The 227352-nt window shown below is 71.4% G+C and carries 201 protein-coding genes, 2 tRNA genes and 9 pseudogenes (1 of these 212 running past the window's edge); 95 read left to right on the plus strand and 117 right to left on the minus strand.

Going from position 1 to position 227352, the window contains the following annotated elements:
- The 5 genes from leuS to OHB04_RS28090 form a co-directional block, all read left to right on the plus strand.
- Positions 1-229: the 3' end of a leucine--tRNA ligase gene (gene leuS / locus OHB04_RS28070; RefSeq protein ID WP_326808558.1), read on the plus strand. It extends 2645 nt beyond the left edge of the window; 229 of the gene's 2874 nt are visible here — the last part of the coding sequence; the start codon falls outside the window, past its left edge; it ends in the stop codon at positions 227-229.
- Between the two features lie 266 nt (positions 230-495).
- Positions 496-1314, plus strand: a complete 819-nt coding sequence (locus tag OHB04_RS28075; protein ID WP_326808559.1) for a hypothetical protein — start codon at positions 496-498, stop codon at positions 1312-1314.
- 35 nt (positions 1315-1349) lie between these two features.
- Positions 1350-2195, plus strand: a complete 846-nt coding sequence (locus tag OHB04_RS28080) for a DegV family protein (RefSeq protein WP_326808560.1) — start codon at positions 1350-1352, stop codon at positions 2193-2195.
- A gap of 1393 nt (positions 2196-3588) precedes the next feature.
- Positions 3589-4398, plus strand: coding sequence for a helix-hairpin-helix domain-containing protein (locus OHB04_RS28085; protein ID WP_442814967.1), 810 nt, complete (start codon positions 3589-3591; stop codon positions 4396-4398).
- The gene (locus OHB04_RS28090) at positions 4395-7253 is read left to right on the plus strand and encodes a ComEC/Rec2 family competence protein (RefSeq protein WP_326808562.1); all 2859 of its coding nucleotides are present in this window, start codon (positions 4395-4397) and stop codon (positions 7251-7253) included. Before OHB04_RS28085 ends, OHB04_RS28090 begins: the two co-directional genes overlap by 4 nt.
- Before the next feature lie 79 nt (positions 7254-7332).
- On the opposite strand, the gene OHB04_RS28095 is transcribed toward OHB04_RS28090, so the two are convergent.
- Positions 7333-8421, minus strand: coding sequence for an IS110 family transposase (locus tag OHB04_RS28095; protein WP_326808563.1), 1089 nt, complete (start codon positions 8419-8421; stop codon positions 7333-7335).
- Between the two features lie 225 nt (positions 8422-8646).
- On the minus strand, positions 8647-8892 hold the full coding sequence (locus OHB04_RS28100; RefSeq protein ID WP_326690428.1) for a hypothetical protein: 246 nt from the start codon (positions 8890-8892) through the stop codon (positions 8647-8649).
- 132 nt (positions 8893-9024) lie between these two features.
- Here OHB04_RS28100 and holA point away from each other — a divergent pair, with 132 nt between their 5' ends.
- The gene (gene holA, locus OHB04_RS28105) at positions 9025-10014 is read left to right on the plus strand and encodes a DNA polymerase III subunit delta (RefSeq protein WP_326690429.1); all 990 of its coding nucleotides are present in this window, start codon (positions 9025-9027) and stop codon (positions 10012-10014) included.
- A 717-nt stretch (positions 10015-10731) separates the two neighbouring features.
- Here holA and rpsT read toward each other — a convergent pair.
- Entirely contained in the window at positions 10732-10998 is a 267-nt protein-coding gene (gene rpsT / locus OHB04_RS28110) for a 30S ribosomal protein S20 (protein WP_326690430.1), read from the minus strand.
- Between the two features lie 195 nt (positions 10999-11193).
- Between rpsT and lepA the strand changes: the two genes are divergently transcribed.
- Positions 11194-13062: a translation elongation factor 4 gene (lepA, locus tag OHB04_RS28115; RefSeq protein WP_326690431.1), complete on the plus strand. Its 1869-nt coding sequence runs from the start codon at positions 11194-11196 to the stop codon at positions 13060-13062.
- A 251-nt stretch (positions 13063-13313) separates the two neighbouring features.
- Positions 13314-15200, plus strand: a complete 1887-nt coding sequence (locus OHB04_RS28120) for an AMP-dependent synthetase/ligase (protein ID WP_326690432.1) — start codon at positions 13314-13316, stop codon at positions 15198-15200.
- A gap of 70 nt (positions 15201-15270) precedes the next feature.
- Here the strand turns inward: OHB04_RS28120 and OHB04_RS28125 are convergent, their stop codons facing one another.
- Entirely contained in the window at positions 15271-15867 is a 597-nt protein-coding gene (locus OHB04_RS28125; RefSeq protein ID WP_326690433.1) for a response regulator, read from the minus strand.
- Positions 15864-18323 carry an ATP-binding protein gene (locus OHB04_RS28130; protein WP_326808564.1) on the minus strand — a complete coding sequence of 820 codons (2460 nt, stop codon included), beginning with the start codon at positions 18321-18323 and terminating at the stop codon, positions 15864-15866. The genes OHB04_RS28125 and OHB04_RS28130 overlap by 4 nt, the downstream gene beginning before the upstream one ends.
- 171 nt (positions 18324-18494) lie before the next feature.
- On the opposite strand from OHB04_RS28130, the gene OHB04_RS28135 reads away from it, so the two are divergent.
- Positions 18495-20468 carry a SpoIIE family protein phosphatase gene (locus OHB04_RS28135; RefSeq protein WP_326690435.1) on the plus strand — a complete coding sequence of 658 codons (1974 nt, stop codon included), beginning with the start codon at positions 18495-18497 and terminating at the stop codon, positions 20466-20468.
- A gap of 34 nt (positions 20469-20502) precedes the next feature.
- On the opposite strand, the gene hemW is transcribed toward OHB04_RS28135, so the two are convergent.
- From hemW to OHB04_RS28150, 3 genes are all read right to left on the minus strand, one after another.
- A complete protein-coding gene (gene hemW, locus OHB04_RS28140; protein WP_326690436.1) occupies positions 20503-21744 on the minus strand; it encodes a radical SAM family heme chaperone HemW in 1242 nt (413 codons plus the stop codon).
- 72 nt (positions 21745-21816) lie between these two features.
- On the minus strand, positions 21817-22665 hold the full coding sequence (locus OHB04_RS28145; RefSeq protein ID WP_326690437.1) for a DUF3097 domain-containing protein: 849 nt from the start codon (positions 22663-22665) through the stop codon (positions 21817-21819).
- 46 nt (positions 22666-22711) lie between these two features.
- On the minus strand, positions 22712-23464 hold the full coding sequence (locus tag OHB04_RS28150) for an MBL fold metallo-hydrolase (RefSeq protein WP_326690438.1): 753 nt from the start codon (positions 23462-23464) through the stop codon (positions 22712-22714).
- Between the two features lie 195 nt (positions 23465-23659).
- Between OHB04_RS28150 and hrcA the strand changes: the two genes are divergently transcribed.
- The 7 genes from hrcA to OHB04_RS28185 all read left to right on the plus strand — a co-directional run bounded on the left by hrcA (position 23660) and on the right by OHB04_RS28185 (position 29948).
- Entirely contained in the window at positions 23660-24676 is a 1017-nt protein-coding gene (hrcA, locus tag OHB04_RS28155) for a heat-inducible transcriptional repressor HrcA (protein ID WP_326690439.1), read from the plus strand.
- Positions 24677-25807 carry a molecular chaperone DnaJ gene (gene dnaJ / locus OHB04_RS28160; RefSeq protein WP_326690440.1) on the plus strand — a complete coding sequence of 377 codons (1131 nt, stop codon included), beginning with the start codon at positions 24677-24679 and terminating at the stop codon, positions 25805-25807.
- 212 nt (positions 25808-26019) lie between these two features.
- Positions 26020-27123, plus strand: coding sequence for a nitronate monooxygenase (locus OHB04_RS28165; protein WP_326808565.1), 1104 nt, complete (start codon positions 26020-26022; stop codon positions 27121-27123).
- A complete protein-coding gene (locus OHB04_RS28170; protein WP_326808566.1) occupies positions 27120-27869 on the plus strand; it encodes a 16S rRNA (uracil(1498)-N(3))-methyltransferase in 750 nt (249 codons plus the stop codon). Before OHB04_RS28165 ends, OHB04_RS28170 begins: the two co-directional genes overlap by 4 nt.
- 140 nt (positions 27870-28009) lie before the next feature.
- Positions 28010-28624 (plus strand): hypothetical protein, encoded by a 615-nt coding sequence (locus tag OHB04_RS28175; protein ID WP_326808567.1) that lies wholly within the window; start codon positions 28010-28012, stop codon positions 28622-28624.
- Positions 28625-28634: 10 nt separating this feature from the next.
- Positions 28635-29012 carry a histidine triad nucleotide-binding protein gene (locus tag OHB04_RS28180; RefSeq protein ID WP_326808568.1) on the plus strand — a complete coding sequence of 126 codons (378 nt, stop codon included), beginning with the start codon at positions 28635-28637 and terminating at the stop codon, positions 29010-29012.
- Between the two features lie 6 nt (positions 29013-29018).
- A complete protein-coding gene (locus OHB04_RS28185; protein WP_326690445.1) occupies positions 29019-29948 on the plus strand; it encodes a ribonuclease Z in 930 nt (309 codons plus the stop codon).
- 61 nt (positions 29949-30009) lie between these two features.
- Here OHB04_RS28185 and OHB04_RS28190 read toward each other — a convergent pair whose 3' ends face one another.
- The 4 genes from OHB04_RS28190 to OHB04_RS28205 all read right to left on the minus strand — a co-directional run bounded on the left by OHB04_RS28190 (position 30010) and on the right by OHB04_RS28205 (position 33559).
- The gene (locus tag OHB04_RS28190) at positions 30010-31014 is read right to left on the minus strand and encodes a pyridoxal-phosphate dependent enzyme (protein ID WP_326808569.1); all 1005 of its coding nucleotides are present in this window, start codon (positions 31012-31014) and stop codon (positions 30010-30012) included.
- 150 nt (positions 31015-31164) lie between these two features.
- Positions 31165-32136 (minus strand): GTPase Era, encoded by a 972-nt coding sequence (era, locus tag OHB04_RS28195; RefSeq protein WP_326808570.1) that lies wholly within the window; start codon positions 32134-32136, stop codon positions 31165-31167.
- Positions 32137-32230: 94 nt separating this feature from the next.
- Positions 32231-32608 carry a cytidine deaminase gene (locus OHB04_RS28200; protein ID WP_405803563.1) on the minus strand — a complete coding sequence of 126 codons (378 nt, stop codon included), beginning with the start codon at positions 32606-32608 and terminating at the stop codon, positions 32231-32233.
- Between the two features lie 69 nt (positions 32609-32677).
- A complete protein-coding gene (locus tag OHB04_RS28205) occupies positions 32678-33559 on the minus strand; it encodes a helix-turn-helix transcriptional regulator (protein ID WP_326808571.1) in 882 nt (293 codons plus the stop codon).
- Positions 33560-33666: 107 nt separating this feature from the next.
- Here OHB04_RS28205 and OHB04_RS28210 point away from each other — a divergent pair, with 107 nt between their 5' ends.
- Positions 33667-35190 (plus strand): MFS transporter, encoded by a 1524-nt coding sequence (locus tag OHB04_RS28210; protein ID WP_326808572.1) that lies wholly within the window; start codon positions 33667-33669, stop codon positions 35188-35190.
- A gap of 85 nt (positions 35191-35275) precedes the next feature.
- Here OHB04_RS28210 and OHB04_RS28215 read toward each other — a convergent pair whose 3' ends face one another.
- Positions 35276-36100: a hypothetical protein gene (locus tag OHB04_RS28215; RefSeq protein WP_326808573.1), complete on the minus strand. Its 825-nt coding sequence runs from the start codon at positions 36098-36100 to the stop codon at positions 35276-35278.
- A gap of 119 nt (positions 36101-36219) precedes the next feature.
- Positions 36220-36582 carry an MmcQ/YjbR family DNA-binding protein gene (locus OHB04_RS28220; RefSeq protein ID WP_326690452.1) on the minus strand — a complete coding sequence of 121 codons (363 nt, stop codon included), beginning with the start codon at positions 36580-36582 and terminating at the stop codon, positions 36220-36222.
- A 194-nt stretch (positions 36583-36776) separates the two neighbouring features.
- On the opposite strand from OHB04_RS28220, the pseudogene OHB04_RS28225 reads away from it, so the two are divergent.
- Positions 36777-37537: pseudogene (locus tag OHB04_RS28225) on the plus strand (SDR family NAD(P)-dependent oxidoreductase).
- A 187-nt stretch (positions 37538-37724) separates the two neighbouring features.
- Here the strand turns inward: OHB04_RS28225 and OHB04_RS28230 are convergent.
- The 4 genes from OHB04_RS28230 to OHB04_RS28245 all read right to left on the minus strand — a co-directional run bounded on the left by OHB04_RS28230 (position 37725) and on the right by OHB04_RS28245 (position 41990).
- A complete protein-coding gene (locus OHB04_RS28230) occupies positions 37725-39059 on the minus strand; it encodes a hemolysin family protein (RefSeq protein ID WP_326808574.1) in 1335 nt (444 codons plus the stop codon).
- Positions 39056-39556: an rRNA maturation RNase YbeY gene (gene ybeY / locus OHB04_RS28235; RefSeq protein ID WP_326808575.1), complete on the minus strand. Its 501-nt coding sequence runs from the start codon at positions 39554-39556 to the stop codon at positions 39056-39058. The genes OHB04_RS28230 and ybeY overlap by 4 nt, the downstream gene beginning before the upstream one ends.
- 12 nt (positions 39557-39568) lie before the next feature.
- The gene (locus tag OHB04_RS28240) at positions 39569-40657 is read right to left on the minus strand and encodes a PhoH family protein (protein ID WP_326690456.1); all 1089 of its coding nucleotides are present in this window, start codon (positions 40655-40657) and stop codon (positions 39569-39571) included.
- 202 nt (positions 40658-40859) lie between these two features.
- On the minus strand, positions 40860-41990 hold the full coding sequence (locus OHB04_RS28245; protein WP_405807344.1) for a carbohydrate kinase family protein: 1131 nt from the start codon (positions 41988-41990) through the stop codon (positions 40860-40862).
- 267 nt (positions 41991-42257) lie between these two features.
- Here OHB04_RS28245 and OHB04_RS28250 point away from each other — a divergent pair, with 267 nt between their 5' ends.
- Together OHB04_RS28250 and OHB04_RS28255 are read left to right on the plus strand one after the other, a co-directional pair.
- Entirely contained in the window at positions 42258-43592 is a 1335-nt protein-coding gene (locus tag OHB04_RS28250) for a family 4 glycosyl hydrolase (RefSeq protein WP_326690457.1), read from the plus strand.
- 181 nt (positions 43593-43773) lie between these two features.
- On the plus strand, positions 43774-44571 hold the full coding sequence (locus OHB04_RS28255; protein ID WP_326808576.1) for an HAD family acid phosphatase: 798 nt from the start codon (positions 43774-43776) through the stop codon (positions 44569-44571).
- Between the two features lie 90 nt (positions 44572-44661).
- On the opposite strand, the gene OHB04_RS28260 is transcribed toward OHB04_RS28255, so the two are convergent.
- The gene (locus OHB04_RS28260; protein ID WP_326808577.1) at positions 44662-44937 is read right to left on the minus strand and encodes a protealysin inhibitor emfourin; all 276 of its coding nucleotides are present in this window, start codon (positions 44935-44937) and stop codon (positions 44662-44664) included.
- A gap of 54 nt (positions 44938-44991) precedes the next feature.
- Positions 44992-46110, minus strand: a complete 1119-nt coding sequence (locus OHB04_RS28265; RefSeq protein ID WP_326808578.1) for a M4 family metallopeptidase — start codon at positions 46108-46110, stop codon at positions 44992-44994.
- A gap of 374 nt (positions 46111-46484) precedes the next feature.
- Here OHB04_RS28265 and leuA point away from each other — a divergent pair, with 374 nt between their 5' ends.
- From leuA to OHB04_RS28300, 7 genes and pseudogenes are all read left to right on the plus strand, one after another.
- Complete coding sequence (gene leuA, locus OHB04_RS28270; RefSeq protein ID WP_326808579.1) at positions 46485-48248, plus strand: 2-isopropylmalate synthase; 1764 nt, start codon at positions 46485-46487, stop codon at positions 48246-48248.
- Between the two features lie 389 nt (positions 48249-48637).
- On the plus strand, positions 48638-49309 hold the full coding sequence (locus OHB04_RS28275; protein ID WP_326690462.1) for a TerB family tellurite resistance protein: 672 nt from the start codon (positions 48638-48640) through the stop codon (positions 49307-49309).
- Positions 49310-49397: 88 nt separating this feature from the next.
- Entirely contained in the window at positions 49398-50822 is a 1425-nt protein-coding gene (locus OHB04_RS28280; RefSeq protein ID WP_326808580.1) for a GH1 family beta-glucosidase, read from the plus strand.
- A gap of 134 nt (positions 50823-50956) precedes the next feature.
- A pseudogene (locus OHB04_RS28285) lies at positions 50957-51655 on the plus strand (serine/threonine-protein kinase); the annotation flags it as partial.
- 94 nt (positions 51656-51749) lie between these two features.
- A pseudogene (locus tag OHB04_RS28290) lies at positions 51750-51860 on the plus strand (DNA-binding response regulator); the annotation flags it as partial.
- Between the two features lie 158 nt (positions 51861-52018).
- Positions 52019-52777, plus strand: coding sequence for a DNA repair protein RecO (gene recO / locus OHB04_RS28295; protein ID WP_326690464.1), 759 nt, complete (start codon positions 52019-52021; stop codon positions 52775-52777).
- A 51-nt stretch (positions 52778-52828) separates the two neighbouring features.
- Positions 52829-53683 (plus strand): isoprenyl transferase, encoded by an 855-nt coding sequence (locus tag OHB04_RS28300; protein ID WP_326808581.1) that lies wholly within the window; start codon positions 52829-52831, stop codon positions 53681-53683.
- Positions 53684-53862: 179 nt separating this feature from the next.
- Here the strand turns inward: OHB04_RS28300 and OHB04_RS28305 are convergent, their stop codons facing one another.
- Both OHB04_RS28305 and OHB04_RS28310 read right to left on the minus strand, forming a co-directional pair.
- Positions 53863-54156: a DUF4190 domain-containing protein gene (locus tag OHB04_RS28305; protein ID WP_326808582.1), complete on the minus strand. Its 294-nt coding sequence runs from the start codon at positions 54154-54156 to the stop codon at positions 53863-53865.
- 2 nt (positions 54157-54158) lie between these two features.
- Positions 54159-54320, minus strand: a complete 162-nt coding sequence (locus OHB04_RS28310; protein ID WP_326808583.1) for a hypothetical protein — start codon at positions 54318-54320, stop codon at positions 54159-54161.
- A 129-nt stretch (positions 54321-54449) separates the two neighbouring features.
- Between OHB04_RS28310 and OHB04_RS28315 the strand changes: the two genes are divergently transcribed.
- A complete protein-coding gene (locus OHB04_RS28315; protein WP_326690468.1) occupies positions 54450-55094 on the plus strand; it encodes a TetR family transcriptional regulator in 645 nt (214 codons plus the stop codon).
- A 42-nt stretch (positions 55095-55136) separates the two neighbouring features.
- Here OHB04_RS28315 and OHB04_RS28320 read toward each other — a convergent pair whose 3' ends face one another.
- A complete protein-coding gene (locus OHB04_RS28320) occupies positions 55137-55883 on the minus strand; it encodes an ABC transporter permease (RefSeq protein WP_326808584.1) in 747 nt (248 codons plus the stop codon).
- Positions 55876-56817: an ATP-binding cassette domain-containing protein gene (locus OHB04_RS28325; protein ID WP_326690470.1), complete on the minus strand. Its 942-nt coding sequence runs from the start codon at positions 56815-56817 to the stop codon at positions 55876-55878. The genes OHB04_RS28320 and OHB04_RS28325 overlap by 8 nt, the downstream gene beginning before the upstream one ends.
- Before the next feature lie 125 nt (positions 56818-56942).
- Between OHB04_RS28325 and OHB04_RS28330 the strand changes: the two genes are divergently transcribed.
- On the plus strand, positions 56943-57716 hold the full coding sequence (locus OHB04_RS28330; RefSeq protein WP_326690471.1) for a TetR/AcrR family transcriptional regulator: 774 nt from the start codon (positions 56943-56945) through the stop codon (positions 57714-57716).
- A 199-nt stretch (positions 57717-57915) separates the two neighbouring features.
- On the opposite strand, the gene OHB04_RS28335 is transcribed toward OHB04_RS28330, so the two are convergent.
- From OHB04_RS28335 to OHB04_RS28350, 4 genes are all read right to left on the minus strand, one after another.
- Positions 57916-58320 carry a Fur family transcriptional regulator gene (locus OHB04_RS28335; protein WP_326690472.1) on the minus strand — a complete coding sequence of 135 codons (405 nt, stop codon included), beginning with the start codon at positions 58318-58320 and terminating at the stop codon, positions 57916-57918.
- A gap of 84 nt (positions 58321-58404) precedes the next feature.
- On the minus strand, positions 58405-59304 hold the full coding sequence (locus OHB04_RS28340; RefSeq protein ID WP_326690473.1) for a metal ABC transporter permease: 900 nt from the start codon (positions 59302-59304) through the stop codon (positions 58405-58407).
- Positions 59301-60125, minus strand: coding sequence for a metal ABC transporter ATP-binding protein (locus OHB04_RS28345; protein ID WP_405807342.1), 825 nt, complete (start codon positions 60123-60125; stop codon positions 59301-59303). The genes OHB04_RS28340 and OHB04_RS28345 overlap by 4 nt, the downstream gene beginning before the upstream one ends.
- Before the next feature lie 68 nt (positions 60126-60193).
- Positions 60194-61168: a metal ABC transporter substrate-binding protein gene (locus tag OHB04_RS28350; protein ID WP_326690474.1), complete on the minus strand. Its 975-nt coding sequence runs from the start codon at positions 61166-61168 to the stop codon at positions 60194-60196.
- A gap of 341 nt (positions 61169-61509) precedes the next feature.
- Between OHB04_RS28350 and OHB04_RS28355 the strand changes: the two genes are divergently transcribed.
- Positions 61510-62892 (plus strand): glycine--tRNA ligase, encoded by a 1383-nt coding sequence (locus tag OHB04_RS28355; protein WP_326690475.1) that lies wholly within the window; start codon positions 61510-61512, stop codon positions 62890-62892.
- 110 nt (positions 62893-63002) lie between these two features.
- Here the strand turns inward: OHB04_RS28355 and OHB04_RS28360 are convergent, their stop codons facing one another.
- The gene (locus OHB04_RS28360) at positions 63003-63740 is read right to left on the minus strand and encodes an SAM-dependent methyltransferase (protein ID WP_326808585.1); all 738 of its coding nucleotides are present in this window, start codon (positions 63738-63740) and stop codon (positions 63003-63005) included.
- Between the two features lie 38 nt (positions 63741-63778).
- Positions 63779-65074 carry an RNA-guided endonuclease InsQ/TnpB family protein gene (locus tag OHB04_RS28365; RefSeq protein ID WP_326692949.1) on the minus strand — a complete coding sequence of 432 codons (1296 nt, stop codon included), beginning with the start codon at positions 65072-65074 and terminating at the stop codon, positions 63779-63781.
- Between the two features lie 73 nt (positions 65075-65147).
- On the opposite strand from OHB04_RS28365, the gene tnpA reads away from it, so the two are divergent.
- Entirely contained in the window at positions 65148-65330 is a 183-nt protein-coding gene (gene tnpA, locus OHB04_RS28370) for an IS200/IS605 family transposase (RefSeq protein ID WP_442815113.1), read from the plus strand.
- A 191-nt stretch (positions 65331-65521) separates the two neighbouring features.
- Here the strand turns inward: tnpA and OHB04_RS41945 are convergent.
- Positions 65522-66505 (minus strand): annotated as a pseudogene (locus OHB04_RS41945) (histidine kinase dimerization/phosphoacceptor domain-containing protein); the annotation flags it as partial.
- Complete coding sequence (locus OHB04_RS28380; protein WP_326690477.1) at positions 66391-66741, minus strand: ArsR/SmtB family transcription factor; 351 nt, start codon at positions 66739-66741, stop codon at positions 66391-66393. The gene OHB04_RS28380 and the pseudogene OHB04_RS41945, both read right to left, overlap by 115 nt.
- A 103-nt stretch (positions 66742-66844) precedes the next feature.
- On the opposite strand from OHB04_RS28380, the gene OHB04_RS28385 reads away from it, so the two are divergent.
- Entirely contained in the window at positions 66845-67948 is a 1104-nt protein-coding gene (locus OHB04_RS28385; protein WP_326690478.1) for an NADH:flavin oxidoreductase/NADH oxidase, read from the plus strand.
- 234 nt (positions 67949-68182) lie between these two features.
- Complete coding sequence (locus tag OHB04_RS28390; protein WP_326690479.1) at positions 68183-68353, plus strand: hypothetical protein; 171 nt, start codon at positions 68183-68185, stop codon at positions 68351-68353.
- 27 nt (positions 68354-68380) lie between these two features.
- On the opposite strand, the gene OHB04_RS28395 is transcribed toward OHB04_RS28390, so the two are convergent.
- The 5 genes from OHB04_RS28395 to OHB04_RS28415 all read right to left on the minus strand — a co-directional run bounded on the left by OHB04_RS28395 (position 68381) and on the right by OHB04_RS28415 (position 71849).
- Entirely contained in the window at positions 68381-69238 is an 858-nt protein-coding gene (locus OHB04_RS28395; RefSeq protein WP_326692950.1) for a class I SAM-dependent methyltransferase, read from the minus strand.
- 38 nt (positions 69239-69276) lie between these two features.
- Positions 69277-69624: a VOC family protein gene (locus tag OHB04_RS28400; protein WP_326690480.1), complete on the minus strand. Its 348-nt coding sequence runs from the start codon at positions 69622-69624 to the stop codon at positions 69277-69279.
- A gap of 1 nt (position 69625) precedes the next feature.
- Positions 69626-69826 carry a CopG family transcriptional regulator gene (locus OHB04_RS28405; protein WP_326690481.1) on the minus strand — a complete coding sequence of 67 codons (201 nt, stop codon included), beginning with the start codon at positions 69824-69826 and terminating at the stop codon, positions 69626-69628.
- A 95-nt stretch (positions 69827-69921) separates the two neighbouring features.
- On the minus strand, positions 69922-70425 hold the full coding sequence (locus OHB04_RS28410; protein WP_326690482.1) for a GNAT family N-acetyltransferase: 504 nt from the start codon (positions 70423-70425) through the stop codon (positions 69922-69924).
- 41 nt (positions 70426-70466) lie between these two features.
- Entirely contained in the window at positions 70467-71849 is a 1383-nt protein-coding gene (locus OHB04_RS28415) for a pyridoxal phosphate-dependent decarboxylase family protein (protein ID WP_326808586.1), read from the minus strand.
- Positions 71850-71934: 85 nt separating this feature from the next.
- On the opposite strand from OHB04_RS28415, the gene yczR reads away from it, so the two are divergent.
- Positions 71935-73293, plus strand: coding sequence for an aminotransferase-like domain-containing protein (yczR, locus tag OHB04_RS28420; RefSeq protein ID WP_326690484.1), 1359 nt, complete (start codon positions 71935-71937; stop codon positions 73291-73293).
- 122 nt (positions 73294-73415) lie between these two features.
- Here yczR and OHB04_RS28425 read toward each other — a convergent pair whose 3' ends face one another.
- Positions 73416-74618 carry an epoxide hydrolase family protein gene (locus OHB04_RS28425; RefSeq protein ID WP_326690485.1) on the minus strand — a complete coding sequence of 401 codons (1203 nt, stop codon included), beginning with the start codon at positions 74616-74618 and terminating at the stop codon, positions 73416-73418.
- A 326-nt stretch (positions 74619-74944) separates the two neighbouring features.
- Between OHB04_RS28425 and OHB04_RS28430 the strand changes: the two genes are divergently transcribed.
- Positions 74945-75640, plus strand: a complete 696-nt coding sequence (locus tag OHB04_RS28430; RefSeq protein WP_326808587.1) for a S1 family peptidase — start codon at positions 74945-74947, stop codon at positions 75638-75640.
- A gap of 62 nt (positions 75641-75702) precedes the next feature.
- On the opposite strand, the gene OHB04_RS28435 is transcribed toward OHB04_RS28430, so the two are convergent.
- Positions 75703-76398 (minus strand): DUF4232 domain-containing protein, encoded by a 696-nt coding sequence (locus OHB04_RS28435; protein WP_326808588.1) that lies wholly within the window; start codon positions 76396-76398, stop codon positions 75703-75705.
- A gap of 299 nt (positions 76399-76697) precedes the next feature.
- Here OHB04_RS28435 and OHB04_RS28440 point away from each other — a divergent pair, with 299 nt between their 5' ends.
- On the plus strand, positions 76698-78167 hold the full coding sequence (locus tag OHB04_RS28440; RefSeq protein WP_326690488.1) for a hypothetical protein: 1470 nt from the start codon (positions 76698-76700) through the stop codon (positions 78165-78167).
- Here the strand turns inward: OHB04_RS28440 and OHB04_RS28445 are convergent.
- The 3 genes from OHB04_RS28445 to OHB04_RS28455 all read right to left on the minus strand — a co-directional run bounded on the left by OHB04_RS28445 (position 78083) and on the right by OHB04_RS28455 (position 81361).
- Complete coding sequence (locus tag OHB04_RS28445; RefSeq protein ID WP_326690489.1) at positions 78083-78670, minus strand: TetR/AcrR family transcriptional regulator; 588 nt, start codon at positions 78668-78670, stop codon at positions 78083-78085. The genes OHB04_RS28440 and OHB04_RS28445 overlap by 85 nt on opposite strands.
- 7 nt (positions 78671-78677) lie before the next feature.
- Positions 78678-79688 (minus strand): aldo/keto reductase, encoded by a 1011-nt coding sequence (locus OHB04_RS28450; protein ID WP_326690490.1) that lies wholly within the window; start codon positions 79686-79688, stop codon positions 78678-78680.
- 206 nt (positions 79689-79894) lie between these two features.
- Entirely contained in the window at positions 79895-81361 is a 1467-nt protein-coding gene (locus OHB04_RS28455; RefSeq protein WP_326808589.1) for an MFS transporter, read from the minus strand.
- A gap of 100 nt (positions 81362-81461) precedes the next feature.
- On the opposite strand from OHB04_RS28455, the gene OHB04_RS28460 reads away from it, so the two are divergent.
- The gene (locus OHB04_RS28460; RefSeq protein WP_326690492.1) at positions 81462-82412 is read left to right on the plus strand and encodes a helix-turn-helix transcriptional regulator; all 951 of its coding nucleotides are present in this window, start codon (positions 81462-81464) and stop codon (positions 82410-82412) included.
- A gap of 174 nt (positions 82413-82586) precedes the next feature.
- Complete coding sequence (gene dusB / locus OHB04_RS28465; protein WP_326690493.1) at positions 82587-83735, plus strand: tRNA dihydrouridine synthase DusB; 1149 nt, start codon at positions 82587-82589, stop codon at positions 83733-83735.
- A gap of 148 nt (positions 83736-83883) precedes the next feature.
- On the opposite strand, the gene OHB04_RS28470 is transcribed toward dusB, so the two are convergent.
- The 3 genes from OHB04_RS28470 to OHB04_RS28480 all read right to left on the minus strand — a co-directional run bounded on the left by OHB04_RS28470 (position 83884) and on the right by OHB04_RS28480 (position 86329).
- Complete coding sequence (locus OHB04_RS28470) at positions 83884-84558, minus strand: hypothetical protein (protein WP_326690494.1); 675 nt, start codon at positions 84556-84558, stop codon at positions 83884-83886.
- A gap of 160 nt (positions 84559-84718) precedes the next feature.
- On the minus strand, positions 84719-85735 hold the full coding sequence (locus OHB04_RS28475; RefSeq protein ID WP_326808590.1) for an NAD-dependent epimerase/dehydratase family protein: 1017 nt from the start codon (positions 85733-85735) through the stop codon (positions 84719-84721).
- A 33-nt stretch (positions 85736-85768) separates the two neighbouring features.
- A complete protein-coding gene (locus OHB04_RS28480; protein WP_326690496.1) occupies positions 85769-86329 on the minus strand; it encodes a gamma-glutamylcyclotransferase family protein in 561 nt (186 codons plus the stop codon).
- Between the two features lie 510 nt (positions 86330-86839).
- Between OHB04_RS28480 and ppdK the strand changes: the two genes are divergently transcribed.
- On the plus strand, positions 86840-89551 hold the full coding sequence (ppdK, locus tag OHB04_RS28485; protein WP_326690497.1) for a pyruvate, phosphate dikinase: 2712 nt from the start codon (positions 86840-86842) through the stop codon (positions 89549-89551).
- 184 nt (positions 89552-89735) lie between these two features.
- On the opposite strand, the gene trxA is transcribed toward ppdK, so the two are convergent.
- From trxA to OHB04_RS28505, 4 genes are all read right to left on the minus strand, one after another.
- Complete coding sequence (gene trxA / locus OHB04_RS28490) at positions 89736-90074, minus strand: thioredoxin (RefSeq protein WP_326690498.1); 339 nt, start codon at positions 90072-90074, stop codon at positions 89736-89738.
- Positions 90071-90511: a MerR family transcriptional regulator gene (locus OHB04_RS28495; RefSeq protein WP_326808591.1), complete on the minus strand. Its 441-nt coding sequence runs from the start codon at positions 90509-90511 to the stop codon at positions 90071-90073. Before OHB04_RS28495 ends, trxA begins: the two co-directional genes overlap by 4 nt.
- Positions 90512-90617: 106 nt before the next feature.
- A complete protein-coding gene (locus OHB04_RS28500; protein WP_326690500.1) occupies positions 90618-91370 on the minus strand; it encodes a response regulator in 753 nt (250 codons plus the stop codon).
- Complete coding sequence (locus OHB04_RS28505) at positions 91367-92287, minus strand: oxidoreductase (protein ID WP_326690501.1); 921 nt, start codon at positions 92285-92287, stop codon at positions 91367-91369. The genes OHB04_RS28500 and OHB04_RS28505 overlap by 4 nt, the downstream gene beginning before the upstream one ends.
- 166 nt (positions 92288-92453) lie before the next feature.
- Here OHB04_RS28505 and aroQ point away from each other — a divergent pair, with 166 nt between their 5' ends.
- Positions 92454-92936 carry a type II 3-dehydroquinate dehydratase gene (gene aroQ / locus OHB04_RS28510; RefSeq protein ID WP_326690502.1) on the plus strand — a complete coding sequence of 161 codons (483 nt, stop codon included), beginning with the start codon at positions 92454-92456 and terminating at the stop codon, positions 92934-92936.
- Positions 92937-93032: 96 nt separating this feature from the next.
- Here the strand turns inward: aroQ and OHB04_RS28515 are convergent, their stop codons facing one another.
- Positions 93033-93362, minus strand: a complete 330-nt coding sequence (locus OHB04_RS28515) for a cupin (protein ID WP_326808592.1) — start codon at positions 93360-93362, stop codon at positions 93033-93035.
- Positions 93363-93433: 71 nt separating this feature from the next.
- Positions 93434-94303, minus strand: coding sequence for an NAD(P)H-binding protein (locus tag OHB04_RS28520; RefSeq protein ID WP_326808593.1), 870 nt, complete (start codon positions 94301-94303; stop codon positions 93434-93436).
- A gap of 81 nt (positions 94304-94384) precedes the next feature.
- Between OHB04_RS28520 and OHB04_RS28525 the strand changes: the two genes are divergently transcribed.
- From OHB04_RS28525 to OHB04_RS28540, 4 genes are all read left to right on the plus strand, one after another.
- Positions 94385-95446: an AraC family transcriptional regulator gene (locus OHB04_RS28525; RefSeq protein WP_442814970.1), complete on the plus strand. Its 1062-nt coding sequence runs from the start codon at positions 94385-94387 to the stop codon at positions 95444-95446.
- Positions 95447-95503: 57 nt separating this feature from the next.
- On the plus strand, positions 95504-96256 hold the full coding sequence (locus tag OHB04_RS28530; RefSeq protein ID WP_326808595.1) for a helix-turn-helix domain-containing protein: 753 nt from the start codon (positions 95504-95506) through the stop codon (positions 96254-96256).
- A gap of 229 nt (positions 96257-96485) precedes the next feature.
- Positions 96486-97157, plus strand: a complete 672-nt coding sequence (locus OHB04_RS28535; RefSeq protein WP_326808596.1) for a TetR/AcrR family transcriptional regulator — start codon at positions 96486-96488, stop codon at positions 97155-97157.
- A gap of 211 nt (positions 97158-97368) precedes the next feature.
- On the plus strand, positions 97369-98532 hold the full coding sequence (locus tag OHB04_RS28540; RefSeq protein ID WP_326808597.1) for an IS701 family transposase: 1164 nt from the start codon (positions 97369-97371) through the stop codon (positions 98530-98532).
- Here the strand turns inward: OHB04_RS28540 and OHB04_RS28545 are convergent.
- From OHB04_RS28545 to OHB04_RS28565, 5 genes are all read right to left on the minus strand, one after another.
- On the minus strand, positions 98499-99173 hold the full coding sequence (locus OHB04_RS28545; protein ID WP_326808598.1) for a methylated-DNA--[protein]-cysteine S-methyltransferase: 675 nt from the start codon (positions 99171-99173) through the stop codon (positions 98499-98501). The genes OHB04_RS28540 and OHB04_RS28545 overlap by 34 nt on opposite strands.
- A gap of 28 nt (positions 99174-99201) precedes the next feature.
- Entirely contained in the window at positions 99202-100023 is an 822-nt protein-coding gene (locus OHB04_RS28550) for an Ada metal-binding domain-containing protein (RefSeq protein ID WP_326690510.1), read from the minus strand.
- Entirely contained in the window at positions 100020-100610 is a 591-nt protein-coding gene (locus OHB04_RS28555; protein ID WP_326690511.1) for an RNA polymerase sigma factor, read from the minus strand. The genes OHB04_RS28550 and OHB04_RS28555 overlap by 4 nt, the downstream gene beginning before the upstream one ends.
- 566 nt (positions 100611-101176) lie before the next feature.
- The gene (locus OHB04_RS28560) at positions 101177-101983 is read right to left on the minus strand and encodes an SDR family NAD(P)-dependent oxidoreductase (RefSeq protein WP_326690512.1); all 807 of its coding nucleotides are present in this window, start codon (positions 101981-101983) and stop codon (positions 101177-101179) included.
- Between the two features lie 146 nt (positions 101984-102129).
- Positions 102130-103035 (minus strand): LysR substrate-binding domain-containing protein, encoded by a 906-nt coding sequence (locus OHB04_RS28565; protein ID WP_326690513.1) that lies wholly within the window; start codon positions 103033-103035, stop codon positions 102130-102132.
- Between the two features lie 244 nt (positions 103036-103279).
- On the opposite strand from OHB04_RS28565, the gene OHB04_RS28570 reads away from it, so the two are divergent.
- The 4 genes from OHB04_RS28570 to OHB04_RS28585 all read left to right on the plus strand — a co-directional run bounded on the left by OHB04_RS28570 (position 103280) and on the right by OHB04_RS28585 (position 108266).
- Positions 103280-103924 carry a ScbR family autoregulator-binding transcription factor gene (locus OHB04_RS28570; protein WP_326692951.1) on the plus strand — a complete coding sequence of 215 codons (645 nt, stop codon included), beginning with the start codon at positions 103280-103282 and terminating at the stop codon, positions 103922-103924.
- A 478-nt stretch (positions 103925-104402) separates the two neighbouring features.
- Positions 104403-105632 (plus strand): IS701 family transposase, encoded by a 1230-nt coding sequence (locus tag OHB04_RS28575; RefSeq protein WP_326808599.1) that lies wholly within the window; start codon positions 104403-104405, stop codon positions 105630-105632.
- Between the two features lie 243 nt (positions 105633-105875).
- Positions 105876-107318 (plus strand): MFS transporter, encoded by a 1443-nt coding sequence (locus tag OHB04_RS28580; protein ID WP_326692952.1) that lies wholly within the window; start codon positions 105876-105878, stop codon positions 107316-107318.
- Positions 107319-107483: 165 nt separating this feature from the next.
- Positions 107484-108266, plus strand: a complete 783-nt coding sequence (locus OHB04_RS28585; RefSeq protein ID WP_326690515.1) for an SDR family NAD(P)-dependent oxidoreductase — start codon at positions 107484-107486, stop codon at positions 108264-108266.
- An 84-nt stretch (positions 108267-108350) separates the two neighbouring features.
- On the opposite strand, the gene rarD is transcribed toward OHB04_RS28585, so the two are convergent.
- Together rarD and OHB04_RS28595 are read right to left on the minus strand one after the other, a co-directional pair.
- The gene (gene rarD / locus OHB04_RS28590; protein ID WP_326808600.1) at positions 108351-109364 is read right to left on the minus strand and encodes an EamA family transporter RarD; all 1014 of its coding nucleotides are present in this window, start codon (positions 109362-109364) and stop codon (positions 108351-108353) included.
- A gap of 234 nt (positions 109365-109598) precedes the next feature.
- Positions 109599-109994, minus strand: a complete 396-nt coding sequence (locus tag OHB04_RS28595) for a VOC family protein (protein WP_326690517.1) — start codon at positions 109992-109994, stop codon at positions 109599-109601.
- 86 nt (positions 109995-110080) lie between these two features.
- Here OHB04_RS28595 and cutA point away from each other — a divergent pair, with 86 nt between their 5' ends.
- From cutA to OHB04_RS28635, 8 genes are all read left to right on the plus strand, one after another.
- Positions 110081-110446 carry a divalent-cation tolerance protein CutA gene (cutA, locus tag OHB04_RS28600; protein WP_326690518.1) on the plus strand — a complete coding sequence of 122 codons (366 nt, stop codon included), beginning with the start codon at positions 110081-110083 and terminating at the stop codon, positions 110444-110446.
- 101 nt (positions 110447-110547) lie between these two features.
- Positions 110548-110778 (plus strand): hypothetical protein, encoded by a 231-nt coding sequence (locus OHB04_RS28605; RefSeq protein WP_326808601.1) that lies wholly within the window; start codon positions 110548-110550, stop codon positions 110776-110778.
- A 126-nt stretch (positions 110779-110904) separates the two neighbouring features.
- Positions 110905-112242, plus strand: coding sequence for a deoxyguanosinetriphosphate triphosphohydrolase (locus OHB04_RS28610; RefSeq protein WP_326690520.1), 1338 nt, complete (start codon positions 110905-110907; stop codon positions 112240-112242).
- A 243-nt stretch (positions 112243-112485) separates the two neighbouring features.
- The gene (locus OHB04_RS28615; protein ID WP_326808602.1) at positions 112486-113793 is read left to right on the plus strand and encodes an NAD(P)/FAD-dependent oxidoreductase; all 1308 of its coding nucleotides are present in this window, start codon (positions 112486-112488) and stop codon (positions 113791-113793) included.
- A 136-nt stretch (positions 113794-113929) separates the two neighbouring features.
- Complete coding sequence (locus tag OHB04_RS28620; protein ID WP_326690522.1) at positions 113930-115672, plus strand: pyruvate dehydrogenase; 1743 nt, start codon at positions 113930-113932, stop codon at positions 115670-115672.
- A gap of 211 nt (positions 115673-115883) precedes the next feature.
- Positions 115884-118736 carry a DNA primase gene (gene dnaG, locus OHB04_RS28625; protein WP_326808603.1) on the plus strand — a complete coding sequence of 951 codons (2853 nt, stop codon included), beginning with the start codon at positions 115884-115886 and terminating at the stop codon, positions 118734-118736.
- A 198-nt stretch (positions 118737-118934) separates the two neighbouring features.
- Positions 118935-120257: an RNA polymerase sigma factor gene (locus OHB04_RS28630; RefSeq protein WP_326690524.1), complete on the plus strand. Its 1323-nt coding sequence runs from the start codon at positions 118935-118937 to the stop codon at positions 120255-120257.
- Between the two features lie 249 nt (positions 120258-120506).
- Positions 120507-121313: a S1 family peptidase gene (locus OHB04_RS28635; protein ID WP_326690525.1), complete on the plus strand. Its 807-nt coding sequence runs from the start codon at positions 120507-120509 to the stop codon at positions 121311-121313.
- Positions 121314-121507: 194 nt separating this feature from the next.
- Here the strand turns inward: OHB04_RS28635 and OHB04_RS28640 are convergent, their stop codons facing one another.
- From OHB04_RS28640 to OHB04_RS28650, 3 genes are all read right to left on the minus strand, one after another.
- Positions 121508-123430 (minus strand): ABC transporter ATP-binding protein, encoded by a 1923-nt coding sequence (locus OHB04_RS28640; RefSeq protein WP_326690526.1) that lies wholly within the window; start codon positions 123428-123430, stop codon positions 121508-121510.
- Positions 123427-125160 carry an ABC transporter ATP-binding protein gene (locus OHB04_RS28645; protein ID WP_326690527.1) on the minus strand — a complete coding sequence of 578 codons (1734 nt, stop codon included), beginning with the start codon at positions 125158-125160 and terminating at the stop codon, positions 123427-123429. Before OHB04_RS28645 ends, OHB04_RS28640 begins: the two co-directional genes overlap by 4 nt.
- A 186-nt stretch (positions 125161-125346) precedes the next feature.
- Positions 125347-126756: an FGGY family carbohydrate kinase gene (locus OHB04_RS28650; RefSeq protein WP_326690528.1), complete on the minus strand. Its 1410-nt coding sequence runs from the start codon at positions 126754-126756 to the stop codon at positions 125347-125349.
- A 195-nt stretch (positions 126757-126951) separates the two neighbouring features.
- Here OHB04_RS28650 and OHB04_RS28655 point away from each other — a divergent pair, with 195 nt between their 5' ends.
- Positions 126952-128136 (plus strand): MalY/PatB family protein, encoded by a 1185-nt coding sequence (locus tag OHB04_RS28655; protein WP_326692953.1) that lies wholly within the window; start codon positions 126952-126954, stop codon positions 128134-128136.
- Positions 128137-128226: 90 nt separating this feature from the next.
- Here the strand turns inward: OHB04_RS28655 and OHB04_RS28660 are convergent, their stop codons facing one another.
- The 6 genes and pseudogenes from OHB04_RS28660 to OHB04_RS41950 form a co-directional block, all read right to left on the minus strand.
- On the minus strand, positions 128227-128754 hold the full coding sequence (locus tag OHB04_RS28660; RefSeq protein WP_326690529.1) for a hypothetical protein: 528 nt from the start codon (positions 128752-128754) through the stop codon (positions 128227-128229).
- A gap of 227 nt (positions 128755-128981) precedes the next feature.
- Entirely contained in the window at positions 128982-129515 is a 534-nt protein-coding gene (locus OHB04_RS28665) for a hypothetical protein (protein WP_326690530.1), read from the minus strand.
- Positions 129516-129656: 141 nt separating this feature from the next.
- Positions 129657-130301: a Clp protease N-terminal domain-containing protein gene (locus OHB04_RS28670; protein WP_326808604.1), complete on the minus strand. Its 645-nt coding sequence runs from the start codon at positions 130299-130301 to the stop codon at positions 129657-129659.
- A gap of 6 nt (positions 130302-130307) precedes the next feature.
- Positions 130308-130541: a hypothetical protein gene (locus OHB04_RS28675; protein WP_326690532.1), complete on the minus strand. Its 234-nt coding sequence runs from the start codon at positions 130539-130541 to the stop codon at positions 130308-130310.
- Between the two features lie 32 nt (positions 130542-130573).
- Positions 130574-130879: a hypothetical protein gene (locus OHB04_RS28680; protein WP_326690533.1), complete on the minus strand. Its 306-nt coding sequence runs from the start codon at positions 130877-130879 to the stop codon at positions 130574-130576.
- Positions 130880-130899: 20 nt separating this feature from the next.
- A pseudogene (locus tag OHB04_RS41950) lies at positions 130900-131556 on the minus strand (LLM class flavin-dependent oxidoreductase); the annotation flags it as partial.
- Positions 131557-131637: 81 nt separating this feature from the next.
- Between OHB04_RS41950 and OHB04_RS41955 the strand changes: the two are divergent.
- From OHB04_RS41955 to OHB04_RS28700, 3 genes are all read left to right on the plus strand, one after another.
- Complete coding sequence (locus OHB04_RS41955) at positions 131638-132042, plus strand: LysR family transcriptional regulator (protein ID WP_405803509.1); 405 nt, start codon at positions 131638-131640, stop codon at positions 132040-132042.
- A 68-nt stretch (positions 132043-132110) separates the two neighbouring features.
- Positions 132111-132542, plus strand: coding sequence for a phosphatase domain-containing protein (locus OHB04_RS28695; protein ID WP_326690534.1), 432 nt, complete (start codon positions 132111-132113; stop codon positions 132540-132542).
- Positions 132543-132755: 213 nt separating this feature from the next.
- Positions 132756-135392, plus strand: a complete 2637-nt coding sequence (locus OHB04_RS28700; RefSeq protein ID WP_326690535.1) for a SpoIIE family protein phosphatase — start codon at positions 132756-132758, stop codon at positions 135390-135392.
- Here the strand turns inward: OHB04_RS28700 and OHB04_RS28705 are convergent.
- A complete protein-coding gene (locus OHB04_RS28705; RefSeq protein ID WP_326808605.1) occupies positions 135364-136269 on the minus strand; it encodes a helix-turn-helix transcriptional regulator in 906 nt (301 codons plus the stop codon). The two genes, OHB04_RS28700 and OHB04_RS28705, sit on opposite strands and share 29 nt — an antisense overlap.
- A 193-nt stretch (positions 136270-136462) precedes the next feature.
- On the opposite strand from OHB04_RS28705, the gene OHB04_RS28710 reads away from it, so the two are divergent.
- The 3 genes from OHB04_RS28710 to OHB04_RS28720 all read left to right on the plus strand — a co-directional run bounded on the left by OHB04_RS28710 (position 136463) and on the right by OHB04_RS28720 (position 138903).
- Positions 136463-137062: a non-oxidative hydroxyarylic acid decarboxylases subunit B gene (locus OHB04_RS28710; RefSeq protein WP_326690537.1), complete on the plus strand. Its 600-nt coding sequence runs from the start codon at positions 136463-136465 to the stop codon at positions 137060-137062.
- Positions 137063-137160: 98 nt separating this feature from the next.
- The gene (locus tag OHB04_RS28715; protein WP_326690538.1) at positions 137161-138585 is read left to right on the plus strand and encodes a non-oxidative hydroxyarylic acid decarboxylases subunit C; all 1425 of its coding nucleotides are present in this window, start codon (positions 137161-137163) and stop codon (positions 138583-138585) included.
- 81 nt (positions 138586-138666) lie between these two features.
- Positions 138667-138903: a non-oxidative hydroxyarylic acid decarboxylases subunit D gene (locus OHB04_RS28720; protein ID WP_326690539.1), complete on the plus strand. Its 237-nt coding sequence runs from the start codon at positions 138667-138669 to the stop codon at positions 138901-138903.
- Positions 138904-139100: 197 nt separating this feature from the next.
- On the opposite strand, the gene OHB04_RS28725 is transcribed toward OHB04_RS28720, so the two are convergent.
- Positions 139101-139427, minus strand: coding sequence for a putative quinol monooxygenase (locus OHB04_RS28725; RefSeq protein WP_326808606.1), 327 nt, complete (start codon positions 139425-139427; stop codon positions 139101-139103).
- A 359-nt stretch (positions 139428-139786) separates the two neighbouring features.
- Between OHB04_RS28725 and OHB04_RS28730 the strand changes: the two genes are divergently transcribed.
- The 5 genes from OHB04_RS28730 (at position 139787) to OHB04_RS28750 (ending at position 145673) form a co-directional block, all read left to right on the plus strand.
- Positions 139787-140332: a nucleotide-binding domain containing protein gene (locus OHB04_RS28730; protein WP_326808607.1), complete on the plus strand. Its 546-nt coding sequence runs from the start codon at positions 139787-139789 to the stop codon at positions 140330-140332.
- A 170-nt stretch (positions 140333-140502) separates the two neighbouring features.
- Positions 140503-141777: a glycoside hydrolase family 18 protein gene (locus tag OHB04_RS28735; RefSeq protein WP_326690542.1), complete on the plus strand. Its 1275-nt coding sequence runs from the start codon at positions 140503-140505 to the stop codon at positions 141775-141777.
- Positions 141778-142119: 342 nt separating this feature from the next.
- On the plus strand, positions 142120-142770 hold the full coding sequence (locus OHB04_RS28740) for a hypothetical protein (protein ID WP_326808608.1): 651 nt from the start codon (positions 142120-142122) through the stop codon (positions 142768-142770).
- Entirely contained in the window at positions 142763-143737 is a 975-nt protein-coding gene (locus OHB04_RS28745) for an SRPBCC family protein (protein WP_326690544.1), read from the plus strand. Before OHB04_RS28740 ends, OHB04_RS28745 begins: the two co-directional genes overlap by 8 nt.
- Positions 143738-144188: 451 nt before the next feature.
- Positions 144189-145673, plus strand: coding sequence for a class I adenylate-forming enzyme family protein (locus OHB04_RS28750; protein ID WP_326808609.1), 1485 nt, complete (start codon positions 144189-144191; stop codon positions 145671-145673).
- A 131-nt stretch (positions 145674-145804) separates the two neighbouring features.
- Here OHB04_RS28750 and OHB04_RS28755 read toward each other — a convergent pair whose 3' ends face one another.
- The gene (locus OHB04_RS28755; protein ID WP_326690546.1) at positions 145805-147127 is read right to left on the minus strand and encodes an aspartate aminotransferase family protein; all 1323 of its coding nucleotides are present in this window, start codon (positions 147125-147127) and stop codon (positions 145805-145807) included.
- 83 nt (positions 147128-147210) lie between these two features.
- On the opposite strand from OHB04_RS28755, the gene OHB04_RS28760 reads away from it, so the two are divergent.
- Positions 147211-148146 carry a LysR substrate-binding domain-containing protein gene (locus OHB04_RS28760; RefSeq protein ID WP_326690547.1) on the plus strand — a complete coding sequence of 312 codons (936 nt, stop codon included), beginning with the start codon at positions 147211-147213 and terminating at the stop codon, positions 148144-148146.
- On the opposite strand, the gene OHB04_RS28765 is transcribed toward OHB04_RS28760, so the two are convergent.
- Positions 148143-149078: an AraC family transcriptional regulator gene (locus OHB04_RS28765; protein ID WP_326690548.1), complete on the minus strand. Its 936-nt coding sequence runs from the start codon at positions 149076-149078 to the stop codon at positions 148143-148145. The genes OHB04_RS28760 and OHB04_RS28765 overlap by 4 nt on opposite strands.
- A gap of 82 nt (positions 149079-149160) precedes the next feature.
- Between OHB04_RS28765 and OHB04_RS28770 the strand changes: the two genes are divergently transcribed.
- Complete coding sequence (locus OHB04_RS28770) at positions 149161-149997, plus strand: NAD(P)H-binding protein (protein WP_326808610.1); 837 nt, start codon at positions 149161-149163, stop codon at positions 149995-149997.
- 41 nt (positions 149998-150038) lie between these two features.
- Positions 150039-150467 carry a pyridoxamine 5'-phosphate oxidase family protein gene (locus tag OHB04_RS28775; protein ID WP_326690550.1) on the plus strand — a complete coding sequence of 143 codons (429 nt, stop codon included), beginning with the start codon at positions 150039-150041 and terminating at the stop codon, positions 150465-150467.
- Between the two features lie 157 nt (positions 150468-150624).
- Here the strand turns inward: OHB04_RS28775 and OHB04_RS28780 are convergent, their stop codons facing one another.
- Positions 150625-151311, minus strand: a complete 687-nt coding sequence (locus OHB04_RS28780) for a DUF3159 domain-containing protein (protein WP_326692954.1) — start codon at positions 151309-151311, stop codon at positions 150625-150627.
- A gap of 485 nt (positions 151312-151796) precedes the next feature.
- On the opposite strand from OHB04_RS28780, the gene OHB04_RS28785 reads away from it, so the two are divergent.
- A complete protein-coding gene (locus tag OHB04_RS28785; RefSeq protein WP_326808611.1) occupies positions 151797-152720 on the plus strand; it encodes an alpha/beta fold hydrolase in 924 nt (307 codons plus the stop codon).
- 86 nt (positions 152721-152806) lie between these two features.
- On the opposite strand, the gene OHB04_RS28790 is transcribed toward OHB04_RS28785, so the two are convergent.
- The 6 genes from OHB04_RS28790 to OHB04_RS28815 form a co-directional block, all read right to left on the minus strand.
- Positions 152807-153466, minus strand: a complete 660-nt coding sequence (locus tag OHB04_RS28790; RefSeq protein WP_326690552.1) for a response regulator transcription factor — start codon at positions 153464-153466, stop codon at positions 152807-152809.
- Positions 153463-154668 carry a sensor histidine kinase gene (locus OHB04_RS28795; protein ID WP_326808612.1) on the minus strand — a complete coding sequence of 402 codons (1206 nt, stop codon included), beginning with the start codon at positions 154666-154668 and terminating at the stop codon, positions 153463-153465. Before OHB04_RS28795 ends, OHB04_RS28790 begins: the two co-directional genes overlap by 4 nt.
- Positions 154665-155498, minus strand: a complete 834-nt coding sequence (locus OHB04_RS28800) for a CPBP family intramembrane glutamic endopeptidase (protein ID WP_326690554.1) — start codon at positions 155496-155498, stop codon at positions 154665-154667. The genes OHB04_RS28795 and OHB04_RS28800 overlap by 4 nt, the downstream gene beginning before the upstream one ends.
- 199 nt (positions 155499-155697) lie before the next feature.
- Positions 155698-156321 (minus strand): TetR/AcrR family transcriptional regulator, encoded by a 624-nt coding sequence (locus OHB04_RS28805; RefSeq protein WP_326690555.1) that lies wholly within the window; start codon positions 156319-156321, stop codon positions 155698-155700.
- Positions 156322-156639: 318 nt separating this feature from the next.
- A complete protein-coding gene (locus tag OHB04_RS28810; protein ID WP_405803487.1) occupies positions 156640-158328 on the minus strand; it encodes an MDR family MFS transporter in 1689 nt (562 codons plus the stop codon).
- Between the two features lie 202 nt (positions 158329-158530).
- Positions 158531-160420 carry a S9 family peptidase gene (locus tag OHB04_RS28815; RefSeq protein ID WP_326690556.1) on the minus strand — a complete coding sequence of 630 codons (1890 nt, stop codon included), beginning with the start codon at positions 160418-160420 and terminating at the stop codon, positions 158531-158533.
- Between the two features lie 423 nt (positions 160421-160843).
- On the opposite strand from OHB04_RS28815, the gene OHB04_RS28820 reads away from it, so the two are divergent.
- Positions 160844-161314, plus strand: coding sequence for a TIGR02611 family protein (locus tag OHB04_RS28820; protein ID WP_326690557.1), 471 nt, complete (start codon positions 160844-160846; stop codon positions 161312-161314).
- Between the two features lie 532 nt (positions 161315-161846).
- Positions 161847-162488, plus strand: a complete 642-nt coding sequence (locus OHB04_RS28825) for a TetR/AcrR family transcriptional regulator (protein WP_326690558.1) — start codon at positions 161847-161849, stop codon at positions 162486-162488.
- A 98-nt stretch (positions 162489-162586) separates the two neighbouring features.
- Here the strand turns inward: OHB04_RS28825 and OHB04_RS28830 are convergent, their stop codons facing one another.
- Both OHB04_RS28830 and OHB04_RS28835 read right to left on the minus strand, forming a co-directional pair.
- Positions 162587-164776 (minus strand): glycoside hydrolase family 6 protein, encoded by a 2190-nt coding sequence (locus OHB04_RS28830; RefSeq protein WP_405803482.1) that lies wholly within the window; start codon positions 164774-164776, stop codon positions 162587-162589.
- 421 nt (positions 164777-165197) lie between these two features.
- Positions 165198-165593, minus strand: coding sequence for a RidA family protein (locus tag OHB04_RS28835; RefSeq protein ID WP_326809541.1), 396 nt, complete (start codon positions 165591-165593; stop codon positions 165198-165200).
- A gap of 144 nt (positions 165594-165737) precedes the next feature.
- On the opposite strand from OHB04_RS28835, the gene OHB04_RS28840 reads away from it, so the two are divergent.
- Positions 165738-166712, plus strand: a complete 975-nt coding sequence (locus OHB04_RS28840; RefSeq protein ID WP_326808614.1) for a helix-turn-helix transcriptional regulator — start codon at positions 165738-165740, stop codon at positions 166710-166712.
- A gap of 441 nt (positions 166713-167153) precedes the next feature.
- On the opposite strand, the gene OHB04_RS28845 is transcribed toward OHB04_RS28840, so the two are convergent.
- Both OHB04_RS28845 and OHB04_RS28850 read right to left on the minus strand, forming a co-directional pair.
- Positions 167154-168674, minus strand: coding sequence for a serine/threonine-protein kinase (locus OHB04_RS28845; RefSeq protein ID WP_326808615.1), 1521 nt, complete (start codon positions 168672-168674; stop codon positions 167154-167156).
- A gap of 139 nt (positions 168675-168813) precedes the next feature.
- Entirely contained in the window at positions 168814-169245 is a 432-nt protein-coding gene (locus OHB04_RS28850) for a GNAT family N-acetyltransferase (RefSeq protein ID WP_326808616.1), read from the minus strand.
- A gap of 101 nt (positions 169246-169346) precedes the next feature.
- Here OHB04_RS28850 and OHB04_RS28855 point away from each other — a divergent pair.
- A pseudogene (locus tag OHB04_RS28855) lies at positions 169347-169516 on the plus strand (alcohol dehydrogenase catalytic domain-containing protein); the annotation flags it as partial.
- Between the two features lie 49 nt (positions 169517-169565).
- Here the strand turns inward: OHB04_RS28855 and OHB04_RS28860 are convergent.
- Together OHB04_RS28860 and OHB04_RS28865 are read right to left on the minus strand one after the other, a co-directional pair.
- On the minus strand, positions 169566-169988 hold the full coding sequence (locus OHB04_RS28860; protein WP_326690563.1) for an SgcJ/EcaC family oxidoreductase: 423 nt from the start codon (positions 169986-169988) through the stop codon (positions 169566-169568).
- A gap of 196 nt (positions 169989-170184) precedes the next feature.
- Complete coding sequence (locus OHB04_RS28865; protein WP_326809542.1) at positions 170185-171456, minus strand: MFS transporter; 1272 nt, start codon at positions 171454-171456, stop codon at positions 170185-170187.
- A 109-nt stretch (positions 171457-171565) separates the two neighbouring features.
- On the opposite strand from OHB04_RS28865, the gene OHB04_RS28870 reads away from it, so the two are divergent.
- Positions 171566-172018 (plus strand): winged helix-turn-helix transcriptional regulator, encoded by a 453-nt coding sequence (locus tag OHB04_RS28870; protein WP_326690564.1) that lies wholly within the window; start codon positions 171566-171568, stop codon positions 172016-172018.
- A 384-nt stretch (positions 172019-172402) separates the two neighbouring features.
- Positions 172403-173116 carry an AAA family ATPase gene (locus tag OHB04_RS28875; RefSeq protein WP_326690565.1) on the plus strand — a complete coding sequence of 238 codons (714 nt, stop codon included), beginning with the start codon at positions 172403-172405 and terminating at the stop codon, positions 173114-173116.
- A 226-nt stretch (positions 173117-173342) separates the two neighbouring features.
- Here OHB04_RS28875 and OHB04_RS28880 read toward each other — a convergent pair whose 3' ends face one another.
- Positions 173343-174176, minus strand: coding sequence for a PIG-L family deacetylase (locus OHB04_RS28880; RefSeq protein ID WP_326690566.1), 834 nt, complete (start codon positions 174174-174176; stop codon positions 173343-173345).
- 692 nt (positions 174177-174868) lie between these two features.
- Positions 174869-176356: an MFS transporter gene (locus tag OHB04_RS28885; protein ID WP_326808617.1), complete on the minus strand. Its 1488-nt coding sequence runs from the start codon at positions 176354-176356 to the stop codon at positions 174869-174871.
- 228 nt (positions 176357-176584) lie between these two features.
- On the opposite strand from OHB04_RS28885, the gene OHB04_RS28890 reads away from it, so the two are divergent.
- Both OHB04_RS28890 and OHB04_RS28895 read left to right on the plus strand, forming a co-directional pair.
- Positions 176585-176956: a YciI family protein gene (locus tag OHB04_RS28890; protein WP_326690568.1), complete on the plus strand. Its 372-nt coding sequence runs from the start codon at positions 176585-176587 to the stop codon at positions 176954-176956.
- Entirely contained in the window at positions 176953-178167 is a 1215-nt protein-coding gene (locus tag OHB04_RS28895; protein ID WP_326690569.1) for an RNA polymerase sigma factor, read from the plus strand. The genes OHB04_RS28890 and OHB04_RS28895 overlap by 4 nt, the downstream gene beginning before the upstream one ends.
- A 306-nt stretch (positions 178168-178473) precedes the next feature.
- Here the strand turns inward: OHB04_RS28895 and OHB04_RS28900 are convergent.
- Together OHB04_RS28900 and OHB04_RS28905 are read right to left on the minus strand one after the other, a co-directional pair.
- Positions 178474-178680: pseudogene (locus OHB04_RS28900) on the minus strand (helix-turn-helix domain-containing protein); the annotation flags it as partial.
- Positions 178677-179387, minus strand: a complete 711-nt coding sequence (locus OHB04_RS28905; RefSeq protein WP_326809543.1) for a tyrosine-type recombinase/integrase — start codon at positions 179385-179387, stop codon at positions 178677-178679. The gene OHB04_RS28905 and the pseudogene OHB04_RS28900, both read right to left, overlap by 4 nt.
- A 115-nt stretch (positions 179388-179502) precedes the next feature.
- Between OHB04_RS28905 and OHB04_RS28910 the strand changes: the two genes are divergently transcribed.
- A complete protein-coding gene (locus OHB04_RS28910) occupies positions 179503-179919 on the plus strand; it encodes a nuclear transport factor 2 family protein (protein WP_326690570.1) in 417 nt (138 codons plus the stop codon).
- Between the two features lie 403 nt (positions 179920-180322).
- Positions 180323-180421, plus strand: a pseudogene (locus tag OHB04_RS28915) (IS5/IS1182 family transposase); the annotation flags it as partial.
- A gap of 655 nt (positions 180422-181076) precedes the next feature.
- On the opposite strand, the gene OHB04_RS28920 reads toward OHB04_RS28915, so the two are convergent.
- Positions 181077-181153 (minus strand) — tRNA-Ile (locus OHB04_RS28920).
- Between the two features lie 221 nt (positions 181154-181374).
- A tRNA-Asn gene (locus tag OHB04_RS28925) sits at positions 181375-181447 on the minus strand.
- 182 nt (positions 181448-181629) lie between these two features.
- Here OHB04_RS28925 and OHB04_RS28930 point away from each other — a divergent pair.
- Entirely contained in the window at positions 181630-181941 is a 312-nt protein-coding gene (locus tag OHB04_RS28930) for a YtxH domain-containing protein (RefSeq protein WP_326690571.1), read from the plus strand.
- A gap of 199 nt (positions 181942-182140) precedes the next feature.
- Here the strand turns inward: OHB04_RS28930 and ligD are convergent, their stop codons facing one another.
- Positions 182141-183040 (minus strand): non-homologous end-joining DNA ligase, encoded by a 900-nt coding sequence (gene ligD, locus OHB04_RS28935; RefSeq protein WP_326808618.1) that lies wholly within the window; start codon positions 183038-183040, stop codon positions 182141-182143.
- 30 nt (positions 183041-183070) lie between these two features.
- On the opposite strand from ligD, the gene ku reads away from it, so the two are divergent.
- Entirely contained in the window at positions 183071-184162 is a 1092-nt protein-coding gene (gene ku / locus OHB04_RS28940; protein WP_326690573.1) for a non-homologous end joining protein Ku, read from the plus strand.
- Between the two features lie 111 nt (positions 184163-184273).
- Here ku and OHB04_RS28945 read toward each other — a convergent pair whose 3' ends face one another.
- The 9 genes from OHB04_RS28945 to OHB04_RS28985 form a co-directional block, all read right to left on the minus strand.
- Positions 184274-185065, minus strand: coding sequence for an FkbM family methyltransferase (locus OHB04_RS28945; protein ID WP_326690574.1), 792 nt, complete (start codon positions 185063-185065; stop codon positions 184274-184276).
- Positions 185062-185316: a Trm112 family protein gene (locus OHB04_RS28950; protein ID WP_326690575.1), complete on the minus strand. Its 255-nt coding sequence runs from the start codon at positions 185314-185316 to the stop codon at positions 185062-185064. Before OHB04_RS28950 ends, OHB04_RS28945 begins: the two co-directional genes overlap by 4 nt.
- A 2-nt stretch (positions 185317-185318) precedes the next feature.
- On the minus strand, positions 185319-186449 hold the full coding sequence (locus tag OHB04_RS28955) for a DMT family transporter (protein WP_326808619.1): 1131 nt from the start codon (positions 186447-186449) through the stop codon (positions 185319-185321).
- Positions 186449-187198: a class I SAM-dependent methyltransferase gene (locus OHB04_RS28960; protein ID WP_326690578.1), complete on the minus strand. Its 750-nt coding sequence runs from the start codon at positions 187196-187198 to the stop codon at positions 186449-186451. Before OHB04_RS28960 ends, OHB04_RS28955 begins: the two co-directional genes overlap by 1 nt.
- Positions 187195-188637: a condensation protein gene (locus OHB04_RS28965; protein WP_326809544.1), complete on the minus strand. Its 1443-nt coding sequence runs from the start codon at positions 188635-188637 to the stop codon at positions 187195-187197. Before OHB04_RS28965 ends, OHB04_RS28960 begins: the two co-directional genes overlap by 4 nt.
- A gap of 140 nt (positions 188638-188777) precedes the next feature.
- A complete protein-coding gene (locus OHB04_RS28970) occupies positions 188778-193310 on the minus strand; it encodes an alpha-(1->3)-arabinofuranosyltransferase domain-containing protein (protein WP_326808620.1) in 4533 nt (1510 codons plus the stop codon).
- Complete coding sequence (locus tag OHB04_RS28975; protein WP_326690580.1) at positions 193307-194035, minus strand: class I SAM-dependent methyltransferase; 729 nt, start codon at positions 194033-194035, stop codon at positions 193307-193309. The genes OHB04_RS28970 and OHB04_RS28975 overlap by 4 nt, the downstream gene beginning before the upstream one ends.
- A 4-nt stretch (positions 194036-194039) precedes the next feature.
- A complete protein-coding gene (locus OHB04_RS28980) occupies positions 194040-195299 on the minus strand; it encodes a glycosyltransferase family 4 protein (protein WP_326690581.1) in 1260 nt (419 codons plus the stop codon).
- Positions 195300-195628: 329 nt separating this feature from the next.
- Positions 195629-196612 (minus strand): DUF3068 domain-containing protein, encoded by a 984-nt coding sequence (locus OHB04_RS28985; RefSeq protein ID WP_326690582.1) that lies wholly within the window; start codon positions 196610-196612, stop codon positions 195629-195631.
- Positions 196613-196922: 310 nt separating this feature from the next.
- Here OHB04_RS28985 and OHB04_RS28990 point away from each other — a divergent pair, with 310 nt between their 5' ends.
- A complete protein-coding gene (locus OHB04_RS28990) occupies positions 196923-197222 on the plus strand; it encodes a hypothetical protein (RefSeq protein ID WP_326809617.1) in 300 nt (99 codons plus the stop codon).
- A 12-nt stretch (positions 197223-197234) separates the two neighbouring features.
- On the plus strand, positions 197235-198455 hold the full coding sequence (locus OHB04_RS28995) for a helix-turn-helix domain-containing protein (protein ID WP_326692960.1): 1221 nt from the start codon (positions 197235-197237) through the stop codon (positions 198453-198455).
- A 112-nt stretch (positions 198456-198567) separates the two neighbouring features.
- On the opposite strand, the gene OHB04_RS29000 is transcribed toward OHB04_RS28995, so the two are convergent.
- Entirely contained in the window at positions 198568-199008 is a 441-nt protein-coding gene (locus OHB04_RS29000; RefSeq protein WP_326690583.1) for a MarR family winged helix-turn-helix transcriptional regulator, read from the minus strand.
- Between the two features lie 86 nt (positions 199009-199094).
- On the opposite strand from OHB04_RS29000, the gene OHB04_RS29005 reads away from it, so the two are divergent.
- The gene (locus tag OHB04_RS29005) at positions 199095-200114 is read left to right on the plus strand and encodes an NADP-dependent oxidoreductase (protein WP_326690584.1); all 1020 of its coding nucleotides are present in this window, start codon (positions 199095-199097) and stop codon (positions 200112-200114) included.
- Positions 200115-200291: 177 nt separating this feature from the next.
- The gene (locus OHB04_RS29010) at positions 200292-200720 is read left to right on the plus strand and encodes an organic hydroperoxide resistance protein (protein ID WP_326690585.1); all 429 of its coding nucleotides are present in this window, start codon (positions 200292-200294) and stop codon (positions 200718-200720) included.
- 464 nt (positions 200721-201184) lie between these two features.
- On the opposite strand, the gene OHB04_RS29015 is transcribed toward OHB04_RS29010, so the two are convergent.
- Both OHB04_RS29015 and OHB04_RS29020 read right to left on the minus strand, forming a co-directional pair.
- Positions 201185-202237 carry a zinc-dependent alcohol dehydrogenase gene (locus tag OHB04_RS29015; RefSeq protein ID WP_326690586.1) on the minus strand — a complete coding sequence of 351 codons (1053 nt, stop codon included), beginning with the start codon at positions 202235-202237 and terminating at the stop codon, positions 201185-201187.
- A gap of 83 nt (positions 202238-202320) precedes the next feature.
- Positions 202321-203283, minus strand: coding sequence for an SGNH/GDSL hydrolase family protein (locus OHB04_RS29020; RefSeq protein ID WP_326808621.1), 963 nt, complete (start codon positions 203281-203283; stop codon positions 202321-202323).
- A 297-nt stretch (positions 203284-203580) separates the two neighbouring features.
- On the opposite strand from OHB04_RS29020, the gene OHB04_RS29025 reads away from it, so the two are divergent.
- Together OHB04_RS29025 and OHB04_RS29030 are read left to right on the plus strand one after the other, a co-directional pair.
- The gene (locus OHB04_RS29025) at positions 203581-204075 is read left to right on the plus strand and encodes a DUF3145 domain-containing protein (RefSeq protein WP_326808622.1); all 495 of its coding nucleotides are present in this window, start codon (positions 203581-203583) and stop codon (positions 204073-204075) included.
- Positions 204076-204123: 48 nt separating this feature from the next.
- Positions 204124-205032, plus strand: a pseudogene (locus OHB04_RS29030) (NAD(P)-dependent oxidoreductase); the annotation flags it as partial.
- Between the two features lie 158 nt (positions 205033-205190).
- On the opposite strand, the gene OHB04_RS29035 reads toward OHB04_RS29030, so the two are convergent.
- The 5 genes from OHB04_RS29035 to OHB04_RS29055 form a co-directional block, all read right to left on the minus strand.
- Entirely contained in the window at positions 205191-206456 is a 1266-nt protein-coding gene (locus OHB04_RS29035) for a beta-ketoacyl-[acyl-carrier-protein] synthase family protein (RefSeq protein WP_326690589.1), read from the minus strand.
- An 82-nt stretch (positions 206457-206538) separates the two neighbouring features.
- Positions 206539-206787: an acyl carrier protein gene (locus OHB04_RS29040; RefSeq protein ID WP_326690590.1), complete on the minus strand. Its 249-nt coding sequence runs from the start codon at positions 206785-206787 to the stop codon at positions 206539-206541.
- Positions 206788-206859: 72 nt separating this feature from the next.
- Positions 206860-207894, minus strand: a complete 1035-nt coding sequence (locus OHB04_RS29045; RefSeq protein WP_326690591.1) for a ketoacyl-ACP synthase III — start codon at positions 207892-207894, stop codon at positions 206860-206862.
- A gap of 20 nt (positions 207895-207914) precedes the next feature.
- The gene (locus OHB04_RS29050; protein WP_326808623.1) at positions 207915-208862 is read right to left on the minus strand and encodes an ACP S-malonyltransferase; all 948 of its coding nucleotides are present in this window, start codon (positions 208860-208862) and stop codon (positions 207915-207917) included.
- A 100-nt stretch (positions 208863-208962) separates the two neighbouring features.
- Positions 208963-210147, minus strand: a complete 1185-nt coding sequence (locus tag OHB04_RS29055; RefSeq protein WP_326690593.1) for a PucR family transcriptional regulator — start codon at positions 210145-210147, stop codon at positions 208963-208965.
- A 172-nt stretch (positions 210148-210319) separates the two neighbouring features.
- Between OHB04_RS29055 and OHB04_RS29060 the strand changes: the two genes are divergently transcribed.
- Positions 210320-210991, plus strand: a complete 672-nt coding sequence (locus OHB04_RS29060) for a pirin family protein (protein ID WP_326690594.1) — start codon at positions 210320-210322, stop codon at positions 210989-210991.
- Between the two features lie 103 nt (positions 210992-211094).
- Here the strand turns inward: OHB04_RS29060 and OHB04_RS29065 are convergent, their stop codons facing one another.
- Positions 211095-211910, minus strand: a complete 816-nt coding sequence (locus tag OHB04_RS29065; RefSeq protein ID WP_326808624.1) for a serine hydrolase domain-containing protein — start codon at positions 211908-211910, stop codon at positions 211095-211097.
- A gap of 79 nt (positions 211911-211989) precedes the next feature.
- Here OHB04_RS29065 and OHB04_RS29070 point away from each other — a divergent pair, with 79 nt between their 5' ends.
- Positions 211990-212460, plus strand: a complete 471-nt coding sequence (locus OHB04_RS29070; protein WP_405803348.1) for a MerR family transcriptional regulator — start codon at positions 211990-211992, stop codon at positions 212458-212460.
- 107 nt (positions 212461-212567) lie between these two features.
- Here OHB04_RS29070 and OHB04_RS29075 read toward each other — a convergent pair whose 3' ends face one another.
- The 7 genes from OHB04_RS29075 to OHB04_RS29105 all read right to left on the minus strand — a co-directional run bounded on the left by OHB04_RS29075 (position 212568) and on the right by OHB04_RS29105 (position 220899).
- On the minus strand, positions 212568-213758 hold the full coding sequence (locus OHB04_RS29075) for an acyltransferase family protein (protein ID WP_442814972.1): 1191 nt from the start codon (positions 213756-213758) through the stop codon (positions 212568-212570).
- A 163-nt stretch (positions 213759-213921) separates the two neighbouring features.
- Entirely contained in the window at positions 213922-215121 is a 1200-nt protein-coding gene (locus OHB04_RS29080) for an alpha/beta hydrolase (RefSeq protein ID WP_326690597.1), read from the minus strand.
- A gap of 285 nt (positions 215122-215406) precedes the next feature.
- The gene (locus OHB04_RS29085) at positions 215407-216132 is read right to left on the minus strand and encodes a response regulator transcription factor (RefSeq protein ID WP_326690598.1); all 726 of its coding nucleotides are present in this window, start codon (positions 216130-216132) and stop codon (positions 215407-215409) included.
- Positions 216129-217745 carry a sensor histidine kinase gene (locus tag OHB04_RS29090; RefSeq protein ID WP_405803347.1) on the minus strand — a complete coding sequence of 539 codons (1617 nt, stop codon included), beginning with the start codon at positions 217743-217745 and terminating at the stop codon, positions 216129-216131. The genes OHB04_RS29085 and OHB04_RS29090 overlap by 4 nt, the downstream gene beginning before the upstream one ends.
- Positions 217746-217902: 157 nt before the next feature.
- A complete protein-coding gene (locus OHB04_RS29095) occupies positions 217903-218781 on the minus strand; it encodes a DUF4429 domain-containing protein (RefSeq protein WP_326690599.1) in 879 nt (292 codons plus the stop codon).
- A gap of 77 nt (positions 218782-218858) precedes the next feature.
- A complete protein-coding gene (locus OHB04_RS29100) occupies positions 218859-220136 on the minus strand; it encodes an alpha/beta hydrolase (protein WP_405803346.1) in 1278 nt (425 codons plus the stop codon).
- Between the two features lie 118 nt (positions 220137-220254).
- Positions 220255-220899, minus strand: a complete 645-nt coding sequence (locus OHB04_RS29105) for a TetR/AcrR family transcriptional regulator (protein ID WP_326690600.1) — start codon at positions 220897-220899, stop codon at positions 220255-220257.
- Between the two features lie 156 nt (positions 220900-221055).
- Between OHB04_RS29105 and OHB04_RS29110 the strand changes: the two genes are divergently transcribed.
- Both OHB04_RS29110 and OHB04_RS29115 read left to right on the plus strand, forming a co-directional pair.
- Positions 221056-222672: an MFS transporter gene (locus tag OHB04_RS29110; RefSeq protein ID WP_326690601.1), complete on the plus strand. Its 1617-nt coding sequence runs from the start codon at positions 221056-221058 to the stop codon at positions 222670-222672.
- A gap of 238 nt (positions 222673-222910) precedes the next feature.
- On the plus strand, positions 222911-223384 hold the full coding sequence (locus OHB04_RS29115; protein ID WP_326808626.1) for a peptidase inhibitor family I36 protein: 474 nt from the start codon (positions 222911-222913) through the stop codon (positions 223382-223384).
- A gap of 115 nt (positions 223385-223499) precedes the next feature.
- Here OHB04_RS29115 and aceE read toward each other — a convergent pair whose 3' ends face one another.
- Positions 223500-226247: a pyruvate dehydrogenase (acetyl-transferring), homodimeric type gene (aceE, locus tag OHB04_RS29120; protein WP_326690603.1), complete on the minus strand. Its 2748-nt coding sequence runs from the start codon at positions 226245-226247 to the stop codon at positions 223500-223502.
- A gap of 499 nt (positions 226248-226746) precedes the next feature.
- Here aceE and OHB04_RS29125 point away from each other — a divergent pair, with 499 nt between their 5' ends.
- The gene (locus tag OHB04_RS29125) at positions 226747-227184 is read left to right on the plus strand and encodes a DUF3052 domain-containing protein (protein ID WP_326690604.1); all 438 of its coding nucleotides are present in this window, start codon (positions 226747-226749) and stop codon (positions 227182-227184) included.
- Positions 227185-227352: the final 168 nt, after the last annotated feature.

The raw sequence follows: 227352 nt of genomic DNA on the forward strand, positions 1-227352 counted from the left end.
GGACTTCCCGGTCGCCGACCCCGCGTACCTGGTGGACGAGACCGTGACCTGCGTCGTCCAGATCAAGGGCAAGGTCAAGGCCCGGCTGGAGGTCTCGCCGTCCGCCTCGGAGGCCGAGCTGGAGGCCATGGCGCTGGCGGAGCCCGTCATCGTGGCGGCGCTGGGCGGGGCCGGTATCCGCAAGGTGATCGTCCGGGCGCCGAAGCTGGTCAATATCGTTCCTGAGTGAGCGACGCTGCCCGGATACGACCAGTACCGCACGGGGGTGATCGAATCTCCGTTCATCCGGTGGGGCGTCCGGGGCGGTTCTCTTGGGGCACGTGACCGCATGGGGCTGTGGCCCCGTGCGGTCACGCGGCCGTTGTGGGCTCCGTCGTGGAGCTCCCCCTACGGGAATTTTGCGGGGACGCTCCGGGTCCCGGCGGAACCTGCCGTCCTCCTCGCCCGTTTACGCTGAACTGGAGACGGTGCGGCGATCGGACGGAGGAGCGACCCGTGGACGTGGGACTGGTCATCGGCCTGGTGCTCTTCCTGGTCTTCTTGACATTCGGAGTGATCGTCACGGTGCGCGCCACGCGAGCCGTGAAGCGCGGTGTCGAGCGGACGGGCGCCCAGGTCAGGCGCACGGTCGAGGAGACGACTCTCAAAGCGCGCGGAATGCAGCCCGGACCCGTCGGTGAAGTCGCGCGCGTCCGCATGGAGTTGCGCTCCTCCATCGACAGCACGCGCAGGGCCCTGGAGGCGGGTGCCCAGGACGATCCGGCGCTGAAGGAAGCCGTCACCTTGCTGGACCAGCTCCATGAGCACGCCAGACAGCTCGACGGAGAGCTGCGCCTGCTGATGGAGGGCGAGCCGGACCGCGCGCGCATCGCGGCCAGGCTGCCCGACGCGCGCGACCGGATGAAGCACATCAAGGAGTCCGCCGACTCCTTGCGCTTCGCCGCCCAGGACCGGGCACGTCAGTTCGACGCCGAAGGGCTGGACGACCTGCGCGGCAGGATCGACATCGAGACGGGAGCCCTGCGCCACTGGGATCCCACCCCCGGCCGGAAGCCGCGCGACCCCCTGGCGGACCCTGCCCTGGCTCCCGATCCGCCGTCGGACGCTACCCGAAAGCCGGACCAGCACGGCCGGCACTCCACGGCGGCCGGTGAGCACCGGTCCGACTCCCAGGAAGACCGCCGCTCCCAGGCCGGCCAGGCAGCGCTGGGGCCCGCGGGCCAGGGGCTGGACCCGTCCCTCACCGACCCGACGGCCGAGCGGAAGCACGCGGAGCCCGGCTTCGAGAAGCGTCGGCCGCGGAGCGCCTCCTGAACGGTTCCGTCCCCGCGCCCGATAACCTCCGTTCCATGCACGGCCCCGTCGCGATCCTCACCGATTCCACGGCCTACCTGCCTCCGGCCGCCCTGCGGCGGCACGGGATCGAGGCCGTTCCGCTGACCGTCGTACTCGGCGACCAGGCACTGGAGGAGGGCACGGAGATCTCCGCCCGCTCCCTGGAGGCCGCGCTGCGCGAGCGGCGCCCCGTCACCACCTCGCGACCCAGCCCCGAGATGTTCGCGCGGGCCTACCGGGCCGCCTCCGAGGCGGGGGCGGCCGGAATCGTGTCCCTGCATCTGTCGGCGGAGTTCTCCGGTACGTACGACGCCGCGCTGTTGGCCGCCAGGGAGGCGCCGGTGCCGGTGCGGGTGGTCGACACGGGGGTCGTCGCCATGGCCCTGGGCTTCTGCGCCCTGGCTGCGGCGGAGTGCGCCGGGGCGGGAGGAAGCCTGGACGAGGCCGTGGCCGCCGCTGAGAAGCGCGCGGAGCGCACCTCGGCGCTCTTCTACGTGGACACGCTGGACTATCTGCGCCGGGGCGGCAGGATCGGCGCGGCCCAGGCCCTGTTGGGATCGGCGCTCGCCTTCAAGCCCCTGCTCGAACTGGCGGACGGCCGCATCGGCATGCTGGAGAAGGTACGGACGGCGTCCAAAGCCATCGCCCGGCTCGAGGAGATCGTGGTCGAGCGGGCCGGTGACGCGCCCGTGGACATCGCCGTACACCACCTCGCCAGCCCCGAACGGGCCGAGCAGCTCGCCGACCGCCTTCGCGAGCGGGTGCCTGGCCTGCGAGAACTCCATGTGAGCGAGGTCGGGGCCGTGATCGGCGCCCACACCGGCCCCGGGCTGCTGGGAGTCGTGCTCTCACTCAGATGAGTGAGCGAGTTATCCACAACTCGCGGGTTTTCCACGGGAATTGAGCAAGATCACTGCGGTGGGCCATGGGTGCCTACCGTCGGTGGGCATGAGCGCACGAGCAGGAGCGAAGACAGGTACGGACCCGGACGCGAGCGGGGAGATGAGGCTGCCCGCCCTGGGCATGCCCGGGGGCCGGGATCCCGAGCGGGAACGGGATCGGCGCGGGGCTGAGGACCGGAGTCGAGCCGGCGCAGGGACCGGGGCACGGGCAGGAGCCGGTGAGCATAGGGGCGAGGCGGGGGCATGGGGCGGGGACGAAGAGGCCGTCGGCCCGGGGCGTGAAGGAGCCGCGGAGCGGGAGCAGGCGGATGCCGCCGGGTGGGGGCGTGCGGGCTCTGCCGGGTGGGAGGGGGAGGATCACGCAGCGCGGGGGCGCGTAGGGGGCGCCACGCGGGGGCGGGGGAACTATGCCGGGTGGCAGCCGGCGGGGGCGTTCGGGGCGGCTGAGGGAGCTGTCGGGGGAGCCTCGGGGTCGCTTACGGGATCACTCGGGGAGGGAGACGGCCGGCGAAGCTCGGTGGACGCGGACGGGGCGTGGGGGCCGGCCGCATCCGCGGGGGAGCCGGAGCTCACGCGATCCGGCCCCTCCGGTGACCCGGACGCCAGGACGGTGACGCGGCGCCCAGCCCGGCGCCGCCCGCCCAGGGGCCCGCGTGGGAATCCTGGGACGGGCCCGGGGAGGCCCGGCGGGTCCAGGCTGCGGCGCACCCGGAAGACCCCGGGCTCCCGCGTGGCGGCGACCCGCGCGGAAGCCCTCCTCGCGGAGCCGGAAGCCCCGGGCCCGCCCTCCTCTTCCACCTCCTTCGGTGTCGAGCCCAACGCTCCCGTGCGCGATGAGCCCCTCCCTGTCATGCCACATGACGAGGCCGTCGCGGCGGCTCGCGAGGCCGTGCTCCTCGGCAAGGAGCGCAGGCGCCGCCAACGGGCCACGCGCGCGGGCGTGGAGCCGGGACCGGTTCCGTCCGTGAGCGCGCCGGAGGAAGACCACCTGCCGGATCCCGGTGCCCCTGGCGGCGGCTCCCGGCGCGCCGTGGGGGAGTGGCCGGAGGGCACGGAGCGCTCGCGACCCCCGGGGCACGCGGAGACCGGACGTGGGGAGCCGTGGGCAGGAGATAGGACCGGCACCGGCACTGGGGCCGGGCGTGGCAGGCGCTGGCATGGCGGCCAGAGCGCGAGCTCGGCCGACGGGGCGCGACCGCGGCGGGGAGACAGCGGAGGCGTGTCGGCGACCGAGGACTCAGGGCTCGAGCACGGGGTCCGGGCTGGGCGTGTGGAGGCGTGGCGGGAGGGCGAGGGCGGTGCCGCTCGCCGTGGGGAGCCGTGGCAGGGGGAGGGGGGAGACGCTGGGCGCGTGGGGGACGGCTTCTTCGCGGAGCAGCGGTCCGAGGAGCGGCTCTCGCTCCGGGAGCGGGCCGGGCTCGCCCTGGGGGAGCGGCTGCCGGTGTGGCTGCGCTCGCGATGCGGGGTCGAGCCGAAGACGCTGGTGGCGCTGTCGCTGGTGCTGCTGGTCGCCGTCGGGTTCGCGGTCCACCACTTCTGGACGGGGCGGCCCCAGCCCGTGGCCGCTCCGGCCGAGCAGCGGCCCCGGGGCGCCGGCGGCCCGTCCCCCGGCTTCCCCTCCTCGGCCACGTCGCCCGTGGCGGGGGCCCCGCCCGGAGCGGGTGGGGCGGCATCCTCCGGCAAGCGGCTGGTGGTCGACGTCTCGGGGAAGGTCCGAAAGCCCGGGGTGCGCCGGCTGCCCTCCGGATCGCGGGTCGCTGACGCGCTGGAGGCGGCGGGAGGGCTGCGTCCCGGCGCTGACACGAGCGGTCTCAACCGCGCCCGGCTGCTCGTCGACGGCGAGCAGATCGTGGTGGGGACACCCGGCAAAGGGAAGGGAGGACCACAGCCAGGAGCACCGGGGCCGGGGCCGGGCTCGGGATCGACCGCCGCGGCTGCCTCCGGGGGCTCGGCGGCAGGACCGAGCGGCGCCCCGATCAGCCTCAGCTCGGCGACCCCTGAGCAACTGGAGACTCTGCCGGGCGTGGGCCCGGTGCTGGCGCAGCACATCGTGGATTACCGCACGGAGCACGGCGGGTTCAGCTCCATCGACCAGTTGCAGCAGGTCAACGGGATCGGGGACAAGCGGTTCGCGGACATCAAGCCGCAGGTGACCCCATGAGTCCTGTGGCGGGGGAGGCCGCGCGGACGAGGCCTGCTCCTCCTTCGGCCTCCCCGGGTGCCCGGCCCGCGCTGGGGGACGCCCAGCCCCGGCAGGAGGCGCCGCCGGACCTGCGGCTGATTCCGCCCGCCTTGGCGGCATGGGCAGCGGCGGCGGTCGCGCTGAGGGTCTCCGGTCCGGTGGCGGCCATCGGTATCGCCGTGTGCGGCCTCGCCGGGCTCGCCCTGTTCGCCGCGGGCATCGGAGGCAGACACAGGCGCCGGTCCCGCCCGGCTGCGGGGGAGAGCAGGGCTCCTCGGGCCCCGACGGGAGCCGGGGTGCACCGGGCCGGGCTGATCGGTGTCGCGGTCGCCTTGCTGTGCGCTGCGGCGGCGGGTACGAGCGCCGCTTTGCACGCGGCGGATGTGCGCCGGGGCCCGTTGCCGGACCTCGCGAAGAGCTACGCACACACGCAGGCCGAGATCACCGTCACCGGGGACCCGCGGGCGACGCGTTCGCAGGTGCGGGGAGCGCGGGCCTCGGCGGGGGTGATCGTGATCCCAGCGGAGGTGGTGCGGCTTCCCGCCCCCGGTGGCGGAAGCGCCAGAGGTGCCGACGGCGCCGAGGAGGGCACCTGGGCCCGGCTGCGGACGCCGGTGCTGCTCATGGTCGTCCTGGACAACGGCGAATCCGGGACCGGCGATGAGAGCCGGGCTGCCGTACGGAAGCGGGCGGAGTGGCTACGGCTGTTGCCCTCCACCGGGCTGCGGGTGAACGCGCGCCTGGCGCCTCCGGCGGACGACCGGCCTGGCGGCAGGGGCATCGCGGCCGTGCTGCGGGTCAGTGCCCGAGCACCGCACGTGGTGCGGGGGCCGACGACGACGCAGCGCGTGGCGGGCGAGCTGCGTGCGGGCCTGCGGGCCGCCTGCGAAGGGCTGGGCGCGGATGCCAGGGGTCTGTTGCCGGGGCTGGTGGTCGGGGACACCTCGCGGCTGCGGCCGGAGCTGGAAGACGCCTTCCGGGCGACGGACATGACCCACCTGACAGCTGTCAGCGGGGCAAACCTTTCCATTCTCCTGGTGCTGCTCATCGGTCCGCCCGGGCTGGCGCACAGGGCGGAGCGCGGAGGACTGGCGCCGAGGCTGGGACTGTCACTGCGCGGCACGGCCGTGGTGGGGGCGCTGTTGACGCTGGCCTTCGTGGTGGTGTGCCGTCCGGAGCCGAGTGTGCTGCGGGCCGCCGCGTGCGGGCTGATCACCATCGCGGCGATCGGCACGGGACGGCGCCGGTCGCTGCTGCCCGCGCTGGCGGCGGCTGTGCTGCTGCTCGTGTTCTACGACCCGTGGCTGGCGCGGGATTTCGGGTTCCTCCTCTCCGTGCTTGCGACGGCTTCGCTGCTGCTGGTGGCTCCGCGCTGGTGCGAGGCGCTGCGGCGGCGGGGCTGGCCGCCGCGTATCGCGGAGGCCCTGGCGGCAGCGGCGGCGGCCCAGGCGGCGTGTGCTCCGGTGGTCGCGGTGCTGGCGGCGCATGTGAGCCTGGTGGCGGTGCCGTGCAATCTGCTGGCGGAGTTCGCGGTAGCGCCCGCAACGGTGCTGGGGTTCACCGCGCTGGCGGGGGCGCCCCTGGCGATGCCGGCGGCGAAGGGGCTGGCCTGGCTGGCGAGTTGGCCGGTGGAGGCGATCGCGGGCATCGCGCGCACCGGTGCGGAGCTGCCGGGGGCAGAGATCGGCTGGCCCGGATCGTGGGCCGGAGCGCTGGGGCTGGCGGCTGTGCTGGGCGGACTGCTGATGGTGGCGGCGCGGCTTCGGCTGCCGCACCGGCCGTGGCTGTGTGCCGGGTGCGCGCTGGTGTTGCTGGTGGCGGTGACCCGGCCCGCGCCGCTGGTGCGGCCGTTCACGGGCTGGCCGCCGACGGGCTGGCGGATGGTGGCCTGCGATGTGGGGCAGGGCGACGCGCTGGCGTTGGCGGTGGACGGGGAGCGTGGCGGCTCGGGCGGGGCCGTGGTCGTGGACGCGGGGCCCGATCCGGAAGCCGTGGACCGGTGCCTGCGGGATCTGGGGGTGACCAGCGTCCCCTTGGTGGTGCTGACACATTTCCACGCCGACCATGTGGCCGGGCTTCCGGGGCTGTTGCGGGGCCGGAGTGTCGGGGCGATCCAGACGACGGGTCGGGCCGAGCCCGCCGGGCAGGCCGGGTTCGTGCGCAGGGCGGCGCGGCAGGCGGGGGTGCCGGTGGTGCCGTCGGCCGTGGGAGAGCGGCGGCGGGCGGGCGACCTGTCGTGGGAGGTGCTGTGGCCCCCGGCGGACGCGGGGACGGGGGCGGACACCGGCGGCCCTCCCGGTGGCGGAACCGGTGGGGAGGGGGAAGGGGCCAACGACGCCAGTGTCACGCTGCTCGTGCGCACCCGTGGTCTCACGCTCTTTCTGCCCGGAGACCTCGAACCGGCGGCACAGCAGGGACTGTTGGCGCTTCATCCCGACCTGCCGCGGGCCGACGTGCTCAAGGTCGCCCACCACGGCTCGCGGTTCCAGGACCCCGCGCTGCTCGGGCGGCTGCGGCCACGCGTGGCCCTCGTGTCCGCGGGACGCGACAACCCGTACGGCCATCCGGCTCCCGAGACGCTGCGGAGCCTCTCCGAGGCGGGCGCGCTCGTGGCGCGTACCGACCAGCACGGGGCGCTGGCGCTGACGAGGCGCCCGGACGGGACGCCGGCTGTGGCAGCCCAGCGGGGCACCCTCGGGAGGACGGCGAGCGTGGAGAGCGAGCCGCGCGCACGGCCGCCACCGCACGGGGCACCGTCGCCCGTCGCCCGTCGCCCGTCGCCCGTCGCCCGTCGCCCGTCGCCCGTCGCCCGTCGCCGGGTGACCGGTGACTAGTGACCGGGCGCTGGTGACCGGTGAAGAGCAAGGGCCCGTGAGAAGTGTGGCGGGGGCGGGGTGGATGCTCTTATGGATGTCAAGCGGCTGTGGTGAGGTCGCTGGGGTCGGTGAGGTGTGGGTGGCTTGTGGTGATCACGCGGTAGATTTCCCGGGCTACGTACCGCTTGAGACAGCGGATGATCTTTTTCTTCGACAGGCCCTCGGCGGTGCGGCGTTCCCTGTAGCTGCGTGTGCGGGCGTCCCAGCGCAGGCGGCACAGGACGATGCGGTAGAGCGCGGAGTTGGCGGCCCGGTCACCGCCCCGGTTGAGTCGGTGGCGGTGGGTGCGCCCGGAGGAGGCGGGGATCGGGGTGGCGCCGCAGAGCATCGCAAGGGCCGCCTCGGACCGCAGCCGGTCAGGGTTCTCGCCCGCGCTGATCAGGAGCTGACCGGCCGCCTCGGGGCCGACGCCGTGGAGTGCGAGCAGTGCGGGTGCGACCTCGGCGACGAGGGGCCCGATGAGGGCGTCAAGGTCGGCGATCTCCTCGGCCAGCCGCTGGTGGCGGCGGGCAAGGGTGCGCAGCGCGAGCCGGACGGCCATCGCCGGATCCCCGGCGCGGGTGGTATCCGGCCGCCCGGCCGCGCAGGTGGCGACGAGCTGCTTGTCGCTCAGGTCCCGCAGGACGGCGCGCAGCTCCTCCGGAGCGGTGATGATCAGTGTCTTCGTCTGCCGCTGCACGTCAGCGCGCTGGTTGACCGCGCTGCGGCGGGCGACACGCAGCGAGCGCAGTGCCTCGACCCGGCCGTCACGCTGTTTCGGGGTGCTGGTGCGGCGTTGGGCCAGGGCCGCGCGGGCGGCAGCCTCGGCATCGACGGGGTCGGACTTTCCCTGCCATCGGCGGGTCTTGCGGTCCGGGCGGTCGATCTCGACCACCGGCACGTCCTGCTCGCGCAGATGGACGGCGAGTCCGGCGCCGTATGCGCCGGTCCCCTCCACCCCGACCAGCGCCACGGTGCCGAAGGAAAGCAGCCAGGCCAGCAGGCGGCGGTAGCCGGCCCTGCTCGCTTCGAACTGCTCCGTTCCCAGCAGCCGGCCGGCGGAGTCGACCACCGCGGCGGTGTGGGTGTCCTTGTGCGTGTCGACGCCTCCGGTGACCTCGCGCGTCGGCTGTGCGATGGTGGTCATCGCCGTCCTCTCACTTCGACCTGTCAGGGCGGCAGCCACCGGCCGGACGGGCGGACAAGACAGTGATGGGGCCTCTGGCCAGGCTCTTATGAAGTCACGCAAGCCCAGTCCGGTGGGTGCACACGAGCGTCTCCCGGCCGGGAGCGACAGATCCAGTTGAGGACCCAAGGTCAGTCAGTCGCTGGGTCAACTCCCGGCGGGAGACGCTCATGAACATCCTCACTGTCAGTCGCGCTCCAGCCAGCCTTCATGGGCGGAGGCGAGGGAGTCGAGCAGGGCGCGGTCGTAGGCGGCGTGCGGGTCTTCGAGGACCACCAGCCACTGGGCGTCCTCGGCGTCGTCCTCGCCCGCGAGGGCGTCGCGGACGAGCTGGGGCTCTTCTGCCAGGCCGAGCCGGAGCTCCAGCTCCTCGGCGACCTCCTCGGCCGCATCCCTGTCGGGCAGCACCAGCACGTGTCGTACGTCGCTCACCACGGCATTCTCTCAGCCGGGTGAGCCGGACCGAGCCCTGGCCCGAGCCGGGTGGGGAGGCCGGGCCAGGGGCTCGGGAGGGAGCGGTTCTCGGGCCGGGGGTGTCAGTGGGACGTGGGATGCTGGGAGGCGATGGCTGGGACGCGTAAGAAGACCACGGACGATCCGCTCACCCCTTTGACCCTGGCGGTGGGGCAGGAGGAGCTGCTCATCGAGCGCGCCGTGCGGGCCGTGATCGACGCGGCGCGCGCGGCCGACGCCGACACGGACGTCAGGGACCTGGCGTCGGGCGACCTTCAGCCGGGCACCCTCGCGGAGTTGACGAGTCCCTCGCTCTTCGCCGAGCGGAAGGTCGTCGTCGTCCGCGCGGCGCAGGACCTTGGTGCCGACACGGTCAAGGACGTCAAGGCGTATCTGACCGCACCGGCCGAGGAGATCACCCTCGTGCTGGTGCACGCGGGCGGAGCCAAGGGCAAGGCCCTGCTGGACGCGGCCCGTAAGGCGGGCGCGCGCGAGGTGGAGTGCCCGAAGATGACGAAGCCGGCCGACCGGCTGGCGTTCGTGCGGGGAGAGTTCCGGGGGCTCGGCCGTTCCGCGACTGCCGAGGCGTGCCAGGCGCTCGTGGACGCCATCGGCAGCGACCTGCGCGAGCTGGCGTCGGCGTGCAGACAGCTCACCGCCGATGTCGAGGGCACGATCGACGAGGCCGTGGTCGGGCGCTATTACACGGGCCGGGCGGAGGCGTCGAGCTTCACCGTCGCCGACCGGGCGGTCGAGGGAAGGGCGGCGGAGGCGCTGGAGACGCTGCGCTGGGCGGTCGCGACGGGGGTGGCCCCTGTGCTGATCACCAGCGCGCTGGCCCAGGGCGTCCGTGCCATCGGCAAGCTCGCCGGTGCCCCCCGTGGGGCGCGTCCCGGGGATCTGGCCCGGGAGCTGGGGATGCCGCCGTGGAAGATCGACCGCGTGCGTCAGCAGATGCGGGGCTGGACGCCCGACGGGGTCTCGGCCGCGCTGCGCGCGGTCGCCGAGGCCGATGCGGCGGTGAAGGGCGGCGGCAGCGATCCCGAGTACGCGCTGGAGAAGGCGGTCGTCACCATCGCCGGTGCCGCCCGCTCCCGCTGATCGCCGGTCCCTTCGGCCCGCCGCTGCACGGCGCCCTGGCGCCGACGGGGCGCCCCTCCGAGACCGGACCCCAGCCCCCTTCGAGACCAGCTCCCGGAGACCGGACCCCAGCCCCCTTCGAGTCCGGGCCTCCCGAGACCGGACCAACCTCAGCCCTCCCGTCCCCTCCCGTCCACTCCCGTCCCCTCCCGTCCCCTCCCTCTCCCGTCCGCCTCCCGTCCCCCTCCTCCGAGCCCAGCCCCCCAGACCAGGCTCCCGAGGCAGGCCACACCCCACACTCCGCCCCGCGCCCCGCCACCCAGCCACATCCCACCCAGCCACATCCCACCCAGCCACATCCCACCCAGCCACATCCCACCCAGCCACATCCCACCCAGCCACATCCCACCCAGCCACATCCCACCCAGCCACATCCCACCCAGCCACATCCCACCCAGCCACATCCCACCCAGCCACACCCCACCCAGCCACACCCCACCCAGCCCACCAGCGGCCCCACATGAGGCAGGGGGTCGGCCCGGCGTATGGCGGAGGGCGCATGACGAAGGCCCCGTCTCCGCCCTGGGGAAGGGGGGAGACGGGGCCTCGTGTGGTGCTCGTGCGCCGCACCCGCGTGGCGAACGCAGGCCGCGTGCGGCGCGCTGTCTCAAGCGGTGGCTCTGGCGAGGGCGGAAGAGAGAGGGCCCGCCGGATACGCCGGAGCCGGAAGGGGTGAGGTCAGCCCTTGAGGGTGGCCACGTGCTTGGCCAGCGCCGCCTTCTTGTTGGCGGCGTTGTTCTTGTGCAGAACGCCCTTGCTGGTGGCCTTGTCGAGCTTCTTGCCGGCGACCCGCTGCGCCTCGGCGGCCTTGACGGCGTCGCCGGCGGCCACGGCCTCGCGGGTGCGACGGATCGCGGTCTTCAGCTCGGACTTGACGGCCTTGTTGCGCTGCCGTGCCTTCTCGTTGGTCTTGATCCGCTTGATCTGGGACTTGATGTTCGCCACGAATGAGCCTTTGCGGTTCGGATGTACTTCGGAGTTCCGTCTCAGTGCCAGAAGGCACAGTCGCCCAGGCTACCAGCCGGGCTTCGGCCCCTCCCAATCCGGTCGCACCCCGCGCGCATGGGACCATGGGGGCGAACGGAACGACCCGAAGCCCTCGCCGCCAGACCCGACAGGCCAAACCCGACAGGACACTGCGTGCCCGCGACCCCAACGAACGCGCCGGAGCCGAGCCGTACCGACCCGGCGTTGATCCGTAACTTCTGCATCATCGCGCACATCGACCATGGAAAGTCCACGCTGGCCGACCGGATGCTCCAGCTCACCGGCGTCGTGGACAAGCGGCAGATGCGCGCGCAGTACCTCGACCGCATGGACATCGAGCGCGAGCGGGGCATCACGATCAAGTCCCAGGCCGTCCGGATGCCCTGGGCGCCCAGCGAGGACGCGGGCAGCCCGTACATCCTCAACATGATCGACACCCCTGGGCACGTCGACTTCACCTACGAGGTCTCCCGCTCGCTGGCGGCCTGCGAGGGCTGCGTCCTGCTGGTCGACGCCGCGCAGGGCATCGAGGCCCAGACGCTCGCCAACCTGTACCTGGCGATGGAGCACGACCTCACGATCATTCCCGTGCTCAACAAGATCGACCTGCCGGCCGCCCAGCCCGAGAAGTTCGCCGCCGAGCTGGCGCACCTCATCGGCTGCGAGCCCGAGGACGTGCTGAAGGTCTCCGCGAAGACCGGCGAGGGTGTCGAGGAGCTGCTGGACGAGGTCGTACGCCAGGTCACACCGCCGGTCGGCGACGCGGCGGCGCCGGCGCGTGCGATGATCTTCGACTCGGTCTACGACGCCTACCGCGGCGTGGTCACCTACGTGAAGGTCGTCGACGGGCAGCTCAGCAGGCGCGAGCGCATCCGCATGATGTCGACGGGCGCGACGCACGAGCTGCTGGAGATCGGCACCAACTCCCCCGAGATGACGCCCGCCGACGGGCTCGGCGTCGGGGAGGTCGGCTATCTGATCACCGGTGTGAAGGACGTGCGCCAGTCCAAGGTGGGTGACACCGTCACCCTGCTGGCCAAGGGCGCGGAGAAGGCGCTTCCCGGGTACAAGGACCCGAAGCCGATGGTCTTCTCCGGGCTGTATCCGCTGGATGGCTCGGACTATCCGGAGCTGCGGGACGCGCTGGACAAGCTGCTGCTCAACGATGCCGCGCTGACGTACGAGCCGGAGACCTCGGCGGCGCTCGGCTTCGGCTTCCGCGTGGGCTTCCTCGGTCTGCTGCACCTGGAGGTGATCAGGGAGCGGCTGGAGCGCGAGTTCGGCCTCGACCTGATCGCCACCGCGCCCAACGTGGTCTACCGCGTGGTCATGGAGGACGGCACCGAGCATGTGGTGACCAACCCCAGCGAGTTCCCCACGGGGAAGCTCGACACCGTGCACGAGCCGGTCGTGCGCGCGACGCTGATCGCGCCCAGCGAGTTCATCGGCGCGATCATGGAGCTGTGCCAGTCGCGGCGCGGCAACCTCCAGGGCATGGATTACCTGTCCGAGGACCGGGTCGAGCTGCGCTACACGCTCCCGCTCGCGGAGATCGTCTTCGACTTCTTCGACGCGCTGAAGTCCAAGACCCGGGGCTACGCCTCGCTGGACTACGAGCCGACCGGCGAGCAGAGCGCCGATCTGGTCAAGGTCGACATCCTGCTCCAGGGCGACAAGGTGGACGCGTTCTCCGCGATCGTGCACAAGGAGAAGGCGTACGCCTACGGCACGCGCATGGCCAACAAGCTGCGGGAGCTGATCCCCAGACAGCAGTACGAGGTGCCCATCCAGGCCGCCATCGGCGCCCGGGTCATCGCCCGCGAGACGATCCGCGCGATCCGCAAGGACGTCCTCGCCAAGTGCTACGGCGGCGACATCTCGCGTAAGCGCAAGCTGCTGGAGAAGCAGAAGGAAGGCAAGAAGCGGATGAAGGTCGTGGGGCGCGTGGAGGTGCCGCAGGAGGCCTTCATCGCCGCGCTGTCCTCCGACGACAGCGGCGGCGAGGCCAAGGCCAAGAAGTAGCTCCTCCCGCGCGCCTCGGCCCCCGGCGCGCCGGGCCCCGCCGTCCCGCCCGGCGCCCCTCGGCGTACCCGAGGGCAGTCCTCCGCAGCAGCCCCCTTACGTAAGGGGGCTGCTGCCTTTACTCTGATCACTGCTCAGTAGTTACTCGTGAGTCAAATAAGCGCGAGCGAGTCACGCGGCGCGACGAGCCAAGGCGAGTCAGCACGCACGAGCCGAGCCGACACAGCAGGACGCGGGCCCCGGAGGATGTCGTGAGCGACACACAGTCCCTGATCGAGAACCGGCCGCCTTCCGTGGCGACGCTCTTCCTGGAGCGCGTGGAGGCCACGCCCGACGCGGAGGCGTACCGCTATCCGGTGATCCGCGCCTCCGGTGAGGGACCCGATGAGTGGCGCTCGTACAGCTGGGGCGAGGCGGCCGAGCGGGTGTTCGCCCTCGCCGCCGGGCTGATGGAGCTGGGCGTCGGCCCCGAGGAGCGGGTCGCCATCGCGTCCGGCACCCGGATCGAGTGGATCCTCGCCGACCTGGGCATCCTGTGCGCCGGGGCGGCCACCACGACCGTCTACCCCAGCACCAACGCCGAGGAGACGGCCTTCATCCTCGCCGACTCCGAGAGCACCGTCCTGGTCGCCGAGGACGCCTCCCAGCTCGCGAAGGTACGGGAGCACCGCGCCGAGCTGCCCAAGCTGGCGCACGTGGTGCTCATCGACGGCGAACCGGCGCCCGAGGAGGCCGAGGAGGGCTGGGTGCTCTCCTTCGCCGAGCTGGAGCGGCGTGGCACCGCCTACCGCGAGAAGCACCCGGACGCGGTCACGGACGTGGTGCGCGGGCTGCGCTCCGACCAACTGGCCACGCTCATCTACACCTCCGGTACGACCGGCCGGCCCAAGGGCGTCCGGCTGGCACAGGACGCCTGGTCGTACATGGCCAAGGCCATCCCGCAGACGGGGCTGCTGACCCCGGACGATGTGCAGTATCTGTGGCTGCCGCTTGCGCATGTGTTCGGCAAGATGCTGATCTCCGCGCAGATCGACGCCGGACACGTCATCGCCGTCGACGGCCGCGTTGACAAGATCATCGAGAATCTGCCGGTCGTCCAGCCGACGAAGATGTGCGCCGTGCCGCGGATCTTCGAGAAGGTCTACAACGGCGTCGCGCAGAAGGCGCGGGCCGGCGGCAGCGCCAAGTACAAGATCTTCCAGTGGGCCGCCGAGGTCGCGCGCGAGTACGCGCGGACCACCCAGGACAACCAGCGCCGCACCGGCACCCCCTCGGCCCCCGCCGGGCTGAAGGTCAAGCACGCCATCGCCGACCGCCTGGTCTACAGCAAGCTGCGGGAGGCGTTCGGCGGCCGGATGGTCGGCTGCGTCTCCGGCTCCGCGGCGCTCGCCCCCGACCTGGGCTACTTCTTCGCGGGCGCCGGCATCCCGGTGCTGGAGGGCTATGGCCTCACCGAGTCGTCCGCCGCCAGCTTCTGCAACCGCACGGACAACTACCGCACCGGCACCGTCGGCAAGCCGATGCCCGGCACCGAGGTGCGCATCGCCGACGACGGGGAGGTCCTGCTGCGCGGACCCGGCATCATGCAGGGCTATCACGGGCTGCCGGACAAGACCGCCGAAGTCCTGGAGGAGGACGGCTGGTTCCACACCGGCGACATCGGTGAGCAGTCCGACGACGGCTATCTGAAGATCACCGACCGCAAGAAGGACCTGATCAAGACCTCGGGCGGGAAGTACATCTCGCCGGCCGAGGCGGAGGGCCAGTTCAAGGCGGTCTGCCCGTACGTCTCCAACATCCTGGTGCACGGCGCCGGACGGAACTTCTGCACCGCGCTCATCGCGCTGGACGAGCCGTCGATCATGGCCTGGGCCGCGGACCAGGAGGCGCTCAAGGGCAAACCGTACGAGACCGTCGTCGTCTCCGAGGAGGTGCGCACCCTCATCGACGGCTACGTCGAGGAGCTGAACAGCGGCCTCCAGCGCTGGCAGACCATCAAGAAGTTCCGGGTGCTGCCGCGCGACCTGGACATCGAGCACGGCGAGCTGACCCCCAGCCTCAAGCTGAAGCGCCCCGTGGTGGAACGGAAATTCGGCGACCTGATCGAGGAGATGTACGCGGGAGCGCGCGAGCGCTGAGCCGGAACGGGACGAGAAGCGGACGGGACCCGGACGGACGGCACGGGCGGGCGGCCCACGGCAACGGGTCTCAGCGCTCGACACAGCGCAGCTCCTCCAGCGCCTCGGCCATCTCGGCCACGTGCCGCGCGAGCTGCTCGGTGTCGTCGCTGGAGGACAGGTGGCCCTCCACCACCTCCAGGCGGTGTGCGAAGTCGTCGAGCCGGTGCTGCTCGTGGTCGAGCAGGTCCTGCAACTGCCGGTTCTTGCGGTGCAGATCGAGGAAGACCGCCACTTTGGTGCGCAGCACCCACGGGTCGAACGGCTTGGTGAGGTAGTCGACGGCGCCGGTCGCGTAGCCGCGGAACGCGTACCCGGCGTCGGTCGCCGTCTCCGCTCCGGTCAGGAAGATGATCGGGATGTCCTTGGTCTGGTCGAGCCGCTTGATGTGGGAGGCCGTCTCGAAGCCGTCCATGCCCGGCATCAGCACGTCGAGCAGCACCAGCGCGAAGTCCTGCCGCAGCAGCGCCTTCATGGCCTCCTCACCCGAGCCGGCACGTACGAGGGGCACCTGGAGCGCGGAGAGGACGGCCTCCAGCGCGACGAGATTGTCCTCCATGTCGTCGACGAGGAGGATGCTGGCTTCGTGTTCTCTGGCGGTGGTACGCGCCGTGATACCGGTGGTCATTGCGGCCTCGTAGACGATTGCGGATCGAGCAGGGCGAGCACGGTACTCAGCAACAGATCGATGTCAACAGGCTTGGGCACATAGGCGGAAGCGCCCGAGGTCAACGACTGCTGGTCGTCACCCGGCATGGCCTGCGCGGTCAGCGCCACGACGGGCAGCGCCGCGAAGCGGGGGTCGGCCCGCAGGGTGCGGATCGCCTCGTAGCCGTCCAGCTCCGGCATCATGATGTCCATCAGCACCAAGTCGGTCGTCGGTCCCTCACCGAGGCGGGTCAGCCCCTCGCGGCCGTTCTCCGCGTAGCGCACGGACATGCCCACGCGGCCCAGGACATGGGTGAGCGCGAAGACGTTGCGGATGTCGTCGTCCACGATCAGCACCTTGGTGTGCGGCAGCACCTCCGCCGCTCTGCCGCGCTGCCAGCGCGCCAGGCTCGGCGGCGGTGCGCCGTGGTCGGGTGCCGCGTCCGTGACGTTCCCGGCGACCTCGTGGGTGACTTCCTTGATACGCGGGTGGGGGACGGCCATGACGGTCCCCGGCTGCGGCTCGGCCAGCCCGGTGGGGACCGTGAACGTGAAGTGGCTGCCCTTGCCGGGCTCGCTCTCGACCGAGACACGCCCGCCGAGCAAGGTGGCGATCTCCTGGCTGATGGACAGGCCGAGCCCGGTACCGCCGTAGGTGCGGTGCGTGGAGCGGTCGCCCTGTTGGAAGGCCTCGAAGACCAGCGCCAGGCGCTCGGGCGCGATCCCGATCCCGGTGTCCGACACGGTCATCTCGACCCTCTCCCGGTCTCCCGGGACCGGTCCCACCCGCAGCTCGACCCGGCCCTCGGAGGTGAACTTGAAGGCGTTGGAGAGCAGATTGCGCAGCACCTGCTGGACCCTGCGCTCGTCGGTGAACAGCTCGCGCGGGGTGCCGTCGGTGACCTGCACGGTGAAGCCCAGACCCCGGTCGAGCGCGAGCGGGCGGAAGGTGTCGTGCACATAGGTGATCAGCTTGAGCAGGGTGACCCGCTGGGGGCGTACCTCCATGCGGCCGGCCTCGACGGTGGACAGGTCGAGCACGTCGTTGATGAGCTGGAGCAGATCGGTGCCCGAGCGGTGGATGGTCTGCGCGAAGCGGACCTCCTCCTGGGAGAGGTTCCCCGCCTCGTTGTCGGCCAGCAGCTGGGCGAGCACCAGCAGGGAGTTGAGCGGGGTGCGCAGCTCGTGCGACATGTTCGCGAGGAACTGCGTCTTGTACTCGGACGAGGCCGCCAGCAGCGCCGCCTTCTCCGACAGCTCGGTGTTGGCGCGGATGGTGTGCAGGGCGACGCCCATGGTGTGCATGAACTGGTCGAAGAAGGCCAGATGGATATCGCTGAACGGGGTGAAGGAGGCCAGCTCCAGCACGCCCAGCACCCGGTCCTCGTACAGCACGGGCAAGATCACCACACACCCGGGCGGGGCCGAGCCCAGCCCCGAGGCGATCGGCAGATAGCCGCGCGGCACATCCGTGAGCAGCAGCCGCCGCTTCTGCGCCGCCACCTGCGCCACCAGGCCCTGGGCCGGGGCACCCTGGACGAGCAAGCCGCGGTTCTCCAGTGCCGTGGTGCCGAAGCCCGCCACGTAGATGAGATCCGAGGCGTCCTGCGAGGGGGCCGACGCACCGCTGGGGACGCGGGCCAGGAACAGGGCGCCGTACTGCGCGCCGACCAGCGGCGGCAGCTCGCGCATGATCAGCTCGGCGACCTCCCTGATGTCGCGGTGGCCCTGCATCAGCGCGGCCAGCCGGGTCAGGTTCGATTCCAGCCACTCCTTGGCGCGGGTCGTCTCGCGGAGGTCGGACACCATCCGGTTGACCGCCTCGGCCGCGGCCCGCCAGCTGCCCGACAGCCCGCTCAGAGAGGTGTGCGGGGGCGCCGGCCTGCCGTCGACGGGGGTGGTGTCCTCATCGACACCGGCCCGGGTCACCTCGCTGGTGAACAGCGCGAGCTGGCCGGTGACCCGGTTGACGGTGCGGCCGAGCCGGCGCAGCTCGCCGCGTATCGGGCGGTGCCCGTCGTACTGCTCGATCCGCGGCGACAGATCGCCCTCGGCCACGGCAGTGAGCACCCGCGTCGCCTCGGCCACCGGGTAGGTGAGGGTGTCCAGAAGCGTGTTTGCCGCGATCACGGTGTCCGTCCACGATCCGGTGCCGGGGCTGGCGCTGAGGCGCTCGTCGATGCGCCCGTGACGGGTCACCTCCCGCTGGACGCGCACGAGTTCGGAGCCGAGGTGTTCCACCCGTGCCGCGAGTCCGTTGACGGCGTCGGCCAGCGCCTGGCAGTCGTCCTTGCCCAGACCCGACAGCGACTCGGCGCTCAGCACGGCCCGGGCCTGGAAGTTCCCGTCGCACAGCGCGGTCAGCGCGGTCAGCGCGGGTCGCAGGTCGGGGGCGGCTTCGGGGAGTTCCCTGGGCTTTGCGAAATCGGAAGACATGGCTCAATTCCCACCACTTCCGTGACTCGGTGCATATGAGCGGGCCCAGTCTGTCACTCTTGCCCTACTGCGCTGAGTGCGTTTGACAGAACTGCCGGACCCCCGCCGGGACCGGGGGGATCTCCCCGGCCGAGGCCCGGCCGACGGCTGGGGAAGCTGGGGGAGGGTGCGATGAGGCGCGCTAAGGACGCGGGGGCCACAAGCTCACGCGGACCCATGGCGCCGGGGGAGCGGGCCAGGAAGCGGGTGGCAGGGGAGACCGCCGTCGCCGTCCCAGGACCGCGTGAGATCTCACGGACGGTAAGGACCGAGCTGCCGGGCAACGCGCTGGCTGCTGCGGCGGCACGCAGCTTCGCCCAGGCCGCGCTCGACGAATGGGGCCCGCGCGGCCCGCTGATGGATGACACGGTGCTGCTGGTCAGCGAGCTGGTGACCAACGCGGTCGTGCACGCGGGCACCTCCGTGGAACTGGAGTGCAGATACGCCTCGGGGATCGTCTACGCCGAGGTCACCGACCGCCATCCGGCCCGCGCCGTCACCTCGCGTGGCGAGGCGGGCCACGGCTACGGCCTGCGGCTGGTGAGCACGCTGGCCAAGGAGTGGGGCATCAGCTATCGCAGGGACCGCAAGGCCGTGTGGTTCCAGCTCGGCCCGGCCGAGGACACGGACGGCTACGACGGGCTCGACGAGGCACCCGACAGCGCGCACCGGGGCGCGCAGGGGGATGCGTACGACGCCGCGCACGGGGACGCGAACCGGGATGAGTACGGGGACGCGCACGACGGTGCGTCCGGTGACCGGACCGGCGCACCGGCGCACCCCGAGTGGACGAGCAACGGCGCGCTCTCCTTCCTCGCCGAGGCGTCCGACCTGCTCGCGGGTCACACCGACGAGGACAAGGTCGCCTCGCTCGCCGGGCAGTTGATGGTGCCCCGCTTCGCCGACTGGTGCGCCGTATGGCTGGAGGACAGCGAGCGCGCGCGCCTGCCGAGGCTGGCCCGCGTCTGGCACGCGCAGGAGAGCCGCATGGAAGGGCTGCGGGCCGAGCTGGAGAAGGAGCCGCCCGCCCTGGTGCCCCGCGCGCTGCCCGGTCAGGCCGTCCCCTGGCGCTGGCCCGAGGGGGCGGGCGCCGAGGACGGCTCCGGCGCCTCGGTGATGTGCCGCCTCGTGGTGGGCGGGCGCGCCGTCGGCACCCTGGTGATCGGCCGCGGGCAGCTGTCACGCATACCGGACGAGGTCATGGGCCTCGTCGAGGACTTCGCGCGCCGGGTGGCCCTCGCCGTCCTCTCCGCGCGCCGCTACACCCTCCAGGCCACCATCAGCAAAGTCCTCCAGCGCGGGCTGCTGCCCAGCGAGGAGATGCACGTACCCGGCCTGGAGACGGCACTGGTCTACGAGCCCGCGGGCGAAGGGGCCTGGGCCGGGGGCGACTTCTACGACCTGCTGCGACTGGCCGACGGCAGCTGGCGCTTCGCGCTCGGCGACGTGTGCGGCAACGGCCCGGAGGCGGCCGTCGTCACCGGCCTCGCCCGCCCCGTGCTGCGGCTGCTCGCCCGCGAGGGCTACTCCGTGCCCGAGACCCTGGACCGCCTCAACCGCGAGATCGGCGAACAGGCACGGTTCCTCTCCCTGATCTACGGCGAGCTGTCCTTCCGCGCGGGGTCGGTGGACTGCACCGTCGCCTGCGCGGGACACCCGCTGCCGCTGGTGCGGGAGGCCTCGGGCACCGTACGGGCCGCGGCGCTGCCACAACTGCTCCTGGGCGTGATGCGCGAGGTGACCTACGACAGCCAGACCTTCACGCTCCACCCGGGGGACACGTTGTTGTGCGTGACCGACGGCGTCACCGAACGCCGGTCGGGCCGACGGCTGTTCGACGACGGTGACAGGCTGGCCACGGTCCTGGCGGGCTGCGAACAGCTGGACGCCACGGACACCGCCGAACGCGTACGCCGCGCCGTGCACGGCTTCGCGCCCGGCCCGCCGACGGACGACCTGGCCATGCTGGTGCTGCGGGCGCCACCCCTCGGGGCGCCTGGGGCGCGGGAGGACACGACGGGTTCTTCGGGGCCCTCCGGTTCTTCGGGGCCCTCCGGCTCTTCGGGCCCCTCGGATCCGGAGGGTGCGGAACCGGCCACGCGCTGAGGGCGGCCGGGAAACGGGCCGGTGGTGCGGCCGGTCAGTCCACCAGGTCCCGGACCACCGCGTCGGCCAGGAGCCGGCCGCGCAGGGTCAAGGCCGCGCGGCCGGCCTCGTAGTGGCCGGGCTCCAGCAGCCCGTCGTCCCGCGCCTGACGTGCCGCCTTCGCACCATCCGGTGCGAGGAGGGAGAGCGGGCAGCCCCGCGCGAGCCGCAGCTCCAGCAGGATCCGCTCGACGCGCCGGTCCTCCGGCGAGAGCAGCTCGCGCCCCGCACCCGGGGATCGGCCCTCCGCCAGGGCCTGCGCGTACGCGGCCGGATGCTTCACGTTCCACCAGCGCACCCCGCCCACATGGCTGTGTGCGCCGGGTCCCGCGCCCCACCAGTCGGCGCCCTTCCAGTACAGCTCGTTGTGCCGGCAGCGGGCCGTCTCGTCGCCCCTCGTCGCCCAGTTGGAGACCTCGTACCACTCCATACCGGCCGCCGAGAGCCGCTCCTCGGTCATCAGATAGCGGTCCGCGTGCGTGTCGTCGTCCGTCATCGGCACTTCGCCGCGCCGGATACGCCGCGCGAGCTGGGTGCCCTCCTCGACGATCAGCGCGTACGCCGAGATGTGATCGGGCCCCGCGCCGAGCGCGGCGTCCAGCGAGGCGCTCCAGTCCTCGTCGGACTCGCCGGGGGTGCCGTAGATCAGGTCGAGATTGACGTGCGAGAAGCCCGCGGCGCGGGCCTCCGCGACACATGCCTCCGGGCGGCCCGGGGTGTGCGTGCGATCCAGGATCTTCAGCACGTGGGGGCGGGCGCTCTGCATGCCGAAGGAGATCCGGTTGAAGCCGGCCGTGCGCAGCGCGCTGAGGTAGGCGGGATCGACGGATTCCGGATTCGCCTCGGTGGTGACCTCGGCGTTCTCGGCCAGCCCGAACTCGTCCTTGACGGCGGTCAGCATGCGCGACAGGTCGGCGGCGGGCAGCAGCGTCGGCGTTCCGCCGCCGACGAAGACCGTCTCGACCCGACGCGGGTCGTCGCCCAGCACCTTGCGGGCCAGGCGGATCTCCTCGGTGAGGGTCTCCGCGTAGCTCTCGCGCGAGGCGAGGACGCCGTCCTTGCCGCTGCGCAGCTCGGTGGCCGTGTAGGTGTTGAAGTCGCAGTAGCCGCAGCGAGAGGCGCAGAAGGGCACGTGGATGTAGATGCCGAGGGGGTGTGACGTGCGGTTTTCCTGCGCGGAGGGCGGCAGGGAGCCGTCCTCGGGCACGGCTTCGCCGTCGGGGAGTGCGGAGGGCATGCGTCTATTGTCCCCTGCCGGGCCCCTTCCCCGGCTTGCAGGGGAAGGGGCCCGTGGAAGCCGGGGCGGGGGCTACCCCTCCGGCGCCGTCACAAAGTCGATCAGCTCTTCCACCCGTCCCAGGAGCGCCGGCTCCAGGTCCTTGTAGGTGTGGACGGCACCGAGGATGCGCTGCCAGGCGGCGCCCGTGTTGAGGGCCCAGCCCAGGCCCTCGCACACGCCGTGCTTCCAGTCGGTACCGCGCGGCACCCGGGGCCATCCGGCGATGCCGACGGACGAGGGTTTCACGGCCTCCCAGATGTCGATGTACGGATGGCCGACGACCAGCACATCGCCCGCACCGTCCCCCGCGACCTCCGCCGCGATACGGGACTCCTTCGAACCGGGCACGAGGTGGTCCACCAGGACGCCCAAACGGGCATCAGGGCCCGGCGAGAACGCCTCGACGATGGCGGGCAGGTCATCGACGCCCTCCAGGTACTCGACGACGACGCCCTCGATGCGCAGGTCGTCGCCCCACACCTTCTCGACCAGCTCGGCGTCGTGCCGTCCCTCGACGTAGATGCGGCCCGCGCGGGCCACCCGGGCGCGGGCGCCGGGTACGGCGAGGGAGCCGGAGGCGGTCAGGCGCGGGCCCGAGGGGGCCGTGGCGGAGGCGGCTGCGCCCGGACGGACCAGGGTCACCGTCCGGCCCTCCAGCAGGAAGCCGCGCGGGGCCATGGGGAAGACGCGGTGCTTGCCGAAGCGGTCCTCCAGGGTGACCGTCGGGCCCTCGGCGGTTTTCTCGCACCGGATGACCGCACCGCAGAATCCGGTCGTGACCTCCTCCACCACCAGATCCCGGTCGGCGGGCACCTCGGGCACCGGCTGCTTCCGCTTCCACGGAGGGGTGAGGTCGGGGCTGTCGTAGCGGCTGCGCATGGGCACATTCTGCTATGCGGCCCGTGCGCCTGCGCGGAATCCGGGGCTATCCGGTCCAGGACTCGAACCGGCGCGCCAGTGACTCGCGTTGTGCGCGGACGAACGCGGCGTCCACCAGCGCGCCGTGCCCCGGCACGTACACCGCGTCCTCGCCGCCCAGCGCCAGCAGCCGGTCCAGCGCCTCCGGCCAGCGGGCCGGGTGCGCGTCCGGGCCCGCCTGGGGCTCGCCGGACTCCTCCACCAGGTCCCCGCAGAAGACGACGTCGGGCGAGCCCGGCACCAGCACCGCCAGGTCGTGCCCGGAGTGTCCGGGGCCGAGGTTGGCGAGGACGGCCTCGCGCCCGCCCAGGGGCAGGGTCAGCTCGCCGCAGACCGGATGGTGCGGCGGTACGAGGACGTCGGCCGCCTCCGCCGCCTCGTCCTCCAGGAGGCCGTGCGCCACGGCGTCGTCGCGCAGCGACTCGGCCTGCCGGACGAGAAGTTCGCCGACGCCGACGGCGCCGTACACCTGAGCGCCGGAGAAGGCGGCCGTGCCGAAGACGTGGTCGAAGTGCGGGTGGGTCAGCACGATCCGGGTCGCCGGGCGGCCCAGCAGGGCCCGTACGTCCGCGCGGATCCCGGCGCCCTCGCGCAGGGAGGAGCCGGTGTCGATGACCAGCACCTCGTCCTCGCCCCCGACCGCGCCCACCGTCGCGTCCCACTGCGGCAGCCTGCGGCGGACCACACCCGGTGCGATCCGCTCCCAGTCCGCGAGGGGAGCGGACGGATCCCGCCCCGCGTCTTCCCGATCCGGCTCCATACGACGACGCTAACGGCACAGGGCCGGCAACGCCTGCCCCCGGGCCCCGCGCGGTACGGTCGAGCCAGCTCGATCGGGCGGCCCTTGCCCTGGCTGTGGCGACCGGCCGTACACTGGCACAGGGATCCTGGCACTCCCGAACGGAGAGTGCCAGGGACGGAATCCAGAACCGCGGCCGGACGGGAGGTGTGCGTCATGCTCAGCGAGCGCCGTCTTGAGGTGCTCCGCGCCATCGTCCAGGACTACGTCGGCACGGAGGAGCCCGTGGGCTCCAAGGCCCTCACCGAGCGGCACAATCTCCAGGTCTCCCCCGCCACGGTCCGTAACGACATGGCGGCGCTGGAGGACGAGGGCTTCATCGCCCAGCCGCACACCAGCGCGGGCCGTATCCCCACCGACAAGGGGTACCGCCTCTTCGTCGACAAGCTCGCCGGAGTCAAGCCGCTGTCCTCGCCGGAGCGGCGCGCCATCCAGAACTTCCTCGACGGCGCCGTCGACCTCGACGACGTCGTGGGGCGCACGGTCCGCCTCCTGGCCCAGCTCACGCGGCAGGTCGCCGTCGTGCAGTACCCCTCGCTGACCCGTTCGACGGTGCGGCACGTGGAGCTGCTGGCGCTGGCCCCGGCGCGGCTGATGCTGGTGCTGATCACCGACACCGGCCGGGTCGAGCAGCGCCTGATCGACTGCCCGGCGCCGATCGGTGAGACGGTGCTCGCCGACCTGCGCGCGCGGCTCAACAGCCGCGTGGTGGGCCAGCGTTTCACCGAGGTCCCCTCCCTGGTGCAGGATCTTCCCGAGTCGTTCGACGCGGACGACCGGGGCACGATCTCGGCCGTGCTGGCGACCTTGCTGGAGACCCTGGTCGAGGAGACCGAGGAGCGGCTGATGATCGGCGGCACCGCCAATCTCACCCGCTTCGGACACGACTTCCCGCTGACCATCCGCCCCGTCCTGGAGGCGCTGGAGGAGCAGGTCGTTCTGCTGAAGCTGCTCGGGGAGGCCAAGGACCCGGGTATGACCGTACGAATCGGGCATGAGAACCAGCATGAGGGACTGAGTTCCACATCGGTCGTCTCGGTCGGCTACGGTTCGGGCGACGAAGCAGTCGCCAAACTTGGCGTGGTCGGACCGACCCGCATGGACTACCCCGGAACGATGGGAGCTGTACGCGCAGTGGCACGGTACGTCGGACAGATCCTCGCGGAGTCGTAAGTGGCGACGGATTATTACGCGGTCCTCGGCGTGCAGCGCGACGCCTCGCAGGACGAAATCAAGAAGGCCTTCCGCAGGCTCGCACGCGAGCTGCACCCGGACGTCAATCCGGACCCGAAGACCCAGGAGCGGTTCAAGGAGATCAACACCGCTTACGAGGTGCTCTCCGACCCGCAGAAGAAGCAGGTCTACGACCTCGGCGGCGACCCGGCCTCGGGCGCGGCGGGCGGCGCCGGAGGGTTCGGCGGCGGCTTCGGCAACTTCAGCGACATCATGGACGCCTTCTTCGGCACCGCCTCGCAGCGCGGCCCGCGCTCGCGCACGCGCCGGGGCCAGGACGCCATGATCCGGCTGGACATCGACCTGGACGAGGCGGCGTTCGGCACCACCAAGGACATCCAGGTGGACACCGCCGTCGTCTGCGGTACGTGCAGCGGCGAGGGCGCGGCGCCCGGCACCTCGGCGCAGACCTGTGACATGTGCCGCGGTCGCGGCGAGGTCTCCCAGGTCACCCGCTCCTTCCTGGGCCAGGTCATGACCTCGCGCCCGTGTCCTCAGTGCCAGGGCTTCGGCACGGTCGTGCCCACCCCCTGTCCGGAGTGCGCGGGCGACGGCCGGGTGCGCTCGCGGCGCAGCCTGACCGTGAAGATCCCCGCGGGCGTGGACAACGGCACCCGTATCCAGCTCGGAGGCGAGGGCGAGGTCGGCCCCGGCGGCGGCCCGGCGGGCGACCTGTACGTGGAGATCCACGAGACCCCGCACTCCACCTTCCAGCGGCGCGGTGACGACCTGCACTGCACGGTCACCATCCCCATGACGGCGGCGGCCCTCGGCACGAAGGTGCCGCTGGAGACGCTGGACGGCATGGAAGAGATCGACATCCGCCCCGGCACCCAGTCCGGCCAGTCGGTCCCGCTCCACGAGCGCGGCATCACGCATCTGCGCGGCGGCGGCCGGGGCCAGCTGATCGTCCACGTCGAGGTCACCACCCCCACCAAGCTGGAGCCCGAGCAGGAGGAACTGCTCCGGCGCCTGTCGAAACTGCGCGGCGAGGAACGGCCCACCGGCCAGTTTCAGCCGGGACAGCAGGGGCTGTTCTCCCGCCTGAAGGACGCCTTCAACGGGCGTTGAGGGCTGGGGCCGGTTCCTCGGCCGGGGGTCCGGGGGTTGTCCCCCGGGGGGTGCTGTAGCGGGCGTTGAGGGCTGGGAGTCGGTTCCTCGGCCGGGGGTCCGGGGGTTGTCCCCCGGGGGCGCCGTAACGGGTGTTGAGTGGGCCCTGGGCCGCCTCGGTGCTGGTGACGCGGCGTGCAGGGGGCGTAGAGGAGCGTGACAGGATAAGGCCCATGTCCACCTCGTTGCCTACGCTCTCCGAGCTGACCGAGTATCCCGTCATCCAGGCACCGATGGCCGGCGGCGTCTCCCGCCCCGAGCTGGCCGCGGCCGTCAGCGAGGCGGGCGGTCTGGGCTTTCTCGCCGGCGGGTACAAGACGCCGGACGCGATGTACAAGGAGATCAGACAGCTGCGCCGGCTCACGAGGCGGGGCTTCGGCGTCAACCTCTTCATGCCCCAGCCGAGCACGGCGGACCCGGCGGCGGTCGAGGTCTACCGCGAGCAGCTCGCGGGCGAGGTCACCTGGTACGAGACGGAGCTGGGCGACACCGAGGGCGGCACGGACGACGCGTACGAGGGGAAGCTGGCGATCCTCTACGAGGACCCCGTCCCCGTCGTCTCCTTCCAGTTCGGCTGCCCCTCGCGCCGCGTGCTGGAGCGCTTCGAGAAGGTGGGCACCTACACCATGGTCACCGCGACCACCGTCGCCGAGGCACAGACCGCGCAGTGGGCGGGCGCGCACGCCGTGTGCCTCCAGGGCATAGAGGCCGGCGGCCACCAGGGCACGCACCGTGACGACCCGCAGGCCGACGCCTCGGTGGGGGGCATCGGGCTGCTCTCGCTGGTGACGCAGGTCAAGGAGTCCGTACAGCTGCCGATCGTCGCCTCGGGCGGGCTGATGCGCGGCGGCCAGATCGCCGCCGTGCTGGCGGCGGGCGCGAGCGCCGCCCAGTTGGGGACGGCCTTTCTGGTCACCACCGAATCGGGTGCCAACCCGCTGCACAAACAGGCCATGACCAACCCGCTGTTCACCCGCACCGAGCTGACCCGCGCCTTCTCGGGGCGCCCGGCGCGCGGCCTGGTGAACCGTTTCATGCGCGAGCACGGTCCGTACGCCCCGGCCGCCTACCCCCAGATCCACTATCTGACCGCCGGGCTGCGCAAGGCGGCGGCCAAGGCGGGCGACCCGCAGGCGATGGCCCTGTGGGCGGGCCAAGGACACCGGCTGGCACGGGAGTTGCCCGCGGCGCAGCTCGTCGAGGTGCTCGCGGCCGAACTCTCCGTCGCGCGCGAGGGAATGTCCCCGCGCGGCGGTGCGGAGGGTGGACGCGAATGACGGCGCCGGTCTTCCTCACCGACCCGGGGCGGCTCACGGGCCTGGCCCCGGGCGATGTCGCGTGGCTGGACGGTCCGGAGGGGCGGCACGCCGTCACTGTGAAGCGGATGCGTCCTGGCGAGGAGATCGTCCTCGCGGACGGCGCGGGGATCGGGGTCAGCGCCACCGTGGTCTCCGTCGAGGGCAAGGACCAGCTCAGGGCCGAGGTCGTCACCACGCGTACAGAGGCGGAGCCGCGCCCCCGGATCACCGTCGTCCAGGCGCTGCCGAAGGGGGACCGGGGTGAGTTGGCCGTCGAGACCATGACGGAGACCGGAGTGGACGCGGTCGTGCCGTGGAGGGCCTCGCGCTGTGTCACGCAGTGGAAGGGTGAACGCGGGGAGAAGGCGCTTGCCAAGTGGCGTGCAGCCGCACGTGAGGCGGGCAAACAGTCCCGGCGGCTGCGCTTTCCCGGGATCGCGGAGCCGGCCGCCACCTCGGATGTGGGTCGGCTGCTCGCCGACGCCGCCTTCGCGGGGGTGCTGCACGAGGAGGCCTCCGGGCGCCTGGCGACGGCGCCACTCCCTTCGGACGGCGACATCGTGCTGGTCGTCGGGCCCGAGGGCGGGATTTCGCCGGCGGAGCTGACCGTCTTCGAGGAAGCGGGCGCCGACGTGTACAAGCTGGGCCCGAGCGTGCTGCGTACGTCGACGGCGGGGACAGCGGCGGCTGCCGTACTGCTGGCGCGGTCCGGCCGCTGGTCCTGAGCCGGCGCCGCGGCGGGGTCGTACGGAGCGTCTCCGTCCCGAAAAGATGGGGAAAAGGGGGCTTTCCGCGGGGCCCTCGCGGTGGGACGCTGCCGAGTATGGGGAGGAATCGGCGATTAGCGAGCGGGGCCCTCGCCGCTGTGGCGGCGATCGGCCTGGCCACCGCGTGCGATCCGAACGCCACGGGGGCTCTCAACTCGGCAGCGGTGGCCGTCACCACGGACCAGGTCGGCACCGAGGCCCTCGAACGCGCGGGCATCAAGGTGCGGTGGATGAGCTGTACGGCGCAGATGGGCACCCGACCGGGAGCCACGTCCCCGGCGAACGCCGAGGCGGGGCGGACCCGGCAGGTGGCGAAGGTCGCCTGCGAGGGCGAGACCACCAGCCGTACGAAGCTCACGCTCAGGGGGAAGGTCACCGAGGAGCGCGACGGGCACTGTGTGCGCGGGGCCCTCACGGCGAAGGCCGGGACCAGGACGCTCTTCCGCGCGAACGTGCTCGGCAACTGCGACGAGAAGCCCGGCGGTTCGCGGCCTCCCTCCCGGACGAAGGAGCCGACGGCGCGCCCCACCGTCACCCGTACGGTGTCGCCGCCGGGCAGCGAGCGGCCCACCTCGCGGCCCCCGGCCACCCCGCCGGTGACGGTGACCGTGACCAGCAGCCCTGATCCGCCGCCGTCCGAGCCCTCACCCGATCCCTCGCCCACCTGCCGGTGCGGCTCGCCTGAGCACAAGGCCGCGCGCGCGGACCGGTAGCATCCCGTCCATGGCTGGAGAACCCCAGGCGGACTGCCTGTTCTGCAAGATCGTGGCGGGCGAGGTGCCGGCGACGGTGGTCCGGGACACCGAGACGACCGTCGCCTTCCGGGACATCAACCCGCAGGCCCCCACCCACATCCTGGTGATCCCCAAGGCGCACTACCCGGACGCCGTCTCTCTCGCCGCGGCCTCGCCGCAGCTGATGGCGGACGTGGTGCGCGAGACGGGGGAGGTCGCGGCGCAGGAGAAGATCGTCCCCGGCGACGGCGGCCCGGGGACGGGATACCGCGTCGTGTTCAACACGGGCTCCGGCGCCGGCCAGACCGTCTTCCACGCGCACGCGCATGTACTCGGAGGCCGCGGCCTCGAATGGCCCCCCGGATAACCGGCGTTGTCCACACGAGAGCTGGTGGTGCTGGGCACCGCGAGTCAGGTACCGACCCGGCAGCGTAATCACAACGGGTATGTCCTGCTGTGGGACGGGGAGGGCATTCTCTTCGACCCGGGCGAGGGCAGCCAGCGGCAGATGGCGCACACCTCCGTGGCCGCGCACGACCTCACCCGGATCTGTGTGACGCACTTCCACGGCGACCACTGCCTCGGCCTGCCCGGCGTCATCCAGCACCTGAGCCTCGATCAGGTGCCGCACACCGTCACGGCGCACTACCCCGCCGCGGGGCAGCCCTACTTCGCACGGATGCGGCACGCGACGCCGTTCCACGAGACGGCCGTGTTGCGCGAGGCACCCGTGCACAGCTCCGGTGTGCTCGCGGGCGGCCCCGGCGACCCGGAGGGGAGCGCGCTGCCCTTCACCCTGGAGGCCGTCGAACTCTCGCACCGTATCGAGACGTTCGGATACCGGCTGACCGAGCCCGACGCGCGCCGGATACTGCCCGCCCTGCTCGCGGAGCGCGGGATCGCGGGGCCGGACGTGGGCCGCCTCCAGCGGGAGGGGGAGCTGCGGGGCGTGCGGCTGGAAGAGGTCAGCGAGCCGCGCAGGGGGCAGCGCTTCGCCTTCGTCATGGACACCCGGCTGTGCGACGGGGTGTACGCGCTGGCCGAGGGCTGCGACCTGCTCGTGATCGAGTCCACGTTCCTGCACGCCGAGGCCGAACTCGCGGACAGCCACGGGCATCTCACCGCGTACCAGGCCGGCCGCGTCGCCGCCGAGTGCGGGGTGCGGCACCTGGTGCTGACCCACTTCTCCCAGCGCTACACCGACGCCTCCGCCTTCGGTACCGAGGCGCGTGCCGCGGGGTACGAGGGAGAGCTGACGGTCGCCGAGGACCTCACCCGGATCCCGGTGCCCAAACGGCGGTGACGGCGCCGAACCGGGTGGCAGGTGACGGCGCCGAACCGGGTGGCAGCGGGCCGCGACGCCCTCAGCCCATCACCTCGATGAAGCGCTCCAGGCCGATGTTGCCGCCCGAGATGACGACGCCCACCCGCTCGGGCGGGTTCTCCACCCGGCCGGACAGCAGGGCCGCCAGCCCGGTGGCGCCGCTGGGCTCCACCAGCATCTTCAGCCGCTCGAAGGCGAAGCGCATCGCCGAGCGGATCTCGTCGTCGCCGACCAGCACCACACTCTCCACCAGCCGCTGGTTGACCGGGAAGGTCAGCTCGCCCGGGGTGGACGCGGCCTGGCCGTCGGCGAGGCCGCGCGGCACCTCGATCCGCACCCGGTGCCCGGCAGCCAGCGAGCGGGCCGTGTCGTCGCCGTCCGCCGGCTCGACGCCGACCATCCGGATGCCGGGCCGCAGCCCCGTCGCCGCCGTCGCGCAGCCCGCCATGAGCCCGCCGCCGCCCACCGGCACCACCAGCGCGTCCAGGTCGGGGACCTCCTCCAGCAGCTCCAGCGCCGTCGTGCCCTGGCCGGCCATGGTGTGCGGGTGGTCGAAGGGCGGGATGACGGCCAGGCCGCCTTCCTCGGCGATCTTCTCGCCGATCGCGACCCGGTCTTCCGTGTAGCGGTCGTAGGTGACGACCCGCGCTCCGTATCCCTCCGTCGCCACCCGCTTGGCCACCGGCGCGTCCTCGGGCATCACGATCACCGCGCTGGAGCCCAGCTCGCGCGCGGCGAGCGCCACGGCCTGCGCGTGGTTCCCGGAGGAGTAGGCCACCACGCCCCGGGCCAGCTGCTCGGCGGAGAGCTGGGCCAGGGAGTTGTAGGCGCCGCGGAACTTGAAGGCGCCTATCCGCTGGAAGTTCTCACACTTGAGGAAGACCTCGCGGCCCACGAGCCCGTCGAGGGTGCGGGAGCGGACGACGGGGGTGCGGTGTACGGCACCTTCGATGCGCGCCGCGGCGGCACGTACGTCGTCGAGGGTGATCACGGGAGAAGCGGATTCGGCGTGGGAACCGGCGACGCCGGCGGAGTCGGTGGTCATTTCGCGAACGTATCCCACCGGCCCGGGGCCGGGCGACGGAATACGTCCCGGTCAAGGGCGTGCGGCCGGCCCTCAGCCCTGGAGCCCCAGCGCTGGGAGCCCAGCGCTGGGAGCCCCGAGCCAGCAAGCCCCCGGCCAGCAGCCCCGGGGCTAGAAGCCGAGCCTGCGCAGCTGCTTGGGGTCGCGCTGCCAGTCCTTGGCGACCTTCACGTGCAGGTCGAGGTAGACCGGTGTGCCCAGCAACGCCTCGATGTGCTTGCGCGAGGAGCTGCCGACCTCCTTGAGCCGCCGGCCCTTGGGCCCGATGACGATGCCCTTCTGGCTCGGGCGTTCGATGAAGATGTTGGCGTGCACATCCAGCAGCGGCCGGTCGGCGGGGCGGTCCTCGCGCGGCAGCATCTCCTCGACCACGACCGCGATCGAGTGCGGCAGCTCGTCCCGTACGCCCTCCAGCGCCGCCTCGCGGATCAGCTCGGCGACCATGACCTGCTCGGGCTCGTCCGTCAGGTCGCCGTCCGGGTACAGCGGCGGGCCCTCGGGCAGCAGCGGGGCCAGCAGGTCGGCCAGGAGTCCCACCTGGGAGCCCTCGGTGGCCGACACCGGGATGATCTCGGCCCATTCGATGCCCAGCTCCTTGCCGAGCTGGTCGACGGCCATCAGCTGCCTGGCGAGCGCGTCACCCGGCACCAGGTCGGACTTGGTGATGACGGCGACCTTGGGCGTGCGCTTCTTCAGCCCGGCCAGCTCGGCGGCGATGAAGCGGTCGCCCGGGCCGAGCTTCTGGTCGGCGGGGAGGCAGAAGCCGATGACGTCGACCTCGGCCCAGGTGGTGCGTACCACGTCGTTGAGCCGCTCGCCCAGCAGCGTGCGCGGCTTGTGCAGCCCGGGGGTGTCCACGAGCACGAGCTGCGCCTCGGGCCGGTGCACGATGCCGCGCACCGTGTGCCGGGTGGTCTGCGGCCGGTTGGAGGTGATCGCGACCTTCGTGCCCACCAGCGCGTTGGTCAGCGTCGACTTGCCCGCGTTGGGGCGGCCGACGAAGCAGGCGAAGCCCGACCGGTGCGGGGCCTCGGCCGGTGCGCGGCCTTCGGTGTCGCTGGCGGAGGCGGAGGATGCGTTCATGCCGCCCATTGTCCCCGATCCGGGGGGGCGCCCCGGCCCCCGCCCGTCGAAGCGGCGGCCCGCAGCCCCCGCAGCCCCCCGCAGACCTGGCGGGTCAGCCCGCCGTCACCGTCGAGCGGTGTGTTCCGTCCGGTCCGGCAAGCAGCACCGGTGCGGCGGGGCCGCCCAGGTCGCGCACCGTGGCCAGGTCCTCGTCCGGCACCCGCCCGGCCTCGGAGACCACCGCCGCGGCCTCCAGCGACTTCGCTCCCGAGGCCACCGCCATCGCCACGGCCGTGCGCAGCGCGGACAGCTGGAGCGAGGGCAGCTCGACCGACCCCGCCACGTACGTACGCCCCGTCTCGTCGCGCACGGCGGCGCCCTCGGGGACGGCGTTGCGGGCGCGGGCGCTGCGCGCCAGCGTGAGGATCTTGCGGTCTTCCGGGTCCAGGTCCGGACCGTCGCTGCTGTGCTCACTCATGACGGTGAGCATATGCGGTGCTCTTCGGGCCTCCTCAGCCCGCCACCTCGTGCGTGCTCGCCCCCGCCGTCTCGTCCGGGCTCAGCCCGCCACCTGACGCATGGTCGCGCGGCGTACCTCGGGCTCGGACAGCCGCTGGAGCTTCTCGGCCGTGCCGGTGCCCGGGACGGGGTTGTGCAGTACGAGCTTGAGGTCGGGGCGGGCGGGGACCTGGAGCGTCGTCGACTCGAAGTGCAGCGCGCCCACCACCGGATGGTCCAGCTCCTTGCGCAGCTGGCCGGGCCTGCGCACATCGCCCTGCGCCCACAGCGTCCTGAACTCCTCGCTGCTGTTCAGCAGCTCGTCGAGCAGGATCTGGAAGCCCTCGTCCTGCGGCCACTCGGCGAGCGAGGCCCGCAGCTGGCCCACGACGTTCGGTGCGTTGCGCTCCCAGCTCATGGCGCGGGCGCGGTAGCGGTCGTCGCAGAAGAAGTTGAGGATGCAGTTGTCCTGCTCCTCGATGCCCATCGTCAGCCGGGCCGTCTCGTTGAGCCCCACGGCGTTCCAGTACGGGTCCAGGATGTGCGCCGGGTAGGGCAGCCAGCTGTCGATCAGTCGCTGCATGCCGTCGCACAGATAGTCGCGGTCGTACTCGGACTCGGGCAGCGGCGGGTTGAGCCCCGAGAGGATGTACAGGTGCCGCCGCTCGGTGCCGTTCATCCGCAGCACCCGCGCGACAGCGTCCAGGACCTGCGGGGAGACGGTGATGTCCCGCCCCTGCTCCAGCCACTGGTACCAGGAGGCTCCCACGCCCGCGAGGACGGCGACCTCCTCGCGGCGCAGGCCGGGCGTACGCCTCCTCGGTCCTCCTTGGGGCAGCCCCGCCTCGGCGGGGGAGACCCGGGCACGGCGCGAGCGCAAGAACGCGCTCAGCTCCCGTCCCCGGTCCGACTTGGGTGTATGTGTCCTCGCGGGACCGGTCACGCTGTTCCCCCTCTTTGCTCGTGGCACGAGCGTCCTGACTGGTGGTGCGACCACCACGATAAACAGCGGCTCCCCACGATCTGTTCCGCGCCAGCAGTCTCTTGTGCATGCCAAGCGCCACTTCAACCACTGCTTCCGCGCCTGCTTCCGGGTCCGCTTCCGGGTCCGCCTCCGCGCCTCCGCGGGCGTCCTCGCGGGCGTCCTCGAAGACGGACACCTCCACCCGCTTCACACCGCGCGAGACCCTGGTACTCGTGGTGCTCTGCGCCTCGCAGTTCCTGGTCGCGCTGGACTTCTCCGTACTCAACGTCGCCCTGCCCGTGCTCGGCCCCGACCTGGGCCTGGGCGAGGCCGGGCTCCAGTGGGCGGTGACCGCCTTCGCGCTGCCCACCGGCAGCTTCCTGCTGCTCTTCGGCCGCCTCGGCGACCAGCTCGGCCGCCGTCGTACGTTCCTGGCGGGCCTGGCCCTGTTCACCGTCGCCTCGGTGATAGCGGCCACAGGCGTGAACGCCGCGCTCTTCCTCGCCGGCCGCGCCCTCCAGGGCCTCGGCGCCGCGGCGCTCGTACCCACCGGCATGGCGCTGATCACCACCTCCTTCGCCGAAGGCCCCAAGCGCACCAAGGCCCTCAGCATCAACGGCTCCTTGATGGCGCTCGGCTTCACCGTCGGCATGGTCCTCGGCGGCGTGCTCACCGACACCCTCGGCTGGCGCTCGACCATGGGGCTGCTCGGCGTCGGCGGCGTCCTGGTGCTGCTGGCGGCACCCCGGCTGCTGACCGAGAGCTGGGGAGAGCGCACCCGCCTGGACGTACCGGGCGCGCTGGCGGTGACGGGCGGGCTGTTCGGCATCGTCTACGGCCTGTCCACCGCGGCCGAGGAGGGCTTCACCCGGCCCGACGTGCTGATCGCGCTGCTGGCGGGCGTCGCGCTGCTCGCCGTGTTCATCCGGGTGGAGGCCCGCAGCCCGGAGCCGCTGCTGCCGCTGTGGATGCTGCGCCGCCCGAACGTGGCCTTCGGCAATCTGGCCGGGCTCGCCACCGTGTCGATGATGACCGCCGTGGTCTTCCTCATGACGCTCTACCTGCAAGACCTGCTCGGCGTCACCGCGCTCGTGACCGGGCTGATCTTCGGAGTGCAGGGCCTGGCCTCCATCGCGGGCGGCGCCCTCGCCCCGCGCCTGGCCCGCCGTATGGGCACCTCGCGCACCCTCGCGCTGGGTCTCCTGGGACAGGCAGTGCTGACCGCCGCGCTGCTGGGCATCGGCCCGGACTCGGGGGTGTGGCTGGTCGTGGTGGGTCTGGCGCTGGCCAGCGCGCTGCACCTGGTGGCCGTCGTCTCCTATGGAGTGACGGCGACCTCGGGCCTGGCCGACGAGGACCAGGGCCGCGCGACCTCGCTGGTCACCAGCGCGATGCAGGTGGGCATGGCCCTTGGTATCCCGCTGCTGAGCGCCCTGTCCGTCGGCTGGGCCGGGACGCTGCGCGAGGGCGGGGTCTCGGCGGACGAGGCCACGCTGGGCGGCATCCGGCTGGGTGTGGGCGCAGACGTCGTCGTCCTGCTGGCCGTCGGCGCACTCGTCGCCCTCACCCTGGGCCGCCGCAGGACGGTGCCGCAGGGCGCCGGGAGCTGAGGGCGCCGCTGAGGGCCCCGGGAGCTGAGGGTGCGGGGCGCGGCTGCGGCACGGCTCCCGTGCGCCGGGCCGGGCAGGCCGGGTGTCAGCCGCCCTGCTCGGCGGGCACCGTGGGGGAGGGAGTCTTCCCGGCCGTCGCCTCCTGGAGGCGCCTGAGCGCGGCCTTCGCCGCGTCGGCCGTCAGCTTCTCGTCGCCCTCGCCGGCGGAGAGCACGGCGAGCCCCGTGGTGCTCTGCCCGGCGCGGGCCAGCACCAGGTCCAAGGCGACGTCCGAGCCGTCGGCCGGTCCGCCCTTGGCCTTGCCGCGCAGCTCGGCGCCCAGGCTGTCCTCGCCCAGGAACGAGCCCTTCAGCGCCGAGACCGTGAAGTCGATCACGACCGAGTTGTTCTTGGTGCTGAACTTCGTGCAGCTGTCGCGCACGCTCTTGAAGGTGCTCATGGCCCGGATCGCGGCGGTGCCGTCGTACGAGGCGACGTCGCCGGCGAGGTAGGGGCCCTTCTCGCCCTTGGCGTAGTCGCGCGCCGCGTCGGTCCTCGCCTCGCGGTCGGCGAGGTCGCCGCCGAGCGCGTTGAACAGCTGCTTGCAGTTCCGGTCGCGGGTGCTCAGGTCGTCGGGGGCGTCACCGGCCAAGGTGGTGTCGTCCAGGTCGGCGGCCTTCCACCCGGCGGGCAGGTTGCCCGGCGCGAGCAGGGCGCTGGTGGCCTGCCGCTCGGTGAGCCGGCCCTTGCCGCCGGAGGGCGAGCCCGACGGGGCGCCGGACTCCTCCGGAGCCGAAGCCGAGGCCGAGGGCGAGGGCGAGTCCCCGCCCGGTCCGGAACCCGACTCCTCGTCGTCGCCGCACCCCGCGGCGGACAGCAGCAGGGCGGCGGCCAGCGCGGTGGCGGCGTATGGGCGGCGGGCGTGGAACACGGCGGTGTGCCTCTCGACGGCGGTCTTCCCGGACCCCCAGCTTCAGCTTCGGCACCCGCTTCGGCACCCCGCCATGCCCCCTCGACACCCGAACAGGTGACGGACGGACCGGGCGGGGCTCAGCCGCGGTCGAGCAACAGCCGCTCCGCGCGCGGGAGTTTGGCCACGACCAGGTCGTAGGAGTCCTCGATCATCTCGCGCACCATCCGGTCCGACAGACTGCCGTCGAGCGTGACCGTGTTCCAGTGCCGCTTGTTGAGATGCCAGCCCGCGCGGATGGCCGGATGCGCCTCGCGCAGCCGTACCGCGATCTCCGGCTCGCACTTCAGGCTCACCCGGAGCGGGCTCTCGTCCAGCGAGCTGAACGAGAAGATCTTCTCCTTGACCTTGAACGTGGAAAGCTCCGGGTTGCCGGGAAAGGGAAAGTCCTCCCAGGCACCGTTCAGTTCGAGACAGGTCGCTCTCAGCTCGTCGGGCGTCATGGGCCCAGCGTAGGTCCGCGACGCCCAGCACCCGCGCCCAGCACGCGCACCCAGCTCCCAGTACCCGTTCCCAGTGCCCGTTCCCAGCGCCCGCGTCCAGCACGCGCACCCAGCGTCACCCCCGGAGCCGGACGGACACTTGACTTCGAGTGAACTCCAGCCGCTAGCCTCCGCGCCGGAGGAGAGGGGGAGCGATGCGACGCTTCGAGGGACGGGTGGCGTTCGTCACCGGGGGTGGGCACGGCATCGGGGCGGCGGTGGCCCGACGGCTGGCCGACGAGGGCGCGGCCGTCGCTGTGACCGACATCGACACCGACGCCGCCGGACAGGTGGCACAGGAGCTGACGGAGCGGGGGGACCGGCCGCCGCGTACCACTGCGACGTGACGCGGCGCGACACGGTCGACGGCGCCGTGGCGGAAGCGGCGCGGCGGTTCGGGCGGCTCGACGTCCTGGCCCACACGGTGGGCCACAATCTGGCCGGGCTCGCGGAGGAGGAACCGACCGACGAACAGTGGGCCCGGCAGTACGACTTCACCCTCACCGGCACGGTGCGCTGCGTGCGCGCGGCCTTGCCGAAGTTCGCCGAGACGGGCGGCGGAGCGGTGGTGCTGGTCGGCTCGATGAGCGGGCTGGTGGCCTTCGGTACCGATCCGTACGCGGCGGCGAAGGCGGCGCTGGGCAACCTCGTCCGCAACCTGGCGGCCCGGCACGGACCGGACGGCGTGCGGGTCAACATGGTCGTGCCGGGGACGGTGGCCACCCGGGTGTGGGACGACCGGCCCGGGGCCCTCGACGAGCTGAGCCGGCTGTATCCGCTGCGGCGGGTCGGGCAGCCGGAGGACATCGCCGCCGCCATGGCGTTTCTCGCCTCCGACGACGCCGCGTGGATCACCGGCGTCGCCCTGCCGGTCGAAGGCGGAATCCTGACCGGCCCGGGCCACCTCATCGGCTGAACGTGCGGGCCGGGGCACTACGGTCTGTCCGGCGGATCTTTCTGTTGCCCTCTTTCCTGGTGCCGAGCAGGGGCTGCCCCTGGCTGCGCTTTGCAGAGCGCGGGTGCTTTTCGGGCTGGTCTCGCAGTTCCCCGCGCCCCTTCCGGGTTCGCCCCGGTGCCGGGCACGCATGATCCGCCGACACGCACTAGCCCTCCCGCGTGGCCGCGCTCTCCGCGCCGTTCGTCATGACCGGCTCGCGGACCGGCTCGACGAGTACCGTGACGATCTTGTTGCGCCGGCCGGCCGGGGACTCGGCCGTCAGGCGCAGGCCCGTCAGCGTCGGGTCGGAGCGGTCCTCGGTGACATCGACCGTGGTCGTCGCGCCCGCGATGGGCACGCGGCCCAGCGACTTGGCCAGGAGGCCGCCGACGGTCTCGACGTCCTCGTCGTCCAGCTCCAGCCCGAACAGCTCGCCCAGGTCGCCGATGTCGAGCCGGGCCGTGACGCGGTAGCTGCCCTCGCCCAGGTCCTCGACGGGCGGCAGCTCCCGGTCGTACTCGTCGGTGATCTCGCCGACGATCTCCTCCAGGATGTCCTCGATGGTGACGATCCCGGCTGTGCCGCCGTACTCGTCGATCACCACCGCGACGTGGATGCGGTCCTGCTGCATCTCGCGCAGCAGGTCACCCGCGTTCTTCGTGTCCGGCACGAACGTCGCGGGGCGCATGGCGGTGGAGACCAGCTCGCCCTCCGCGTCCCGGTTGATGTGCACCTTGCGGGCCAGGTCCTTGAGGTAGACGATCCCGACCACGTCGTCCTCGCTCTCGCCCACCACGGGGATGCGCGAGAAGCCCGAGCGCAGCGCCAGCGTCAGCGCCTGCCGGATGGTCTTGAATCGCTCGATCGTGATCAGGTCCGTACGCGGGACCATCACCTCGCGCACCAGCTTGTCGCCGAGCTGGAAGACGGAGTGCACCATCTTCCGCTCCTCGGCCTCGATGAGCGACTCCCGCTCCGCGAGGTCCACCATGGCGCGCAGCTCCGCCTCGCTCGCGAACGGGCCCTTGCGGAAGCCCTTGCCGGGTGTGAGCGCGTTGCCGAGGAGGATGAGGAGCTGGGGGACGGGCCCCAGGATGCGGGCCAGCGGCACCAGCACATAGGCGGCGGCCGTGGCGGTGTTGAGCGGGTGCTGGCGGCCGATGGTGCGCGGGGAGACGCCGATGGCGACATAGCTGACGAAGACCATCACCCCTATGGCGATGACCAGCGCCTCCCAGTTCTCCTTCACGGTGCGCAGGCAGTAGTAGGTCACCAGCGCGCCCGCCGCCACCTCGCAGGCCACGCGCAGCAGCAGCGCGAGGTTGAGATAGCGCGTCGGATCGGCGGCGACGGCCGCCAGCTTGGCGCTGCCCTTGCGGCCCTGGCGGACCGCCTCCTCCGCGCGGTAGCTCGTCGTACGCGCCAGCCCTGCCTCGGCGCAGGCCGCCAGCCAGGCGACGATCACCAGCAGGACGGCCGCCGCGACCAGCTGCGTGGTCACGAGGTGGTCGTCGGGGCCGGCGAGGGCCCGGTCAGTCCGTGCTCGGCGCGCCAGCCGTCCACGATCGCGGCCTGGAGGCCGAACATCTCCGTCTTCTCGCTGGGCTCCTCGTGGTCGTACCCCAGCAGGTGCAGCACCCCGTGGACGGTGAGCAGCTGGAGCTCCTCGTCCATGGAGTGCTGCGTGGGCGCCTCGGCGCCCTGCTTCTCGGCGACCTCCGGGCACAGCACGATGTCCCCGAGGAGGCCCTGCGGGGGCTCCTCCTCGTCCCGGGAGGGCGGGCGCAGCTCGTCCATCGGGAAGGACATCACGTCCGTGGGCCCCGGCAGATCCATCCACTGGAGATGCAGCCGCTCCATGGTGTTGCTGTCGACGACGATCACCGACAGCTCGGAGAGCGGGTGGATGCGCATCCGTGTCAGGGCGTAGCGGGCGATGTCGAGCAGTGCCCGCTCATCGACCTGGCGGCCGGATTCATTGTTGACGTCGATCGACATGGCGCGGGTCGGTTACTTCCTCTTGCTGTGGCCACGGTGCGGCGGCCCGCCGTTGCCGTTGCCCGCCACGGGGGCGGACGCGCGGGCGGTCTCCTGGGCGCTGTCGTAGCGCTCGTAGGCGTCGACGATACGGCCCACGAGCTTGTGGCGGACCACATCCGTGCTGGTGAGCTGCGAGAAGTGCACATCCTCGACGCCTTCCAGGATCTCCTGGACCTGGCGCAGCCCGCTCTTCGTGCCGCCCGGAAGGTCGATCTGGGTGACGTCGCCCGTGATGACGATCTTGGACTCGAAGCCGAGGCGGGTGAGGAACATCTTCATCTGCTCGGGGCTGGTGTTCTGCGCCTCGTCCAGAATGATGAACGCGTCGTTCAGCGTGCGTCCGCGCATGTACGCCAGCGGCGCGACCTCGATCGTCCCGGCCGCCATCAGGCGGGGGATGGAGTCGGGGTCGAGCATGTCGTGCAGCGCGTCGTAGAGCGGGCGCAGATACGGGTCGATCTTCTCGTAGAGCGTGCCGGGCAGGAAGCCGAGGCGCTCGCCGGCCTCGACCGCGGGGCGGGTCAGGATGATGCGCGTGACCTGCTTGGCCTGGAGCGCCTGGACGGCCTTGGCCATGGCGAGGTACGTCTTGCCCGTGCCGGCGGGGCCGATGCCGAAGACGACCGTGTGCTTGTCGATCGCGTCCACATAGCGCTTCTGGTTGAGCGTCTTGGGGCGGATCGTGCGGCCACGGTTGGAGAGGATGTTCTGGGTGAGCACCTCGGCGGGCGTCTCGTCGGCGGCGCCCGTGCCGTTCTCCTGGGCCCGCAACATGGAGATGGAGCGCTCCACCGCGTCCTCCGTCATCGGCTGGCCGGTGCGCAGCACCAGCATCATCTCGTCGAACAGGCGCTGGACGAGGGCGACCTCCGCGGCGGCGCCGGTGGCGCTGATCTCGTTTCCCCGGACGTGGATGTCCGTCTCGGGAAACGCGTTCTCGATCACGCGCAGCAGGGAGTCTCCTGAGCCCAGCACCGTCACCATCGGGTGCTTGGCAGGCACGGTGAAGCGGGCGGTTTCCTGCCCGGATCCGGCCTTTGATGGGGTTGTCTGCGTCATGGGCGGCCTCTGGGGCCTGCTCATCTCCCTCTCTGCGCCGCTGTTCTACCTGCCCCCAGAGTACGACGCCCCACTGACAGCGCCTCCCGCTTTTCCGCGGACAGCGCCCTCCCGCTCTGCTGTTCCCCGGGCCGGCGCGGCTCCGCCATCGGGCAGGCACAGCTCCGCACCCCGGCGGGCACAGCTCCGCACCCGGGGCGGGTCAGCCCGTCGGAGGGCGGAAGCCGAGCGTGGGAACGGCCCTGCGCGGCGGGGCCGAAGGGGCGCAGGCGGTGAGGATGCGGTCCAGGAAGGCGTAGCGCGCGCCGTCCCCCTGCGGGCCCTCGCGCCCCTGGCCCTCCTCGCACCGGTGCGTCCGCCACCACGCGGCGATCTCCGGCCAGCCCGGCGCCGAGAGCGAGCCGCCGAACTCCTGCACGGACAGCGCGGCGGTCAGCCCCGCGAACGCCAGCCGCTCGGCCAGTGACCACCCCGCGAGGCTGCCGGTCACGAAGCCCGCCACGAAGACATCGCCGGCACCCGTCGTATCCAGCGCGTCCACGACGATCCCCGGCACGTGCGCCGTCTCGCCGGTGCGCCCGTCGGCCGCGTACGCCCCGTCCGCGCCCATCGTGACAACGGCCAGCGGAACGTACGAGGTCAGGGCGTGGGCGGCGGCGCGTGGGGAGTCCGTACGGGTGTAGCGCATGGCCTCGGCGGCGTTCGGCAAGAACGCCTCGCAGTCGGGCAGCTCCGCCAGCGCCGCCAGGTCCCAGCGGCCCGTCTCGTCCCAGCCGATGTCGGCGAAGATGCGGCTGCCGCGCCGCGCCGCCGTCGCGATCCACTCCTGGGGACGTCCGGGCACCAGCGAGGCGACACACGCGCCGGCCTGGGGCGGGCACTCAGGCGCGTCCGGGTCGTAGGCGGTCGCTGCGCTCCTGGGCGGTGCCTCGTGGCCGTGCGAGATCATCGTGCGCTCGCCCTCGTAGGCCATGGAGACCGTCACGGGCGAGTGCCAGCCGGGGACGGTGTGCGAGAGCGACAGGTCGATGCCCTCGCCGTGCTCCAGCACCTCGCGGCAGTAGTCGCCGTACATGTCGTCGCCGAACGCGGCGGCCAGCGAGGTGCGCAGGCCGAGGCGGGCCAGCGCGGTCGCCATGTTCGCGATGCCGCCGGGGCTGGAGCCCATGCCGCGCGCCCAGGACTCGGTGCCGCGCACCGGGGCCGAGTCGAGCCCGGTGAAGATGATGTCGAGGAAGACCGTCCCGGTCAGGTACACGTCGCAACTGGGCCCGTCCGCCGGGCGCACCGAGGCGAGCGGGTCGAACAGAGGGGCGGGTCGTGCGCCTTGCACATGTGGTGACGCTCCGTGCGGGGCGCCCCGTCCGTGGGAGGGGATGTGCCCGTGGGTGGGGACGTGCCCGTGCGGGGGAATGTGCCCGTGCGCGGGGACCTCGCCGGATCCGGCGGTCCTACGCCTGCTCACCGTGCTCACCGTGCCTTCCCCGTTGCCTGCCCGTCTCCGCACGCGGCTGCCGTGCCGCCCGCCACAGTGCGGTGCCACCGACCATAGTCGGTAGCGATCCGGGACAGGATCGCCCCGTGCGGTACGTTCCGGCCCATGAGGCTGACGATTCTCGGCGGGGGCGGATTCCGCGTCCCCCTGGTCCACCGCGCGCTGCTCGACGAGGCGCGGCGGCGGCCGGCGGACGCCCCCGGCCGCTGCACCGAACTCGTGCTGTACGACACGGACCGTGACCGGCTCGCGGTCATCGCCTCCGTGCTGGCCGCGCAGGCCGAGGACGTGCCCGGCGCGCCCTCCGTACGGCTCGCCGAGGACCTGGACGACGCCTTGCGCGGCACGGACTTCGTCTTCTCCGCGATCCGGGTGGGCGGCACGGCGGGACGGGTCGCGGACGAGCGGATCCCGATGACGGAAGGCGTGCTGGGGCAGGAGACGGTCGGCGCGGGCGGCGTGCTGTACGCGCTGCGCACGGTGCCGGTCGCGGTCCGTATCGCCGAGCGGGTGCGGGCCGTGGCACCGGATGCCTGGGTCATCAACTTCACCAACCCCGCCGGGATGGTCACCGAGGCCATGGCGCGGGTGCTGAGGGAGCGGGTCATCGGGATCTGCGACTCGCCCGTCGGCCTGGTGCGCAGAGCGGCGCGGGCCGCCGGCGCCGACCCGGACACCGTCGAGTTCGACTACACCGGGCTCAACCACCTGGGCTGGCTGCGCTCGTTCAGGGAGCCCGGCGGCGCGGACCTGCTGCCGGGGCTGCTGGCGGACCCCGCGGCGCTCACCTCCTTCGAGGAGGGGAAACTCTTCGGCAGCGAGTGGCTCCAGGCGCTGGGAGCGCTGCCGAACGAGTACCTGCACTACTACTACTTCCGGCGCGAGACCCTCGACTCCGTCCGCACGGCGGCCGAGACCCGGGGAGAGTTCCTCGACCAGCAGCAGGGCGGCTTCTTCGCCCGCGCGGCCCAGGACCCCGCCGCCTCGTACGCGCTGTGGGAGCGCACCCGGCTGGAGCGCGAGGAGACATACATGGCCGAGAGCCGCGAGGCCACCGGGGGATGGCAGCGCGACAGCTGCGACCTGGACGGCGGCGGCTACGACCAGGTGGCGCTCGCGCTGATGCGCGCCATCGCGCGCGGGGAGCGGGCCCGGCTGGTGCTGAACGTGCCCAACGGCCGCACGGTCCCCGCGCTTTCGCCGGACGCGATCGTGGAGACCGTGTGCGAGGTGGACGGCGAGGGGGCGCGCCCGCTGGCCGCCGCGCCACTCGGGGAGGCGGAGCTGGGGCTGATGCTCCAGCTCAAGGCGGTAGAGCTGGCCGCCGTCGAAGCCGCGACGAGCGGCTCCCACCGCGCCGCGCTACGGGCCCTCGCCCTGCACCCCCTGGTCGACTCCCCGGCCGTCGCCGCCCGCATCCTGGAGCGCGCGGGGCACTGAGCGGCGGGGGGCCGAGCGGTGGGGCACTGAGGGCTGGGGGCCGAGCGGTGGGGAGCGGGTGCAGGTTTTTACGGACTGTTGAATCTTCGCGCGTAGATGGGGACTTGGGCGCGCTGTTACGGTCCCCGGGTTCTCATGCCCCTGCCAACCACTTCCGGCGCCCGCCGACGAGGAGTCGCGCATGTCCCGTTCCCTCAGAACCGCACTGCCCCTGGTGACCGTCGCCGCGCTCGCCGGCACGGCGCTGTTCGGTATCGGCCAGGCCACCGCCGAGCACTCCGTCCCCGCCAGTGACAAGGAGATCCCCAATCTCGATCAGGTGAAGACGAAGATCGAGGCGTACTACGGGGACATCGAGACCGAGGACGGCGAGCACTACGCCTCCCCGCGCGGCAACTACGCCAAGCAGGTGCGCGGCATCGCCGCCGACGCGCGCAAGGACATCGAGCGCGACCTGGACAAGTACGGGAAGGCCGCGCACGGCGGGACGAAGAACAAGCCCGCCGTCGTCCTCGACGTCGACGACACCACGCTGCTCACCTACAACTTCGAGCTGCGTGTGGGCTACCACTTCAGCCAGGAGGCGCAGGACGAGTACCTGCGCACCACCGACATGGACCCCGTCTTCGGCATGCGCGAGCTGGTCAACTGGGCGCACAAGAAGGGCGTGACGGTCTTCCTCCTGACCGGCCGCAAGGAGTACCAGCGCGAGTGGAGCGTGCGGAACCTCAAGAAGGTGGGCTACCGCAATCCGGTCGACAAGGCGCACTTCTTCCTCAAGGACGAGAAGAACCCGCCCCCGTACCTGGAGTGCGGCAGCGAGTGCACCACCGTGGAGTACAAGTCGGGCACCCGCGCGCACATCGAGAAGCAGGGCTACGACATCCTCGCCAACTTCGGCGACCAGTACAGCGACCTGAAGGGCGGCCACGCCGCCAGGAAGGTCAAGCTGCCCAACCCGATGTACTACCTGCCCTGACCGTCGGTCCGGACGCAGCGGTCCGGACGCAGCGGTCCGGCGCTGCCTCGGACGGAGCGGGCCGCTCCCGGCCTCCCGGTGCGGGAGCGGTCAGGCTCCTTCCTTCAGCACCTTTCTGACCACCTCGCGCTGCGACTCGGTCAGCTTGGGGTCGGCGCAGTAGGCCGTGCCGCCGGTGCTGTCGTCGACCTTGATCTCGTAGTGGAACCCGTCGGGCACGCCCATCGGCGGCTCGCCCAGGCCCTCGCGGAGCGCGTCGCGGACCAGTGCCGCGATCTCGGGGGCGTCGGGGTGCCCCGTGGTGTCGAGGGTGGCCCGGCGAGTGAGCCCGCCGAAGCCACCCGTGCGGGTAACGGTGATACGCATACGGCCATCCTGGCCGCCATCCGGCCCCGCGTTAAGTGACCGGGCGGGCGGACGTCAGTTTCCGGCCGCATCCTGGGATGACTGGGGCGATACGCCCACCTCGGACCAGCACTTGAGCACGGCCTCCCGCTCCGCGCTGCTCTCGCCGTAGCGGCTGCTCGCCGACTCGGCGGTGGCGGCGGCGAAGGCCGCGAAGTCGCAGGTCGTCGACAGCTTGCCCGAGGTGAGGGTGTCGTACCAGATCTGCCCGGCGCGCTCCCAGGCGTGCCCGCCCAGCTCCACGGCCAGCTGGTAGAAGGCGTGGTTGGGGATGCCGGAGTTGATGTGCACGCCACCGTTGTCGGTGCCCGTGTTGACGTAGTCCTCCATCGTGGCCGGCTGCGGGTCCTTGCCGAGCACGTCGTCGTCGTAGGCGGTGCCCGGTGCTTTCATCGAGCGCAGCGCCTCGCCCTCGACCTGGTCGGTGAACAGCCCGGCGCCGATCAGCCAGTCGGCCTGGTCGGCGGTCTGGCTCAGTCCGTGCTGCTTGATGAGCGAGCCGAAGACGTCGGAGACCGACTCGTTGAGCGCGCCCGACTGGCCGAAGTACTCCAGGTTGGCGGTGTACTGCGTGACGCCGTGCGTCAGCTCGTGGCCGATCACGTCCACGGGCAGGGTGAAGTCGCGGAACAGCTCGCCGTCGCCGTCCCCGAAGACCATCTGCTTGCCGTCCCAGAACGCGTTGCCGTACTCCTCGCCGTAGTGGACCGTGGCGTCAAGCGGCAGCCCCGAGCCGTCGATCGAGTAGCGCGCGTAGGCGGACAGGTACAGCTCGAAGGTGGCGCCCAGGCCCGCGTAGGCGCGGTTGACGGAGGCGTCCTTGGCGGGCTTGCTGCCCTCCTCCCTGACCTTCTTGCCCGGGAGGGTCTCCTTGTTCTTCGCGTCGTAGATGGTGCGCTGCGGCTTCTGGTCCGCCTCGGTGCCGGGGGTGGGCCGGGAGGGGGCCAGCGCCGAGTGGCGGATCGTGGTGACCCGGCGGCGGGTGCGCTGGGAGGCGTCCTGCTCCAGCGTGCGGCGGGCGCGCCCGGAGAGCGTCTCGTTCTCGCCCCGGGAGAGCCGGTCGAGGAGGTGCGGGGGCACGATCGTGCAGAAGACAGGATGGAACTGCTGCGAGTGCGCGGGATGTGCGTCCATAAGACGCAATGTGGCACTACGTCATCGCTGTGTCACCGGGCGCTGCCAGAATTCGCACAAATCGTTGTTGAACGGCCCTTCCGCATGCGCATCTCCTGCCGATGCGGTATCCCGCATGGTGATACGCCCCTGTCGGCTCGTGGGGCCTCCGTTATGCTGCGGACATCATGCGTTTCGGGCTGCTTCTTCTTAGCTGCCGCGGCGAGGGTCTGTAGCCGTACCAAGGCCGACCCCCTCCCCGCGGAGTTCCGCGCTGTCCGGTCGGTCCCCGAAACCCTTTCGCCCCTCGCCCGAGCGAAGCCCCCGATCCTGAGCCTCATCACCTCACCGGAACGCGGCGAGCTGTGCGATCCGTCACAGGAGCCCTACGCGTTATGACCTCTCACGCCTCCATCGGCCGAGCCACCCCTTACACCGCGGGCGTCGTACACCAGCGCCCATCAGGGATGCCCATCCACAAGTACGGGCAGTACGAAGCGGTCGACATTCCCGACCGCACCTGGCCGGGCAACCGCATCACCCAGGCCCCCCGCTGGCTGTCGACCGACCTGCGCGACGGCAACCAGGCGCTGATCGACCCGATGTCCCCGGCGCGCAAGCGCGAGATGTTCGACCTGCTGGTCCGCATGGGCTACAAGGAGATCGAGGTCGGCTTCCCCTCCTCGGGCCAGACCGACTTCGACTTCGTGCGCTCCATCATCGAGGAGGGCGCGATCCCCGAGGACGTGACGATCTCCGTCCTCACCCAGGCCCGCGAAGAGCTGATCGCGCGGACGGTGGAGTCCCTGGTGGGGGCGCACCGCGCCACCGTCCACCTGTACAACGCCACCGCGCCCGTCTTCCGCGAGGTCGTCTTCCGCGGCTCGCGCGACCAGGTCAAGCAGATCGCCGTGGACGGCACCCGACTGGTGATGGAGTACGCCGAGAAGCTGCTGGACGACCGGACCACCTTCGGATACCAGTACAGCCCGGAGATCTTCACCGACACCGAGCTGGACTTCGCGCTGGAGGTCTGCGAGGCCGTCATGGACGTCTGGCAGCCGGAGGAGGGGCGGGAGATCATCCTGAACCTGCCCGCGACGGTCGAGCGCTCCACGCCCAGCACCCACGCGGACCGCTTCGAGTGGATGGGCCGCCACCTGTCCCGGCGCGAGCACGTATGCCTGTCCGTACACCCCCACAACGACCGAGGTACCGCGGTCGCCGCGGCCGAGCTGGCCGTGATGGCGGGCGCCGACCGCGTCGAGGGCTGTCTGTTCGGGCAGGGCGAGCGCACCGGCAACGTCGACCTGGTCACCCTGGGGATGAACCTGTTCAGCCAGGGCGTCGACCCGATGATCGACTTCTCGCAGATCGACGAGATCCGCCGCACCTACGAGTACTGCAACCAGATGGAGGTCCACCCGCGCCACCCCTACGCGGGAGACCTGGTCTACACCGCCTTCTCCGGCTCCCACCAGGACGCCATCAAGAAGGGCTTCGAGGCGATGGAGATCCGCGCCGCCGAAGCGGGCAAGACCGTGGACGACATCGACTGGGCCGTGCCGTACCTGCCCATCGACCCCAAGGACGTCGGCCGCTCCTACGAGGCCGTCATCCGCGTCAACTCGCAGTCCGGCAAGGGCGGCATCGCCTACGTGCTCAAGGGCGAGCACAGCCTGGATCTGCCGCGCCGGATGCAGGTGGAGTTCTCGAAGACCATCCAGGAGAAGACCGACGCGGAGGGCGGCGAGGTCACCCCCGCAGACATCTGGTCGATCTTCCAGGACGAGTACCTGCCCGCCGGGAGCGGCGGCTGGGGCCGCATCGCCCTCAAGGGCGCGCAGACCTCGACCACCAGCGAGGGCAAGGACGCGCTGACGGTCGAGGCCATTGTGGACGGCGAGTCCACGGTGCTCAGCGGCACCGGGAACGGCCCGCTGGCCGCCTTCTTCGACGCGCTGCACGGAATCGACGTGGACGTACGCCTGCTCGACTACGTGGAGCACACGATGAGCGAGGGCGTCGGCGCACAGGCCGCCGCCTACATCGAGTGCGCGATCGACGACAAGGTGCTGTGGGGCGTGGGCATCGACGCGAACATCGTCCGGGCCTCGATCAAGGCCGCGGTCTCCGCCGTGAACCGCGCGCACCGCTGAGAACTCGCTCCCGGGTGAGGGCGCGGCTCTCACCCGGGAGCTGGTCTCCGGGGCCTCGTCGGCCCCACGGCCCCACCGGCCCCACTGGTCTCCTTCGTGAACTCGGGCCGGCACGGGCCTCTCCTGCCGCGCCTGTGCCCTCCCGCGTGCCTCCCGGCGCGGCGCGGCCGGCGGCGGAGCCCGGCTCAAGGGCCTCTCAGGCCCCCTCTTGGGTGCCGACCTCAATCGGTCCGCCGACCGCCTCGCGAGCCGCTGACCAGCGGCGTATGCCCCGGGCGCACGCCGTCGGGGAAACAACGGCGCATCCAGGGTGCTGACGGGGCGGCGTCGCTGTGGTTAATATCACGTCACCCGGCGACGTTGCCGAATCGTGATGGAGGTGCGAGGTCATGCGCCAACGACCCTTCCGTGTACGTCTCGCAGGGGTCCGCACGAGCTGGCGCACCCTCGATGACGGTGATTTCTTCTGCCCCGACTGCGGCGGTGACCGCCGCTACCGCAGGCGGACAGGGCGCCGCCGCTTCGTCCTCCTCGGCGTTCCGCTGGTGCCGCGTGGCCCTGCCGGGCCTGTCGTCGAATGTGTCGCGTGCCGCGCGCACTTCGCCGCCGACGTGCTCGACCACCCCACCACCACCCGGCTGTCGGCCATGCTCCGCGAGGCCGTGCACAGCGTGGCGCTCGCCGTGCTGGCGGCGGGCGGCGCCGACGCGCGGCCCGTGCGCGAGACCGCCGTCGAGACGGTGCGCGCCGCGGGCTTCCCCGGCTGCACCGAGGAGGAGCTGACGGCGCTGCTCGCCGCGCTCACCGCCGAGAGCAGAAGCCGCAGAAGCCAGGGGCACATCTCGCGGGAGATCGAGCTGCACGAGGTGCTGGCCCCGCTCGCCCCGCACCTGGCGGTCCCCGGCCGCGAGAGCCTGCTGCTCCAGGGCGCGCGCATCGCGCTGGCCGACGGGCTGTACTGCTCGGCGGAGCGCGAGGTGCTGGCCACCGTCGGGCGGGCGCTGGAGATCGGCGCCGAGGATGTCGACCGGCTGCTGGCGGAGGCCCGTACCCCCTCCTGAGCGGCCCGACAGCGGGCCTTCCGGGCAACCAACAGGCGGGTTAAGCACGGGTATTGACTCCTGCGCCGCCCGCTGATGACATCCCGTCATGACGAGCCCGGACGGCCCGACCAGCACGAACATCCCCTTCGCGAACGTCCCCGATGCGAACGTCCCCGAGGTCCCCCGCTTTCCCGACGGGTTCCTGTGGGGCGTGTCCACCTCGGCGTTCCAGATCGAGGGAGCCGTGGACGAGGACGGGCGCGGGCCCTCGGTGTGGGACGCCTTCGCCGCGCGCCCCGACAGCGTCAAGGACGGCAGCGATGCCGCCGTCGCCACCGGGCACTACCACCGCTGGCCCGAGGACCTCGCCCTCCTGGAGGAGCTGGGGGTGGGCGCCTACCGCTTCTCGGTGTCCTGGCCGCGGGTCCTGCCCGAAGGCGGCGGCCCCGTCAACGGCCCAGGGCTGGACTTCTACGACAGGCTCGTCGACGCGCTGTGCGAGGCCGGGATCCAGCCCGTGCCCACGCTCTTCCACTGGGACACCCCGCTGCCCCTCGAAGAGCGCGGCGGCTGGCTGGAGCGGGACACCGCGCGGCGGTTCGCGGACTACGCCGACACCGTCGCGGCGCGCCTCGGTGACCGGGTCGCCCACTGGACCACGCTCAACGAACCGGCCGAAGTCACCCTGCTCGGCTACGGTCTGGGCGAGCACGCACCCGGCAGACGGCTCCTGTTCGACGCGCTGCCCGCAGCCCACCACCAGCTCCTCGGGCACGGTCTGGCCGTCCGCGCGCTGCGCGCACGCGGCGCCCGCTCGGTCGGCGTCGCCAACTCGCACGGGCCGGTGTGGTCGCTCTCGGACGGCGAGGAGGACCGGGGCGCCGCCGAGTTCTACGACCTTGTCACCAACCGGATGTTCGCCGATCCGCTGCTGCTGGGACGCTACCCGGACGACGGGCTGGCGGCGCTGCTGCCGGGCCCCGTCGAGGACGACCTGAAGGTCATCAGCGAGCCGCTGGACTGGTACGGCGTCAACTACTACCAGCCCACCCTCGTCGGCGCCCCCGACCCCGAGGCCCCGGCGGGCGAGTTCGCGGGCATCGGCATGCCTGCCGGACTGCCCTTCGGCATACGGGAGATACCCGGCAAGGAGCGCACCGGATTCGGCTGGGCCGTCGTCCCCGAAGGGCTGCCGGAGACGCTGCGCACCTTCCGCGAGCGCTACGGGGACCGGCTGCCGCCCGTGATGATCACCGAGAACGGCTGCGCGTACCCGGACCCCGTGCACGACCGAGGACGGGTCGACTTCCTCCGGGCCCACCTGTGCGCGCTGCACGAGGCCGTCGCCGAGGGGATCGACGTACGCGGCTACTTCGTGTGGTCCCTGATGGACAACTTCGAGTGGGCGGAGGGGTACCGGCAGCGCTTCGGGCTCGTCCATGTCGACTACGGGACGCTGGAGCGCACCCCGAAGGACTCCTTCCGCTGGCTGCGCCACGTACTGCGGCAGCAGCGCGGCGGCAGCCGGTGACGATGCCCCTGGCCGCGTCCGGGGTGCCGCGCGGGCGTCAACTCCCGGGCGCAGGCGTGCGCTAATGCGCGAACCTCTACTCTTAGGCCCTCCACGTAAGGGAATTGACGAACAGTTCGGAACGGGGTGTGCGGGTGGAAGCGGGGGAGGCGAGCGGCGGAGAGCTGATCGGCAAGGTGCTCGGGGAGCGTTACCGGGTGACCTCGGTGATCGGGCGCGGCGGGATGGGCGTGGTCGCCCGGGCGGTGGACGAACCGCTCGGCCGGGAGGTCGCCGTCAAGATCCTGCGGGCGTTCACCGACACCTCCGCTTTCGAACTGGGCGACCTGCGCGAACGGATGCGGCGGGAGGCGCAGGCCGCCGCCCGCATCCGGCACGGCGGCGTGGTCACCGTGCACGACGTGACCGAGGACCAGGGTCTGCCGGTCATCGTCATGGAACTGGTCGACGGCCCCTCCCTGGACGACGTGCTGAGGGAGCGCGGCACGCTGGAGCCGCACGAGGCCGCCGCCATCGGCGCGAAGCTGATGGACGCGCTCGACGCCGCGCACCGGGTCGGCGTGCTCCACCGGGACGTCAAGCCGGGAAACGTCTTGCTGGAGCACGGCGGCCGGGTCGTCCTCACGGACTTCGGCATCGCGAGCATGGGCGCCGCGGGCGACGACCCCGTCACCAAGCTGACCCGCAGCGGTGATCTCGTCGGCTCCCTCGACTTCCTGCCGCCCGAGCGCGCGCAGGGCCGGGAGCCGGGGCCCGCCTCCGACATCTGGTCGCTCGGCATGACCCTGTACGCGGCCGTGGAGGGCACCTGGCCCTTCCGCCGCACCTCCGCGTCGAGGGCACCAACACGACGGGCTGGATGTCCAACGACAACCTCACCCGCCCAAGCGGCGCCTCCACCCGCTGCTAGCCGCCCCCTCCACCCGCTCCAAGACCCACGTCAGCCGCATCATGGGCAACCTCACCGTGCGCGACCGTGCGCGACTGGTGATAGCCGCCTGCGAATCCGGCCTGGTCACCCCAGGTAGCCCCGCCTGACACCGGCGTACGCGAGAATGACCGCATGCGGTGTCCCCCTGACGAGACGGTGATCGCGTGAGCCTGTTCCGCGACGACGGCATCGTCCTGCGCACCCAGCTGCGTTCTTCCGGGGGACACCCCCCGTACCCCCGGCCGGAGCGCGGGATGGTGGCCCGATGAGCCTGTTCCGCGACGACGGCATCGTCCTGCGCACCCAGAAGCTCGGCGAAGCCGACCGCATCATCACGATGCTCACGCGCGGTCACGGGCGGGTGCGGGCTGTGGCGCGGGGGGTGCGGCGGACGAAGTCGAAGTTCGGGGCGCGGCTGGAGCCCTTCAGCCATGTTGACGTGCAATTCTTCGCGCGGGGGAGCGAGCTGGTGGGGCGGGGGCTGCCGCTGTGCACGCAGACGGAGACGATCGCGGCGTACGGCCAGGGCATCGTCTCCGACTACGACCGCTACACCGCCGGTACGGCCATGCTGGAGACCGCGGAGCGGTTCACCGATCATGAGGGCGAGCCGAACGTGCAGCAGTATCTGCTGCTGGTCGGCGGGCTGCGCACCCTCGCGTCCGGGGAGCACGGCCCGGGGCTCGTGCTCGACGCCTTCTTGCTGCGCTCCCTGGCGATGGGCGGCTACGCCCCCAGCTTCGCGGACTGCGCCAAGTGCGGGCTGCCGGGTCCCAACCGGTTCTTCTCCGTCGCCTCGGGCGGCGTGGTGTGCGGGGACTGCCGGGTCCCGGGCAGCGTCGTGCCCTCGCCGGAGGCGCTGCGGCTGCTGGGCGCCCTGCTGACTGGAGACTGGGAGACGGCGGACGCCGCCGAGAGACGGCACTGCCGCGAGGGCGCGGGGCTGGTCTCGGCGTATCTGCACTGGCACCTGGAGCGGGGGCTGCGCTCCCTGCGGTACGTGCGCCAGGTGCCGAACGGTTAGGCTCGACGGGGTCCCTGTCCCCCCGTTCGCCCCCGCTGGAGATGAGTACCGATGGCACGCCGCGGAATGCTGTCCTGGTCGCAGCAGCAGCGCGAGTACGTGAGGCCCGAGCCGCACCCTTCGGGTGCCCGGCCTCCCAAGATCCCCGGCGAGCTGGTCCCGGGGCATGTGGCGGTCGTCATGGACGGCAACGGCCGGTGGGCCAAGCAGCGCGGGCTGCCCCGTACCGAGGGCCACAAGGTGGGCGAGGGCGTCGTGCTGGACGTGCTCAAGGGCTGCCTGGAGATGGGCGTCAAGAATCTGTCGCTGTACGCCTTCTCCACGGAGAACTGGAAGCGCTCGCCCGAAGAGGTCCGCTTCCTGATGAACTTCAACCGTGACGTGATCCGCAGGCGCCGGGACGAGATGGACGCGCTGGGTATCCGCATCCGCTGGGTGGGCCGGATGCCCAAGCTGTGGAAGTCGGTCGTCCAGGAGCTCCAGGTCGCCCAGGAGCAGACGCGGAACAACGACGCGATGACGCTCTACTTCTGCGTCAATTACGGCGGCCGGGCCGAGATCGCGGACGCGGCGCGCGGCATCGCGGAGGACGTGAAGGCGGGCCGCCTGGACCCGGGCAAGGTCAACGAGAAGACCCTCGCGAAGTACATGTACTACCGGGACATGCCCGACGTCGACCTGTTCCTGCGCCCCTCCGGCGAGCAGCGCACCTCCAACTACCTGCTGTGGCAGAGCGCGTACGCCGAGATGGTCTACCAGGACGTGCTGTGGCCGGACTTCGACCGGCGCGACCTGTGGGCGGCGTGCCTGGAGTACGCCCAGCGCGACCGCCGCTTCGGCGGCGCGCTGCCCGTGGAAGGGGCGGAGCAGGAGCAGGAGCAGGAGCCCGGCGGCGAGACCTCCTAGTGCCGTGACCGGCAATGTTTGCCCGTCAAGGAGCGTGCGTGCCGGGCGGCGCGACGGGGCAAAGCTTGCCGGGAGGGGCACTAGCTGGTGCTGAGCAGGGGCTGCCCCTGTCTGTGCTGTGCAGAGTGCGGGTGTGTCGGGGCTCGTCGCGCAGTTCCTCGCGCCCCCTTGGGGCTCTCCTAGCCGCTGAGGCTCCAGGAGACGGTCCCGCTCGCGGTCATCAAGGCCGCGAGTACGACGAGGTCGGCGGCGCCCAGGGCCGTGCCCAGCAGGGCGCGGCCCCGGCGGGTGGTGCCCTTGGTGAGGGCGAGCCCGCCCAGGACGAGGGCGCAGGGGCCCAGGAAGATGTTGAAGACCAGCAGCCCGACCAGGCCCATGATGAACGAGGCCACCGCCATGTCGTCGGCGTCGCCGACACGGGTGCGGCCCTTGCGCAGTGGGCGGGTGGCGGCCGGGTGAGGCGTGGTGCTCATGGTCAGCTCCTCTGCCGGTGGCGGCGGTTGCGCTCGCGGACGGTGAAGATGAGCAGCCAGGCGGCGATGCCCGCTGCCGCCGAGAGGGTCACGGCGGGCGGAAGGTGGGCCGGCGGGCCCACGAGGACGCCCAGCAGGAGGAACGCGGCGACGAGGAAGATCATCTGCCTCTCACTCCCAACGTGGTGCGGGTCGTCGGTCAACTCATTCGGTGAACAGTTGGGGTGACACTTGTTCACTGAGTTGAGAGTACCCCATTGCGGCGTCCGGCACACAACTGTTTACTGAACCCCATGAGCACCACCCCCTCGCAGCGAGACCTCCAGAAGGCCAGGACCCGCCGCGCGCTGCTGGACGCCGGGCTGGCCCTGCTGGAGCACCAGAGCCTGAGCAGCCTTGGACTGCGCGAGATCACCCGCGTCGTCGGCGTCTCACCCGCCGCGTTCTACCGGCACTTCCGGGACGTAAGTGACCTGGGCGTCACCCTGGTCGAGGAGTCCCTCGGCAGCCTGCACACGGTCATCCGCGCGGGGCTGGCCGAGCGCAGCCAGGACCGGGACCGCATCGACCACTCGGTGGAGGCCATAGCCGCCTATGTCCGCGAACGCCCCGAGCACATCCGCTTCGTGGCCCGCGAGCGGCACGGCGGGGTGGCCGCCGTCCGGGTCGCCATCGGCGCCCAGCTCGACCGCTTCGCACAGGAGGTCGCCCAGGTCCTCGCCCAGGACGAGGTCTCGCGGGACTGGAGCGAGGAGGATGTACGGATGCTGGGCGAGACCTACGTCGACACCATGGTGATGACCGCCTCCGCCTTCCTGGAGGCGGCCCAGGGCGAGGGCCCGGACGAGGCCGCCGTGGCGCGCATCGCGCGCCGCAGGCTACGGCTGATCAGCGTCGGCCGCCGCCACTGGACCTCCGAACCGGACCCCGGCCCCTGACATGTCCTCCCCCGGCCCCGCCGGGAGGCGGCCCGTCGGCCGCTAGCCCGTCCGCCTGCGGAACAGCGCCGCGCACAGCGGCAGGGCCACCGCGAGCAGGCCCGCGCACCAGGTGAGGGCCTGCCAGGGGCTGTTGCCGGCGGGCTGGTCCAGGAGCAGGGCGCGCATGGACTCGATGACGGGGGTCACCGGCTGGTTGTCGGCGAAGCCGTGCAGCCAGTCGGGCATGGTGTCGATCGGTACGAAGGCGCTGCTGGGGTAGGGCAGGAAGAGCATGCCGAAGGTGAAACCGCCCGCCGCCTCCGGCGACTTGGCCAGCAGCCCGGCAGCCGCGCCCAGCCAGGAGAGCGCGGTGATGTAGAGCAGCAGGATGCCGATGGCCGCCAGCCACTGCGCCGGGCCCGCGTGCGGGCGGAAGCCGATGGCGAAGGCCACCGCCAGCACGGCCGCCGTCGCCACCGCGTTGCGGGCCACGCTCGCCGCCACATGGCCGGTCAGGACGGCCGTGCCGTGGGTGTCCATGGAGCGGAAGCGGTCGATGATGCCGTTGGTCATGTCGTTGCTGACGGTCGTGGCCGTCATGGAGGCGCCGTAGCCCGCGCACAGGATCAGCACGCCGGGCGCCACGTAGGTGACGTAGGTACCGGTGGTGGTCTCGATGGCGCCGCCGAAGAAGTAGACGAACACCAGCATCAGCATCACCGGCAGCACCAGTGCGGTGATCACCGCGTCGAGGTTGCGCCGGGTCAGCCGGATCGAACGGCCCGCCAGTACCGCGTAGTCACTCATGGGTCAGCTCCAGGAAGACGTCGTCGAGGGTGGCGCCGTGCAGTGCGAAGCGGGAGATCTCCACCCGCGCGGGATCCAGCTCGTCCAGCAGCGCCCGGACGTGGGGCGCGCTGCCGTCGGTGGCCACGCCCAGCAGCAGCTCCTCCGGCGCCCGGTGCACCGCGCGCCCGTCGAGCCGTGCCGCCATGGCCTCGTACGCGTGCCGGTCGGTCAGCGTCAGGTCCAGGCGCTGGGCCGCGACCCGCTTCTTCAGCTCGTCCGGGCTGCCCTCGGCGATGACCCGGCCCTGGCCCAGGACGGCGACGTGGTCGGCGAGCCGGTCGGCCTCCTCCAGGTACTGGGTCGTGAGGAAGACGGTGATCCCCGAGCCGGCGAGCGCGCTCACGACCTCCCACATCGTGCGGCGGCTGCGCGGGTCGAGCCCCGTGGTGGGCTCGTCCAGGAAGACGACCTCCGGGTCGGTCACCAGCCCCGCCGCGATGTCCAGACGGCGCCGCATGCCGCCCGAGTAGGTCGAGACGCGGCGCCGGGCCGCGTCCGTGAGCGCGAAGCGCTCCAGCAGCCCGTCCGCCAGCCGTCCCGCCTCGGCCCGGGAGCGGCCACGCAGCCGGGCCATCATCCGGAGGTTCTCCTCGCCCGTCTGCTCCTCGTCCAAGGCGGCGTACTGCCCGGTGAGGCTGATGGCGCGGCGCACCCTGGCGCGCTCGGCGACCACGTCGTGGCCCGCCACCCACGCCCGGCCGCTGTCGGCGCGGGTGAGCGTCGTCAGGGCGCGGACGGTGGTGGTCTTGCCCGCGCCGTTGGGCCCGAGCAGTGCGAAGACGCTGCCGCGCCGCACTCGCAGATCCAGCCCTGACAGCACGCGCACCGCGCCGTAGGACTTGGTCAGCCCCTGCGCCTCGACCGCCCAACTTCCTTGTGGAGCTGAGGACATGGCTGTCACCCCCGCCTTCTGTGTATGACATACGCGAAACTGTGTATGAGGTAAACGTTACTGCGTATGCTATACACGACCCGAGGGGGGAAGGGCAACAGGGAAGCAACCGGGAAGGCGGCGGAATGGCGAAGAGAGAGCGGCCCCGGACCGGCCTTCCGGCGGGCGTCGAGGCCGCCTGGGGCCTGCGGGAGCGGCCGGGCCGGGGTCCGGCGCGAGGGCTGGACGTGACGCGGATCGTCACGGCTGCCGTCGGGATCGCCGACGCGGAGGGGCTCGCCGCGCTCTCCATGAGCCGCGTCGCCGCCGAGGTCGGCGTCTCGGCCATGGCGCTCTACCGCTACGTCGAGAGCAAGGATGACCTGCTGATCCTGATGGAGGACGCGGCCATCGGCCCCCCGCAACCGGGCCCGGATCCCGAACGGGGCTGGCGCGCGGGCATGGAGCACTGGACGCGCGCCCACCGCGCGGTTCTGCGGCAGCATCTGTGGGTCGTCCGCATCCCCATCGGCACCCCGCCACTGTCACCGCACGGGGTGGGATGGATGGAACAGGCCCTCGCGTACCTGCGCGGCACCGGTCTGCCGGCCGGCGAGAAGCTGGGCGCGCTGATGACCCTGAACGGCTACGTGCGCAGCAACGTGTCGCTGCTCGCCGATATCGAGGAGGCGACCCGGGCGGAGGGCACCGAGTGGGAGGACGTCGAACGCCGCTACTGGCGCCTCCTGGCCGAACTCACGGCTTCCGGCCCGTTCCCCGCGATCAAGGAGCTGCTGGCCTCGGGAGAGCTGGAGGGCCCGCCGGAAGCGGACGAGATGGACGGCGACTTCGAATTCGGCATGGCGACGATCCTGGACGGCGTCGCGGCCCGCATCCGCACCCACGCGCGAGACACGTAACGGGCGGCCCCGAAGGGGCGCGGGGCTGTGTCATATGCGGCTCCGCCGCGTGGGCGCGGGCGGCCCCGAAGGGGCGCGGGGGAACTGCGCGCCCAGCCCCGACCCACCCGCACTCTGCAAAGCACAGGCAGGGACAGCCACCATCACAGCCCCAACCGCGATACCTCAGCAACAAGTGGGGCGGCACTCCCGCGGAGCGCTACGCACAGTCGCCGCAGGTGCCGAAGATCTCCAGGGTGTGGCCCACGTTCACGAAACCGTGCTCGGCGGCCACCGCGGCGGCCCACTTCTCGACCGCCGGGCCCTCGACCTCGACGGCCTTGCCGCAGGCCCTGCACACCAGGTGATGGTGGTGATCGTCGCTGTTGCAGCGGCGGTAGACGGACTCGCCCTCGTCCGTGCGCAGCACATCCACTTCGCCGGCGTCGGCGAGCGACTGGAGCGTGCGGTAGACGGTGGTCAGTCCGACCGAGTCGCCGCGGTGCTTGAGCATGTCGTGCAGCTCCTGCGCGCTGCGGAACTCCTCGACCTCGGCGAGAGCCGCCGAAACCGCGGCGCGCTGTCGGGTCGACCGGCCGCGTACAGGGGGGCCTGCGGTGGTCACGCTCGGGCTCCTTACGTTCGTCTGCTCCGGGGAGTTGAAGCGTTCGCGTCGGCCATTGTGCCAGGCGCAACCCCGAAGCGGTCATTACACCCTGGTAGGGCGGTCGGCGAGGGCCTCGTCCCCGTCCGATACCAGAGTGCCCTCTCGCTCCCCCCTGGCGACAGCCTTCGCTCTGCGCCGGGCCAGCGGGGCCGCCAGCGCGGTGGTGAGGATGAACAGAGCGATGGCCAGGACGACGATGCTGGCGCCCGGCGGGACGTCGGCGAAGTACGAGGTCATGGTGCCGGAGAGGGTCACGATCACGCCGAAGATCACCGAGAGGCCGAGCGTCGCGGCGAAGCCCCGGGTGGCCTGCTGGGCGGCGGCGACGGGGATCACCATCAGCGCGCTGACCAGCAGCAGCCCGACCACCCGCATCGCGACGGTGACGGTCACCGCGGCGGTCACCGCCAGCAGCAGGTTCAGCAGCCGCACCGGCAGCCCCGTCACCCGCGCGAACTCCTCGTCCTGGCACACGGCGAACAGCTGCCGCCGCAGCCCGAGGGAGACGGCGAGCACGAACACGGACAGGCACACGATGGCCACGATGTCCGGCTGCGAGACCGTGGTGATGGAGCCGAAGAGGTAGGTCGTGAGGTTGGCGTTGGAGCCGTTCGGCGACAGGTTGATGATCATGACGCCGCCCGCCATGCCGCCGTAGAACAGCATGGAGAGCGCGATGTCGCCCCGCGCCTTGCCGTACCAGCGGATCAGCTCCATGACGATGGCGCCCAGGGAGGAGACGAGCACTGCCATCCAGACCGGGTTCGTGCTGAGCAGGAAGCCCAGCGCGACACCGGTGAGGGCGACGTGCCCGATGCCGTCGCCCATGATCGCCTGGCGGCGCTGCACCAGGTAGATCCCGACGGCGGGCGCGGCGATCCCCACCAGCAGCGCGGCCAGCAAGGCGCGCTGCATGAAGGCGAACCCCAGCATCTCGGTCATGTGAGCGTCCCCGTCTCGATCTTGGGTGCCGTCGGCGTGTCCTGTTCGCCGGCCTGGTCGTGCGGATGGCAGGCCAGGTCGTGCAGCTGGTCGGGGTTGTCCACCCGCTCGACGCGGCCGTCCCGCAGCACCACGGCGCGGTCGATCAGCGGGGCCAGCGGGCCGAGTTCGTGCAGGACGAGCAGGACCGAGCTGCCCTGGGTGACCTGTTCGCGCAGGGTGGCGGCCAGTACCTCCTGGCTGGCGAGGTCCACGCCCGCCAGCGGCTCGTCCATGATCAGCAGCTCCGGCTCACCGGCCAGCGCGCGGGCGATCAGTACCCGCTGGTGCTGGCCGCCGGACAGCGCGTCGACCGGATCGCGTGCCCGGTCCACCAGGCCGACCAGCTCCAGCGCCTGGTGGACGGCGGCCTTGTCGGCGCGCCCCAGGGGCCGGAACCGGCGCCGCGCGAGCCGCCCGGAGGAGACGACCTCGCGCACCGTCGCGGGCACCCCGGCCGCCGCCGTGGAGCGCTGCGGGACGTAGCCGACGCGCCGCCAGTCGCGGAAGCGGCCGAACGGGGTCCCGAACAGCTCCAGTTGACCGCCGCTCAGCGGCACCTGGCCGAGGACGGCCCGGATGGTCGTGGACTTGCCCGAGCCGTTGGCCCCCAGCAGCGCGACGGTCTCGCCGCGCCCCACGGTCAGGTCGACGCCGCGCAGCACGGGCCGGGCGCCCAGCGAGGCGGTGGCGCCGCGCAGCGTGATCGCGGGCGCCGTGGCGGCAGGCGTCGTAGCGGGGGGCGCCGTGGTGGCGGGCGTCGTGGTGGCGGCGCCGGCTATGGGAGGTTCGGGAGCGGCCTCGTCGCGGCTGGTGGCCGCCTGTGCCTGCTTCTTCAAAGCGGACGTCCTCACTGCGCGCCGAGCGCGGTCTTGAGCGCGGTCAGGTTCTGGTGCATCACGGAGAAGTAGTCCTCCTCCTTGGGGTCCTTCACGCTCTCCAGCGGACTGAGTACGGAGGTCTTGAGCCGCAGGTCGCCGGCCAGGGCGCGGGCGGTCTTGTCGCTGGCGTTGTTCTCGAAGAAGACGGTGTCGACGTCGTCCTCCTTCGCGACCTCGTGCAGCTTCTTCATCCGGGCCGCGCTGGGCTCGGACTCCGGGTCGATGCCGGAGACGGCCTCCTCGTGCAGCCCGTAGCGCTCGGCGAGGTAGCCGAAGGCGGCGTGGGTGGTGACGAAGGTGTCGGTCTTCTTTTTCTTCAGACCGTCCTTGAACTCCTTGTCCAAGGTGCCCAGCCGGGCGACGAGCTCCTTGGTGTTCTTCTTGTACTCGGCCTTGTGCTTGGGGTCGGCCTTCTGGAGGTGCTTGCCGACGCCCTTGGCGATCTGCGCGTAGCGCACCGGATCGAGCCAGACGTGGGGGTCTCCGGCGGCGTCGTCGCCGTGGTCGTGGCCCTCGTGCTCGCCGTGCTCCCCGTGGCCCTCCTCGCCGTGCACGTCGGTGCCGTGCTTCTCCAGCGTGGTGAAGGAGGTGGCCTCCGCGACGTTGCCGGCCTCCGACTGCCCGACCGCCTCGTCCACCGCGGGCTGGAGCCCCTTGAGGTAGACGATCATGTCGGCCTCGCTGAGCCGGCCCGTCTGCTTCGGGCTCAGCTCCAGGTCGTGCGGCTCCGTGCCGGGCTTCGTCAGATTCTGCACCTGGACGTGGTCGCCGCCGATCCGCTGGGCGAGGTACGCCATCGGATAGAAGGACGCCGCCACGCTGACCTTGCCGTCACCGGCCCCCGAGTCGCCGCCGCAGGCGGCCAGGGAGAGGGAGGCGACGCCGAGAGCGGTGACGGCGGCGCTGATACGTATGAGCCGCCGAGGGCGGGGGCCGATGTTCATGACACTCATTTTCACTGTTGATGGAAACGATTGTCAACTAAAGCTTCGCGCTATGTGATCGCGCCTGCGGCGGACAGGGGAGCGGGGCCGCTGTGCGCGGGCCCCTCAGCGCCCAGTGCTGCTGTCTTCCGGGGGCGACCCCCGTACCCCCGGCCGGGGGTACGGTCACGGAGCGGAACCGATTTGCTGCGCACCCCTCAAGGCCCAGTGCTGCTGTCCCCCGGGGGCGACCCCCGTACCCCCGGCCGGGGTGCGGTCACGGAGCGGAACCGATTTGCTGCGCACCCCTCAAGGCCCAGTAATCTGAGGTATTCCGTCTCGTCGTCAATGAAGAGAGCACCGTGGCCGCCGACAAGATCGACACAATCGTCAGCCTCAGCAAGCGCCGTGGCTTCGTCTACCCGTGCAGTGAGATCTACGGCGGTCAGCGGGCCGCCTGGGACTACGGGCCGCTTGGTGTGGAGCTGAAGGAGAACATCAAGCGCCAGTGGTGGCGCTCCATGGTCACCTCGCGCGACGACGTGGTCGGACTGGATTCGTCGGTGATTCTGGCCCCCGAGGTCTGGGAGGCGTCGGGGCATGTCTCCACCTTCACCGATCCGCTCACCGAGTGCACCTCCTGCCACAAGCGCTTCCGCGCGGACCACCTGATCGAGGCGTACGAGGCCAAGCACGGCCGCGAGCCCGAGAACGGCCTCGCGGACCTCAACTGTCCGCACTGCGGCAACAAGGGCGGCTTCACCGAGCCCAAGCAGTTCTCCGGCCTGCTCTCCACCCACCTCGGCCCGACCGCCGACTCGGGTTCGGTCACCTATCTGCGCCCCGAGACGGCCCAGGGCATCTTCACCAACTTCGCGAACGTCCAGCAGACCTCGCGCAAGAAGCCGCCGTTCGGCATCGCGCAGACGGGCAAGTCGTTCCGGAACGAGATCACGCCGGGCAACTTCATCTTCCGTACCCGTGAGTTCGAGCAGATGGAGATGGAGTTCTTCGTCAAGCCGGGCGAGGACGAGGAGTGGCAGCAGTACTGGATGGACCAGCGCTGGGCCTGGTACCGCGACCTGGGTATCCGCGAGGAGAACATCCGCTGGTACGAGCACCCGAAGGAGAAGCTCTCCCACTACTCCAAGCGCACCGCCGACATCGAGTACCGCTTCCAGTTCGGCGGCAGCGAGTTCGGTGAGCTGGAGGGCATCGCCAACCGGACGGACTACGACCTGACCGCGCACTCGAAGGCGTCGGGCCAGGACCTGGCGTACTTCGACCAGGAGGCCGGCGAGCGCTGGACCCCGTATGTGATCGAGCCCGCGGCCGGTGTGAACAGGGCGATGCTCGCGTTCATGATCGACGCCTATGTCGAGGACGAGGCGCCCAACGCCAAGGGCAAGATGGAGAAGCGTACGGTCATGCGCCTGGACCCGCGCCTGTCGCCGGTCAAGGTCGCCGTCCTGCCGCTGTCGCGCAACGAGAACCTGTCGCCCAAGGCGCGCGGGCTCGCCGAGACGCTGCGCAAGCACTGGAACATCGAGTTCGACGACGCGGGTGCCATCGGCCGCCGCTACCGCCGTCAGGACGAGATCGGCACGCCGTTCTGCGTCACCGTCGACTTCGACACCCTCGACGACAACGCGGTCACGGTGCGCGAGCGCGACACGATGAAGCAGGAGCGCGTCTCGCTCGACCAGATCGAGGGCTACCTCGGGAGCCGTCTCCTCGGCTGCTGAGATCCCTGCTGCCGGGCGCTCTGCCCGGCCGCGGAGTCCCGGCTCCGCCACGTAAGTGCCAAGGCCCGGCTCCCCTCGGGGGGCCGGGCCTTCGTGCTGTCCGGCGGGGCTCAGTCCGCCGTGCGGCGCAGCAGCAGACAGACGAAGCCGAAGCTGTCGCGGTACTCGGTCAGCCACCCGTCGCGGTGTTCGGCGGCTGCCTCCAGCGCGAGCGCGCTGTCCGGGTTCTCGGGGTGGTCCAGCGCCCAGCGGGAGAGGGAGCCGGTCCAGCACCACTCGTAGTCGTCCAGCTCGTGACGGGTGCTCAGATGCGCGTACGTGGGGGTCCAGCCCTCGGCTGTCACCTTGGCGACGGTGCGGGGCAGGTCCTCGTACTCGCCGAGCAACTCCCGTGCGACGGCGCTGGGTTCGCTCTGCCAGTAGGCGTCGCCGACCAGCACCGTCCCGCCCGGGGCCAGGTGGCGCCGCGCGGCCTGGAGCGTGGACAGCAGTCCGCCGAAGGCGTGGGTGGCGCCCACGCTGAGGACGAGGTCGAAGGGGCGCTCGGGGCTGAAGTCGTCGGCCTCGGTGCGGTGCAGCGTCAGCCGTTCGGCCACCCCTGCCTCCTGGGCCAGTTGCCGGGCGCGCTCCAGCGCGGGGGAGGAGACGTCCACGCCCTCCGCCGTGGCACCGGGATGCGCCTCAAGTGCCCGCAGCAGCCAGGTCCCTTCGCCGCAGCCCAGGTCCAGCACCCGCTCGTCACCGCGCCGCACCGCCCGCGTCAGCAGCTGGTGGACGGAGGCGTCGTCGAGCGGGGCGGCGATGGGGTGGTCGGCGTGGGCGAGGAGGGAGAGCCGTTGTCTGTCCATGCGCGGCAGCCTCGCACGGTGCGGGGCGCGCGGGATGATCAGCCCGCATTCTTGACCTGCTCCTCGGGTTGAGGTCCGAGGATTCTGGCCTTCTCGATCGTTGTTGTGCCGCTAGGCGGCACGGGTTCGGTCGGGAATCCGTGGCTTCCTGTTTCTTCGCGCTGTGCCGGGATTGCTCCTGGTCTTACCGGTGCTCGGCAGGCTGATACCGCCAGTCCGGCGGCCGTCTTCACATTGATCGCGGCGTTGATGTCCCGGTCGTGGACCGCGCCGCAGGCGGCACACGTCCACTCCCGGACATCGAGGGGTTTGGGTCCGTCCTTGACGCCGCAGGTGGAGCAGGTCTGGGAGGTCGGCTCGAACCTGCCGATCCTGACGAGGGTGCGGCCGTACCGCTGTGCCTTGTACTGGAGCATGTTGAGGAACGAGGACCATCCGGCGTCGTGCACGGACTTGGCCAGCTTGGTGCGTGCCAGTCCCACCACGGACAGGTCTTCCACGGCGATCCCTTGGTTCTCGGAGATCAGCTTGGTGGAGAGCTGGTGGTGGAACTCGTGGCGGGCGTCGGTGACCTTGGCGTGGGCGCGGGCAGCCTTGCGGCGGGCCTTCTCCCGGTTGTTGGATCCCTTCTGCTTGCGGGACAGCTCGCGCTGGGCCTTCTTCAGCTTCTTCTCCGCGCGCCGCAGGAAGCGCGGAGAGTCGATTTTCGTGCCGTCGGACAGGATGGCGAAGTGGGTCAGGCCGAGATCGATGCCGGTGGCGCGGTCGGTTTCGGGCATCCGGGTCGCGTCGGTGGTGGGGTCGGTGTCGATGACGAAGGAGGCGAAGAATCTGCCGGCCGCGTCCTTGATGACGGTGACCGAGGTGGGGGTTGCGGGCAGCGTACGGGACCACTTCACCTTCACCGGACCGATCTTCGGCAGGTTTAGCATGCCGCTGTGGGTGAGGTGCCAGCGGGCGTTGGCGGTGAACCGGATCGAGTGTCGCTTGTCCTTGCGGGACTTGAAGCGGGGCGGGCCGGTTCTGGGGCCCTTGCGGGTGCCCTTGAGGGAGGCGAAGAAGTTGCGGTACGCCCTCTCGGCGTCCCGCAGGGACTGCTGGAGCACCACCGCGGAGACCTCGCCCAGCCAAGACCGCTCCGCTGTCCGCTTGGCCTCGGTGATCAATCGTGTGGACAGTTCCCCGGCCTTGGGGAACGGCTGTTGGGCCTTGCGGGCGTCCTCGCGGGCACGCACCGCGTCGTTGAACACGACGCGGGCGCACCCGAACGCTCGTGCCAACGCTCTCTGTTGGCCGGTGTCCGGGTACAGCCTGAAGGAGTACCGGAGCTGCATGACGGCCACGGTACATATTTGGGTTATGGGTGAGGTGCAGGAGCTCAGAACTGGTCGGTGCTGTGCTTTTGTGATGCATGTGCACTTGGTCTTCGTGACCAGGTTCCGGCACAGGGAGTTCACCGATGCCCACTTGAGGCGCATGGAGGAGATCACGCGATCCGTGTGCACGGACTTCGAGTGCGAGCTGGTGGAGTTCAACGGCGAGGTCAACCACGTCCACCTGCTGGTGAACTTCCCGCCCAAGATCGCGTGACCAAGCTGGTCAAATCCCTCAAGGGCGCTGAACGCCGACAGGCCCACCGGCTCCGGCAGCCCCTCGGTGCGCCGGGTGACCAGCGAGACGGTCACCCCCGCCGCCGCCGCCCGCGACACCAGCTGGGGGAGCGCCGACAGATCGCGGTAGGGCGTCAGTTCGGGCTCGGGAGCGCCGTTGTGCGAGCGCAGCACGCCCAGCATCTGGCGCATCTCGGTGAGCGCCGTCCGGCTGGAGGACTCGATGACGCGCAGCGCCTCGCCCGCCTCGTCGGGGCGCACCGCCAGTACGTGGTTGGCGACGCCGGCCTTCACCGTGATGACGCCGATGTGGTGGGCGACCACGTCGTGCAGCTCGCGCGCGATCCGCAGCCGCTCCTCGGCGACCGCGCTGTGCGCGAGCTGGCGCGCCGAGCGGGCGGCGTACGCCCTGCGCTCGCGCACCAGCCGCCCCGCCGTCCACGCGGTCCCGGCCAGCACCGTGCCCAGCGCGTACGGCGCGAGCACCGACAGGTCCCGGTTGGGGGTGCCGAAGACGAACGTGACGCACAGCAGCAGCACGCTGCACACGGCGATGGCCCGGGTGGGCACCCACCGCGACCCCGGCACGCTGACGGCGACGGTGTAGAGCGCCAGTGACAGCGCGAGAAACGGCTCGGTGACGACGCCGAGAAGCGCGGCGGTCACGGTGGCCACCGCGACCACCGCCAGGACGGGCACCGGAGCGCGGCGCCGCAGCGTCAACGGCACGGTCATCGCCAGCACGACACAGACCCGCACCGCCCCCGGCACGTCTTCGCCGACGACCGGCGCGATGTCGCCGTCGTAGGGCCCCGCCACATACAGGAGCAGAAGTTGGGCGGCGGCCAGACAGTCCAACGCCACCAGCTCACCAGGACGCAGGGGCCGAACAGCCAACGCACGCCACCTACGGGAGTCAGCCACGCGCCTCACGGTAGCGGGGGGTTCCGGGGTCGCGCCTCGGACCGGGGGATGACCGACCGGGGAATGACCGACGGGAGGCCGACCGGCCGGAGGCCGAGGGCCCGTTGCTCCGGGGGTCAGCCCTCCAGGCGGTGGGCGGCTGCCTGGAGGACGGCGTCGAGGAGGCCGGGGAAGAGGGCGTCGAGGTCGGCCCGGCGCAGGCAGCTGATCTTGGCCGTGCCGCGGTAGCACTGGTTGATCACTCCGGCCTCGCGCAGGACCCGGAAGTGGTGGGTGGCCGTCGAGGGGGAGACGGGCAGCTCGACCTCGGAGCAGGCCGCGCCCTTGCCCTCGCCCTCCCCGCAGGCGTCCAGGGAGTGCGCGATGCGCAGCCGCACCGGGTCGGCCAGGGCGTGCAGCACCGTCTCCAGGCGGATCTCGGCCTGGGTGGGGTGCGGGAGCTCACGTACGGAGGTCGTCGTCGGCACGTGTCCATCGTACGGCAGCTATTACGGCATCCATCAAAATTTGACAGGTGTCGTACTACGGCGGCTACCGTAATAGCGCATACCCGATGGATTGGAGAGCGCCGTGAGCGCACTGTTCGAGCCCTTCACGCTGCGGTCGGTGACCGTGCCCAACCGCGTCTGGATGGCGCCGATGTGCCAGTACTCCGCCGCTCCCGAGGGCCCGGACCAGGGGGCTCCCACCGACTGGCACCTGGCCCACCTCGGCTCGCGCGCCTCCGGCGGCGTCGGCCTGGCGCTCTTCGAGGCGACCGCCGTGCGGCCGGACGGCCGGATCAGCCCCTACGACCTGGGGCTGTGGAACGACCGCCAGCAGGAGGAGTTCGCCCGGATCGCCCGCTTCCTCGCCGGCCAGGGCACCGTCCCCGGCATCCAGCTGGCGCACGCGGGCCGCAAGGCCTCGACCGAGCGCACCTGGGTGGACCGGGGCGCCCCCATCGCGCCCGGCCAGGGCCACGGCTGGCAGCCGGTCGGGCCCAGCCCGGTCGCCTTCGGCGAGGCGCACGCGACCCCCGATGAGCTGAGTGTCGATCAGATCCAGGAGCTGGTGCGGCAGTTCGCGGACTCCGCGCGCCGCGCGCACGAAGCGGGCTTCCAGGTGGTCGAGGTGCACGGCGCCCACGGCTACCTGATCAACGAGTTCCTCTCGCCCTTCTCCAACCGCCGCATCGACGAGTACGGCGGCTCCTTCGAGGGCCGTATCCGCTTCGCGCTGGAGGTCGTCGAGGCGGTACGGAACGTGTGGCCCGAGCGGCTGCCGCTCTTCTTCCGTACCTCGGCGACCGACTGGCTCACCGAGAACCCCGAGGACGGCCGCGAGGGCTGGACCGGCGAGGACACGGTGCGCCTCGCCAAGGAGCTGCACACGCGCGGCGTCGACCTGCTCGACACCTCCACCGGCGGCAACGCCCCCGACGCGCGCATCCCCGTCGAGCCCGGCTTCCAGGTGCCGTTCGCCGAGCGCGTCAAGAAGGAGACCGGCATGCCGGTCGGCGCCGTCGGCCTGATCACCGAGCCCGAGCAGGCCGAGGCGATCGTCGGCTCGGGCCAGGCCGACGCGGTCCTCCTCGGCCGCGAGCTCCTGCGCAAGCCGTACTGGCCGAACGAGGCCGCCGCCGCGCTGGGCGCCGCCCCGCGCCATCCCCAGCAGTACCACCGGGCGGTCTGAGCCACGGGCGGGGGCGGGGGCGGTCCAGGACCGGCCGCCCCCCGCACCGGTCCGCCTCACACCGGACCGCACCGGACCGCCCCGCACCGATCCGGCGGCGGTCCGGACCTTTTTCGCAGTCCGCGCATGCCGTGGCGCGGCAGGGGAGACGCACGTCACATACGCTCCTGTCACATCTCGCCGAGCTGTTCCGTCAGAGATGTGTCACCAGCAGCGACGGCGAAGGGGCCCACCATGGACGCTCGCTTGAACCTCTTCGGCAACGAGGTCACGGCCAAGGTCCTGAAGCACCTCACCTCGGCGAACAAGGCGCTCTTGGACTCGGGGCCGCCGGCCGCCTTCAACCGTGTGAACGTCATCGTCCAGCAGACCGCGGGCGACTACCGGCCCGGCCAGTTCGCATAGCCGGGAGTCCGCCGGGGTCGGGCCGGGTCAGACCGTTGCCACCAGCAGCTCCTCCCCGCTCGATGTGCGAAGGCCATCGGTCCGGCCTGCGAAGTACCGCTGGTTGAGCGTGGCGGCCGACACGTGCCGGGCGTCTGTGAATCCGGCGTCCCGGGCGAGTGCCAGCATCTCCGCCGGGGCGAAGGAGCTGAGGAAGGGCGTCCCGGACGCGCGTGCTCCGGCCTCCGCCGCCTGGAGTCCGGGGCGCTCTTCCTCGTCGAGGAGTTCGAGCGGCGGCTGGAACGTCATCACCAGGGTGGAGCCGGGGGCGAGCGAGGCGAGCCGGCGCAGCGTGGCCGCGTTCGCCTCCTTGGTGAGATACATGCTGACGCCGGCCGAGGCCACCACCGAGGGCCGGTCCGCGTCGAATCCGGCGGCTTTCAGCTGGTCCCACCACGACCCGCCGGCCTCGAAGTCGACCGGCACCAGGCGCAACCAGTCGGGGATGCCGAAGCCGAGCTCGGTCAGGCGCCGGCGCTTCCAGGCCTGGGGGCCGGGCTGGTCGATCTCGAACACCCGCAGGCGCGCGGCGATCTCCTGCCTGCGCTGGGCGAAGGTGTCCAGGCCGGCTCCCAGGAGGACGTACTGGCCGACACCCTGGCCCGCCTGCTCCACGACCAGGTCCTCGATGAACCGGGCACGGGCAACGATGCTCGCCCGGTACGTGCTGGTGCCGTGCGGGTCCATGTCCCCGCGGCGCTGCCAGCCCTCGTCCGGGTCGGCCAGCCGCAGCCCGGTCTCGTCCTCGAGTACGTGGGGCGGCGGGTCGATCCGGGTGTGCAGAGCACGCCACAGGGCCACCCGTACCGCTGTGCTGTCCGGCGCCGGGGTCTGTCCGTCGGCCAGGACGGAATCCCCCTCGCCCGCCGCTGCCGCTCCCGTGGTCACTTCCGAGCCGCCGGGGCCTGGAGGCTCCACAGGCGCCCGTCCGGGTCACGGACGGTCATCTCCCTGGTGCCGAAGTGGGTCTCCTCGAAGGCGCTGACCACCTCGACGGCGGAGTCGGGGCGGAACGCGTCGGCGTCGGGCACCTTCAACACGAGTCGCGTCTCGGGCTGCTTGCTTTCGGGGACCTCGGCGATGAAGAGGTAGGGGCCGTCGCCGTTGCGCAGCTGGCCGGAGTTGTGGTCCGTGGCGAACTCCAGCTCGTAGCCCAGCGCCTGGAAGAACTTGGCGGCCTTGCCCCAGTTGTGGGTCTCCAGGAACACGGCCTCGATGCCTTCAGTGCTCATGTCACATCTCCTTCTCGGATGACGGCGGTTCCTTCTCGGGTGATGGCCGGCTCTGCGCCGGGGTGTCGTCGAGGTAGGCGCGCAGCGCATCGGCGACCAACGCCGACAACGACGACTCCGTCTCGATGGCACGGTGCTTGACCTGCTTGATCAGTCCGATCGGCAGGTACACGTTGAACTGCTTCACGTCCTCGTCTCCCACGAGGAGGATGCTAGCAAGCTAATTCGCTAGCCGTCGAGGGGTCAGTGGGACGGGACTCGGACGGGGCTACGAGGCTGTGTGGCCGCGGTCGGCGTTCAGGGGGAGGGGAAGTCGCCCCGGTCCAGGGCGTAGACGGTGCAGGGGCGGCCGAGGACGGTGTCCTCGCGCAGGGGTGTGAATCCGAGGCGCTGGGCGACGGCGGCTGAGGCGGTGTTGGCGTGGTGGATCATGGCGGTGATCTGGTTGAGCCCCAGCGGGCCGAAGCCCCACGTGAGAACGGCCTGGGCCGCTTCCGTGGCGTAGCCCCGGCCCCAGTGCGTGCGGGCGAAGGTCCAGCCGATCTCGGTCTCGCCGAACTGCTCCCACCAGTTCAGGCCGCAGCGTCCGATCGCCTCGCCGGTGCTTCTCAGCTCGACGGCACACAGCCCGTGGCCGCGCTGGGTCCACTGCTGCTGGATATCGCGCAGGCGCGCGGCGGCTTGCGGGCGGGTGTACCTGCCGACGAACCGGCTGACCTCGTTGTCGGCGTGGAGGCGCACCCACCAGTCGGTGTCGGCGTCGGTGAGCGGGCGCAGCCGGAGGCGCTTCGTGGTGATCATCGTCGTTCGGGGGCGGTCGCGATGGGCGCCGGTGTGTCGGCTCACAACTTGTGCATCGCGGCTTGCAGCGCCGCGGCTACCCGGCGGGTGTCGGTTTCGGTGGTCCGCCAGTTGCTGAAGGCGGCGCGCAGGGCGGGAACGCCATCGAGGACGGTGGGCGTGAGGAAGGCCTCGTCGGCGAGCTGCCGGGTGAGCGCGGCAAGACGTTCGGCGGTGGGGTTGTCGGCGAGGGTGAAGCAGACGACGTTCAGCCGGACCGGTGCCAACAGCCGCAGGCCGGGAGTGCCGCCGATCGCGTCGCCCAGGGCGCGGGCGCATCCGACGCACCTTTCGGTGATCTCGCGGTGGCCGTCCTGCCCGTAGGCCCGCATGGTGAACCAGGCGGCGATGGCGCGGAGGCGGTGGGAGTTCTCCGGGGTGAGGTGGGCCGTGTCGGGGGTGTCGCCGAGCGGGCCCAGGTAGGCCGCCGCGTTCTGGAAGACACTCGTTTGCAGGTCGGGGCGGCGGGTGAACTGCACGGCGCTGTCGTAGGGGACGTTCAGCCATTTGTGCAGGTCGACGCAGATCGAGTCGGCCAGGTCGAGGGCGTCGACCAGGTGCGCGTGATCGGGAGACAGGGCGGCGAAGGCGCCGAAGGCGGCGTCCACGTGCAGCCAGAAGGAGTAGCGCTCGCGCAGCGCGGCGATGGCGCGCAGGTCGTCGAAGTCGGCGGTGTTGACGGTGCCCGCGTTGGCGACCACGACGCACGGGCCCTCGGCCTCGCGGAGCGCGTGCCCCAGCGCCAACAGATCGACGGCCTCCCGTCCGGGGAGGGTCGGCACGGGGACCAGGGACCGGCGTCCCAGGCCGAGCATCGACAGCCCCTTGGGGACGCTGGAATGCGCGGCCCCCGAGAGCACCCGTACCGTGCCGAGCGCGCCCGCTCCGTGCTCCGCCGGTGAGACGCCCCGCTTTTCTCCGAGCCATTCGCGGGCGATGGCGAGGCCGACGGTGTTGGACATGGTGGCGCCGCTGACGAAGGTTCCGTGATGGTGGTCGGACAGGCCGAACAGGGTCCGCAGCCAGCCGATCGTCTCGCGCTCCAGCTGCTGCCCCGCCCCGTCCAGGGACGAGAAGGCGTTCTGGTCCCAGGTCGCGGTCATCCAGTCGCCGGCCAGCGCGGCCGGCGTCGCCCCGCCGGTGACGAATCCGAGATAGCGCGGTCCCGCGCTGGCCGACAGCGCCGGCTCCCAGCGAGCGGCGAACTCCTCCAGCGCTGCCCCCAGCCCCACGCCCCGCACGGGCAGGGGGTCCGGGTCCGGCAACGGCACCGCGGGGACGACCTCCCGTTCGCAGACTTGGGCGAGCACGCCGGCAGCGTGCTGCTGGACGGCCTCCAACAGGTGCGGCAATCCGTCGCGGTCGGTGGCGAGTCGCGGGTGCATGGCAGGTCTCCGTTCGGGTCGTGTGATCGCGACCGTACGAAGCCTGCCGGTCCGGCACCTGGTCCAATCGTGGAAAACTGGACCAGTGCGGATAGGGGACGAACAGCTGGTGCAGGCCCTGGGGCCATGGCGGAACACCGACGCGTCGCTCAGCGCGGCGCTGGCTCGTGCGGTACGGGAGGCGCTGCTCGACGGCCGTGTCCGCGCCGGGAGCGAGCTGCCCGCCGAGCGCCGTCTGGCCGCCGCTCTGGGGGTGAGCCGTGGCACGGTGACGGCCGCCCTGGACCGGCTGCGCGATGCCGGATGGGTCCGCACCCGGCACGGCAGCGCCAGCAGGGTGCAGCTCCCCTCGGCCGCCGCGGAACGGATCGCCCCCCTCTCGGCGACCGGGGAGGCCGGTCCCCTGGTCGACCTGCGCCGGGCCGTTCCCGCCGCGCCGCAGGAGCTCTACCTGGAGGCGACGAGGCGAGCCGTCGAGCGGGCGGGGCCCTTGCTGGCCGAGCACGGTGAACCGGGGCCGGGCATCGCGGAGCTGCGTTCTGCGATCGCTGCCAGGTACAGCCGCGAGGGCACCGCGACACGGCCCGAGCAGATCCTGGTCACCAGCGGGGCCCGGTCCGCACTGACCCTGCTCGCAGCGCACTTCCGGCCCCGCGTGGCGGTGGTGGAGATCCCCACGTTCTTCGACGCGCTCCAGGCGTTGCGCGCTCCCGGAACGAGGCTGGTGGGCTGCCAGGTCACCACCGAGGGCTGGGACCTGGACCAACTGCGGGACGCCTTCGCCGCCGCGCGCGGCCACCTCGCGTACCTGGTGCCCGACTTCCACAACCCGACGGGAGCGCTGATGCCCCCGCACACCCGCCGGACCGTGACCCAGCTCGCCGCCGAGCATCAGGTGACCCTTGTCGTGGACGAGACCATGCGCGACCTCGACCTGCGCGACCAGCCGGAACCCGCGCCCCGCCTGCGCGGCGCGCTGCTGATCGGCTCGACCAGCAAATCCATCTGGGGCGGCCTGCGCATCGGCTGGATCCGGGCCTCTGCCTCGCTCATCCGCGAACTGCGGGACCACCCGCTGGCCGGGCCGCTGTCCGCGGCCCCGATGCAGCAGCTCGTCGCCGCCGAACTGCTCGCCGACCTGGAGCCGGTGCTCGGGCGGCGCCGGCACGAGTTGCGGCAGCAGCGCGACCACCTCGGCAACCTGCTCGCCGACGACGGCCGTTGGGACTTCACCCTCCCGTCCGGCGGACTGGCCCTGTGGCTGCGGCTGACCACCGCCCTCGCCGACACCGTCGTGGAACGAGCCGGCCGGAACGGGGTCGCACTCGCGGCAGGCCCACGCTTCGCGGCCGACGCCACCCTCATCCACCATCTGCGCGTGCCCTACACCCCGCCCCGCCACGTACTCGATCAGATCGCCGCTGTCCTCGACGGAGCACCGTGACAACCCCTCACCCGGTCGCCGGGTGGGTGGCCGCGATACGCGGTCGTCCGGGTGATCCACGGCCCGGGGCACCGCGGCGGTCCCGCCGCTGTGCCCCGGCCGAGGACACAGCGGACCGGCGGTTACTCGGAGGCCTGCTCGCGAAGCTTCCGGAAGAACATCCTTACGTCGCCGACCAGCGACTCCGGCTGCTCCATCCCGGGGAAGTGGCCGCCCCGGTCGTACGTCGTCCACTGCACGATGTTGTTGGTCCGGTCCGCGATGTGCCGCAGCGGGATGAAGTTGTCCCGGGGGAAGTCCGCCAGCGCGGTCGGCGTCGCCGACGGATCGGGCGGGCCGCCCCAGTAGTCGGCGTGCGCCCGCTCGTAGTAGATGCGCGCCGAGGACCCGGCGGTGCCCGTCAGCCAGTACAGCATCACGTTCGTGAGCAGCTGGTCGCGGTCGACGGCGTCCTCCGGGCGGTCCCGGGAGTCGGTCCACTCCTTGAACTTCTCCGCGATCCACGCCAGCTGGCCCACCGGCGAGTCGGTCAGGCCGTACGCCAGCGTCTGCGGGCGGGTGGACTGGATGTCGGCGTAGCCCTGACGGTCCCGCATCCATGCGCGGTTGCGTTCCCAGGAGGCCAGCGTGCGGGCGCGCTCGTCCGGACTCAGGGCCGCCAGCTCCTCGGCGGAGGGCTCCTGCGTCGGGGCCGAGGCCGGCAGCAGGTTCAGATGTACGCCGATGACCCTGTCCGGCCGGATGCGGCCCAGCTCACGGTTGATGCCCGCGCCCCAGTCGCCGCCCTGGACCCCGTACCGCTCGTAGCCGAGCCGTTCCATCAGCCGGGCGAACGCGGCAGCCACGCGCTGGAACTCCCAGCCCGTCTCCGTGGTCGGCCCTGACAGCCCGAACCCGGGGATGCTCGGCAGCACCAGGTGGAACGCGTCGGCCGGGTCGCCGCCATGCGCCCGCGGATCGGTGAGCGGGCCGACGACCTCGGTGAATTCGACGATCGAGCTCGGCCAGCCGTGCGCCATCAGCAGCGGCGTCGCGTCCGGTTCGGGGGAGCGGATGTGGGCGAAGTGGAGGTTGGCCCCGTCGACCGTGGTCGTGAACTGCGGCCACGCGTTCAGCTTCGCTTCCGCCGCCCGCCAGTCGTACTCGTGCCGCCAGTAGTGCGCGAGCTCCTTGAGGTAGTCGCGCGGGATGCCGTACGCCCAGCCCACGCCGGGCAGCTCGTCCGGCCAGCGGGTGCGGTCGAGCCGCTCGTGGAGGTCGTCCACCTGGGCCTGGGGAATGTCGATACGGAACGGATGAATGCCCTCGTCAGCGAGTGTCGTCATGGGTGCGCACGCTACGGCGTACGTGTGCCTCCGGCAGGTGCTTTATGGGCTGCCCGTTCTGTGGCCTGTCCGGCGGATCTTTCTGTTGCCCTTTTCCTGGTGCTGAGCGGGGGGCTGCCCCTGGCTGTGCTGTGCGGACTGCGGGTGCGTATGCGCTTGCCGCGCAGTTCCCCACGCCCCTTTGGGGCGCCCCGGCGCCGGGCACGCGTCGGGCCCGAAGTGCGCGGTCCCTCCGGCGGCGTGGCCGGAAGCACGTCTTACCGAACGGGCGTACCCCGGCCACAATGAGCCCGTCAGCCACCGGCCCCGACTCCCCAGGAGGCGCTATGCGCGCCGCTCGCGCCGTACGTGCCGTCCTCGGCCTGCTGCTGCCCCTGATGGTGACGGCCGCCATGGGGGCTCAGGCGACAGCCGCGCCCGCCCCCGCCCCCGCTTCCGCCGTAACGGCGATCCGCGGGGGCGACGCCCTCTACAGCAGCGCTGGTTCACGCTGCGCCGTCGGCTTCAACGCGACGGACGGCAACGCCTTCTACGCACTCATGCCGGGCCTCTGCGGCAGCGCGGGCACGCAGTGGTTCGCGGACGCCCAGCGGCAGGTTCCCGTGGGGGAGACGGTCACCTCGCACTTCCCCGGCGGGAACTACTCGGTCATCCGGTACACCGACCCGGATCTGGAGTACCCCAGCGAAGTCACCACGAGCACCGGCCCGTCCCGCGTCGAGCGGGCCATCGCGCCCGCCCCCGGGATGCGGATCTGCCGCTCGGGTCCGGGCAGCGGCTGGCGCTGCGGCGCGATCCAGCAGGTCAACGTGTCCGTCCAGTACCCCGAGGGCGTCGTCAACGGCCTCTTCCGGGCGAACGTGTGCGCGGAGCCCGGCGACATCGGCGGGCCGGCGGTGTCCGGCGACGCCGCCGTCGGCGTCCTCGTCTCCGCCACGGGCAACTGCGCGACGGGCGGCACGACTTACTACCAGCCCGTGGTGGGGCCCCTGTCCGAAACGGGGCTCAGGGTCGGCTACTAGACGGCCGATTCCGAGGCGGGCGCCTTCTTGTGGATCACCGTGCGGACCACATCGGCGGTGGGTCAGCCCACGCCGATGGGGTTGATGAAGGTGCCGGGACGGGTGGCGCCGGTCTGGTCCAGGACGGCGCCGCCGTAGGGCCACTTGAGGGTGACGTGGGTGGTCTCGTTGGGCGGGGTGATCAGGACCTTGCTCGGCAGGAACGGCTTGGTGTCCTTGAGGTCCCTGGGGACCGGCAGGATGGTCATGTCGACCATGGCGGTGTCGTCGCCGGGCTTCAGGGTGATGGTGCTCGGTGTGATCGCGGCGCGGCGCAGGTCCCAGGTTTCGCCGGACTCGCTGATCAGGCGGACGCCCGGGAAGCCGCGCAGGGTGCAGGTGCGGTCACCGCTGTTCGTCAGCCGGATCGAGGCGGACTGCTGGTTCTGGGCGTCCATGTCCGGGCGGCCACCGTGCGGGCCGCCCCAGCTGAAGTCCAGTTCGCCGGTGTGGCAGCGCTTGCTGGTGGTGGCCGAGGCGGAGGTGCTGTTGATGGCGTCGGTGCGTGAGCCCTTCTCGGCGGTCTTCTTCGCTTTGGCCACCTTGGCATCGCCCGTGCCCTGCTTGCCGGACGCGGAGTCCTTCGCCGCGGAGTGTGCGCCGGCCTTGGAAGAGGACTCCCCGGAGGAGGAGTTGCACGCGGTGGCGCCCGCGCCGACCGCGATGACGGCCAGCACGGCGGCGGTGCAGCGAACGGCGCGGTTGAGCTTGGTGTTCATGGTTCCTCTTTTCCGGCGTCGGGCCTTCGTCCGGCGCTCCCCGTATCCAGTGCAGCGTTACGAGAGGTGAGATGTGCTCCCGGCGGGGGAAGTTCACGGGACCAGGGGGAAAGATTGTCCGGAACCTGTAACGGCCACCCACTCCGTCGCCGCAGCTCGACCGGCCGCCCCACCGCTCAGCCCCGCTGCCTGGCCCCGCCGCCCGACCACCTGCCGCCACCGCTCCGTCTGAGTGAACCGCGCTGCCGGAACTCGCGTTGTGACGGTCGGTGTCACTGCCAGACGAACGGGGCCAGGGGTTGAAGATCAGTACACCGGCCACGGCCGACACCGGCTCCGCCGCGGAGGCCGAGGCGGGGCGCGGCAACGGCCGCCCCTCACCTCCGTCGGTATGGCGGCAAGGGCTGCGCTGGTCACGCCGGCTGCTCGCCGTGCTGGTCAGCGTCTGCGCCCTGCTGGGCACGGTGCGGCTGGCCGTACCCGCCACCACGGGCACGGAGGGCGAACCGCCCGGGGTCCTGCGGCAGCTGACGTTCCTGCGTGAGGAGCTGGACGACGGGGCCGGCGAATCCGCGCAGCAGATGTTCCCCGAGGGCTACTTCTTCCTGCACGCGCTCTACGGTCTGAGCTGGGTCGAGACCGGAATGCGCAAGCCGGTCGGCGAGCGGTCGACGGCGCTGCGAGAGGCACGGTGGGCGCTGGGGCGGCTGGACTCTCCGTCCGGCCGCGCCCCGTTCAGCCGGGGCCTCACCCCGCCGTACGGCGTCTTCCACCGTGGCTGGAGCAACTGGCTGCGCGGCGGGGTGCTGAGCCTGCAACCGGCCGGGCACCGCGATCCGTCCGAGGTGCGCCGGTTCGCCCGTGACTCGGCCGCGCTCGGTGCGGCTTTCGACGCCTCCAAGTCGCCGTACTTGGAGGCGTATCCCGGTCAGGCGTGGCCGGTCGACTCGACCGTGGCGATGGCGTCGCTGCGGCTGCACGACACCCTGCTGCCCGACCGGTTCGCCGAAACCGTCCGGCGGTGGCTGCGGGAGGTGCACCGACGGCTCGACCCGCGCACCGGACTGCTCCCGCACCGGGCCGCGCCGGACACCGGCGACCCGATCGAGGTGGCCAGGGGCTCCTCGCAGAGCCTCATCCAGCGTTTTCTGGTCGACATCGACCCGGTCTTCGCCGGTGAGCAATACCTGCGTTTCCGGGACCGGTACATCGCCTCACCTCTCGGCCTCGGGCCGGCCGTGCGGGAGTACCCCGACGGCATGGACGGCCCGGGCGACGTCGACTCCGGTCCGCTCCCGCTCGGTGTGAGCATGCCGGCGAGCGTGGTCACCATCGGCGCGGCCCAGATCCACGGCGACGCCCCGCTCGCCGGCGCGCTGGCCAACGTCAGCGAACTGGCCGGCCTGCCGATCGACACCCCCTGGACCAAGCGGTACGCCCTTGGTCTGGCCCCGATCGGTGACGCGTTCCTGGTCTGGTCGAAGACCGCACGGCCGTGGGTGGTGAAGGCGCCGCACCCGCCACCGGCGCAGCTCCCGGCGTGGTGGCGCATCCCGCTGCTGTCGCTCCTGGCCGTGCTCGGCGCCGCGCCATGGCTGCCCGCGCTGGTGCGCCGCTACCGACGCGGGACCTTGCCGGGGTGGGGGAAGTCGTCGGGCCGGACCGGCGGGTCGCCTGACGCCGACTACGCGCGCAGCCCGCGCAGGACGAGCGCGAGGACGCCGCGGAAGGCCTCGTCGATACCGGGGGAGGACCACTCGGCCATGTAACGGGGATCGTGGAAGCGGGCGGTGGTGTCGAGGACGGCGCGGGCCGTCGTCGTCGTGTCCACGGAGGGTGGCGCGAAGGCGCCCGCTTCGATGCCGTCGTCGATGATGTGCGCGAGCTGCGCGATCAGTCCCTCGACGTACGCGTTGACGACCGTACTGGCCTCGCCCGCCAACGTCACGTAGGTGGCGAACAGTTCGGGGTCGTCGCCCGCCTTGTGCTTCTTCGCGGTGAACAGGCTCGCCAGCCAGTTCTCCAGCCGCTCCTCGGGCGGCGCCGCGGAGGCGACGACGCCTTCCAGCTTCGCGCTGGTGCGATCCAGCCACCGCTTGGTGACCGCGTCACGCAGCGCCGCCTTGGTGCGGAAGTGGCGGTAGACGCTGCCGTGGCTGACCCCGAGCGCGCGGGCGACGTCCACCACGGTGGCCTTCGCCGGGCCGTAGCGGCGCAGCACCTCCTCGGTGGCTTCGAGGACGCGTTCGGGGGTCAGCGCTTCGGGGGGCATGGGTCCCTTACTTCTTCTTCTCGCTGTCGAGGCCGGCCATCTGGGCCGCCGGGTAGCGGTCGCCCGCCGCGGCGTCCGGCGGGACGGCCCGCTCGATGGCGGCGAGGTCGCCGGCATCGAGCGTAACGTCCAGGGCCCCGAGCGACTCCGCGAGGTGGTGGCGGGAGCGGGCCCCGAACAGGGGGACGATGTCCGCGCCCTGGGCCAGGACCCAGGCGATGGCGGTCTGCGCCGTGGTGGCGCCCTTCGCCTCGGCGACCTTGCTCAGGGCGTCGGTGAGGTCGAGATTGCGCTGGAGGTTCTCCCCCGTGAAGCGCGGGCTCATGGCGCGGAAGTCGTTCGTGGACAGCTGCCGGTCGCGGGACCAGTGGTCGCTGAGCAGGCCGCGCGAGAGGACGCCGTAGGCGGTGACGCCGATGCCCAGTTCGCGCGCCGTCGGCAGGATCTCCTCCTCGATGCCGCGCGAGAGCAGCGAGTACTCGATCTGGAGGTCGCTGACCGGGGTGACGGAGGCGGCCCGGCGCAGGGTGTCGGCGCCGGCCTCGGACAGCCCCACGTGCCGTACGTGTCCGGCCTCGATCAGCTCGGCGACGGCGCCGACGGTCTCCTCGATCGGCACGTCCGGGTCGACGCGGGCGATGCGGTAGACGTCGATGTGGTCGACGCCGAGCCGCTGAAGGCTGTACGCGGCGAAGTTCTTCACGGCGGCCGGGCGGCCGTCATGGCCGACCCAGCCGCCGTCCGGATCCCGCAGGGCGCCGAACTTCACGCTGGTCAGGGCCTTTTCACGGGCAGCGGCCGGGGCCGAGCGCAGGGCCTCGCCGACCAGCATCTCGTTGTGGCCCATGGCGTAGAAGTCGCCCGTGTCCAACAGGGTGATGCCCGCGTCCAGCGCCTCGTGGACGGTCGCGATCGACTCGGCGCGATCGCTGTCGCCGTACATCGGGGACATGCTCATGCAGCCGAGGCCGAGAGCGGAGGTGCGGGGGCCGGTGGTGCCGAGGGTGCGGGTCTGCATGAGGGGTTTCTCCTCGGGGTGGGGGCGTGGAGTGTCGGGGCGTTACGGGGTCCAGAGTGCATGACAGCTGACAGATGCGCAAATCTGTCAGCTGTCATCTGATTGCTGTTATCCGTTAGGTGTCGGACACGATCTGTCACCCGTCACCCGTCACCCGTCACCCGTCACCCGTCACCCGTCACCCGTCACCCGTCACCCGTCACCCGTCAATGACCCAGCGCCCTCGGCAGCCGCATCCCCTGCACCACCAGCGTCGCCAGCCCCACCACCTGCACGAGCAGCACGATCGTCAGCGCTTCCCGCATCCCCAGGTGCGGTATCAGCGCCAGGAACAGCGAGCCCAGCGTGGCCACGCCCAGCGCCAGCCCCGACTGCTGGGCGGTCGCCGCCAGCCCGCTGCCCGCGCCCGCACGCGCTGCGGGCACGGCGGAGAGAATGACGCGGAAGTATGTGGGCAGCTGGAGCCCGCTGCCTACGCCGCACAGCAGCAGCCCCGGCGCGAGCGCGAGCGGCGCCAGCCCTGTCCAGCCCTGCCAGAGGGTGGCCATGACGGTCGCCAGGCCGGCCGTCTGCGCCACGGCGCTCAACGCCAGTACGCTTCCGGCGCCGAGCCGGTCGGTGAGCCGGGGCGCGAGGACGGAGGCGGCGAACTGCGCCACGCCCATCGGCACCAGCGTGAGCCCGGCCGCCAACGGGCCGTAGTGCAGGCCCTGTTGCAGTGTGAGGGCGATCTCGAACATCCAGCTGCTGAAGCCCAGGAAGATCGGAGCGCCGGCCAGCAGCCCCCGCCGCACCCCGGGCTCTCGCAGCAGCGAGGGCGGCAACAGCGGGTCGCCTCCCGCCCGCTCCACGCGCCGCTCGACGGCGAAGAAGCCGTAGCCGAGGAAGGGCGCCGCGACCAGCAGTACGACGGACCACAGCGGCCACCCCGCGGCCCGCCCCTCGGTGAGGGGCAGCAGGAGCGCGGCCAGCGCCGAGGCCAGCAGTACGGTGCCCGCGAGGTCGCCGCGCGCGGGGGACTCCGAGCGGCTGTCCGGCACCGTGCGCAGCCCGAGCAGCAGGGCGAGCAGCACGACGGGCACGTTGATCAGGAAGATCGCCCGCCAGCCGCTGCCCCCGACATCGGCGGCGACGAGCACCCCGCCCAGCACCTGTCCCGTCACGATCGAGATGCCGCCGACGGAGCCGAACAGGCCGATGGCGCGGGTGCGTGCGCGCCCCTCCGTCGTCGCGTGGATCGTGGCCAGGACCTGCGGAAACATCATGGCCGACGCTGCGCCCTGGGCCATCCGCGCCCCGATGAGCCACCACGCGCCGGGGGCCAGCCCGCAGGCGAGCGAGGTGACTCCGAAGGCGACCACGCCCCACAGGAACATCCGGCGGCGCCCGAAGGTGTCCCCGAGGCGTCCGCCGAGGACCAGCAGCGCCGCGTACGCGACGGCGTAGCTGGCGACGACCATCTCCAGGGCTGCGGGGGAGGCGCCGAGATCGCGTTCGATGCTGGGGAAGGCGACGTTGACGACAAAGAAGTCGATCATGGGCAGGGCCGCACCGAGCAGCACGGTGAACAGCCCGAGGGGCCGCAGCGCCGTACCCGTGGTGCTCGCGCTCGCGCCCGTGGTGCCGCTGCCGTCGCCGGTGGTGCCGGTGTTGGTGGCGAGGTCTTGACTCATGGAATGAGCCTCAACCAGTTGTCAGCCTGGTACCAGACGCTCCTCATCCTGGTATCCGGACTACCTGGCAACAGGATGAACCATCCCGCATCCTGGTTCCATGAGCGCGAGCACGATCCGGGCCGCCGGGTCAGGGGCACCTCTCGACGTGGGGCCGGAGACGCCCGGGGCCACCCCCGGCCCCGCCCCCGTCACCACAACGGCCGCCGACCGGATCCGGCGGGGCGAGCTGGCGGCCTTCCTGCGCAGCAGGCGCGAGCGGATCACCCCGGAGCAGGCCGGCCTTCCGCGCGGCCCGCGCCGCCGCACTCCGGGGCTGCGCCGCGAGGAGGTCGCGCACCTCTCGGCGGTCGGCGTGACCTGGTACACGTGGCTCGAACAGGCCCGCGACATCCAGGTGTCGGCGCAGGTGCTGGACGCGCTCTCGCGGGCACTGATGCTGGACTCCAGCGAGCGGGCCCACCTGTTCGCGCTCGGCGGCATCGCCGACCCGATGCCCACCGGCGAGACCACGGTGCTGCCGCCGGGCGTCCGTCAGATGCTCTCCCAGCTGGAGCCGTTCCCCGCCTGCGTCCAGAACGCGCGCTACGACATCGTGGCCTACAACCGCGTCTACGGCGGCCTCCTGGGCGACCTCGACGCCCACGCGCCCGAGGACCGCAACTGCATGTGGCTGGCCTTCACCGATCCCGACTGGAGCGCGGCGATGCCCGACCGCGAGGAGACGGTCCGGCTGATGGCGGCCCGCTTCCGCTCCCGGATGGCCGAGCATCTCGCGGAGCCCGCATGGAAGGCGCTGCTCAAGCGGATGGAGCGGTCCTCGGCCGAGTTCCGGGAGCTGTGGGGACGGCACGAGGTGGCCCGCGCCGTCGACCAGACCAAGCGCTTCTTGAACGCCAGGGTCGGCATGCTGCGCTTCACGTATCACGGCCTGTGGCTCAGCCCCGCCGAGGGAGCGCGGATGGGCGTCTACGTCCCGCTCGACGAGGAGACCCAGGCGCGGGTGGAGCGCCTCCACGCCCTCCTCGCCCAGGAGAAGCCGGAGGAGTGACGGAACGCCCCATTCGCAAGCCCCATCCGTACGCCCGTCCGGTACGCCCCGTCCGTACGCCCCCGAGGGGCGGCCCGTGGATGGGAGACAATGGGTGTCCGCCCCCGCGCGGGGCCCCGCGAGGGGCCGCGCCCACCAGCCCGTACCCGTACGACCCGCGAGGATCCCCGTCCCATGACCCAGCCGCTGCACATCGGACCGCACACCGTCCAGCCGCCCGTGGTGCTGGCACCGATGGCCGGGATCACCAATGCGCCGTTCCGGACGCTGTGCCGGGAGTTCTCCGGCGGCCAGGGGCTCTTCGTCAGCGAGATGATCACCACGCGCGCGCTGGTGGAGCGCAACGAGAAGACGATGCAGCTCGTGCACTTCGACGAGACGGAGAAGCCGCGCTCCATCCAGCTGTACGGCGTTGATCCGGTCACCGTCGGAAAGGCGGTCCGGATGATCGCCGACGAGGACATGGCCGACCACATCGACCTCAACTTCGGCTGCCCCGTCCCCAAGGTGACCCGCAAGGGCGGCGGCTCCGCGCTGCCCTACAAGCGCCCCCTGCTGCGCGGCATCCTGCACGAGGCCGTGAGCAACGCCGGCGGCCTGCCGGTGACCATGAAGATGCGCAAGGGCATCGACGACGACCACCTCACCTACCTCGACGCCGGGCGCATCGCCGTCGAGGAGGGCGTCACCGCCATCGCGCTGCACGGCCGCACCGCGGCCCAGCACTACGGCGGCACCGCGGACTGGGAGGCCATCGCACGCCTGAAGGAGGCCGTGCCCGAGATCCCGGTGCTCGGCAACGGAGACATCTGGTCGGCCGACGACGCCGTCCGGATGATGCGCGAAACCGGCTGCGACGGTGTCGTGGTCGGCCGGGGCTGCCTCGGGCGGCCCTGGCTGTTCGGCGACCTGGTGGCCGCGCTCTCCGGCGAGGACCGGGGCGCGGACGCCTACGCGCGCCCCTTCTTGCGCGAGGTCGCCGACGTCATGGTGCGCCACGCCCGCCTGCTGGGGGAGTGGCTGGGCGACGAGTCTCGTGGCGTCATCGACTTCCGCAAGCACGTCGCCTGGTACACCAAGGGCTTCTCGGTCGGCTCCGAGATGCGCAAGAGGCTGGCCGTCGCCGCCTCTCTGGAGGAGCTGCGCACCCTGCTCGACGACCTCGACCTGGAGCAGCCCTGGCCCGGCGCCGCCGCCGACGGCCCACGGGGCCGCACCAGCTCGCGCAACCGCGTCGTCCTGCCCGAGGGCTGGCTGGACGACCCGTTCGAGTGCGGCGGCGGTGTGGACGCGGAAGCCGAGCTGGACACCTCCGGCGGCTGACCCCGGCCCGCGTCCCGGCTCCGGCCCTGTCCGGCTCCGGGCCCCGGCCCGCTCCGCCGCCGGTTACGCAAGGCACGGAACCCCGTCGCCGGTTGTGCCGGACACGAGGCTCCGCCACCGGCTGTGCCGGTGGCGGCGTTCCGACTCCCTACGTCAGCACTACGGAGTTCACGAAGACGCAGATGCCGCAGCCCGCGAGCCCGAGGCCGAGCATGCTGAGGCTGGTGACCGCGACCCAGCGGCGGGCCGAGCGCAGACCGGCCCCGGCGGCGCGGGCGCTGCCCGGCCACACTCCGGAGGCCAGCGTGAACAGGGCCACCCCGAACATCGCGACGGCCACGAAGGCGAACCTGGCGCCGTCGACGTAGAGCGCCGGGGCGCCCCGGTCGAAGGAGTCCGGGCCGTGGGCGAGCGCGTCGGCCTTCTCGCCCTTGTCGTAGTCGGTGCCGGGCTCGAAGTCCGTCACCTCGTGGCGCTGCGTGCCGTCGTCGGAGAGGAACGTGCCGGAGCACTCGGTGTCCGAGCCGCCCCGCTCCTTCGCGCACCGGTCGATGGTGATCTTCCCGGGGACGCCGTCGGCCGCGGAGTGGGGGCCTCGCTCATAGCCCGCGCCGAGCAGGACGAGCCCGAAGAGCACCAACAGCACTCCCAGCACCCCGGCGCCGACGCGGCTGCCGCAGCCCTTCGACGGCCCCACGCCGGACCCGGGCCCCATGCCGGGCCCCGTCCCCGCGCCGGACCCCGCGTCTTTCGCCACGCCGCGCGTGCCCCCGGGCTCCTTGCCCGGTATACCGCTGTGGGCGGCGCCCGCTTCCTGCCGCATCGCTGTTCCCCTCCGAGGGCACCGCTTCCGGCACCTGAGCCGCTCCCGCCCGACGATCTTGTGCGCCGGGCGGGTCACAGTAGCGGACAGGTGTGCGGGACCGGTGAACGCCGGAGCGGGTGAGCGCCGGAATCGGTGAACGCCGGCAACCGGTGACCCCTCAGTGCGCCGCCGGAAGGCGGGCCAGCAGCTCCGCCTCGCGCTCGGCGGCCATCCCCAGGGGCGGCCGGTCGGGGCGCTGCGGGGCCTGACCGCCCAGCGCGCACAGCCACTCCCAGGTGTCCGCGACGGTCTCCGCGACGGGACGGCAGCGCAGGCCCTCCGCGAGCGCCCTGGAGACATCGCCGCAGTGCAAGGTGTCGTGCAGCTCGCCCGGCGGCGTCCACACAGGCAGCTCCATCCACGGCTCGACGCCCGCGTCCACCAGGGCTTTCGGGTCCGTCCAGCGGGGCTCGGCGACCCCGCCGGTAACGCGTACGACGGCCTCCAGCAGCTCGCTCATCGTGGTGTGCCCGCGCGGGGAGACGACGTTGTAGGGCCCGCCGAGTCCCCGTCCGAGCGCGTCGAGCGTCCACAGCGCGAGGTCGCGGGCATCGATGTACTGGAGCGGCAGGTCCGCCGGCCCGGGTGCGAGCATCGGCCCGCCCCGCGCCGCGCGGCCCAGCCACCATGGCAGCCGTCCCACGTTCTCGCCGGGGCCGATCACCAGCCCGGGGCGCGGGAGCAGCGTCCGGTCGCCGAACGCGGCAAGGGCCGCGAGTTCGCCGCCGCGCTTGGCCCGCTCGTAGCCGCCGCTGTCCGTGTCGTCGGCACGGCCCTCCACCAGCGGCCCGTTCTCATCGAGACCGGGCGCCGCCGGGTAGCGGTGCACGGACCGGCTGGAGACGTACGCGAACCGCTCGGCGCGGCCCGCCAGCAGTCGTGCCGCCAGGCCGACCTCGGCGGGCGCCCCGGTCCAGGTGTCCACCACCGCGTCCCACGTCAGCCCGGCGCCCGCGCCCTCGGTGAACGCGGCGAGCCCGTCGGGCTCCGTGCGGTCGCCGTGCAGCGCTGTCACGCCGGAGGGCGCGGGGTGCCTGCCCCGGTGAAAGACCGTCACCTCATCGCCGCGCCGCAGCGCCTCCTCGAGGAAGGCCCGCCCCACGAACTCCGTTCCACCCAGTACCAATAGCCTCATGCGGCGACTCTGCCTCGCCGGCTCCCGGCGCCGCTATCGGTCTGTCCCTACCTCCAGGCGCCGGGCGTAGGTGTCGAGCTGGCGCCCCGCGAAGGTGTCGGCCTCCCAGGTGTCCGCGCGCACCTCGCCAGGGCTGATCCACAGATACGCCCACGCTTCGCCCGGACCCCCGGCCGTCCCGCCGACCGCCGTGCCACCGGATGCTTCCGCGTCACCGGATGCTTCCGCCTTACCGGATGCTTCCGTATTACCGACCGCCGCCCCACCGGCCGCCAGCGGGAGCCTGCGCAGTTCGTACTCGTCGTCCTCGAAGTCGTCCAGCACGCGCCACTCCCGGGCGTTCAGCCCGCTCAGCAGCAGGCCGGATGCCGTGTGGCCCTCGGCGCGTACGAGGCCGGGGTAGGGCCTGTTCCTGAGCGCCGCCGTGCGCCAGCCGTCCACGGTGGCGGGCGCGGCGGCCGGGACCCGGCCCAGCAGCGCGGCCAGTATCCGGCGGAAGCGGAGGGTGCCGTAGACGAAGAGGACGTCGGTGGCGGGGCGTACGGCAGCCAGGCGGGGCGGGTGTTCAGCGGCCGGGCGGGACGGATCGGTCACGCCGCGAATCTACTGCGGCTCCCCGGGGTGCCGCGCCCTCTCAGGGTGCCGCGCCCTCTCTGCGCGTACGGCCGCCCTGCCGCCTGTCCGCCCGGGGCGCCCGGCCCGCCTGTCCGCCCCGCCGCTGTCCGGATCCTGAGACAGTCGCCCGTTTGGCCGCGTGATTCGCGCCACCTTGATAGGGGGGTCGCTCAAATGAGCGCTCAATTGTGAGCTGTAGATCCCCAAGGAGCGGCCCCGCGTTTTACCGACCCTTGGTTCGGTCTCCGTAGTCAACTCTCGCTCTGAGTGCGGAAAGTGTGGAATGTCCGTGCTCAGTGTCAGCGTGGGTTCAGCTTCTGAATGGTGCCCTCAATCAGCCTAGAGGGGCCCACACTTTCGATCTCTCGGCACATGGGTGGTTACAGCCGTGTGACATGCCGCTGGACGTACTCCAAAGCCTTTGATCTGGGTACGCTCCCCGCCGTCAGGGCAACCGACCAGGAGGAGCCGAGTCCGGTGCCGGTTCACATGGAAAACGCTGAGCGAAAGTTCGTCTACGACTTCAGCGAGGGCAACAAGGACCTCAAGGACCTCCTCGGCGGGAAGGGGGCCAACCTCGCCGAGATGACCAACCTCGGGCTCCCTGTCCCTCCCGGGTTCACCATCACCACCGAGGCGTGCAAGGTCTACCTCGAATCCGGTGAGGCCCCGGTCGCCCTGCGCGACGAGGTGAGTGCGCACCTCGAAGCACTGGAGACCCGGATGGGCAAGTCCCTCGGGCAGTCCGACGACCCTCTCCTGGTGTCCGTGCGCTCCGGCGCGAAGTTCTCCATGCCGGGGATGATGGACACCGTCTTGAACATCGGACTCTCCGACGAGTCCGTGCAGGGCCTCGCCAAGCAGGCCGGCGACGAGCGGTTCGCCTGGGACTCCTACCGTCGCCTCATCCAGATGTTCGGCGACACCGTCCTGGGCATCGACGGCGAGCTGTTCGCAGAGGCGCTGGATGAGACCAAGCGGGCCAAGGGCGCCGCCACCGACGTCGACCTGTGTGCCGACGATCTGCGGATGCTGGTCGAGCAGTTCAAGAACATCGTGCGCGGCGAGACGGGGCGGGACTTCCCGCAGGACCCGCGCGAGCAGATGGACCTGGCCGTCCGCGCGGTTTTCGACTCGTGGAACGGCGAGCGCGCCAAGCTCTACCGTCGCCAGGAGCGCATCCCGCACGACCTGGGCACCGCCGTCAACATCTGCTCGATGGTCTTCGGCAACCTCGGCCCCGACTCGGGCACCGGCGTCGCCTTCACCCGCGACCCGGCCAGCGGCCAGCAGGGCGTCTACGGCGACTACCTCCAAAACGCCCAGGGCGAGGACGTCGTCGCCGGTATCCGTAACACGGTGCCGCTCGCCGACCTCGAAGCGCTCGACAAGGCGTCCTACGGCCAGCTCTTGCAGATCATGGAGACCCTGGAGACGCACTACAGGGACCTGTGCGACATCGAGTTCACCATCGAGCGCGGCAAGCTGTGGATGCTCCAGACCCGCGTCGGCAAGCGCACGGCCGCCGCCGCCTTCCGCATCGCCACCCAGCTCGTGGACCAGGGCCTCATCGACGAGGCCGAGGCCCTCCAGCGGGTGAACGGGGCCCAGCTCGCCCAGCTGATGTTCCCCCGCTTCGACGGGAACGACGCGGTGGCGGGCGTCCAGCGCATCGGGTGGGGCATCGCCGCCTCGCCCGGCGCCGCCGTCGGCAAGGCCGTCTTCGACTCCTACACCGCCATCAAGTGGTCCCGCTCCGGCGAGAAAGTCATCCTCATCCGGCGCGAGACCAACCCCGACGACCTGGACGGCATGCTCGCCGCCGAAGGCATCCTCACCTCGCGCGGCGGCAAGACCTCGCACGCCGCCGTCGTCGCCCGCGGCATGGGCAAGACCTGTGTGTGCGGCGCCGAGGAGCTGGAGGTCGACACCAAGCGCCGCCGCCTGAGCGCGCCCGGCGGGGTGGTCGTCGAGGAGGGCGACACCGTCTCCATCGACGGCTCCAGCGGAAAGGTCTACCTCGGCGAGGTGCCGGTCGTACCCTCGCCGGTCGTCGAGTACTTCGAGGGCCGCACCCACGCCGGCGCCGACGACGCCGACGAGCTGGTCAAGGCCGTGCACCGCGTCATGGCCTACGCCGACCGGATGCGGCGGCTGCGCGTACGGGCCAACGCGGACAACGCCGAGGACGCCGCCCGCGCCCGCCGCTTCGGCGCCCAGGGCATCGGACTGTGCCGCACCGAGCACATGTTCCTCGGCGAGCGGCGCGAGCTGGTCGAGCGGCTCATCCTCGCCGACGCGGAAGTGGAGCGGAAGGAGGCGCTGGAGGCGCTTCTCCCGCTCCAGAAGGGCGACTTCGTCGAGCTGTTCGAGGCCATGGACGGGCTGCCGGTGACCGTACGGCTGCTGGACCCGCCGCTGCACGAGTTCCTGCCGGACATCACCGAGCTGTCCGTACGCGTGGCGCTGGCCGAATCGCGCAGGGACGCCAACGAGAACGACCTGCGGCTCCTCCAGGCCGTCCACCGGCTGCACGAGCAGAACCCCATGCTGGGCCTGCGCGGCGTCCGCCTCGGACTCGTCATCCCCGGGCTGTTCACCATGCAGGTACGGGCCATCGCCGAGGCGGCGGCCGACCGGCTGGCGGCCAAGGGCGACCCGCGCGCGGAGATCATGATCCCGCTCGTGGGCACCGTCCAGGAGCTGGAACTCGTGCGCGAGGAGGCCGAAGTGGTCATCGCGGCGGTCGAGAAGGAGTACGGCGTCGAGCTGAAGCTGAGCCTCGGCACGATGATCGAGCTGCCGCGCGCCGCGCTGACGGCCGGACAGATCGCCGAGTGCGCCGACTTCTTCTCCTTCGGCACCAACGACCTGACCCAGACCGTGTGGGGCTTCTCCCGTGACGACGTGGAGGCCAGCTTCTTCACCGCCTACCTGGAGAAGGGCATCTTCGGAGTGTCGCCCTTCGAGACCATCGACAAGGACGGCGTAGGCGCCCTCGTCCGCGACGCGGCGGCGGCCGGCCGGGCCACCCGGCCCGACCTGAAGCTCGGCGTGTGCGGCGAGCACGGCGGCGACCCGGAGTCGGTGCACTTCTTCCACGAGGCCGGGCTCGACTACGTCTCCTGCTCCCCCTTCCGCATCCCGGTGGCCCGCCTGGAGGCGGGACGTGCCGCGGCCTCCTCGGAGGGCGGCAGCTGACCTGACCGGCACCGCACCCGGCTGAGCGCCTTCAGCCGAGCGGCGCGCACTTCCGGGCCCCTGTCCGCCCCCCGACCCTCACCGGCGGACGGAGCCCGGGACCCAGAGGAGGCGGCACCCGTGCGGGGGTGCCGCCTCCTTTGTCATGCGCCCGGCTCCTCAAGGCCGTGCGCGGGGCCCGTACTCAGCGTGTCTCGTCCAGGCCCAGCTGCTCCACCAGGCGGCGCTTGGGCTGGGCGCCGACCACCGAGCGCTGGGGCTCACCGTCGCGGAAGAGCATCAGGGTCGGCATCGACAGCACCCCGTAGGCGGCCTGGACGCGGGGATTGCGGTCCACGTCGAGGCTGACGACCTTCAGCTCGCCCTCCCGCTCGGCGGCGATCTGGGCCAGTACGGGGGCGACCATCCGGCAGGGCGGGCACCAGTCGGCGGTGAAGTCGACCAGCACCGGCACCGGGGACCCGAGCACCTCCTCGTCGAACGTGTCGTCGGTGACCTGCTCCAGGGCGTGTGCAACGGTCATGCCGTCTCTCCTTCGTCCACGCGGGGCCGGGCGCGGCCGGTCAGCTCGCAGCGCGGCTCGGGGCCGTGCGGCGACCGGGCCGCCGCGTCCACCTCGGCGCGCGCCAGCCGCTCGCCGACCTCCCGCCGTACGCTCCGCAGTTGCGCGATGCACGCGTCCAGCTCCGCCAGCTTCCTGCGGTAGACCTCCAGGGAGTCGGGGCAGGAGTCGCCCTCCGGATGCCCGGCACGCAGGCACTCCACGAAGGGGCGGGTCTCCTCCAGCTCGAACCCCGAATCCCGCAGCATCCGGATCTGCCGCAGCAGCCGCAGGTCCTCCTCGCCGAACGTCCGGTGTCCTTGTGCGTCACGCCGGACCGTCAGCAGGCCCCGCGATTCGTAGTAGCGCAGCGTCCTGGTGGTGGTGCCCGCCCGCTCGGCCAGCTCCCCTATGCGCATCGGCCCCGCTCCTCTCGTACGGTCCTCGACACGCTAGGCGTTGACCCTGACGTCAAGGCAAAGGTCCCGGGACGGGGACTGCGGGGCCCGCCGGTGCGGAGCGCCCTCACAGCCGGTGGTAGCGGCGCTCCGGGCGGCCTGTGGTGCCGTAGCGGAGGGTTACCGTCGCCGTTCCGGTGGCGACGAAGTGTTCCAGGTAGCGGCGGGCGCTCACCCGGGAGAGGCCGCTGCGCTCCGCGCACTCGGAGGCCGAGAGGCCCGCCTCCGCGGGGCCGGCTTCCAGCGTGCGGCGCACCAGCGCGCAGGTCTGCTCCGTGAGGCCCTTGGGAAGGGACTGCGGGCGGGTGGCGAGCCCCGACTCCCGGGGTTCGGTGCCCGCCGCACCATGCCCTTGGGCCTCGCCGCCCTCCGGCGCGTGCGCGCCCGGGGAGAAGACCCGGTCCAGCTCGTCCTGGCCCGGCGCGCTCAGCCGCTCGAACTCGCTGCGCTCGTGTGCGAACCGCTCCAGCCGCTCGCTCAGCAGCCGGCCCTCGAACGGCTTGACGACGTACTGCACCGCGCCGCCGTGCCGTGCCGCGCGCACGCTCGCCGCGTCCCGCGCCGCCGTGATCACCAGCACGTCGGGGCCGCCGCCCGGCGCCCCGTCACCCCGCAGCTGCCGGAGCACCTCCAGGCCGCTGACATCGGGCAGGTACAGGTCGAGCAGCACCAGGTCCGGCGCCAGCTCCCGCACCAGCGACAGCGCCTCGGAGCCGCTGTGCGCGACCCCCGCGACCTCGAAACCGGGCACCCGGGAGACCAGCGTGCTGTGCAGCTTGGCCACCATGAAGTCGTCGTCGACGACCAGTACGCGGATCACGCGGGCGCTCCGTAGCTGACGCCGGTCAGCTGTTCGGAGGCCGCCCACAGCCGCTCGGCCGCCGCGTCGCTGCGTGTCCACGGCGCCCGCCACGAGGGGGCGGGGGCGCCGCGCCAGGCCAGGATCCGGGGGCCCGTGAAGGAGTCCGGGGCGACCCCGGGCTCCGTCGCGGCGTAGAGCGTCGGCAAGGCGCCCGCCTCGGCGGGCTGCGCCACCATCCGGTTGCCCACGTGCACCACGCGCTCGGCGGCCTTTCTGCCCTCCATCCGGACACCCGCCGTCTGGAGGTTGGTGGACGCGTATCCGGGGTGCGCCGCCGCCGCGACCAGCGGGGTCCCGGCCATCCGGTGCGCCAGTTCGTGGGTGAAGAGCAGGTTGGCCGTCTTGGAGCGGGCGTAGGCGATCCAGCGCCGGTAGGTGTGCTCGCCGTTCAGGTCGCCGATGTCGATGTTGGCCAGGAAGTGGAGGGAGCTGGCGACGGTCACCACGCGCGGGGCCGGGGCCGCGAGCAGCCGCTCCAGCAGCAGTCCCGTCAGCGCGAAGTGCCCCAGGTGGTTGACGCCGAACTGTGTCTCGAAGCCGTCCGCCGTCCTGCGGTAGGGCAGCGCCATCACGCCCGCGTTGTTGACCAGCAGATCCAGCCGCTCGTCCGGCAGCTCCTTGGCGAAGGCGCTCACCGAGGCGAGGTCGCCCAGGTCGAGCCGGCGCAGCTCGGTACGTTCCCCGGCCTCCGGCAGCTCGTTCACCAGCCGCTCCCGCGCCTGCCTGCCGCGCTCCTCGCTGCGGCACGCCAGCACGACCCGCGCCCCACGCCGGGCCAGCTCCCTGGCCGTCACAAAGCCGATCCCGCTGTTGGCGCCGGTCACGACCGCTGTGCGTCCGCTTTGGTCAGGGATGTTCCGCGCTGTCCAGGCCATCGCTCCGCCCTGCTCCTCGCCTCGGTGTCGCTGTGCGGCCTTCTTGTTTTCTGGAGGCTAACCGTCCGCCCGGTGACGGTCGAGGTCGGCAGCACGGGCGGCGGGCGGAACCAGGGCAGCACGGGCGGCGGGCGGACCAGGGCAGCACGGCCTCTAGGCTGCCCCCATGAACGCGACCTCCGAAGCCACCGCGCCCCGCGTGCTGCTCCTGCACGGGCCCAACCTCAACCTGCTGGGCGAGCGCGACGCGGCCACCTACGGCAGCACCACCCTCCGGGACGTCGAGGAGCGCACCACGGCGCTCGGCAGGGAGCTGGGCGCCGAGGTGCGCTGCGCGCAGAGCAACAGCGAGGGCGCGCTCATCGACCTGATCCACGGCACCCGGGCCGGTGACAGCGGCATCGTCTTCAACCCCGGCGCCTACGCCCACTACAGCTACGCGCTGCGTGACGCGATCGAGGCCGTGGCGGGGCTGGGCATCCCCTGCGTCGAGGTGCACATCTCCAATGTGCACGCCCGCGAGCCCTTCCGGCACACCTCGGTCACCGCGCCCGTGTGCCAGGGCATGGTCTCCGGGCACGGCGTCTTCGGCTACGAGCTGGCGCTCCGCTCCGTACTGCACCGCGTCGCGGAGTGGTCGCGCCGCTGACCCGGGTGCCGGTGACCCGCTTGCCGCTGACCCGCGTGCGCGGCTCCCTGGCCGCGTCGTCCCGGCAGGCGCAGGCGCAGGTGCGGGCGCCTGCGCTCACTCCGTCCCGATCCCCGTCACGGCTGTCAGCAGGAACACCGAGTCCTCCAGCGCGAGCACGCCGTGTCGCAGCTGCGGCACACGCTGGATCTGCCCGGAGCCGATGTCCTGGTCCGCTGTGCCCTCGGTGAGCCGCACCCGCCCCTGGAGGACGTAGATGCTGGCCGCGGGGGGAGTGTTGTGCTCTTCCAGGGACGAGCCGGAGCTCAGCGCGATCACCGACTGCCGCAGCGGCCCGTCGTGCAGGAAGAGGTACGCGCTGATGCCGTGCGGGTCCTTCTTCGCCAGCGCCAGGTGCTCGGCCGCCAGTGCGCTCACATCATCCATGCCCCCATCGTCTCCCGCACGGCACACGACGCAAGTGGGCGACCGTACGGGGCGGCCGTACGAGAGGGCCGTCAGCCCTGCCAGGCGCCCCCGGCGGCAGCCGCTTCGAGGAAGCGGGCGAAGTCGCGCGGCGGGCGGCCCAGGGCCCGCTGGACGCCGTCCGTGACGGAGGCGTTCCGCCCGTCCAGCAGCTGGCCGAACAGCTCACCGAGGAAGGCCACCAGCTCCTCGGGCAGGCCCTGTGCGGTCAGCAGCTCCGCGTACGGCCTGCCGTCCATGGGCACATAGCGCACCTCGCGCCCGCTCGCCCCGGCCACCTCGGCGACCGCCTCGCCGAAGGTGAGCAGCCGCGGCCCCGTCAGCTCGTGGACCAGCCCGTGGTGGCCGTGCTCGGTGAGCGCGGCGACGGCTACCTCGGCGATGTCGTCGACGTCGATGAACGGTTCGCGCACCTCGCCCGCCGGGAAGGGCAGCTCTCCCGCCAGGACGAACGGCCGGAAGACGCCTTCGCTGAAGTTCTGGAAGAACCAGCTCGCGCGCAGAATCGTCCACTCCGCTCCGGCCTCCCGCACCGCGCGCTCGGCGGGCAGCGCCAGGTCCTCGCCGCGCGCCGACAGCAGGACCAGCCGCTCCACCCCCGCCTTCACGGCCCGCGCCCCGAAGTCGTGCAGGGTCTCGGCCACCCCCGGCGCCCCCACGTCCGGCTGGCACACCAGGAAGACGGCGCGCGCCCCCTCCAGTGCGGCGTCCCAGGTGTCGGGCGACTCCCAGTCGAAGGGCACCTCGCCCGAGCGGGAGCCGACGCGCACCGGATACCCGCGTGCGGTGAGCCGCTCGGCGACCCTGCTGCCGTTCTTCCCGGTGCCGCACGTCACGAGTACGGGGCCGACGGGGCCGTCGGTGTAGCTGCTGAGCGCGGTTTTCCGCGTGTTCTGTGTCATGGCTCAAGCCAACTCCGGCCCGCCGCGAGGGGACATCGTCCAGAGGCTCAACTCCATGTCCTCGCGTCTAAGCTGGTGCCCGTGGCTGAAAGCGACGGAGGGGATCCGCTGACCGAGGCCCTCACCGAGGTGCTGGGCGGCGCGCGGGCCAGGGGAGGGCTCTTCCACCAGGCGGTGCTGGCGCCGCCCTGGGGCGTGCGCGTGCAGGACGGCAATCCGCTCTCGGTGGCCGCCACGCTGCACGGTGAGGGCTGGGTGACGCACGCCCAGGATCCCGAGCCGGTCCATATGAAGCCCGGCGACGTGGTGGTGCTGCGCGGCCCCGAGCCGTACGTGCTGGCCGACGACCCGGCCACCGAGCCCGGTCTGGTGATTCATCCGGGCGACTGCTGCACCACGCCCGAGGGTGTGGACATGTGCGAGGAGCTCGTGCTCGGGGTGCGCACCTGGGGGCACAGCCTGGCCGGCCCCACGGTGCTGCTGAGCGGCAACTATCAGCTGCACGGCGACCTCAGCGCCCGGCTGCTGGACGCGCTGCCCCCTGTGCTGGTGCTGCGCGGCGGGGAGTGGGACTCGGGGCTGCTGCCGCTGGTCGCGGCGGAGGTCGTCAAGGACGCGCCGGGCCAGCAGCTGGTGCTCGACCGGCTGCTGGACCTGCTGCTGATCTCGGTCCTGCGCGCCTGGTTCGCCCGGCCGGACGCGCGGGCCCCGGCGTGGTACCGGGCCCATAGCGACCCCGTGGTGGGAATCGCGCTCCGGATGCTGCACGAACAGCCCGCGCACGCCTGGACGGTGGCGGCGCTCGCCGCCAAGGCCGGGGTCTCCCGGGCGGGCCTGGCGCGCCGCTTCACCGAACTGGTCGGCGAGCCGCCCATGACCTACCTCACCCGCCGGCGCATCGACCTCGCGGCACGGCTGCTGCGCGAGCCCGGCTCGACGCTCGACGCCGTGGCCCGCAGGGTCGGCTACGCGGACGGCTTCGCGCTGAGCGCGGCGTTCAAGCGGCTGCGCGGGGTGAGCCCCTCCGAGCACCGGGCCGGGAGAGAGCACAGGGCCGTCGCCGAGCGAAGCGGCGGCGCCGAGGACAGGGCAGTGGCTGAGCATGGGGCGGGGCTCGTCGTCCCTGGCGCGGCGCCCGCGTGACGCGGGCGGACTCGACCGGATGACGGGCCGCCGCCGGCCGGGTGCATGCTGGGGGTCATGTACGAGGAACGGCCGTCCAGGGTGCCGGGAGCCGTGGTGTGGTCCCAGACCGCGAAGCCTCCCGGCACGCGCGGGCGGGTCCTGCCGGACGGCTGCATGGACCTGCTGCTGTGGAACGGGGAGTTGGTCGTCGCGGGCCCCGACACCCGCGCCCATGTGAGCGTCGAGCGCCTGGGCGAGCCCGTGACGGGGCTGCGCCTGCGGCCCGGTGCGGGGCCGCGTGTCTTCGGCGTACACGCGCACGAACTGCGCGACCAGCGGGTGCCGTTGTCCGCCGTGTGGCCCGAGCGCGAGGTGCGGGAGCTGACCGAGCGGATCGCGGCTGCCGCCGACCCGGCAGGGGTGCTGGAGGCGGTGGCCCGGCGCCGTCTCCGCACACACGAGCGCGAGGCGGCCGACCCCCGGGCGGCGGCGCTGGCGGACGCGGTCGTCGCGGCGCTGCGCCAGGGCGCGAGCGTGACCCGGGCCGCGGCGGGGGTAGGCCTGAGCGAGCGCCAGCTGCACCGCCGCTGCCTGGACGCGTTCGGATACGGCGCCAAGACGCTGGCCCGGGTGCTGCGCCTCCAGGCCGCGCTGAGTCTCGCCGGCGCGGGCAACTCCCTGGCCGGGACCGCGCTGCGCGCCGGATACGCCGACCAGGCCCACTTCTCCCGCGAGGTCAAGGCCCTGGCGGGAGTGCCGGTGACGGAGCTGCTGCGCCCGGTGCCCCCGTCGGAGCCCGACCTGCCAAAGTCGCGGTCCGACGGGTGAGGAGATCCCAAAGCCGTACGGAGAGCCGCTGTTCTGCCGCTGCCCGGGAGGCGTGCGGGTTACGTTCCGAGGATTCCGCGCCGCTGTCGCGTGGGGGACGGACGACGGAAAGAGTCAGACGCTCGCACACAGCCCGGAGCCCCTGGGCCGGGTGGTGGACCCACCCTCGGCCGCTGGCTGACGGCCTTGCCTGAGCCACAGGCGCCGGCGGGGGCGGACGGGGTGCGGCGTGCTGCCTCGTTCCACTGCCTCGGAGGACTACGTGGTCAAGCAGGAGCGGGCCCAGCAGACGCGCCGTGCTCTTCTGCGTGCGGCAGCCTCTGAGTTCTACGAGCACGGATACGCCGGGACCTCGCTGTCCCGGGTCACCAAGCGCGCGGGAACGACCATGGGCGCGCTCACCTTCCACTTCCCGACGAAGGGCGAACTGGCGGACGCGGTGAGCCGGGACGGTGCCGAGGCCGTTCACACCACCTTGCGGTCCGAGGCGGCCGGGGCTCCTCCGGGGCTCCAAGGGATCATCGACCTGACCCACACCCTGGCCCGTCTCCTGGAGGGTGAGCCCGTCGTCCGGGCCTCCGCCCGGCTCGCCCGCGAGCGCGAGGGCGCCGATGCGACCTGGTACTCGGCCTGGGCGCCGGTCCTGCGTGAGCAGCTCGACCACGCGCAGCAGGACGGGCGTCCGGCGACGGACGCGGGCCGGCGTGCCATAACCGCTCTTGTGCAGCACCTGGTGGTCGGCAGCGAGGTGACGATGCAGACCACCTTCCCCCTCACGCAGCCGCGGGCCGCCACCGCCCGGGAACAGCTTGCGTCGATCTGGGAGCTGCTTCTCTCCGACGTGCTGCCCGCCCCGGCGGTCTCGCGGCTGGATCCGCGCGGCTCGCGGGCGCTGACCTGAGAGGCGGCGAGTGGCCCTCGGCCTCGCCTGCGGTGGCGGGTGGCGGCCCTGCGGTGGCGGGTGGCGGCCCTGCGGTGGGGGGTGGCGGCCCTGCGGTGGGGGATGGCGCGGACTTTCCAAAGTCGTCGGACGGCTTTCCCCCGGCGAAGAAAAATAGCGAACGCTCGGTATTGTTCAGGGGTCGGCAACAGTCACCGATCGGGGAGGACCGATGGTCACTCACCCCGTCCTGCCGGGCACGGACGATCATCTGGCCCGGTTCCTGGATGAGGTCTTCAGCGCGTTGCCCAGGTGCGACCAGCGCCGCTGGGCGGGCGCCTATCTGCACGGGCTGCTCACCGTGCGGGGACGCAAGTCGTTGCGGAACCTGGCCGGGAGCGTCTCGGCTTCCAGCACCGCGTCCCAGTGCCTACAGCAGTTCATCAGCGCCAGCACCTGGGAGTGGGCGCCGCTGCGGCTCGCGGTGGCGCGATACGCGCAGAAGTCGGCGGCCGTCGAGGCGTGGACGGTGGCCACGGCGGCCATCCCCAAACGGGGCGAGCAGTCCGTCGGCGTGCGACGGCGGTTCGTCCCGGAGCTGGGCCGCACGCTCAACTGCCAGAGCGCGGTGGGCCTGTTCCTGGCGACCGAGGCGGGCAGCGTGCCCGTGGACTGGCGGCTCCGGCTCGACGGCCCCTGGGCCCTCGACGCCGGCCGGCGCCGGCGCGCCCGCCTCCCCGAACACGCCCGCCCGCAGCCGGTCTGGGCCGACGTGCTGGAAATGACGGCTCAGCTCTCCGCCCAGCTCCTGCCTGCTCCGGTGGTGGCCGACCTGCGTGTGGTCGCCGCGTCCGAGCAACTGGTGGCGGGTCTGGCCGACCAGGAACTGGACTTCCTGGTGGAGATCAGCCCCGACCAAGAGGTGCTGCCCCGGCCGGGGCGTCACACCTCCCCCCGCACCGCCCTTCCGCGGGCGACCGGCGCGGCCACGCTCGCCCGCCGTACCCGCGACGGCATCCGCCCACCGGGGCAGGCCGGTCACCTCCCGCGGTCCGTGCCCGGGACTTACGGGGAGCAGCTTGTCCCCTGCCCGGTGCTGGTCACCCTGCCGCGGGTGCCGGCCGCGCTGCGCATGTGGGCGCAGTGGCAACCCGGCCGGGTCCGGCCCGCACGGGTGTGGCTGACCAATCTCACCCACGCACGCCCGCAGACCGTCGCCCGGCTCATCCGGCACGCCGGCGACCGGGCCGCGGTGGCCGCGCTGGAGGAGGACTTCGGCCTGCTGGACTTCGAGGGCCGCTCCTACCCCGGCTGGCACCACCACATGACCATGGTCTCCGCGGCCTGCGCCTACCGGAGCCTTCAGGGCCGGTCCGCGCTCGCGGCAACCGCCTGACGACCTCGCCGGGATGACGGGCACGGGGCTGCCTCGGGGCGCGCTTCGAGGTCGAGCAGGAAGCGCTTGGCCGGCACTCCGCCCGCGTAGCCGGTCAGCCGCCCGGTGCTGCCCACGATGCGGTGGCACGGCAGCACCACGCACAGCGGGTTGGCGCCGAGGGCGGTGCCCACCGCCCGGGCCGCTCGCGGCCGTGCCATGGCGGTGGCGAGCTCCTTGTACGTCGCGGTCCGCCCGTAGGGCACGAAGTCCTCCAGGGCCAATACCGTCTGCCTGCTGAACGGGGTCGCCAGCCGCAGGTCCAGCGGCAGGCGGAACGTCCGCGACGTCCCCGCCAGATAGGCGTCGAGCTGGGTCCGGGCCCGGGTCAGTACGGTGGCGGACGGCCGCGCCCCTTCTTGTGGGGACACCTGGGCCTCGGCCCCTTCTTGTGGGGACACCTGGGCCTCGGCCCCGTCCTGCGGGGACACCGGGGTCTCGCGCAGTCCGGCGCCGGTGAGCCGGCGCCGTACCGCCACCGGCTCGTCGAACCCGCAGTAGACGAGCGCGTCGTCGGTGGCGGCGAGCACCATGGTGCCCAGCTCCGTCGGATGCGTGGTCAAGGCCACGCTCTCCGGTTCCCTGCGGTGCGAGTGGGGCATGAGGGGCATTCCTTCGGTCTCGGGGGCGTCAGACGGACACCGGGCGGCAGCTCTTGCAGGCGCGGTAGCCGGCCCGGTGCGCGGCCCGGGCCGTGGGGAAGCGCACCTGGTGGGGCGGGGTGATACGGCGGGCGTGCGCGCAGGTGGGGTGGCAGAAGATGTGGGTGGTGTCGCTGCCGAGGAAGACCGCAGCGCCGCCCGACCACTCCCGCACCGTTTCCCTGTCGATGCCCTCGGCCTGGCGCAGCGCGTCCCCCGCCTCCCGTGGGTGGCCCGCGTCGCAGGGCGCCCCGTCCTCATGGGTCACACGGTGACAGGGGATCAGATACGCCATGGGGTTCCTGGCGAGGATCTCGACGGCCCACCCCGCCGCCGGGCGGGCGCCGAGCGACGCCTCTCTCGTGATCCAGGACAGCGGACGCAGCTGTCCGGCGGGGATGGTGCGCACCGCCTCCAGTACGGCCCTGTCGGCCTTGGGCAGATGGCCGATGTCGAGGGGCAGTTGCCTGGTCCGGCCGGTGCGCACGGCCGTGCGCAGTCCGGTGAACGCCACGGTGGCGGGGATCGCCGAGCGGCCCGTCCGGGTCCGGTGCAGCTCCTCGAACGCCGTGGCCGTCAGTTCCGTCGACTCCAGCACCGCGCCGGTCACGGCCTCCTCGCTGAAGGCCGTGTACAGGCCACCCGAGGCGATCTCCAGGTGGACGTAGGTGTCGTACCGCTGTGGTGAAATGCCCGCCTGCGCGAGGACGCGCAGCGCGAAGCCGGCCGGCGCACCCGCCTCCGCCAGCCCGGCCAGGCCCGATTGCACCTCCTCGGGCCGGGGCTGTGTTCTCCTGTCGTCCTGGTTCACATCGCCACCTCCCTCAACGCGGCGGCATCCGGTGCCAGCAGCCGGCGAAGGCCGCTCAGCCCCCGGGAGACCTGGGCCTTGGCGGTGCCCACCGGGCAGCCCTGCACTTGTGCCACCTCCGCGTAGCTCATGCCGACCACGTGCCGCAGGACGACCGGTATCCGGTGGTTCTCCGGCAGCTTCGAGAGTGCCACGACCAGACGTCCTCGGTCATCGGCCGTCTCCGCGCTCTCCTCGGGGCCCGGCCTCATGTCGGACCAGCTGTCCTCCGTGTCCTCCACCTGCATGACCGACACCGGCCGCCGCACGCTGGTGCGCACATGATTGCGCCAGACGTTGGCGGCGATCGTCATCAGCCAGGCCCGTGGGCGCAGCTCGCGGCGTCGCTGGGGGGAATACCCCTGCAACGCCGTGTAGGCACGCAGGAACGTGTCCTGCCCCAGATCGTCCGCCTCGGCGGTGGAGCCCGTCACCCGGAACAAGAACGCGTGCACCGCCCTCGCGTGGACCCGGACCAGTTCGGTGAAGCCGTCGTCCAGGTCCGTTGCCAACAGGTCGGGCAACTGCCCGGCCACGTCATCTGTCACTGAGGAAACACCGTCCCGGTGAAAAGGGCTGCCGCAGGGCGTGGCATGGGAAGTCCTCTTTTCGGCGGGCCGATTTCCCGCGATTCCTTTATGTATTCGCCTGCCCGCATCTTGTGATGCGCTTCGAGGACGGGGAAGGCGACCTTCGGATGCGACTCCGGAACGCTTGAAGTGGGACTCAACTCCTCGCTGGCAAGCGGAAGTTGGCCCGATACGGCTACCCTCATCGACGCCCCCGTCGTATTCGGACAGTAATTCCCGTCACTGTTCGACGATATGAGCGCGGTGCGGGCGGGGCAATTTTTTTCGCATTTCTTATCGGCGTGATAAGCGTCGCTGATCGCGTTCCTGGTATTTCGCCGCAACGCGTGGCGGAGCTGTTTCCGACGGGACGTCAGGGATACGAAGCCCGCGTCGGCGTCGGCCGGCATCGGCGCCAGGGACACCAGCGCCACGAGGGCGACGCCCGTTTTCCGGCGCTGCGGCGGGCGGGGACCCGGTGCGGCGGTCTCCCGGGGTACGGCGGAGGCGGGCCCCGCGGAGGGGCCCGCCACCCGGGAGAGGACTCAGAGCTCCTTGAGGAGACCGGAGTCGATGACGAACTCGGCGCCGTTGGTGCTGCCCGAGCGCGGCGAGGCGAGCAGGGCCACCGCGTCGGCGATCTCCTGCGGCTCCACGAACCGCCCTGTGGTCAGGCCCAGCATCTCGGGCACGACGTTGTTGATGACGTTGTCCTTGTCGGTACCGGCCTGCGCCGCGATCTTGTCGGCCACACCGCCCTCCTCGGTCCACCACTCGGTGCGGGTGACGCCGGGGACGACGCCGTTGACCCGGATGCCCTGCGGGCCGAACTCGATGGACAGCTGCTTGGTGATGTTGCTCAGACCCGCCTTGGCGGCGCCGTAGTCGACGTTGATCGGCTGCGGAGCACGCGCGTTGCCCGAGGAGATGTTGACGACGGCCGCCGCGTCGCTCTTGAGCAGGTGCGGAATCGCCGCACGGATCGCACGGACGACCGCGAACAGGTTGAACTCGAACATCGCCTGCCAGTCGGAGTCCGAGGCATCCAGGAAGGAGCCGCGCGGCAGGGCGACCCCGGGCGGCGGGCCGCCCGCGTTGTTGACGAGGATGTCGAGCTGCCCGAAGTCGGTGACGGCCCGGTTCACGACCTGCTGCGGCGCTTCGGGGTCCATCAGGTCGACGGGAACGTGGACCAGGTTCGGCCCCGCGAGGGCGTCGAGCCCCGGGCTGGTCTTGCGGGAGGCGGCCACGACGCGGGCACCCTCCTGCAACAGGGTCTGGGTAATGGCCAGGCCCATGCCCTTCGAGGCGCCGGTGACAACGGCAACGCGGCCGGAAAGCTGTAGATCCATTGCTGAATATCCCTATGGTGAGGTCGTGGTGATCGCCCCGCCGGGAGGCGGGGAGAGAGCGACTGCGTTCCGCTCTCACAGGGGAAACACCACGTGCCGCACAGGAGTTGCACGCGCCTCGGACCCCCTCCCTCGGACCGCCTCTCTCAGGTCGCCGCCAGCAGCGGCTCCACCGCGGGTCCTGCCGCCAGGGGGTAGTCGCCCAGCGCGTCCCGCGCGGCCGTCGTCAGCCCCCGGCGCACACCGGCCGACAGCCCCGGTGTCATCGCCAGCGTCACCGGCACGGGCCGTGGCGGCGCGGGAAGCGCGGGATGCGTGGCGGGCTCCAGATCCCACAGGGCGCCCGCATGGGCGATCAGACAGCCGTAACCGAGACCGGCCCGCACCGCTGCCCGGACCCCGACGAGATCAGACCCCTCGTAACCCACCCGCCACGGGCGTGCCTTCTGGCTCAGCGACCTGGTGAGCTGCCCGCGCAGCGCGCACGGCTCGGCGAACAGCACCAGCGGCAGCGCGTCGTCCGGCCTGTGGGACGGCCGCCCGAACCATCTCAGCGGCAGCCGTCCCAGCTCGTGGGTCTCATGGCCACGCCCCGGCTGTTCGGAGCCGAGCAGCAGCGCCGACCGCAGCACTCCCGCGGACAACTGCTCCCGGAGACTGTCACTCTGACCCGTCCGCACGCTGATCCGGGCATCCGGGGCCCTGCGCGCGAGGAGCCGCAGCATGCCGGGCAGCGCGTCGGCAAGCTGGTCGGCGACGCCCAGCGTCAGCTGCCGCCGGCCGCGCGGGGTGACGAACCGGGAGACCGTCTCGTCGTTGAGCGCCACGATCCTGCGGGCGTAGCCGAGAAGCTCCGCACCGGCTTCGCTCAGTTGCAAGTTGCTCCCCGTGGACGTGAACACGGGGGTACCGATCAGCAGGTTGAGCTGACGGATCTGCTGGCTGATGGCGGACTGGGTCAGACACAGCGCCACCGCGGCTCTCCGGAAGCCCCCCAGATCCACGATGGTGAGCAGCGAACGCAGGCGGGTTACGTGCAGATCGTGATGCATCTGTCTTCCTTCGGGACGGAAGCACGGACCGGGGCCACCCCCTTTTCCGCGCGGGAGCAGCACCGTAGAAACCGCATGGCTCGCCACCCGTCCCGCAGTTGCTCAGGTGCGCCACATCTGTGACGCAGACCACAGAACGAGCACTCTGCTTCGGCAACTCCGGACCTCGTCCCGTGGCCCGTAATATATAGAGCGTTCTGTTTTTTGAGGAGGCAGCGTGGCACGAGTGACGCAGGAGCGAGCGATGCGGACCCGGGAGGCGATCTTGCGCGCCGCGGCGGAAGTCCTGGACGAGAGCGGTTTCGCCGGTGCGAGCATCACCGAGATCGTGAAGCGCGCCGGGGCGACCACGGGTGCGATGTACTTCCACTTCAAGTCGAAGGACGAGCTGGCCCGTGCGGTGATGGACTCCCAGTCCGAGACCGTCCTGCCGTACCTCGGATCGAAGGGCCTGCAACGGCTGGTGGACATCACCCTGGTCTGGTCCTGGCAGCTTCAAGTGGATCCGATGCTGCGGGCCGGTGTTCGCCTCGCCGTGGAGCAGGGTGCCTTCGGCGTCCAGGACGCCACCTCCTTCCACGACTGGAAGCGGATCATGGAGGAGTGCCTCGACGAGGCGCTCGCGGACGGGGAATTGCGCGAGGACGTCGAGCCGTCCGAGCTCGCGGAATTCGTCGTGAGCGCGTGCACCGGCACGCAGCTCTACTCCCAGCTGGTCAGCGGCCGGTCCGACCTGCCGCGGCGCACCGTGCGAATGTGGTCCTTCCTGCTCCCCGGTGTCGCCGTACCGGAGACGGTGGAGCGCATCGACCTGGATCTGCGGCGCGGCAAGGGTGACCCGGAGCCGCTGCCCCGGCCTGCCGGCGAGAGCCCTGACGACGACGCGTGACACCCGGCGCGAACCGGCAGGGCCCGGCGGGGGCGCCGGCCGGGATCCGGTCAGCGGCGCCGGTGACGGGAACGCTCCCCCCCCCGCTGTGCCCGACCAGCACCACATCCCGTAGGTCGTTCTCCTCGACAACGCGGACGATGTCACTGACATGCGTGTATATGTCCACGCCCGGCGCGGCTTCGGATGCCCGGTCGGCCAACCCGGCCAGAGTGAGCGGGTGGACATGGTGCCCCGCCGCCCGCAGCTTCGGCGTCACCTCCTCCCGGGCTGAACGGCGCTGAGGCTCTGCCGACGCCCACCTCCCCGGGTCGGTGAGAACGCCGTGCATCGGGAGCGCGCTCCAGCCGTCCGCCCGCCCGACTTCCCGAAGTCGCAGACAGAAGCCGGAGCCTGTCTCCAAAAAAAAGAGAACGTTCGCTATTCTTTCGTTGTTGTCACCACCTGCCCAGGGGCCACACCACGGAGGGAACGCACGATGCCTGTGCACAGCACCACTCACGGACCGGCTCTCACCGGCATCCAGCCGGTCTCCTCCTTCGCTGAAGGGCTCTTCGGGCATCTGCCGCGAGCCGACCAGCGCGGATGGGCCGAGACCTACCTGCGGGCGCTGCTGACGACGCCGGGCAAGAAGTCGGTGCGCCGACTGGCCGCCGCCGTCTCCGCTTCGCCGACCGCCTGCCAGTCGTTGCAGCAGTTCGTCAACGCCAGCCCGTGGGACTGGGAGCCGGTCCGCCGTGAACTGACGCGCTGGGCCGAAGCGCGGCACCCGGTCCACGCCTGGACCATCGCACCCGCCGTCCTGCCCAAGCGGGGCGAACACTCGGTGGGCGTGCACCACCGCTTCGTCCCCGGCGCCGGACGCACCCTCAACTGCCAGCTCGGCGTCGGGCTGTTCCTCTCCGGGCCCGGCGTGCACACCCCCGTCGACTGGCGGCTCTTCCTTCCCGGCCCGTGGTGCGACGACCCCGCGCTGCGAAGGCGCACCCGCGTCCCCGAGTCGGCCGGCCACCGTCCGCTGTGGGCCGACGCCCTCGACATGGTCACCGCCATGGCCTCGCGCACATCGCTCGACCCCGCTCCGGTGGTGGCGGACATGAGCGAACTGCCCGACGTCGGCCCGCTGATCGCCGGACTGGAGCGACAGGGACGGGACTTCGTCATCGCCGTGCGGGACGCCATGAGTGTGATCGCCGGCAGCCATCTTGCCGCCCGCCACAGCCCGGAGCCCGCCACGGCACTCAGCGTCCGTGACTTCCTGAGCTCGAACCGGACCCGGCACCCGCACACCGCCGTCGTGACAGGTCCCGACGGACAGCCGCGGCCGACCTGGATCGTGTCCGGCCTGGCCCGGCTGCCCGGCGCCCGCCCCGGTTCCGGTTCCGGTTCCGGCGAACCGCACCACACCTACCGGCTGTTCGCCGAACGGCCTGTGAGCGGCTGTCGGCCGTCCCAGGTCTGGATCACCAACATGCCCCACCGCCGCATGGACGAACTGCTCGCCCTCACCCGGCTGCATACCGGCACCCGTGCGGTGCGGCGCTCCCTGGAGGTCGACTTCGGCCTGCGCGACTTCGAGGGCCGCTCCTTCCCCGGCTGGCACCACCACATGACGCTCGTCTCGGCCGCCTACGCCTACAGCCGGCTGGCCCGGCCGACCGCGCTCGCGGAGCGACTGGCCGCCGTGCCCGCCCAACGCAGCGCCTGAGCAGGCCCTTTCGGCGCTGTTCGCGGTGCGCGGCTGAGGTTCTCCCGGCCGTGCGCCCGCGCGGAACACACCTTGCGCAAGTCGCCGAGGTCGTCTCGGGCCGCTCTCTCACAAGAGGAAACAGAGCGGTATCTACGTAATCTCTCTTCCGGTGTGCCGCCCGGTCGAACCCCGCTTTTCCCGTACAAACCATCAAGCAAGAGCACGACGAGAGGAACCATGGCCATGTCGGTCATAGATGACATGAAGACCGTTGAGGCAAAGCCCCCGGCCGAACCACAGCCCTCGGCACCCACACAGATGACCGGGCGGATGCGCCTTGTGCTGGTGGTGCTGCTGGTGGCGCAGTTCATGCTGGCGGTGGACTTTTCCATCCTGAACGTGGCGCTGCCGGTGATCGGGCAGGGGCTCGGGTTCTCGCTGGCGAATCTCCAGTGGATCGCGACCTCGTTCGCGCTCTGCGCGGCCGGTTTCACCTTGTTCTTCGGGCGGGTCGCCGACCTGTTCGGCCGGCGTCGGCTGTTCCTGCTGGGACTCGGTCTGCTCGGGGTCTCCTCCCTGGTCGGAGGCCTGGCGACCTCCCCCGAGATGCTGATCGCCGCCCGTGTCGCGCAGGGTCTGGCCACCGCGGCCGTCACCCCGGCCGGTCTGTCCCTGCTGACCACCTCCTTCCCCGAAGGCCCGCTGCGCGCCAAGGCGTTGGGTCTGAACGGCGCCCTGATGTCGGCCGGCTTCACCACCGGCGCGATCCTCGGCGGCGTCCTGACGGATCTGCTCTCCTGGCGCTGGTCGTTCTTCATCAACGTGCCCGTCGCCCTGGTGATCCTGATCATCGCGCCGAGTGTGATCAAGGAATCGCGCCCCACCGACCGTCCCAAGCTGGACATGCCCGGTGCCATCACCGTCACCATCGGTCTGCTGGCCCTCGTCTTCGGCCTCACCCAGGCCGGTGAGCACGGCTGGGGATCGGCCACCGCGCTGGTCCCCCTCCTCGTGGGCGCCGCACTGCTCGTCGCGTTCTACGCGGTCGAGAAGCGGTCCGCCTCCCCGCTCGTCCCGGTCAGCGTCCTCAAGCGCCGCACGGTCGCCTGGGGCAACATCGCGGGGCTGATCGCGTTCGTCACCGAGACCTCGCTGGTCTTCTTGATGACGCTCTATCTCCAGGAGGTCCTGGACTTCTCGCCGCTGACAGCCGGTCTGTCCTTCGGAGTGCTGGGCGTCGGCACCGTCGTCGGCGGGTCGGTGGCCGCGAGGATCATCGGCAGGATCGGCACAAAGGCCACGCTGATCACCGGTGGTGTGATCCAGACCGTCGCCACCGCGGCCCTGTTCACCCTCGGCGACGACCGTGCGTGGCTGTGGCTGCTCCTCCTCGGCACCTTCGTCGGCGGCATCGGCAACATGCTGGTCATCGTCGGGTTCATGGTCACGGCGACCTCCGGCCTGCCCGACCACGAGCAGGGCATGGCCACCGGTTTGGCCACCATGACCCAGCAGATCGGCATCACGATGGGCACGCCCATCATGAGCGCCATCGCCACCGGCCACATGGCCGGCCACAGCGGGCCGGCAGCCGTCCTCGACGGAGTCGGCCTCGCCGTACTGGTCAACGCGGCGATCGTGCTGCTCGGGGTCGTCCTCGCGGCGGTCTTCCTGCACGGCAAGAAGACGACAGCCACCAACTGACCGGCCCTGCCCGGTACCCGGCCCGGCGGCGCATCCGTCCCTTTCCCGCGACGGATGCGCCGCCGCCTCGTGCCGTATCGCGCCGCCCCGCGCCGTTCTGCCCAGCCCCGCCCCCGTCCTCTCCGCACACAAGCCCCCGTCCTCTCCGCACAAGGAGGAGCACCGATGGATCTCCAGCTCACCAGCAAGGTCTACCTCGTCACCGGCGTCTCGGCCGGTATCGGCGAAGCCACCGCCCGCGTACTGGCCGCCGAAGGCGCACACGTCATCGGCACCGCCCGCCACATCGACAGCCTCGACCTCGGCCCCGGTGTGAGCGCGCTCTTCGCGGATGCCACCGACCCCGACAGCGCACAGCGCGTCGTCGACACCGTCGTCGAGCGCCATGGCCGCCTCGACGGCCTGGTCAACAACGCCGGCGGACTCACCTCGCGCAGCGGCTTCCTCGAGGTGACCGACGCGCAGTGGCGGGACGGCTTCGACCTCAACTTCCACGCACACGTCCGGATGACCCGAGCGGCCCTGCCCGCCCTCCTCGCCACCGGTGCGGGCAGCCTCGTCCATGTGGCAAGCGAGGCGGCCCGCTTCCCGGACGCCCCGCTCGTCGACTACGCCGCCGCCAAGACCGCGCTGCTCTCCCTCTCCAAGTCCCTGACCGTCGAGTTCGGCCCCCGTGGCATCCGCTCCAACATCGTCTCGCCCGGTCCCACCCGCACCGCCCTGTTCGACGCGCCCGGCGGCTTCGCCGACCAGCTCGCCGAGCGGTTCTCGCTTCCCGCCGAGGAGGCCGTCGAGCGCTTCGTACGGGAAGAGCGCAAGCTGCCCACCGGCCGGATCGGCGCCCCCGACGACGTCGCCAGGGTCATCGCCTATCTGCTCTCGCCCCTCGCAGCGCAGGTCACCGGCTCGGAATGGGCCGTCGACGGCGGAGCACTGCGCCAGATCTGAGGGCCCGAGCCGGACCCCGACCCCGGCCCCGCAGCAGGCCGGGCTGCCGCCCCAGTGCGGCAGCCCGGCCTGCTGCTATGTCCGCTACCGGTGAGTGGCCCCGACTCCGCCGTCCCGCACGTGGATCCGGGCCGGGCGGTGCCACAGCCCGCCCACGCAGAACAGCAGCAGGGCGCCCCAGATGAGGGAGAAACCGGCCCAGCGCGCGCCGGAGACCGACTCGTGCAGCACGAACAGGCCGATCAGGAACTGCATCGCCGGGTTGATGTACTGGAGGAAGCCCAGCACGGACAGGGGGAGGCGGGTGGTCGCGGCGCCGAAGGACATCAGCGGCAGCACGGTCGCGAGACCGGCACTGGCCAGCAGCAGTCCGTGCGCCACTCCGGTGTGGCCGAAGACCGCGCGGCCCGCCGTCTCGGCGAAGGCCAGGTAGACAACGGCCGGTACGAACGTCGTCGCCGATTCGACGACCAGCGCTTCGGTGGCCGGCGCGGCGGCGAACTTGCGGAGCAGCCCGTACAGCGCCGAGGTGGCACCCAGCAGCAGCGGCACCCAAGGTGGCGTCCCGGCGCCCGCCGCGATCACCACGATCGCGGCGAACCCCAGCCCCAGAGCAGCCCATTGATGCGGTCGCAGGCGTTCGCGCAGCACCGTTACGCCGAGCAGCACGGTCATGATGGGGTTGATGAAGTAGCCGAGCGAGGCTTCCAGGACATGTCCGTGGGTGGTGGCCCAGATGTAGATGCCCCAATTGACGGCGATCACCAGCCCGCTGAGTGTCAGCAGCCAGGCCCGCCGCCCCATCGCGACGATCCGCCGGAGCCGGCCGCGATCCCGTCGCAGCACGAGGACGAGCAGCAACACCGGCAGCGACCACGTCATACGGTGCGCGAGGATCTCCAGTGAGCTCGCCGGCTCCAGAAGAGGCCAGTAGAGGGGGAAGAGACCCCACAGCACGTAGGTCGTGACGCCGAAGGCCAGGCCGGTGGCGGGTGCACGCGGCGGGCCGGATCTTCCGTTCCTGTCCCTGGCGGTGGCGGAGGCGGGGGCGGGGGCGGGGGCATTGGTGATGGCGGGGGCGCTGGTGTCGACCGGCATGTGCGTGACCTTTGACGAGAGGGCGAAACCCCGGGCTGGGGCCCTGGCAGTCAAGGTCCGGCGCGACCGGTCGTTCAAGGAAAGTCTGGTCCGCCGCGCCGACTCCGGTGACTCCTGTGAATCGCAGTCATCCGATGCGGGCGATGGCCCTCCGCCATCCCCACGCGCCCTCCGCCGTGCGCCCTCCGCCGTGCGCCCTCGATCGTGCGCCCTCCGCCATCCGCCGGGCCGGGCTCAGGAGGTGGGCGCGAACAGGTCGATGCCGTTGCCGTCCGGGTCCAGGACGACGGCGTAGCGCTGCCCCCAGTCCGCGTTCCAGGGCGACATGTGGCCCTCGTACCCGGCCTCGGTCAGCTCGCCGTAGACCTTGTCGACCTCGGCGGGGGAGTCGCACAGGAAGGCCAGCCCGATCCGCCCCGCGCCGCGCGGCGGGGGCGTCCAGTCGGGCGCGAAGGAGCGCACGGTCTCCTCGGTGTCCCAGGCGATCCGCACGCCGCCGGGCGTGGTGGCCTCGACGTGGGGCTGGTCGTCGGACCCGGCGGGGATGTCCAGGCCCAGACGCCGGTAGAAGGTGAGGGTCGCGGCCATGTCCGAGGTGACCATGCCGATGAGGTCGAATCGAGGTGTCATACCCGCACGTTAGGCCGCGTCCGCCGCCGTGGTCTTGAACGAATCGGACGTGCCGCACCGGCGCCGGGCACGGATACGGTGGATCCATGGCCGAGATTGTGACCGTCTTGACGACCACCGGTTCCGAGGAGCGGGCCCGTGCGCTGGCCTCGGGCGCCGTCGAACGCCGCCTGGCGGCCTGTGCGCAGCTCAACGGGCCCGTCACGTCGGTGTACCGCTGGGAGGGCGCGATCCAGACCGATCCGGAGTGGCAGGTGCTGCTGAAGACGAGCGCGGCACGCTACGCCGCGCTGGAGTCGTATCTGCGCGAGGCACACGACTACGACGTGCCCGAGATCATAGCCACCCCCGTCACGCACGGCAGCGCGGACTACCTGGCGTGGGTGGAGGCGGAGACGGATCCGGGGGCGGCGACGGCGGCAGGCGGGGAGTCGGAGACGGAGACGGTCTGAGCGGGGCCGGGGTCTCCCGGGCCCCCGCTGCCGGGCCCGTGGGCCCACGGCCGTCACTCCCGCGCAACGGAGCGGCAACCGGCAGCCCGCACACTCGGTGCATGACGGTCTCGACCGCACAGCCCGCCCTCCCGCTCCCGAGCCCCGGCCCCGTCCCCCAGGACCCCGCCCGCGACCGCACGGCGCCACCCGCGACCCCGCCGGGCCCCGCGGCCCTCCCCCTCACCACCGGGCAGCTCATCACCCGCTTCGCCGCGCAGCTCAGCGACCAGCTCAGCACCGTCCGCCCGCCCCGAACGGGCCCGCCGCCGCCCACCGTCCCCCCGGGCTGACGCCCCCCGGACCCTGCCGGGCCGCACTCCGGAAGCCCCCCGGAAGCCTCCCGGAGCCCCCCGGAAAGCACACCTGGAAAGAGCCGCGACGTCACTCCGCGCGCTCCCTCCGGTTACCGTCGGCGTATGCACCGCACGTACGGCACACCCGCACCGGACGCCGCGGACGGCCCGCCCGGCCCCTGCTACGCGCCCTCCGACAGCGAGCGCTGGGTGCCCGAGCCGGACAAGCGCCCTGGTCGTACGGCCTTTCAGCGCGATCGCGCCCGCGTGCTGCACTCGGCGGCGCTGCGCCGCCTCGCGGGCAAGACGCAGGTCGTCGCGCCCGGCTCCAGCAGCCCCGCCTGGGATGCCACCCCGCGCACCCGGCTGACCCATTCCCTCGAATGCGCCCAGGTCGGCCGCGAGCTGGGCGCTGCCCTGGGCTGCGACCCGGACCTGGTCGAGACGGCCTGCCTCGCGCACGATCTGGGGCACCCGCCGTTCGGGCACAACGGGGAGGCCGCGCTCAGCGACATCGCCGCTCCGGCCGGCGGCTTCGAGGGGAACGCGCAGTCGCTGCGGCTGCTGACCCGGCTGGAGCCCAAGCGCTTCTCGTCCGAGCCCGGCGCCCAGGCCCACGTCGGGCTCAACCTGACGCGGGCCGCGCTGGACGCCGCCACGAAGTACCCCTGGCGGCGCGGCGAGCGTCCCGGCGACCCGGACTCCCCGAAGTTCGGGGTCTACGAGGAGGACCTGCCCGTCTTCCACTGGCTGCGCGCCGGCGCCCCCGAGGGACGTCGCTGCTTCGAGGCGCAGGTCATGGACTGGTCCGACGATGTGGCCTACTCCGTGCACGACGTCGAGGACGGCATACGCGCCGGCCACCTCGACCCCGGGCTGCTGCTCTCCCCGCCCGAGCGGAGGGACGTGTTCGCCGTGGCCGCCGCGCGCTACGCGCCCGGCGCGAGCGAGGGCGAGCTGTCCGCCGCGCTCGACCGGCTGCTGGCCCAGGACTGGTGGCCGCACTTCCACGACGGCTCGGCGCTGGCCCAGGCCCGGCTCAAGGACGCCTCCAGCCAGCTCATCGGCCGCTTCTGCCTGGCCGCCGAGGCCGCGACGCGCGCCGCGTACGGCGCCGGGCGGCTGACACGCTACGCGGCGGAGCTGATCGTGCCCGAGGACGCCCGGCTGGAGTGCGCCGTCCTCAAGGCGGTGGCCGACCGCTACGTCATGCAGCGGCCCGATCTGGAGCGGCTGCGGGCCGAGCAGCGGGTGGTCATCGCGGAGCTGGCCGAGGCTCTGCTCGCGCGGGCGCCCGAAGGGCTCGACCCGCAGTACGCGGCCTTGTACGCCGAGGCGGAGCCGGGCGCCGGGAGCGAGCGGGAGGGGGCGGCGGCCCGGCTGCGCGTGGTCGTCGACCAGATCTCGTCGCTGACCGACGTCTCGGCCCGCTCCTTGCACAGGGCGCTGACGACGCCGTGAGCACCGCGCCCGCGAGGCCGCCGCACGGGCGGGCCCGCAGCCAGAAACGCCCGGCCGCGGCGTGTGCGGCGGTGCCGCGCCGCGCCGGGGACGCGTCGCGGAACCCGCCGCGGCGCGCGCACGTCCCTTCTTCCCCTCCCTCTTCCCGCGCCCGCACCGATGCGGGACGCTCACCTGTGGACGACGGGGGGAACCGCACGAAAGCACGGCCCACAGGGGGCAGCGTCATCGAGGAGGCTTCAAGTGGTCGACGCACACCGTACGTTCGTCATCGTCGGAGGGGGACTGGCGGGGGCGAAAGCCGCCGAGACCCTGCGCGCGGAGGGCTTCACCGGCCGCGTCATCCTGATCGGCGACGAGCGCGACCATCCCTATGAGCGCCCCCCGCTCTCCAAGGGCTATCTCACCGGTTCGGACGAACGCGACAGCGTCTTCGTGCACGAGCCCGCCTGGTACGCGGGCGCCGACATCGAGCTGCACCTGGGGCAGCCGGCCGTGCAGCTCGACCGCGAGAACAAGTCGGTCCGCCTGGGCGACGGCACCCGCGTCCACTACGACAAGCTGCTGTTGGCCACCGGCGCCGAGCCGCGCCGGCTGGAGGTGCCCGGCACGGACCTGGCCGGGGTCCACCACCTGCGCCGCCTCGCGCACGCCGACCGGCTGCGCGGGGTGCTCTCGGCGCTCGGCCAGGAGAACGGCCACCTGGTGATCGCGGGGGCCGGCTGGATCGGCCTGGAGGTGGCGGCGGCGGCGCGCTCGTACGGCGCCGAGGTCACCGTCGTCGAGCCCGAGCCCGCGCCGCTCCACACCGTTCTGGGGCCCGAGCTGGGCGCGCTCTTCGCCGACCTGCACCGCGAGCACGGCGTCCGCTTCCACTTCGGGGCGCGGCTGACCGAGATCGTCGGGGAGGGCGGGCTCGTCCACCACGTGCGCACGGACGACGGCGACGAGCACCCCGCCCACGACGTGCTCGCCGCCATCGGCGCGGCCCCCCGCACCGCGCTGGCCGAGGCCGCGGGGCTGGAGCTGGCGCCGGGGCCCGGCGGGGGCATCGCCGTGGACGCCGCGCTGCGCACCTCCGACCCGGACATCTACGCGGCCGGGGACGCCGCCGCCGTACAGCACCCGCTGCTGGGGGAGCGGCTGCGCGTGGAGCACTGGGCCAACGCGCTCAACGGAGGACCGGCCGCCGCCCGCTCGATGCTGGACCAGGACGTGTCCTACGACCGGGTGCCGTACTTCTTCTCCGACCAGTACGACCTGGGCATGGAGTACTCGGGCCACGCGCCGCCCGGCTCCTACGACCAGGTGGTGTGCAGGGGCGATGTGGGCAAGCGCGAGTTCGTCGCCTTCTGGCTCCGGGACAACCGGGTGCTGGCCGGGCTGAACGCCAACATCTGGGATGTGACGGGCCCCATCCAGGACCTGATCCGCTCCGGCGCCAGGGTCGATCCCCACGCGCTGGCCGACCCGGGTGTGCCGCTCGCGTCACTGGGCACCCCGGACGGTGCGGGAGCGGCGGACGCTCCGGGTGCAGCTGGAACAGCATGAGTGGCCGCCGGTCCCGTGCGATGCCTGTGCGGTGATGCCCGCACGGGGCAAACGGGATAAATTGCCTCAGAGTGCCGCGATGTCTGCGACGTATGCGGCGAGCTGACGCACGCGGCGAGCTAAGGACGAGTGAGCAATGGCGAAGCAGACGGTTGCCGAGCAGTTCGTCGACACACTGGTGCGCTCCGGAGTCGAGCGCATGTACGGGGTGGTGGGCGACAGCCTGAACCCCATCGTCGACGCCATCCGGCGCAACTCGGCCATCGACTGGGTCCAGGTCCGGCACGAGGAGGCCGCGGCCTTCGCCGCCGGCGCCGAGGCCCAGCTCACCGGAAAGCTCGCCGCCTGCGCCGGCTCCTGCGGCCCCGGCAATTTGCACCTGATCAACGGGCTGTTCGACGCACACCGCTCCATGGCGTCGGTGCTGGCGCTGGCCTCGCACATCCCCAGCGGCGAGATCGGCACCAGCTTCTTCCAGGAGACCCACCCGGACCGGCTGTTCACCGAGTGCAGCCACTACAGCGAGCTGATCTCCAGCGAGCAGCAGATGCCCCGGGTGCTCCAGACGGCCATCCAGCACGCGGTCGGCCTCCAGGGCGTCAGCGTGGTCGCCCTCCCCGGCGACCTGGCCTCACAGCCCGCGCCCGACAGCCCCGAGGAGCACGCGCTGGTCGCCTCCCGCCCCCGGGTCCGCCCCGGGGACGCGGAGGTCGACGCGCTGGTGCGGATGATCGACGAGTCGGAGAAGGTCACGCTCTTCTGCGGCGCGGGCACGGCGGGCGCGCACGAGGAGGTCATGGAGTTCGCCGAGCGGCTCAAGTCCCCGGTGGGCCACGCGCTGCGCGGCAAGGAATGGATCCAGTACGACAACCCGTACGACGTGGGCATGAGCGGGCTGCTCGGCTACGGCGCCGCCTACGAGGCCACCCATGAGTGCGACCTGCTGATCCTGCTGGGCACGGACTTCCCGTACAACGCGTTCCTGCCCAAGAACTGCAAGATCGTCCAGGTCGATGTGCGCCCCGAGCACCTCGGCCGCCGCACCCAGCTCGACCTGGCGGTCTGGGGCGACGTCCGCGAGACGCTGCGCTGCCTGACCCCGAGGGTGCAGGCCAAGACCAGCCGCAAGTTCCTCGACCGGATGCTCAAGAAGCATGCCGACGCGCTGGAGGGTGTCGTCAGCGCGTACACCCGCAAGGTCGAGAAGCACACGCCCATCCACCCCGAGTACGTCGCCTCCCTCCTGGACGAGGAAGCGGCCGACGACGCCGTCTTCACCGTCGACACCGGCATGTGCAACGTGTGGGCGGCCCGCTACCTGACGCCCAACGGGCGCCGCCGGGTGATCGGCTCCTTCAGCCACGGCTCCATGGCCAACGCGATGCCCCAGGCCATCGGCGCGCAGTTCATCGACCGGGACCGGCAGGTCATCTCCATGTCGGGCGACGGCGGCTTCGCCATGCTGATGGGCGACTTCCTCACGCTCGTGCAGTACGACCTGCCGGTCAAGGTCGTCCTGTTCAACAACTCCTCGCTCGGCATGGTCGAGCTGGAGATGATGGTCGACGGCATGCCCGCTTACGGGACGAACAACCGCAACCCGGACTTCGCGGCCCTGGCCCGGGCGGCCGGGGCGCACGCGGTGCGCGTCGAGAAGCCCAAGCACCTGCGCGGTGCCCTGCGGGAGGTGCTGGCGCACAAGGGGCCCGCGCTCATCGACGTGGTGACGGATCCCCACTCGCTCTCCCTCCCGCCGAAGATCACCCGCGAGCAGGTGAGCGGGTTCGCCCTGTCGGCCGGGAAGACCGTCCTGGCGGGCGGCGTGGGACGGATGGTGCAGATGGCCCGCTCGAACCTCCGGAACGTTCCGCGGCCGTAGGTGTTCCCTGACCCAGGGTGCCCCTGTCTGTGTGTCGTCGGGTGCGGGTGCGGGTGCGGGTGCGGGTGCGGGTGCGCTGTGGTTGCTCGCGCCCACGCGGCGGAGCCGCATATGACACAGCCCCGCGCCCCTTCGGGCCGCCCTCTCCGGGACGGAGACCGGGCGGGGGCTCCCGGGCGGGAGTGTCACCGCGGCGCCGTAGACTTCCATCGTGGCTGGCAGGATCAATGACGAGGACGTGAAGGCGGTAAGGGACGCGGTCCCGATCGACTCCGTCGTGTCCGAGTATCTCCAGCTGCGCAACGCCGGCGGCGGCAACCTCAAGGGCCTGTGCCCCTTCCACGACGAGAAGTCCCCCTCCTTCCACGTCAGCCCCAGCAAGGGCTTCTACCACTGCTTGGCAGGGGAGACGAGGGTGCTGACCTGGGAGGGCGTCAAGCCGATCCGGGAGCTCGCGGGAAGCACACACCGCATCCTGACGCGCAGCGGGAACTGGTACGAGGCGCCCTTCCGCTCCTTCGGCGTGCAGCCGCTGATGAAGATCACGCTCGGACGGAACCACCAGACCAAGGTGATCCATGCGACACCGGAGCACCGGTGGTTCGTCTGGTCGGGCAAGAGCCGCTACAACGTACGCGAGTACGTGACGTCCGAACTCAAGCCGCAGCACCGGCTCAGCTACGTCTTCCCCGGCTCCCGCGTCCAGCGCACCACACCGTCCCCCTTCGGTATCGCGCACGGGATCACCTACGGTGACGGCACCGTGAACGGCACGGGCTCCGTGGCGCAGCTCGACCCCGTCAAGGACGCCGAGCTGCTGAAGTACTTTCCCAACAGCGAGCAGGCGCACAGCGAGCGCCAGATCGTGATCCATCACCTGCCGAGGTTCTTCAAGTCGCTCCCGCCTCTCGACGAGTCGGTCTCGTATCTCTACGGCTGGCTCGCGGGCTACGTCGCCGCTGACGGTCACGTCTCCAAGGACGGGACGGTCATGCTCAACTGCGCGGAACGGGAGACGCTGGAGTTCGTCCGCGCGGTGTGCACACGGCTAGGGATCGGCACCTACGGCATCACAGAGCAGGTCCGCGAGGGCTTTCCCGGGCGGGAGCCCAGTTCTCTGTTTCGCGTTCACTTCATCAACGAGGACCTGACAGAGGAATTCTTCCTCCATTCCGGTCACCGGAAGCGGTTCGCCGACGCGAAAAAGAGCTTCGCCCGCCGTGGCTGGGTGGTGAAGTCCGTCGAGGAGACGGACCGTGTGGAGGAGGTCTTCTGCGCCACAGTCGAGCAGGGCGCGGCCTTCGTGCTGGAGGACAACATCCTCACGGGTAACTGCTTCGGCTGCCAGGAAGGCGGGGACACTCTCGACTTCGTGATGAAGGTCGACCACCTGTCGTTCTCCGAGTCCGTCGAGCGGCTCGCGGCCCGCGCCGGGATCACCTTGCGCTACGAGGAGGGCGGGTACGGCCGCGCCTCCCAGCAGGGCGAGCGCACCCGTCTGGTGGAGGCGCACAAGGTCGCCGCGCGCTTCTACACCGAGCAGCTCGACGGGCCCGAGGCCGAGGTCGGGCGGCGCTTCCTGGCGGAGCGGGGCTTCGACCAGGCGGCGGCGCTGCACTTCGGCGTCGGCTACGCGCCGGCCGGCTGGGACCACCTGGTGCGGTATCTGCGCGGGCAGGGCTTCAGCGACAAGGAGCTGACGCTCTCGGGCCTGGCCCAGGAGGCGCGCAACGGCCGCCCGATCGACCGCTTCCGCGGCAGGCTGATGTGGCCCATCCGCGACATCACCGGCGATGTGGTCGGCTTCGGTGCCCGCAAGCTGCGCGAGGACGACCAGGGGCCGAAGTATCTGAACACCCCCGAGACGCCCATCTACCGCAAGTCCCAGGTGCTGTACGGCATCGACCTGGCCAAACGCGAGATCGCCAAGGCCAACCGCGCGGTCGTGGTCGAGGGCTACACCGATGTCATGGCCTGTCACCTCGCGGGGGTCCCCACCGCCATCGCCACCTGCGGCACCGCCTTCGGCGGCGAGCACGTGAAGATCCTGCGCCGGGTGCTGATGGACAACAGCCAGTCGGAGGTCGTCTTCACCTTCGACGGGGACGCGGCCGGGCAGAAGGCCGCGCTGCGCGCCTTCGAGGACGACCAGAAGTTCGCCGCGCGCACCTCCATCGCCATCACCCCCGGCGGAATGGACCCCTGCGACCTGCGCCTGGCACAGGGCGACGACGCCGTGGGCAAGGTCGTCGAGAGCCGCGCGCCGCTCTTCCGGTTCGCGATGCGCTCGATCGTGGACCGGCACAACCTCGATACGGCGGGCGGCCGTTCGGAGGCGCTGGAGGAGGCGGCCCCCGTCATCGCCCAGATCAAGGACGGCGGCGTCCAGCACGAGAGCGCCGTCGAGCTGGCCGGGCTGCTGGGCATCGTGGACGAGCAGTTCGTGGTGCGCCGCGTCGGACAGCTCGCCCGGTGGGCGCGTGAGCGCGGCCACGCCCCCGCGCGGGGAGAGCGCGGGCCGCGCACGGCTGAGCACCCGGCGGCCCAGGCGCCCCCGCCGCCGCGCGGACCCGACCTGAACCTGCGCAGCCCCGCGCACCGAGTCGAGCGCGAGCTGCTCAAGCTGGCGCTCCAGCGCCCCGAGCTGGTCTCGCCCGCCTTCGACGCCTACGGCGCCGACGAGTTCACGGCCCCGCCTTACGCCGTCGTGCGCCAGGCCGTCGAGGCCGCGGGCGGCGCCGAGTCGGGCGCCGGCGACAGCGGCTACATCGCCCGGGTGCGCGAGGCGGCGCCGGACGACGGGGTGCGCTCCCTGGTGACGGAGCTGGCCGTCGAGCCGCTGCGCAGCGCCCGCAACCGCGACCCCGACGAGGCGTACGCGGGCGAGCAGTTGGTCGCCGTGCGCCGCGCCGCCGTCAACGCCCGCATCTCCGACCTGGAGGGCGCGGCCCGCCGCCTGGAGGCCCGCCAGGACGTCGAGCAGTCGGCCGCCGTACGCCGGCAGATCTGGACGCTCCAGCAGTACGGCATCGCGCTGCGCGAGCGCGGCGCGGCAGCGCTCTGACGCGCCGGGTCGCGGCGCGAGGAGCCCCGGTGCGAGCCCCGGCAGGGCCCTGACGCGGCACTGCTGTCCCCGGCGTCACTCCTGTATCCGCTGCCACCCAGGTTCGTAATGGGTCGTACGCGCTTAGTCACGTTCGGCGTAAAAACTGCCCGCACGACCCTCGTGGCGGGAGTGTGTCGTACTCCACACTGGTGGGCGGTGCCTGAGTCCTCGGAGCGGGGCGGTGCTGGCCAGGAGGGGCCGGAGTCCCCCGCGGATCCGCAGATTACGTACGGGATGGAGCGCGGCCCGGCCGCAGCCGTCCCCGTCTCGCACGTCGCCCCCGAACCGGCAGCGATCACACTGGAGGTCGCCCCCGTGCAGACCCAGACCCTGACAACGGCGGCCCCCGCCGCCCCGACAGCCCCGGCCGTGACCCCGCACGCCGTGCCGTCCGCGCCCCCGGCGCACTCCGGGCAGCCCCTGGCCGTGCCGTCCGCGCCCGAGCCGCTCACGCCCGGGACACCCGCACCGCCCGCGGCCCCCGCCGAAGCCGTTCCCGAGCGGCCGGCCCCGTCCGACGCCGAGTGGGAGGTCCAGCGCCCGCAGCCGCAGGAACTGCCCGGCAGCGGCCCCTCGGCCGACCTGTTCCGGCAGTATCTGCGCGAGATCGGACGCATCCCGCTGCTGACGGCGGCCGAGGAGGTCGAGCTGGCCCGCCGCGTGGAAGCGGGGCTGTTCGCCGAGGAGAAGCTCACCCACGCGCCCCGGCTGGAGGGCCGGCTCGCGCTGGACCTCGACCAGCTCGTGGTGCGGGGCCGGATGGCCAAGCGCCGCCTCATAGAGGCGAATCTGCGGCTCGTCGTCTCGGTGGCCAAGCGCTATGTGGGCCGGGGCCTGACCATGCTCGACCTGGTGCAGGAGGGCAACCTCGGGCTGATCCGCGCGGTGGAGAAGTTCGACTACGCGCGCGGCTACAAGTTCTCCACCTACGCGACGTGGTGGATCCGGCAGGCCATGTCCCGCGCCCTGGCCGACCAGGCGCGCACCATCCGGGTGCCGGTGCACGTGGTCGAGCTGATCAACCGCGTGGTGCGGGTGCAGCGCAGGATGCTTCAAGAGCGCGGCTACGAGCCCTCGGCCGAAGAGGTCGCCACCCACCTCGACCTGACGGAGGAGCGGGTCAGCGAGGTGCTGCGGCTGGCCCAGGAACCGGTCTCGCTGCACGCCCCGGTCGGCGAGGAGGACGACGTCAACCTCGGTGACCTCATCGAGGACGGTGACGCGCCCTCACCGGTCGAGTCGGCGGCGTTCCTGCTGCTGCGCGAACACCTGGAGGCCGTGCTCTCCACACTGGGGGAGCGCGAGCGCAAGGTCGTCCAGCTGCGCTACGGGCTCATCGACGGCCGGCCGCGCACCCTTGAGGAGATCGGCCGCCTCTTCGGCGTCACACGCGAGCGGATACGCCAGATCGAGTCCAAGACCCTCAACAAGCTGCGCGACCACGCGTTCGCCGACCAGCTGCGGGGCTACCTGGACTGACCCCGAGCGCCCAGGCGCCGCCGTGGCGAGGGCAGTTCGCCACGGCGGCCCTGTGTGCGCCGGGTGCGCGGTGTGCGTGGGGAGCGTGAGGCGCCCTTGTCGCACCGTTCGCTTCCTCTCCATAATCACGACAGCATTTCGTGGATCCACCCCCCTGCGACCGGACTTCCTACGGGTGTTCGTACGCCGTCCCTTGTCGCTCGGCGTGGGTCCCGGCATGTGTGTCAACCCCCCACGAGAGGAAGCCCGTTGAAGAACACGGTCAAGTACCTCAAGAGAACTACCGCCGTCGGTGCCGTAGCGCTCGCCGCCTTCAGTCTCAGCCCCTCGGTCGCCTCGGCGATGCCGACCGACGGGTCCGGCAGCAAGCCCGGTTCGCAGGTCGTCGGCGGCACCCCGGCCGAACAGGGCGAGTTCCCGTTCATGGTCCGGCTGTCCATGGGCTGCGGCGGATCGCTGCTGACCCAGGACATCGTGCTGACCGCGGCGCACTGCGTCGACGGCAGCGGCAAGGACACCAGCATCACCGCCACCGCGGGCGTCGTCGACCTGGAGGACTCGGCCGCTGTCGAGGTCAACTCCACCGAGGTCCTCCAGGCGCCCGGCTACAACGGCACCGGCAAGGACTGGGCCCTGATCAAGCTGGCGAAGCCCATCGACCAGCCGACGCTTCCCATAGCCACCGACGCCTCCCTCAACAGCGGCGATTTCACCATCGCCGGCTGGGGCGCCGACGCGGAGGGCGGCGAGCAGCAGCGCTACCTCCTCAAGGCCCAGGTGCCGTTCGTCGACGACGCGGCCTGCAAGAGCGCCTACCCCAACCTGGTCGAGGATGAGGAGCTGTGCGCCGGCAAGCTCGACACCGGCGGGGTCGACACCTGCCAGGGCGACTCGGGCGGCCCGATGTTCCGTAAGGACGACGCCGGCAAGCTCGTCCAGGTCGGCATAGTGAGCTGGGGCGAAGGCTGCGCGCAGCCGGGCAAGCCCGGCGTGTACACGGAGGTCAGCAACTTCGCCTCCGACATCAAGGCGGCGGCCGACCAGCTGGGTGGCTGACCCTTCTCCGCCGCGGCGGCGCGCAGGCCGCCGCGGCGGCGCGCAGCTACCGCGTAAGTGATGGGGGCACCTCCCGGCCGAAGGCCGGGGGAGGTGCCGAACTGACCGTGACCGGCCGGCATGAACGCCGACCGGTCACGGTCGGGACTTGGCCACGTAGCCCAGCCAGGCCCCGAATCAGGGCGGAGGTGCGCTCAGTCCACCTCCGCCACCGCCTCCGCGAACTGCGCCTTGTACAGGCCCGCGTACGCGCCGTCCGCGTCCAGCAGGGCCTCATGGGTGCCCTGTTCGACGATCGAGCCGTTCTCCATCACCAAGATCACGTCCGCGTCCCGGATCGTGGAGAGGCGGTGGGCGATCACGAAGCTGGTGCGCTCGGAGGCCAGGCGCTCCATCGCGCGCTGGATGAGGACCTCGGTCCTGGTGTCCACCGAGCTGGTCGCCTCGTCCAGCACCAGGATCACCGGGTCGGACAAGAACGCTCGGGCTATCGTGATGAGCTGCTTCTCGCCCGCGCTCACCCCGGTGCCCTCGTCGTCCAGCACCGTCTCGTAGCCGTCGGGGAGCGTGCGGATGAAGCGGTCGGCGTGCGCGGCGCGCGCGGCCTCCTCCACCTGCTCGCGCGTGGCACCTTGCGCCCCGTAGGCGATGTTCTCGGCGATGGTGCCGCCGAACAGCCAGGTGTCCTGGAGCACCATCCCGATGCCCTCGCGCAACTCCTCGCGGTCCATGGCGGCGATGTCGGTGCCGTCCAGCAGAATGCGGCCCTCGCGCACCTCGTAGAACCGCAGCAGCAGGTTGACCAGGGTGGTCTTGCCCGCCCCTGTGGGGCCGACGATGGCCACCGTCTGACCGGGTTCGACCGCCAGTGACAGGTCCTCGATCAGCGGCTTGTCCTCGGTGTAGCGGAACGAGACGTTCTTCAGCTCCACCCGGCCCAGCGCCTCGGACGGCCGCTCGGCGTGCGCCTTGTCCGGCTCGGGGGACTGCTCCTCCGCGTCGAGGATGTCGAAGACCCGCTCGGCCGAGGCCACTCCGGACTGGATCAGGTTCGCCATCGACGCGACCTGGGTGAGCGGCTGGCTGAACTGCCGTGAGTACTGCACGAACGCCTGGACGTCACCGATCGACAGGTTGCCCGAGGCGACCCGCAGTCCGCCGACCACGGCGACGAGGACGTAGTTGAGGTTGCCCACGAACATCATCGCGGGCTGCATGATCCCGCTGATGAACTGCGCCTTGAACCCGGCCTTGTAGAGGGCGTCGTTCTGCTCGGCGAAGACCTCGGCCGACTCGCGCTGCCGCCCGAAGACCTTCACCAGGGCGTGTCCGGTGTACATCTCCTCGATGTGCGCGTTCAGCTTGCCCGTCGACTTCCACTGCTGCACGAACTGGGGCTGGGCCCGCTTGCCCACCCGGGTGGCGACCAGCGCCGACAGCGGCACGGTCACCAGCGCGACCAGCGCCAGCAGCGGCGAGATCCAGAACATCACGGCCAGCACGCCGACGATGGTCAGCAGCGAGTTGACGAGCTGGCCCAAGGTCTGCTGGAGCGTCTGCCCGAGGTTGTCGATGTCGTTGGTGACCCGGGAGAGCACCTCGCCGCGCGACTGCTTGTCCAGGTAGGACAGCGGCAGCTTCGACAGCTTCGCCTCGACCTGCTCGCGCAGCCGGAAGACGGTGTTGGCGATCGCGCGGGCCGAGATCCGTCCCGCCCACAGCATCAGCAGCCCGGCTGCCGTGTAGACGGCGGCCACGACCAGCAGCACCTCGCCGATCGCGCCGAAGTCGATGCCGTGGCCCGGGGTGAAGTCCATACCGGAGAGCATGTCGGCCATGCCGCCTTGCCCCTTGTGGCGCAGCCCCTCCAGGGCCTGTTCCTTGGTGAGGCCGGCCGGCAGCTTCTGCCCGATGAACCCCCCGAAGATCAGGTCGGTCGCATGGCCGAGGATCTTGGGCCCGAGCACGCTCAGGCCGACGCTGACGACCACGACCAGCAGCATCACCAGCAGCCAGGCGCGCTCCGGCTTGAACTGGGCCAGCAGCCGCTTTCCCGAGCCCTTGAAGTCCATCGACCGCTGGTGCGGCGCCCCCGCCATTCCCCCTGGCCCGCTCATGAGGCCTCACTTTCGGTCAGCTGGGAGAGCACGATCTCCCGGTAGGTCTCGTTGTCCTCCATCAGCTCGTGGTGCCCCCCGACGCCCGCGACGCGGCCCTCGTCGAGCACGAGGATGCGGTCGGCGTCCCGGATGGTGGACACGCGCTGCGCGACGATGACGACCGTCGCCTCCGCCGTCTCCCGGGCGAGCGCGGAGCGCAAGGCCGCGTCGGTCGCGTAGTCCAGCGCGGAGAAGGAGTCGTCGAACAGGTAGATCTCGGGCCGGTGCACCAGCACTCGCGCTATCGCCAGCCGCTGCCGCTGGCCGCCGGAGACGTTGCTGCCGCCCTGGGAGATCTCCGCCTCCAGCCCGCCGTCCATCCGCTCGACGAAGTCCTTGGCCTGGGCGACCTCCAGGGCCTGCCACAGCTCCTCGTCGCTCGCCTCGGGGCGGCCGTAGCGCAGGTTGGAGGCGACGGTGCCGGAGAAGAGGTACGGGCGCTGCGGCACGAGCCCGACCGTGCTCGCGAGGAGGTCGGGGTCGAGGGTGCGCACGTCCTCGCCGTCCACCAGGACCTGCCCGGCCGTCGCGTCGAACAGCCGTGGCACCAGGCCCAGCAGGGAGGACTTGCCGCTGCCGGTCGAGCCGATGACCGCCGTGGTCTCGCCCGGCCGCGCCAGCAGGCTTATGTCGTGGAGGACGGGCACCTCGGCGCCGGGGTATCCGAACCCGGCCCCGCGCAGCTCCAGTTGCCCGTGCCGGCGCAGCGTACGCACCGGGTCCGCGGGCGGTACGACGCTGGAGTCGGTGTCCAGCACTTCCTGGATGCGCTCGGCGCAGACCTCGGCGCGGGGCACCATCATGAACATGAAGGTGGCCATCATCACGGACATCACGATCTGCATCAGATACGCGAGGAACGCGGTGAGGGCGCCGATCTCGATGTCGCCGCTGTCGATACGGCGCGCGCCGAACCAGACCACGACGACGCTGGATATGTTCACGACGGTCATCACGACCGGGAACATCAGCGCCATCAGCTGCCCGGTGCGCAACTGCACATCGGTCAGGCCGCTGTTGGCCTCGTGGAAGCGGCGGCGCTCGTACTCGTCCTTGACGAAGGCGCGGATGACACGGACACCGGTGATCTGCTCGCGCAGCACCCGGTTCACGTTGTCCAGCCGCTCCTGCATGGTGCGGAAGAGCGGGCGCATACGGCGGACGATCAGACCGACCGCGATACCCAGCACGGGCACCACGCCCAGGAGCACGGCCGAGAGCGGTACGTCCTGGCCGAGCGCCATGAAGATGCCGCCGAAGCACATGATCGGCGCCGTGACCATCAGCGTGAAGGCCATCAGCGTCACCATCTGCACCTGGAGCACGTCATTGGTGGTGCGGGTGATCAGTGACGGGGCCCCGAACTGGCCGACCTCGCGGGCGGAGAACGCCTGCACCCGGTCGAAGACGTGCGCGCGGATGTCGCGTCCCAGCGCGGCGGCGGTGCGGGCCCCGAGGAACACCGCGGCGATGTTGCAGACGACCTGCACCACGGAGACGGCCAGCATCAGGCTGCCGTAGCGCAGGATGTAGCCCGTGTCGCCCTTCACGACACCGTGGTCGATGATGTCGGCGTTGAGCGTGGGCAGGTAGAGCGTGGCGCAGGTCTGTATGAGCTGCATCAGTACGAGAAGCGCGATCGGCTGCTTGTACGGGCGCAGCCGGGCGCGGAGAAGGCGGATCAGCACACGGATTTCCTCGGTGGATCAGTGAGGTGACGGAAGTGGAAGAGCGTACAAGCGTGTGGTCGGAAAGCAGGCCCTATTTTTGATTCTTTCCGGTGCTTCCACGGCCAAGTCCCGGCAAAAGGTACGGCTATCGCTGCGAGCTGAACCGGACGGCACGAGACCGCGTCCGCGACGGGGGCGTGGCGGCTACGCCGGGAGCGCGCCCGGGTACATCTCTTCCCGCACCGTCACGTACTGCTGCCGTACGGCCTGGCCCATCGACAGCTCCTGCTCGCCCGCCTCGAACACCTGGCAGGACGCGGCCGGCCACTGCGGCGGCTGCGTCGAGCCGGACAGTGCCCAGGCGGCCTGGCGCGCGGCGCCGATCGCCGCGTAGGGAGCCGGCTCGGGCACCACGACCTGCGCCCCCAGCAGCCCCGGGGCCGCGGCCCGGACGGCGCCGAGCTCCGCGGCCTGGCCCAGCAGGAAGACCCGCCGGACGCCCACGCCCCGCCTGCGCAGCACCTCCAGCCCGTCGGCCAGCCCACACAGCATGCCCTCGACGGCGGCCCGCGCCAGGAACTCCGGCTGCATGCTCTCGCGCCGCAGCCCGTGCAAGGAGCCCGCCGTGTGCGGGAGTTCGGGTGTCTGCTCGCCCTCCAGATAGGGGAGCATCACCAGTCCCGAGGAGCCGGGGGTCGAGCGCATGGCCAGCTCGGACAGCCCCTCCAGGTCGGTGCTCAGCATCCCGGCGGCGCCGCGCAGCACCCGCGTCGCGTTGAGGGTGCGCACCACGGGCAGGTGCATGCCCGTCGCGTCGGCGTACGAGGTGATGGTGCCGGCCGGGTCGATGAGCGCCTCGTGATGGACCGCGCACACCGAGCCGGTGGCGCCCAGCGAGATGACCGCGTCGCCGATGCCGACCCCCAGCCCGAAGGCCGCCGCCATCGTCTGGCCCGTTCCCGCCGAGATCAGCAGCCCCTCGGGCGTCTGGCCCGCCGGCTGCGCGGGGCCGATGACCTCGGGCAGCCCGACCGGGTGGCCGAGCGCCAGCTCGACCAGGTCGGTGCGGTAGGACTCGGTGGCGGCCGACCAGTATCCCGTGCCCGAGGCGTCACCGCGGTCGGTCACCCGGCGCGCGGGACGGCCCAGCAGCTGCCACACCAGCCAGTCGTGCGGCTGCATGACCTCGGCGACGTGCTGTGCGGCCTCCGGATGCTCGCGCGCGAGCCAGCGCAGCTTGGTCACCGGGTGCGCCGCCTGCGGCACGGTGCCCACGGCCTGTGCCCATGCCTCGCGCCCGCCGAACGTCTCCACCAGGTCGGCGGCGGCCGTCTGCACCCGCCGGTCGTTGCCCAGCAGCGCGGGGCCCACGGGGTTCCCGCCGTTGTCCAGAGCGACCAGGCCCTGCTGCTGCGCGGCGACGCCGATGGCCTGGACATCGGCGAGCTGCCCCGTGCTGGCGGCCTTGCCGAGTGAGATCAGCCAGGACTGGGGGTCGTCGCGCTCGCCCGTGTGCTCGGCGTGGCCGTGCCTGATGACCCCGCCCGTGTCCGTGTCGCAGACGACGATGCTTGTGTACTCGGCTGAGCTGTCCAGTCCGGCGACTATCCCCATGGCCGGAATGATGCCTCATACATCCCCGTACCGGGGCTCGACCCCTGTTTCGAAGGCGGCCGGACCGAACACGGATACGGCTGTACGCGGGTCCGGCTGTACGCGGGTACGGCTGTACGCGGACGCGGAGGCGAGGAGACGCCGGACATCGGCTTCGGCCACGGCAGGAATGAGGGTCAGTTGCGCACCACCGGCATGGACGACCTGGAAGAACCGGACCCCCCGGGCGGACGGCCGCCCAACCCGCTGGGACAGTGCGCTCTGGAGGACCTGCGCCGTCGTACGAGCGCGAAGTGGCGCGTCTACGAACCGGATGTGCTGCCGCTGTGGGTCGCCGAGATGGACGTGCCGGTCGCCGAGCCGGTCGCCGACGCGGTCCGCGAGGCGCTGCGGCTGGGTGACACCGGCTACCCGGCGGGCCCGGCGGACTACGCGGAGGCGCTCGCCGGCTTCGCCCGGAAGCGCTGGGACTGGGACTTCCCGGTCTCCCGTACGGCGATCGTGCCCGATGTGATGCTGGGCGTCGTCGAGATGCTCAAGCTGGTCACCTCGCCCGGCGACCCGGTGGTGATCAACGCCCCCGTCTACACGCCCTTCTATCAGTTCGTGACGCACATGGACCGGAGGGTGATCGAAGCCCCGCTGGACGCCGCCGGGCGACTGGATCCGGCCACCTTGGAGAGTGCCTTCACCCGGGCCACCGAGGGCGGACACCGCGCCGCCTACCTGCTGTGCAGCCCCCACAACCCGACCGGCACCGTGCACACGGCCGACGAGCTGGCCGGGGTGGCGGCACTGGCCGGCGGCTTCGGGGTACGGGTGGTCGCCGACGAGATCCACGCGCCGTTGACGCTGCGCGGTGCGCGGCACGTGCCGTATCTCTCGGTGCCCGGCGGCGAGACGGGCTTCTCGCTGATGTCGGCCTCCAAGGCGTGGAACCTCGCCGGGCTGAAGGCGGCGCTGGCCGTCGCGGGCACCGGCGCGGCGGACGAGCTGGCCACCATGCCGGAAGAGGTCAGCCACGGCCCCAGCCACGTGGGCATCATCGCCCACGCCGCCGCGCTGCGGCACGCCACCGGCTGGCTCGACAGCCTGCTGGAGGGGCTGGCGGACAACCGCGTCCTGCTGACGGAACTGCTCGCCCAGCACCTGCCCGAGGTGCGCTACGTCCCCGGCGAGGGCACCTTCCTGGCCTGGCTCGACTGCCGGGAGCTGGGGCTGGGCGACGATCCGGCCGCGGCCTTCCTGGAGCGGGGGCGCGTCGCGCTCAATTCCGGCCCCTCGTTCGGCACCGGAGGCGCCGGCCATGTCCGGCTCAACCTCGCCACCTCGCCTCGGATCCTCCGGGAGGCGGTGCGGCGGATGGCCTTCGCAGTGTGACGGCCGAACGCAGGTGGGGCCCGTGACCGGAACGCACGAGGGGCCCGTGACCGGCAGGCGGTCGCGGGCCCCTTCGGATGGGGTGCGGGCTCAGCAGACCTTCGAGGAGTAGGCGAAGTTCTGGTTCTGGTCACCCGGCGCGCGGACGACACCGCGCGCCGCGGTGCAGTCGCGCACGGTGTCGGCCGGGTACGACCAGAACTCCTGCTGATGGGTACCGCTCCAGCTGCGGAGCCCGACCAGCTCGTTCGTGCGGAAGTCGTGGACCGCGATGTTGGCCGAGTAGCTGCGGTGCTTGGCGCGGAAGCTCTCCCACACCCACAGGTAGCCGTAGTTGCGGTGGCAGTTCTTGGAGTAGAACTGCTTGACCGAGGCGATGATCTCGCCCTTGCGCTCGATGTGGCCGGTCTTGCCGATCTGGTAGGCGTCGTTGCAGACGCCGGCGGCCTGGGCGGCGTGGCTGGACGGGTTGCCCTCGGGCATCGCCTCGGTCTTCGCCAGCTCGCGGTGCCCGGCCGGCGGCGGGGCGTCGCCCGCGTTGGCGGCACCGGTCGGCAGCAGGGCCAGCAGGCAAGCGGCGGCTACGAGGCCGCCCTTCGAGGACACAGTGGTGCGCATGGATCTCCTCCTTGAGGGAGAGCTGGATTTTCCGGGCATAGAGATCGCACCGGAACATCACAGTAAGATCGGGCATCACTGTCGGCGAGTATTGGCGCCCGTCCGGCGGGTCGCGCGGAGCCGGACATCCGCGCCGGACGGCACCCGTACCGGGCGGCACACGCGCACGCGAAGGGACCGGGCGCCACTCAAAGTGGTGCCCGGCCCCCGGTGTTGCCGGCTGTGGGTCAGCAGCGCTTCTGCGAGAACGCCTGGAGCGGCTGCGGCGTACCGGCCGGACGCAGGGTGCCGACACCGGAGGTGCAGTGGTCGACGGTGTTGGCCTGGTCGGACCAGAACTCCTGCTGCTTGGTGGCCTTCCACTCCTTCTTGCCGTACGTCGCGTCGTCGTCGTAGTTGTAGACGCCGGCGGTCACGTCGTAGGGAGCGGCGGTCTTGCGGAAGCTCTCCCACACCCACACATAGCCGTAGTTCGTGTTGCACTTCTTCGAGTAGAACTGCTTGACCGAGGCGATCGTCGCCCCGTTCTTCTTGATCAGACCCGTGGTGCCGATCGCCACCGCGTCGTCACAGACACCGGCCGCCTGGGCCAGCTTGCTGGCCGGGTTCCCCTCGGGGGAGGGGGCGGTGGTGCGGGTGAGGGTCTTGTTGGACGGCCCGGTGGCCGGGCCGCTGCCCGCGTAGGCCGCACCGGCCGGAGCGAGCACCAGTGCACAGGTGGCGGCGACGAACGCGCCCTTCGCATACCGTGTCGAACGCATAGCGATATTTCCCCCTCTTTCACCATGAAAGTTGACATCCGAGGCATGCGGTTGATGCGCCGGATACCCAGTAAGACACCTTGAGGTGCAGAGGGGTTGTACGCGTTTGCCATGCTTCTGTGCGGGCTTGTCCCGAGGGGGTCAGGCGGCGTCGCGCAGGTCGTTCAGCACCAGCTCACGCATGTCGTCGGGGTCGACGCCGAGGCGCTCCAGCACGGCGAGGGAGATGTTGTCCTGGGAGCGCAGCAGTCCGAGTACCACGTGTTCCACGCCGATGCGCCGGTCCTTGCGCGCCGCCGACTCGCGCAGCGCCAGCTCCAGCACCTTCTTCGCCCGCGCCGCGAACGGCACATGGCCGCTCACCTTTCCTGTCCCGCCCCGCTTTCCGGCCCCGCTCCGTGCGGTGGTGTCCTCGCGCCCGAAGCGCCCCGTGCGCCGGGAGTTTGTGCCGGGGTCGCCCAGCGGCGCGTCCAGCGCCCCTTGTCCGAACGACTCCTCGGCCCGCCTGCGGATCTCCTCCAGGTCGATCCCCAGCGCGCGCAGCGCCTGTGCGTCCTGGGGGCCGAGGGGCTCGTCCTCCCCCGTCACCACGCCCGCGACGGCGGCGCGGCACGCCTCCGCCGTGACGCCGATCCGCGCCAGTGTCGCGGCGCCCGGCTGATCGGGGCGGCGCAGCACCGCGAGCAGCAGGTGCTCGGTGCCGATCCAGCGGTGTCCCAGGGACCTTGCCTCGTCCTGCGCGTGGATGACGGTCTCCCGCGCTTCCTTGCTGAACCTTTCGAACACCGGCTCCTACCTCCCCGTTCGCTTCGCGTGCTTCTTGTGTACGGCCTGCCTGCTGACCCCGAGGGCCGCGCCGATCTCGTCCCAGGACCAGCCCCGGCGCCGCGCGCTGTCGACCTGGAGCGCCTCCAGGCGCTCCGCGAGCCGCCGCAGCGCGGCGACGGCCCGCAGTCCGACCGCCGGATCGCCGTTCATGGCGGCCTCGGCGGTGTCCACCGCCTCGTTCGCTTCAGCTCCTGCCATGGCTGTCAACTTAGGATGACAGGGCAGCTGTGTCAACCCTGATTGACGTCAGCCGGAGGGTGCCGCGCGGCCATGGACGCGAGGAAGGAGAGCGTGCGCTCCCGCTCGTGGGGCGAGTCGCAGGGCAGGACGAGCAGATCGGTTGCCCCCGCCGACCGGTAGGACTCCAGCTCCCGTTCGACCCGCGCCTCGTCCCCGGCCACGAGGGTCTCGGCGAGCGAGGTGAGCCCGTCGCGCTCCATGAGGGCGCGGTAGGCGGGCACCTGCCCGGCTCCGGCGAACCGGGTCGCGATCTCGTCGCGCAACCGGGCGGGCTCGGCCGTGCCGGCGACGAACACCGCCACCGCGACCCGGGCCGGGACCCGGCCGGCGCCGAGGCCCCGAGGTGCGGCACGAGGTACTCGCCCACCATCCGGGGCCGCACCCGCACGGCCACCGTTCCGTCCGCCAACTCGCCCGCGATCCGCAGCATCCGGGGCCCCGGCGCCGCCAACAGGACGCGGGGCGCGGCAAGTCGCGCGGCACCCCCGCCCACCGCGTCCCGGCCCGCCACCGCGGTCGGACCGGCCACCGCGGTCGCACGCGCCACCGCCGTCAGGTGCTCCCCCCGGTACTCCAGGGACTCGCCGCGCAGCAGCGGGCGCGGAATCTCCAGGTACTCGCGGGTGTGTGCCGCCGGACTCCCGTAGTCGAGGCCGAGCCGGTCCGCCACGAACCGCCGGTGGCTCGGCCCGACGCCGAGCGTCGGCCTGCCGCCGGTGAGCGACTGCACGGTCAGCGCCGTCGCGGCCAGATTCACCGGGTGCCGGGGGTAGGTGGGTACGACGGCCGTACCCAGCTCGAATCCGGCGGCTCCCGCCTCCCCGGCCGCCGCCAGCACGCTCAACGGGTCGACACCGCCCGGGCTCTGGCCCAGCCAGGCGTGCGCGAAGCCGCGCGCGGCGATTCCGCGCGCCTCCTCGGCCATCCGGCGGGGGCTCGCGCCCTCTTCCACGATCTGCACTCCGATTCGCATGCCGTGAGTCAAGCCCGGGAATCGGGGCCGAACCAGAGGCGTTCGCCCCGCAGACCGATCACGACATGTGATGGGTGACCTGTGAGGGTCGCGCGGGCTGCGGGGCTGCGGGGCTGCGGGGCTGCGGGGCTGCGGGGCTGTGCGGCTGCCGGGCCGGAGAGAGAGCCGGGCGGGCCGGGAAGGGGGAGCCGGTTGGAGCTGAGAGCGCTGCGCTATTTCGTCACCGTCGCGGAGGGGCTGCGCTTCGGCAGGGCCGCCGAACGGCTGCACATCGTGCAGCCCGCCGCCACCCAGGTGTGGGCCGCCACCTCGCCCCTCCTGGCTGGGCCGGGCGGCGTGTACTGCGAGAACTGCGACATCGCCGAACCCGCGCCCTCCGGCCCGCCCGCGGGCTGGGGAGTGGCCCCGTGGGCGACCGAACCGGAGAACGCCGCCCGGCTGTGGCGGCTCTCCGCCGACCTGACCGGGGCCGACGCCTTCGCCTGACCTGCCGGGCCATGCAACGATGACGCGGTGCGAGGCGGCGGTGTGCGACGGGAGGGGACAGAGGCGCCATGCGAGAGGCCGTGATCTTCGATGTGGACGGCACTCTGTGTGACGTCCGCGAGATCCGCCACCTTCTCGACGGCCCCGGCGGATTCCACGCCTTCCATACCGCGTCCGTGGACTGCCCGCCCCACCAGCACGTCATCGACGCGGCACACACCGCGCACCAGAACGGCCTGGCGGTGCTGGTGGTGACGGCCCGTTCCGTGCGCTACCGGCCGCACACCGCCATGTGGCTCGCCCTTCACGGCGTGCCCTCGGACGCGATGTGGATGCGCGCCACGGGGGACGGCCGGCCGGACTACGAAGTGAAGCGGGACATCCTCGCCCGCATCCGCCGCCGCTTCCGGCCGGTGCACGCCTGGGACGACAACCCCCACGTCCTGGAGCTGTGGACCGAGGAGGGCATCCCCACGACGGTCGTACCCGGCTGGGACTGACCGGTCGGCCACGCCTCCGGTCTCACGCGGCGTCGTCCGGGCTGTCCGGCTGTCCGGCTGTCCGGCTGTCCGGGCCGTCCGAGCCGGGCCGGGCCGTGGTCCCCCGCGCGGGTGCGGTCAACCGGGCGGCCAAGCGTGTCCATATCCGGATCGTCATGCAAAAAGCCAGTGTTAGGCATAATGTCGCTTTCAGGCGAGTGAGAGTGTGACGACATGAGACCTGTCCTTGCACGGGGTGGGTGGCGTCTGGCAGGGCAGATGCTGCTCTTCCAGGTCGGGGTCATCGTGCTCGTCGTCGGCATCGGCGCCGCGGTGAGCATCAGCTCCTCGATCCGGGCCGCCAACACCGACAGCCGTGACAAGGTGCTCGCGATCAGCCGGACGCTCGCCCGGTCCCCCGGGGTGGTCGCCGCCGCCCGGTCCTCCGATCCCTCCCGCACACTCCAGCCCGTGGCGACCAGCGTGCAGAAGGACACCAGAACCAGTTTCGTGGTCTTCATGAGCCCCGCCGGGATCCGCTTCACGCATCCGGACCCCGCCCGGATCGGAGGTCGCTTCCTCGGCGACATCGATGCGGCCCGGCGCGGAAAGTCGTTGACCGAGACCTACGAGGGCACGCTGGGCGAATCCGTGCGTGCCGTGGTGCCGATCAAGGACGACGGCCGGGTGGTGGGTCTGGTCTCGGTCGGCATCCTGCTTCGTCAGGTCAGCGCGCAGACGTCGAACCAGATCCCGATTCTGGTCGGGCTGGCGGTGCTGGCGCTGGCGATCGGCACCGTCGGCTCGGTACTGCTGGCGCGCCGGGTGCGACGTCAGACGCTCGGCCTGGACCCGGCCGAGATCGCCCGTCAGTACCAGCACAACGACGCGGTGCTGCACGCGGTACGCGAAGGTGTACTGATCGTGGACGGCGAGCGGCGGCTGACGCTGGCCAACGACGAGGCCCGCCGCCTGCTGGATCTGCCGGCGGAAGCCGAGGGCACCAACGTGGACCAGCTCGGACTGCCCCCGCGCACCGCGGCACTGCTGGCCTCGGGGCGCGTGGCCACCGACGAGATGATCATGGTCGGTGACCGTCTGCTCGCCGTGAATCAGCGGCGCACCGACGACTACGGGGCCGGGGGCAGCACCGTGGTGACGCTGCGCGACTCCACCGAGCTGCAAGCCCTGACCGGCAAGGCCGAGACCGCCCGCAGCCACCTGAAACTGCTCTACGACGCCGCCGCGGACATCGCCACGACCCTGGATGTGACCCGGACGGCGGAGGAGTTGGTGCGGGTGGTGGTGCCCCGGCTCGCCGACTTCTCCAGCGTCGACCTGGTGGAGCCCGTGCTGCGGGGCGAGGAACCGGTCCTCGTCCACGGCCTGGTCCCGGTGCACCGGGTCGCGGTCCACGGGGTCCGTGACGACCACCCGTTCTTCCCCGCGGGTACCCGGCTCACCCTGCCGCCGACCACGCCGCAGGCCGCGGTGCTCGGCGGTGGCCCCGGCGTCCTCATGACGGATCTGCGCACCGCCTCCCGCGCGTGGATGGCGGTGGACGAGGAACAGGCGCAGCACGTCATCGACTACGGGATCCACTCCCTGATCCTCGTCCCGCTGCGCGCTCGCGGAGTGCTCCTGGGGATGGTCAACTTCTGGCGCGGCAGCGGCTCCGAGCCGTTCGGGGAGGAGGACCTCTTCCTCGCCCAGGAAGTCGTCGCCCTGGCAGCTCTGGGCGTGGACAACGCCCGCCGCTTCGCCAGCGAACACGCCACCGCCGTGACGCTCCAGGAGAGTCTGCTTCCCCGCGCCAACATCACCCACCCCGCCTTGGAGGTGGCGCACCGCTACCTGCCCGCCCAGGCCCTGGTCGGCGGGGACTGGTTCGATGTGATCCCGCTGACGGGTTTCCGCGTCGCGCTGGTGGTGGGTGACGTCGTGGGCCACGGCCTCCAGGCCACGGCCACCATGGGCCGGCTGCGCACGGCCATCCACACCCTCTCGGCGCTGGACCTGCCGCCCGACGAACTCCTCGCCCGGATGGATGAGCTGGTCACCCGCGCCGATCAGGAGGAGACCGCCCGCAGCCGGACCCCGGTCTCGGGGGCCACCTGCCTGTACGCGATCTACGACCCGATCGGCGGCGGCTGCACCCTGGCCCGTGCCGGGCAGCCGCCTCCCGCGCTGATCACCCCGGACGGGAGCGTGGAATTCCTGGAGCTGCCTCCTGGCCCGCCGCTCGGTATGGGAGCCGGTCTGCGCTTCGAGGCCGCGGAGCGGCAGCTTCCCGAGGGCAGCCGTCTGGTCCTGTACACCGATGGCCTCGTCGAGGACCGCGGACGGGACATCGACGTCGGCCTCGACCTCCTGCGCCAGGCGCTCCTCAGCAGCGGCCCGACGCCGGAGCAGACGTGTACGGAGGTCCTTGAGACGGTGCTGCCCAGGCACCCGGCCGACGACGTCGCCCTGCTGGTGGCACGCACCCGGCTGTTCCACAACGACCAGGTCGCGCGATGGGACGTCGAGCCCGACCCGGCGGCGGTGGAACCGGTACGTACCGCGGCTACCCAGCAGCTCGCGGAATGGGGGCTGGAAGAGGCGGCGTTCACCACCGAACTGCTGCTCAGCGAGCTGATCACCAACGCCATCCGCTATGGCGCGCCGCCCATCCAGGTCCGGCTGATCCGTAACCACAGCCTCTTCTGCGAGGTCTCCGACGCGAGCAGCACCTCACCCCATCTGCGGTACGCGGCCGAGATGGACGAGGGCGGGCGCGGCATCTTCCTCGTCGCCCAGATGGCCGAGCGCTGGGGAACGCGCCACACGACCTCCGGAAAGATCATCTGGGCGGAGCAGGCCCTCTCCTGAGGTGCGCCGGCTCGCCGCGTGCGGTGCCGCGGAAGGTCAGGGGCGTGCGGCCGTCGCGGCTGCGGAAGAACTTGCTGAAGTCGCCCGGATCCCGGAAGCCCAGGCGGCGGCCGATGTCCGAGGCGGGCGCGTCCGTGTGGACGAGCATCCGGCGGGCCTCCAGGAGGACGCGGTCGTCCAGGAAGGTCTTGGCGGTGCGGCCGGTGGCGGCCTGGGTGGCGCGGGTGAGGGTGCGCGGACTGTAGCCGAGGGCCGCGGCGTAGTCGGCGACCCGGTGGGTGCGCGGGAAATCTCGCTCGACGGCGGCCTCGAAGCGCCGGAAGGGCCCGTCCGGCCGTGCTGCCGGAGTGCCGGCGGGGCCGGCATGGGCGAGCCGCAGCAGCAGCACGGACAGCAGCATCCGCAGGGTGTCGAGGTGGGCGTCCAGCGGGATGGAGGCCAGGTCGGCGTGTTCGAGGGTGAGATGGCGCAGGGCGAGCTCGACGGCGTCGGCGTGCGGACCCTTCGGCACCAGCGGGTCCCGTTCGTGGGGCGGCTCGGCGGGGACGAATCCCGGCTGCCAGATCACCAGCACGCTGTCCGCCGGCGGCTCGTGGCCCGCGGCTCCGCTGCCGCGCGCGTACTGGTGCACCTGGCCGGGGCGGACCCGGAGCCAGCCTCCCGGCTCGATGACGTAGTCCGAGAAGTCCACGGTGTGCGGCAGCGGGGTGCCGTCCGACGGCACGTGGATCAGATGGTGGAAGGCGGGGCGCTGGGGCGCGGCAAGGTCGAGGGCCCGGTGCCGGCCACGGGAACGCAGTTCGGCGGTGTCCAGCACGTCCATGCCGATGGGAGCGGAGAGCGAGGGCCGGTAGGCGACATCGGTGATCCCCGTCATCGCCCCGACCCGCCCCGTTCCGCTCGCGGCCGTCGCCGCCTCAGCTGCGGCACGGGGACGCTCCGGTGCCGCCGCCCCCGAGGTGTCCGATTTTCCCCATCATGGGTCCCGAGCATACCGCCGTCGGGTGCCGAAGCGCTCCTAGCGTCGGACGGGACGGGAACACGGGACCCGAGGGTGAGGACCGACTGGGATGCGACTGATCGTGGGAATGACCGGGGCGACGGGGGCGGTCTTCGGAGTACGGCTGCTGGAACTGCTCGCCGAACTGCCCGGCGTCGAGACCCACCTGGTGCTGAGCCGGTGGGCGCGCACCACCGTCGAGCTGGAGACCGGGCGCTCGGCGCGGGAGGTCGCCGCGCTGGCGGACGTCCTCCACGGCCCCGAGGACCAGGGCGCCACCATCTCCTCCGGCTCCTTCCGCACCGACGGGATGGTCATCGCTCCGTGCTCCATGAAGACGCTGGCCGGCATCCGGGCGGGTTACGCGGACGGCCTGGTGGCGCGCGCCGCCGATGTGGTGCTCAAGGAACACCGCCGGCTGGTGCTGGTGCCCCGGGAGACTCCGCTCAGCGAGATCCATCTGGAGAACATGCTCGCGCTGGCCCGGATGGGCGCCCGCATCGTGCCGCCGATGCCCGCTTTTTACAACCATCCGGCCACCGTCGAGGACATCGTCGACCACCTCGTGGCCCGCGTCCTCGACCAGTTCGAGCTGCCCGCGCCCGCGGCCAGGCGCTGGGCCGGGCTGCGCTCCGCACACCGGAACGGTCAGGCCGCGGCGACCCGCTGACGGCAGCCGTCCGCCCGTCCGCCCGTCCGTGCGCGGCTTCGGCCACCCCCCGAAGCCGCACCGCTTCCGCGCCCCTACCGAACGAGGAGGAGCCTGCCATGGCTCATGACGATCTGCGTACATTCCTGGACACCCTGGAGAAGGAAGGACAGCTTCTCCGGGTCACCGACGAGGTGCTGCCCGAACCCGATCTGGCCGCCGCCGCCAACGCGGCGGGACGGATCGGCGAAGGCGCTCCAGCCCTCTACTTCGACCGCGTCAAGGGCTTCGACGACGCCCGGATCGCGCTGAACGTGCACGGTTCCTGGCGCAACCACGCGCTGGCGCTCGGCCTGCCCAAGGAGACCTCGACCAAGGAGCAGGTGGAGGAGTTCGCCCGCCGCTGGGACGCCTTCCCGGTGGCCCCCGAACGGCGCGAGGACGCGCCCTGGCGGGAGAACACCGTGACGGGCGACGACGTCGACCTGTTCGGCATCCTCCCGCTGTTCCGGCTCAACGACGGTGACGGCGGCTTCTACCTGGACAAGGCCGCCGTGGTCTCCCGTGACCCCGAGGACCCGGAGCACTTCGGCAAGCAGAACCTCGGCACGTACCGGCTGGAGGTGATCGGCCGCGACCGCCTGGCCATCCAGCCGGTGCCGATGCACGACATCGCACAGCACCTGCGCGGCGCCGAGGAGCGCGGCGAGGACCTGCCGGTCGCCATCACGCTCGGCAACGACCCGGTGATCCCGATCGTCTCGGGCATGCCGATGGCCTACGACCAGTCCGAGTACGAGATGGCGGGCGCGCTGCGCGGCACACCGCTGCCGATCGCCACGGCGCCGCACACCGGCATCGACGTGCCGTGGGGCGCCGAGGTGGTCATCGAGGGGGTCATCGAGTCGCGGGTGCGTCAGATCGAGGGCCCCTTCGGGGAGTTCACCGGGCACTACTCCGGCGGGCGGCGGATGCCGGTGGTCCGTATCGACCGGGTCTCCTACCGGACCAGCCCGGTGTTCGAGTCCCTCTACATCGGCATGCCCTGGACCGAGTGCGACTACCTGGTCGGCCCCAACACCTGCGTGCCGCTCCTCAAGCAGCTCCGGGCGGAATTCCCCGAGGTGCAGGCGGTCAACGCGATGTACACCCACGGACTCCTGGTGATCATCTCCACCCGGAAGCGGTACGGCGGCTTCGCCAAGGCGGTCGGTATGCGGGCCATGACCACCCCGCACGGTCTCGGATACGTCTCCCAGGTCATCGTGGTGGACGAGGACGTCGACCCCTTCAACCTGCCGCAGGTGATGTGGGCCCAGTCGGCGAAGGTGAACCCCCGGGAAGACGTGGTCGTCATCCCCAATCTCTCGGTCCTCGAACTGGCTCCCGCCGCGGCCCCGGCGGGCATCACCAGCAAGATGATCATCGACGCGACAACGCCTGTGCACCCCGACGAGCGCGGCAACTTCAGCACGCCCGCCAAGGATCTGCCGGAGACCGCCGAGTGGACCAGGCGTCTCCAGTCGTTGCTTGCCGATCGCTGAAGCGGACCACCACGACCTCACGACCCCACGACCCCACGACAACATCCGAGAACCGCCCCGGCCGAGAAGCAGAGGTATCCCGTGAATCCCGAGATCTGTCCACGCTGTGCGTTCGAAACCCTCGACACCCTGGCGACCTCCCCCGTCCCGGATGTCTGGGAGGTGCTCCAGTGCCGGCAGTGCCTCTACACCTTCCGCACCACCGAGCCGGTCCGGCGCATCCACCGGGAGCACTACCCCGAGACCTTCCGGATGACCGCGCAGGACATCGCGGAGGCCGTCGAAGTGCCGGCGGTGCCGCCGCTCGTCCCCCGTTGAACCGGTGACCGTTTGACCCATGCCGGCGACCAGCGACCGGCGACCGATAACCGGCGACCGGTGCCGGCAGTCGGTGACCGGTGCCGGCCGTCGGCGACCGGCGACCGGCGACGGACCGGGTGGGCGAGAACAGGCCGGAATCCGTCAGCCCCCGGACTGCCCGACGGCACGTCTTCCGGGGGCTTCGGCGTGTGCGGTCACAGCTGTCCGGCTTCCGGCCTGCCGGCGGGCAGCGGGGACAGCCGGAGGACCTCCGCCGGGGCCAGCAGCCGGGAGTCGACCGCGGCGTGCAGCTCCTTCAGCGCGTCGCCACCACCGTGCTCGTCCAGGTGCCCCTCCGTGGACCACTTCTCGACGAGCACCAAGCGGCCGTCCGTCTCGTGCAGGGCGTACAGCTCGCAGCCCGGCTCCTCGTGCACCCGCTCGGCGGCCGTACGCAGCGCGCTCCGTACCAGGTCATGCGCCTCGGGACGCGGGCGGAAGCTGGCGACGACGACCACCGGGGACTGTGCGGAGGTGCTCATTCGACTCTCTGCTGCAAAAGGCCGACGACGTCGTGAAGAGCCCCGTCAAGCAGGTGCTGCGCGACGGGAGAAGGGCGGCGGACGTCCCGTTGTCACCGTGCCTCTCGATGACGTACGGGACGACGCCGCCGGTGCCGGGCGGGCCGTCGCGCGGGCGCTGACGAACGCCGCCCCCGGCACGGTCGTCGCGTCCGACGCGGTGACGGACGAGGACATCGCCCTGATCCATCAGGGCCTGGAACAGGCGTGGGCCGCGGGCCGCGAGGTCGTCGTCCGCTGCGCCGCGCCGCTGGGCCCGCTGCGCCGCGGCCCTCAGCCCGGGGCTGCTGCCGACGCCGCTCACCCGTCCGCCCGGCCCGGTGCTGGTGGTCTGCGGCTCCCACACCTCGGGCGCAACGGCCCAACTCGCCGCGCTGGAGCGGGAACACGGCATCCGCCCCGTCGTCCTCGCCACCCCGGCGGCGCTCGCCGACCCGGCCACGGCGGGCAGCGAGCTGGTGGCGCGTGCGCGCGACCAGCTGCGCCGGCACGGCGTCGCCGTCCTCGCCGGCGAGCGGCAACGCCGGGCGCAGGACAACACGCTCGACCACGGGGAGCGCGTGATGACCGCGCTGATGGCGGCGGTGCGGGAGCTGTCGGGCGAGGTCGCCGCCGTGATCGCCAAGGGCGGCATCACCTCGGCCGAAACCGCCAGGACAGGACTGGGATCCGCCGCGGCACGCGTACGCGGGCAACTGCTCGCCGGGATCAGCGTCTGGGACCTGACCAGGCTCGATGGCGCCGAGCCGGTTCCGTACGTCGTGGTGCCCGGCAATGTGGGTGACGAAGGGACGCTGGTGGAGGCGGTGCGCCGGCTGGGGGTCGAGGCCGCTTCCTGTACGGCGGGGCGGCCGAGCGCCTTGTAGCCGCCAGCGGCCCGCGTGCGGATGTGAACCGGTCGGTGGTCGCGGACGTATTGAAGTGCGTTCCAAGCACGGGTCTGGACCTGACCATTGACCAATTGGTCCAGTCCCATTCCTCCCCCGGAATGCACGACCAGCAACACGACCCCCCGCATCCCACACGCGAGGTGACCATGTTCCGATCGGACACAGACGACTTTTCCCCCTCCAGACGACTCCGCCTGCCCCGCCGCGGGGTCATCGCCATTCTGGGCGCCCTGTGCGCGGCAGCCCTGGCCGCGACCCTGCTCTCGGTCAACGGATCGGCCGGGGAGCGCCAGGCACCGGCAGCGGCGACGAACGCGTCGGCAGGCCAGAAGAAGGTTGGATACTTCACCAACTGGGGTGTCTATCAGCGCAATTACCACGTCAAGAACATCGAGACCTCTGGTTCGGCTGACAAGCTCACCCACATCAACTACGCCTTCGGCAACGTCAAGGACGGCAAGTGCGCCGTCGGCGACAGCTACGCCGACTACGAGAAGGCGTACAAGGAAGACCAGAGCGTGGACGGCAAGGCCGACACCTGGGACCAGCCGCTGCGTGGCAACTTCAACCAGCTGCTGAAGCTCAAGAAGAAGCACCCCAACCTGAAGGTGCTGTGGTCCTTCGGCGGTTGGTCCTGGTCCCAGGGCTTCGGTGAGGCCGCCAAGAACCCGGACGCGTTCGCCGAGTCCTGCGCCAACCTGCTCAACGACCCGCGCTGGAAGGGGCTCTTCGACGGCATCGACATCGACTGGGAGTACCCGAACGCCTGTGGTCTGACCTGTGACACGAGCGGCAAGGACGCCTTCGCGAATCTGCTGAAGTCGCTGCGCGGCAAGTTCAAGGACAAGCTGGTCACCGCGGCGGTCACCGCCGACGGCACCAAGGGCGGGAAGATGGAGGCCACCGACTACAAGACGGCCTCGCAGTACGTCGACTGGTTCCTGCCGATGACGTACGACTACTTCGGCGCCTTCGACGCCCAGGGACCCACGGCGCCGCACTCGCCGATGAGCACGTACGACGGCACTCCCAAGAAGCTCTTCGACATGAAGTCGACCATCGCCAGCTACATCCTGAGAGGCGTCCCCGCCGAAAAGCTGCTGTACGGGCTCGGCTTCTACGGCCGGGGCTGGACCGGGGTGACGCAGTCGGAGCCCGGCGGCAAGGCGACGGGTCCGGCACCCGGCAAGTACGAGCAGGGCATCGAGGACTACAAGGTGCTCAAGACCCGATGCCCGGTCACCGGCAAGGTCGGCGGCACCGCCTACGCGCACTGCGGCAACGAGTGGTGGAGCTACGACACCCCGGAGACGATCGGCGCCAAGGGCGACTGGGCCGCTCAGAACAAGCTGGGCGGCGCCTTCCTCTGGGAGCTGAGCGGTGACACCGAGAACGGAGAGCTGATCAAGTCCATCCGGTAACACATCGGTAGGACCGAAGCTCGGCGCGGCACACCGCGCGTGAGGCCCCGCGGCACCATGCCGCGGGGCCTCACCCGTGTCCGCCCCCGCCGGCACCCGGACGGATCAGCTCCCCGTGCCGTGCGTGATCTTCCGTGCACAGAATGACGTCATGTCTGAGCATCGGGAACGGGGTACGAAGGCGGCGACGAGGACCGCCGCCGCCTTGAGACGGCCCTCGCGGCAGGGCGGACCGGAGGATACCGCGCGCCCGGCGGCGCGACCTGATGGCACATCGCGCGATGCCACCCGACAGCACGCTCAACGTCCCGACCGAGGCTGTACGACCCCAGGGAATTCCTCATGACTGACAGTTGCAGGACAGCGGTTCTCGTCGCTGTCGCCGGCGGCTACTTTCTGGGCCGCACGAAGAAGGCGAAGCTGGCCCTGACCCTCGGCTCGGTGCTGGCGGGACGCCGCCTGGGCCTGGACCCGCAGGAACTGGTCAACAAGGGCATCCAGAAGCTCACCGAGACCCCGCAATTCGAGCATTTGGCCGACCAGGTCAAGGACGAGCTGAGCACCGCGCTGCGCACGGCCGTCAGCTCGGTCAGCAATCGCGGTATCGAATCCCTGACCGGATCGCTTCGCGACCGTACGGGCCGCCTCGGCGCCTCGGGACAGGCGCAGGACGAGCCGGAGGAGGACGGGACAGGAGAGGAGGACGAGACCGGAGGGGAGGCGGAGAGCGGAGGGGAGGCGGAGAGCGGGCAGAAGCACTCAGGCGAGAAGCCCGCTGAGACAAGCGGCGGCGGCTCCCGGCAGAAGCCGGCCGGCCGGAGCTCATCCGGCGGGAAGACAGCCTCCAGCAGCGCACGGCCCTCCAGCGGTAAGCGGTCCTCCACCAGCACGCGGTCCTCCAGCAATACGCGCTCCTCCAGCCGGAGCGGCACGTCGTCCACGGGCAAGAAGACCGCCGGCAGCTCGGGTCGGGGAGGCACGCGCCATGGCTGAGCAGCGCAAGAGCACGGACGACGGCAGCTCGCCCCTGGACCAGTTGCGCGAGGAAATCCTGAAGTATCTGAGCGCCGCGGGCCAGCGCGCCGTCGGAAAGGTCACCGACAAGCTCACGAACCTCGCCGACCCGTCCAAGCTGCTGCCGGGCGGCGAGGACGGGGGCGGCCTCGCCGGTACGGCTTCCCGCGTGGCCCAGGGGGAGAACCCGGCCAAGGCGTTCGTCAAGGAGAAGGCGAAGGGTGCCAAGGACAAGGCCGTCGGCGCGGCCAAGGAGGCCGTCGGCGCCGAGGGCGGCAGCAAGCCGGGTGACCTCAAGGCCATCAACATCATCGAGCACGTCGACATCGGCCGCCCGCTGAGCGTCGTCTACAACCACTTCACGCAGTTCGAGGACTTCGGCAGCTTCATGAACGGCGTCAGCAGCGTGTCGGTGGACGAGGAGGACGAGACCAAGTCCACGTGGAAGGTGCGCGTCTGGCCCTCGACGCGCAGCTGGGAGGCCACCGTCTCGGAACAGATCCCTGACGAGCGGATCGTGTGGTCGTCGGAGGGCTCGAAAGGCACCACGAACGGCGCGGTCAGCTTCCACTGGCTCGACGAGAACCTCACACGGGTCGCGGTCGTCGTCGAGTACTACCCGTCGGGGTTCGTCGAGAAGACCGGCAACATCTGGCGCGCCCAGGGCAGGCGGCTGCGCCTGGACCTCAAGCACTTCCAGCGCTACGTCACGCTCCAGTCCGAGGAGGCCGAAGGCTGGCGCGGCGAGATCCGCGACGGCGAGATCGTCCGCAGCCACGACGAGGTCGTGCAGCAGGAGGAAGAGGAGCGGGAGGGCCAGGACGGCGAGGAGGAGGGCGTCGGCGAGGAGGAAGACTTCGACGGCGACGAGGAGGAGAGCGGCGAGGAGGGGGACGAGGAGGACGGCACCGAAGAGGGCGAAGAGGACGAGGAAGACCGGCGGTAGGGCGGCGGGCCGACGGCGCCCTGGAATGGCAGCGGCCTTCGCCCTGCCCGAGGCGCGGCGGAACGGGTGAGCTCCGACTGGGCCGGCCGCTGTCCTCGGCGCCGACGGGTACGGACCGACGCCGCAGCTGAGGCGCTTGTCAGGAAGAGCCGGACGCGATGAGTCCGGTGAGTACCTGACGCATCGCCCGCTCGAACAGGGCCTGTGGGTCCTGTGCGGGGTCCGCTTCGGTGTGCTCGGCCATGGCAGCCGCGACATGCGGATGCTCCCGTCGGGCGACTGCTTCGCCCAGATAGGCGGCCTGCGCCGCCTGGCGGCTCCCTGCTCAATCACAATTGTCGAGCATCACAAAAGAGAGAGGTTCGCTGTCGGGGTCCCGGACGCCGACGGCGACGCCGCGGCCGTGAGCGGCACCACGCGGAAGCTGGCTGTAAAGGAGCCGTCTGTAGGTATGTCCGAGAACCTGACACAGCGTCTGGCTGAGTACGTCCATGACCAGGGGTGGAGCAACCGAACCGCCTTCCTGGCAGACGACGACGCCTGGACGTTCGAGCAAGTCTTCGACGGTGCGGCGCGGGTCGCGAGCGGGTACCGGTCCGCGGGTCTGCACCGTGGGGACCGGGTCCTGCTGGCACTGCCCGACGGCATCGAGATGGTCTGGTGCTTACTCGGGGCCTGGCAGGCCGGATTCGTCGCGGTGCCGGTCAACGTGCAGATGAGCCGGGAGGACCTGACGCGGGACGTTGCCACGGCCGAGCCGGCCCTGGTCGTGGTCGACCCGGACACCGCCGGATGGCTCGACACCGCGGGGCCGGCCCCGGCCACCGGAGTCGAACCGCTGCTCGCGGGGGAGCCGGAGACCCGGTTCTCCGACGGCGGGGATGCGCCGGCGCTCGCCGTCTTCACATCCGGCACCACGGGCCCGCCGAAGCTGTGCTTTTTCCTCCATCGCAACTTCGCTGACGTGCGGGGCCCGAAGACCACCGGGCCAGGGACTGTCGGGCTGTCGGTGTCGCGGATGTATTTCCTGGGCGGGCTGAGCGCCCAGCTGTTCACCACGCTGGAAACCGGGCAGACCGCCGTGCTCTCCCGTCCGCGTGCGACCCCGGCCGCGGCGGTCGAGCTGATGCGCCGCCACCAGGTCACGACCTTGTTCGCGCAGCCGAGCTTCCTGGCGCGGCTGCTGCTTGAGCCCGGTCACGAAGAGGTTCTCGGACGACTTCGGCAGGTGACGTGCGCGGGGGAGGTGCTCTCCGCACGGATGCGCGAGAAGTTGGTGCCGATCCTCGGGGAGCGGCTGGTCAACGGCTATGGCGCGACCGAGATCGGCGGCATCGCCATCGGCCGGCCGGCCGCGTACGGCTCGCCCTCGGCGGTCGGGCCGCCGTTCGACGGCAGGTCGGTGCGCGTCCTCGACGCTGACGGGGACACGCTGCCCGTGGGCGGGCGGGGTGAGTTGCGCATACGCGTGCCCTTCGCCACTCGCGGCGTCGCCCGGGGCAGCCTCGGTCCCCGTCAGCTGACCGATGTCTGGTGGCCGACCGGAGATTTGGCGTCGATTGACGAGGACGGGGTCGTGCACGTGCACGGGCGGCTCGACGACGTCGAGGTGATCGGCGGGCAGAACGTGGTGCCGGGCGAGATCGAGCAGCTCCTCGAGAGCCACCCGCGCGTGCTGGAGGCGGCGGTCAGCGCGGTGCGCCGTCCGGCGGGGGACACGAGCCTGCGCGCCTATGTGGTGGGTGCCCCCGCGGCCGGGTCCGGTGAGAGTGCGGACACCGATGCCCTGGCCGCCGAGCTGGTCGACCTCGCCCGGTCCCACCTGTCCTGGTACAAGGTCCCGAACGACGTCGTATGGCTGGACGCGTTGCCCCGGAACGGGAACGGCAAGATCCTGCGCAGGCAACTCCGCGCGGACGGCCATCAGTTCGTCTGAGGGCAGGCTGTGTCCGCAGGACGGGACGGGGAAGCCCGGCCATGCGGCACATGCACCGCGGTGGGCGGCCCAGCCACCCTGGCCGGCTGGGCCGCCCTGCTCCGCCGCCGCGGGCAGCCCTGGGCCCTCGGCTACCGAGGGCTCGCGTTTCGAGCCGCGTCGGCGAGCGCCTGGTCGAGGATGGCGACCGCGCGGGCGATCTCCTCGTCGCTCGCCGTCAGTGGGGGTGCGATACGGAAGGTGCCGCCCATCCCGGGCAGTTGGACGATGTTCATGTGCAGTCCGAGGTCGAAGCAGCGCTGGGTCACCGCGGCGCCCAGGCGGTCGGCCCCTCCGTCGCCCGGAACGTGGTCGCCGACCAGTTCCATGCCCAGCAGCAGTCCGCGCCCGCGGATGTCTCCGACGATGTCGTGGCGGGCGGCCAGCTTGTCGAGACTGCCGAGCAGCGCGCTGCCGAGTTGCCGGGCTCGCTCGTCGAGCCCGTCCTCGGCCAGTACGTCGAGGACGGCGTTGCCGACGGCGGCCGGCAGCGGGTCGCTGACGTGGGTGGTGAAGAACAGGAACCCGCGATCGTGTGCCTGCTGCTCGATTTCGGGGCTGGTGACCACGGCGGCCAGCGGCAGCCCGGCGCCGAGTGTCTTGGAGAGCGTGAGGATGTCCGGGACGACGCCGTCGTGTTCGAAGGCGTACCAGTCGCCGGTCCGGCACAGCCCGGTCTGGGCCTCGTCGAGAATCAGCAGCATGCCCCGCTCCCGGCACTTGTGCGCGAGGGCGGCGAGGTAGCCCGGCGGGAGCTCGATGACGCCGCCGGAGCTGAGGATCGGCTCGACCAGGCATGCGGCGAGGCTGCCGACCGACTGCGCGTCGATCAGGTCGAAGCCCAGATCGAGCTGGCGTCGCCAGTCCAGGGCGCCGTCGGCGTCGACGATGTCGGGGTGGAAGCGGTCGGGCACCGGCAGCGCGAAGTTGCCGGGTGCGGCGGGTCCGTAGCCCTTGCGCCCGGCGCTGTAGGTCGCGTTGGCGGCGGCCTGCGTCATCCCGTGCCAGGACCGGGCGAACGAGACGATCTCGTGGCGGCCGGTCACGAGCTTCGCCATCCGCACCGCCGCCTCGTTCGCCTCCGCCCCCGTGGTCAGCAGCAGCACCTTCTCCAGCGGGTCCGGCAGCGTCGCGGCAAGCCGGTGGGTGAGCTCGACGACCGGGCGGCTGAGCATGCCGCTGTGGAGGTGGTCCAGGAGGGCGACCTGCTTGCGGACGGTTTCGACGATCTTCGGGTGGGAGTGCCCGAGGATCGCGCTCATCTGGCCCGAGGTGAAGTCGAGCAGCTCACGGCCGCTCTCGGTGAACACCGAAGTGCCTGCGGCACGGGCGATGATCTCCGGCGAGAAGGGCGCACGGCCGCTGTAGCGAATGAGGTGGCGCTCGGCGTCGTCATGGTGTGTGTGGGTGGACATGCGACCGACGTTAGGAACGCTTGTCGCGTGTGTCCATCGCACAGTTTCGACCAGCCTGTGCGGCAAAACCGTACGATAGGCCGGTGTTGAACTCTGGACGACTCCGACTGCTCAGCCTGCTTGAGATCCTGGGTACCGTCCGCGCGGTGGCCGAGACGCTGCACCTGAGCGCGTCGACGGTGTCCCAGCAGCTCGCGGTGCTGGAGAAGGAGACCCGGTGTCAGCTGCTGGAGCGTGTCGGCCGACAGGTACGGCTGACGCCGGCCGGTCTTCTGCTGGCCCGGCGGGGCCGGGACATCCTGGACCAGATGACCGAGGCCGAGGCCGAGTTGCAGGCCCTCAACGACGAGCCCATCGGTACCGTCCGGCTGGGCGTCTTCCAGAGCGCGATCTACACCCTCGCGGTTCCGGCAGCGACCCGCCTGGCCGCGACCCATCCGCACCTGCAACTCGAACTGGTCGAACTGGAGCCGCACGAGAGCGGACCGGCCCTGCGCGCCGGAGAGGCGGACGTCATCGTGACGACCACCGACTACAGGGGCCTCTCGTGGGGAGAGGACCTTGATGTCACGCCCCTGGGAATCGACCCCGTGGTGTTGGTTCTGCCGCGCGACCACCCGCTCACCTCGCGGACGACGGTGAACTTGGCGACCTGCGCGGAGGAGACCTGGGCGTGTGACCGCGCGCAGTCCTACATGGCCGATCTGACCCTGCGGCTGTGCCGGGAGTCGGGCTTCGAGCCCCGGGTGGTATGCCGCTTCAGCAACTACCTGATGCTCCTGATGCACGTCGAGACGTGCCGCTCCGTGGCCCTGCTGCCCTCACTGGCGATCACACCGGATCATGCGGTCGCCACCCGCGAGCTCAGCCCACCGGTACACCGCAACATCGCCATCGCGGTCCGACGCGGCACCACGCAGCGCGCCGCGGTGACCGCGGTCGTCTCGGCGCTGCGCGACCACCAGGACATCCCGGCCCTCTCCGCACCCGCCGAGCCCACGACGGGACCCGCGTCCTAGGCCGTACCGGTGCGCCGGAACTCGCTCGGACTGACGCCCCGGATCCGTTTGAACGCCGCACTGAACGCGAACGCGTCGGAGTAGCCCACGGCGCGGGCGATCTCGGCGACGGTCGTCGCCTCGCGCTCGGCCAGCAGGTCCGCCGCGAGCGTCATGCGCCAGCGGGTGAGGTAGGTCAGCGGCGGTTCGCCGACCAGGTCGGCGAACCGCTTGGCCAGCGTGGAGCGCGACACCCCGGTCCGGTCGGCCAGCGAGGAGACCGTCCAGGGCGCCGCCGGTTCGGCGTGCAGCAGGCGCAGCGCGTCGCCGGCCACTGGGTCCCGCTGGGCGGCGTACCAGGCCGGCGGCTCGCCGCCGGGCCGGTCGAAGTACTCGCGCACCGCGCAGACCAGCAGCCAGTCCAGCAGCCGGTCAAGGACCACCTGCTGGCCCGGGGTGTCGGCGGCGGCCTCGGCGGCCAGGTGGTCCAGCACGGGGTCGACCCCGTCGCCGGAAGCCACGCGCAGCACGACGGGCAGCGCTTCCAGCAGCCTGCGGCTGATCTCGCCGCGCACCGGGTAGGCGCCGACGATCAGCGTCGTCGCGCCGTCACCGGGGTCGCCGCAGCTGTCGTTCCAGCCGCGCCGGTGCCGGGTCCCGCCCTGCTCGGGCGTCGCGCAGTGCTCGCCGCACGCGATCGGTTCGGCCCGGGTGCCGACCTCGTCGACGAAGGTGAACGGCGCGGGGCCCCGCACGATGACCGTCTCGCCGGCGCGGAGCTGTTCGGGCGGGAGGTGCTCCGGCACGATCCAGCCCGCCCCGCCGAGGACGGTGCACAACGTCAGCGGCGCGCCGTCCACGAAGTGCAGCGCCCAGGGCGGGGACAGGGTCGAGCTGCCGAACAACGAGCCCTGGGCCCGCATCCCGCGGAAGAGGTCACCGAACGCGTCCACCCCACCGACGTTAGACGATGACACAGGTGATCCGGCTTTTCACCCATGGATTCGTCCGAGCGGCTGCCGTTGAATCGCTGCCATGAGCAACGACACCACCCTCGTCCTCGGCGCCACCGGCAAGACCGGCCGACGGGTCGCCGCCCGGTTGCGGCTGCGCGGCACGCAGGTGCGCGCCGCCTCCCGATCCAGCCGGACCCGCTTCGACTGGTCCGACCCCGACGGCTGGGATGCGGCCCTGCACGGCATCACCGCCGCCTACGTGGTACCCCCGCCCGTGCCCGGACCGGTGCACGAGTTCGTCGCGCGGGCCGAGGCCGCCGGGGTGCGGCGCCTGGTCCTGCTCTCCGGGCACGGCGCCGACACCTGGGGCGACTCCACCTTCGGGCTGGACATGCGCTCGGCCGAGGACGCCGTGCGCGGCTCGGCGCTGGAGTGGACCGTTCTGCGGCCCTCGAACTTCAACCAGAACTTCGACGAGGACCTCTTCCGCGCCCCGCTGGTCGGCGGAGAGTTGGCGCTCCCGGCCGGTGCGGTCCCCGAGCCGTTCATCGACCTGGAGGACGTCGCCGACGCCGCGACCGCGGTGCTGGCCGAGCCCGGCCGGCACGCCGGGCGGATCTACGAGCTGACCGGGCCGCGCGCGCTGACCTTCGCCGAGGCCGTCGAGCTGATCTCCCGGGCGTCCGGGCTGCCCATCGTCTACAAGCGGGTTTCCCCCGCCGAGTACACCGCGGCGCTGGTCGAGGAGGGCTGGGGCGAGGACGACGCCCACCACGTCGCCGAAATGTTCGTGCTGATGGAGCGCGGGGGGATCGCCGAAACGACGGACGGTATCGCCACCGTGCTGGGGCGTGCGCCCCGAACCTTCGAGGACTACGTCGTGCGGGCCGCGGCAGCGGGAGCCTGGCGGCCATGACCGCTCCACCGTCACCGTCAACATCTTCTGAGAGGGCCGCGATGAGCACCGTCACCAGCCTGCTGACCGCCGAGGACCTGGAGTTCCTCGGACGCCCCCTGCACGGGTTGTTGTCCGTGGCCGGGGGAGCGCAGCCGCCACAGCCCCGGCCAGTGTGGTTCGAGGCCACCGTGGAGGGGACGATCCAGTTCTTCACGGAGCCGGACTCGCTGAAGGTGCGGCGCCTGCGCCGCGACCCCCGGGCCTCGATCGTTGTCGCAGCCCCGGTGGGTGAGCGCGAGCGCTGGGTGTCCGTCGCCGGCCGCACCACGGTGCAGGCCGACGGAGCGCACGACCTGTGTTCCCGCCTCGCCGCTCGCTACTGGGACCTCGACGACCAGGCCCGGGCCGAGGATCTCGCCATGATGCTGGCCGCCGACCAGTTCCGCGTCGTCATCCACCCGGAGACCGTGCACCGCTACGCGCACTGACCGATGGCCGAGCGGCATGTGCCGCTGGGTGAGCGCGGTCCGATCCCTGGCCTGCGGAAACCGATGACAGCGTGGTGCGGCGCTTGCGCGCGCGTGCCGGACGGGCCGGGGGCGGCCCGTCCGGCACGCGGACGGTGGGCGGGAGGGAGAGGCGCGGTCAGGAGCGTCCGGCGGGCAGCAGGCCGACAGCCTTCAGCCGCTTGTTCGAGCACCGGGAGGCCCAGGCGACGACCAGGAGACCCAGGCCCAGGAGCGGGAAGCCCATGGCGATCTTGGCGAAGCCCAGCGAGCCGACCTGGTCCGAGTCGTAGAGCCACTGCTGGACGACGAACCGGGTGCCGAAGATGCCGGCCAGCACCAGGGTGGCGACGTCGTAGTAGAAGCGGGAGCGCTTGTCCGCGCGCCAGACGGTGCCCTTGCCGGTGGCCGAGTTCCAGATCACACCGGCCAGGGGCCACCGCGCCAGCACGGAGACGAGGAAGAGGACGGCGCCGCCCAGGCTCGCCCAGATGCCGATGAGGAAGTAGTCCTTGGCCGAACCGGTGTACCAGGAGATGCCGGCGGCGACCGCGACACCGAACAGGCCGCCGAGCGCCGGCTGGAGCGATTCCTTGCGCCAGAGCCGCTCTACGGCGATGCCCACCGCGAGGGCGGCGGCGGTGATGATGGCCACCTTGAGCCCGCGGACGTTGTTGGCGACGACGAAGGCCACGACGGGCAGCGTCGAGTACATCAGTCCCCTGGAGCCTCCCATCTGGTCGAGGGCCGACGCCTGCTTCCGGCGGCCTGGCACCTGCTGCGCCTGCGTGTCGGTCGCCGTCTCCTGGGAACTTGTGGTCTTCACGATGATCAGCTCTTCCGGGTTCATCTGGGGGACGAGTTGCGACGTGGCAACGTCACTTAATGACATCTTGGCATTAAGTGACGAGTCTGGCTACCCCTCGGTGTGTGACCTGGGCCACACCCGAAGTGTCTGGCTCGGCGACTGGCCCCGTGAGCCGTCCGGCGGGCGAGATGTGTGCTGCCCTCCGGTGGGTTCTGTCCCCCGCGCGAGCTACGCGCAGGTGTCCACCGTGCGGTGACGATTCCGGGCCGCCGGCTCCGTAGCGTTCGGCGCAGCCGCGGCGCTTGGGTCGCGGATCCGGCGAAGGAGCGGTCTTCGTGAGGCCGGCGTGGCAGCCCGTGGCCGTCGCGGCGGTCGCCGGTCGGCCGGGGAGCGCTGATCGGCGACGGGCGCGGTGGCGCTGTTCGGCTTCATGGCCGCTGCCGGTATCTCGCGCTTGATCGCGTCGTCCTTCTCCGCGTCAATTCTCTGAGCAGGAGTGCATTATGAAACGCAATAGCAGGAAATCTGCTCTGATCGCGCTGTGCTGCACCGTGGCCGGTGTGGGGCTTGCCGGCTGCGCGGAGTCCTCAAAGGCGGATTCGGATCCGTCCGCGAGCGAGAGCATTTCCGGTGCCGCGGCGCGGGCGGACGATGAGGGCTTGCTCACCAGAGCCAAGAAGATCAAGGTCGACGGCCGGTCGGTGAACGTGTCCTGCTCGGGCCGTTGGGCGGAGGGCAAGCCGGTCATCGTCCTCATGCACGGGGGAGGCGATTCGCTGAAGAAGCTGGCCGGCGTCCAGAAGACCCTGGGCAAGAAGAACCGGGTCTGTTCCTACGACCGGCTCGGTGCGGGCGCCAGCGACCAGCCCGAGGGGCCGCAGACCCTCAAGAGCGGCGGGAAGGTTTTGACCGGGGTGCTCGACCGGGTCGCCGGGGACCGGCCGGTCGTCCTGGCCGGGCATTCACTGGGCGGGCTGATCGCCGCCAGGTACGCCCCCGACCATCAAGACAGGGTCAAGGGGCTGGTCCTGATGGACGCCACCTCACCGACACAGCGCGCCGACCTCACCAAGGGGATCCCCGAGTCCGCCACCGGCCCGGCGGCCGAGTTGCGTGACCAGACCCTGGCGGTCCTCAACGGGAAGAGCCCGGAGAAGCTCGTGGTCCCCGACGGGAAGGTCCGCTCCGCCGGGAACATCCCCGTGGAGGTGATCAAGCACGGGAAGCAGTACCTCGCGGCCGTTCCCGAGTACGGGCCGGGCCTGGAGCGGGCGTGGACCAGGGGCCAGCACAAGTGGCTCGCGGTATCCAGCCGCAGCCACCTGAGCACCGCCAAGAAGAGCGAGCACTACATCTACCTCGACCAGCCCGATGTCGCCGTCAAGGCGATTCGGCGCGTCGCCTCACGGGCCGCGGACCACGCGTAGGCCCTGGACCGAGGATCGTCCTGCGGGGGCTGGGGACGGTGGTCATCCTGATGCCGACGGGGGCGCTCCGCCGTCCGCGCGGCGCGTCAGGTGACCAGGCCGTGGCGGTAGGCATGGACGACCGCCTGGACGCGGTCGCGGAGTCCGAGTTTGGTGAGGATGCGCGACACGAAGGTTTTCACGGTCTCCTGGCTGAGGAGAAGGACCGCGGCGATCTCGCTGTTGGAGAGGCCGTCCGCGATGAGGCGAAGGACCTCCAGCTCGCGGGGGGTCAGCGGGACGTCGTGCGGGCTGCCCTCCGCGGGCCGGACCCGGGCGGCGTACCTGCCCACCAGCTGGCGCGTCACCTCGGGGTCCAGCAGGGCCGCGCCCGTCGCCACGACCCGGATCCCGTGCAGCAGTTGGGCCGGTGGTGCGTCCTTGAGCAGGAACCCGCTCGCCCCCGCGCGCAGCGCCTGGTAGACGTACTCGTCCAGGTTGAACGTGGTCACCACGAGCACCTTGACGGGATGCGGCACCCCGGCACCGGCCAGCAGGCGGGTGGCCTCGATGCCGTCGAGCACCGGCATGCGTACGTCCATCACCACGACGTCCGGGCGCAGTTGGCCGGCGAGGTCGACCGCGGCCTGACCGTCCCCGCACTCGCCCGCCACCTCGAGGTCGGGCTGAGCGTCGATGATCGTCACCAGCCCGGTGCGGACCAGCACCTGGTCGTCGCAGACCAGGACCCGGATCGGCGCGGTCACGACGGGCTCCGCGCGGGTATACGGGCCCGCACGTAGAAGCCGCCGCCCGTCCGCCGGCCCGCGCTGAAGTCGCCGCCCAGGACGCCGACCCGTTCGCGGAGACCGGCGAGGCCCCGTCCGCTCCCGCCGGGGGATGCGGCCTGCGAGCCGGAGCCGTCCGTGCCGACCTCCACGGTGATCTCCCTTTCGCCGTGCAGCACCTGGACCGAGGTGCGGCTGCCGCGGGCGTACTTGAGGGCGTTCGTCAGCCCCTCCTGGACGACCCGGTAGGCCACGAGATCGGCGCTGCCGATCGACTCCGCCGGCGTGCCCTCCTCGGTGAACTCCACCGGCTGCCCGGCCCGCCGCGTCTGCTCCACGAGTGTGAGAAGTCTGCCGACGGACGGTGTCCTGGCCTCGGTGCCGTGGTCGGGGTTGAGCAGGTCGAGCAGGTGCCGCAGGTCGGTGATGGCCCGTCGGCCGGTGTCGGTGACGGCGGTCAGGGTCTGGTCGAGGCGCTCCGGCGCTGCGGTCAGATAGCGTGCCGCCTCGGCCTGCACGACCATCGCCGTCACGTGGTGGGTCACGACGTCGTGGAGCTCGCCGGCGATGCGGGTGCGCTCGGCGGCGCGGGTGTCCTCGGCGATGCGGTGGCGGAGTTCGGCCTCCGTGGCCCGGGTGGAGCGCAGCCACGCCCCGATGCTCCACGCGAGGGCCAGCGCCAGGTAGAACGTCACGAACCCGGCCACCGTCTCGCCCGAACCGAGCCGGCCGAGCGTGACCGCCAACGGCACGTACGCCGCGGAGAACAGGAGCGCGGTGGCGCGCCGGTGCCGCTCCAGCCGGGACCCCACGCCCAGCAGTGCGACGGGCAGCGCGGTGCCCGCGAACGAGTGGTAGCCGCGAAGCTGGTCGACGGCGAAGCCGAGCGACACCAGGGTGAGACAGACGGCCGGCCACCGTCGGCACACGGCGAGCGGGAGGCATTGGAGGGCGACCGCGACGACGGCCGGCGTGTCGAAGGGGTGGGCGGGCATGCCGCCGAGCTGCGTCCCGCGGCTGTGGAGCGACGGCAGGAGCGACCCGGCGAAGAGCAGCAGCCCGAGCGAGAGATATCCGAGCGAGAGATACCGGACCGCGCCGTCGAAGCGGCGCCAAAGCTCCGGGACCTGCCGAAGCCGCGGGACCCGGCACAGCTCCGGGATCCGCCGAAGACTGATCACTGGGGCATTTTAGTGGTGGCGTCAACCCGGTCGGCGCGACGGCGGGGCACCAGACGGCCGCGCCTGCGGGCCGCCCACATGAACACGATCGTCGCCAGCACGCAGAACAGCACCGAGAACACGCTTCCCTCGGGGCCGAAGTCGCCGCCGGTGACGAACTGCGGGCCGGACGCCGTGGTGTCCAGCAGTCCCTGGTTGGCGCCGTTGCCGGAGACCTCGCTGCTGAAGATGCCGGCCGCGGCGAAGTTCCAGCCGAAGTGCACGCCGATCGGCACCCACAGCTTGCGGGTGGCGATGTACGCGGCGGTGAGCATGCCGCCACCCTCGATGGCGACGGCGACGGTGCCCCACAAACTGGCGTCCGGGTTGGCCAAGTGGTAGACGCCGAACAGTACGCCGGTCAGTGTCATCGCGATCCACGTACCGGTGCGCTCCTCGGTGATCCGGAACAGGACGCCGCGGAAGAGCAGTTCCTCCGTCACGGCAGCGGCGGCCATGAAGCCGACGAGTCCTACCGCTCCGGTCGTCGAGCCCCGGCCGTTGATCTCGTAGTACCCGTTGGTGGCGAGTTGCAGGATGACGAGCCCGAACACCGCAAAGCCGATCAGCGTCCCCAGGCCGAGCCCGGCTCCGGCCCCCTTCGCCGCCACCTCCACGGACGGGCGGCGCTCGGTCCGCCGCACCACCCACCCGTAGGCGAGCACCGCGAGCACGGCTGTCGGGACACCGAGCGCGAGCGTGAGCCACGGGTTCCCGTCCCCCGCGGCAAGCCCCTGGCCGCCGATGAATGCGACCGCCGCGACGGCCACGAACTGCCACACCAGTCTCATGAAGACGACTCCTTGCCGGATCCGCGGCCGGAGCGCCGCGGCTGCGCCGAACGCTACGGAGTCGGCGGCCCGGAATCGTCACCGCACGGTGGACACCTGCGCGTAGCTCGCACGGGGGACAGCGCAGGCCCGCCCGGCCCAGCTGGTCCTCTTCGACCGCCTCGAAAACGAAGCCGGGTCCACCACGCCAAAGCGGCTTTTACGGGGCGACCGGGTCCCCCACGGCTCCCCCGGTGGCGTTGCGGATGGCCTGCGCGACTCGTTCGGGGGCGTCGGCGAATTCCCGGAGATCGGCGCCCCCCAGGACGGCGGCGCCGATGTCCTCACTGATGACCCGCAGAGCAGCCGCGGCTGCTCCGGCGTGCAGGCGTACCTGGAGGTCGTCGGCCAGGAGCTGAAGTCGCTCCGCGATGATCCCGGCCATCTCGCGTTCCAACTGGTCGCAGGCCATCAGCCAGGCAGTGCGGATGGCCGGCTCCGTGTCGGCCAGCCGGATCATTTTCATCGCGAGCGTGTTGTCGGCCTGCTCGACGTCGCTGGCTTCACGACCGAACCTGCGCGTCTCCGCGGAGAAATGCTCTTCGAGGGAGAGGTCCCGAGGCCAGCTGCGCAAGGCGGACATCTCCCACTCCAGGCCTTGCGAAACGATGGGCTCGGCACAGCTCTCCTTGCTGCGGAAGTGGCGCCAGACGGTGCGTGTCGACAGGCCTACGGCCTCGGCGATCTGGTCGCCGCTGGTCCCGTCCACGCCCTGCTCCCAGAACAGGCGGGACGCTTCCCGTGAGATCTCCAGTCTCAAGCGGTGGCGCCGTTGCTCACTCATCCCGCCTCCGCTGCGCTTGGTCGATGCCGCGCCGGCCATCTCCGCTCCCCTGCTCACGTGGGTACATCAACTGTCAGAGTGACAGTAAGTGACGCCCGGTGCCAGCTCGGGCCTGCCCTGCCCGCACGCTTCGTGGGCGGATCCCCGAGCTGTCGGCAAGGGGGCTCTCACCGCGGCGATTGTACAGATCAGGGGTAGTTCACCCGCTCCGGGGAAGCGGACCCTCGCGCTGTGCGATCCGTTCGTGTCCGGTGCGGACATGGTGGCGCTGAGTGCACGCGCTGCGGCTTCTGACCGGACTACGGCCTTCCCGGACCTCTACTGGTTTGTCCCTCCGGCACTCTCGGCGTGGGCCGGAGTGGCGGCGGGGCGAGCGCTGCTGGGGGCAAGAGCGGCGCCGCTGGAGGCAAGCGTGCCGCCGCTGGCGAGTCCGCCGTCGGCGATGGCGGCTTCCTCTGCGAGTCGTTGTGTGCTGTTGGTGGTCTTGAGCGGCTTCTCCTGGATGAACAGGACGGCGATCAGCGCCAGCAGGGCGAAGGGAGTCGCCCAGAGGAAGAGGTCGGCGGTGGCTGCGCCGTAGGCCTGTTCCACGAGCGCGCGCACGGGTGCGGGCAGGGCGGTCACGTCGGGGACGCGGTGTCCGGAGACATCGCCGCCGGACGATCCCCCTGCTCGCGTCTGGCCTGTGGCCAGCTCGGAGGCGACGCGGTTGGCGAGAATCGCGCCGAGGACGCTGGTGCCGACGGTGCCGCCCATGCTGCGGAAGAAGGACAGTACGGAGGTCGCGCTGCCCAGGTCGGCGGCGCGAACGTCGTTCTGCGCGGCGAGGACCAGGTTCTGCGTCAGCAGGCCGACGCCGATCCCGAAGACGGCCATGTAGAGGCTCAGCAGGCCGAAAGAAGTATCGGATCCGATGGTGGCCAGCAGCGCGAGACCGGCGGTCATGAGGGCGGCGCCCGCGACCAGGTACCGCTTCCACTTGCCGGTCGCGCTGATGAGCTGTCCGGCGGTGGCGGAGGCGGCGAGCGAGCCCAGGATCAGCGGCAGGCTCATCAGGCCCGCGGCGGTGGGGGACTTGCCCATGGCCACCTGGAAGAACTGCGACAGGAACACGGTGCCGCCGAACAGGCCGACACCGACCAGCAGGGAGGCCAGGGTGGTCAGTGCCACGGTGCGGTTACGGAAGAGGCTCAGCGGGATGATCGGCTCGGCGACCTGGGTCTCGACCCGGAGGGCCATACCCAGCAGCAAGGCTCCGCCAATGGTCAGGGCAGCGGTCTGCCAGGAGGCCCAGTCGAACTGGTTGCCCGCCATCGAGATCCAGATGAGCAGTGCGCACACGCCTGTGACGATCAGGAAGGCACCGACGTAGTCGATCTTCACCTCGCGGCGGACGGTCGGCAGGCTGAGGGTGCGCTGCAAGAGCGCGATGGCCAGGAGCGCGAAGGGCACGCCGATGAAGAAGCACCAGCGCCAGCCGAGCCAAGGCGTGTCCACCAGGACGCCGCCGATCAACGGCCCGGCCACGGTGGCGCTGGAGAAGACGGCGCCGAAGACGCCGGAGTACTTGCCCAGCTTGCGTGGCGGGATGACGGCCGCCATCACGACCTGCGTCAAAGCGGTGAGCCCACCCGCCCCCATGCCCTGCACGACCCGGCTGAAGATCAGCGTTCCGACGTCCTGGGAGAACCCGGCCACGAGCGAGCCGACCACGAACATGCCCAGGGAAAGCTGCAAGAGCAGCTTCTTGTTGTAGAGGTCGGACAGCTTGCCCCACAACGGCACGGTTGCCGTCATGGCCAGCAGCTCCGCGGTGATGACCCACGTGTAGGAGGACTGGCCGGCTCCCAGGTCGGCGGTTATCCGGGGCAGCGCGTTGGCGACCACGGTGCCGGCGAGGATGGCGACGAACAAGCCGGCCACCAGCCCCGACACCGTCTGAAGCACCTGCCGGGGAGGCAGCGTCGCCGCCTCCGGCTCCTCCACCGGGGAAACTCTGGTATTCACTACGCTCTCCGAACTCCGACAGCAGGCGGCATGCACGCAGGAGGGCATGCACGATGCCTGACAGCAGGGGATGAGTGGTCATGCGGAACAAGGGCGGGGCATCGGCTTCGCACGAAGCCGCGCACTCCGGCTCCCTGGGAGAGATCTGCGCGCCGAACCAACCCGAGCCGTGCCCCTGACGCCGCCTCGGTGGCGCCGACGGCTACGCCTTGTCCGGTTCGCCGTCCAGGTGCTCGCCGAAGAAGCGCTCCACCGCGCTGAACAGGGCGATCGCGTTCTCCGGGTTCTCGACGGCGTGGCCTTCGTCCTCCATGACCATGTACTCGACCGGGACGCCACGTGCGCGAAGAGCCTCGACCATGTTGTCGGACTCGGTCTGTGCCACCCGGACGTCGTTGGCTCCCTGGGCGATGAACAGCGGTGTGCGGATCTGGTCCACTCGGCTGATCGGCGAGCGGGCCAGCATGTCGGCCTCCTGCCGCGGATCCGCCGGATCGCCGACGTAGCGGTACCAGTTGACGGCGAGGTGGGGTCGGACGAAGTCCGGCTGGCCGCGCATGAATGCGGCGAGGTTCGAGATCCCGACGGCGTCGACCGCGGCGGCGAAGACGTCAGGGGTGAAGGTGACGCCGACCAGCGACGCGTAGCCGCCGTAGGACGCGCCGATGATCGCCACCCGGTCCGGATCCGCGTACCCCTCATCGATGGCCCATCGCACCCCGTCGATGAGGTCGTCGTGCATCTTGCCGGCGAACTCCCCGATCGCCGCCTTGGTGAAGGCCTTGCCGAATCCGGCGGATCCGCGGAAGTTGACCTGCAACGTCGCGTAGCCGCGGTTGGCGAAGAGCTGCGCGACGGGATTGAACCCCCAGCTGTCCCGCGTCCAGGGGCCGCCGTGGACGCACAGGACCAGCGGCAGTCCGGCCGGCTCGATCCCCACGGGCAGTGTCAGGTAGGAGGGGAGCGGAAGGCCGTCCCGCGAGGTGATCGTCACCGGCGTCATCGGCGCCAGTGCCTCGGGATCACGATGCGGGAACGGCCGGTGGAGCAGGCGGCTCTCGCGCGTGGAGTGGTCGTAGTAGTAGGTGACGCCAGGATCGCGGTCGTGGGTGAAACTGACGACCCAGCGCTGCTCGCTCTCGTCGGACGACACCGCGGCAAGATCACCGTCGGACAGCTTCGTCACGTTCTCCAGCACCGCGGCGAAGTGCGGATCCAGCGCGTGGATCACCTGCCGTTCCCCGAGGTAACGCGCACCGATCAGCTCCCCGGTGCGCCGGCTGCGGATGAGGGGCGCCGGAAGGTGGGGGAAGACCTGTGCTCGCGTATCGAGGTCGTGGACCGGGTGGGAGTCGACCTCCGTCTCCTCGCCCGTGGCCAGGTCGAGGCGGACCAGGCGGGTCCGGTCGCTGTCCCGGTTCGAACCCAGCCACACGCCGGTCCCGTCGGGCGTGACCTCCATCGGACAGATGCCCATCGGATAGTCCGTGCCGTCGAACAGGGCGACGCGGCGCAGCGTGCCGGTCGCCGCGTCCCAGCGCGACAGCTCGATGTCGCCGTCCTCGGTCACGTTGGTGGCGAAGGGGTCTCCGCTGCTGCTGTACAGCCAGAAGCCGGCGGCGCCGGGGCTCTTCGCGAGGGTGCGTATGTCACCGGTGGCGATGTCGAGCTCGAAGAGGTCGAACTCGGCACTGCTGCGGCTGTTCGACAAAAATATCGCCTTCCCCGGGCGCTCGGGGGGCAGATCCAGGCCCATGATCCGCGCGCCGGGGAAGGGAGTGAGGTCGATCGCCGCAGCGTCCGGGTCTTCAAGGTCGACGCGGTACAGGTGCACGTTCTCGTCACCGCCCTCGTCCCGTGTGTAGAGCAGCCACCGCGGATCGTCCGTCCAGTGGTAGCTCTGCAGACCGCGGTCTTCGGCGGTCACGCGCCGCGCGTCCCCGGGCGTGTCAACGCTTTCGATCCACACGTTCAGGCGGTTCTTCCAGGGCGCCAGGTAAGCGATCTTGGTGCCGTCCGGCGAGAGAGAGGTGCGCGCACGGAGGGGGGAGCCGAAAAGCTCCTCGACGGTGATGGTGTCCGGCAGTGCCATGTCGATCCTTCCCATAACCAGCGGTTGTTCAGGGGGACTGGGTGACGGGCAGCCGGAGATGTTCGACAACCACCCTCCTGTCACTAAATGACATTGTCACTAAGTGACACCAAAAGCAAGTCGCCAACCCGCCCACACCGCCCCGGAACGGTGACACCGCCCCGAAGCTCGGATCCAGGCCGGTGGACCGAGGGGTGCGGCCGGTGGGCCGAGGGGTGCGGGCTGGTGGACTGGGCGGGTTCACTCTTCGTGGAGCCGTGGCGGGAACCAGTCGCTCGGTCTGGAGGTCTCGGGTGGGACGAGACTGTTGAACCGGGCGAGGTTGCCGGAGTGGCCGCAGGCGGATGACGCTTGCACTAACTGTCACTTAGTGACACCGTCACTAAGTGACAGTTGTAACGTCTATCGAGGAGTTGATTTTTCGTGGCGAACCAGACGGAAGCAGAGGGTCACGAGCGGGGTTCCGGGCCCTCCTCGCCCGAGAAGGGCGCAGGCGAGGCCGACAGGGAAGTGGCGGGCGAGAAACCGCTGGGGTCCAGGGCGCCGCAGTACGTCAAGCGCTCCCGGACGCTGCACCTCGGCTGGCAGGCCGGTGTCTTCGCGATCGGCCTCGCCGTCGTCGTCGCCGGCGTGATCATGCTGCCGCTGCCGGGCCCCGGCTGGCTGGTGATCTTCGCCGGAATGGCCATCTGGGCCACCGAGTTCGTCTGGGCGCAGCTGGTGCTCCGCTGGACCAAACGTAAGGTCGCCGAGGCCACCCGGCGCGCCCTGGACCCGCGCGTCCGCCGCCGGAACATCACTTTGACCGCGGTCGCCGCCGCGATCTGCGCCGCACTGTTGTCGGTGTACCTGTGGAAGTACGGCTTCGCCATGCCCTGGGAGATCAACCGCTGAGCTCAACACTCGGGGCTCCGCTTCGGGGGCGAGAATCTCCGTCCCCGCTCGCCGGATTCGATTCGGCGAGGGCGGACCGCCTGTTCCGGACTCGGCCTACGACGTCCCCTCTGCGGAAGTGCCCCCAGGGCAAGCGCGTCGGCGTCCGTGCGGCCCGCAAAAGGAGCCGAGTCCGGTGAACGTTTGGGTCGCCGAACGCTTGGGTCGCCGCCGATGGGACATCGAGCCGGTCGTGTCCTGACTCACCGGCTGCCGCCGCTCATCGGCTGTCGACGGCTCAACCGCCGATACGAACGCCGCCTTCGCGACTGCCGGGCCTTCCCCGGCCTCGCCGCGGCCCTCCGCTGCCGGCGGTCGAACGGTTGCCGCGACGGGCGGCGCGCCCCGCTGAACGCAGAGATGTGACCCTTCTGCGCGGCTCGTGGATCTTGCCAGGTATGCCACTTAGTGACAATATGCCACTTGCTGACATATGAATGCATGCCGCGACGAGGTGATCTGCGTGACAACGAGAGCGCGCCATGCAAGTGGGATGAGTGAGCAACGACGCCACCGGCTGCGCCTGGAGATCTCGCGTGAGGCCTCGCGCCTGTTTTGGGAACATGGCGTCGCTGCGACCAGCGGGGACCAGATCGCCCGGGCCGTAGGCCTGTCGACGCGCACTGTCTGGCGTCATTTCCGCAGCAAGGAAAGCTGTGCCGAGCCGATCGTGACGCAGGGGGTGGAATGGGAGATGGCCGTGCTGCGCGGATGGCCGCGTCATCTCTCCCTTGAGGAGCACTTCGCCTCGGAGGTCGACAAGTACGATCAGGATGCCGATTCCGCCGATACCCTGCTCGCGATGAAGATGATCCGGCTGGCCGAAAACGAGCCGTCGATCCGGACGGCCTGGCTGATGGCCTGCGATCAAGTGGAACGCGAAATGATCGCGATCGTCGCAAAACGGCTGGCGCGTCCGGTCGACGACATCGGGGTGCGGCTGCGCGGAGCGGCTGCTTCTGCCGCTTTTCGGGTCGTCAACGAGGACATCGGCGCCGCCGTGCTACGTGGTGCCGACCCCCGGGAATTCGCCGACGTGTCCCTACGTGTCGCACATGCTGTACGCAACGCCGTGGGAGGCGACATCGGAGATCCGGTATCTCCTGAACCAGACCTCCTGGACCGGCCTTTCTGAATCACTCCGGCCTCGTCCACGAACAGCCGGCGTCCACGAACAGCCGGTGTCCCGCCCGCCGAGGAGGGCGGGCGGGGACGTGGGTCGTGCGGGCCGGTCTACGGCTCGGTGCCGTAGACCAGGGACCCGTTCACGTAGACGGTGATCCGCGACATGTCGGCGTACGACGTACCCGTGCCGTGGCTCCAGTCGTCGTCCTCGGCGAAGTTCGACCAGTCCGTCTTGTTCAGCCGTAGCTGGATGTCGCCGGTGTTCGCCCCCGCGGCCAGGCTGCCGGAGGAGAACGAGACCTGCGCGTAGTGGTCGGCGCCGGTCCTGGCGGACGACAGCGCCGTCACGGAGGACTTCACCGTCGAGCAGCCGAGCTGCGCGTAGTCGCACGAGGTGGAGAACGCGGACGCGCCGGACTCCTTGGTGAACCAGTACCGCACGGTGACCTTGCTCAGGTCGGCCGCGGACGTGCCGCTGTTCACCAACCGCAGGCCCGGCTTGATCTGCGAGTCCCTGGGGGCGGAGTCGTTGTTCTTGTACTGCGCCTTCAGGCCCGACGTGCCGCCCGGACCCGACGCCTGCGTCGTCGCCGGCGTGGCGGAGGAGGCCGCGGAGACGTTGCCCGCTGTGTCTCGTGACCGCACCGTGTAGCTGTAGGAGGTGGAGGCCGTCAGGCCCGTGTCGGTGTAGGACGTGGCACTGGTGCCGCCCGCCTTCACGCCGTTCCGGTAGACGTCGTATCCGGCCACGCCGGTGTCGTCGGTGGAGGCCGACCACGCCAGGGAGACGCTGTCCGCGGTGGTGCCCGAGACCGTCAGACCGGCCGGAACGCTCGGCGCCCGGGTGTCGCCGGGCTCGCCCGGGTTCTCGCCGCCGTCGCCGACCGCCGGGTAGGCGTTGGCGAGGAGCTGGCGGAACTGGGCCGGGAACCAGTGGCCCGCGAGGGGGGCGTCCGCGAGGGCGCCGCTCATGTTGTAGCCGTTGCGGCCGTTGCCGGTGTACGTCGGGTCGCACATCCGGTCGAAGCCCTTGCCTTCGTCGTTGTCGATGGCCTTGCTCGAACCATCGGACTCGCCCGGCGGCTTGGCCCACACGTACGCGTCGATGCCGGTGGCGGGAGCGGCCTTCGGGCGCTCGCCGAGACCGGCGCCGGACTGGTTGCACCAGTTGCCCGCGTGGATGCGGCGGTCGACGCGCCCGCCGTCGACGTACGCGTCCACGGACGTCGTGGGGCCGGGGCCGGAAGGCCGCTGGGAGCCGCCCCAGCCGTTGCGCGCGGTGTCGACGAGCATGCCGATGCCGGAGTCGAAGCCCTGGGCGACCAGCGCCGAACGCAGCCCCTGTGCGTAGGTCTTCTCATCCACGTACTGGTTCCAGTCGATCCACTTGGACTGGCGCACGGTGGTGCCGTTCACCGTGTCCGTCACTTTGACGTTGGGCTCTTCGAGTGCGGAGTAGTTGGCGGTGTTCACGATGAAGCCGTGCACATCACCCACGGTGGCGCCGTTGGTGGTGGCGGCCTTCTTGAACTCCTGCGCTGCGGGGACGAGGTTGCTGTCCCAGCCGAGCCAGCCGTGGTGGGCGGCGTCGACGTAGTTGTAGACGTTGGGGATGTCGCCGAGCGAGGCGAGGGCGTAGCCGACGCCCTTCTCGTAGTTCCCGTTCGCCTTCATCGTCGCGCACGCCTCCGTGGAGCCGTCGGTGCCGCCGGCGTTCGTGACGAGGTTCGGCAGCGAGTCCGGCTCGATGAGTGTGACGATGCGCAGGTTCGCGTACTTGGAGTCGCGGAGAATCGAGGCGATGGGGTCGATGTAGTCGCTCTGGTAGCGGCCGATCTCCGTGGGGCCGAGCTCGCCGTTGGAAGCGAGGGCGGCGCAGTCGCGTCCGGGTAGGTCGTAGATGACGACCTGGACGAGGTCCGCGTCCTGTGCGAGCGCGGTGTCGAGGTGGGCGCGCAGGCCCCGTGCCTCGGAGCTGCCCTCGATGGCGGCGATGCGGTCCATCCACACGAAGGTGGGCTGGTCGGCGATGGCGTCCCCGCCGGGCTCGGCGGCGGCCTTGGCCGACCAGTCGGGGTTCACGTAGGGGGTGGCGCCGGCATACGGGTTGTCGACGCGCGCAGCGGCCTGAGCCGGTGCGGTGAGGGCGCCGAAAGTCAGGCCGGAACCCAGGAGAGCCACGACGAGACCGAGCGTGGCGACGCGTCCTCCGCGTCGACGCCGCGGGTCTGTGCGCGGACGTGCGGCTCGGGCGTCGTGCCGAGCTCTTCGGCGTAACGACAAGGCGTGCGTGAACATGCTTGCTCCTCACATGACGAAGCGGCAGTGCGGTGAGTGGAAGTGCGTCCGGTGCTGTGGTGCGGCGGAACGCGCGTCGTCCTGTCCTGGAGACGCGGACGGGACGCAGCGGAATCACACGGTGCTGTAATGGGAGCGCTCCCAAAAAAATCGTCGGAGAGCCGCGTGGTGTCAAGACTTGAAGGGACAACCTCTCCGAAACACGCCCCCGCCCCGCGGGGCCCGCAGGCCGCTTCCGTCGGGCGTCGGCACGTGGTTCGCGCACGCCACAGGCGGTGCGGAGGCGGGATATCAGGTTCCGGGCACAGGGGGCGGGTTCAGGCCACGGTGAAGGCGCCGGGGGCCGGGGACACGAGGGGTCTGAACGCCTGCTGCTCGTGCCGGTTGAACCGGCGCGAGCAGCAGGGGTGGTGAGGCTGCGTCAGGCGACGGCGGTTCCCTCAAGTTCGACCATCTGGCCGGGGATCGCCAGTCGCGTAACCCCGAGCATCGTGGAGGTCGGCGCCACTCTGGCGGCGCCCAACCGCGCCGCCAGCTCGCCGTAGTGCTGGAAGAGCAGATCGACGTCTGTCGTGTAGACGTTGAGCCGGACGAGGTTCGCGAGAGACATGCCGGCCTTGCCGAGCACGGCCTCCAGGTTGTCGATGCTCAGCCTCAACTGCGCCGCCATGTCGCCGTCATGCTGGGGTTTGCCGTCGCCGCTCATCGCGGTCTGCCCCGAGATGTACAGGGTCCGGGTGTGCCCGGAGACGACCTCTCCCTGGTTGAAGCCCATCTCCACCGACCACGTCACCGGGTTGACCACCGTTCGTTTCACTGACACGTCAGCTCCATTCGATTCATCGATTCATAGGGGTACGTACGGCGATCGGCTCGGTAGCCGTCGGCTTCGACGTCGCGTCAACGAGTCTCGCAACAAATCACGACACCCTCAGTCACGTATTTCCGTTAGCGTTCTGGTATGCGCGCCGACCGGCTGGTCTCACTGGTACTGCTGCTGCGCCAGCGCGGCCGGCTGACCGCGGACACGCTGGCCCGTGAGCTGGAGGTATCCACCCGCACCGTGCTGCGCGACATCGAGGCGCTGTCCGCGGCCGGCGTCCCGGTCTACGCCGAACGCGGCCGGCACGGCGGTTTCGCGTTGTCGCCCGGTTTCCGGACCGAGCTCACCGGGCTGAACCACGACGAGGCCCTCGCCTTGCTGACCGCCGGATCGGCGCGCGGCGAGCAGGCATTCGGCCTCAGCTCGGCGCTCGCCTCAGCCATGCGGAAGGTGGTCGACGCACTGCCCGAAAGCCACCGGGCCACCGCCAGCGACGCGACCCAGCGATTCCTCCTCGACCCGGAGACCGACCTGCTCTCACGCCGGCTGGTCACTGAGGAAGTACCCGACACCACAATGATCGAGGTCCGGCGCGCGGTGCTCGCCGGACACAAGCTGCGTATCCACTACGCGGCCACGGACCAGACGCCACAGTGGCGCACGGTGGACCCGATCGGCCTGGTGACCGTCCGCGACCGGGGCTATTTGCTGGCCACGAGATCCGGCGAGGACCGCACCTACCGGCTGTCGCGGGTGTTGGCCGCCGAGGAACTCCCCGAAACGGCACAGCGACCGAACCAGGTCGATCTGGACCGGATCTGGCGGGAGCGCTCCGCGCAGTTTCTCTCCGGCGGCGACCACATCACCGTGCTGGTACGGGTGAACCCGGCGCGGCGGGAGGACCTGTTCGACACCGCGCTGGCCGTCCGCTCAGAAGAACCCGACGCAGACGGCTGGCTGCGGCTGAAGGCGACCTTCCAAGACTCACGACACGCCGAATGGGCGCTGTGGCAGCTCAGCACGGACGCGGAAGCCCTGGCCCCGCAGTCGTTGCGCACCTCCCTGCGCAACCGAGCCGTCGCGATTGCCACCCGCTACGGAGACTCATCCTGAAACGGACCTGGCGACCTCTCAGGTCATAGACGTGCGGAGGACGTCGCAATGCCGCGGACCCCGGACGGACGGCCACGGCCGAATCGAGCTGACGATGTTCCACGCGCTGCCCCGAAGGCATCGTCGTCGGGCCGGCCGAGCACCTCAGCTGAAGGCTGCCGGAGGGGCCGTGCGCCCGAAGCTCATCCGGACCTCTGCGCCTGGGAGCTGCACCGGACCAGGCCGACGGTGCCGTCCCGTCGGTCCGCAGCGGCACGCGGGTCCGACCCCACCTCGGTCGGCTCCTCGCCACGGCCGGCTTGCGACTTCATCCAGGGCCGTGGCCGGACTCCACACGCCAGCGGGCCCCGCTACTCTCGCTGACGCCCCGCAAAGGTGTACCGGACGGCAGATCGCGGCTCTCGACGCGCCACCGCCAACCACGCACGAGCTCGTCGGGCCTCACGTCCTCAGCAGGGCCGCGAGGCTTTGGTGCCGCTCATACAGCTGCGGAGCGTGGCGGCGCAGAGCGGTGTCCAGCCGCGCGAGTTCCGTGAGCGCCGCCTGTTTCGAGGTGAAGACCAGGAGGGTCGCGGCGGCGGCCTTCTCCTGGTTCTTGCTCCGAAAGGCCGCCGGGACTGCCTTGCGCGCTCCGTCCCACAGCACTGCTTCGACGATCCAGGCCCGCGATGAAGCGGGTTGCTGCGTGTAGAGAGAAACGGATTCCAGCCGGTCCCACGACACGTTCCACTCGTACGTGTTGAAGCGGAAGGCCAGGCCCTGCGGGGACACCGCCACCACCGAGTCGGCCGGTTCCTTCGCCCTACGCAGGAGGAAGACGCCGAAAAGGCAGAAGAGACCGGCCACGGCGGCGCTGATGAGGAAACCGCCGAGGGTGGGCGCCCCGTCCGAGAAGGTGCCCATCACCACGGTCAGCACGGCAACGGCGAATACGCGGTTCGCACCGCTGTTCACCGGTACCGGGCCGCGAACCTCAACTGCCCCGTCCCGGCGTCCGGCTCTCGCCGGGCCCGGCGCGGTCCGGCGCGGTCCTGGGGGCGTTGTGGTCGAGGAGGCCGCCAGAGGGGTCCTCATCGGGTGGCGGGGGTGCGTAGTCGGGGCTGGGGCTTGCGCTGGGGCCGGGGTTGGGGCCTGCGCTGTGGCCGTACGCGTGGCCGGCCCGTCGCCGTGCAGCAGGTCCTGCAACCCCTCGGCGCCGGGCCGTCGTTCCGGATCCTTCTCCAGGCAGCGGGCCAGGACGGGCCGTAGGAGGGGCGGCACGCCATCCAGCTGCGGCACGTCGTGCACCACCCGGTAGAGCTGCGCCGGCACACTGCCTTCTCCGAAGGGCCCTTCCTTCGTCGCCGCGAAGACGAGGACGGCACCGAGGGAGAAGATGTCGCTCGGGGGGCCGACCGGCGCACCCGATGCCTGCTCGGGGGACATGAAGCCCGGTGTGCCGATGACCATCCCGGTGCTCGTGAGTGCGGTCGCGCCCTCCGTCGCCTTGGAGATGCCGAAGTCGATCACGCGCGGTCCGTCCGCCGTCACCAGGATGTTCGACGGCTTGAGGTCACGGTGGACCAGGCCCATTCGGTGGATGGCCTCCAGCGCTTCCGCGAGGCCCGCGGCCAGTGCGCGCACGTCCGACTCGCTCATCGGCCCGCGTTCCGCCACCAGTTCGGACAGACTGGGGGCCGGAAGGTAGTCGCTGGCGACCCAGGGAATGGTGGCCTCGGGATCGGCGTCGACCACGGGGGCGGTCCAGAAGCCACCTATCGCTCTGGCCGCCTCGACCTCGCGCCGGAAGCGGGTACGGAAGGCGGGATCCCCCGCGATCTCGGCCCTGACGACCTTAACCGCCACGCGCCGGCCACTCCGCGACTGCCCGAGGTATACCCGGCCCATGCCGCCCTCGCCGAGCCGAGCCGTGAGCCGGTACGGGCCCACGGCTCTCGGGTCGTCAGAAGTCAGTTCCTCCACGCTTCCCCCCAACCGCAGCGGTCCGACACAGCATGCCCGCTTCGGTCCAGGTCCTGCTAAGGGTTCGCAGAACAATCAGTTGCTGTCGGCTGGAGCTCCGGCCGAGCTGAGACGGCCGGTTCGCCCAAGTGCGGGACCTTCAACTCGCGCCCATCAAGCGGTACATACCGATCGAGTCGTGCGTGGTGGTGTCCGCGAAGCCGAACTTCTCGTACAGGAAACGCGCCGGGCCGTCGGCGATCAGTGAGACGTACGCGGTGGCGGGCGCCCGGCGTTCCAGCTCTTCGGTGAGCGCGGCCATGATGCGCTTGCCGAGGCCTTGCCCCTGGTGTGCGGGGTGCACGCATATGTCGACGACTTGGAACGCGGTACCTCCGTCACCGATGATCCGGCCCATGCCGATGGGCTCGCCCTCGTGGTGGAGGACCACGCCGTACCACGTGTTGGGCAGGGCGAGCGCGACCGCCTCGGGGGTCTTGTCGGAGAGTCCCGCGTCGGTGCGCAGGCGGCGGAAGACCTCGACGGAGGGCACGCCCGCACGCAGCTCGTAAGGGTCACTTGAGTCTGTCATGTATTACATGTTAGAGGGTGTGCGGTGGAGGTCGCGACTCGATCCCGCAAACAGGGCCGTGGCGGTTTCGCCGGGGCGCACGGGCATCCGTAGGGGCTTTTGGCTCGGGCCTGTGGCCCTACCGTGGCGTCGAGCCGGTCGAGCCGGTCGAGCATCCGACGCGGATGGGGCACGAGTACGTCGGCATCGTCGAGGAGGTCGGCAACGAGGTCACCCACGTCAAGCCCGGCCAGTTGTCGTCGGCTCCTTCGTCGCCTCCTGCGGCACCTGCTGGCCGCCTCCGGCGTGCTGGGCACCGGATGGTTCGGCGTGGTGGCCGCTCAGCGGATCGGCGTCGTCTGGGCCAGGGCGATGCGCCAGTCGTCGCCCTGGCGGGTCAAGACGTAGGTCATGGCACCGACCGAGGGCAGCTCGGACGAGCCCTCCGCTTCGGACCGTTCGTCGTGGACGGTCTTGGTGAGGCTGACGACAGCGACGTCCGGGGTGGTGAACCGGATGTCGTCGACCTCCAGCGAGGTCCGGACGTCCTTGAGCGGGGAAGAGAGCGCTTCGGTCATGGCCGAAGTGAAGGCCTCACGCCCGAAGAGGCGCCGCCCGGCCAAGTTGACGATCACCAAGTTCGCGGTGTGCAGCGCAGGCAGCACGTCCGGGTCGATCTGCGCCTCCTGGGACCGCGCGACCAACTCACGGATCCTCTGCTCGTCGGTGTCGTTGGCGGGGAGAGTGGAGCTCGTGGTGTCCATGGGGGAAACCTAGGACTTCAACTTGAGTTGAAGTCAACTCCTCTCGCCGACCTGCCAGTTGCCAGGTGTCCTCACGGGCAGCGACGCGGGTCTTCGCCGGGCGCGGGGCCGTAGTGACAGCTATGGCGACCAGGTGACATCTATCGCGACCGGTCACAAGCGTTCGCGCCCCTCACTCGACGTTCGGCGAGAACGCTCAGGCTTCGCTGTGAGAGGTCACCTTGGCGGCGGGGTCCGGGGTGCTGTGCCGGGTGGACGCCCACAGCACCAGCCCGAGGCAGCTGAACGCGGCACCCAGTGCGCATACGGCGCTCCAGCCGGCCACCGTGTAGAGGGAGGTCGCGGCGATGGCGCCGGTGGCGCTGCCGATCGAGTAGAAGACCATGTATCCGCCGATCAGCCGGCTGCCCGCGTCCGGGCGCAGCGCGTAGATCAGGGTCTGGTTGGTGACATGGACCGACTGCACGGCGAGGTCGAGAAGGATCACCCCGACGGCCAGGGCCCACAGTGAGCTGCGGGCGAAGGCCAAGGGCAGCCACGAGGCGGCGAGCAGTGCCAGGGCGATGCCGGTGGTCCGCCGGGAGAGGCCGCGGTCGTTGAGGCGGCCCGCCACGGTCGCGGCCAGGGCGCCGGCGACACCGATCAGTCCCAGCGCCCCGATCGCGCTGTGGGACAGGAAGTACGGGGCCTCGCTGAGCGGCAGCGCGACGCTGCTCCACAGGGTGCTGAAGGCGGCGAAGACCAGCAGAGCGAACAGGGCCCGGAGCCGCAGCAGTCGCTCCCGTGCGAACAGGGTGATCGTGGAGCGCAGGAGCTGTCCGTAGTGCGGGGTTGTCGGCGGGGCGCCACTGTGGCGCGGCAGTACTCGGTACAGGACCAGGGCGAGCAGAGCGGTGAGCGAGGCCGAAGCGAGGTAGACGGAGCGCCAGCCCGCGAGATCGGCCACGAGGCCGGACGCGGTGCGGGCGAGCAGGATTCCGATGACCACGCCGCTGGTGACCAGCCCGACGACCCGTCCGCGCCCGGCGGGAGGGGCCAGTGATGCCGCGAAGGCAACCAGCGTCTGCGTGACGACCGCGAGAAGCCCCGTCGCGGCCATGCCCGCGAGCAGGATCACCGCCGTGCGGGCGGTGGCCACCACGGCCAGCGCCATCACCAGGAGCAGCAACTGGGCCACGACGAGCCGTCTGCGGTCGGCCACGTCGCCCAGCGGCACGAGGAAGAAGAGCCCCAGCCCGTATCCGACATGCGTGAGGGTGACCACGCTGCCGACAAGCGCCGGGCTCATGGCGAGGTCGTGGCCCATGGTCACCAGGAGCGGCTGGGAGAAGTAGACGTTGGCCACCGCGGCCCCGCAGGCGACGGCGAACAGTATGACGACGCCACGGGACAGGGCGGACGCGGAACCTTCCCCGCTTCGGGCCTCGGCCGCTCGTGTCACCGCCTCACCGTTGCCGGACATCAGCATCCCTCCGCGCATCTGGTTTCATCTTGCTACCAATCACGACGGCGACGGTAGCCGTTTTTGGTAGCATGTTGCAACCGTTGTGAACGCCAGAATGAGAGGGAGGGACGCCATGGTGACCAGGACGCGCTTCGACGACAGCGAATGTCCCGTCGCCCGGTCGGTGGACGCGATCGGCGACTGGTGGTCCCTGCTGATCGTGCGGGACGCCTTCGACGGAAGCCGGCGCTTCGGCGAGTTCCAGCGCAGCCTCGGCGTGGCGAAGAACATCCTCATCGCGCGCCTGCGCACCCTGGTCGCCGGCGGTGTCCTCGAATCCGTCCCCGCCTCGGACGGCAGCGCCTACCGCGAGTACGTACTGACTCCGAAGGGCGAGGCGCTCTTCCCCGTCATCGTGGCGCTGCGGCAGTGGGGCGAACAGAACTTCTTCGCCCCCGGCGAACCACACTCACAGCTGGTCGACCGCCAACAGGGACATCGCCTCCGCGCACTGGAAGTGCTGTCCGCGGACGGGCGACGGCTGAACCCCGACGACACCACCGTCCACAAGATCTCCCCCCAGTGATCTGAGCCGGAGACCCGGTGCCGAGACGCCGCCTGGCCGATGATTCCGAGGCCGGGTGGGATGAACGGCGCGAAGGGGCGCGGCGCGTGCTGCGGAAAGCGTCCGAGGCCACCGGCCAGTCACCTCGCACATCGCCCTGTGCCGGCCGGGTTTGGGCCGGTGCTCACGGCTCGGAACGCCGACTCGGAACGCCGACTCGGGCGTGCGGAGTTCAGCTTGGAGGCGTTGAGGGCACCGCCTCGCAACGCATGGGAATGGCTGCGCGACCGATCGGAGCCCGGGCAACAACGAGCGCGAGGTACTGACGCCGGCCACACGGTGCGAGGTACTGACGCCGGCCACACGGTGCACGTACGTTTTCCGAGTCCGGGCGACACTGGTTGCGTGATTGTCGAACGCGCGTATGCCCATCTCTCCTCGTACGACGAGGAAACCTGGCCTTGGTCGGTGCCCTGCGTCCGACAGCTGCTCAACGAAGGGCTGCGGTTCACCGCACCGGTGACCTTTCTGGTCGGTGAGAACGGCTCGGGGAAGTCGACCCTGGTCGAGGCGTTGGCGGAGGGGTTCGGCCTGGACTCCTACGGCGGCTCCCACGACTGGCGCTACGCTTCCCCGCGCGGCAAATCGACCCTCGGCGAGCGTCTGAAATTCGACGCCGCCTCGGGGCGCGGGCGCCGTATGGTCACCAACTGGTCAGCCCGCAAGGGCTTCTTCCTGCGTGCCGAGACCGCGCTGGACGCCCTGGGCAGGGAGGGGTTCTCGCCGGACGACGTCAGCCATGGTGAGGGCTTTCTCGCGGCGTTCCGCGGGAAGTTCCTTCAGGCCGGGCTCTATGTTCTCGACGAGCCGGAGGCAGCGCTCTCCTTCTCTTCGTGCCTCGAGCTGATCGGGCACATCGACCGGTTGGCCAAGGAGGGCGGCCAGGTCATCTGTGCCACGCACTCCCCGTTGCTGACCGCACTGCCGGGCGCGGACATCATCGAGGTCGGTGAGCACGGTATACGGAGGGTCGCCTGGCGGGAGCTCGGCGTCGTGGATCACTGGCGCCGCTATCTCGCCGACCCGCACGCCTATCTGCGGCACATCGTCGAACCGTAGGCGGGTCCCCCTCAGCGCTCGTCACATGGGCGATGCAGAGGACCCGACTCTCGGCGTTTGCCAACAGGCGTGCTGACTTGCCAACTGTGCTGCGTCGTCACACCGCACACGACACCGCACACGCTGCCTTCGCCGGCGAACGCTCATGACAGCGTGCTGTTCTGACCGTTGCTGGAGACCCACCCCGGCTGTAGGGCCCCGCGGTTGGTGTCGGAGGCAGGGCGGATCAGCGCAGTCCGGCGAAGAGATCGTTCTCCGGTACGGCGGCGCCGGTGGCGTCCTTGACACGTACGAAGGTCTCCATGCCCATCAACTCGCCGAACCTCTCCTTGCCCATCTTGAGGAAGAAGATGTTCTCGCCCTGACTGGCGTGCGCGGCCAACGCGTCGAACTTCTGACCGCTGAACGCGGTGGTGTCCACCCACGTGGTGATCTCATCGTCGGGGAGGCCGATCTCGGCCATCGCGGCGGTCTCGGCAGGATCCGGCTCCGGCATGTCCTCGTGAAACTCGCGCATGATCTCGCCGAACCGCTGCATCATCGAGCGGGGCATCGTGGTCCAGTACACCTTCGGTGTCAGCGTGGTCATCTCCAGCGCCGCCATCGTGATGCGGTGGGCCTGGATGTGGTCGGGGTGGCCGTAGAAGCCGTTCTCGTCGTAGGTGACGACCACATCGGGTCGGTAGTGCCGCATGAGTTCCGCGAGTCGGGCCGCGCCTTCCTGCACGGGGGTCTGCCAGAAGGATCCGGGGGCGTCGTTGCTCGACCAGCCCGCCATCCCGGAGTCGGCATAGTCCAGCATCTCCAGATCGCTGACCTTCAGGACGTCACAGCTCGCCTTGAGTTCTTGACGGCGCATCAGGGCGACGGCCGACGAATCGTGCCCGGGATCGCCCGGCTTGGCACCCCCCGTTCCGTCACCGTAACCGCCGTCGGTACACGTCACGAGAACTGTGCGGATGCCTTCCGCCGCGTACTGCGCGAGGACCCCTCCGGTTCCGGTGGCCTCGTCGTCGGGGTGGGCGTGTACTGCCATGAGCGTCAAGGGCCGGTCAGTCATGAAACAGTCCTCCTGCGGAAATATGTCTTGATCCAAAATGCGCGGCGGGCGTACCGCGATCCTGGGGGCCGGATCCTGGCGGAACGGACGACCTTGTGGTCTCCGTGTTCCCCGCCCGTGCGGCGCCGGTCCCTCGGTCCATGCAACGGTGCCGCCGGGACGGCTGTTCCCGGCGCGGCAGGTTGGCCGGCGAGCGCACCCGTGGCGGCGCACATCCGTGCAAGGGCTGGACCGTGCACCCACACCCGGAAGCCATCGTCCCGGTTGGCCGCGCCATCAACCCCGGCTCCAGCACGAACGGGGCCGGAGAAGCCGAAAGGGCTGGGTTTCGCTTGCCCGGGCCGTGGGAGATCAACCACGGATCTCACCCAGGTGTCGCCCCAAAACCCCAGGTCACAAGGGTGCCGAAGGATCGGCCGGGTTAAACAGGCGCGCTTGCCTCACCAGCCTGCGGGGCCAGGAAGATCGTGCGAACGGCGTCGGGCGCTGGCGATCCGACGGCGACGAGCGCCGTACGCGGCACAGGGACGGCAGGCTCCCGAGAGTATCGACAACATCAGGCCGCCAGTCACGCACGGTAACGCTTGCGGGAGGTTGTAGCCGCGAGCAGCACGCCGTTGATGCGCCACAGCCGGTCATCCTCGCGGATCAGGCCCGCGCCTGCGGGGAGCGCCACCCCGAAGAATGACGGGTTAGCCGGTCGGACGTGTTCCGGAGGCGGCCACGGTGGGCCGCCGCTCGGGGCGCATGGCCAGGACGAGTACCGCCGAGCCGGCGAAGAGGCCCACGGAGACGAGGCCCGTGACGTGCAGGCTCACGGTGAACGCCGCCCGTGCCCCGCGCAGCAGCTCCGCGCCCTGCTCCGCGGGCAGGTGCCGGGCGGCGGCCACCGCACCGGCCAGCGAGTCCGAGGTCCCGTGCATCCGGTCGCGGTAGACCACGGTGGCCACCACACCCAGCAGCGCGAGGCCGAGCGAGCCGCCGAAGTAGTTGCCGGTCTCCGACATCGACGCCGCCGACCCCGCGCGCTGCGGCGGTACGGACCCGATGACCAGCCCGGTGCCCAGGGCGAACAGCGGGCCGGTGCCCAGCGCCAGCACGGTGATGCCGGTCATCACCAGCGGCAGGGCCCACGCGCCGTCGACCCCGGTCAGCAGCAGACCGCCGAGCGCCGACACCCCCAGGCCGCCGGCGATGGCGGTCGTCCGCCTCACGTGCCGGGCCAGCGCCGGTGCGGCCATGGTGCCCACCGCCACGCCCAGGCCCATGGGCGCGAACAGCAGCGCCGATGTGGCCGGTGAGAAGCCCAGCACGCTTTGGAGGTACTGGGTCACCAGCAGGCCCGTACCCGCCATGGCGACACCCGCGAGGACCAGCGCGACGAGTACGGCGGTGAACGGGCGTCCGCGCAGCAGCCGCAGGTCCAGCAGCGGTGTCTCCAGCCGCAACTGCCGCCGTACGAACAGCGAGCCGACGAGGGCACCGACCACGAGGGCCGCGCCCGGCACGGCAGCCGCGCTCCCCACCGCCAGCTGCTTGAAGCCGTAGATCATCAACAGCACCGCCACCAGCGACAGACCGACGCTGACCGGGTCCAGCCGTCCGGACCGCTCGCCGCGGAACTCCGGCAGCAGCGTCGGCCCGGCGAGCAGCAGCACCGCCATCGCCGGCACCGCGAGCAGGAAGACCGAGCCCCACCAGAAGTACTGGAGCAGGAATCCGGCGAGCACCGGCCCGAGCGCCCCGCCGGTGAACTGGCAGGTCGCCCAGATCGCGACGGCCTTCCCGCGCTGTCGCTCGTCGCGGAACATGTTGGTGATCAGGGCGAGGGTGGACGGTGCCAGCGTCGCACCGGCGACGCCCAGCAGCGCACGCGCGACGATCAGCATCAGAGGGCTGACCGCGAAGGCGGCCACGACCGACAACACCCCGAACGCCGCTCCGCCGGTCATCAGCAGCCGTCTGCGGCCGATCCGGTCGCCGAGCGTGCCCATCGTGATGACCAGGCCCGCCACCACGAGCCCGTAGCTGTCACTGATCCACAGCTGCTCGACGCCGGAGGCGCCGAGGTCCGCGCTCAACCGTGGCAGCGCGAGGAGCAGCGCCGTCATGTCCAACGCGACGAGCAGTGTCGGCAGCATGAGGACGACCAGCCCCAGCCATGCCCGGTTGACTCGCATATCCGAAACTCCCTGTTCTCTGCGTGTGTCGTCGCTCGGTCGGAGCTGCCCCGGGGTTCTTGACATCGCTGAGGGAGGGATTTTCGGTGAGGGCGGGATTCCCGCCACCCGCGCGGATCCTTCGGCGGAGCACAAGATTTCCGGCGGAGGATGTCAAGACGGCGGCGGCGGCTCCGACCAACCGGTCGAAGGGCCCGCCCGGGGCTCGCGCACCAAGAGGAGTACGAGATGCAGTTCGTGATCAGCATGCACATCAACCCGGCCGTGCTGGACGCCCTGACCGACGAGGAGAAGGCGGCGGTCGGCGACGGCCACAGCAGGTTCATCGAGGACTTGAAGAAGTCCGGCGAGCTGATCACCACGCAGGCGCTGGTCGACCCGTCGCAGGCCGCCGTGGTGTCCGTGCGCGACGGCCAGCCGGTGGTGACCGACGGCCCCTTCCTGGAGTCCAAGGAGTTCCTGGGCGGCTTCTACCTGATCGACTGCGAGGACAAGCAGCGGGCGGTCGAGCTGGCGGCGCGGATCCCGGACGCGGCGATCGAAGGACTGGGGATCGAGGTGCGGCAGGTGATGTTCGCCGACGGACAATTGGAGGCATGACAGCCCCAGCCACCGAGGACCTGCTGCGTGAGCTGACGCCGCAGGTCCTCGGCACGTTGATACGCCGGCACGGCCGGTTCGAAGGGTGCGAGGACGCCGTGCAGGAGGCCGTTCTCGCCGCCGCCGTGCAGTGGCCGGCCGAGGGGGTGCCCGACAACCCGCGTGGCTGGCTGGTGACGGTCGCCTCCCGGCGGCTCATCGACCAGCTGCGCAGTGAGCACGCGCGGCGCGAGCGGGAGTCGGCCCTGGCCGGCGAGATCGTGCCCGAGCAGGTGCCCGACCACGACGACACGCTCGTCCTGCTGTTCCTGTGCTGCCATCCGACGCTGACCGCGGCCTCCCAGACCGCCTTGACGCTGCGGGCGGTCGGCGGCCTGACCACCGCCGAGATCGCCCGTGCGTTCCTGGTGCCGGAGGCCACCATGGGGGCCAGGATCAGCCGGGCCAAGCAGCGCATCAAGGCCGCCGGCAGCGCGTTCGGCCTGCCCGAGGGCGCCGAACGCGAGGAGCGGCTGCGGGTCGTCCTGCATGTGCTCTACCTGATCTTCAACGAGGGCTACACCGCCTCCTCGGGCAGCGAGCTGCACCGCGCGGACCTGGCGCGCGAGGCGATCCGGCTGACCAGAACCGTGCACGTACAGCTGCCCCGAGACGGCGAGGTGAGCGGGCTGCTCGCGCTGATGCTGCTGACCCACTCCCGCCGGGAGGCGCGTACCACGACGGCCGGCGACCTGGTGCCGCTGGACGAACAGGACCGCACGCGGTGGGACCACGAACTGATCGAGGAGGGCATCGAGCTGGCGAAGGTGTCGCTGGCGGGCCCGCACCTGGGGCCGTACCAGCTACAGGCCGCCATCGCCGCCACGCATGCCGCCGCGGCCACCGCCCAGGAGACCGACTGGCCGCAGGTGCACGGCCTGTACCTGATCCTGGAACGGATCGCGCCCAACCCGATGGTCACTCTCAACCGGGCGATCGCACTGGCCGAGAGCGAAGGTCCGGCCGCGGGGCTGGCCCTGCTGTCCACCCTGGACGCGGACGAGCGGATGGCCGGACACCACCGGCTGCTGTCCGTACGGGCGCACCTGCTGGAGCGGACCGGCGACCCGGCGGGGGCGTACGAGCACTACCGGCGCGCCGCGAAGGCCACCGCCAGCCTCGCCGAACAGCGCTACCTGGAGACCCGGGCCGGCCGGGTGCGCCCCACCTAGGCTCGGGGCCGCCCGCCGCCGGCCGTGACCCCCACGCGTCCGCCACCTGCCCCCGTCCCGACCGCCGACACCACGCCGACACCACCCGGAACGGGACCAAACGCAGGTTCGCTTGGGCCCGCGGTAGCGGTCGCCGCAGACCGCGGGCTGGTCCTCGGTCCTGCGGATATTGATCGGTCTGGTCTGCTGGCAGAGGCCGCAGAGCCGAGGCGGGGACATGTAGCAGCTCGAACAGGCCGGCCCGGCCTCGGTGTTGGCGTTCGCCGGCCGCAGTCTCCCGCAGTGGACGCACTCGTGTTTCGGCTTGGGGGTGCACTGAAGGATGTCGCAGAGCGCGACGAGGGTGTCCATGCTCATCCGCTGCGGCGGCTGGGTCACCAGCCGGTAGACCTGTTCCCGTGACAGGGTGATTCCGCGTTCGGCCAGCAGCGGCACCAGGTCGGAGGTCTGGAACATCTGGCGCTCGGCCATCAGTTGGCGGAGCTGCCACTGGTAGCCCATCTTCTTGATCACGGCATCACGTTCCAGTCTTCGCCCAGTCGGTTCCTCATCGATGCTTCCAGCAGCGTGTTCCGGTACTCGTTGGAGACCCCCATGCAAATCGCCGTGGTTGAGGCGTGGGAGTGACCGACCTGCTCTTGAACAAACCAGGCTGAATACCCGAGTTCGGTCAAATGTGTGATGTGGCTGTGGCGAAGACAGTGCAGGTCGAGGTCCTCGTCGAGGCCGGCGTCCTCGCGGGCCGTCATGAATGCTTCGTTGATCGACCGGGGCGACAACCGTCCGACCCGCTCGGTCACCCAGAGCGCGGGATGACGTCCGGGCGAGAGGTACGGCCGTATCTCGGTCACCCACTCGTTCAGGACGTCGACCGGCCAGTCCATCTCCGGGACCATCAGCACGGTGCGGCGCTTGGGCGGCGCCCCCTTCGACGCCTTGCCGAAGCGGACCATCATGCTGCCGTAGCCGCGGATCTGCGGAGCTTTGCGGTTGCGCCGCAGGTCGACCGGATCGACCTTGGACGACTCCGTCCGGCGCGTGCCGTAGGCGTAGCTGGTCTTGAGGACCGCCGCGCCCCGCAGGGCCGTCAGGGCGCCCTTGCGACCCTGACCCCGGAGCTTGCCCGGCCGGGCGTCGGCGGCGTCGAAGAGGGCCTGGACCTCGTCGTAGGTCAGCGGGCGCCGGCGCGGGTCGCCCTCGTACTCGACCGTACGCAGGATGGAGTTGCCCTCATGGAAGACCTGCTGAGGGGCGCACGCCGACTACGGAGGACAGCTCTCCTTCGGTGCGCCACCCGGTCGATTCTGATCATGTTCGCAAACGTACAGTTCCGGCATGAGTGATAGCCGTGCAGAGATCCAGGACCTCAATAGTCGCTACGCGATCGCTTTCGACTCCGGGCAGCTTGACGAGTCCGTCGACTGTTGGGCCGAGGATGGCACCTTGGACGAGACCGAAACTGGCTTCGGCTTGTTCGAAGGCCGCGAGGCGATCCGCGTCTTCTTCCGCGACACCCTCATGGCCAACTCCACGAACGTCGTCCACATGATGTTCAACCACCTGATCACCAGCATCGAGGGTGACCATGGTGAAGGCAGGGTCAACTGTCTCGTCGAGATCGTGAAGACCGATGGCAGTTACGCGCGCGCCCACGTCACGTACAGCGATCGCTACGTCCGGGTCGCAGGCCAGTGGAAATTCGCCAGCCGCGTCGTCACCTCGTCCTTCCCGCACGAGGCACTCACGAGCTGATGCTTGGGTACCCGAAGCGGACATCCTCGGCGTCCTGAGCAGCCCGTGACTCGCGGCCGAGTGACCGCGGTCGACGTCAGCCGCGGCGCGATCCGCACGGTCATCGCCGACCTCGGCCCCCCGCCCAGATCTGAGTCCACCTCCCGATCCCGAGGGGCAGCCCAGGGGCATTCCGCACGTTGGAACATCCCGCTGTACCAGCAATTCCCTTCGGACAGCGGGTGGCCAGGCCGGGCCACTGCTTCGTGCCGCGAGGTAGTGGGCCCAGCTCTCGTTGGCGAGCTGGGCCCATCTGTGTGCGGTGGCCGGGTGGATGCCGAACAGGTCGGCCACCACGATCGGTGGAGTTGAACCTGGTGCTGACTGATCACGCACTGGTTGTATCCGATGCGATACCGCTCGTTCCCAGCTAATGCCACTGCTGGACGCTATCCCGTCCGTCCGCGGCCGGGTCGGTCACCCGCGGTGCAAGCCGGACTCACTCTTCGCCGACCGCGGCTACGCTCCGCTCCCACAAGTCGTCTGACACGATCCACGGTGAAGTCCCCACGACGCGGACAACGTCCAACCCGCTCGCCCGCCCGCCAGGCACGGGCACCAGGACCGTTGGTGCCGGGCTCGTGGCGCGGCCCTGGGCGGCCTTCTTTGAGGCCGTTGATCCACTGGCTGATGTGATCGCGTGTGATCTTGTTCGCGCGATCCGAAACGGCCAGGTCACGGAACCACGGGGTCATGTGATTCTCAATGAACCGCTCATAGTTGGTGCGAGTATGCCCGGATATGTCCATAAGTAGCTCTACGTACTTGCGAGCATAGGCGGGGAACAGCTCGTCGGCAGGGCACTCAGGCTCGCTCGACTCAACGAACCCCTCACCCTTGACCCGGCCGGGCGGCCATTGCTGTCCGTGACCGTTCACCAGGTCGCGGAAACGGTTCGCCGCCGTCTCATCGTCGAAGGTTTCGCGCCCCCATTGCCCGGTTCGGGAGCCTCCGCCGCGCCAGACGACCGTGTAAGAGCAGCCTCCGTGCATGAGTTGATTGGTCTTGATTGAAGCCATGGAGGCCATCGCACGAGGGGTACGTGTGGCGCTTGTGTGGCGCTCGTTTCAACTCGGATGGCCGATGGCGGCGTCTCCGCAGGTCAGTACGTTTTCTGTTGGTGGGGCGGGTGGGACTCGAACCCACGGCCGACGGATTATGAGTCCGCTGCTCTAACCGGCTGAGCTACCGCCCCGTAACGGCGCACCGCGCACATCTGTGCGCGCCGTCTGCCGCAGCATAGCTGCTCATAAGATCTGCCGCCTGCGGCGGGGGAGATCTACGCAGGTGAGGACCCACGGAGGGGGGTGATCGGTTCCCGATCCCGCTCAACTGCCGTGCCGGACAAGGAAGAACGTGCCCAGGGAGCGGCAGGGCACAGAAAAAGGGCCCCCGGAGGGGCCCTTTCGGGTGGTGCTCCCGCGACTGGACTCGAACCAGTAACCTGCCGGTTAACAGCCGGCTGCTCTGCCGATTGAGCTACACGGGACCGCTTCGCCGGTCGCGCTCCCCGTGCTGGGGGCGCTCCCTTGCGGTGAGGAATACATTAGCGCATGCCAGGGGGTGCTCCGAAATCGGTATTGCCTCCGCCTCAGCGCGGTACCCCATAGGCGGCGGCGAACGCCGAGAGGCACCGAGACAGGCATCAGATGCCGAAGGAAGGGGCTAACCATGCGCTACCGGCTCACGTTCGTATCCGGACTGGCTGTCGGCTATGTGCTCGGCACCCGTGCGGGGCGCGAGCGCTACGAGCAGATCAGGAAGGGTGTCCGGAGGATGGCCGAGAACCCGGCCCTACGTAACGTCAGCGAGGCGGCGGCCCTCAGCGGCCGGGAGGCGGCCTCCAAGGCGGCCGACGTGGTCGAGCACCGGCTCCCCTCCTCGGTCGGCGACCGCGTCCGCTCCGTACGTGACCGCCGTGACCACCACGACGGCGAGTACCGCGCCCGCTCCGGCGGCGACTGGGGCGCGGAGGGCCGCTGAACCTCTCACCGCCCGGAGGCGCTGGGCGGGCGGAGTCGCGGGTGGGGCCCGGGCGGGTTCGACCGGCCCTGGCCGGGGCCCGTCGGGGCCCGCCGGGGCCCGGCGGGCCCGGACGAGGCTGATCCCGGGGGCTGAGTGGCGGGCCGCACCGGCTTCCGGCCCCGGCCCCGGCCCCCGGGCCACGGGCCGGGCCCGAGGGCTAGCCGGGCAGCTTCGCGCGTCCGCTTCGGGGGCCGGCGGCCTCCAGGAGGGGGGCCAGGAGGTCGCCGTTCGCCTCGATGCGGGACGGTAGGTCCGAGGTGAGGAAGACCAGGTCGTCGGGGGTACGGGCGGCGGTCAGCTCGTCCCAGGTCAGGGGGGTCGAGACGGTGGGGCGTTTCTTGGCGCGCAGCGTGTAGGGCGCCGCTGTGGTCTTCGCGGCGTTGTTCTGGGACCAGTCCACGAAGACCTTGCCGGGGCGCAGGTCCTTGGCCATCTTGCTGACGGCATGGTCGGGCAGGTCCGCCTCCGCCTCGCGTGCCAGCTTCTTCGCGTACGCGGAGACCTCGTCCGAGTTCGTGGGCTCGATGGGCGCCAGCAGGTGCAGGCCCTTGGAGCCGGAGGTCTTCGGCAGGAGGGTGAGGCCGTCCCGCGCGGTGCGCTCGCGCAGCCACTCCGCGAGCGTGCGGCAATCCAGGATGTCGGCGCCCTCGCCGGGGTCGAGGTCGAAGACGAGGCAGTCGGCCTCTGCCTGGTGGCCGACCCGCCACTGGGGGGTGTGCAGCTCCAGTGCCGCGAGGTTGGCCGCCCAGATGAGGGTGGCCTCGTCCTGGATGAACACCTGGTGCAGCGGCGTCCTGCTGACGACCGTGATCTCGTGCGTGGTCACCCAGTCGGGCGTGCCGCGCGGGACGTGCTTGGTGAAGAACCTCTCGGCCTCCACCCCGTCCGGATACCGGAGGAAGGAGAGGGGGCGTCCGTCGAGGTGGGGGAGGATGACGTCGGCGACGGAGGCGTAATAGTGGATGGCGTCACCCTTGGTGAAGCCCGTCGCCGGATAGAGCACCTTGTCGAGGTTGCTGAGGGCCAGACGGTGGCCCCCGATCTCCGTATGCGGCATACCCTGAGAGTCCCATAGAAGGGACAAAGTATGCGTTCCATCTGGAAAGGGTCCATCTCTTTCGGGCTGGTCACGATCCCGATCAAGGTGGTGTCCGCCACCGAGAACCACAGCGTCTCCTTCCACCAGGTGCACACGTCCGACGGGGGCCGGGTCCGCTACCGCAAGGTGTGCGAGCTGGATGAGGAGGAGGTACCGCGCGAGGAGATCGGCAGGGGCTTCGAGACGGGGGAGGGGACGACCATCCTGCTGACCGACGACGACATGGCGGCGCTTCCCCTCCCCACGGCCAAGACCGTGGAGATTCTCGGCTTCGTACCCGCCGAGGAGATCGACCCGATCCAGCTGGACCGCTCGTACTACCTCGCCGCCGACGGCAAGCGCGCGGACAAGCCGTACGTGCTGCTGCGCGAGGCCCTCACGAGATCGGGCAAGGTGGCCGTCGCCAAGCTGGCGCTGCGAGCCCGCGAGAGCCTGGGGATGCTGCGGGTGTACGAGGACGCGCTGGTGCTGCACACCATGCTGTGGCCGGACGAGATCCGCCCGGTGAGCGGCGTCGCTCCCGAGGGCCAGGTCAGCGTGCGCGACGCCGAACTGGACCTGGCGGACACCCTGATGGAGACGCTGGGGGAGCTGGAGTGGAGCGACCTGCACGACGAGTACCGCGAGGCGCTGGAGCAGCTCGTCGAGGCCAAGGCCCAGGGTGTGGCGCCGCGCCCGGAGGAGCTCCGCAAGGCGGAGGGCGGCTCGGGCAAGCTCGTGGACCTCATGTCGGTGCTGGAACGCAGCGTGCAGGAGGCGAAGAGCGGCCGGGGGGAGGGCGGCGAGGCGACCGTGCACGAGCTGTCGGAGCACCGTGCGGGCAAGACCGCCGCCAAGAAGACCTCGTCCAAGAGGACCGCCAAGGAAGCCCCGTCGAAGAAGACCGCCGCCAAGAAGAGCGCGTCGAAGAAGACGGCATCCAAGAGCGCGTCGAAACCCGCCGCCAAGAAGACCGCCGCCAAGACGGCCACCAAGACGGCCACTCCCAAGAAGTCCACTCCCAAGAAGTCCGCGGCCAAGAAGACAGCGGCGAAGACGAGCGCGGCGAAGAAGGCTTCCCGGCCGCGTAAGACCGCTTAGGACCCGCCGCCGAGGCCTGTGTCGACGAGGGACGTGTCGACGAGGGACGTGTCGTCCAGGAGCGCGCCGTCCGGGTGCGGGTGCGGGCCGAGCTCAGGGTGCGGGCCGAGCTCAGGGGTGCGGGTCGGGCCCGACTCGTTCCCGCTGCCCGGGGGCGCGGCCGGCCGGGAGGAAGAGCACCGAGTTCACATAGCGGCGATGGGGCGCCAGGGAGCGGCGCAGCAGCCCGTGCTCGGCCACGTGTGCGGTGCGCCGCTGGTGCGCCGCCAGGTCGAAGTCCGCCAGCGGTACCCAGGCGCGCGCCGGCAGTACCCAGCCCGTGTAGCCGAGCGAGGACAGCAGCGTGAGCACCGGCGAGAGCGGCTGGATACGCAGCTCCAACTCGATGAACAGCGCCGGTTTCTCGCGTCTGAGGGTGGTCTCGGCGCCGTGCAGGACGGCGAGTTCACTGCCGTCCACGTCGATCTTGATCAGGGTGACGCCGGTCAGCCCCAGCTCGTCCAGCGGCAGACAGGGCACGTCCAGGGCCGTGTCGTGCACCTCGCGGCGTACCAGCGAGGACACGCCCCGGTCGCCGCGCCCGTCCGGGGGCAGCCACAAGGTGGCCGTTCCGGAGCGGTCGCTGGCGGCTGCCTGGAGGATCTCCGCGTTGGGCGGGGTGGCGGTGCGCAGCCGACGGGCGAGGTGGGGGACGGGCTCGATGGTGACCACCCGGTCGGCGCGGCGCGCCAGCCGACGGGTCCAGGGCCCGTACCAGCCGCCGATGTCGACCGCCGTACCGCCGCGCGGACAGAAGTCGGCCAGGCGCCGCAGCTCGGGCTCGAAGCGCGGATACAGCAGGTCCGTCACCAGGGTCAGCAGGCTTCCCGGCAGGTGGGGGCCGATGCGGGACGCGAGAGTCATGAGGGGGGATCCTCCGGCTGGTCCGGGTCGCCTTCGCCGTTGACGCGCTCAAGGAGGTGGCGGTGCTCCTCCTCGGCGACCGGCTCTCCGGAGGACGGAAGGAGCTGGGGGATGCCGTCCACGATGGGGTAGCGGCGCCGCAGACGGGGGTTGTAGAGCGCCTCCTCGGGCTGGAGCAGGGTGAGCGGGCCCTTGTCCAGGGGACAGGCGAGGATCTTGAGGAGGGGGTCGTCGGCGGAGAAGCGGGGCATGGTCACTGCCTTTCTGGGGCGTGTTCGGGGAGAGCCGGCGGAAGCGTCGCGGACAGCGGGCGCCCGGCGGGCGGGAAGTCAGGGGCCGCGGGGCGTTGGGGGTCCGGGGGCCGCGCGCCGGGTCCGGCGGGGCCGGTGGGTCCGTCCGGTTCGGTGGGACCAGTGGGTTCGGCGGGTCCTGCCGCCGGGGCGTCGGCGGGCTGCTCAGTGCCGGGGCCCTCGTGCTCCCCGTCGCTCTTCCCGTCGTTTTTCCCGGCATCCGGTTCGTGCCGGGGCAGCGTCACCAGTACGGAGATGGCGAGCGCGGCGCCGCCCAGCCGCAGGCCGAGGCGGAGCGGTTCGTCGGGCAGCGGCTCGGCGAAGGCGACGGTGCCGCTCACTGTGGCGTAGAGGAAGTTGACCGTCGTGCACACCGGGACGATCAGCGAGGCCCGGCAGCGCTGGAGCGCGGTCTGTGAGAGGACGAGCCCGGTCGAGCCCGTGAACATCAGGAGGTACGGGTAGGGCGAGGTCAGCACCGCCGTGACGGTGCCGCCCACATCGCCGAAGTCGAGCAGCCCGGCCACGCCCTTGATCGCGAGCGAGCTGACGCCGTACAGGAAGCCGACGGCGACCCCGTAGGGCACGCCCGCCGTCGGCAGCCGGTGGCGCCGCCTGGAGCGTCGCTCGGCGGACAGGAAGAGCCCCAGGCCCAGGGCGAGCGAGGGCAGGCAGATGGCGAGCAGGACGGGCACGGGCGCGACCTTGCTGATGGTCTCCGTGCTGCGGTGCAGCGAGAAGACGATCATGAGGAGGGCCGCGAGGACCGCCACCATCCCCCGCCGCTCACGGCCGCCGGCGCGCTCACCCAGGAAGAAGGCGGACAGCAGCAGAAGCATGACCAGGCCCGTGACGAACAGCCCCTGGGCCGCGACGAGGGGGAGGGTGCGGTAGACGGCGAGCTGCGCGGTGAAGCCGAGCAGCAGCGAGGCGGCGCCCAGGATCCACAGGGGGCTGCGCAGCAGGTGCAGTACGAGCCGGGCCGGGTGGCCCGCCGAGAGGGGCGGCAGGGCGGACAGGGCCCGCTTCTCGATGACGAATCCCGCGCTGAAGAGCAGGTTGGCCACCAGCGCCGCCGCGACGCCCGCGAGCATCAGCGGCCATTCTCCGGTGGCTTGCGCACCGCTCGCGCGTGCACCAGCAGGATCGACGCGAGGGAGGGGGTGTGGCAGGCGGCCCGGTCCAGCGGCCGGAGGGGGCGCGGGACGTCGTGATACGGCGCTCCGGTGATGCGTACGACGCGGAAACCGGCCGCCGGAAGCATCGAGCGAAGGGCACGCGCGGTGAACAGCCGCAGATGGCCGACCACTTGGGAGCCGGGGCGGCCGTGGATGCCGCGCAGCGACACCTCGGAGAAGACCGGCTGGGTGCCGAACAGCAGCAGCGCGCGGTTGTACCAGGCGGCCAGGTTCGGGGTGGAGAGCAGCAGATGGCCGCCGGGACGGAGTATCCGGTGCAACTCGTCCAGTGCGGCATCCGGATCGACGAGATGCTCGATCACCTCGGAGAAGAGCGCGGCGTCCGCCGAACCGGTCGCGAACGGCAGCCCCGGTGCTGACAGCTCGCCCCGTACGGCCGTCAGGTGTGTGGAGGCGCGCCGCAGGGCGTCCTGGGACCAGTCGACGCCGATGAGACGGTGCCGCGCCAGCGCGCCGGACGCGGTGGCCGCTGCTGTGCCGTCGCCGCAGCCGATGTCCACGATGGTCGAGGGCGTCTCTCCCAGCGCGCGCGCCAGGATGGCCGCCTGACGCCGCGAGCGGTCGGGTCCGGAGGCGACGGGGGTGGCGGGGTCCTCGTAGAGCTGCTGGAGGCTGCTGGGCCGCTCGGTGGCCGTATCGCTCATGCGGGGTCCCCCTTCGGCTCGTGAGGCCCGTCGGGCTCGGCCGACGCCGTTGTCCTGTTCGGCTCGTTCTGCTCGTCCGGCCCGTCGGTCCCGTCCGGCTGGTACGAGGTGGCGGCCAGCGCGCTGGCGAAGAGTGCGCCGAGGCGTGCGCCGGCGCCGTCGTCCAGCCGGGCGTGCGACCAGCGCAGGGCCAACTGGAGCCGCCCGCCCGTCGAGACGGTCGTCACCGACAGGCCGCGCGGCATCTTGGCGGGCGCCGAGAACCACACCGCTTCGGCGCGCCCCGCGTCCCCGAAATCCAGCGGATAGGGGACGCGGCCGATGTTGGACAACAGCGTGCTGGACGCCCACGGCCCGGCGGCCCGGCGCAGCGCCCGGATGCCCGCCGCGCGGACTCCGACGGGCAGGACGGGGGCGGTCAGCAGGTCGCCGCTGAAGCCCAGTTGGGGCCGTTCGATCGCCTTGAGCGCGCGCGTACGGGCGGCGGTCGCACGAAGCATCCGGTCGATCGCCTGCCGGTCGGGTGCACCCGAGTCCGTGAGTGCCTCGTGCAACTCGCGCTCCTCCGGACCGAAGGTGACCTCGACCAGCCGGGTGCCGTTGCCGATGGGCATGTCGGCGGTACGCGGCCGGTCATCCACCGGCATGGTGACGCGGACCGGTCGCCGGGGCTCCTCGTGGGACCTGTTCCACCGGGCGATCATCAGCCAGGTGGCCACCAGGAGTTGGTCGTTGACGGTGTACGGGGCCGGCTCGCCCGGAGTGCGCGCAGGGCGCGCGGGCACCGGCAGATCAGCGATCAGCATGCCGTTGCCCGGCGCGCCCGGATGCAGCGTGTCGGCCGCCACGCGCGCGGGGCGCGTCCAGACCGGGGGCGGCGCCTCCGGCCGGCGCTCGCCGGCGCCCGGACGCGTGTCCGGCACGGGGGTCCTTACGGGTGGCGGGGCCGGGGAGTTGTCGGCGCCCCCGTACAGCTCGGCCGCCGTGGCGACCACCCGCAGACAGGCGGGGCCGTCGAGCGCGGTGTGGTTGATGGTGACCATGAGCACCCAGCGGCCCTCGTGTTCGACCACCTCGGCGCGGAACGGCGGCGAGGCGTCCAGTGGCGGACAGTCCACGATGGCCCGCCGCCTGGCCTCCTCCAGGGTGCCGCCCGGACAGGAGACCGCGTCCCGGTCCGGCTCGCCGGTCAGTACCCACTCATAACGCGACCGCCACCACCGCGGGGGCGCCTGCCGCATCAGAATGCGCGGATGCCGCCGCATCGCCTCGTCGAACGCGGCACGCAGCCGGTCGGTGTCGGGCCGGGCGGGCAGATGGATCTCCACATGCACGGTCTCCGGCTCGTCCTCGTCGAGACAGTGCCGCGTGATCTCGTCCACGGTCGGAAACGGGATGCGCCGCTCGGGCTCCGGGGGGCCGTGGGGCACCGCCTTCATCCGGCGCCTGCCATCGCTTCCTCCGGTGGCGGAGGAACGCGGCCCGGTCGCGGCCGGGATTGCCGCCGGGCCCCCGCGTTCCCCGCGTTCCCCGCGCTCCCCCCGCTCCGTCGCGTCCCCTGCGCCCTTGTGCGGTGCTGTCATGGGGTGCGGTCCTCCCCCTGGTCCGGCTTCGGCCGGTGGTCGTGCTGGTGGTCGTGCCGGTCGTCGCGCCGGTCCTCGTGCTTGGGCAGGTCCTGGTGGCCGCGGCGGCCCGTGCCCAGGGGCGGGGTGGCGCCCTCGGGCGGGGGGCCCGCTGGTGGCGCCGGTGTGCCCGGCGGTACGGGCGGCAGCGGCGCTGTGGGGGGCTCGGGCGGGTACGCGGGACGCTGCGGCTGCTCGGGCCCCGGGGGGTCGAACTCGGGCGGGCGGGGCCCGAACACCGGTGCGGCGGGCGCCCCTACGGGCTCGTACCCGCGCTCGTGTCCGCCTTCATGGCCCCGCGCGGGCAGGGTGACCAGCGCGGCGGCCAGCGCCAACAGGGCGAGGGCCTGCGCCACGTGTCCGAAGGCGCCCTGTCCCTCGCCGACGGCGGACCCGGCGCCGACGGCGGCCAGCACACCCGCTCCCGCCATACCCGCCAGCGCCACCGGCACCAGCACCCACGGCTTGAACCGGGCGAGCACCGCCAGCGCGGGCACGATCAGCGCGTACGGCCCGGCCACCAGCGCGGTCACCAGGGTGAGCGCGACGGTGCCCAGGACCAGGCCGGGCGGCGGCACCTCGTCCTGGTCACCCAGGGGGGTGCCACGGCGCGTCCGGGTGAAGGCACATCCGAGCAGCACGGCGATGCCCGCACCCCCGGCGATGAGCCCCGCCGTGTACCAGGTGGAGGGCTCGTACTCCAGCTTGACCGTGCCCTCTTCACCCGCCGGGACGAGGAAGCCCTGCTGCCAGCCGTCGAGCCGCAGCGGGGACAGCTCCTTGCCGTTGAGGGTGGCCTTCCAGCCGTCGTTGGCGTTCTCGTGCGTCTGGAGGTACGAGGCGGGCCCGTCGCCCACCTCCACGGTGCGCACGTCGCCCTTCCAGTCGTGGGCGACGCTCTCCCGGTCGCGCGGCGCGCCACTCGACGCGCCGGTCGAGGCGTCATCCGAGGCGTCATCCGAGGCGGCGCCCGCCGCGCCCTCCGCGTCACCGGAGGATGCCGGGGCCGCCGCCTTGCCGTCGTCGCCGCTGCCCAGCGTCACATCGGTGAGCGCCAGCGGGCCGGTGTCGCCCGTCTCCACGGTGTGGGAGCCGGCGTCCAGTTCGATGCTGCCGTCCTCGGCCTCGCCCGCGCACAGCTCGACGTCGATGGGGCGCCGCCCGGTCAGGTCGCGGACCTTGCCCGCTGCCTTGGTGGCGTGGAGGGTGCCGTCGACGGCGAGCATCGGGCCCTTGCCGCAGGGCAGTTCGAAGGTCTGGTCCGGGTCGGGCGCGGGGACGCGGTACTCGTCCAGGGCCGGCAGGTAGACCTCGTTGAGGCCGACAGGGAGCTGGAGCTTCCGGTCGGCGAGGGGGTTGTGCACCGTCAGCGGCTTGGTCTTGGTCACCGTGAGGGTGATCCGGTCCGTGGTGATCGGCTCGAAGCGGGCCTGCCCGTTCTTGTCGACACCGGCGGAAGTCGCACCATCCGGTGAGCTGATCCGGATCTCCTGCGCGGCGGCGGAGATGCCGCCCGCCGGGGCGAGCACGATCTCCCTGATCCTCTTCTTCTTCGGCCAGCTCAACCGGATGGTCGGCTTGTCCCCGGCGATCCAGGCCGTCGACAGATTGCCGTCCACCAGGTTGCGCGCGCTCAAGGCGGTGCCGGTCTTGGCCGTGGAGTCGGCCGAGGCGGTGATCCGGTCGCGGGATCCGGGCGCCGCCTCGTCCAGCAGCCGGTCCAGCTCGGCGCCCGGCACGGGCAGGGCGCGGGCGCGTACGTCGTAGTCGTCGCTGTTGGCGGTGGCGAACTCGCGGTGCAGCCCCACCTCGGCGGAGACCGGCGAGAGGCCGCCGGGGTCGCTGCCGCGGTGCAGGGAGAACAGGTCGCTGTCCGTGCCGGTGCGGTCGGCATCCGGCGGGAGCTTCAGCAGCCTGGTCACCTGGACGTGCGGAATGCTGATCTCGGAGAATCCGGCGCCCGACAGCCCGGCGCGCGGGGTCTGCGCCCGCGTGATGGTGAGCTTCAGCCAGTGTGCCGCGCCCTGGGGCGCCTTGATCCGCTGCCTCTTGCCGTTGGGCTGGAGGAAGCTGGAGGCGCTGCCGTGGTCCGTCTCGACCTTCACGCGGGTCGGCGCCGCGCGGGTGGCGTCCCCGGGCAGCGGCGTCAGCTCGATCGAGGAGGGGATGTCGACGGTGCCCTTGAAACCGGCCTTGATCCACTGCCCTTCCGGCTCGCCCGCCGTGCCCTCGGCCCACGCGGTGTCCGGATTCCCGTCGAAAGCGCCGACGGGCTCGAACTGCGGCAGGTGGAAGAGCCAGTTGCCGCTGCTGGAGGCCGTCACGGACTTGGCGCCGCGCAGCACCGAGGTCGTCTGGTGGCCCTTGCCCGTGGTCGGCAGGATCTGTTCGGGCTTCTCGCCGGGCTCCTGGACGCTGTCCGGATGGTTCTTCTCGTTCGCCGTGTAGGTGTACGAGGTGTTGCTGTTGACCAGCCCGAAGCGGGTGTCGGCGCGGCGCAGCCCGTCACCGGAGATCTGGAGGGGCGGGGTGCCGATGCCCGGGTGGTTGTCCCCGGTCAGCACGGCCGGCCTGTCCTTGACCCGGGCGTCGCCGGCCAGCGGGAGCAGCGCCTCGGGGCCCCCGCTGACCTGCGCGGTGCCGGAGACCGGCTTGAGGGCGACGTCCTTGGGGCGCTTGGTGCCGGTCGGCTCGTAGATCTCCACGGCCCGCTGGCGCGGGTAGAAGCCGGCGACCTGGAGCGGGGTGTCCTCGGGGATGCGGCCTCCGGTCAGCTGCGGGCCGAAGGACTTCACTTTTCTGTAGCCGGATGCTTCGAGTGTCCGCTTGACGGTCTGCGGGGGTACGTAGCCCAGCTGGTCGGGGTCCAGGTCGTTGCGTACGACGACGTCGTAGAGCCCGGCGCGGGCCAGGAACTCCGCGAGCCCGGGGACCTCGCCGCCGCTCATCAGCGCCTGTTCGACCGCGTCGGTGGCCCTGCGGTTGCCGGGCGTGCCGAAGGGGACGTAATCGCGCTGCGCCCAGGGGGACTTGGCGAGCACGTCCAGCGGCTGGTCGACGGGCGAGCCCCAGGTGTAGAGGCCGTGCGCGGTGGCCGGGGTGACATAGGCGCGGGTGTGCGGGGAGTGCTCCTCCAGCCAGTCGGCCGTCTGTTCCCAGTGCCGGGGCAGCTTCTTGAACGCGCCCGCCTGGAGGATGTCACCGTTCGCGTACGGCAGGCACAGCCCCGGCAGCACGGCCAGCGCGGCGACCCACAGCAGCAGCCTGCGCCCCGGCAGCGGTCTCGTACCGCGGGTGCTGACGGCGACACCGGTCAGCTGTGCCAGCCCGAACACCAGGGCGAGGGCGAGGCCCGGCTGGAACTTGTAGATGTTGCGGAAGGGGCGCAGCCAGCCGTCCAGCCAGCCCTGGACAGGGTCGGCGAACGGAGCGCCCAGCGCGCCCGCGTACCCGGCGAGCATCACACCGGTGACGGTGAGGACCGTCAGCACCAGCCAGCGCCGCTCCGGCAGGTCGCGGCGCGCCAGCCCGGCCAGGCCCAGCGCCGCGGCGAAGGCGCCGCCCAGGACGGCCAGCCAGCTCGCCGCGACGGTCCAGCCGGCGGGCAGCCAGGGCTCACCGAAGTGGAGGTAGGCGGTCCAGTTGCCGCCGCCGCGCAGCATCTCGGTGGCGGACATCGTGCCGGTGGTGGTCTGCGCGCTCTCCACATACGGCATGAAGTCCTCGCCGTACGCGCCCAGAAGCAGCAGTGGGACGTACCACCAGATGGTCGCCAGCAGCACTCCCGGCAGCCACCAGGCGAGCAGGGTGCGGCGTCTGCGGCCGGTGCGGGTGAGCACGTACAGCAGCGCGGGCAGCAGCGCCGCCAGCGTGGAGGCGGCGTTGACGCCGCCCATGAACGGGATGATCAGCGCCGAGCGCGCCGCCGCCACCCGGGGTGTGGCGGTGTACGAGGTGAGCGGCAGCAGCACCCAGGGCAGCACGGCGCCCGGCAGCGCGGCGGCGGAGGTGGAGCCGATGACGATGGTGTAGGCGGGCCACAGCGCGTAGACGGCGGCGGCCAGCAGCCGGGTGTTCCGGGTGCCGGGGCCGAGCCGTTCGGCCAGCCGCAGCGCGCCCCAGAACGCGGCGGCCACGATCAGCGACATCCACAGCCGCTCGGCCAGCCAGGTCGGTATCTGGAGCAGGTCGGTCAGCCCGTAGTAGGGCAGCGCGGGGAACAGATAGCCGATGTACTGGTCGGCTATCCCGCCGAACCCGCCCCTGTCGTGCCACAGCTGCCCCAGGTCTCCCAGGAACTGCCAGGGGTCGGCGGCGACACCGAGCTTGGTCTCGAACGTCATCTTCCCCGGCGACTTGGCCAGGAAGGCGACGAATACGACCGCCCAGAATCCGAACAGCCAGCTCCGGGTCCACGGCCGTTCCGGAGGGGGAACGGGCTTCGGGGCCGGCGCCGGGGCCTGGGGTGGTGCCTGGACGGTCGTGGTCATGTGGGACACCGCCGGAGGATGAGGAGGAGGTTCCAGGTGGCGAACTCGCGCAATCCGGGCACGCGGGTGATGGCGCCCGCCAGGAACGGCCAGTAGCGGGAGCGGGCCGAGACGATCTCCACGTCGCGCCGGGCGCGCACCTGACGGAGGGTGGTTCCTATGTGCACGGCGAACAGGTTCTCGCCGAGGGTGTGCTTGGCCGCGCGCCCCGTACGCCGCTGATAGCGGGCACGGGCACGCTCGGCGCCCAAGTAGTGCCAGGGCGCGGTCTCATGGCCGCCCCAGGGGGAGTACCAGTTGGTGAACGAGACGTAGATCAGCCCGTCGGGGCGGGTGACCCGGATCATCTCCGACAGGAACGTCTGCGGATCGGCCACGTGCTCCAGCACGTTGGAGGAGAAGCAGATGTCCGCCGTGCCGTCGGCCAGCGGCAGCAGATAGCCGTCGGCGACGACGGCACCCTCCGGACGGCGCTCGCCCGCGTGCAGCTCACGCGGGTCGGGCTCGAACAGATAGGCGTGCGCCCCTCGGCGGCGGAACTCCTCGGTGAAGTGCCCGCTGCCGCCGCCCACGTCCACGACCGTGCTGCCCTTGACCGGGACGTACCGCTCCACCTGCTCCGCGGCGTCGCGCGCCAGCAGGCCGTAGCAGTACTCGGGGTCGGTCTGCTCGCGCATGAAGGCGCGGAACAGCGCGACGGATCTTCGGATGGAGGGGTCCCGCACGGTCCTACCACCGCCCAACGGGGATCGGTTGGGGGGAGGGGTGGGGGGAGGTCGGCGTCTGCTGAGAGGCCGTGGCCAGGGCGTACGCCTCGGCGGCCACGGAGCGGAAGCCGCGCACCGTGTTCGCCCAGCGGTAGCGGGCCGCGCGGCGCTCCGCCGCGCGGCCGAGCGCCAGACGGCGCTCCGCGGAGAGGGCCAGCGCGCACCAGTGCGCGGCGAACGCACTCTCGCCGCGCGCCAGCAGCCCGGTGACGCCGTCCTCGACGGAGTCGCGCAGCCCGGGGATGTCGAAGCCGATCGCCGGTGTGCCGCGCGCCGCCGCCTCGGTGACGACCAGCCCCCACCCTTCGACCAGGGAGGGGTGCAGCAGCATCCAGGAGCGGCACAGCAGCCGGTGCTTCTCGCCCTCGCTGATGTGGCCCGTGAAGGTGACCGAGGGGCCCGCCATGGCCTCCAGCGCGGATCTTTCCGGCCCGTCACCCACGATCACCAGCCGGCCGCCCGTGACCGGCCTGACCCGCTCCCACAGGCGCAGCAGCAGGTCGACACGCTTGTACTCCACCAGGCGCCCCATCGCCAGGAACAGCGGCTCGGGCGACTTGGACACCAGCGGCCCGGGATCCTCGACCCCGTTGTGGACGATGCGGATCTCCTCGGCGGGCACGCCCAGCGCGCTCAACGCCTGCGCCGTCGAACCGGATACCGCCACTTTGAGGTTGGCGCGGTGATTGTGCGCCAGCGCCCAGTGTTCGAGACGGCGGCCCAGGCGTGCCGCGGGGGCCGGATAGCGCATCCCCCACAGGTCGGTGTGCACGTGGTTGACGAAGCACAGCGTGGGTCCGCGGTGCCACAGCGGTGCGAGGTACGGCATGCCGTTGCAGACCTCGACCAGCAGATCGCAGTCGCCGATCTGGCGGGCGAAGGCACGACGGGCGCGCAGGAAGTGCCCGGCGTCCCCGCCGGCGGAGACGACACGGTAGTCGCGGTAGGCGGCGGGGCCGCCGCACAGGAGGGTGACCTGATGGCCGTGCGAGGTGAGCCCCTCGGCTATCCGGTCGATCAGCAGCTCGGAGCCGCCCGCCGCCGGATTGCCGAGATCGCGCCGCGCGAGGAACACGATGCGGCGCGGGGACCCTGGATCGGCTGCACGCTGCCTGCGCGGGGCAGTGCTGTGCCCGGTGCCCTGCCCGGTGGGGGAGGCGGGGACGAAGGCGGCGTGGGTGCCGTGTGGGGGGACCAGGGAAGGTCGTACGTGCTGGGGCATATGTGCTCCAACTCGTCTCAGGGTGCGGTAGGAATCAGTCCTTGCGAAGGCGGTGCGGGGGCTGTGCGCAGGGGGTGTGCCGGGGTGGTGCGGGGGCGGTGCGCGTTGGATGGCTCAGTGTTCGCCGCTGCGTTCACGGGTGGCTACTCACCGGAGTGACAATTTTGGCGCTGAATTGAACTGATGCTTCATCACTTCGCGCTCTGCGAGGTGTTCACTCACGCGTGGGGCGCAATGGCCGTGCGTGCCGGGCATCCGGTCGCGCGCACTTGCCCCGGTCAAGCCTTCCCAGGGCCCGCCTGATGGCCGGATGTCCGGTCGGGCTTCGGTCAGGCTCCGACCGGATGCTGCGTCGTCCCGGGCGGCGTCTGTCGGGGACGGCGTCCCCTGACGACCAGTATCGCCCCCACCACGGCACACACGGCGCCGGCCGAGACCGCGCCGATAGGTGCCACGCTGCCCACCATCCTCAGCTGCGAGTTGTCGTCCTCGGCGAAGTCCACGGCATCCTGCTGGGTCTTCTTGGTGAACGCCAGCTTCTCGCTCTCCAGCAGCGTCACCTTGTCGCTCTTGCCGCCGGGCGCGCGCAGCGTCATCCGGGGCCCTGTCGCGGCGTACAGGATGCGGCCGGTGCGCTCGTCCACGATGAAGTCCAGGCCCGAATTCTCGTACCACTCCTCGGCGTTGACCTGGCCGCTCTTCGGCTTGTCCACCAGGACCCCCGGCACCTGACGGGTCCCGGCGCGGGAGGGCTCGACCTTGCCGGTGAAGCGCAGCCCCTCGTAGCCGCGCACCTTCGCCTTGCCCTTGTAGTGCAGCGGAACGGTTCCGCCCAGCGTGCTGTCCCACCAGACGTAGTCGCGCTTCGCCACGTCGAAGGGCCACTTCAGGTATGCCTCGCCGCTGAAGTCCTTCGGCTTGGAGCCGCAGCAGTCGACCGGCTTGTTGGTCTTCCGGTTGGTCACCCAGCGCTCCGTCGTCCACTGGAAGGACTTACGGGGGTCGTCCAGCTTGGCGGTCTTGGGGTTGTCGATGGTCTGGGAGACGTTCCACACGGCCCGGCCGGTCTTCTCGCTGGCCGCGACGTCCCCCAGCACGCGCCGGGTGACGGTGAGTTCCTGGTCGCTCTTGGTCTTCAGTTCCTGCTGGTCGAAGTACTTCCCCTCGCCCTTGAAGACCGAGGTCACATTCACGTCGGTGGGAGTGCGCTTGGCACGTGGTTCGACGTACCAGGTGAGCATCGGCGCGAGCACGATCAGGAAGACGCCCAGGCCCAGCAGGACCAGGGCGAGCGGCGAGGCGGTACGGCGCATGCTGGGCACTCCGAGGTGGTCTTGACCTGCGCGTCAGGCGACCCTGCGGCAGGTATGGCGCTGCGACGGGGAAGTGCACGTGCGATGAAGGGCCGTTGGGAGGCCGGTGAAGGGAACGGAGGGATCGTCTGGAGGGTCCGTATGGGCGGGAAACCGTAGGCCGTCCCTTGACACGGCGTCAATGCTTCCCGACACTCAGCAACTCAAGAGGGGTTTGGCTCTGGGGGCGGGGCCGTCGCGCCGAGCCGTCGCGTGTGCTCACGGCTCTTACGGCCACCACGGCACCGACGAAGAGAGGTTCGCCTCCGCCATGCACAGACTCCTCGCCGCCACGCTCACCAGCGTGGTCGCCGCCGGTCTCGCCGTCGGCGCGGGGTTCGGCATAGTCGCCGCACTCGACGCCACCCCCGACCAGCCCAACGTGCCGCTCGTGCACTTCCACTCCTCCCCGGAGGAGGTACCAGGGCTGGGCGAGTCCGCGCTGCCCTCGGCATCCCCGAGCGGCTCCTCCTCGCCGGACGGCTCACCGTCCCCGAGCGGTTCACCCCAGTCGTCCGAGGACGGCGATTCGGCCTCGGCCTCGGCCTCGGCCTCCACACCGGGAGACTGACCCGTGAGAGCCGTGCCCGCGCGCTCGGCCTGGCAGGACGTACCGCCGCCGCGCGTAAGGAAGTTCGCCGAGCGGGCGATGGCCGAGGTGCCCGTGCTCGCGCAGGACATCCTCGACGCCATCCGGCGCGAGTATCCGGCGCTGCCCCTCGTGCTGGACGATTCGGGCGAGCCCATGGCGCTGATCGGTATCCGGCGCGCGCTGGAACACTTCGTCGAGCACCTGGCCACGGGCCTGGATACCCCGCATGTGCCCCCGCAGGTCTTCCAGGAGTTCGGCCGCGGCGAGGTGCTCCAGGGCCGCAGCCTCGACTCCCTCCAGGCCATCTACCGGCTCGGCATCCGGCTCGCCTGGCGCCGGCTCGCCGAGATCGGCACCCAGATGGAGATCCCGCCACCCGCCATGTACGAACTGGCCGAGTCCGGCTTCCAGTACCTGGACGGGCTGGTCGCCGAGTCCGTACGCGGCTACGCGGAGGCGGCGGCACGGCAGGCCGGTGAGCGGCTGCGCCTCCAGCGCAGGCTGCTCGACCTGCTGCTGTCCGAGCACCATCACCACCGCGTCTCCGGCGACCCCTCCGACCTGCTCGCCGACCGGGCAGCGCGGATCGGCTGGCGGGTGCCCCGGACGGTCGCCGTCGCGGTACTGGTGCGCCCCGCGCGCTCGGCCGTACCGCCCGCCGTGGGGGATGAGGTGCTGCTCGACATGGACTGCGAGCAGCCGCGCATGGTCGTCCCCGAACCGGAGGCTCCGGGCCGGCCGGAGCTGCTGCGCAGGGCGATCGCCGGGTGGGCGGGCGCCGTCGGGCCGCCGGTGCCGCTGGCCGACGCGGTCAAGTCCCTGCGCTGGGCACAGGCGGCCGTCGGCCTGATGGAGCGCGGCCTGCTGCCGGACGGGGAGCTGCTCTACTGCACCGACCACACCGAGGCGCTCGTCCTGCTGCCGCCCGAGGAACTGATCGCCGGGCTGACCCGCCGCAGGCTGGCGCCCCTGCGCGAGTGCGGGCCCACCCACAGCCGCCGCCTGGCGGAGACGCTGCTGGCCTGGCTGGAGACCCGCGGCGGCGCCCCCGAGGTCGCCGGCCGCCTGGGCGTCCACCCGCAGACGGTGCGCTACCGGCTGCGGCAGATACGCGAGCTGTGGGGGGACGACATCGACGATGCGGACAGCCGCTTCGAACTGGAGCTGGTGCTGCGCTCGATGCGGCTGCGCGGCGAGCTGGGGGTGGGGTAGCGGGGGAGCGGGGGAGGGGGGGAGAGGGGGAGAGGGGCCTGGACCCGTGCCGGGCGTGGGTGTCACTCCGCGTGACTGTCGCGCTCTGCGCGGATGTCACTCGGTGTGGTCGTCACTCCACGTGGTCACCCAGCATCCGCTTGAGCAGGTCCCGCAGCAGAGTGCGCTCGGTGAGCGTCAGCTCGGCCAGTGGCTCGTCCGCGAAATCCAGGCCTCCGCGCAGCTGCGCCGCGGTGGCGCGGCCCTCCTCGGTGGCGGCGGCGACCTTGACCCTCCGGTCGGCCGGGTCGGCCCTGCGCTCGACCAGCCCCCGGGATTCCAGCCGGTCGACTATCCCCGTCACGTTCGACGGCTCGCACTTGAGCTGCCGCGCCACCTGCCGCATCGGAGTGGGCTCACGCGCCAGCAGCGCCAGCACGCGGGCCTGCGCGCCGGTCAACGAGTGCTCGGCGGCGGCCAGTTCGTACTCCGCGTGATAGCGCGCGACCACAGTGCCGAACAGCTGAACGACCTCACGCGTGAGCGTGTCAGGGGTGCGGATTCCGGCTGTCATGCGACCAGTCTACCTCAATGCTTGACAACATGAAATATAAATGTGCATGGTTGTTTCATCATCTGCAATATCGAGGAGGATCAACCATGTCGCTGCCGACCACTGGGCGGGAATGGCACCTGACCGAACGCCCGGAGGGCTGGCCCGACCCGGAGAAGAACTTCGCCCTGCGTGAGGCTTCCGTCACCGAGCCGGGCGAGGGGGAGGTGCTCGTCAAGAACGTGTACCTCTCCGTGGACCCCTACATGCGGGGCAGGATGAGCTCGGCGAAGTCCTACATCGAGCCGTTCAAGCTGGACAAGCCGATGCTGGGCGGCGCGGTGGGCCGCGTCCTCGCCTCCGGCGCCGAAGGCTTCTCGGAGGGGGATTACGTCCTCCACCACTTCGGCTGGCGGGAGTACGCGACCTTCGACGCGCGCAGCGCCGTCAAGGTCGACCCCGAGGCGGCCCCGCTGTCCGCCTACCTCGGCGTCCTCGGGATGACGGGTCTGACCGCCTACGCGGGCCTGCTGCGGGTCGCCGCCTTCAAGGAGGGCGACGCGGTGTTCGTCTCCGGCGCGGCCGGCGCGGTGGGCGGCGAGGTCGGCCAGATCGCCAAGCTCAAGGGAGCCTCCCGGGTGATCGGTTCGGCGGGCTCGGACGAGAAGGTCAAGCTCCTCACCGAGGAGTACGGCTTCGACGCGGCGTTCAACTACAAGAGCGGCCCGGTCAAGGACCAGCTCAAGGAAGCCGCCCCGGACGGCATCGACGTGTACTTCGACAACGTGGGCGGAGAGCACCTCGAAGCAGCCATCGCGGCCCTGAACCTCCACGGCCGGATCGCGGTGTGCGGAATGATCTCCCAGTACAACGCCACCGAGCCGACCCCCGCCCCGCGCAACCTCGCCCAGATCATCGCCAAGCGCTTCCGGATGGAAGGGCTGCTCGTCGGCGACCACTACGACCTTCAGTCGAAGTTCGTGGAGGAGGTCTCGCCCTGGGTGCGCTCGGGCGAGCTGAAATACCGCGAGACAAAGGCCGAGGGCATCGAGAACGCCCTGGAAGCCTTCCTCGGCATGCTGAGGGGCGAGAACACCGGCAAGATGCTGGTCACCCTCCCGGACTGACCCGGCAGGACTGCCCCGGCCGGGCGGGCATTCCCCTGCCCGCGGGCCGCGGGGCCCGGACGCAGCCCAACATGAGCTGCCGTCGGCCCCCCACCGGTCAGCACATACGCTTGTCACCGCACCGGCGGGAATCGGGGCGCGAGCTCCCCCGGTCGCGCCACCAACAGGAGGATTTTCATGGCAATCCAGCCCATCGACGTCAAGTACACCGCCGTCGCCACCGCGGAGAACGGCCGTGACGGCCGCGTCGCCAGCGACGACGGCCAGCTCGACGTCGTCGTCAATCCGCCCAAGGCGATGGGCGGCAGCGGCGCCGGCACCAACCCGGAGCAGCTCTTCGCGGCCGGTTACAGCGCCTGCTTCCAGGGCGCGCTCGGCGTGGTCGCCCGCAAGGAGGGCGCGGACATCTCCGGCTCGACGGTCACCGCCGAGGTCGGCATCGGAAACACCCCCGAGGGCGGCTTCGGTCTCACCGTCGCCCTGAAGGCCCAGATTCCGAACGTCGACGCGGCCACGGCCAAGGAGCTGCTGGAGAAGGCCCACCAGGTCTGCCCGTACTCCAACGCGACCCGCGGAAACATCGAGGTCACGCTCGACGTCGCCTGACTCTCACCCCTCCGGGGCGCCGCTCCGTGGGCGGCGCCCCGAAGGGCCCGGGACGGCCCCGTCGCCACTCAGCGGTACGAAACCAACGGGGCGCTCCCCGAGGCCTCTTGAGGTCTTGCCACACCTCTGAGGCCTAGTGCCCCTCCCGGCAAGCTTTGCCCCGTCGCGCCGCCCGGCACGCACCCCCCCCAAGCTCTCCGAGCAGGGGGTGCCCCCAGCGGCGTTGGCCAAAAGCCCTGGTAGCTCCTTCCCCAAGCTCTCGACTTCTCCCCCGGCCTTCGGCCGGGAGGTGCCCCCAGAGCAGGGGAGACCCCGATCAAGGACTTCCGGCCGCCTTGCGATCGCACGCTCCCCCACGCTCGGCTCCGCTCGCGCGGGCGGTGCCCCCACGACGACGCTCCTTCCGGGCAAACATTGCCGGTCACGGCACTAGTCCCGCCCTGACGCCTCGTACGGCGACGCCCCTACGGCCGCAGCAGCACCTTCCCCGCATCCGGGTCCTCGCGTACCCGGGCGATGGCGTCACCGAAGCGCTCCAGGGGCAGTTCGTGAGTGATCAGCGCGCCCGGGTCCAACAGACCGCCGTTGAAGGCCCGTACCGCGTACGACCACGCCGAGGACGGTGCGCCGAAGACGGAGCGGACGGTCAGCTGGCTGAAGGCGAGATGGATCGGGTCGATGCCGTGCGCTCCGGGCTCGAAGGCGCCGGCCAGTACCACCCGTCCGCCCCTGCGAGCCAGCAGGCAGGCGTCATTGGCGGTGCTGGGCGCTCCCGCCGTCTCCAGCACCACGTCAAAGGTCCCGCGCTCTTTCGCCGCTTCCTCCGGCGCGCACGCGCGGCTCGCCCCCATCCGCAGAGCCCGCTCGCCACGCTGCGCCCGAGGCTCCACGGCCAGCAGCTCGGCGGGCGAGAAGGCGGCGAGCAGTTGTACGGCCAGCAGCCCCAGTGCTCCGGTGCCCACCACGGCGACGCGGTCACCGGGGCGTACCCCGGCGGCCAGCACGGTCGCCGCGGCCACGGCGGCGGGCTCCAGCAGCGCAGCCGCCTTCAAGTCCGCGCTGTCCGCCAGCGGATGGAGCAGCCGAGCGGGCAGCACCAGCGCGTCGGCGAAGCCCCCCGGCCGGGTGAACCCCGTCTCCTCGTAGCCGCTCAGGCACAAGCTGGTGGCTCCCTCGCGGCAGCGCTCGCAGCGCAGGCAGGCGCGGAAGCCTTCGGCCACGGTCTTGCGCCCGGTCAGCTCCGGGTCCACGCCCTCGCCGACCGCGTCGACCGTCCCCGACCACTCGTGCCCCGGGGTGAGCGGGTAGCGCACATAGGCCAGGGGCCGGGCGCCGTCGTACAGTTCGCGGTCGCTCGCGCAGATCCCCGCGGCGAATACCGCGATCCGCACCTCGCCGGGGCCGGGCGCCGGGAGCGGCCCGCTGACGATTCTGTGCCTGCCGGGGCTGTCGACCACGACGGCCCGCGCGCTGCCCACGCCGCGTCGCGCCTCATCCGGATGCGGGGTGCTGCTCACTGCTGCTGGTCTCCCTCCGTGCGAACCCCGCCCGCCCTTCGCCCTCGTGGCAGCCGACGGTGGACGCGGCCCGCGCTGAGGACCTACCCCGTGGGACGCCGGGCGACGATCTGCCGGTAGGCCATCTCCGCGAGGCTGCGCTGACCTGCCTTGCTCGGATGGAACCAGTCCCAGTTGCTCAGCTCGGCCCCGGTGAAGCGGTAGCGGAAGACGGCACCGTTGTCGTAGCGGCAGCGCAGGTCCTTCGCGCACTCCTCCTTCAGCACGGAGTTGTAGTCCACCACCCTGTCGTACACCTGCTGACGGCGGTCGTGGGCCGCTTTGTCCATGGACTGCGGGTCCTTGAGCATCGACTGACAGATCCCGAGCCCCCACACGCGTTCCCCGATCGGGTTCTTCCTGCCCTGCTGCCACAGCCGCCGCAGGTCCGGGACGCTGGAGACGTAGACCTGGGTCTTGGGAGACTCGGCGCGCAGTACGCGCAGCCCCTCGCGGATGTCGGCGCGGAAGTCCTCGACGGGCGTCATCCGGGCCACGCTGGGGCGGCACGCGTCGTTGGCGCCGCTCATCACCGTCACCATGCCGGGGCGGACGTCGGCCGCCTTGCGCATCTGGGCGGGCAGGTCGTCGGCGACGGCGCCGCTGACCGCGTAGTTCCAGCTCTTGCCCCGGGGGTCGGTCAGCAGGCGGCTGGCGAGGCTGTCGACCTCGTTCTCGGTGCCGGTCGCCCAGGAGACCTTCGTGCAGTCCGACAGCAGCGAGCAGGCGTCGAAGCCACGGGTGATCGAGTCGCCGACGGCCGCTATCGAGCCGGGGCTGCGGTCCCAGATCCGTTGCGGCTTCGCGTGGGGGCGTGCGGAGGATTCGGCGCGCTGTGCGCCCTTCCCGCTGCCTCCGTCCGAGGAGGAGCCGTGGACAAGGGCCAGTACGAGACCGGCCACGAGTATCGCGGCGAACGCGGAGATAGTGACTGTTCGGGGGCGTAGCCGGCCGGACGGATGGGGACGCTTGGAGCGGTCGCTCCCCGTGTGGTGGCTCTCCGTCATCCGACCCCCTGTTTCGCTGTTCCTCGACCGACGGTACGTGACTCACCGTGCGCCGCCTCGCGGTAGCCTGCGCCGTGGTCGGTGGCGCGAGGCGCTCGGCGGCTGGTAAATATTACCTCGCGTCACATCCTGTCCCTTTCGGGGAGAATTGCGCGCAATGGTGTTTACTATTCGTAACCTCGGGAGCTGATAGGGAAGTGACCGGTGGTGCAAAATGTCAGGCGCTGATCCGGCGCGTGACCGGAAGGTGATCGAGGCGGCCCGCGCGGCGGCTCTCGAACCGCACTGGAGGTCCCGGTGACGACACGTGGAGTTCTGTACGTCCACTCGGCGCCCCGCGCGCTGTGCCCGCACGTCGAATGGGCCGTCGCGGGAGTGCTGGGCGCCCGCGTCAACCTCGACTGGATCAGACAGCCCGCCTCCCCCGGCACTTGGCGGGCCGAGTTCTCCTGGCAGGGCGATCCCGGCACGGCCTCCAAGCTCGCCTCCGCGCTGCGCGGCTGGCACCTGCTGCGCTTCGAGGTGACGGCCGAGCCCTGCCCCACCGCCGAGGGCGAGCGCTACAGCTCCACACCGGAGCTGGGCATCTTCCACGCGGTCACCGGCATGCACGGCGACATCCTCATCCCCGAGGACCGGCTGCGAGCCGCGCTCGCCCGCGCGGGGCGCGGGGAGAGCGAGCTGGAGGCGGAGATCTCCAAGCTGCTGGGCAAGCCCTGGGACGACGAGTTGGAGCCCTTCCGCTACGCGGGAGAGGGCGCGCCGGTGCGGTGGCTCCACCAAGTGGTCTGAGGCGCGCGCCGCGCTTGCCCTGAAGCGCACTCGAAGGCCTACCGTTCCCGCATGTCTGACACCACCTCAGTGGCCGTGCTCGGCACCGGCACCATGGGCGCCGCCATGGCCCGCAACCTCTCCGCCGCCGGGTTCGACGTCCGCGCCTGGAACCGCACCCGTGCCAGAGCGGATCCGCTGGCGGCCGACGGCGTACGGGTCGCCGACGACGCCGCCGAGGCCGTACGGGGCGCCGACGTCGTCCTCACCGTCCTCTACGGCGGCCCCTCCGTCCTGGAGGCCATGCGTGCGGCGGTCCCCGGGCTCAGCGAGGGGACCGTATGGGCGCAGGCGAGCACCGTCGGGCCCGAAGGGCTCCCGCCCCTTGAGGAGTTCGCCGCCCAGCACGGGCTGCGCTTCTTGGACGCGCCCGTGCTGGGTACCAAGGAGCCTGCGGAACAGGGCAAGTTGACCGTCCTGGTCGCGGGGCCCGAGGAGGCGGCCGAGGCCGCCGACGGTGTCTTCGGCGCTATCGGGGCCAAGACCCTGCGGGTGGGAACCGAACCCGGCGGCGCCAGCCGCCTGAAGCTGGTGGTCAACAACTGGGTGCTCGCCGTCATCAACGGCGCCGCCGAGACGCTCGCGCTGGCCGAGGGGCTGGGCGTGGATCCCCGCGACTTCCTCGGCGCCGTCGCCGGCGGCCCCCTCGACCTGCCCTATCTACAGGGCAAGGCACAGATGGTGCTAAACGGCTCCTACGAGGCGAGCTTTGTCCTCTCGGGTGCGCGCAAAGACGCCGAGCTGATCTCCCAGGCCGCGCGGACAGCCGGTATCCAACTCGACCTGACTCCGGCCGCCGCCGAACGGATGCGCCGCGCCGAGGCCCAGGGACACGGCCGGGACGACGCCGTGGCCTCCTACTTCGCGAGCTTCGAAAGCTCCGACTACGGCGCGGGCGACGCGACCGGCTCGGCGTAGCCGCTCGCCCGGGCCGCCCGCAGGGGCGCGCCCGCGCCGGGGGCGGAGTACGTGCACACAGGTAAGGGGCGGCCTCCATGGAGACCGCCCCTTACCTGTGAAGCATCCGGTGCGACGCGCGCGCTGAACGGCGTTCCGAACGTGCGCGCCGAACCCGCTCAGACCGTGCGGAACGCCAGGACGACGTTGTGCCCGCCGAAGCCGAACGAGTTGTTCAGCCCGGCGATCGTGCCCCCGGCGGGCAGCTCGCGTGCCTTGTCGCGTACGACATCGGCGTCCGCGTCCGGGTCGAGGTTCTCGATGTTGATCGTCGGCGGGGCCGTGCGGTGGTGCAGGGCCAGCAGCGTGGCGACCGTCTCGACGCCCCCGGCGCCGCCCAGCAGGTGGCCGGTCATCGACTTGGTCGCCGAGATCGCCATGTGGTCCACGTCGTCGCCGAAGACCTTGCGCAGCGCCTTCAGCTCCGCCAGGTCGCCCTGCGGGGTCGAGGTGGCGTGCGCGTTGATGTGCATCACCTCGGCCGGGTCCAGGCCGGTCCTGGCGATGAGGTCCTGGAGCGCGTGCGCGATGCCGTTGCCCGAGGGCTCCGGCTGCACGATGTCGTGGCTGTCGGCGGAGATGCCCTGGCCGACCGCCTCGGCGTAGACCCGTGCGCCGCGCGCCCTGGCGTGCTCGGCGGACTCCAGGACGATCACGCCGGCGCCCTCACCGAGGACGAAACCGTTGCGGGCCGCGTCGTAGGGGCGGGAGGCGCCCTGCGGGTCGTCGTTGTTCTTCGACATCGCCATCATGTTCGCGAAGGCGGCGATCGGCAGCGGGTGGATGGCCGCCTCGGTGCCGCCGGCGACGACGACGTCGGCACGTCCGGTGCGGATCATCTCGATCCCGTAGCCGACGGCCTCCGAGCCCGAGGCGCAGGCGCTGACGGGGGTGTGCACCCCTGCCCGCGCGTTCACCTCCAGGCCGACGTTGGCCGAGGGGCCGTTCGGCATCAGCATCGGCACGGTGTGCGGAGAGACGCGGCGGACGCCCTTCTCGCGCAGGATGTCGTACTGGCCGAGAAGCGTGGTCACGCCGCCGATGCCGGACGCCACCACGGTGCCCAGCCGGTCGGGGTCGACCGAGGAGTCCTCGCCCGCGCGGGCGGTGAAGCCCGCGTCGGCCCAGGCCTCACGGGCCGCGATCAGCGCGAACTGCGCCGAGCGGTCCAGCTTCCTGGCCTGGGCGCGCGGAATGCTCTCGCTCGGCTCGACGGCAACCTTCGCCGCGATCCGGACCGGCATGTCGGCCGCCCACTCCTCCTCGAGGAGACGGACGCCGGAGCGTCCGGCGACGAGACCTTCCCAGGTCGATGCGCTGTCGCCACCCAGCGGTGTGGTTGCGCCGATACCGGTGACGACCACGGAGTGAGGGGTCGCGTTCACTGGAATTCTGTCTCCACTGGTAGGGGATGATCCCGTTTGGGCCACCCTTGGCCGGGTGGCGACAAACGCTTCAGGGGGTGTCTCAGCTCTGGTGGTTGAGGATGTAGTCGGTCGCGTCCCCGACGGTCTTGAGGTTCTTGACGTCGTCGTCCGGGATCTTCACGCCGAACTTCTCCTCGGCGGCGACGACCACCTCGACCATGGACAGCGAGTCCACGTCCAGGTCGTCGGTGAAGGACTTCTCCAGCTTCACGTCCTCCGTGGGGATCCCGGCGATCTCGTTGACGATCTCGGCGAGACCCGAGACGATTTCTTCCTGCGTGGCGGCCATTGCGGCGCTCCTTCGTATTCGCGGTGAGTCCGCAGCGCCCGACCTCTTTGTACGGGGCTGCTCGGATCTTGACTAGGGGAGAGTAACGACAGTCGCGGCGTAGACGAGACCCGCCCCGAAGCCGATGAGGAGCGCGGTGTCGCCGCTCTTCGCCTGCCCTGTGGCCAGCAGCCGCTCCATCGCCAGCGGGATGGAGGCGGCCGAGGTGTTGCCGGTGGTCTCCACGTCACGGGCCACGGTGACGTGCTCCGGCAGTTTGAGGGTCTTCACCATCGAGTCGATGATCCGCATGTTGGCCTGGTGCGGGATGAAGACGTCCAGGTCGTCCGCCGCTATGCCGGCCGCGTCCAGGGCCTGCTGTGCGACCTTCGCCATCTCGAAGACGGCCCACCGGAAGACCGTCTGGCCCTCCTGGCGCAGCGCCGGGAACTTCAGCGCGCCGTCCCCGTCGAGCGGGAGCTGTGAGACATCGCCCACGCGGAAGCCGTCCCAGGGCACGGTCTGGGAGATGACGTCGCGCTTGTCGCCCTCCGAGCCCCAGACGGACGGGCCGATGGCCGGCTCCTCGGAGGGGCCGACGATCACGGCGCCGGCGCCGTCGCCGAACAGGAACGCGGTGGAACGGTCCGTCAGGTCCGTCAGGTCCGAGAGCCGCTCGGCTCCCACGACCAGGACGTACTCGGCGCTGCCCTCGACGACCAGGCCCTTGGCGAGCGTGAGGCCGTAACCGAAGCCCGCGCAGCCGGCGTTGATGTCGAAGGCCGCGGCCTTTCCGGTGCCCATCCGGTCGGCGATCTCGGTGGCGACCGCCGGGGTCTGCTTGAAGTGCGAGACGGTCGAGATGATGACCGCGCCCACCTGGTCGGGAGAGATCCCGGCGTCCGCGACGGCCTTGCCCGCGGCCTCCAGGGTCATCTCCGCGACCGTCTCCTCCGGGCCCGCCCAGTGCCGGGTCGCGATGCCCGAACGCGAGCGGATCCATTCGTCGGAGGAGTCGATGTGCTTGAGGATCTCCTCGTTCGGTACGACGCGGGTCGGGCGGTATCCGCCGACGCCGAGAATGCGCGCGTACGGGGAGCCCTTCGCGGGCTTGATCTTCGCGGTCATGCTTCTCGGGCTCCTTGGAGTCAGGCGGACAGGTGCTCGGCGACGAGTGCCCGGGCCGGGTCGAGGTCGTCGGGCGACTTCAGTGCCAGGTTGCGCACCTGCGGCTGGGCGCGCTTCGCCAGACCGGTGAGGGTGCCGCCGGGGCACAGCTCGATCAAGGTGGTGGCGCCCAGTTCCTTGAAGGTGTCCATGCACAGGTCCCATCGCACCGGCGCTGAGATCTGGTGGACGAGACGGCGAACGACCTCCTGGCCCGAGTCCACGACCTGGCCGTCGAGGTTGGAGACGTAGCGCACCGCCGGATCGCCCGGCTCGACGCCCGCCACGGCCGCCTCCATGGCGGGCACGGCGGAAGCCATGTGCTCGGTGTGGAAGGCACCCGCGACCTTCAGCGCGATGACCCTGGCCTTCTCCGGCCGGTCCTCGGACAGCGCGGCGAGCTGCTCGGTGGTGCCGGCCGCGACGATCTGGCCGGCGCCGTTCATGTTGGCCGGGGTCAGGCCGAGCTTGTCCAGGTGTTCCGTCACGGTCTCCTGGTCGCCACCGAGCACGGCGGACATGCCGGTCTCGCTGACGGCCGCGGCCTCGGCCATCGCCAGGCCGCGGGCCCGCACGATCCGCATGGCCTCCAGCGGGGTCAGCACCCCGGCGAGCGCTGCGGCGGCCAGCTCACCGACGCTGTGGCCCGCGAGGGCGCCCACCGCGCCGAAGGCGCCGGGCGAGTCCTGGCCGGGCCTGTGGTCCAGCAGTTCATAGGCGGACAGCAGGCTCGCCGCGACCAGCAGAGGCTGGGCGACGGCTGTGTCACGGATCTCCTCGGCGTCGGCCTCGGTGCCGTAATGCACCAGGTCGAGGTCGATGGCGGCCGACCACTCGGCGACCCGGTCGGTGACGCCGGGAAGTTCGAGCCAGGGGGTCAGCAGGCCAGGCTTCTGGGCGCCTTGGCCGGGAGCGACGAGTACGAGCACTCTCTCACTCTCTCCTGTGGGCAGTGGTCCCCGCCGGTGGGGACCGAGACGAAGAACGGTGAGGGGAATTGTGGACCCTCAACAAAAGACGCGCGCTAGCTTACGGCTGGCCTCCGAAGTCGGCGAGACGCCCCAGGATCAGCGCGATACGCAGTGTGAACGCGGAGCGCACATCCGAGGGTGACCAGCCGGTGACGTCCGTCACACGTCGCAGCCGGTAGCGCACGGTGTTGGGGTGCACGAACAGCATTCGGGCGGCACCCTCCAGGCTACTCGCCTGCTCCAGATAGACGCTCAGCGTCTCCAGCAGCGCGGAGCCGACCTCCTCCAGCGGTCTGTAGATCTCCTCCACCAACAGGTCCCGTGCGACGGGGTCGCCCGCCATCGCACGTTCCGGAAGCAGATCGTCCGCCAGTACCGGGCGCGGGGCGTCCGGCCAGGCGGGGCACGCTTTCAGGCCGGCCATCGCCGCCTGTGCCGAGCGGGTCGCCGCCAGCAGGTCGCCCACCACGGGCCCCGCCACCACGGGCCCGGCGGCGAACGGGCCGATCAGGGACTTCGCGGCCTTCAGCGGGTTGTCGGAGCCGCCGGCGATCACCACCAGACGGCTGCCCAGCACGCCCGTGAGCACCTGGAGCTTGGCGTGCCGCGAGGCCCGGCGGATCGCCTCCACCGTCAGCTCGCTGTCCCCGTCCGGCGCGGTGCCCAGGACGACGGCGACGTGCTCGGGGGAGTTCCAGCCCAGCGCGGCGGCGCGGGAGACCGCGCCCTCGTCGACCTCGCCCGAGAGGACCGCGTTGACCACCAGCGACTCCAGGCGGGCGTCCCACGCGCCGCGTGCCTCCGCCGCCTGCGCGTAGACCTGTGCCGTCGCGAAGGCGATCTCCCGCGCGTACACCAGCAGCGCTTCGCGCAGTACGGACTCGTCACCGGGCGCCGCGACCTCGTCGATGGCCGTCTCGACGACCTCGATGGTGGTGCGCACCATCTCCACGGTCTGCCGCAGGGTGATCGCCCGGGTCAGCTCGCGGGGCGCCGTGCCGAACACGTCCGTGCTGATCGCCTGCGGCGTCTCGGGGTGCCGGAACCACTCGGTGAAGGCCGCGATGCCCGCCTGCGCGACCAGGCCGATCCAGGAGCGGTTCTCCGGCGGCATCGCGCGGTACCAGGGCAGCTGCTCGTCCATGCGCGCGATGGCGGCGGCGGCGAGCTTCCCCGAGGACTGCTCAAGTCTGCGCAGGGTGGCCAGGTGCGGATGCTGGGACGGGTCTGTGGGTTCGGGCACGGGACAAGCCTGCCTCATCGGAAGGAGTGCCAGGGCGCGGGGGCTGGCGGGGGTGCCGGGGCGGCGCCAGGACCCGTGCCGGGGCCGCGCCGGATCTCCGCCGGTGGCGGCGGCGGAGCCCTGCCGGGGCCGACGGCGGGGAGCACCCGACGGCCGGGGCTACGGTGGGCTCATGACGCAGGTGTGGAGGGCCGCCGACCGGTACAGGGGCGGTGACCAGGAGGCCGGGATCGACACCCGGCACGCCTTCTCCTTCTCCGGTTTCTACGATCCGGAGAATGTGAACTTCGGGCTGCTGGTGGCCTGTAACGAGGAACGTCTGGCGCCGGGCGCCGGGTTCCCGCTTCACCCGCACAGGGACGTCGAGATCGTGACCTGGGTGATCGAGGGCGAGCTGGAGCACCGTGATTCGGCGGGGCACTCCTCGCTGGTGCGCCCCGGCGACGTCCAGCGGCTGGGCGCCGGCAGCGGGGTGCGGCACACCGAACGCAACGCGGGGGACGGGCCGCTGCGCTTCGTCCAGATGTGGCTGGTGCCCGGCGCCTTCGGCACGGAACCCGAGTACGAGATCGTACGGGGCATCGCCGACGGCACGCCTTTCGCGCTGCCCCGCACGGAGGCGGTCTTGCACGTGCGGCGGCTGGCCGACGGCGCGCGTACGGCGGTGCCGGACGCGGCCTTCGTGTACGTCCATGTCCTGTGCGGCGAGGCGCTGCTGGGCGAACAGGCCCTGCGCGAGGGCGACGCGGCGCGGATCAGCGACGCGCAGGACCTGGAGCTGCGCGCGCTGGGCCGGGCGGAACTGCTGCTGTGGGAGATGCACGCGGAGCCCGGCTACGGGTGAGGGCGCTCTGGCGCTCAGGGCCGCCCGCGGGGTCCGGGCTGGTCCGGCTGCATCGTTCGGGCTGGTCCGGCTGCCGGTCCGGCTGGGCCGGTCCGGGTCCGGGCTACCCGCGCAATTCGGCCAGGACCGCGTCGGTGAACGGCGTCCACACCTCGGCCGCCCAGGGCCCGAAGTCCCGGTCGGTCAGCGCCACGCACGCGGCGCCCGCCTCGGGGTCCACCCACAAGAACGTCCCCGACTGACCGAAGTGCCCGAAGGTGCGCGGCGAGGACGTGTCGCCCGTCCAGTGCGGGGACTTCGTGCCGCGGATCTCGAAGCCCAGCCCCCAGTCGTTCGGCTTCTGGCGGCCGTAGCCGGGCAGCACCCCGTTCAGGCCGGGGTGGACGACCGAGGTCGCCTCCTGGACCGTCGTACGGTCCAGGAGCGTCGGCGCCTGGAGTTCGGCCGCGAAACGGACAAGGTCCTCCAGGGTGGAGACGGCGTCCTTGGCGGCGGAGCCGGACAGTTCGGTCGCGGCCATGCCCAGCGGCTGGAGCACCGCCTCGTCCAGATACCGCGGGAAGGGGATCTCCGTCGCCTTGGCCAGGTGGTCGGCGAGGGTCTCGAAGCCCGTGTTGGAGTAGATCCGGCGGGTGCCGGGCTCCGCCATCACGCGCTGCTCGTCGAAGGCAAGGCCCGAGGTGTGTGCCAGCAGGTGCCGCACCGTCGAGCCCTCCGGGCCCGCGGGCTCCTCCAGCTCGACGGCGCCCTCCTCCACGGCCACGAGTGCCGCGTAGGCGGACAGCAGTTTGGTGACGGAGGCGAGCGCGAAGCGTTGCCGGGCGGGGCCGTGCGTGCCGGCAAGCGTGCCGTCCGCGCGTACGACGGCCGCGGCGGCGGTCGGCGCGGGCCAGGTCTCGATCATCCGCAGGCTCTCCATGTGCCCGAGCCTAACGCCCGGGAATTGCCGTCGTTTTTGCCCTTGCTTGGAGTGCGCTCTAACTTCGTAGCGTTCACTTATGACCGTGATGGATGCCGGAACGGACACGGAGACACGAGACGCCCCGACGGCGCGTGAGCAGTGCGGAGCGGACAATGCCCCACATCCGCGCCCCGACGGACAGGACATGTACACCATCAGCGAGGTGTCGGCGATCAGCGGTCTGAGCGCGCACACGCTGCGCTGGTACGAGCGGATCGGCCTGATGCCGCACGTGGACCGCACCCACACGGGACAGCGCCGCTTCACCAACCGCGACTTGGACTGGCTGAATCTGGTGGGCAAGCTGCGGCTGACGGGTATGCCGGTCGCCGGCATGGTGCGCTACGCGGAACTGGTGCGCCAGGGTGCGCAGACCTTCGGCGAGCGCAAGGCCCTGCTGGAGACGACCAGAGAGGACGTGCTGCGCCGGATCGACGAGCTGCACGACACCCTGGCCGTCCTCAACCACAAGATCGACGTCTACTCGCAGCCGGCGCGTACTACCTGAGCTGCCTGAGCTGCCTGGTCTGCCGCCCGGCCCCCGGTCGGACATCAGGCGCCGCGGATCTCAGGTGCCGTGAGGCCGGCTCACACCACCGCGAAGGCATGACGGGCTCACACCACCGCGAGGGCATAGAGCGCGAAGGCCGCGGCCAGGGTGCCCGCCAGGACCCGGGGTCCGGGCGCCGCGCTCTTCCACGGTGTCTCGAAGCGCCGCGTCACCCACCCCGTCGCCACGAGCACGAGGGCGAAGAGCGGCAGCCACGCGAGGCGGGCCGCCACCCAGACCGGGGAGTCGGGCGCCGCCGTCAGCCCGCCGACGGTGCTCCACGGGGCGCTCGGTACAGCCACTGCCAGCATGGCCGTCTGGTGCCAGCACAAGACCGTCATGGCCGAGAGGTTGACGACCACGACCGGTGCCCACAGGGCCGGCCGCCGCAGCGCCGAGGCGAGCCGTCCGCGCAGCAGGACCGCGGCGCCGCACTGGAGGGAGGCGAGGGCGAGCACCAGGAGCGACGGAGGATGCGAGTTGGTGCGGGTCTCGCCCGGGACGCCCACCATCGACACCGGATAGTGGAAGAAAACCAGCAGCACGGCGAACAGCGCGCCGCCCCCGGCGAGCAGCAGCGCGCCGCCCCGCCCGCGCAGCTTGCCCTCGCCCCAGCAGACGCCCAACTGGTAGGCGAACAGCCATCCGGGCAGCAGGTTGAGCAGACCCAGCCAGGACGGCATCGCCTGGCCGAGCGGCCCGTAGCGCAGGAGGTCGACGGCGGCCACCGTGCCCAGCAGCGGCGCGGCGGCCCATACTCCGATCCGCTCGCAGGCCCGCACGCAATACGGCGTCAGCGCCGTGACGCCCGCGTAGATCCCGACGAACCACAGCGGCTGCACCACGAGGACGGCCGCCGTACGCAGCGTCGCCCCAGGCACCCCCAAGAACGAGAGCAGCGGCAGCAAGGCCGCCCACACGGCGGTGACTCCCAGGACGGGACGGCCCAGGCGCAGCAGCCGCCCGCGCAGCCAGGCACCCGCCGGCCCGCCGAGCGCGCGATGGCGCTTGTAGGAGAGCACGGAGGAGTAGCCGCCCACCAGGAAGAAGATTCCGAGGAGTTGGAGGACCCAGCTCAGCGGCGCCAGTTGCCCGAACGTGGCCAGCGGACTGGCGTTGTGCAGCGCCCCCGCCCCGTCCCGGGTGAAACCGCCGAGCATCCAGTGGCCCAGCACGACGCCGAGCAGCCCCAGCGCGCGCAACCCGTCAATGGCACGGTCCCGGTGTGCGGGAGTGCGCTCCTCGACGGCACGCACGGCGCCCGCCAGCCCGCGTCGCAGTGTGGTGGCGCGGGGCGGGGCGGTACGCCCGCCCGCGGTGCCGCCCGGGATGGGACGGCGGGTTGCCGGGGACGGTGAACGACGGATCGCCGGGAGCGGCGTACGGCTCGTCGCCGGGGACGGTAAGCGTCTACGGGCGTCAGCGGGCGTCGGTGCGGGCATCGGAGCACTCCTTCGAGGTGGCCGAGCAGTGGACCGAGTGGTATGAACGCAGCGCGACGGCGGAGAAGTTGGCCAGCGAGTCGGTGCCCGGTTCGAGATAGCCCGCGTGCCCGTCCGCCTCGTCGGACGAGACCACCCGGGCGCCGAAGCCCTCACCGGCCGGGTCGGCGCCGTGTCCCAGGCCGAGGAGGCTGACGTTGGGGATGTTGCCGATCCAGTCCTTCTCGGTGTGCGCCGCCCACACGGGCACCCTTGTGCGCAGGGCGGACACCGACTCGGCCCGGATGCCGGGGGAGCCGAAGACGACCATGTCCCGCGCGTCCTCGCGCTCCAGCGAGGAGGCGGCCTCGCCGCAGACGACCGAGCCGTAGCTGTGGCACAGCAGGGCCGGAGCGGGCGCGCCCGTCCGGGCGAGGCCGTGCAGGAAGCGCTCCAGCCGGGGCGCGCCCGCCTCGGCCAGGCGCCCGGTGGCCGCGTCAGGACCGAGGCCGACCGGTGTGGTGTAGCCGACCCAGGCGATCACGGCCGTCCGCGATCCCGGGGAGCGCCGGGTCATCTCGGCGCGCAGCGACTTGGCCATGCCCGCGGGCCTGCCGTAGCGGTTCTTTCCGCCGTCGTCGAAGGTGCCCAGGTCGATGTCCGAGCCGGGCACGATCACGGCGGTGCGGTCCGCGTGCGGGAGGTCTCCGTAGACCTCGGCGACCTGGCCCCTGCCGCGCGGGTCGAAAGCGAGTATCCGGTGGTGCGGAGCGAGGAGGCGGGAGTACCGGTCGGCCTTGGACCGGGCCAGCCGGTGATCCTGGGTGGTCAGCTCCGGGTCGGCCCCGCGCGAGAGTTCGGCCTGCCGCGCGTTCTTCAGGGCGAGTTTGTTGGCCTGGTAGCGGACGCGTACCGGGGCGCCGTCGAGATTGCCGACGGTGAGCGGGTGGCGCCGGGTCAGCGCGCGCACCTGGGCCGGGTCCAGCCCGGCGAAGAAGGAGGCCACTCGTTCGGGGCCGGCCGTAGCGGGGTCGGGCAGCGTGCGCCCCAGGGAGTTGTCGGCGCGCCATGCGGCGGCGCCCGGCGCCGGCCCCGTGACCGGGGTCTGCTCCGTGCCGAGAGCCAGGCCCGTCGTCCCCGCGATGGCGGCTCCAGCGAGCGAGGCGGCGATCAGAGCGCGCTTGAGGCGGCGCTTCATGGCGGTCTCCCTCCTTCTGCCGCCGGCCGGAGGGTCCCGGAGTGGGCGACGGAGGAAGCGTGCGGCGCCGGAAGCGTCCAGGGCGTCACTCCACGGAGCGAACCGCGGAGTGGTACCGGAGTAGGGGGAGGTCCACACGGCACGGCACGGCACGGCACGGTCGGCACGGCTCGGCACCACCTGCGCGGCCAGGCCCCGATGCGGTGCCCTCGCCCGGGGTGCCTACCGGCAGGGGTGTGTGCCTACCGGCGGGGGGTGCCTATCGGCCGGAGGCCCCGGCCGTTCCTACTGGTCGCCGGGCGCGATCAGCCCCGACTCGTAGGCGAAGATGACCGCTTGGGCGCGATCGCGCAGTCCGAGCTTGGTGAAGATGCGGCTCACATGGGTCTTCACCGTCTGTTCGGCGAGATGGAGCGAACCCGCGATCTCCCCGTTCGACTGACCTCGCGCCACCAGCTCCAGCACCTCGGTCTCCCGTTCGGTCAGCCCCTTCAGCCGGAGCGCGGGCGCCGAGGAGCGGGCCCTGTGGGAGCCGGGGCGGCGCTGGCGGGCGAACTCCGCGATCAGCCGCCGGGTCACCGAGGGCGCCAGCAGGGCCTCGCCCGCGGCGACCACGCGCACGGCGGCGATCAGGTCGGCGGGCGGCGCGTCCTTGAGCAGGAAGCCGCTCGCACCCACCCGCAGGGCCTCGTAGACGTAGTCGTCCACGTCGAAGGTCGTCAGCATCAGCACCTTGGGCGTGCGTGTGACTCCGGGCGGCGGCTCCAACAGCTGCTGGGCCGCCTCCAGTCCGTTCAGCACGGGCATCCGGACGTCCATCAGCACGACATCCGGATGAGTGCTGCGGCACAGCTCGACGCCCCGCGCTCCATCCGGTGCCTCACCGACCACGTCGATGTCGCTCTGTGCCGCCAGCAGCGCCGCGAAGCCCGCGCGCACCATGGCCTGGTCGTCGACGATGACCACGCGGGTCACCTCGGAGGAAGCGCCGGGTGCGCCGGTGCCGCTCATGCCGTGGGGGTGTCCTTTCCGTCCTCGTACGGGCCGTCGCGCCATGGGCCGCCCTCTTGCGGGACGTTCCGCCGGTCATCCGGACGCTCGCTGTACGCGCCTCGTTCCGGATGCTCGCTGCCCACACCCCGCTCCGGATACTCGCTGTCCGCGTTCTGCTCCGGATGCTCGTCGCCCGCGCCTCGCTCCGGATGCTCGTCATCCGCGTCCCCCTGGGGGCGTCCGTCCAGGGGCAGCCGCGCGGCGACCCGGAAGCCGCCGTCGGGCAGCGGACCGGTGTCGAGGCTGCCGCCGACCAGCCGCACCCGCTCGCGCATCCCCACCAGCCCGTGCCCGGTGCCCGCGGTCTCCAGCGGCGCGCTGTCCGGATCGGGAGAGGGCCCGTTGACGACCACAACGGTCAGGTTCTCCTCGTCCGCCGCCACCGAGACGCGGGTGACGGCGCCCGGCGCGTGCCGTACGACGTTCGCGAGCGCCTCCTGCACGATCCGGTACGCGGAGAGCGTCACGGTCTGCGCGGGCCCGGCCGCCGGCATCTCGCCCGTATCGCGTGCACCATCCGGTACGTCGACGCTCAACCCGGCGGGCACACCGGCGCGCACGGTCGCCTCCACGAGTTGCTCCAGCCGCTCCAGGCCCGGCTGCGGGGCGCGCTCGCCATGGGTCTTCTCGCTGCGCAGCACGCCCAGCAGGCGCCGCATCTCGGCCAGCGACTCCCGCGCGGTCGCGGCGATGGTCCCGAACTCCTCGCGGGCGGCCTCGGGCAGCCCGTCCAGCCGGTAGGGCGCGCTGTCCGCCTGCACGGTGATGACCGACATGTGGTGCGCGACGACGTCGTGCAGCTCCCTGGCGATGCGCGCGCGCTCCTCCAGGAGGGTGCGCTGGGCCCGCTCAGCCTCGCTGATGGTCTCCTGCTCGGCCAGCCGCCGCTGGACCTCGGCCCTCTCCCGCAAGGTGGCGCCGAGCAGCAGCATCGCGCCGCTGAGCACGATCAGCAGCACGTTCGTGCCATCGCTGCGCGCGGGCGAGAGGAAGCCGAGGACCAGTGATGCGAGCACCGTGACGATCCAGACGCCCAGCAGGGTGCGGCGGCTCTCGCGCAGCGCCAGCGCCAGGCACAGCACCAGATAGCCCACGATCGCCGCCGGCGGCCAGGGCCAGGGGCGCAGTGCGTCGTGATCGGTGTACAGCAGTGCGAGCGCCCCGACGGTGTCGGCGGTGAAGACGATCCACCAGGCCGACAGCGGCCGGGTCACGGCCAGCAGGAGCGGCGCGGTCTGTAGCACGCCGAGTGCCCCCGACAGCGCCCCGTTCAGCTCGTAGTCGTTGGCGAGGATCTGGGTGGTGACGGGGATCAGGACGAGGGCGAAGCCCACCGCCAGCACATAGGGCACCTTGCGGACCCACCACGCGTTCGCGTGCGCCAGCAGCGGCTCCCGGGAGGCCGACGGGGTCAGAAGGGCCGCTCCCAGGGCCCGCAACCCGTCCGCGGCTTCCGGGGGCAGGCGAACGCGCGGCATCCGTCGGGAGCCGCGTACGCGCGGCGTCCGCCGGGGCTCGTGCCCGGGGTCCGGCCCGGCGCCGCCGGGCGGGGGAGGTGGGGTCGATGACATCGCGTGGCCAGAGTACGGAGCGGCGCCGTCCCCCGCGTCCTACGGAGGTAGCGGCGGACCCCCTACCCCGGTACTACCCCCGCGGGGTCCGGCGCGAGGGCTCGGGACGGCGCGTGGGGTCGGGACAACGCGGGGGCTCTGGACAGGAGGGCCGGTGTCAGAGTTCGGCGAGCAATTCGGCCTTCTTGGCGGTGAATTCGTCGTCGGTCAGCAGACCCGCGTCGTGCAGCTCGCCCAGGTGCCGTATGCGTTCGGCGACATCGGCGGGATCGGAGCGGTGGTGCTGCTGGGCCGAGGAGGTGGACGAGACGCTCTCCAGCGCCAGCACGGGGTCGGCCGCGCGCACCGCCTCCAGGACCGAGGCCGCGAAGGGCAGCGACTCGTAGAGCGAGCCGTATCCGAGGCCGAACACCACCGAGGCCGGGTCCTGGTCGGCCTCCGCCAGCGTCTCGGCCCCGCGCGGACGCAGCCGCAGATGGCCGCTGAGGCCCTCGGGGGAGCGCCAGTCGACGCCCTCCAGCTCGCCGACCGGAAAGAACTGGTCACCCGCCTTCCACTTTGCCGTGGAGGCCCCCGTCCAGAACCAGCGGAAGGCGACGACCTTGCCGTCGAAGGACGCCTTGCCGTCGTACGCCTTGAAGCTCTGCGGCGGCGCGGGAGCGGCGACCATGTAGTGGTCCGCGGGTTTTCGCGCGTGGTCGGGCAGAAGGGCCCGCAGCTCCGTCGCGTAGTAGTCCGCGAGCGTCTCGCGCTCGGCGGGCAGCACCAGACGGTAGGGGTCGCTGCCGTCCTTGAGCTGGCCCGCAGCCGCCTCCAGCAGCGGATCGGCGCCCTCGCGCGGCACGGCGCGCAGCACCACGGTGCCACGTCTGCCGCCCGGCACCAGCTCGACAGCGCTCAGCGCCTCGTACGGGACGCGCCGCTCTCCGAGCACGTGAAAGAGCTTCGGTGTGCGGATCCCCCGTTCGAAGCGGATGAGCACGGAGTCTGAATCGAACTCCCAGGTGGAGTGAATTCCAGCCAGTACGTCACCCATGCGGGCCATCGTATGCGTCGGTCGCCCGCACGTCCCCCCTCTGCCGCGCTACGCGCGTAATTAGGTGCGGGGGCGGCTCAGGGGACGGCAGAGCACTCCGGGTCGGAAGAGTCGCAGCCGACGTCCGTGTACGAGCCGGTGCCGATCGCGGCGAAGTTGGCGAGGCTCTGGGTGTGCGGGGCGAAGTAGCCGGTGTGGCCGATGGAGCCGGCGGCCGAGAGGTGACGGGCGCCGAAGCCGTCGGAGACGGGGTCGGCACCGTGGCCGAGGCCGCCTACGTTCATGTGCGGAACGTCCGCGATCCAGTCGTCCCGGTCACGCATGGCCCAGATGTGGGCGCTCGTTCCCAGCTGTGCGGCGTTGTCGGCGCGCATACCGGGGCTGCCGGAGACGGCGATGTCGGTGACATCGTCCGGCATCCGGTGGGCCGCCACGCCGCAGACCACGGAGCCGTAGCTGTGGCAGAAGAGCGAGATCTTGGGGGAGGCGGCCTCCCCGGAGGCCCCTCCCGAGGCGGCGCGGGTGGCGGCGGGCAGCGTGCGGATGAAGCTGTCGAGCCGCTCGGCGCCGTCCTTCGCCGGTCCGCCGGAGGCCGCGTCCACGCCGAGGCCGACGGGCGCCGTGTAGTCGGCCCAGGCGATGGTCGCCGTGCGCGTGTAGGGCGCCGTGGCGTGCTGCTGGTGCTGGAGTGACTTGGCCATCCCGACCGGCGCCGAGTACGGCAGCGAGGACTTCTCGAAGGTCAGCAGCTCGGTGTCGACGCCCGGTACGACCACCGAGACGCGCTGGGCGCGCTCCAGGTCCCCGAACACCTCGGCGGCCCGCCCGCGCCCTGTGGGATCGAAGGCGAGGATCTGCCGCCCGGGGCGCAGCATCGATTCGAAGCGGTGCATCCGGTGCCCCGCGTCCTGGCGGCCCTCGTCGGTCAGCCGCTGGTCGGTCATCCGGTCGCGCTCGGTGTCGCGCGCCTTGAGGAGCGCCGTGCGGTTGGCCTGATAGCGCAGCTCCACCGGAGCCCCGCCGAGGTTGCCGACGACCAGGGGATAGCGCTGGGCGAGCGTGCGCTGCTGCGCGGCGTCGAGCCTCTTGAAGTAGCGCGCGATACGGCCGGCGGACTCGTCCGGGTCGGGGAGCGGATGCCCGGCGAACGAGCCCTTTTCCCAGGCCATGAGCGCCGCGGCACGCGGCCCCGAGGCCAGGTCGTGCTTGCGGATCGCCGTCCATCCGGTCGTCGCCAGCAGGACGAAGACCACGGCCAGGGCGAGCAGTGCACGCCAGGCCGTGGTGCCGGGGACTCCCGTCGAGGGGAAGCCGTTCCCGGACAGCGGGTTCCCTAGGGCGGAAAAGTAAGTCACTGGGGCGCCACCTTAAGAGATGCCGACCGCCATCCACGCAATTGACAGGAAGTGCGTGAGTCATCTCACGTTTCGCGCCTGGTACTCGGATCAAGGTGGGCGGGCATGTGGAGGCCCGTCATGCTCGGCGACTCGCCTCGTCCCGGCTCCAGTTGGCGCTGAGCGCCGGACCGAGCTGCTCGACGTGCTCCTGGGTCACCCGCCGGGCCTCCTCCAGCGACACCCCGTCCCGCAGCCCCCAGTGACGTCCGGCCGAGAGCATCACGCCGGTGAAGGCGGCGACCAGCACCCGGGGCCGCGGGTCGCGCTCGGGGTCCACCCCGGTGCGCCGGGCGATCTCCTGGACGAGTTTTTGCTCCATGAGCAGGGAGTGCCGCAGATGCGCGGCGAGCAGCGAGGGCGTGATCTCGATGATCTGGCACATCCGCAGGTGCAGCTTGAGAGGGGTGATCGCCTCGATGGCCTCGCCCATGTCGTCCCAGGTCTCATCCAGGGTGCGCCGCAGGCATTCAAGAGGGGCCTCGGAGGGGGGCCGGGCGCATACGCCCTCGAAGAAGCGCCGCTCGGTCATGTCCTGGACGAAGAGCGCGACCTCTTCCTTGTTGGCGAAGTAGCGGAAGAACGTGCGCTGGGAGACCTCGACCGCGTCGGCGATCTGGTCGACGGTCGTGGCGTCATAGCCCTGCGTGACGAACAACTGGTGGGCGGCCAGGACCAGGGCGTCCCTGGTGCGCTGCTTCTTCCGTTCACGCAGGCCGGTCACGTGCTGTTCCTTCTCCGGGTCGTCGTTTCGCATATCTTGGCGGCTCGGGTCTTCGCTCTTCAGGACGTGGCCCTCGGCTGTTCTCTCATTGACCTGACATTTACCGGCGAATAATCCCGTTTGTCAATTGTCAGTGGCTGTCATTATCCTCGCGCCATGACCACCCAGACCAGCACCGTCGCGCACGACGCGCCGGATCCAGCAAACTCCGGGGGCGGCGGTGCCGAGTCCCCCAGCGGGCTGCGCGGACACCCGTGGCTGACCCTCGTCACCGTCGCCTTCGGCGTCGCGATGGTGGCCCTCGACGGCACGATCGTCGCCATCGCGAACCCCGCGATCCAAAAAGACCTCGGCGCCTCGCTCGCCGACGTGCAGTGGATAACCAACGGCTATCTGCTCGCCCTGGCCGTTTCCCTGATCACCGCCGGCAAGCTCGGTGACCGCTTCGGCCACCGGCAGACCTTCCTCGTCGGCGTCGTCGGTTTCGCCGCCGCCTCGGCGGCGATCGGTGTCGCGGGCAGCGTCTCGCTCGTCATCGCCTTCCGCGTGCTCCAGGGCATATGCGGAGCGCTTCTGATGCCGGCGGCGCTCGGCCTGCTGCGCGCCTCCTTCCCGGCCGAGCGGCTGAACGCCGCGATCGGCATCTGGGGCGCCGTCATCGGTGCCTCGACGGCCGCCGGGCCGATTGTCGGCGGGCTGCTCGTCGAGCACGTCAGCTGGGAGTCGGTCTTCTTCATCAACGTGCCCGTCGGCGCGCTCGCGCTGGTGATGGGGCTGGTGCTGCTGCTCGACCGGCGCGCCGAGAACGCGCCCCGCTCCTTCGACGTCCTGGGCATCGTGCTGCTGTCGGTCGCGATGTTCTGCCTCGTATGGGCGATCATCAAGGCGCCCGACTGGCACTGGGGCGACCCCAAGACCCTGACGTTCCTCGCCGTCTCGGTGCTGGCCTTCGCGGGCTTCGGCATCTGGGAGGGCAAGGCCAAGGAACCGCTCCTGCCGCTGAGCATGTTCCGCTCGGTCCCGCTGACCGCGGGCACCGTCTTGATGGTGCTGATGGCCTTCGGCTTCATGGGCGGCATCTTCTTCGTCACCTTCTACCTGCAGAACGTCAACGGACTCTCGCCCGTCGACAGCGGTCTGCGGCTGCTGCCGCTCACCGCGATGATGATCGTCGCCTCGCCGCTGGCGGGCACGGTCATCACCAAGGTCGGCCCCCGTATCCCGCTGGTCACCGCCATGGTGCTGGCGGCCGTCGCCATGTTCGGCCTCTCCACGCTGGACGCCGACAGCGGCATGGGCATCACCTCGCTGTGGTTCGGCGTACTCGGTCTCGGGCTCGCCCCCGTGATGGTCGGCGCCACCGAAGTCATCGTCGGCAACGCGCCGTTGGAGCACGCGGGCGTCGCAGGCGGTCTCCAGCAGGCGGCCATGCAGGTCGGCGGCAGCCTCGGTACGGCCGTGCTGGGCGCCGTGATGGCCTCCCGCGTCGGCAGCGAGCTGCCCGCGAAGTGGGCCGAGGCCAAGTTGCCCCCGCTGCCCGCCAAGAAGGAGGCGGCGCTGCGGGAGGCCGCCGAGGTCGGTGTCGCACCGCCGGCCCCCAAGGGCACCCCGGCCCAGATGGCCGAGTCGATCAAGCACGTGGTGCACGACTCGTTCATCTCGGGAATGGGCCTGGCCTTCGTCTGCGCCGGCATCGTGGCGGTCCTCGCCGCGGGCGTCGCGGTCTTCACCAGCCGCGGCAGCGGCGACGCGGGGCCGTCCGTGCACATCTGACGCGAAGCGGTCGCGCGCCTTTGATGCGAAGCGGGCGCGTACGGCGCGTAGGGAAAACGGCCTGGACCGGAACGGCTCGGTACGCCCGGACGGTGGATAACTCGTGAGTTGTGGACAACTCCGCCACCTGTCCCGGTGAACCGGGCCGTTTGCTCTTGGCCCGCCGCTTCGGGCGCGGACATGCTGGTCACACGCCGGGCGACAACGGGCCCGGCACGAGCGGGGGGAGTGATCAGCCATGACAGGCATGCCCGGACGAGGTCCGAGGACGGCGGCGGGGACGGTCGCTACGGGGGCAGTAGCGGCGGTGGCGCTGGCCATGCTGGCGGCGCTGACCGCACATCCAGCGGGAGCCCAGCAGAGCACGGCGGCACCCCAGCAGAGCCACACGGGAGCCAAGCACAGCACGGCGAGGCAAGCGGCGTCACCACGGCTGGGGAAGTGCGGATCGGGCGAGCTGTGCCTGTGGCAGCGCACCGGCTTCCGGGGCAAGCCGCGCGCCTACGAGCTGAGCGGGATCGACATCGAGAGCTGTGTGCGCCTCCCGGCCGGCGTCACCGCGGTCTCGTCGGCCAACCGTACGGGGCGTCCCGTGACGCTCTACCAGAGCGAGGAGTGCGCGGAGACCGCGGAGTTCGCCACACACCCCTCGGGCTCATGGATGCCCCAGCTGCCTTACAAGGCGCGCGCCTTCAAGGTGTGGGAGCACTGAGGTGGGTGCCCGAGGCCCGCTGCGTACGGGAGCGGCCGGGGGCGATCGCGTGGACCGCCCCCGGCCGGGGGACTTCGGCGCGGAGCACGAGGGCCCCCGCCAGGGCGTCAAGCCCTCAGGCGTCACCGCCCGCGGCTCCCGGGTGGGCTGCCGAGGCGTCGAGGAGCTGGTAGCGGTCGATGGCCTGCTTGAGCGCCGAGCGGTCCACCCGCCCCTCCTTGGCCAGCTCGGTCAGTACCCCGAGCACGATCGACTGCGCGTCGATGTGGAAGAAGCGACGGGCCGCACCACGGGTGTCGGCGAAGCCGAAGCCGTCGGCCCCCAGCGACTGGTAGGTGCCCGGCACCCAGCGCGCGATCTGGTCGGGAACGGACCGCATCCAGTCCGAGACCGCCAGCTTCGGGCCCTCGGCGCCCTGGAGCTTGCGCGTGACGTAGGGGACGCGCTGCTCCTCCTCGGGGTGCAGCAGGTTGTGCTCCTCCACCTCTACGGCCTCGCGGCGCAGCTCGTTCCACGAGGTCGCCGACCACACATCCGCCCGTACGTCCCACTCCTCGGCGAGGATCCGCTGGGCCTCCAGGGCCCACGCCATCGCCACACCGGAGGCGAGGATCTGGGCGGAGTGGGTGCCCTGCTCGCCGGCGCGATAGCGGTAGAGGCCCTTGAGGATGCCGTCCGCGTCCACGTTCTCCGGCTCGGCCGGCTGCTGGATCGGCTCGTTGTAGACGGTGAGGTAGTAGAAAATGTCTTCGCCCTGCGGGTGTTCGGCGCTGGAGCCGTACATCCTGCGCAGCCCGTCCTGGACGATGTGCGCGATCTCGAAGCCGTAGGCCGGGTCGTAGGCGACGGCGGCCGGGTTCGTGGAGGCGAGCAACTGCGAGTGGCCGTCGGCGTGCTGGAGACCCTCGCCCGTGAGGGTGGTGCGCCCGGCGGTCGCACCCAGGACGAAGCCGCGCGACATCTGGTCGGCCATCTGCCAGAACTGATCGCCGGTGCGCTGGAAGCCGAACATCGAGTAGAAGACATAGATCGGGATCAGCGGCTCGCCGTGCGTGGCGTAGGCGGACCCCGCCGCGATGGCGGCAGCCGTGCAGCCGGCCTCGGAGATGCCGTCGTGCAGCATCTGACCGGTGGGCGACTCCTTGTAGGCCAGCAGCAGTTCGCGGTCCACGGACTCGTAGAGCTGGCCCAACGGGTTGTAGATCTTGGCCGACGGGAAGAAGGAGTCCATTCCGAACGTGCGGTATTCGTCGGGCGCGATCGGCACGAAGCGCTTGCCGATCTCCTTGTCCCGCATCAGGTCCTTCAAGAGCCGCACGAAGGCCATGGTGGTGGCGATCTGCTGCTGGCCCGACCCCTTCTTCAAGGTGGCATACGCCTTGTCGTCGGGAAGGTTCAGTGTCTTGGCGCGGTTGACCCGGGTGGGCACGTAGCCGCCGCACTCCCGGCGCCGGTCGTGCATGTACTGGATCTCTTCGGAGTCGCGCCCCGGGTGGTAGTAGGGCGGCAGGCCCGACTCCAGCTCGCTGTCCGGGATCGGCAGGTGCAGCCGGTCGCGGAAGCCCTTGAGGTCCTCGACCGTCAGCTTCTTCATCTGGTGAGTGGCGTTGCGGCCCTCGAAGTTGGGGCCCAGCGTCCAGCCCTTGATGGTCTGCGCCAGGATGACGGTCGGCTGGCCCTTGTGCTCGGCGGCGGCCTTGTACGTGGCATAGACCTTGCGGTGGTCGTGGCCGCCGCGGCCGAGGTGGAGGAGCTGATCGTCCGTCATGCCCTCGACCATCTTCCGCAGCCGCTGGTCGCCGCCGAAGAAGTGCTCACGGATGTAGTCGCCGCTCTCGGTGGCGTAGGTCTGGAACTGCCCGTCGGGCGTGGTGTTCAGCTTGTTGACCAGGACGCCGTCCCGGTCCTGGGCCAGCAGCGGGTCCCAGGAGCGGTCCCAGACCAGCTTGATCACGTTCCAGCCGGCGCCGCGGAAGTAGGACTCCAGCTCCTGGATGACCTTGCCGTTGCCGCGTACCGGGCCGTCGAGGCGCTGGAGGTTGCAGTTGATGACGAAGGTGAGGTTGTCCAGCCCCTCGCGGGCGGCCAGGGAGAGCTGTCCGAGGGACTCGGGCTCGTCCATCTCGCCGTCGCCGAGGAAGGCCCACACACGCGACTTGGAGGTGTCGGCGATGCCCCGGGCCTCCATGTAGCGGTTCATCCGCGCCTGGTGGATCGCGCCGATCGGGCCGAGGCCCATGGAGACGGTGGGGAACTCCCAGAAGTCCGGCATCAGCCGGGGGTGGGGATAGCTGGGCAGGCCGTTCGGGGCCTTGCTCTTCTCCTGGCGGAAGCCGTCGAGCTGGGCCTCGCTGAGCCGGTCGAGCAGGAAGGCGCGGGCGTAGATGCCGGGGGAGGCGTGGCCCTGGAAGAAGATCTGGTCCCCGCCGTCGCCCTCGTCCTTGCCGCGGAAGAAGTGGTTGAAGCCCACGTCGTAGAGGGAGGCCGAGGAGGCGAAGGTGGCGATGTGGCCGCCGACCCCGATGCCGGGGCGCTGGGCGCGCGAGACCATGACGGCCGCGTTCCACCGGGTCGCGTTCAGGACCTTGCGCTCGATCTCCTCGTTGCCGGGGAAGAACGGCTCGTCCTTGGTCGCGATGGTGTTGACGTAGTCCGTGCTGCGCATCTCCGGGACGGCGACGCGCTTCTCGCGGGCGCGCTCGATGAGCCGGAGCATGAGGTAGCGGGCGCGTTCCCGTCCGCGCTCGTCGACGGCGGCGTCGAGAGAGTCGAGCCATTCCTGGGTCTCTTCAGGATCGAAGTCCGGGACCTGGCTGGGAAGGCCGCCAATGATGATCGGGTTGCGATCGGATCCGGAAGCCACGCTGTTCCTTCGCTGTATTGGTCGTGTCGTGCTCTGCGAGCTGGGCGGCAGCGCACGCCGTGGACTGGTGCTCTGAGGGGTGTCGCGCCGCCTCCATCGTGTACCGCAGCCGCGATTACGTCATCTCTACCGAGAGGTAACCCAGCACGTCTCAAGGCAGGCCGGAGGCCGGGTGCGAAGCAGACACGGAGAAGGCGGTCAAATCGCGATCTTACGCCCAGCAGTGGTGGCGGCCGGGCTGGATGCAAACGTTCGTTCGGCTCCTCGTGGCACCCATACGCCTCCCCCGTCACAGCCTGGGCAAACCTGGCAGATCCTGACGGCTTCAATGTGGTGTGAATCACTCTCGATCAGGCATTGTGGGATGACACGTCAACGTTTGGGCGGGATAGACGGTCGGGTACTTGCGTGATCCGGCCCGCCCGTGTGGACTACGGCTCATGCCTCGCGTACACACGGGGCGCAAGCCATATTCGGATACATGATCAGGAGGCAATCCGTGAGCGCGACCGCGGACCACGCGGAGGAGCGGACCAACCCCGCCGCAAGGCTGGGTTTCCAGCCCGGGCAGGTGGTCCAGGAGATCGGCTACGACGACGACGTCGACCAGGAGCTCCGCGAGTCCATTGAGGAAATCACCGGCCAGGAGCTCGTCGACGAGGATTACGGCGATGTGGCCGATGCTGTGGTGCTGTGGTTCCGCGATGAGGACGGCGACCTGACGGACGCGCTGGTGGACGCGACCACGATGATCGACGAAGGCGCCCCCGTCTGGCTGCTGACCCCGAAGACGGGCCGTACCGGCTACGTCGAGCCCAGCGAGATCGGTGAGGCGTCCCAGACCGCGGGGCTCTCCCAGACCAAGAGCTTCAACGCGGCGAAGGACTGGACCGGCAGCCGCCTCGTCACCCCGAAGGGCGCCCCGAACAAGCGCTGAATCCGCGGCCAGTCCCGTTATTCGCCACCTTTGCACCGTTTCCGATCGCTTGTGGCGATCAGGTCCGGTTGTTCCGGTGTGTGCTTCCCGAGCCCCTGACCGGCCCACGGCCGTCAGGGGCTCGGTGCATAGGGTGGGGGGACGCATCTGTCCCGCTCACCGAAGGGA

Source organism: Streptomyces sp. NBC_01775 (assembly GCF_035917675.1).
Taxonomy (GTDB): domain Bacteria; phylum Actinomycetota; class Actinomycetes; order Streptomycetales; family Streptomycetaceae; genus Streptomyces.

Coding starts and splice junctions, on each gene's coding strand:
- OHB04_RS28435 (WP_326808588.1), bottom strand. CDS start 76,398: ATGAACACCAAGCTCAACCGCGCCGTTCGCTGCACCGCCGCCGTGCTG.
- hrcA (WP_326690439.1), top strand. CDS start 23,660: ATGCTCAGCGAGCGCCGTCTTGAGGTGCTCCGCGCCATCGTCCAGGAC.
- OHB04_RS28560 (WP_326690512.1), bottom strand. CDS start 101,983: ATGGATCTACAGCTTTCCGGCCGCGTTGCCGTTGTCACCGGCGCCTCG.
- OHB04_RS28985 (WP_326690582.1), bottom strand. CDS start 196,612: ATGCGCCGTACCGCCTCGCCGCTCGCCCTGGTCCTGCTGGGCCTGGGC.
- OHB04_RS29000 (WP_326690583.1), bottom strand. CDS start 199,008: ATGACAGCCGGAATCCGCACCCCTGACACGCTCACGCGTGAGGTCGTT.
- OHB04_RS28990 (WP_326809617.1), top strand. CDS start 196,923: ATGCACAGACTCCTCGCCGCCACGCTCACCAGCGTGGTCGCCGCCGGT.
- OHB04_RS29010 (WP_326690585.1), top strand. CDS start 200,292: ATGGCAATCCAGCCCATCGACGTCAAGTACACCGCCGTCGCCACCGCG.
- OHB04_RS28305 (WP_326808582.1), bottom strand. CDS start 54,156: ATGAGCACCACGCCTCACCCGGCCGCCACCCGCCCACTGCGCAAGGGC.
- OHB04_RS28460 (WP_326690492.1), top strand. CDS start 81,462: ATGAGCGCGAGCACGATCCGGGCCGCCGGGTCAGGGGCACCTCTCGAC.
- trxA (WP_326690498.1), bottom strand. CDS start 90,074: ATGACCGTTGCACACGCCCTGGAGCAGGTCACCGACGACACGTTCGAC.
- rarD (WP_326808600.1), bottom strand. CDS start 109,364: ATGCCGGTCGACACCAGCGCCCCCGCCATCACCAATGCCCCCGCCCCC.
- OHB04_RS29080 (WP_326690597.1), bottom strand. CDS start 215,121: ATGAAGCGCCGCCTCAAGCGCGCTCTGATCGCCGCCTCGCTCGCTGGA.
- OHB04_RS28470 (WP_326690494.1), bottom strand. CDS start 84,558: ATGCGGCAGGAAGCGGGCGCCGCCCACAGCGGTATACCGGGCAAGGAG.
- OHB04_RS29045 (WP_326690591.1), bottom strand. CDS start 207,894: ATGACCGCGAAGATCAAGCCCGCGAAGGGCTCCCCGTACGCGCGCATT.
- ppdK (WP_326690497.1), top strand. CDS start 86,840: ATGGAAAACGCTGAGCGAAAGTTCGTCTACGACTTCAGCGAGGGCAAC.
- OHB04_RS28425 (WP_326690485.1), bottom strand. CDS start 74,618: ATGACGACACTCGCTGACGAGGGCATTCATCCGTTCCGTATCGACATT.
- OHB04_RS28585 (WP_326690515.1), top strand. CDS start 107,484: ATGGATCTCCAGCTCACCAGCAAGGTCTACCTCGTCACCGGCGTCTCG.
- OHB04_RS29060 (WP_326690594.1), top strand. CDS start 210,320: ATGACGCAGGTGTGGAGGGCCGCCGACCGGTACAGGGGCGGTGACCAG.
- OHB04_RS28955 (WP_326808619.1), bottom strand. CDS start 186,449: ATGCTCGCGGGCGTCGCGGCGGCGCTGGTGGCCAACCTGCTCTTCAGC.
- OHB04_RS28080 (WP_326808560.1), top strand. CDS start 1,350: ATGCACGGCCCCGTCGCGATCCTCACCGATTCCACGGCCTACCTGCCT.
- OHB04_RS28870 (WP_326690564.1), top strand. CDS start 171,566: ATGGTGACCAGGACGCGCTTCGACGACAGCGAATGTCCCGTCGCCCGG.
- OHB04_RS28755 (WP_326690546.1), bottom strand. CDS start 147,127: ATGTCCACCCACACACACCATGACGACGCCGAGCGCCACCTCATTCGC.
- OHB04_RS28410 (WP_326690482.1), bottom strand. CDS start 70,425: ATGATCACCACGAAGCGCCTCCGGCTGCGCCCGCTCACCGACGCCGAC.
- OHB04_RS28930 (WP_326690571.1), top strand. CDS start 181,630: ATGCGCTACCGGCTCACGTTCGTATCCGGACTGGCTGTCGGCTATGTG.
- OHB04_RS28700 (WP_326690535.1), top strand. CDS start 132,756: ATGAGACCTGTCCTTGCACGGGGTGGGTGGCGTCTGGCAGGGCAGATG.
- OHB04_RS29115 (WP_326808626.1), top strand. CDS start 222,911: ATGACAGGCATGCCCGGACGAGGTCCGAGGACGGCGGCGGGGACGGTC.
- holA (WP_326690429.1), top strand. CDS start 9,025: ATGGCTGGGACGCGTAAGAAGACCACGGACGATCCGCTCACCCCTTTG.
- OHB04_RS28580 (WP_326692952.1), top strand. CDS start 105,876: ATGAAGACCGTTGAGGCAAAGCCCCCGGCCGAACCACAGCCCTCGGCA.
- OHB04_RS28170 (WP_326808566.1), top strand. CDS start 27,120: ATGACGGCGCCGGTCTTCCTCACCGACCCGGGGCGGCTCACGGGCCTG.
- OHB04_RS28475 (WP_326808590.1), bottom strand. CDS start 85,735: ATGAGGCTATTGGTACTGGGTGGAACGGAGTTCGTGGGGCGGGCCTTC.
- OHB04_RS28165 (WP_326808565.1), top strand. CDS start 26,020: ATGTCCACCTCGTTGCCTACGCTCTCCGAGCTGACCGAGTATCCCGTC.
- OHB04_RS28610 (WP_326690520.1), top strand. CDS start 110,905: ATGCACCGCACGTACGGCACACCCGCACCGGACGCCGCGGACGGCCCG.
- OHB04_RS28890 (WP_326690568.1), top strand. CDS start 176,585: ATGCAGTTCGTGATCAGCATGCACATCAACCCGGCCGTGCTGGACGCC.
- OHB04_RS28315 (WP_326690468.1), top strand. CDS start 54,450: ATGAGCACCACCCCCTCGCAGCGAGACCTCCAGAAGGCCAGGACCCGC.
- OHB04_RS28675 (WP_326690532.1), bottom strand. CDS start 130,541: ATGGCAGGAGCTGAAGCGAACGAGGCGGTGGACACCGCCGAGGCCGCC.
- OHB04_RS28885 (WP_326808617.1), bottom strand. CDS start 176,356: ATGCGAGTCAACCGGGCATGGCTGGGGCTGGTCGTCCTCATGCTGCCG.
- OHB04_RS28365 (WP_326692949.1), bottom strand. CDS start 65,074: ATGCAGCTCCGGTACTCCTTCAGGCTGTACCCGGACACCGGCCAACAG.
- OHB04_RS28770 (WP_326808610.1), top strand. CDS start 149,161: ATGAGCAACGACACCACCCTCGTCCTCGGCGCCACCGGCAAGACCGGC.
- OHB04_RS28265 (WP_326808578.1), bottom strand. CDS start 46,110: ATGGACGCACATCCCGCGCACTCGCAGCAGTTCCATCCTGTCTTCTGC.
- OHB04_RS28200 (WP_405803563.1), bottom strand. CDS start 32,608: ATGCTCACCGTCATGAGTGAGCACAGCAGCGACGGTCCGGACCTGGAC.
- OHB04_RS28595 (WP_326690517.1), bottom strand. CDS start 109,994: ATGACACCTCGATTCGACCTCATCGGCATGGTCACCTCGGACATGGCC.
- recO (WP_326690464.1), top strand. CDS start 52,019: ATGAGCCTGTTCCGCGACGACGGCATCGTCCTGCGCACCCAGAAGCTC.
- OHB04_RS28150 (WP_326690438.1), bottom strand. CDS start 23,464: ATGGAGCCGGATCGGGAAGACGCGGGGCGGGATCCGTCCGCTCCCCTC.
- OHB04_RS28520 (WP_326808593.1), bottom strand. CDS start 94,303: ATGACACAGAACACGCGGAAAACCGCGCTCAGCAGCTACACCGACGGC.
- OHB04_RS28310 (WP_326808583.1), bottom strand. CDS start 54,320: ATGATCTTCCTCGTCGCCGCGTTCCTCCTGCTGGGCGTCCTCGTGGGC.
- OHB04_RS28190 (WP_326808569.1), bottom strand. CDS start 31,014: ATGACCACCGACTCCGCCGGCGTCGCCGGTTCCCACGCCGAATCCGCT.
- OHB04_RS28390 (WP_326690479.1), top strand. CDS start 68,183: ATGGACGCTCGCTTGAACCTCTTCGGCAACGAGGTCACGGCCAAGGTC.
- OHB04_RS28255 (WP_326808576.1), top strand. CDS start 43,774: ATGTCCCGTTCCCTCAGAACCGCACTGCCCCTGGTGACCGTCGCCGCG.
- OHB04_RS28640 (WP_326690526.1), bottom strand. CDS start 123,430: ATGAGCGGGCCAGGGGGAATGGCGGGGGCGCCGCACCAGCGGTCGATG.
- OHB04_RS28830 (WP_405803482.1), bottom strand. CDS start 164,776: ATGTTCACGCACGCCTTGTCGTTACGCCGAAGAGCTCGGCACGACGCC.
- OHB04_RS28745 (WP_326690544.1), top strand. CDS start 142,763: ATGGCTGAGCAGCGCAAGAGCACGGACGACGGCAGCTCGCCCCTGGAC.
- OHB04_RS28710 (WP_326690537.1), top strand. CDS start 136,463: ATGCGACTGATCGTGGGAATGACCGGGGCGACGGGGGCGGTCTTCGGA.
- OHB04_RS28980 (WP_326690581.1), bottom strand. CDS start 195,299: ATGCCCCAGCACGTACGACCTTCCCTGGTCCCCCCACACGGCACCCAC.
- OHB04_RS28715 (WP_326690538.1), top strand. CDS start 137,161: ATGGCTCATGACGATCTGCGTACATTCCTGGACACCCTGGAGAAGGAA.
- OHB04_RS29070 (WP_405803348.1), top strand. CDS start 211,990: ATGACCGTGATGGATGCCGGAACGGACACGGAGACACGAGACGCCCCG.
- OHB04_RS28090 (WP_326808562.1), top strand. CDS start 4,395: ATGAGTCCTGTGGCGGGGGAGGCCGCGCGGACGAGGCCTGCTCCTCCT.
- OHB04_RS28250 (WP_326690457.1), top strand. CDS start 42,258: ATGAGGCTGACGATTCTCGGCGGGGGCGGATTCCGCGTCCCCCTGGTC.
- OHB04_RS28815 (WP_326690556.1), bottom strand. CDS start 160,420: ATGGCACTGCCGGACACCATCACCGTCGAGGAGCTTTTCGGCTCCCCC.
- OHB04_RS28865 (WP_326809542.1), bottom strand. CDS start 171,456: ATGCTGATGTCCGGCAACGGTGAGGCGGTGACACGAGCGGCCGAGGCC.
- OHB04_RS28705 (WP_326808605.1), bottom strand. CDS start 136,269: ATGACGGGGATCACCGATGTCGCCTACCGGCCCTCGCTCTCCGCTCCC.
- OHB04_RS28950 (WP_326690575.1), bottom strand. CDS start 185,316: ATGCCCCGCTTCTCCGCCGACGACCCCCTCCTCAAGATCCTCGCCTGT.
- tnpA (WP_442815113.1), top strand. CDS start 65,148: ATGCATGTGCACTTGGTCTTCGTGACCAGGTTCCGGCACAGGGAGTTC.
- OHB04_RS28880 (WP_326690566.1), bottom strand. CDS start 174,176: ATGACTGACCGGCCCTTGACGCTCATGGCAGTACACGCCCACCCCGAC.
- OHB04_RS28650 (WP_326690528.1), bottom strand. CDS start 126,756: ATGGGGATAGTCGCCGGACTGGACAGCTCAGCCGAGTACACAAGCATC.
- OHB04_RS28330 (WP_326690471.1), top strand. CDS start 56,943: ATGGCGAAGAGAGAGCGGCCCCGGACCGGCCTTCCGGCGGGCGTCGAG.
- OHB04_RS28735 (WP_326690542.1), top strand. CDS start 140,503: ATGTTCCGATCGGACACAGACGACTTTTCCCCCTCCAGACGACTCCGC.
- OHB04_RS28130 (WP_326808564.1), bottom strand. CDS start 18,323: ATGTCTTCCGATTTCGCAAAGCCCAGGGAACTCCCCGAAGCCGCCCCC.
- OHB04_RS28515 (WP_326808592.1), bottom strand. CDS start 93,362: ATGGATGATGTGAGCGCACTGGCGGCCGAGCACCTGGCGCTGGCGAAG.
- OHB04_RS28280 (WP_326808580.1), top strand. CDS start 49,398: ATGACGAGCCCGGACGGCCCGACCAGCACGAACATCCCCTTCGCGAAC.
- OHB04_RS28455 (WP_326808589.1), bottom strand. CDS start 81,361: ATGAGTCAAGACCTCGCCACCAACACCGGCACCACCGGCGACGGCAGC.
- OHB04_RS28665 (WP_326690530.1), bottom strand. CDS start 129,515: ATGCGTTCGACACGGTATGCGAAGGGCGCGTTCGTCGCCGCCACCTGT.
- OHB04_RS29095 (WP_326690599.1), bottom strand. CDS start 218,781: ATGGGTGACGTACTGGCTGGAATTCACTCCACCTGGGAGTTCGATTCA.
- OHB04_RS29090 (WP_405803347.1), bottom strand. CDS start 217,745: ATGTCATCGACCCCACCTCCCCCGCCCGGCGGCGCCGGGCCGGACCCC.
- OHB04_RS28325 (WP_326690470.1), bottom strand. CDS start 56,817: ATGTCCTCAGCTCCACAAGGAAGTTGGGCGGTCGAGGCGCAGGGGCTG.
- OHB04_RS28320 (WP_326808584.1), bottom strand. CDS start 55,883: ATGAGTGACTACGCGGTACTGGCGGGCCGTTCGATCCGGCTGACCCGG.
- ligD (WP_326808618.1), bottom strand. CDS start 183,040: ATGCCGCATACGGAGATCGGGGGCCACCGTCTGGCCCTCAGCAACCTC.
- OHB04_RS28415 (WP_326808586.1), bottom strand. CDS start 71,849: ATGCACCCGCGACTCGCCACCGACCGCGACGGATTGCCGCACCTGTTG.
- OHB04_RS28505 (WP_326690501.1), bottom strand. CDS start 92,287: ATGGCCTGGACAGCGCGGAACATCCCTGACCAAAGCGGACGCACAGCG.
- OHB04_RS28740 (WP_326808608.1), top strand. CDS start 142,120: ATGACTGACAGTTGCAGGACAGCGGTTCTCGTCGCTGTCGCCGGCGGC.
- OHB04_RS29110 (WP_326690601.1), top strand. CDS start 221,056: ATGACCACCCAGACCAGCACCGTCGCGCACGACGCGCCGGATCCAGCA.
- ybeY (WP_326808575.1), bottom strand. CDS start 39,556: ATGTCGATCGACGTCAACAATGAATCCGGCCGCCAGGTCGATGAGCGG.
- OHB04_RS28695 (WP_326690534.1), top strand. CDS start 132,111: ATGCGAGAGGCCGTGATCTTCGATGTGGACGGCACTCTGTGTGACGTC.
- OHB04_RS28825 (WP_326690558.1), top strand. CDS start 161,847: ATGAGTGAGCAACGACGCCACCGGCTGCGCCTGGAGATCTCGCGTGAG.
- OHB04_RS28260 (WP_326808577.1), bottom strand. CDS start 44,937: ATGCGTATCACCGTTACCCGCACGGGTGGCTTCGGCGGGCTCACTCGC.
- OHB04_RS28620 (WP_326690522.1), top strand. CDS start 113,930: ATGGCGAAGCAGACGGTTGCCGAGCAGTTCGTCGACACACTGGTGCGC.
- OHB04_RS28805 (WP_326690555.1), bottom strand. CDS start 156,321: ATGAGTGAGCAACGGCGCCACCGCTTGAGACTGGAGATCTCACGGGAA.
- OHB04_RS28965 (WP_326809544.1), bottom strand. CDS start 188,637: ATGAAGGCGGTGCCCCACGGCCCCCCGGAGCCCGAGCGGCGCATCCCG.
- OHB04_RS28540 (WP_326808597.1), top strand. CDS start 97,369: ATGGTCACTCACCCCGTCCTGCCGGGCACGGACGATCATCTGGCCCGG.
- OHB04_RS28660 (WP_326690529.1), bottom strand. CDS start 128,754: ATGCGCACCACTGTGTCCTCGAAGGGCGGCCTCGTAGCCGCCGCTTGC.
- OHB04_RS28135 (WP_326690435.1), top strand. CDS start 18,495: ATGAGGCGCGCTAAGGACGCGGGGGCCACAAGCTCACGCGGACCCATG.
- OHB04_RS28545 (WP_326808598.1), bottom strand. CDS start 99,173: ATGCCCCACTCGCACCGCAGGGAACCGGAGAGCGTGGCCTTGACCACG.
- OHB04_RS28850 (WP_326808616.1), bottom strand. CDS start 169,245: ATGACAGACTCAAGTGACCCTTACGAGCTGCGTGCGGGCGTGCCCTCC.
- OHB04_RS28240 (WP_326690456.1), bottom strand. CDS start 40,657: ATGACGCAGACAACCCCATCAAAGGCCGGATCCGGGCAGGAAACCGCC.
- OHB04_RS28180 (WP_326808568.1), top strand. CDS start 28,635: ATGGCTGGAGAACCCCAGGCGGACTGCCTGTTCTGCAAGATCGTGGCG.
- OHB04_RS28575 (WP_326808599.1), top strand. CDS start 104,403: ATGCCTGTGCACAGCACCACTCACGGACCGGCTCTCACCGGCATCCAG.
- OHB04_RS28895 (WP_326690569.1), top strand. CDS start 176,953: ATGACAGCCCCAGCCACCGAGGACCTGCTGCGTGAGCTGACGCCGCAG.
- OHB04_RS28145 (WP_326690437.1), bottom strand. CDS start 22,665: ATGCGCAGCCGCTACGACAGCCCCGACCTCACCCCTCCGTGGAAGCGG.
- OHB04_RS29040 (WP_326690590.1), bottom strand. CDS start 206,787: ATGGCCGCCACGCAGGAAGAAATCGTCTCGGGTCTCGCCGAGATCGTC.
- leuA (WP_326808579.1), top strand. CDS start 46,485: ATGACCTCTCACGCCTCCATCGGCCGAGCCACCCCTTACACCGCGGGC.
- hemW (WP_326690436.1), bottom strand. CDS start 21,744: ATGCCCTCCGCACTCCCCGACGGCGAAGCCGTGCCCGAGGACGGCTCC.
- OHB04_RS28350 (WP_326690474.1), bottom strand. CDS start 61,168: ATGAACATCGGCCCCCGCCCTCGGCGGCTCATACGTATCAGCGCCGCC.
- OHB04_RS29020 (WP_326808621.1), bottom strand. CDS start 203,283: ATGACGGAGAGCCACCACACGGGGAGCGACCGCTCCAAGCGTCCCCAT.
- OHB04_RS28495 (WP_326808591.1), bottom strand. CDS start 90,511: ATGCGCATAGGGGAGCTGGCCGAGCGGGCGGGCACCACCACCAGGACG.
- OHB04_RS29005 (WP_326690584.1), top strand. CDS start 199,095: ATGTCGCTGCCGACCACTGGGCGGGAATGGCACCTGACCGAACGCCCG.
- OHB04_RS28450 (WP_326690490.1), bottom strand. CDS start 79,688: ATGCAGACCCGCACCCTCGGCACCACCGGCCCCCGCACCTCCGCTCTC.
- OHB04_RS28960 (WP_326690578.1), bottom strand. CDS start 187,198: ATGAGCGATACGGCCACCGAGCGGCCCAGCAGCCTCCAGCAGCTCTAC.
- OHB04_RS28655 (WP_326692953.1), top strand. CDS start 126,952: ATGGACGACCTGGAAGAACCGGACCCCCCGGGCGGACGGCCGCCCAAC.
- OHB04_RS28300 (WP_326808581.1), top strand. CDS start 52,829: ATGGCACGCCGCGGAATGCTGTCCTGGTCGCAGCAGCAGCGCGAGTAC.
- cutA (WP_326690518.1), top strand. CDS start 110,081: ATGGCCGAGATTGTGACCGTCTTGACGACCACCGGTTCCGAGGAGCGG.
- OHB04_RS28530 (WP_326808595.1), top strand. CDS start 95,504: ATGTACGAGGAACGGCCGTCCAGGGTGCCGGGAGCCGTGGTGTGGTCC.
- OHB04_RS28400 (WP_326690480.1), bottom strand. CDS start 69,624: ATGAGCACTGAAGGCATCGAGGCCGTGTTCCTGGAGACCCACAACTGG.
- OHB04_RS28125 (WP_326690433.1), bottom strand. CDS start 15,867: ATGACCACCGGTATCACGGCGCGTACCACCGCCAGAGAACACGAAGCC.
- OHB04_RS28800 (WP_326690554.1), bottom strand. CDS start 155,498: ATGAGACTGGTGTGGCAGTTCGTGGCCGTCGCGGCGGTCGCATTCATC.
- OHB04_RS28445 (WP_326690489.1), bottom strand. CDS start 78,670: ATGCCCCCCGAAGCGCTGACCCCCGAACGCGTCCTCGAAGCCACCGAG.
- dusB (WP_326690493.1), top strand. CDS start 82,587: ATGACCCAGCCGCTGCACATCGGACCGCACACCGTCCAGCCGCCCGTG.
- OHB04_RS28210 (WP_326808572.1), top strand. CDS start 33,667: ATGCCAAGCGCCACTTCAACCACTGCTTCCGCGCCTGCTTCCGGGTCC.
- era (WP_326808570.1), bottom strand. CDS start 32,136: ATGAACGCATCCTCCGCCTCCGCCAGCGACACCGAAGGCCGCGCACCG.
- ku (WP_326690573.1), top strand. CDS start 183,071: ATGCGTTCCATCTGGAAAGGGTCCATCTCTTTCGGGCTGGTCACGATC.
- OHB04_RS28360 (WP_326808585.1), bottom strand. CDS start 63,740: ATGGACAGACAACGGCTCTCCCTCCTCGCCCACGCCGACCACCCCATC.
- OHB04_RS29085 (WP_326690598.1), bottom strand. CDS start 216,132: ATGAGCGGCACCGGCGCACCCGGCGCTTCCTCCGAGGTGACCCGCGTG.
- OHB04_RS28945 (WP_326690574.1), bottom strand. CDS start 185,065: ATGACTCTCGCGTCCCGCATCGGCCCCCACCTGCCGGGAAGCCTGCTG.
- OHB04_RS28725 (WP_326808606.1), bottom strand. CDS start 139,427: ATGAGCACCTCCGCACAGTCCCCGGTGGTCGTCGTCGCCAGCTTCCGC.
- OHB04_RS28340 (WP_326690473.1), bottom strand. CDS start 59,304: ATGACCGAGATGCTGGGGTTCGCCTTCATGCAGCGCGCCTTGCTGGCC.
- OHB04_RS28275 (WP_326690462.1), top strand. CDS start 48,638: ATGCGCCAACGACCCTTCCGTGTACGTCTCGCAGGGGTCCGCACGAGC.
- OHB04_RS28910 (WP_326690570.1), top strand. CDS start 179,503: ATGAGTGATAGCCGTGCAGAGATCCAGGACCTCAATAGTCGCTACGCG.
- OHB04_RS28970 (WP_326808620.1), bottom strand. CDS start 193,310: ATGACCACGACCGTCCAGGCACCACCCCAGGCCCCGGCGCCGGCCCCG.
- OHB04_RS28430 (WP_326808587.1), top strand. CDS start 74,945: ATGCGCGCCGCTCGCGCCGTACGTGCCGTCCTCGGCCTGCTGCTGCCC.
- OHB04_RS29065 (WP_326808624.1), bottom strand. CDS start 211,910: ATGGAGAGCCTGCGGATGATCGAGACCTGGCCCGCGCCGACCGCCGCC.
- OHB04_RS28095 (WP_326808563.1), bottom strand. CDS start 8,421: ATGACCACCATCGCACAGCCGACGCGCGAGGTCACCGGAGGCGTCGAC.
- OHB04_RS28750 (WP_326808609.1), top strand. CDS start 144,189: ATGTCCGAGAACCTGACACAGCGTCTGGCTGAGTACGTCCATGACCAG.
- OHB04_RS28605 (WP_326808601.1), top strand. CDS start 110,548: ATGACGGTCTCGACCGCACAGCCCGCCCTCCCGCTCCCGAGCCCCGGC.
- OHB04_RS28565 (WP_326690513.1), bottom strand. CDS start 103,035: ATGCATCACGATCTGCACGTAACCCGCCTGCGTTCGCTGCTCACCATC.
- OHB04_RS28220 (WP_326690452.1), bottom strand. CDS start 36,582: ATGACGCCCGACGAGCTGAGAGCGACCTGTCTCGAACTGAACGGTGCC.
- OHB04_RS28775 (WP_326690550.1), top strand. CDS start 150,039: ATGAGCACCGTCACCAGCCTGCTGACCGCCGAGGACCTGGAGTTCCTC.
- aroQ (WP_326690502.1), top strand. CDS start 92,454: ATGAACGCGACCTCCGAAGCCACCGCGCCCCGCGTGCTGCTCCTGCAC.
- OHB04_RS28860 (WP_326690563.1), bottom strand. CDS start 169,988: ATGGACACCACGAGCTCCACTCTCCCCGCCAACGACACCGACGAGCAG.
- OHB04_RS28570 (WP_326692951.1), top strand. CDS start 103,280: ATGCGGACCCGGGAGGCGATCTTGCGCGCCGCGGCGGAAGTCCTGGAC.
- OHB04_RS28785 (WP_326808611.1), top strand. CDS start 151,797: ATGAAACGCAATAGCAGGAAATCTGCTCTGATCGCGCTGTGCTGCACC.
- OHB04_RS28840 (WP_326808614.1), top strand. CDS start 165,738: ATGCGCGCCGACCGGCTGGTCTCACTGGTACTGCTGCTGCGCCAGCGC.